Below are 229,323 nucleotides of genomic sequence, written 5' to 3'. Positions count from 1 at the left end.
GACTATTGCCGGGACCGACCCTGCCGGGCGCTTGCGCCAGGCTATTATTAAAACCCTGCTGATGGGCGACGACCCTAACTCCATCGATCTCTATTCCGACGTCGATGACATCCAGATTTCGAAAGAGCCGTTCCTGTACGGCCAGGTCGTCGATAATACCGGTGAATCTATTCGCTGGGAGTGGCGCGCCGCGCGCTTCGCCGACTACCTGCTGCAAACGCGCATGAAAAGCCGCAGCAACGGCCCGCGGATGATCTACAGCATCACCATTAACCTTGTGCCGAACCACCTCGACAAGCGTGCGCATAAATACATTGGCATGGTTCGCCAGGCCTCACGCAAGTATGGCGTTGATGAGTCGCTGATTCTGGCAATTATGCAAACCGAGTCCTCCTTCAACCCCTACGCGGTCAGCCACGCCGACGCACTGGGGCTGATGCAGGTGGTGCAGCACAGCGCCGGGAAAGACGTATTCCGTTCGCAGGGGAAATCTGGCTTGCCAAGCCGTAGCTATCTGTTCGAACCGGCGAATAATATCGATACCGGCACCGCCTACCTGGCGATGCTGAACAACGTCTATCTGTCGGGCATCCAGAACCCAACATCACGTCGCTATGCGGTGATTACCGCCTATAACGGCGGTGCAGGCAGCGTACTGCGGGTGTTCTCCAGCGATAAAATTCAGGCTGCAAATATCATCAACAACATGACGCCGGGCGATGTCTATCAGACCATCACCAGTCGTCATCCATCCGCCGAGTCGCGCCGTTATCTGTACAAAGTTAACACCGCGCAAAAAGGCTACCGCCGCAAGTAATCCTCACCAACGCCCTTGTTTCTTCAAGGGCGTTTCTCTTCTGCTATACCCAATATTGCTGCGCAACTCTTTTGCGATTTTCTGCGGCAGTTAACAAAAGCATCCATCGCATAAATGATAGAATCCAACCAAAATAACGCCATAAATGTTATTTAAAACACATAACAATTCTATATCCGTGAGGATCAACACATGAATCTTAAGCTGCAGCTCAAAATACTGTCGTTCCTGCAGTTCTGTCTCTGGGGAAGCTGGCTGACCACGCTCGGCTCATATATGTTCGTCACCCTCAAGTTCGACGGTGCGGCCATTGGCGCGGTTTATAGTTCGCTCGGTATCGCGGCGGTGTTTATGCCGACGCTGCTCGGTATCGTTGCCGATAAATGGATCAGCGCCAAATGGGTTTATGCCATTTGCCATCTGGTCGGCGCGCTGACGCTGTGGCTTGCCGCTCAGGTCACCACGCCGGGCGAAATGTTCCTGGTCATCTTGCTCAACTCGCTGGCCTATATGCCGACGTTGGGCCTGATTAACACCATTTCGTACTACCGCCTGCAGTCTGCGGACATGGATATCGTGACCGATTTCCCGCCGATTCGTATCTGGGGCACCATCGGTTTTATCTTTGCGATGTGGGGCGTAAGCTTCTCTGGCTTCGAACTGAGCCATATGCAGCTGTATATCGGCGCGGCGCTCTCCGTCGTGCTGGTGCTGTTCACCTTCACCCTGCCGCATATTCCGGTGGCTAATCAGCAGAAGAATCAGAGCTGGACCTCAATGCTGGGCCTCGATGCCTTCGCGCTGTTTAAAAACAAGCGTATGGCAATCTTCTTCATTTTCTCAATGATGCTGGGTGCCGAGCTGCAAATTACCAATATGTTCGGCAATACCTTCCTGCACAGCTTTGATAAAGATCCGCTGTTCGCCAGCAGCTTTATCGTGCAGCACGCCTCGGTGATGATGTCGATTTCGCAGATCTCGGAAACCCTGTTTATCCTGACTATTCCGTTCTTCCTCAGCCGCTATGGCATCAAGAACGTGATGCTCATTAGTATCGTGGCGTGGATGCTGCGCTTCGGCCTGTTCGCCTACGGCGACCCAACCCCGTTCGGCACCGTGCTGCTGGTGCTGTCGATGATCGTTTATGGTTGCGCCTTCGACTTCTTCAACATCTCTGGTTCGGTATTTGTGGAAAAAGAGGTTCGCCCGGAAATCCGCGCCAGCGCTCAGGGGATGTTCCTGATGATGACCAACGGTTTTGGCTGCATACTTGGCGGGATGGTGAGCGGCAAAGTCGTAGAGCACTTCACCGTCGAAGGGATTACCGACTGGCAGAGCGTATGGCTAATTTTCGCTGGCTACTCGCTGGTGCTGGCCTTCGCATTCGTTGCGCTGTTTAAGTACAAACACGTCAGGCAGCCTGCTGCCGCACAGCAGAACGCCTGATAGTCATTGCCCGTGGCGGCTGGCGCCTTACCGGACCTACAGAATTTGTAGGCCGGATAAGGCGCTAGCCGCCATCCGGCAAAAATACGCGCACAATGCCTGGTCCCGGTTTATGCTTTCAGCACATATCCGTACAACCGCTTAATACCATCAGGGTCCGTTTCGCTATAAACCCCCTGCAGCTCCGGTGAGAAGCCAGGCAGCATATTGACGCCCTCTTCCAGCGCCAGGAAATAACGCAACACCGCGCCGCCCCAGATTTCGCCAGGCACCACGCACAGCACGCCCGGCGGATACGGCAGCGCACCTTCCGCGGCCACCCGCCCTTCGGCTTCGCTTAAGCGCACCAGTTCAACGTTACCGCGGATAAACTCGCGGTTGGCATCCTGCGGGTTCATCACCACGCGCGGGAAGCTCCGCTTGCGGAACATCTCTTTTTGCAGATCCTTCACGTCAAAGCTAACGTACAGGTCATGCATCTCCTGACACAGCTCACGGAGGGTATAATCCCGATAGCGCACCGGGTACTTGTTAAAGATGGTCGGCAGCACGTCGGCCAACGGCGTATCGGATTCGATATGCTGTTCAAATTGCACCAGCATCGCCACCAGCTGCGCCAGCTTCTCCGCGCTTTCGGCGGGCGTCAGCAGGAACAGAATTGAGTTCAGGTCGCACTTCTCGGGCACAATACCGTTCTCACGCAGATAATGCGCCAGGATAGTTGCCGGAATGCCGAAATCGGTATATTCGCCGCTTTCAGCATCAATGCCTGGCGTGGTCAGCAGCAGCTTGCAGGGGTCAACGAAATACTGATCGCTGGCGTAGCCTTCAAAGCCGTGCCAGCGCGCTCCCGGCTCAAAGCTGAAGAAACGGCGCTCGCTGGCGATGGCTTCAGTTGGATAATCCTGCCACGGACGCCCTGCCACCACCGGCGGAATAAACGGCTGGATCATTTTGCAGTTGGCGATAATCGCCTTGCGCGCGTCGATGCCCAGCGCCACGCATTCGGCCCACAGGCGGCGTCCGCTCTCCCCTTCGTGGATTTTGGCGTTGATATCCAGCGCCGCGAAAAGCGGGTAAAACGGGCTGGTTGAAGCATGCAGCATAAAGGCGTTGTTCAATCGTTTATGCGGGCAAAAACGGGCCTGGCCGCGAATATGGTTGTCTTTTTTGTGGATCTGCGAGGTTTGCGAGAACCCGGCCTGCTGTTTATGCACCGACTGGGTGACAAAAATGCCCGGATCGTTTTCGTTAAGATCCAGCAGCAGCGGCGAGGTGTCGGCCATCATGTCGATAAACTGTTCGTAGCCGACCCATGCGGAGTCAAACAGGATGTAGTCGCACAGATGGCCGATTTTATCCACCACCTGACGAGCGTTGTAGATGGTGCCGTCGTAGGTGCCCAACTGGATAATCGCCAGGCGGAACGGACGCGCGGCATCCGCCTTCTGCGGAGCCACTTCGCGGATAAGCTCGCGCAGGTAACCATCATCAAAGCAGTGCTCATCAATCCCGCCAATAAAACCAAACGGATTGCGCGACGCCTCAAGATAAACCGGCGTCGCTCCCGCCTGAATCAGCGCGCCGTGATGGTTTGATTTATGGTTATTACGGTCGAACAACACCAGATCGCCACGGGTCAGTAGCGCATTGGTCACCACCTTATTCGCCGCCGAGGTGCCGTTAAGGACAAAATAGGTTTTATCAGCGTTAAAGACCTTCGCGGCGAACTTCTGCGCGTGTTTGGCCGAACCTTCATGAATCAGCAGATCGCCGAGCTTAACGTCGGCGTTGCACATGTCGGCGCGAAAGACGTTCTCACCAAAGAAATCGAAAAACTGCCGTCCTGCCGGATGCTTCTTAAAGAACGCGCCGTGCTGATGACCGGGACAGGCAAAGGTGCTGTTATCCATCTCCACGTACTGGGTCAGGGTATCGAAGAACGGCGGCAGCAGGTTTTCTTCATAGCCGCAGGCGGCGGCTTCCAGCTCCAGCCACTCCTGTTCTTTACCGCTAACAATCGCCATCACGCCTTGCGGTTTTTCATGGTCAACTTCACTGAAAAGAAAGACCGGCAGGTTAAAGCCCGTGCGTTTCAACAACGAAAGGATGCCGCTGCGGCTTTCCGCTGCGGTAATGACGACTGCCGCCACATCGGTAAAATCAGTACTGTCGAGGGTCACCACGCGACGGTGGGTTGACAGGCGGGATACCAGCTCGTGGCTGGCGGCAATGTGCATTGATTTCATGAGCGCGAATACCCGTTTCCGGAGAGTAAAAGGCTTCAGCCAGGGCAAGTACGCTCTGGCCAACGAACTGTCAGGGTCTGACTGGATCCCAGCTCCGACCGCCAGACATCAGTAAAAGCAGACCGCGTCCGCTCTTACTGTTGTCCTGCAGTGAGCATACGTTACGCTCACCGCATGGTGGGCAGAGGGTTCAGAGTAAGGGTAGCAAGACGAGGCTGTCTGCGCATCTGTACGCAACGGTGATGTCGTGGCAATGTTGTCATCCCGGCAGCCTCATGTCTGGAGAGGAGAAAATTCGCGCAATCATGTCACCTTTATATAGGGTGCGCAAGATGAAATACGTATGCAGTCACCTCACGGATACACAAGCCTTTTAGCCAGTTTCACGTCATAATAATGCAGTCATTAGGGATAATTAACAGGAGTTTTGCTTTGGTTACAGGGCCATTTATTAACGCCAGCGCGGTCCTTTTGGGCGGCGTGCTCGGCTCACTCTTAAGTCAGCGATTACCGGAACGGATCCGTACATCGATGACCTCTATTTTTGGTCTCGCATCTTTGGGCATCGGCATTTTGCTGGTAATCAAATGCGCCAACCTGCCGGTGATGGTGCTTTCAACGCTGGTGGGCGCGCTGCTCGGCGAAGTGTGCAATATGGAAAAGGGTATCAATATGCTGGTCAGTAAGCTCCAGCAGCTACTCTCCCCAAAAAAAGGACAGAAAAAGGCCTCAGCGCACGAGTCCTATATTCAAAGCTACGTCGCGATTATCGTGCTGTTCTGCGCCAGCGGAACCGGGATTTTCGGCGCAATGCGCGAAGGGATGACCGGCGACAACAGCATTCTTATCGCCAAAGCGTTTCTCGACTTCTTTACTGCCACCATTTTTGCCTGCACCCTGGGGCTGGCCGTTTCGGCCATTTGCGTGCCGATGCTGGCAATTCAGCTCGCCCTGGTAGCCGGCGCATCGCTGATTATGCCTCTGACCACGCCGATGATGATGGCGGATTTCAGCGCCGTAGGAGGAATGCTGCTGGTCGCAACCGGACTGCGCATCTGTGGAATTAAAATGTTCGCCGTAGTGAACATGCTACCTGCCCTGGTGCTGGCAATGCCGATTTCCGTAGCCTGGGTGACGTTTTTCGCATGAAGATGCGTGCTTTTGATTCAATGTGGTGATAGATTGTTCAGTCTGCTGCGAAACAGATAAATTTCGTTGACGAGGTGCGGCGAATCAGGTTTAATGCGCCCCGTTGCCCGGATAGCTCAGTCGGTAGAGCAGGGGATTGAAAATCCCCGTGTCCTTGGTTCGATTCCGAGTCCGGGCACCACTATTTAAAGAACCCGCCCAAAAGGCGGGTTTTTGCTTTTGGAAAAACAGACTCTTCATCTAACTACATTCGATTATTTGCCACACAGCGGCTTACCCCTTCGGGGCCAGCACGGCAAACGCGCTGTTCAACGCCTCCGGCAGTAGTCCGAGTCTGGGTACCACTATTTTAAAGACCCCCATTTTTGCTTTCGGGGAATGCCGCCCAGATGTGGCTCACGAACGACTTATGGCTGAAATAGATGCCATTATATTAGAGACCGAAGCCAGGATTCGCAGACCAGAACAATATGCTGCCAGCAATCTGTAATCAGTTCGTAAAGAGCGATAAAACGGGTACAATCCGTTTTATCGCTAACAAAAATCCCCTTACTGCCCCGTATCAAGAATAAGTCATTATAAATCGCTCAACTTTCATATTTTAATTTATATGATACTAATCAATACAAACCATTAAGTTCAATATAGATGAAAATAAAGCATGCACTTGCAAGATACGGGCGACATATACCCTAAATAGTTCTGATTGCATCGCGACGGCAACTAAGTGCATCCCTGGGAATGTAGACCGGGATAAGCGCAGGTAGCCAACAAAGGTGCAGCTTGAAGTATTACAGGTATAAACAGAGATTATCTAACTGCACACTTATAAAGCTGAAAAGCCGGATATTATAAAAAAATCACACCTAAAAAAATAAATAACATAAAAAAACCATTTAGGAACATTCTTAATCACATGGACGTTGAATATCTTTCACACTCATGACATCATTTTAAGTTATATATTTACAAATCAGATATTGTTTTTACCCTATCGATGAAGGATTTATCGTGAAGTATATAATAAAACCATTAGCCTGTTTTTTCTTACTCAACGCTATGTTTTCAGGCATAGCCACTGCATCTAATACTCTACATGGCTGCGCAGAAAAAGAGTACCGAATCCAAAAACAGCTAGAATATGCCAGAACGTACGGAAATATACATAGAGTCGAGGGACTGGAGAGAGCGCTAAAAAAAACTCGACTCTACTGTACAGATAATAAAATCACTTCCGGATGGCAGGAAAAAGTAGCGGAGAAAGAAGAAAAAGTCAGTGAGAGAATGGCAGAACTTCGTCGTGCTCAAGCATCCGGCAAACCGGATAAGATCAGAAAAAAAGAAAGGAAGCTACAAGAGGCAAAAGATGAGTTGAGGGAAGCCCGGTCTGGGCTTATTCAATCAATAAACACGCATTAAAGAAAAGAGAACGGCTTAACCAGTATGGTTAAGCCAGCCATCGTTCAGTCACCGGAGCTGATGAGACAAGACTGTAACTAAAATTGTGTCATTGCCTGTCAATAAGAAGTCATCAGCCCCATTTTTGCTTTTTGGAAATAATATTAAATACCTATCAAAGCAAATTGAGTTCCCCCACCGTCATCACCTTTATACCCGTCATACTTCAAGCTGCATGTGCGTTGGCTGCTTTCGTTCACCCCAGTCACTTACCTGAGTAAGCTCCTGGGGATTTGCTCACTTGCCGCCTTCCTGCAACTCGAATTATTTAGGGTATATATCCTCTTCACTTGTTTAATCTGCGTACGTAGTTCATATACTTCATCGTTATCCGGGATCGGCACAATACAGTCACCAGCAATGCTGACAGTTACGCCGCGCCCGGCATCAAACCCGGCTTCTTTGAGCCATTTGCCGCTGAGGCTCAGTGATGGCGTGCTGGTATCGCCCCGGTTAGGAAACGATGTATCGCCGCTGGGTCTTCGTGGTTTTTCGGGTCAAAGAGAAATCGAATTTCTAAAGGTTTTTTCGTTTCGTACTCTATAACATCAAAAAAAGCCACCCGTAACATAATCAGACCTTCCATCCTGAATATAATTAAAAAATAAAATTTTAATATTCATGATTTTTATGAGCACAGAGTAATAACTGACTGGATTAAAAACACAGCGGTCAACAATAACCGCTGTGCTGGCTTTAAATTACACCCAAAATAACATGCTAAATCCAGTCAGAACGATAATACAAGCGATATTCAAAAACAGACCGGCACGCATCATCTCCTGCTGTTTGATATGGCCAGTGGCGAAAACAATAGCGTTTGGTGGTGTCGCTACGGGCAACATAAAAGCGCATGAGGCCGCAATGGCAATCAATACCGACAGAATGACAGGAGACATACCGAAAGCTTCGGCAACTGAGGCAAACACAGGAATGAGCAAAGCGGCGCTGGCCGTATTACTGGCAAACTCCGTTAAAAACACCACGAATGTTGCAATCACCAGGATAATGATAAATATCCCCATATGAGCAACCATCCCGCTAATCTGGTTTGCCAGGAACAAGCTGGTGCCCGTCTCTTTCAACACATTACTTAAGCAGATACCGCCGCCGAATAATAACAGCACGCCCCAGTCAGCCGTTTTCTCTATATCCTTCCAGTGAACCACCCGGGCGAAATTGACTAATATAATGGCGCCTAAAGCCACAATGGTATCGAAGGATTTAAAACCGCCCAGCAGGTCGTTAATGGGTCCGCTGAAAATCCAGAAGAATACGGTAAGCGCAAAAATAGCCAGGGTGACAACTTTGCCTTTATCCCAATCGACCTGTTCAGTGTTCGTTTCGAAGGTTCCCTTAAGTTCGGGCCTGAACACGAGGTAAAGAATCGCAATAGCGACAGGAAGTAATATGATCATTGCCGGGAAACCGAACTTCATCCAATCAAAGAAGGAGAGTCCAACCTCCGCTGCAGCTATCGCGTTTGGCGGACTACCGACGATTGTCGCCATCCCCCCAATACTTGCGCTGTATGCAATACCGAGGAGCACAAACACATAGGTCGAATGGCTGCTTTTGCCATTTACTTTGCTCAATATACCCAATACTAACGGCATCATCATTGCCGCCGTCGCGGTATTACTGATCCACATTGACAGTAAGGCCGTCACGCCAAACAGCATAAAGACAGCGAGGCTCATTTTACCCCGCGCCATAGCTAATACCTTATCGGCAATGACTTTATCCAGCCCCTGCACATGCATCGCTGCAGCCAGAGCAAAGCCACCGAGGAAAAGGAATATCGTTGAGTTTGCAAAACTATTTAGCGCTGCCTGAGTATTGAATACCCCAAGCAACACTGCCATGACGGGAACTATCACCGCCGTAACGGTAACGTGTAGCGCTTCTGTCAGCCATAACACGGCGATAAAAGCGAGCATACTCAGCCCCATGACCACTTTCGGCTCATAGGGTAGCGTGTTGTAGAGAACGATAAACAGAATAATATCGAGCAAGATGATGATGCTGTTACGGTTAAAAAACCACTCATGGGTATTGGTGGGTAAAGGACTCATGTCGTTTTTATTCATATTAGCTTCCTTGTAACTGGTTACTATTGAATCATTACATGTATATATCCTTCGGGTATGAATTATGTTCTTATTTTGTTAACTGGATCGTTCCAGGCTACTTTCTCCTACGTCGCTTTTCCGGGATAATATTTCTGGAATATAGTTTCCTGATACAGGCTGTTTATTGAAGCAAGTGAGCATACTTTACTGTGCAATTTTTTCTTACCTGAATTGCTGTCGACAGATATCAATCCAATATATCCGGGTTTGATATTTACACCAACGTCTAAGGATTCGGCTCAGACTACCATCGATTATTTTTGGCAATCCTTTCCTGAAACAAACATAAAGCAGCGGAAAAAAACCATAATTTGGTGAAAAATACACCAAAAAGGCCCTATTCTGGAAATCGACACGCCCAGGCGGCTAACAACCTTTCCCTCCGGACGTCTAAATAGCATCTTATATTCCTTTTTGCGCTTAGACGCAGACAAAAGTTCTTTAAAATGTCAATTTTTCAGCCCTACCATTCAAATCATCTTGGTACGAATGGGTAAAATGTCATGTCAGTTTTTCATTCCGTTAGCGACCTTATTGGCCACACTCCCCTGCTCCAGCTGCATAAATTGGATAGCGGCCCCTGTAGCCTGTTTTTAAAACTGGAAAATCAAAACCCCGGCGGTTCGATAAAAGACCGCGTGGCGCTGTCGATGATTAATGAAGCCGAACGACAGGGGAAATTAAAACCCGGCGGCACGATTATTGAAGCCACCGCCGGGAATACCGGCCTGGGTCTGGCGCTGATTGCAGCGCAGAAAAATTACCGCCTGATTCTGGTCGTGCCGGACAAAATGAGCCGCGAGAAAATATTCCATCTGCGTGCGCTGGGGGCGCAAGTATTGCTTACCCGCTCGGACGTCAATAAAGGCCATCCAGCCTACTATCAGGACTACGCCCGCCGCCTTGCCGACGAAACGCCAGGCGCTTTTTATATCGACCAATTTAATAACGAGGCCAATCCGCTGGCCCATACCACTACCACCGCCCCGGAAATCTTTCAGCAACTGGAGGGTAATATTGACGCTATCGTCGTTGGCGTCGGCTCCGGCGGGACTCTCGGTGGGCTACAGGCCTGGTTTGCTGAGCATTCGCCTAAAACGGAATTTATCCTGGCGGATCCGGCGGGTTCCATTCTGGCGGACCAGGTCGAAACCGGGCGCTACGGCGAAACGGGATCCTGGCTGGTTGAGGGGATCGGCGAAGACTTTATTCCGCCGCTGGCCCACCTTGAAGAAGTCAAAAATGCTTACCGCGTCACCGATAGCGAGGCGTTCGCCACTGCCCGCGAACTGTTGCAGGTTGAAGGCATTCTGGCGGGCTCTTCAACCGGCACTCTGCTTAATGCCGCCCTGCGCTTCTGCCGGGCACAGACCTCCGCCAAACGTGTGGTGACCTTCGCCTGCGACAGCGGCAACAAATATCTATCAAAAATGTTTAACGATGACTGGATGCGCCAGCAGGGCTTTTTGAGTCGCCCTTCGCGCGGCGATCTCAGTGACTTTATCGCCCTGCGCCACGATGAAGGGGCCACCGTCACCGCCGCGCCGGACGACACGCTGGCCGCGATCCTCGCCCGTATGCGCCTTTACGACATCTCGCAGTTGCCGGTGCTAGAAAAGGGCCGCGTGGTCGGCATCGTAGACGAATGGGATCTGATTAGCCATGTCCAGGGCGACAGCCGGCGCTTTTCTCTACCCGTGAGAGAAGCGATGACCCGCAACGTAGAAACCCTGGATAAACATGCACCAGAAAGCTCGCTGAAAGCCATTTTCGATCGCGGCCTGGTGGCCATCATCGCCGACAACGATCGTTTTCTTGGCCTTATTACCCGCAGCGATGTGCTGACCACCTGGCGTAACCGACTCGAACATTAAGGATTTAACAATGACCAATTTGCATACCCTGAGCGTACATAGCGGCACCTTTACCGACGAACACGGCGCGGTGATGCCGCCCATCTACGCGACCTCCACCTTTGCCCAGCCCGCGCCGGGCCAGCATACTGGTTACGAATATTCGCGCAGCGGTAACCCGACCCGCCACGCGCTGGAGACGGCCATTGCTGACCTGGAAAGCGGTACGCGCGGCTTCGCCTTTGCGTCCGGTCTGGCGGCAATCTCTACCGTACTTGAACTGCTCGATAAAGACAGCCACCTGGTCGCCGTCGACGATGTCTACGGCGGCACGTATCGGCTGATAGAAAACGTTCGCCGCCGCAGCGCCGGTCTGCGGGTGAGCTGGGTGAAGCCGGACGATCTGGCGGCCATTGAAGCGGCCATTCAGCCCGAAACGCGGATGATTTGGGTCGAAACGCCGACTAACCCGCTGCTTAAGCTGGCTGACCTCCGCGCCATTGCCGCCATTGCGCGGCGACACAATATTATCAGCGTCACCGACAACACCTTTGCTTCGCCGGTTATCCATCGTCCGCTGGAACTGGGCTTCGATATCGTGGTGCACTCGGCGACCAAATATCTTAACGGCCACTCTGATGTGGTTGCCGGGCTGGCGGTCGTCGGAGATAACCCAACGCTAGCGGAAAAGCTAGGCTATCTACAAAACGCGGTGGGCGGAGTGCTTGATCCGTTCAGCAGTTTCCTGACGCTGCGGGGCATTCGTACCCTGGCCCTGCGTATGGAGCGCCACAGTAGTAATGCATTATTGCTCGCCGAGTGGCTGGAGCAGCAGCCGCAGGTCGAAAAGGTGTGGTTCCCGTGGCTGGCCTCGCATCCGCATCATCAGCTGGCGCGCAAGCAGATGGCGCTCCCCGGCGGGATGATCTCCGTGGTGGTCAAAGGCGACGACGGCTATGCCGAACGGATCATCCGCAAGCTGAAGCTGTTTACCCTCGCGGAGAGCCTCGGCGGCGTGGAAAGCCTGGTGAGCCAGCCGTTTAGCATGACCCACGCATCTATTCCGCTGGAGCAGCGTTTAGCTAACGGCATTACTCCGCAGTTGATTCGTCTGTCGGTAGGGATTGAAGATCCACAGGATCTGATCGCCGACTGGCGTCATGCGCTACGCGATTAAACAGATTGCCCGCCGCAAAGGCGGGCCGCTGTTCTACTGCTGCCCCTGCAGAAGATGCTCAACAAAACGCGTTAGCTTCGGCAGCGGGCGCAAATCTTGCCGCCAGAGTAAATGAACCGGTCTTGGCTGCGGCGTATAATCCTCTAGCACACGAACCAGCTTGCCGCACTCCAGCGCGTCGGCCAGCAGCACTTCCGGCTGGAGCAGCAACCCGGCTCCAGCAATCGCCACCATTCGCAGGGCATAACCATCATTGCAGCGCAGAATTGCGTCACGCTTCCAGCGGATCCCCTCCTCAGCTCCCGGTAATTTCCACTCGTTGCGCGCGGTCCACACCGTATGCGATAAACAGAGATGATCGGCCAGATCGGCAGGCGTATTCGGCGTACCGTGGCGGGCTAAATAGTCGGGCGCGGCGCAGATCGTCATCCGGTAAGGCGCGAGATATTTTGCCACCAGATCGTCGGTATGGATCTCACCGATGCGGATCGCCAGATCAATGCCTTCATCCACCAGATCGACCATTCGATTAGTCAGATCCAGCTCGACCCGCACATCGGGCCAGGCTTGCAGAAAAGTCGCGATCAGTGGGGCAATGACGCAGGCACCAAACGACGTCGGCGCGCTCACCCGCAGCGTGCCCGCTGGCGCTACCCGTAGTCGCTCCACCGAGCTTTCGGCAATCGAAACCTGCTCAAGGACGCGTTTCGCCTCTTCAAAATAGACTCGCCCGGCATCGGTCAGGCTCTGACGACGAGTGTTGCGCTCCAGCAGACGGGTATTTAGCTGGCGCTCAGTCAGCGCGATGTATTTACCCACCATGACCGCCGACATCTCAAGGCGCGATGCGGCTTCAGTAAAGCTTCCGCACTCCACCACCGTAATAAAGACCTCCATCGCCCGCAGCTTATCCATATTACAAACTCCTGGTTAGTAATCATCGAACTTTTCGCCAGTTTATCCGATATCTGTTTTATTAAAGAATAGAGGCTCACCACATTAAAGAGCCTATCCCAGTAGGCGTAATTGTTGCCGATGGTTTGGACACGGACAGAGCGGAAAAACCGGAGCGTACACGTAGTACGTGAGGATTTTGAGCACTGCCCAGGGCCAAACCAGCAAATAAAATAGCCTAATGAGATAGGTTCTAAGGAGTCTGCTATGAAAATCATCATTATTGGTGCCAGCGGTACCGTTGGCCGCGCCGTTGCGCAAGAATTAAGTCAGCGCCATGAAGTTATTCGCGTCGGCCGCACTCAGGGCGACTATCAGGTTGATATCACCTCGCAAGAGAGCGTGCAGGGTTTGTTTGAAAACATTGGCCGGATAGACGCAATTGTTTCCGCCACCGGCAACCTGTTCTTTGGTCCTCTGGAAACCATGACCGATAACGATTTCAACCAGGGCTTGCAGGATAAGCTATTGGGGCAGGTTCGTCTGGCGCTGACCGGGCAGCATTATCTTAACGACGGCGGTTCTATTACGCTGATTAGCGGGATAGTTGCCCATGAGCCCATCGCGCAGGGAGTCAATGCCACCACCGTGAACGCCGGGCTGGAAGGGTTCGTTCGCGCCGCCGCCTGCGAACTGCCGCGCGGTATGCGTATTAACCTGATTAGCCCCACCGTATTGACCGAATCGGCGGCAGCCTACGATGGTTTCTTCCCCGGTTTTGAGAGCGTCCCCGCCGCCAGCGTGGCCCAGGCCTACCGCCGCAGCGTGGAAGGCATTCAGAACGGACGAATCTATAAGGTCGGCTACTGAACTGAGCAAAATGACTGCCGGATCAAAAAATAAAATAACATCCTGCTGCCGCGAGCGGGATGTTAAAGATTAATATGGCGAATGATTAATATGACTTAACGTGAGAGAAAAAATATATTCCATAAATAAACCTAATCTAATTTCACCTTGTTTATTTCACAAAAAATCCATCTGGAAATAATTCTGTCACAATCCCACCCTATATTCTCAAGCCTTAATAAACAACACATTACAATCCATAAATATCGAGGCTTATTTTGATTCGCTATATTCCTGTTACAGTCTCTCTGGTCACCATTGCCGTCTCTGGTGCGCTATACGCTGCGCCAATAAATACGCCCACGCTCGCTAGCATGGATAATTTTCGTGATATTGCTGGCACTACCTCGATTTATACCACCAGCCATGATGGCACCATGCGCACCGGGGTATTTTATCGCTCTAATGCCCTGGCGTTATCCACCGCAGACCAGGCAACGCTCAGCACGCTTGGCATCAGCGATGTTTATGATTTACGTACCACCAGCGAAATCGCCAGCAGCCCGGACGTGATGCCCGACGGGGCAACCTATACCAACATTGATATCATCGGCAACGCCGCTTCAGGCAGTAACATTACCTCGATAACTTTTAGCAGCGCCGCTGAAGCCAAAGCGATGATGCAGCAGACCAACGTCTCCTTCGTCAGCGATGCCGGGATGCGCGCGCAGTTCAGCACTCTGTTTAACGATCTGGCCAGCGCCGACGGTGCCGCCCTGTTCCACTGCACCGCAGGCAAAGACCGAACCGGCTGGACCGCCGCCATGCTGCTGAGTATCGCCGGAGTCGACAACACGACCATTATGGAAAACTACCTCGCCACCAACGATTACACTCGTCAGCGTATTGAGGCGACCCTGGCGATGATGCCGCCAGCTATGGCGGCGATTTACGAGCCGCTGCTTGGCGTCGATGCCAGCTATCTGCAGGCAGGACTGGATGAGATCACCCGCGAGTACGGCTCCGTCGATAACTATCTGAAGCAAGGGCTGGGGCTATCGCAGGAGACTCTCTACGTGCTGCGCGGAAAAATGGTCCATTATGGCCAGCTTCCGGGGCAGAGCGGGCTACGGGGGAATGCAGCACAGGGCGCGGCGCTGCTTAACGCGTTACAAAACAGTGAGCTTTCCGGCCGTTACACCGCTTATAACAACTATCTGCAATCGGCTATTGATGCCGGAACGCTTGGCGGAGTGGAGTCTCAGGTTGGCGGACAAATTCATGCGGATGCCGCGAGTTATCTGCTGCGTAGCGGCTCACGTCTGGATCGTGCGCTGGCACCGAATATCGACAGCCGCCAGCTGCGCGATGGCGAAGGAAAACTGTGGCTAACCGGGCTTAACGGTTATCTGGGTACCGACGGTTCCGCCCGCGCCGCCAGCAGCAATGAGCACACCACCGGTACGCTGCTGGGTTATACCCAGAGGGTGAACTCGCAGTTTAGCGGCTACGGCACGCTGGGATATAGCTGGGGTTCACTGGGTAGCGCCAACGCCGACGCGGATGCTAATACTACGCTGTTAGGTTTCGGTGGCCGCTATGCATTCGAGGATCTTAATCACGGTCTCTTTGCCGCAGCCGATCTTAACGCCGGTTGGATTGACTACAGCAGCACCCGCAAGATGGGCGGCGGACTGGGTACCGCCACTGGCGATACCCACGGACAACTGTTCGGCGGTACGCTACGCCTCGGCTACGTGAGCCCGCTCGATTTCGCCAGCGTCGAGTATTCTGTCGGCACCCGATTAACCCATCTGCGCATGGATGCCTTCCATGAGAACGGCAGCGAACTGGCGCTCAATGTCGATCGCGTTAGCGAAAATAATGCCAGCGGCGTTGCCAATATTAATTTCGCCTTTAATCCGCAAAACAGCGGTAACTGGACGATTTCCCCGGCGGTGAATGTCGGCTATGAACATAGCTTCAGCGGCCCCTCGGTGCGCACTCGTGGACAAGTTTATCAATATGAGGTCGTACAAGACTCAGCCTTCAATAGCCGCGATATGTTCAATGCAGGTGCCAACATTAGCGTGACGCGCGGTGCGCTGAGCTTGAACCTGGGCGGCCAGGCGGAAATCGCCAGCGGCGGCGACAGCCACGGCTATAGCGGCAATTTAAGCGTGGCCTACACCTTTTAAAAAACCACAGCAGGCCGTCATCGCTGGCGGCTTGCTATTCCCCACAAAATTGTAAAGGGGTCAATTTTTGACGCCGAAGATTGGCTCATGCTGGAACGCCGTCCGCAAAATGAAACGCTGGCAGGAAAGGTAAAACAGAAATTATGTTTCAATTGGCTATCGGCAGCCGCAATCATCAATCCAACTTATGATTGCCATTACCATAAAAAGTAGTTGATCTGGTATCAACAAGCTCTTATTTTGCTTCTCAGTTTTTAAACGAGATGAAACTGATGCCGACAATTACAGCCTGTAGTATGAAAGAAGCAAAAGAGTTAATTAACTGTGGGAAATATAAGGAAATCGTTCTAAATTTCGACATTGACGCTGATGATTTTTTCACCCTCGCCACCTCCCAACAAGATACTAAAGTCACCATCACGGACAGAAATAATCACTCATCGGTAAAAGTACAAAAATAATAAAACCCCTGAGGCTCTTCTTATGCTGTTAGTTATTAGTACCATTGCAGTCGCTTTTCTCTCCTCATTGATGCTTATTTGGCTTGACGATCGCATTGCTGAGCAGGATTAACAACCAGGGCTGGCGATAAGCCGCCAGAGCACCCTCCTCTGAGTTTCTCTTGCCCGCAGCCATCTGTTGCGGGCGATTCAATACAGTTTCGTTAATCCCACTTTTCTATCCACTCACTGACCGCTTTCGCCAGTTGTGCAGGCTGTTCCAGCGGCAGCATATGACCACAATCATCGATTATCTGAAGCTCCGCGCCTGTAATACTCGCCTGTAATTCCTGTAATTCATCCAACGAACGAGAGGGATCCTGAGCGGCAGCAATGACCAGCGTTGGACAGGTAATGGGCTGCGTGGTGAGATGGTCGCGAACCAGGCTGGCCTGATGGCGAAAAGCTTCCGCACCAAGTCTCGCACCCATCGCCCTGATTTTTGCTACCAGCGTTTTATCTCCTGCCCGCTGCGGATACAGGGTTCCAGCTATCGCCGAAGGACTGATTCCATTAAACGACGATGATGCCGACACAGCTGCAATGGCTGCCTGTTTTATTTTTTGCTGTTCAGCGCTGTCTTCACGCAACGAGGTAGCTATCAGCACCAGACCGGCTACCGCCTGCGGATACTGTTCGACGATCGCGCGGGCGACATAGCCACCCAGCGAAAATCCAATGAGGATAAAACGCGGGGGTAGATCATCAACGATGTATCGCGCTATCGCACTGATGTTGTCGCCGTGATTAAGTCCGGCGCGAATAAAAGTTCGCTCCTGTGGAAAAGCAGCCACAAAATCATCCCACAGGGTTTCATCCAGCATAAACCCAGGAACCAACACTATGGGTAATGTTTCGCGATTCATTGAGTTACTCTCGGTTCTTTAAAAGAGGAATATCAGGCAGGAAACTCCGCGCCGCCAGGCGGCGCGAAGCTGGGTGATTACAGTGACTTAGCCAGACGCTCAACGGCGGTCATCAGGCCGTCTGCCGATACCGTAGAGTAGGACAGACGCAGCGTGCGGGTATCCGGGTTGTCGTTATAGAACGCTTCACCAGGCACGTAGACCACGCCGTTTTCCAGCGTTTTCTTCATCCATTCCATGGTATCGAACGGATAGCGGAAGCGGGCCCACAGGAACATACCGCCTTTTGGTCGGCTGAACTCAAGATGCTCACCAAGGCGGGATTCCAGCGCATCGGCCAGCGCCACGCACTTCTTGCGGTAATCTTCGCGGATCAGGGCTATCTGATTTTCCAGACGATTCATACCCAGGTATTCCGTGGTGATCACCTGCGACAGCATATTGGTGTGCAGATCCGCCGCTTGCTTGACGATCACCGTCTGCTGCGCCAGCCAGTCCGGCATCACGATCCAGCCAATGCGCATTCCCGGTGCGAGGATCTTGGAGAACGTGGAGGTGTACACCACCTGATCTTCGCAGCCTAGCTCAACCGCGTACTGATACAGAGGACGATACACTTCATCTGTGAAGCTGATTTCACCATACGGATCGTCTTCGATAATCACGAAATCATGCTGCTTTGCCAGTTCCACCACACGGCGGCGGCGCGCTTCGCTCAGGGTTTTCCCGCCGGGGTTTCCGAAGGTCGGCACCAGGTAAACGGCTTTGACGCGGGTGGTTTCCAGCAGGTCAGCCAGTTGTTCAACCAGCATGCCATCATCGTCGGTATCGACGCTGAGAATATTGGCCTGCGCCAGTTGGAATACCTGCAGCGCCGCCAGATAGGTTGGACGCTCAACGACAATGGCATCGCCCGGATCGAGCAGCGTACGAGCCACCATATCCAGCGACTGCTGTGAGCCGGAGGTGATATAGACATGGCTTGCCGGACAGGCTACGCCGCGCGCATGGCACAGTTCGCTCACCGCTTGACGCAATGGCGGATAACCTTCGGTCAAACCGTACTGAAACGCATCGTTAAAGCGCCCGCTCATCACCTGCTGCACCGCCAGGTTCAGGCCTTCGGTATCGAAAAGCTCTGGGGCCGGAATGCCGCCGCCCAGAGAGATAACACCGGGCAGTTTACTGTGCTTGAGAAGTTCGCGGACGGCGGAGGGCTTAAGCTCACCCGCGCGGGCGGCGAGTCGCCGATCGTGCATACTATTTTCCTTTTCTGTCTTGTTGTGATGTTTTATCTATTTTTTTACCGATAATTCCCTGGCCGCGCTATGTTTACCGAGGGCTTAGTGTTCATACCCTGGTAGCCCGGACAGATGCGCAACATCGCCTCCGGGAAATTCTGCCGCCCCTGCGGACTTACCCGGGGGCGGCGCGATGCGCCTTGCCCGGGCTACAAATGCCGCAGGTGGCGAGAATCGCCGCAACCCGGGGTAAACTTAACGGCTATCTTTGTCTTTTAGCACGATTAACGGCTCAATATCGCTCTCTTTTTTCACCACCAGCGAATCATCGCCGCGCAGGCAGGTGCCGCCATAGTTACCGCCAACGGTAAAGGTGCAAACCTGGATGTATTTTCCATCCACCTTCGGCAGGCACCACAGCTGTTGGTAAATATTCTTGCGGTCGAAAAACTGACCGCTGGTTTTATCCAGCACTTCGTCCTGCGGGCCAATCAGGTCAATGTTGTTACCGCAGCGGCCTGAGATTGGCTTAACCGCATAGCCAGTTTCCGCTAGCTGCTCGTTGACCACAAAATCGGTATCCAGCAGGTAACGATGGTTCGGGAACAGCGACCACAGCACCGGCAGAATCGCCTTGTTACCAGGGATGACCGTCCACAGCGGTTCAAACACTAAGACTTCAGGACGCAGCAGAACGTCAATCAGACGCACTTCATTATTGGGGTGCCCGGTGCGAATCGGCACGGCGGCATACTCGTCGGCGCTGACTTCACGCACCTGCTCAATGGCGGTTTCCCATGCCCAGGTTTTCCAGACGCAGTTGACCAGCCGACCTTCGGCGTCAATAAGCTGCCCGGCAGCATCCCAGCGCAGCTCATCAAGGCCGTACAGGATTTTGCTGTCGAAACCGGCCTGAGTCAGCGAACGCTGGATAAACTGCGCGTGATAGTTCTCCTCCAGATCCTTGTCCTGCATGATATGCACGAAAGGGCGCGCCCGGCTGTGCTTCCACGCCCCGGCCAGCTCATCCAGCAGGTTTTCCGCCGGGTTGTGTCCGGTACCGTAGTAACCCTGTTTCAGCCACTGTTCGAGGATCAAACCACCTTCGGTATGGCAAGACGCGGAGTCGGCGTTGTACTCATAAACCTTCAGCCCGCGCTCATCCATACAGAAATCCATACGACCGGTAATCATATGATGCCGACGGCGTTGCCACGAGAGGCGCAGGCGCGGCCAGAGGATTTTCGGAATATCGAACAGCGCCAGCAGGCTGTCATCCTTCATCACCTTATCGGTGGCGTGCAGGTACATCAAATGCAGCTCGTTGGTCGCCTTGATAAGCTCCTGCTCGGCGCTTTCGCTAATGGTGAAATACTGGTAAGGGTCTTTATTGATAACGTGGCCGTTGGCTTCAACGTAGGCTTTTTGCAGCGAATCTTTCTCGTTGAGCCAGTTGCCGCGGAACTGGCCTTTATTCGGCAACCGCGCGCCTTTGATAGCCATCGCGTCACCCGGCAGAACCGGCTGCGGCAGGCTGTGCTCGGTATCAGCGGTTTGGATCATCCAGCCAAGGATTTCGGTATCGGCAAAGGTGTCTTTAATCGTGTAGATGCCGTTTTTCACTTCCAGCGTCAGCTCGCGGGTCCACTGCTGGCCCTGCGGCAGCGGCGCGTGAATCACGTTCTGCTCGGCGATCCGCACTTTATTCCCGACCAACTGAGTGATCACCGCCACGTGTCCGGTGTGTTTAAACTCGCCGCCCTTCTGCCAAATCAGTAGAGAACCAGCAATCGGCGGACGGCGGGAACCGTTAGCGAAAGCCTGCAGCGGTAGAATATTGTCGTTGACCACTTCGCGCAGAAAACGCAGAGAGAAGATTTCGTAGGCCATGCCGACGTCGGTAAACACAAAGCCGTAGGTGAGGAACAGAAAGCGGCGCGCAAACTCTACGCACTGCCATTTGTGCCCCATATACTCATTACCGATATAACTGCGGAACGTGGCGTCATCCGGATAATCTTGTGGATTTAAGCTACTGTAATTCGAAGAATAAATCGCTACGCCGCCCGGCGCGTAGCCTAAAAGTGTACCAAACGGGGCGTCACTGTTTGTCGAACCTTTGCTCATTTAGCCTGACCTCAAATTAATGCAGCCCGGGCAGTTGGCGAAACAAAACTCCCTCTTCTTATCCTGCCGCAGGCACTTACCAGACAGAGGTGAAATGATGATACCACTCATTCGATTCGCTAATCGTGCCCTTAAGGAAAATAAGCCTGCGCCGCCAGGCAAAAGTGATATCGTTATTTGAGATAAAAAAACAATCAGGAGTCGACAATGAGCACACCTTCGCATCTGACTGCCCAACCGCTGGTCTGGGGGCATGGCCCACGCACCTTTGAGGTGTTCCTCGAACCGACCTGCCCTTACTCGGTGCGCGCCTTCAATAAGCTTGATGACCTGCTGGATGAAGTTGGCGCGGATAACGTCACCATCAAAATTCGTCTTCAGTCTCAGCCGTGGCATCTGTTCTCCGGCGTCATCGTGCGCTGCATTCTCGCCGCATCCACTCTGCCGCACGGTCGCGAGCAGGCGCACAAGGTGCTGAAAGCCGTCGCTGACCACCGCGAGGAGTTCGAGTTTACCGACCACTGTAGCGGGCCAAACATGAACGTCACGCCGCAGCAGATTATTGAGCGAATCGAACGCTATAGCCACGTCTCGCTGGCTGCGGCCTTTGCCCGTCCTGAGCTGCAAAGCGAGATCAAATGGCATAGCAAATATGCCCGCCAGAACGGCATTCACGTGTCGCCGACCTTTATGGTTAACGGCCTGGTCCAGGCGGATCTCGGCAGCGGCGATGATATCAGCGTGTGGGCCGCGCGAATTCTGGCTTAGTACGGCTCCGGCGCTATAGCGCCAACTACACTATTTCAACACCTCATGAAAAAGGCAGGCCAGCATGTCAGAGAATAACTACCAACCACCAAAAGTGTGGGAATGGAAGCAAAACAACGGCGGCGCATTCGCCAATATCAACCGTCCCGTCTCCGGCGCAACCCATGACCAGGAGCTGCCGGTGGGTGAACACCCGCTTCAGCTCTATTCGCTGGGGACGCCCAACGGTCAGAAGGTGACCATTATGCTGGAAGAGCTGCTGGCGCTGGGCGTTAGCGGCGCGGAGTATGACGCCTGGCTGATTCGCATCGGCGAAGGCGATCAGTTCTCTAGCGGCTTTGTCGAGGTTAACCCGAACTCGAAAATCCCCGCGCTCAGCGACCACTCCACCACGCCGCCGACGCGCATTTTTGAATCCGGCAGCATCCTGCTCTATCTAGCGGAGAAGTTCGGTTTCTTCCTGCCAAAAGATCCGGCAGGCCGCACCGAAACCCTTAACTGGCTGTTCTGGCTGCAGGGTGCGGCTCCGTTCCTCGGCGGCGGCTTTGGCCACTTCTTCAACTATGCCCCGGTGAAAATCGAATACGCGATCGATCGCTTTACGATGGAAGCCAAGCGCCAGCTTGACGTGCTGGATAAGCAGCTTGCCCGCGGTCGTTTTGTGGCAGGAGAAGAGTACACCATTGCCGATATGGCTATCTGGCCGTGGTACGGCAACGTGGTGTTGGGGAATGTTTACAACGCCGCCGAATTCCTTGATGCAGGCAGCTATAAAAACGTGCTGCGCTGGGCGCAGGAGGTCGGAGACCGTCCGGCCGTGCAGCGTGGACGCATGGTTAACCGTACCTTCGGCCCGCTCAATGAGCAGCTCCACGAGCGCCATGCCGCCAGCGATTTCGAGACGCAAACCGAAGATAAGCGCCAGGCCTAATGCACTTACCCACCGGAGGCTTCAGCCTCCGGTTTTTAGCTTTCCAGCCGATATCCCGCCATAAAATAGCGCATTGACGTGCACGAACTTCCCTCTTTGAAGAAGTCCATCACCATATCCCTGTCCAGTCCATAGCGACGGGTGAGAATCCCCGCTTCCCAGGCGCTAAGCTGGCGGTCGCCGGTTTTTTCAAACATGCGGTGTGAATAGCCGAGCACGAACCCACGTTTATAGTCGGAGCAAAAATTTGCCGCATGCGTGGCGGTGTCAGCATGGGACGCCTGTAGCCCCGCCATTAGGCCTTTACCAAAATGGTTTTCCATCGAACTCCCCCCAATCGTTATATAAAAAATTATATAGCGATTTTTTGAGCGAGTGGTAGTGCTATTTCAGCCAATTTCGCTAGCGCAGATACTTCTCGAACCATGCCAGCGTGCGCTGCCAGGCCAGCTCGGCGGCAGCCCGATCGTAGCGCGGCGTGGAGTCATTATGAAAACCGTGGTTAACGCCCTGATAAATATAAGCCTCATAGACCTTATTGTGTTCCTTTAGCGCTTTTTCATAGGCGGGCCAGCCTTCATTGATGCCACTATCCAGTCCGGCATAGTGCAGCAGCAGCGGGGCCTTAATTTTGTCGACTTCGTTCAGCGGCGGCTGACGACCGTAAAACGGCACCGCACAGGCCAGCTCGGGGATCGCCACCGCTGCCGCATTGCTGACGCCGCCGCCGTAGCAAAAACCGGTAATCCCAACCTTTCCCGTTGCCTGAGGATGCTTCTCCATAAACGCAACCGCTGCAAGAAAATCGTTCATCAGCTTCACCGGATCGACCTTCTGCTGTAACTCCCGTCCTTCATCATCATTGCCGGGATAGCCGCCGACGGAGCTCAGACCATCCGGCGCCAGCGCAATATAGCCCGCTTTCGCCACCCGTCGGGTAACGTCTTCAATGTAGGGATTCAGACCTCGGTTCTCATGCACCACCACCACGGCAGGCGCTTTGTCAGTGATTTTCGTCGGCGTCACCATGTACGCCCGTACTTCGCCATGGCCATCGGGCGAGGGATAGTGAATATATTCCGGACGGATATCCGGGTCGGTAAACGCCACCTGCTCCGCCAGAGCATAGTTAGGCTTCAGCAGATTAAACAACGCTAACGCGGTCATCCCGCCGACGGCATATTTTCCCGCCATCTGCAGAAACTCGCGTTTGCTGATTTTGCCGTGAGCATAGTAGTCATAGTACTCCAGCAACTGCTGTGGGAAATCTTTGGCCGTCAGTCGCGTCATCATCCTTCCTCCGTTATTAAGCGCCCTTTAAGCAAAGCAGAAGCTCGGGTATGCGCCAGCGGAGAAGAGTAGAAACAGGAGAAAAGAGCCCAGTGAGCGGGCCTACAGGGACACTAGATTTGTAGGCCGGGTAAGGCGCAAGCCGCCACCCGGCAGAAATACAAGCACAATGCCTAAAACAGGTATGCCATCAGCTTCAGTGTTTAACTTTCGTCAGACGATCGAGATAGCCCATTACAAAGGCCGACAGCACGAACGTCAGGTGGATAATGACGTACCACATTAGCTTATTATCGGGGACGTTTTTTGCATCCATAAACACCCGCAGCAGGTGAATGGAAGAGATAGCCACAATGGAGGCAGCAACCTTATTTTTCAGTGAGGTAGCATCCATTTTACCCAGCCAACTGAGCTTTTCTTTGCCCTCGTTGATATCCAGTTGCGAGACAAAATTTTCATAACCGGAGAACATGACCATCACCAGCAGACCGCCCACCAGGGTCATATCCACCAGCGACAGCAGGGTCAGAATCATATCCGACTCACTGACGCTGAAAATATGCGGCAGTATGTGGAAGATCTCCTGAAAAAATTTGATCGTCAGCGCAATCAGCCCAAGCGAAAGGCCAAAATAAACCGGTGCCAGCAGCCAGCGCGAGGCATACATAGCGTTTTCCAGAAAGCGTTCCATAAGATCCCGTAAGTTAGCAAAAACGAACGGTATTATATCGCAACAGAGCAACGTTATAGCAACAGCTTACCAACAGAACAACTATCAGATGGGCGTAAAAAAGGCTGGCACAAGGCCAGCCTGGGGGAGATGCACTGGAGAGGGGGTTATTTTGCTTTTACGGTTTCTTCGCCCACCAGACCAATCTTCAGATAGCCCGCCTGATGCAAAGTATCCATAACTTTCATCATCGTCTCGTAATCCACGGTTTTATCCGCGCGGAAGAAGACCGTCGTGTCTTTCTTGCCTTCAGTCAGAACATCCAGCGACGTAATCATGCTCTCTTCAGTGATCGGGTCATTACCGAGGAACATGGTTTTATCCGCTTTCACCGACAGATAAATAGGCTTTTCAGGGCGCGGCTGCGGCTGGCTGGAAGACGCCGGGAGATTCACCTTCACGTCTACGGTAGCGAGCGGAGCCGCCACCATAAAGATGATCAGCAGCACCAGCATGACGTCGATAAACGGCGTCACGTTGATGTCATGCATTTCGCCGTTATCATCGAGGTTTTCGTTAAAATGCATTGCCATAAAGCATCAACCTACGCGTAATTTCTGTGCGGTACGGACCGACTTAACGCCGCTGGCGCTCAGGTCGAGGTCACGGCTTTGCAGCAACAATACCTGGGCCGCAACATCGCCAAGGGAAGCTTTGTAGCTGGCAATCATACGGGCGAAGATGTTGTAGATGACAACAGCCGGGATCGCGGCAAAGAGGCCTATCGCCGTCGCCAGGAGCGCTTCCGCGATGCCTGGAGCAACAACCGCCAGGTTAGTGGTTTGCGTCTGGGCAATACCGATAAAGCTGTTCATGATGCCCCAGACGGTACCAAACAGGCCGACAAACGGGGAGATTGCACCGATAGTCGCCAGATAGCCATTACCACGACCCATATAGCGACCGACCTGCGCCACGCGACGCTCAAGGCGGAAACCGGTACGTTCTTTAATGCCTTCGTTATCTTCCACGCCTGCGGAAAGCTCCAGCTCGTTCTGCGCTTCATTGAGCAGCTGTGAAGTCAGGCTTTTCGCATGGAAAGCGCTAGCGATGTCGTTGGCCTGGTCGAGAGAGCGTGCTTCAGCAACCTGCTGCTGTTCGCGCTTGAGGCGGCGTTTGCTGGCCAGGATCTCTGCGCCTTTGCCGAAAAAGATAGCCCATGTGACGACCGACGCCAGAATCAGGCCAATCATCACTACCTTAACGACAATATCGGCATGATGATACATACCCCAAACGGAGAGATCCGCCTGCATCAAATTATTACCCACACTGTATCTCCAGGACGTAAATCACAAAATCTGCGCACAATAATATCAAAACGACATCGAATTGATAGTGGTTCTCATTAGTATTTACACTGTGCAGCAAATCACGTTTATTTTCCTTGCGCTTACGCAGTAAAAAAGTTGCTGGCTCCGGCTTTAGGAAAATTTTTACCTGTATCCGTCGATGCCCGGTACACAAATAAGTATTCATGTTAGTTTAGACGTCCAGACGTATAAAAACAGGTTATCTGAACATGACTGATAAACATCTTGATACTGCGCTGGTCCACGCTGGCCGCCGTCAAAAGTATACTCAGGGCTCGGTAAACAGCGTGATTCAGCGCGCGTCATCGCTGGTTTTCGACACCGTCGAAGCCAAAAAACAGGCCACCCGTAACAGGGCCAAAGGCGAGCTGTTTTACGGTCGTCGCGGCACCCTGACCCACTTTTCCCTGCAAGAAGCGATGTGCGAGCTGGAGGGCGGTGCAGGCTGCGCCCTTTTCCCCTGCGGCGCAGCGGCGGTCGCCAATAGCATCCTGGCCTTTGTCGAGCAGGGCGACCATGTTCTGATGACCAATACTGCCTACGAACCGACCCAAGATTTTTGCACTAAAATCCTCGCCAAACTTGGCGTAAGCACCAGTTGGTTTGACCCATTAATCGGTAGCGATATCGCTCGCCTGGTGCAGCCCAACACCCGAGTGGTATTTCTGGAATCCCCCGGCTCCATCACCATGGAAGTTCATGATGTTCCGGCAATCGTTGCGGCGGTTCGCAGCGTCTCCCCCGAAGCCATCATCATGATCGACAACACCTGGGCGGCGGGCATACTGTTTAAAGCGCTGGATTTCGGCATCGATATTTCCATTCAGGCCGGAACCAAATACCTGATTGGCCATTCCGACGGGATGGTCGGCACTGCGGTATCCAATGAGCGCTGTTGGGCGCAACTGCGCGAAAATGCCTACCTGATGGGGCAAATGCTGGACGCCGATACCGCCTATATGACCAGCCGCGGCCTGCGCACTTTAGGCGTACGCCTGCGTCAGCACCATGAAAGCAGCCTGCACATCGCCGAATGGCTGGCGCAACACCCGCAGGTGGCGCACGTCAATCACCCGGCGTTGCCCGGCAGCAAAGGGCATGAGTTCTGGAAACGCGACTTCACCGGCAGCAGCGGCCTGTTCTCTTTTGTGCTCAATAAACGCCTGACCGACGCCGAGCTTTCCGCCTATCTGGATCACTTCAGCTTGTTCAGCATGGCCTACTCCTGGGGCGGGTTTGAATCACTGATTTTAGCCAACCAGCCGGAGCAAATCGCCGCGATCCGCCCGGATGCTGAAGTCGATTTCAGCGGCACCCTGATTCGCGTTCACATCGGGTTAGAAAATGTTACCGATCTGCTGGATGATTTAGCGGCGGGCTTTGCGCGTATCGTGTAGAGTGACAGTGAGTGGCAACATTAGCGGACGTTTTTAAGAGAAGCAGCCGCTTGAGTTGCGCCCGGGATCAAGGTGCTCGGGCCTCTTCAGGAGTACACTAGTCAAAAAATACGGTACCACTTAGGAAAGTCCATGGTTGTCATTCAAGAAATTGTCGCCGCGCTGTGGCAACATGATTTTGCCGCATTGGCAAACCCCCACGTTGTGGGCGTTGTATATCTGGTCATGTTCGCAACCCTATTTTTAGAAAACGGCCTGCTACCCGCCTCTTTTTTACCGGGCGATAGCCTGCTGCTGCTCGCCGGGGCGCTGATTGCCAAAGGCGTGATGGGCTTTGTGCCGACTCTTGCCATTTTGACAACGGCAGCCAGCCTTGGCTGCTGGCTGAGCTATATTCAGGGTCGCTGGCTGGGTAATACCGTAACGGTTAAACGCTGGCTCGGGCATCTGCCGGATAAATATCATCAGCGGGCAACCTGCATGTTTGATAAACACGGTCTGCTGGCGCTGCTGGCTGGTCGTTTCCTAGCATTCGTACGGACTCTGCTGCCCACCATGGCGGGGATTTCCGGGCTACCAAGCCGCCGCTTCCAGTTCTTTAACTGGCTGAGCGCGCTGCTGTGGGTTGGCGTGGTTACCGGTCTGGGCTACGCGCTGAGCATGATTCCTTTCGTTAAGCGTCATGAAGATCAGGTGATGACCTGCCTGATGATCCTGCCTATTGTGCTGCTGATTGCCGGTCTGCTCGGAACGGTTATCGTGGTTATCAAAAAGAAATACTGCAGCGCCTGATGCCCAATTCAGGGCGGCCTTTTTGCCGCCCTGTAGCCCCTCATTACATCCCCTGAATCGTCCTGATTCGCGCCGCATCTTCCCCCGGCGTAATACCGAAGTAACGCTTAAACTCACGGCTAAACTGCGACGCGCTTTCATATCCTACCCGCATCGCCGCCGCGCTGGCCTTCATGCCGTCGTGGATCATTAGCATGCGCGCTTTGTGCAGACGATAGGTTTTCAGGTATTGCAGCGGGGAGGTGCTGGTGACCGATTTAAAGTTATGGTGGAATGCTGAGACGCTCATATTGGCTTCCGCCGCCAGCTGATCAACGCTCAGGTTCTCGGTGTACTGACTTTCAATATGCTTCAACACGCGGCTAATCAGGCTGAAATGGGTCTGCCGACTCACCAGCGCCAGCAGCGCCCCGCCGCACGGCCCGATCAAGACGTGATAGAGGATTTCGCGGACAATCTGCTTGCCAAGAATACGCGCGTCCAGTGGACGCTCCATCACATCCAGCAGGCGTTCCGCCGCGCACAAAATCTCTTCGGACAGCACCGCCGAGTTGATCCCACTTGATGCCATTGATGGCTGAAACTGCTCATCTTCACCAATATCCATCAGCAGTTCTTGCAACTGAAGAATATCGACATTTAGCCTAATCCCCGCCAGCGGCACTTCCGGAGTGGCGAAGGTTTCGCACTCGAACGGCAGCGGCACCGTCAGCAGCAGATATTCATTGGTGTCATAGCGAAAGGTCCGCTCGTTGATGTAGCCAATTTTATGCCCGGAAAAGAGAAAAACGATCCCCGGCTGGTACATGACCGGCGTACGGGTACCCGGCTGCGTGCCATACAACAGGCGAATATCCGGCAGCAGACTAGTGAGTATTTCTTCTTTATCTTTCAGCTGATTAACTTTATTTGTTAATAGCTGGCATATCTCGGCGCGCTTCATTTATCGTGCTTCTCCGAACGTTTTTTTACCTCAGCATTGTGAGTGTTTTTTGGGGATTTCTCCAGCCCTTAAGAGAAATGGGCAAGACAACGGCAGGAATGTGCATTGAGGGAAACGGGCGACAGGACCACAATGTTCGTCATCTGGCAGAGGTATTGTCTCTGTTGGCGGATTTATCTATTTGAGGGCACCAGCCATGAATAATTTCGACCTACATACCCCAACCCGCATTCTGTTCGGCAAAGGCGCGATTGAAAACCTGCGCGATCAAATCCCGGCGGATGCACGCGTGCTTGTCACCTACGGCGGCGGTAGCGTGAAGAAAACCGGCGTGCTTGATCAGGTTCTGAGCGCGCTAAGCGGCATTGACGTCCTGGAATTTGGCGGCATCGAGCCAAACCCATCCTACGAAACGCTGATGAACGCGGTGAAAATCGCACGTGATGAAAAGATCACTTTCCTGCTGGCGGTCGGCGGCGGTTCCGTTCTCGACGGTACCAAATTCATCGCCGCGGCGGCGCACTATGATACCAGTATCGATCCGTGGGAAATCCTCGAAACCTACGGTAGCAAAGTTGCCAGCGCCATCCCGATGGGCTCTGTGCTGACGCTGCCAGCGACCGGTTCCGAATCCAATAAAGGCGCGGTGATTTCACGTAAAACCACTGGTGACAAACGCGCGTTTATGTCTTCTCACGTTCAGCCGGTATTCGCCATCCTTGACCCGGTTTACACCTACACTCTGCCGCCGCGCCAGGTTGCTAACGGCGTGGTTGACGCATTTGTCCATACCGTTGAGCAGTACGTGACTTACCCGGTTGATGGCAAAATTCAGGACCGTTTCGCCGAAGGCATTCTGCTGACGCTGGTGGAAGATGGCCCGAAAGCACTGAAAGAGCCGGAAAACTACGACGTTCGCGCCAATATTATGTGGGCCGCAACCCAGGCGCTGAACGGCCTGATTGGCGCAGGTGTGCCGCAGGACTGGGCAACCCATATGCTGGGCCATGAACTGACCGCAATGCACGGGCTTGATCATGCACAGACGCTGGCTATCGTCCTGCCCGCCCTGTGGAATGAAAAACGCGACGCTAAACGCGCCAAACTGCTGCAGTACGCCTCGCGCGTCTGGAACATCACCGAAGGTTCAGAAGACCAGCGTATCGATGCCGCTATTGCTGCGACGCGTGATTTCTTCGAACAAATGGGCGTTCCGACTCGCCTTTCTGCCTACGGTCTGGATGGCAGTTCTATCCCGGCGCTGCTGGCGAAACTCGAAGAGCACGGTATGACTCAACTGGGTGAAAACCAGGATATTACTCTGGACGTCAGCCGCCGTATTTACGAGGCCGCACGCTAATAAACATCCTCTCTGACGCGTAAACTCACGCAAAGGAGAGGAGTTTAACTACCGTTTTTAGCTATTTCGTCCAGACTTAATGCTACCCCTCGGCGGAATTTATTCCGCCGAGTTCATTAACAGGAGGAAGGCATGACACATCCAACCGTTATAAAACTACACGACGGCAACCTGATGCCCCAGCTGGGGCTCGGCGTGTGGAAAGCAGGCAACGAGGAAGTCGTCTCCGCCATTCACAAGGCGCTGGAAGTCGGTTATCGCTCGTTTGACACCGCCGCCGTGTACCAGAATGAAACCGGCGTCGGTAATGCGCTGAGCAGCGCAGGCGTCGCCCGTGATGAGCTGTTTGTCACCACAAAGTTATGGAATGACGATCAAAAACAGCCCCATGAAGCGCTCCAGGAAAGTCTTAAAAAACTCCAGCTCGACTACGTCGATTTATATTTAATTCACTGGCCGGTTCCGGCAACCAACCATTACGTGGACGCCTGGAAAAGCTTAATTGAGCTTCAGCAGCAGGGGCTGGCGAAAAGCATCGGCGTCTGTAATTTCCAGATTCATCATCTACAAAAGCTAATTGATGAAACTGGCGTCGCCCCGGTAATTAACCAGATTGAACTTCACCCTTTGTTGCAACAGCGCCAGCTTCACGCCTGGAACGCCACGCATAAAATCCAGACCGAGTCCTGGAGCCCACTGGCCCAGGGGGGCGAAGGCGTATTCAATCAGAAAATCATCCATCAACTGGCGGATAAATACGGCAAGACACCGGCACAAATCGTTATTCGCTGGCACCTGGATAGTGGCCTGGTAGTGATCCCGAAATCCGTGACACCATCGCGCATCGCCGAGAACTTTAACGTCTGGGACTTCCGTCTCGACAAAGATGAATTAAGTGAAATCACCAAACTGGATCAGAATAAACGTCTGGGTCCAGACCCGGATCAGTTCGGCGGTTAATCCTTCCCTCAAGCCCGGTTTCTTCCGGGCTTTTCAGAAATTATTCATTCCCCATCTCCAGCGCCATTGTTAACCTCTCTGATAGCCTTTTACCTCAGGAACATTAACGTGAAATTCCACCCCAAATGGCTATTGTTCAGCGTACTGTGGTGTTTATGCAGTCCTGAGGCATTCGCTGAAGAGACACCGGAAGAGACCGTCAGGCAAATTTATCAACGCTACAGCAACGGCTCTAATCCCATCATTTTCGACGATTTAAGCGACAAATCGATTATCTCTGCGCGGATGAAACAGGCTCTCGCACTGGATAATCGTTTTACTCTTCCCGGCGACAGCGGCTGGTTGAATGCCGATCCTGTCTGCGACTGTCAGGATTACGAAAACCTGGTGCTGGAAGATGTCACCATTGGCCAGTCAGATGCGACCCACGCCGATGCTGTCGTGCGCTTTCGCCCATTTCAGGAAAGCGAAGAGATAGTCACGCTGAAGCTAAAACTGATAGCAGAAAACAAGCGCTGGCTGATTGATGATGTGATTAACGAATCCGGTAGCCTCTATCAGGGGCTGGAGGGTAATAATCTAAAAACCCTTGCCGTACTAAAATCGCTACAAAAAAAACAGCCCCAGGAATTTATCCATGAACTGCTTTCCCGCATGGGAGAATCAACATGGTCGTGGACCGGCGTAGTTTCGGCAGAATTCAGGCAAACCGTAACGGAATATCAACTGACCCGTTTCTCTTTTGCCGATGATGACTATCTCGCTTTGCTTGAAGCCGAGCCAATATGTGATTGTGAAATCACTCAATTCAAAAAAATCGACAGCATCACGGCGATAGAAAACAAAGGCGACACCGCCCGAATACGCGCCCATTTGTCGTTCACCAAAGGTCCAGGAAAAGTGCAGGACTTTCTTCTCCACCTTTACCACGACCAATGGGTTATTGATGATTTTATTTCGTCAGAACACGGCAGTTTACTTCAGCGGATGCGAGAGGCTATTCGCCGGAATAAACAATGATGGCTGACAGCACCTCAATAAAAACCAAATAAACCAGGAGTCCAACCATGAGCTGTATTTTCTGCCAAATTGTCGAAGGTAAGGCCCCGTGCCATAAGGTGTGGGAAGATGAACACCACCTCGCCTTTCTCTCTATTTTCCCTAATACCGACGGTTTTACGGTCGTGATCCCGAAGAAGCATTACCCCAGCTACGCTTTTGATATGCCGCCGCAGGCACTGGCCGATTTAGTACTGGCAACCCAGAAAGTGGCAAAGCTTCTGGATAAGACCTTCGATGACGTGAGCCGTAGCGGAATGTTTTTTGAAGGCTTCGGCGTGGATCATGTCCACAGTAAGCTCAGCCCGATGCACGGCACCGGCGATATGGCCCACTGGCAGCCGATCGAATCCCGCCTGGCGAAGTTTTTTGACCAGTATGAAGGCTATCTCTCTTCACATGATCATGAACGAGCGGACGATGAGAAGCTGGCGGCGCTGGCGGCCAGAATCAGAAAAGCGTAAACACAGAATTGGCTTTGCTGTTTAGCAAAGCCGTCCGTACTCCAGGACCATCAGGCCCGGTAAGCAAATCATACCGGGCATAATACAGAATTAACGACTGACGACCTTACCGCGTTTGGCTGGTTTCTTCGCCGTCGCCCCGCCATTCGAACGCTGATGCACAATTGGCGTATGCTTGGTCAGCGCCGGACGGGTGTTGCGGTTCTGGCGGCGCGCTTCACGCATTTCATCCAGCGTCGGTGCCGGAACCAGACAATCACGACGACTGCCAATCAGGTGCTTTTTACCCATGGTTTCCAGCGCCTGGCGGATCAGCGGCCAGTTAGCAGGATCGTGGTAGCGCAGCAGGGCCTTATGCAGACGACGCTGTTTGTCACCCTTCGGTACCACCACGTCTTCACTCTTATAGCCAATCTTGCCCAGCGGGTTCTTGCCGGTGTAATACATGGTGGTGGAGTTTGCCAACGGCGACGGATAGAAGTTCTGCACCTGATCCAGACGAAAACGATGCTGCTTCAGCCACAGCGCCAAGTTCACCATATCTTCATCACGCGTACCAGGGTGTGCAGAGATAAAGTACGGAATCAGATACTGCTCTTTGCCGGCCTGCTTCGAATAGGTATCAAACAGCTCTTTAAAGCGGTCGTAGCTACCCATACCCGGCTTCATCATCTTCGACAGCGGCCCTTCTTCAGTGTGTTCCGGAGCAATCTTCAGATAGCCGCCAACGTGGTGGGTCGCCAGCTCTTTGATATAACGCGGGTCTTCAACGGCGATGTCATAACGCACGCCGGAAGCGATAAGGATCTTTTTGATGCCCTTAAGGTCACGAGCGCGGCGATAAAGATTGATTGTCGGCTCATGGTTGGTGTCCATATGCGGACAGATATCCGGATACACACAGGACAGGCGGCGACAGGTCTGCTCCGCGCGCGGTGACTTACAGCGCAGCATATACATGTTGGCCGTCGGGCCGCCAAGATCGGAGATAATACCGGTAAAACCGGGAACCGTGTCGCGAATAGCTTCGATTTCATTAATGATCGAATCTTCAGAACGGCTCTGAATAATGCGCCCTTCGTGCTCGGTAATGGAGCAGAATGAACAGCCGCCAAAGCAGCCGCGCATAATGTTAATCGAGAAGCGGATCATCTCGTAGGCCGGGATGCGCGCATCGCCGTAGGCCGGGTGCGGAATACGTTTGTACGGCAGCGCAAACACGCTATCCATCTCTTCGGTAGACAGCGGAATAGCCGGTGGGTTAACCCAAATGTAGCGCTCACCGTGTTTTTGCATCAGCGCGCGGGCGCAGCCAGGGTTGGTTTCATGGTGCAGAATACGCGAGGCGTGGGCATAGAGAATTTTGTCGCCTTTGACTTTCTCAAAGGACGGGAGCAGCACGTAGGTTTTTTCCCACGGCTTAGGACGCGGCGGCTGTACGGTGACGCGTTTGGCTTCTTGCTTCGGCGGCGCAACGGTTTTGTTATCCGCGCACGGCAGGTCTTCACCATACGGATGCGGGATCGGGTCGATTTTGCCCGGCGTATCCAGACGGGTGGAATCCACCCCGCTCCAGCCCGGCAGCGCTTCTTTCACCATGATGGCGGTATTACGCACGTCGCGGATATGTCCGATAGGCTCACCAGCAGCCAGACGGTGCGCCACTTCCACCAGCGGACGTTCGCCGTTGCCGAACATCAGCATGTCGGCTTTAGAATCGACCAGCACCGAGCGGCGCACGGTATCAGACCAGTAATCGTAATGCGCGGTACGGCGCAGGCTGGCTTCGATGCCGCCAAGGATCACCGGCACATCTTTCCAAGCCTCTTTGCAGCGCTGGGTGTAGACCAGCGTGGCGCGGTCCGGGCGTTTGCCCGCCACGTTACCCGCCGTGTAGGCATCGTCATGACGCAGCTTGCGGTCTGCGGTATAACGGTTAATCATCGAGTCCATGTTGCCAGCGGTTACGCCAAAGAACAGGTTCGGTTTGCCCAGACGCATAAAGTCATCTTTATTGTTCCACTCCGGCTGGGAAATAATCCCCACGCGGAAACCCTGTGCTTCCAGCATACGGCCACAAATCGCCATCCCGAAGCTCGGGTGATCGACATAAGCATCGCCGGTCACGAGGATGATGTCGCAGCTATCCCAGCCAAGTTGGTCCATCTCTTCTCGCGACATCGGCAGAAACGGCGCAGGGCCAAAGCAGGCGGCCCAGTACTGCGGCCAGGAGAAAAGGTCACGATCCGGTTGGATCAGGGATATTGCGCTCATATTGCTTCCGGGGAAAATGATAAAAAAATAATCAAAAGGGCGGCGATTATAAGCCGGAACGATGGGAGAAATGAAGGAGGTTTTTCTGGTCCCAGCAGGGATCCTGCCGGGACAATGTAAATTACGGTGCTGGATTCACCAGCATCTGGCCAATTGAGCCACGGTCAGCAAGCTCCAGCGTCTGGCTTAAGTACTGGAACGGGAAATGCGGCCAGGAAGGCTGGGCGTAGTACACCAGCAGCTCCACTTGTCCATCGACCCAGACGGTATCTTTCCAGCCACGGTCTTCCGGGAAAGGCGCGGAGCCGTTGACGTTACGCACCTGGAACATCACCCCTTCAATATGGAAGGATTGCGGTCGGTCGGCACGCACCGTCCAGCGCTCCCAGGTTCCCTGCTGAGCAGTAATGTCGATACGCTGCGGATCCCACAGCTGGCCGTTAATGCCCGGATCGTCGCCCAGGCTAATGTCCCGGCTGCGAATCGGCGCACCGGTCAGGATTTCCGTCGGTAGCAAACGCACCGGCAAACTATCGGTCACCAGCGGCAGCAGACCTGTCGGGCGCAGGGTCAGGATAAGTGTAGAAATCAGGATACTCGACGGCTCGAAGAAGCCGCGAATACGATCGACGATGCTTGCCGCTTCACCACAGGTAATCGACACTTCATCGCCGTTGGTCATATCGACCAGAATTTCTCGCCGCTCGCCGGGAGCCAGCGACAGCTGCTTGAGCGAAACCGGTGCGGGGAGCAGCCCCTGATCGCCAGAGATAACGTGCAGCAAACGGCCGTCGCTCATCTGTAGCTGATAACGGCGAGAGTTGGAAGCATTCAGCAAGCGCAGTCGTACCCAGCCGCGCGATACCTCAACGAATGGACCTTGCACGCCGTTTACCAACAGCGTATCGCCGACAAAGCCGCCGCTGCCGGGTTCGCTGTATTCCGGCGTACCAAAGTTATCCAGACGCTTGTCCTGGATAATCACCGGGAAATCATCAACGCCATAGTGATTAGGGATCGGCAGGTTTTTACTGACGTCATCTTCCACCAGCCACATCCCGGCGAGGCCGTTGTAGACCTGTTTCGCCATATGATTTGGTGTGTTGGCTTGATACCACAACGTCGCCGCGCTTTGACGAATTGGCAGCACCGGAGCCCAGTCAGCGTTGGCTGACATCATGCGCGCCGCGCCACCGATTAGCGGCCCAGGAACCTGCAGGCCACGGATCGTCATCGCGACGTTTTCCGTTAACCGGTTGCTGTAAATCAGCTTCACGTCGTCGCCATTCCAGACGCGAATGGTCGGCCCCATATAGCGACCGTTGATGCCCCATACCGACGCACGGGTGCCGGGTGTGAACGACCAGTGCGCACGTTGGAGAGTCAAAAACAGCGGCTGACCGCGCCGGGACTCCAGCAGCGGAGGGATCGGCAACGCAGGCTGCTGGCCAGCGGCCTGTGCCTTCAGTGGCGCAGCGCCTGCGCACAGCGCAACGCCTGAAGCCTTAATAAACTGACGCCGACTGAGTGACATATTAACTCCGTGAGATACTGACTAATCAATAAGGGAATTCGTTTCCCGCCAGCAATACGCCTGCTATTTGCGGCGTTTCCTGTGTTATTTCTTTCCTGCTGCTTCGCGCTCAGCAACTTCTTTGTCCAGCTCGGCAATTTTGGCGGCCATCAGCTCGCGACAATGCGTCGCCAGCGCGCGAACGCCATCTTTCCCATACTGGCTGGTATCAACCGGCGGCAGCATTTCTACAATCACCAGACCATTGTTCAGGCGATTGAGGTTAATCTTATTCGATGTATTGGACACGCACACTGGAATAATCGGCACGCCAGCGGCAATCGCCGCATGAAAGGCACCGGTTTTAAAAGGCAGCAGGCCACGACCACGGCTGCGCGTCCCTTCCGGGAACATCCAGAAAGAGACGTTACGTTCTTTAAACGCGTTCACGACTTCCGCAATGGTGCCGTGCGCTTTTGCCCGGTTGTTACGGTCAATCAGCAGATTCCCCGTCAACCAGTAGAGCTGACCGAAAAACGGGATCCACGCCAGGCTCTTTTTACCCACGGTTACCGTCGGCGGCTGCACGATTTTCGATGCCGTCACCATATCATAATTGTTCTGGTGGTTAGCGATATAGATGGCCTTGCCGTAGCTTTCCGCATCCGCAGGCTTGCGCAGCTCTACCTTCAGGCCGAACACCGGCGATAGCTTGCCAAACAGATGGCCGAAGGTCGCAACATGTTTAGGATTACGCGGACTGAACAGACAGTAAATACAGCCGAATATGGAGACCAGAAGACAATAGATGACAACGATAATTAGTCGAAAAATAAATAGCATAGCTACCTCTAAAACCCAAACCGCTTAGAATTATACACATCATCCTTCAAACTGCCTCTTTGTTGGCGACGCTCGGAAACCCCAGTCACATAGCTGTCTATGCTCCAGGGATTTCCTCACTTGCCGCCTCGATGCATCCTGAATGATTTTGTGTATGACTCGCTGTTTCGCAGATTGCAGGCACCGGAAATCATGGCAAAGCGCATTGAGCATCTTGAATGATTTTGTGGATATTGTTAATCGCAATGCCTGAATAAACAACGATTTTGCGGCAAATATTCGCCTTCCTCACTTAACCGCGAGGAAGGCTCACTTTACTCTACTCTTCACTGTCGCCTGTTGAAGGGCGACGCGGTGAATCGATGTCCACCCGGTCAATTTTCTGCAGTCCGCGCATCAGAGAACCGCGACGACCGCGCTCGCCGGTAACTTTCTGCAGTTCTTCCGGACGCAGTTTAATTTTCCGCTTACCGACATGAATAGTCAGCGTACTTTGCGGCGGCAGAACAAACAGATGCGCCAGGCTATCCTGACCGGAAGCCGCTTCTGCCGACGGAATATTGATAATCTTGTTACCTTTACCTTTCGACAACTGCGGCAAATCGCTGACCGGGAACATCAGCATACGCCCGGCAGCAGTGATGGCCAGCAGCATATCGGATTCATCCTCAATAACCAGCGGCGGCATCACGTGCGCGTTATCCGGAAGGCTAATCAACGTCTTACCGGCGCGGTTGCGAGCAACCAGGTCGTTAAAGGTACAAATGAAGCCGTAGCCTGCATCGGAAGCCATCAGCAGCTTCTGCTCGTCGGACTCCATCAGCATATGTTCAACCGTCGCGCCCGGCGGCAGCGTCAGCTTGCCGGTGAGCGGCTCGCCCTGACCACGGGCGGACGGCAAGGTGATCGGGTCAACCGCATAGCTACGCCCGGTAGTATCAATAAACACCACTGGTTGATTACTTTTGCCTTTCACGGCCGATTTGAAGCTATCACCGGCTTTATAGTTCAGCCCCGGCGCGTCGATATCATGACCTTTGGCGCTACGCACCCAACCGCTCTGCGACAGCACGATAGTCACAGGCTCTGACGGCAGCATGTCGTGCTCGCTCATCGCCTTCGCTTCTTCACGCTCGCGCAGCGGCGAGCGACGCTCGTCACCAAAGGCGTCGGCATCAGCCTGCAGCTCTTTCTTCAGCAGGTTATTCATCTTACGTTCAGAGGCCAGAATAGACTGCAAGTGGTCGCGTTCTTTTTCCAGCTCGTTCTGCTCACCGCGAATCTTCATCTCTTCCAGCTTGGCGAGATGGCGCAGTTTTAACTCCAGAATCGCTTCCGCCTGGGTTTCGCTAATGCCGAAACGCGACATCAGGGCCGGCTTCGGTTCATCTTCGTGGCGGATAATTTCGATAACTTCATCGATATTGAGGAACGCTACCAGCAAACCTTCAAGGATATGCAGGCGCTTGAGGACTTTCTCCAGACGGTAGCTCAGACGACGACGTACGGTATCGCGACGGAAGGTCAGCCATTCAGAGAGGATTTCCAGCAGGTTTTTCACCGCCGGGCGGTTATCCAGACCTATCATATTCAGGTTGATACGATAGCTCTTTTCCAGATCGGTCGTCGCGAACAGGTGGTTCATCACCTGCTCCATATCAACGCGGTTGGAACGCGGGACGATCACCAGACGGGTCGGGTTTTCGTGATCCGATTCGTCGCGCAGGTCATCGACCATCGGCAGCTTCTTATTACGCATCTGGGCGGCGATTTGCTCCAGCACTTTTGCGCCAGAGACCTGGTGCGGCAGGGCGTTAATCACCACCGCGCCGTCCTCTTTGGTCCACACCGCACGCATGCGCACGGAGCCACGGCCGTTCTGGTAGATTTTGCGGATCTCGGCACGCGGAGTAATGATTTCCGCTTCCGTCGGGTAATCCGGCCCCTGCACGATATCCAGCAGCTCATCCAGCGAAGTCTGTGGTTTTTCAATCAGGGTGATCGCCGCCCTGGCCACTTCGCGCAGGTTATGCGGCGGAATATCCGTCGCCATCCCGACGGCAATGCCGGTAGTGCCGTTCAGTAGAATGTTTGGCAGACGCGCAGGCAGCATTTTCGGCTCCTGCATGGTGCCGTCGAAGTTTGGAACCCAGTCGACGGTGCCCTGCCCCAGTTCGCTCAGCAGCAGCTCAGCATACTTCGACAAACGGGACTCGGTATAACGCATCGCGGCGAAGGATTTCGGATCGTCCGGCGCGCCCCAGTTCCCTTGACCGTCTACCAGCGGGTAGCGGTAAGAGAACGGCTGAGCCATCAGCACCATCGCTTCATAGCATGCGCTATCGCCGTGCGGGTGATATTTACCCAACACGTCGCCGACGGTACGGGCGGACTTTTTGAACTTCGCGCTAGCGTTCAGCCCCAGTTCAGACATCGCATAGACGATGCGACGCTGGACCGGCTTCAGGCCATCGCCAATAAACGGCAGCGCCCTGTCCATGATGACGTACATGGAATAGTTCAGGTAGGCGTTTTCCGTAAATTCATGTAGCGCAAGGCGCTCTGCCATATCGCTCATTAATCGTAATTCCTCAACTAAAAGCCAACCATCTAAGGGGCAATATTGCCGCAGATAGTACCTTATCTGGCGCGTCGAGTCACAAGAGTTCGATAGTTTACCGCCGCCGAAAAACACCTGACGGCGGTAAAATCAGTACGCTTTGATGTACAGCTCTTTGCTGTAAACGTAATCCTGCGGATTATGTAATGGGAAACCACCAACATATGGTTTTAGCAGTTTAATCATCGGCTGATAGTAGATAGGGATCAACGGTGCCTGCTGGTTGATGATCATTTCCGCTTGCTGATAAAGCGCATTGCGTTTTTGTGCATCAGCAGTCTTCGCCGCCTGCTCCAGTAGCGCGTCGTACTGCGCATTCTGCCAGTGTCCGACGTTGTCCTCGCTGGTGCTGGTTAAGGTATTGAGAAACGTCGACGCTTCATTCCAGGTCGCATCCCACGACTGGCGCGACAGCATAAAGTCTCCTGCGCGGCGGGCATCGAGGTAGGTTTTCCACTCCATCGAACGCAGCTTCACATCCGCGCCCAGCCACTTTTTCCATTCTGAAGAGAGCGCAATGGCGGTTTTTTCGTGTAAATCGTATTTGTTATAAAACAGCTCAAAACGCAGCGGGTGCGCAGCGTCATAACCCGCTTGCTTGAGCAGCGCCTGGGCCGTTACGGCTCGTTCGTTCATCGGCTGCTGCAGCTCTGCCAGAACCGGCGCATTAAACCCATCGACCTGTGGTGGCGTTAAGGTGGTTGCTGGCGTGCGTAATCCCAGGACTTTTTGCGCAATTAGCGCACGATCGACCGTCAGATAGAGCGCCCGACGCACGCGTACATCGTCAAACGGCGCTTTGCGAGTATTGAAGTTGTAGTACTCGCTATTGAGCCGTGGAATGATTTGCAGCTCGCCGGGCCGCTCCTTCTGAATGGCCGGGATCTGCTGGGCGGGAACCCAGGTTAAATCGACTTCTCCAGCGCGATAACGGTTGTAGCCGGTGACGGCGTTATCCAGGGCCAGATAATCTACCTGCTGCAATACGGTATGCTGCGCATCCCAATAATGCGGATTTTTACGGGCCACAATTTTTTCATTTACTACCCATTTATCCAGCACAAACGCGCCGTTATAAACCATGTGCTCTGGCTTACTCCAGGCATCACCATATTTTTTAATCACGTGTTGTGGAACGGGAAATAGCGTCGGCCAGGCCAGCATCGTCGTAAACCAGGGCACCGGCTGCGTGAGGGTCACCTCCAGCGTGGTGTCGTCAATCGCCCGAACGCCTAACGCACTGACATCAGCTTTACCTGCCATGATTTGCGTCGCATTTTCAATATGCGCTTGTGCTAAATATCCGGCAAAAGGGCTGGCGGTTTGCGGTGCCACGGCGCGCTGCCACCCGGCGACAAAATCGCCAGCGGTCAACGGCTGCCCATCGGACCATTTGAGATCTTTGCGTAGGTGAAACACATAGCGTTTACCGTCATCAGACACTTGCCAGCTTTGCGCCTGCCCGGGCTGGACGCGGCCATCGCTATCCATCCACACCAGCCCCTCGAACAGATCGATCACAATCTGCGCTGCTGTATTCTCTTCAACTTTTTGCGGGTCAAGCGTGCCGGGATCGCTATGATTGTTGTAACGAAAAACCTGCTTTGCGGCGAGAGATGTATTGGCGGGAACGTCTGCGGCGTACAGAGGAGAAACGCCTACCAGGCTGACCAGCCATAATAATGCATGAGATTTCATGGTATTCCTTACCAGACCAATAATTAGCGCAAACACAATACGCTTACCCCTGCGATGCTCATACACATCGAATGCGATAATGCTCACTGTGGCACAAATTATTCTGCCCTTCTCTCATGCCTGATTATAGCCCTGAGCCATCTGATACGATTGGCTCAGGGAACGGGCTTTACGGCGTGACTTTACGAATCTGCTTCACGTCGATTTCTACCGAGTTCCAGTCTTTATCGACTTCGCCCTGAATCTCTACCGTATCCTGCGGAGTCACGGTCACGCCATTCCAGCGTTTATGGTCGATATCCACATTGACGGTGCCGGAGCTGTCCTGAAATTTATACAGGTCGTCGGAAATACGCTCGACGATTTTACCGCGCAGGGTCACCCAGGTGTCATCACGCAGAGATTTGGCATTAGCCACCGTCGTTACGCTACCGTTCGGGCCGATAAACCCACCGTTTTGCGTGGTCGTCTGGCTGGTTTGCGTGGAGCCTGGGCCGGAAAAGCCCCCCTGTTCAGCAGCCAGAACTGGCATAGAAACTAAGGCGATAATAGCGGTCATTGCGGCGAACTTTTTCATCATGTTTTCTCCCTTTGTGTTTATACCGTCACTATTACACAAGGCAAAACTTAACAACTTCTTAAGCGGAAAAAAGAAATTTTATTGCTGTACAGCGCGCGTGACAACGCGCTTTACTGCTTTCATCTCAGTGGGCCACAGGAGCAGGCTAATGCGCATTTTAGTGGTGGAAGACGACAAACTGATTGGCGACGGCATTAAAGTCGGGCTGACAAAAATGGGCTTCAGCATTGACTGGTTTACCCGCGGTGAAGAGGGGAAAGCCGCGCTGTACAACGCCCCTTATGACGCCATTATTCTGGACCTGACGCTTCCCGGCATCGACGGCCTGGATATCCTGCGCGAATGGCGCGACAAAGGCCGCCATGAACCGGTACTGATCCTCACCGCCCGCGACGCGCTCAGCCAGCGGGTCGAAGGCTTACGGCTCGGTGCCGATGACTATCTTTGCAAACCTTTTGCGTTAATTGAAGTCGCTGCGCGTCTCGAAGCGCTGATACGCCGCGCCCACGGCCAAAGCAGCAGCGAACTGCGACATGGCAACGTCGTCCTCGACCCAACCCGACTCACCACCACGCTGAATGGCGAAAATCTACCGCTCAAGCCGAAAGAGTTCGCTTTACTGGAACTGTTAATGCGTAACACCGGGCGCGTCCTACCACGCAAACTTATCGAGGAAAAACTCTATAACTGGGATGACGACGTCTCAAGCAATGCGGTAGAAGTGCACGTTCATCATCTACGCCGCAAGCTCGGCAGCGAATTTATCCGCACCGTCCACGGTATCGGCTATACCCTGGGTGATGTATGAAACGACTGGGCCGATTGAGTTTGCGCGTCCGTCTGACGCTCCTTTTTCTACTGCTGACCAGCGCCGCATGGGGAATTGCCAGTTTTATCGCCTGGCAACAAACCACCGATAAGCTGGATAAGCTGTTCGATACCCAGCAGCTCCTGTTCGCCCGCCGTCTTAGCGCGATGAATTTCGACGAGCTCCATACTCTCACTCCTCAGGTGCGGGCAAAAAAGAAAGTTAAGCATGGGCATCTCGACGACGATGCGCTGGCTTTCGCTATCTTTACTACCGACGGCAAGATGGTGCTCAACGATGGTGAAAACGGCCAGGATATCCCCTGGGGCATGAATCGTGAGGGATTCAGCGACGGCTATTTACGTAACGATGACGATGAGTGGCGCTTCCTGTGGCTCACCACCCGCGACGGTCGCCATCGCATCGTCGTCGGCCAGGAGTGGGATTATCGCCGTGAGATGGCGCTGGATATCGTTACCTCTCAGCTTACGCCCTGGCTGGTTGCGCTACCGCTGATGTTCCTGCTGCTGATTGCGCTGCTGAGCCGCGAGCTGGCCCCGCTAAAAAAATTGGCCAACACGCTACGTGCCCGCGCGCCGGACTCCGCCGAAACGCTCAATACCGATCATGTTCCCAGTGAAGTTCGCCCACTGGTCGACGCGCTGAATCAGCTCTTTATCCGCACGCATGACACCCTGACTCGTGAGCGGCGCTTCACCTCCGATGCCGCCCACGAACTGCGCAGCCCGCTGGCGGCGCTGAAGGTCCAGACCGAAGTCGCTCAGCTCTCTATGGACGATGCTCAGGGTATGGATAAAGCGCTGACGCAGCTTCATCAGGGTATTGACCGCGCAACCCGGCTGGTCGATCAGCTCCTGACCTTATCACGCCTGGATTCGCTGGCGCAGCTTGATGATGTCCAGACGCTCGCTATTGATGAACTGCTTCAATCGGCGGTTATGGAGATGTACCACAGCGCGCAGCAGGCCGGTATTGAGTTGCGTCTGCATCTGAACGCCACCAACATCATGCGAACCGGCCAGCCGCTGTTACTGAGCCTGCTGGTGCGTAATCTTCTGGACAACGCCGTGCGCTATAGCCCCGCTGGCAGCCAGGTCGATATCACGCTGAATGCACGTGAATTTTGCGTACGCGACAACGGCCCCGGCATCAGCGCCGAAGCGCTGGCGCGTATTGGCGAGCGCTTTTATCGCCCTCCCGGTCAGGACCAACCCGGTAGCGGTCTGGGGTTGTCTATTGTCCAACGCATCGCCGCGCTGCACAGCATGACGGCCAGTTTTGCTAACGCCCGAGGCGGCGGCTTCGAGGCACGCGTTAGCTGGTAGCGGTATTATTGCTAAAAAAGCAAAAGACTTTGCACATTTTGCTCATTTTACCGCTCCGCCCTGCGGGGTAAAATCAGCGACAAAATTGCAATCTTGAGGATAAAAAATGAGCAACATTCTGATTATCAACGGCGCGAAAAAATTCGCCCACTCTAACGGCCAACTGAATGACACCCTGACCGAGGTCGCGGATGGTTTTCTGCGCGACGCCGGGCATGATGTTAAGGTCGTCCGCGCCGAGAGCGAATACGATATTAAAGAAGAAGTGCAGAATTTTCTCTGGGCCGATGTGGTTATCTGGCAGATGCCTGGCTGGTGGATGGGCGCGCCGTGGACGGTGAAAAAGTACATCGACGACGTGTTTACCGAAGGCCATGGCGCCCTGTACGCCAGCGATGGTCGTACCCGCTCCGATGCCAGCAAGAAATACGGTTCCGGCGGCCTGATTCAGGGCAAAAAGTACATGTTATCCCTGACCTGGAACGCGCCAATGGACGCCTTCACCGATGAAGATCAGTTCTTCCACGGCGTCGGCGTCGACGGCGTTTATCTGCCGTTCCACAAAGCTAACCAGTTCCTTGGGATGAGCGCCCTGCCGACCTTCATCGCCAACGATGTGATCAAAATGCCTGATGTTCCGCGTTATACCGCAGAATATCGCAAGCATCTGGCAGAAATTTTTGGTTAACTAGACGCTTACGTTCTAAGTCATTCGGCTTGCTGAGCAGTCAAAAATCGGCGACCCGAAGTATGATGAGAATACACACAGAAGGAGTTGAGTTAACCATGTTGACAGTAATCGCTGAAATTCGCACTCGTCCGGGCCAACACCATCGTCAGGCGGTACTGGATCAGTTTGCGAAGATTACCCCGGTTGTTCTGCAGGAAGAAGGCTGCCACGGCTATGCGCCGCTGGTGGATCATGCCGCAGGCGTCAGTTTTCAAACCACATCACCGGATTCCATCGTGATGGTTGAGCAGTGGGAAAGCGTCGCACATCTTGAAGCGCACCTGCAAACCCCGCACATGAAAGCTTACGGTGAAGCCGTTAAAGGCGACGTTCTGGAAATGAATATTCGTATTCTGGAATCAGGCATTTAAGCCATCAAAAAATCGGCCGGTTATACCGGCCATTTTACTATTTATTACCCATCCAACTCGGCCAGATCGCCTTTTTCTTGTAGCCAGTTACGCCGATCCTCTGAACGCTTCTTGGCCAACAGCATATCCATCATAGCGGTAGTCTGCTGCTCGTCCTCATCGCTGACAATCAACTGCACCAGGCGACGGGTGTTGGGATCCAGCGTGGTCTCGCGCAACTGTAACGGGTTCATCTCGCCCAGCCCTTTAAAGCGCTGTACGTTCGGTTTACCTTTCTTGCGCTTAAGTTGCTCCAGCACGCCCGCTTTCTCTTCTTCTGTCAGCGCGTAGTAAACCTCTTTACCCAGGTCGATACGGTATAGAGGCGGCAGCGCCACGTAGACGTGACCGTGTTTCACCAGCGTGCGGAAGTGCCTGACAAACAGCGCGCAAAGCAGCGTCGCGATGTGTAAACCATCGGAGTCCGCATCCGCCAGAATACAAATCTTGCCGTAGCGCAGTTGGCTTAAGTCATCGCTGTCCGGATCGATACCGATGGCGACCGAAATATCATGCACTTCCTGAGACGCCAGAACTTCATCAGAAGAGACTTCCCAGGTATTCAGGATTTTACCTTTCAGCGGCATGATCGCCTGATACTCGCGATCGCGTGCTTGCTTGGCGGAACCGCCTGCGGAGTCACCTTCCACAAGGAACAGCTCAGTTCGATTCAGATCCTGCGCGGTGCAGTCCGCCAGCTTGCCGGGTAGCGCCGGGCCGCTGGTCAGCTTTTTACGTACCACTTTTTTCGCCGCACGCAGACGACGCTGGGCACTGGAGATAGCCATCTCCGCCAGCAGCTCCGCCGACTGTACGTTCTGGTTTAGCCACAGGCTGAAAGCATCTTTAACCACCCCAGAAACAAACGCCGCACACTGACGTGAAGAAAGACGCTCTTTGGTCTGCCCGGCAAACTGCGGGTCCTGCATCTTCACAGAGAGGACGTAAGCGCAGCGCTCCCAGATATCTTCCGCCGACAGCTTTACGCCACGTGGCAGAATATTGCGGTATTCGCAAAACTCGCGCATCGCGTCCAGCAGCCCCTGACGCAGGCCGTTAACGTGGGTTCCGCCCTGCATGGTCGGGATCAGGTTGACGTAGCTTTCGGTTAGCAGCTCACCGCCTTCCGGCAGCCACAACAGCGCCCAGTCTACCGCTTCAGTATCGCCAGAGAAATTGCCGACGAACGGTTTTTCCGGCAGCAACGGCAGGCCGTTCACGGCTTCACAAAGATAGTCAGTCAGGCCGTCGGCATAGCACCAACGCTGCTCGCTATCATTGACCTTGTCACGAAAGACAATCTCGACCCCGGGACACAAAACCGCTTTGGCCTTTAACAAATGTGATAGACGCGAGACGGAAAAACGCGGGCTATCAAAAAAGCTTTCGTCCGGCCAGAAGTGCACGCTGGTCCCGGTGTTGCGTTTGCCGACGGTGCCGGAAACGTGTAAGTCTTCCACTTTATCGCCGTTTTCAAAGGCGATGCTGTAGATTTGGCCGTCACGGCGCACGTTAACCTCAACGCGTTTCGACAAGGCGTTGACGACCGAAATACCGACCCCGTGTAAACCACCGGAGAACTGGTAATTCTTATTAGAAAATTTACCGCCCGCGTGCAGACGGCAAAGAATCAGCTCAACAGCCGGAACCCCTTCTTCAGGGTGGATATCCACCGGCATTCCGCGTCCGTCATCGATAACCTCCAGCGATTGATCGGCATGAAGAATGACCTCCACGCGTTTCGCGTGACCAGCCAGTGCTTCATCCACACTGTTATCAATAACTTCCTGACCCATATGGTTAGGGCGTGTCGTGTCGGTGTACATCCCAGGGCGGCGGCGAACCGGCTCTAGCCCGGTGAGTACCTCAATGGCATCAGCGTTATAAGAAGATTGCGTCATGGTGTGTATTCGTAGGTCGCTCTGAACCGCTTAACGCAGGCCCAGAAAATCGATAATCTGAGTGAAATGATCTTCAAAGCCAACAAATGCGTGATTACCGCCCTCCTCCACCGTTTGACGGCAGGAGGCGAAATAATCAACGGCCTGGCGGTAATCAAGCACTTCATCACCCGTTTGCTGTAGTAACCAGATTAAATCCGGTGCTTCCAGCGGGTCGATTTGCATGACTTTAAGATCGTAAATATGGCGAGACTCTAGCACATATTGCTGCCCTGTGTACGGATTCTCATTGGGGCCGAGGAAATTGTTCAGTAGCTCAAACGGTCGTATCGCAGGGTTCACCACCACCGCTGGCAGCATAAAACACTGCGATAGCCAGGTTGCGTAATATCCACCCAAAGATGATCCGACAACGCCCAGCGGCTCTCCCCCATGTTCCAGCACCAGAGCTTCCAGATGCTCCGCAGCCTGTGCGGGGTAAACGGGCAATTCCGGTATCACCATGGAGATATCAGGATAAGTCTGCATCAGCCAATTCTTCAACGCCGTCGCTTTTGCCGACCGCGGTGAACTATTAAAACCGTGCAAATAGAGAAGCGTAGACATCAGTATCCTTCTGAAGCGATATCCGGGTGAAATTTAACGCCCTCAAGGCGACAAACTTCAGTGGTCAACGTGCCGTCAGGATGTAATTCCAGCCAGCGCCAGCCTGGAGAGACGATATCCAGCATGAAGTTAGCGCTATGCGGCTTAAACTGCACACAGGTCGATGGCGTTGCCATCATTCGCCGCCCGTTCCAGTCAAGATCCAGTTCCTGATGAATATGACCGCACAGTAGATGCTTAACACGAGGAAAAGCGGCCAACGCGCAGTCAAGCGCCCCGGCATTACGTAGACTATGTTGATCCAGCCAGCCACAACCCGACGGCACAGGATGGTGGTGTAACAGTAGTAAAGTGTACCGCTCAGGCACCTCGGCTAACTTGTGCTCAAGCCACTCCAGTTGAAAATCACTCAGCTCACCATGCGGGACACCGAAAACCTGGCTGTCCATCAGCAATATTTGCCAATGGTCGCCCAGTAATACGCGTTTAGCCGGGGAGATTCCGGATTCCTGTAGCGTGCTATACATCGCTGGCTGAAAGTCATGATTACCCGGCAGCCAGACGCAGGGTGCAGCAAAACTCGCGATGCCTTCAGCAAAATGCTGATAAGCCGCGGAAGAGTGATCTTGCGCCAGATCGCCCGTTGCAACAATCAGGTCGCATTCACGCTGTGAGGCGTGGATGGCATCCAGCACAGCCTGGTAGCTTTCCCAGGTATTGATGCCTAACAGCGTTTCGTGTTTTTCAGCAAACAGGTGAGTATCAGTAATTTGTAAGATCCTGACTCTGGCCTCACCAGCCAAAGGTAGGTTTAACAGGCTTTCCAAATGGTGTCCTTAGGTTTCACGACGCTAACAAACCGGAATCGCCATCGCTCCATGTGCTAAACAGTAACGCAGCCAGTCGGCCAGAAACTGATTAATTTGATGCTTTTCGTCGCGTTGATGCAACTTTTTATTAGGATAATCATACCGCGCTTTGAAGCGAAAGATCTGCTGACTTGAACACACTTCAGCGACCATCGCGTCGTGATAGAGTCGTACCGTCATTGACGGCAGGCTCCAGTAGCTCACCGACGGCGCCGTCTGCTCAATCGCCACTAATGTAGTGTAGCGGGTCGACTCGACGATCGTTAATCGGTATTGCGCATTGCCCACCTGATAACTCGCCATCTCACCCACCGCATCCGTTCGAGGCAGCAAGCGGCGCAACTGGGCAAAATTGGTTTCACACAGGCGCATCATTTCAGGGAAGTCAGGTGTATAACGCTTCATTTTGTCCACTCATTTCGTAAATTGTGATAATGCAATTGCAGCCATTGCAGCGCGATGACAGAGGCCGCGTTGTCGATCTTCCCCTCTTCCACCCACTGGTAAGCCTGCTCCCGGCTCACCACATGCACCCGAATATCCTCATTTTCGTCGGCCAGTCCATGAATTCCTTTTGCCGTCGTCGCATCCACTTCACCGACCAGGATGGATAGCCTTTCGCTGGTGCCGCCGGGGCTCGCCAGATAGCTCAGGACCGGTTTTACTCGCCCAACATCAAGTCCCGCCTCTTCAACCGCTTCACGGCGGGCGACATCTTCAGCAGACTCTCCTTCTTCTATCATACCGGCGACCATCTCGAGCAACCACGGGCTCTCGCTAGTATCATACGCGGCAATGCGGATCTGCTCGACGAGCACGACTTCATCACGCACCGGGTCAAAGGGTAGCAAGACTGCGGCGTGCCCGCGCTCAAAAATTTCGCGGGTCACTTCACCGCTCATGCCACCATTAAACAAGCGATGGCGAAAACGGTATAAATCGAGCGAAAAAAAACCGCGATAAAGCGTTTCGCGTGCAATAATTTCTACATCGTTTTTAGAGAAGGTAATCCCCTGCTGATTGACGTCACGCATTTCGATATCCTGTAGAATATGAAGTTATGAATTTATAGGGCATGTGGCTACCGTTTTATGGCCCGTATGTTAGATTGGTGCAAATTACCGCCCCATGGCACATAACGCCAACTTTTTACGGTAACAGACTCTATACAATCAGCGATTATTTTTAGAATTTGCTTAGCGCTAAATGCTTCACAACAAGGAATGCAAATGAAGAAACTCTTTCCCATCCTTATCGGCCTGGGCCTGACTGGCTTCAGTGCCATGAGCCAGGCAGAAAACCTGATGCAGGTTTATCAGCAGGCGCGTATCAGTAACCCTGATCTGCGTAAATCAGCAGCCGATCGTGATGCCGCATTCGAAAAGATCAACGAAGCGCGTAGCCCATTACTACCACAGCTCGGTCTGGGTGCGGATTATACCTATAGCAGTGGCTTTCGTGATTCTAAAGACCAGAATTCCAACGTCACCAGCGGCTCGTTGCAGTTAACGCAGGTCCTGTTCGATATGTCGAAATGGCATGCGCTGACGCTGCAGGAAAAATCAGCCGGTATTCAGGACGTTACTTTTCAGACCGATCAGCAAACGCTAATCCTGAACACCGCAACGGCCTATTTTAAAGTTCTGGCCGCTATTGATACGCTCTCCTATACCGAAGCGCAGAAACAGGCCATTTACCGCCAGTTGGATCAGACTACTCAGCGTTTTAACGTGGGCCTGGTTGCCATCACTGATGTACAGAACGCCCGTTCACAGTATGACTCTGTGCTGGCGAATGAAGTCACCGCGCGCAACGACCTCGATAACGCAGTGGAAGAGCTGCGCCAGGTCACCGGTAACTACTATCCGGAACTGGCCTCGCTGAACGTCGACGGTTTTAAAACCAACAAGCCGTCTGCGGTCAACGCGCTGCTGAAGGAAGCGGAAAACCGCAACCTGTCGCTGCTGCAGGCTCGCCTGAATCAGGATCTGGCACGTGAACAGATTCGCCAGGCGCAGGATGGTCATATGCCAACCCTGAATTTGAACGCTTCCAGCGGGGTATCTAATAACCGGTACAGCGGTTCTAAGAATATATCGCCAGATAAAGATGCCGGGCAGAACACAATCGGCCTGAGCTTCAATCTGCCGCTGTATCAGGGCGGGATGGTGAACTCCCAGGTTAAACAAGCACAATACAACTTCGTTGGTGCCAGCGAACAGTTGGAAAGCGCCCACCGTAGCGTCGTGCAGACCGTTCGTTCCTCGTTTAACAACGTGAATGCATCGATCAGTAGCATCAACGCTTACAAACAGGCCGTGGTTTCCGCTCAGAGCTCATTGGATGCGATGGAAGCCGGTTATTCGGTTGGTACCCGTACCATCGTTGATGTGTTGGATGCGACCACTACGCTGTACAACGCCAAACAACAGCTCTCCAGCGCGCGTTATAACTATCTGATTAACGAACTGAACATCAAATCTGCACTCGGTACGCTGAACGAGCAGGACCTGGTTGCGCTCAACAATACGCTCGGCAAAGCTATTCCTACTTCACCGGATAGCGTCGCGCCGGAAAACCCGCAGCAGGATGCCAGCGCTGACGGCTATAGCAATACCGCCGCAGCAAAACCTGCATCAGCACGCACCACCAGTACCAGCGGCAGCAATCCGTTCCGCCAGTAATCGGTCTTGCGTAGTACGCGCTTCGCTTATCCAGCCGGGTAAGCGAAGCGTTAAACGTAAGGCAACGTAAAGATCTCCTGCTTTCCGCCCCTCTTCGCTTCATTTTCCACCACTCATCCTCTATCCTGAGCGTTAACAAAACGCATACCACTGGGTCCAGGAAGACAAACATGAAACGGACAAAAAATATTAATCACGCCTCCTTCCGCAAAAGCTGGAGCGCACGCCATTTAACGCCGGTCGCCCTTGCCGTTACGGCCGTATTTATGCTCGCCGGTTGTGAACAAAGCGATGAGACGGTTTCTCTGTATCAGAACGCCGACGACTGCTCTGCCGCCAACCCGAGCAAAGCAGCCGAGTGCACCACCGCTTACACGAATGCGGTCAAGGAAGCTGAACGTACCGCACCAAAATACGCAACTCGTGAAGATTGCGTAGCCGAATTCGGCGAAGGCCAGTGCCAGCAGACGCCAGCTCAGGCGGGAATGGCTCCGGAAAACCAGGCGCAGGCGCAAAGCAGCGGCAGCTTCTGGATGCCGCTGATGGCAGGTTACATGATGGGCCGAATGATGGGCGGCGGAATGGGCGCACAGCAGCCTCTATTTAGCTCGAAAAACCCGGCCAGCCCAGCCTACGGTAAATATACCGATGCAGGCGGTAAGAGCTACGGCGCAGCACAGCCGGGCCGTACCATGAACGTACCCAAAACTGCGATGGCACCGAAACCGGCAACCACCAACACCGTGACGCGCGGCGGCTTCGGCGACTCAGTCGCTAAGCAATCAACAATGCAGCGCAGCTCAGCAAGCTCTTCTTCTTCGCGCTCAATGGGCGGCTAAGCAACATGGAAAGAATCAGCATTACCGAGCGCCCGGACTGGCGTGAAAAGGCGACAGAATATGGCTTTAACTTTCACACCATGTACGGTGAGCCGTACTGGAGCGAAGAGGCCTATTACAAACTGACGCTGGCGCAGGTTGACAAGCTCGAAGACGTTACCGCTGAGCTACATCAGATGTGCTTGCAGGCGGTGGAGAAGGTCATCGCCAGCGATGACCTCATGACCAAATTTCGCATCCCCAAACATACTTGGGGATTCGTGCGCCAGTCGTGGAAAACCAATCAGCCTTCTCTGTACTCGCGTCTCGATCTGGCCTGGGATGGCGTAGGTGAACCGAAGCTGCTGGAGAATAACGCCGATACGCCAACGTCTCTATACGAAGCCGCTTTCTTCCAGTGGATCTGGATGGAAGACCAGCAGAATGCAGGCTTGCTGCCACCAGGCAGCGACCAGTTCAACAGTCTGCAGGAGAAGCTCATCGAGCGATTCAGCGAGCTGCGCGAACAGTTCGGTTTCCAGTATCTGCATATGGCCTGTTGTCGCGATACCATTGAAGATCGCGGCACCGTGCAGTATCTACAGGACTGTGCCGCAGAAGCGGGTGTAGCGACCGAATTCCTCTATATCGAAGAAATTGGTTTGGGTGAAAAAGGTCAGTTTACCGACCAACAGGACCAGGTAATAGGCAACCTGTTCAAACTCTACCCGTGGGAGTATATGCTGCGCGAAGTGTTCTCTACCAAACTGGAAGATGCTGGCGTTCGCTGGCTGGAACCTGCATGGAAGAGCATCATTTCCAACAAAGCATTGCTGCCGTTGCTGTGGGAGATGTTCCCGAATCATCCCAATCTGCTGGCGGCTTACTTCAGCGAAGATGCTCACCCGGAGATGGAGAAGTACGTCATTAAGCCGATCTTCTCCCGCGAAGGAGCTAACGTCTCTATCGTAGAAAACGGCAAAGTCGTAGAAGCAGTAGAAGGTCCGTACGGTGAAGAAGGCACCATCGTGCAGGAGTTCTACACGCTGCCAAAGTTCGGCGATAGCTACACGCTCATCGGTAGCTGGCTGATTAACGATCAACCCGCGGGGATCGGTATTCGCGAAGACCGGGCATTGATTACCCAAGATCTGTCGCGTTTCTATCCGCACGTTTTCACTGAGTAGCACCTAACCCCGACAGCATGACTCTGTCGGGGTTATCACTTCTTTAAGCACCAATCACCACTGAAAGCATGCTGAGCGACCCCATCTCGATCCCTTCGACAGGAATAGTAATGGGTTCTTCACCATCCCATGCCCCCAGGACATAAAGCAGCGGCAGGAAGTGGTCTGCGGTCGGGTTGGATAGCGATCCGCCTTCATGCGCCAGATAGTTCACCAACGGATGTTCCGCAATCGGTCCTCTCCAGTTCAGGTTCGCTTTCACGTAATCATTAAACGACTCAGCCCAGGGATATGGCGTGCTTTCACCATGCCAACGCGCGGTACGCAGGTTATGCACCACGTTACCACTTGCTATCAGCATAATGCCCTCATCACGAAGTTGTGCCAGCTTGCGCCCCATTTCAAGATGCCAGGCCGCAGGTTTAGTGCTATCAATGCTCAACTGCACCATCGGAATATCAGCATCGGGATACATCTTAATCAGCACGCCCCACGAACCGTGGTCGAACCCCCAGGCCTCTTTATCCAGCGTCACCGGTACTGGCGCCAGTAACTCAACCAGGCGCTGTGCCAGGTGAGGAGAACCCGGTGCCGGGTAATGCGTATCGTATAGCGCCTGCGGGAAGCCGCCAAAATCATGAATGGTTTTCGGCGCTTCCATCGCAGTCACTCCCGTACCGCGCGTAAACCAGTGGGCAGAGATCACCACAATTGCTTTTGGCCGCGGTAGCGTTTCGCCCAGATGGCGCCAGGCGCGAGTGTAGATGTTATCTTCCAGCACGTTCATCGGGCTACCATGGCCTAAAAACAGCGCGGGCATACGGGTACGGGACATGATGATATCCTTAATTCAGATGAATTTGATGTATTCACATTACGCGCTTTTGCTGCAGGATAAACTCTGATAAGCATGATGATGATCGTCAGAAAATTTGAATGTAAGAGGCGGTAAAGAGTTAATTCTTCCTCTCGCGATCGTCAGTTAATACAGATATCATTAATGATAATCATTATCATAAGGAGATGAATAATGTCATCACCAGTTATATTGACCCTGTTAGCAGGTAGTGCCACCTTTATCGGCGCCATTTTCGGCGTTATTGGGCAGAAGCCGTCCAATCGCGTATTGGGATTTTCCTTAGGGTTCGCTGCCGGGATTATGCTGCTGATCTCACTGATGGAGATGTTGCCCGCCGCGCTGAGAACCGAAGGCATGTCACCATTGCTCGGCTACGGTATGTTTATTACCGGCCTGCTGGGCTACTTTGCTCTTGACCGCCTGCTACCGCACGCTCACCCGCAGGACCTGATGATCCCTGGTATTTCCCGCCCGCGTAATTTGCGGCGTACGGCAATGCTCCTGACGTTAGGCATCAGCCTGCATAACTTTCCGGAGGGAATCGCCACCTTCGTGACGGCCAGCAATAACCTTGAGTTAGGTATGGGGGTCGCATTAGCAGTCGCGCTACACAATATTCCTGAAGGACTGGCGGTCGCCGGTCCGGTATACGCCGCCACCGGTTCCAGAAGTAAAGCCGTGTTCTGGGCTGGAATTTCCGGTATGGCGGAAATCCTCGGTGGCCTGCTGGCCTGGCTTATCCTCGGCAGTCTGGTCTCACCGGTAATTATGGGGGCAATTATGGCCGCTGTCGCCGGAATAATGATCGCGCTCTCGGTTGATGAACTCATGCCGCTGGCAAAAGAGATAGATCCTCAGAGTAATCCCAGCTATGGGGTATTGTGCGGAATGTCAGTGATGGGATTAAGTCTGGTTATACTGCAAACAATGGGGATTGGCTAAATTAATGCTCCAAATATCTGGGGCATTATATTTCGCTTGTCAATTCACCATATGAATTCATTGTGAATGATAAATAAAAAAACAGTATCCTATTTTACCTTAAGTGAATTGAACTTAATTATATATATTATTTAATAATATTTCTGCTTACCTTTTTGAATATTAATCCAGGATAGTTCCTACTGTCAAAAAAACCTCTTTGAATTCATAAAATGGATTGATTTTTGATAATTCACACAAAAATTCACTATAAAATCGAGAAAAATCTTAAAATACATACGTTTTAGAGCATTTTTTAAGCACATCTTAAATTAAAATTAACTATAAAGAACAAGTGTAACAGATGGTTACATGGTAATTTCTGCATCGTGAGTTAATATTGGTTCATGAAACTCTAATATTTAACTCCAGAAAAATTATTTATATCTGTTCTAAATGAGTTCTTTATAAAGGATTATATTCCATGTTTAAAAAAACGCTGCTTGCTGTTGTTACTACCGCTCTTTTTTCTGCTACTGCTTTTAATGCAAGCGCTGACGATCAGGGCCACGGTATTGTCACTTTCTCCGGTACTGTAATTACTGCTCCTTGCTCTGTTGCACCGGAAAGCTCTCAGATTGACGTAGATCTGGGTCAGGTTGCTGACACTGTACTGAACGGTGGTCAGTACTCTCAACCCGCAGACTTCTCTATTAAATTACAGGACTGTGTTCTGAGCGTAACAGAGGGTGAAACAACTACAGTTACTGATAAAGTTAACGTTACTTTTACCTCTGCTAACGTAGATGCTAGTGACGCAAGCCTGATGGCTAACACCAAAGAAAACAACTACGGCGGCGCGTTTGGCGTTGGCGTACGTATCCTGGATGCTGGCTATAACACCTTCGACCTGGGCAACCCACTGGAGGTAACATTTACCGACGTCAACAACCCGACTCAGAACCTGGATTTCCACGCTCGCATGGAATCTCTGGGCAAAAATGCTACCGAGGGTGATGTTTACGCTCAGGCAAACTACGTCCTGACTTACAAATAATCACATCATCGATTAATTTTATCGATTCAAGCCGGTGGGGATTCACCGGCTTTCCTGGTCTATTTTATTAAAAGAAACGGATTTTATGCGTACTATCATTCACTCCGCTTTAACGCCAAAAAAACTATCCCTTTTAATAAAGCACACCCTCTATTCAGCATGTGTTACCGCATCGCTATCCGCGCCGCTTTATGCTATTGAATTCAATACCGATATGATCGATGCCGAGGACCGGCAGAATATCGACCTCTCACAATTTGAAAAAAAGGGGTACATTCCAGTTGGCAGCTATTTGGTACGCGTAAAAATCAACAAAAATACGCTACCCAAAGCCTATAGCCTGGAGTGGATTAAAGCTGATAACGAAAGTGGTTCTCAGCTTTGCTTGACTAAAGACCGTCTGACAGAGTTTGGCTTTGCCAGTTCATTTATTGAACCTTTGCAAGCTTTAGATCAACAAGGCTGCCTCGATCTCAGCCATAAACCAGAGCTGATTATTCGTCTGGACAAAGCAAGCATGGTACTGACGTTAACCGTGCCCCAGGCATGGATGAAATATCAGGCTAAAAACTGGACGCCGCCGGAGTACTGGGACGATGGTATTGCTGGTCTTATGCTGGACTATAACCTTTACGCCAGCCAGTACACGCCCAGCCATGGCGACAGTAACCAGAGCTTCAACTCATATGGTACCCTGGGGTTCAACCTTGGTGCATGGCGCTTGCGCAGCGATTACCAATACGATCAGTCATTTGTTGAACGTAAATCCATTGGCACCAACAGCAGCTTACCGCGCACTTATCTGTTTCGGCCGATCCCGTCTCTGGCGTCCAAGTTCACCATGGGGCAGTACGATCTGAGTTCAAATCTCTATGATACGTTCCACTTTACTGGTGCTTCGCTGGAAAGTGATGAACAAATGCTGCCACCAGATTTACGCGGCTATGCTCCGCAGATCAGCGGCATCGCCCAGACTAACGCCAAAGTGACCGTATCACAGAACAACCGTACCCTGTATCAAACGACCGTCTCTCCGGGCCCGTTTACGATCACTGATTTGGGTACTACCCTGCAGGGACAGCTGGATGTCACTATCGAAGAGGAAGATGGGCGTAAGAGTACGTTTCAGGTGGGCTCCGCCTCTATCCCTTATCTGACGCGTAAAGGACAGGTACGTTATAAAAGTTCGATGGGCAAACCCACATCAACGACTCACAACGATGTGAACAACCCGCTTTTCTGGACCGGTGAAGCCTCATGGGGCTGGTTGAATGATGTGTCCTTGTACGGCGGCGCTATTGTCACCGCCGATGATTATCAGGCGGCAACCGGAGGGGTCGGCTTTAACCTCAACAGCTTTGGTTCGCTCTCCTTCGACGTCACCCGGGCAGAAGCCAATTTACGTGATGATAATGAGGGCAAGCAGCGCGGGTTCAGCTATCGTGCCAACTACGCCAAACGTTTTGAGGAAACCGGTAGCCAGATAACCTTCGCTGGATATCGTTTCTCGGACAAAGAGTACGTGACGATGAATGAATATATTAACTCACGTAACGGTGACGACTCCGACTCCAATGAAAAAGAGAGCTATGTCCTCTCCTTTAACCAGTACGTCGCACCACTGGAGCTCAATACGTATATGAGCATCACGCGTAATACCTACTGGAACAATGAAACAAACACCAACTATTCATTCTCCATCAGCCGTAACTTTGATATTGGTGACTTTAAAAATATTTCCGCCTCTCTGGCGATGAGCCGCGTGAGCTGGGATGACGAAGAAGAGAATCAGTATTATTTCTCAATCACCCTGCCGCTGGAAAATAACCGCAATATTATGTACAGCATGCAGCGCTATGGCGATGACTCGGCGACGCAAACGGCGACCTGGTACGATGGTTCTGACCGCAACAACCCGTGGAATATGTCCGTTTCCGGTACTGACAAACAGTTTGGTGATGGCGAAGCGGCCATGCGTGGCTACTACCAGCACTATTCACCGTATGGCCGCCTGAACGTGAACGGCACCGTGCAGCCCAGCAATTACCGCTCGTTCAGCGCTGGCTGGAACGGCTCATTTACTGCGACTCGCCACGGCGCGGCGCTTCATGACTATAACGCGGGCAACAGCTCTCGCGTGATGGTTGATGCGGATGGCATATCCGGCGTTGAAGTGAACAATAACCGTAGCATGACCAATATGTTCGGCATTTCCGTGGTTCCTTCAGTGGGTAACTACACAACTGCCACGGTGATGGTGAACAACAATAACCTGCCTGATGGCGTGGATGTGACCAACTCGGTTATCCGCACCACGCTGACCGAAGGGGCCATTGGTTATATGCCGCTCAGCGCCACCAAAGGCTATCAGATTATCGGCGTCATCCGCCTGGAAAATGGACACTTCCCACCGCTGGGCGTGACCGTCACGGATAAAGCAACCGGTCGCGATATGGGTTTAGTCGCCGATGACGGCTTTGTGTACCTGAGCGGCGTCCAGGAAAATAGCATGCTGACGCTAAAATGGAACGACAAAGTGTGTGATATTACACCGCCTAACCATAGTAACACCGATGGTCAGGCCGTTATTTTACCGTGTAAACCCGCACATTAATTCAGGATGAAGATAATGAAAATTAACACGCTTGCGAAAGGATTATTATGCCTGCTGGGCACCAGCTTTGTGGTCAATGCCGCAGTGTCGCCCGACAGAACCCGCATCATTTTTAACCAGTCGGATAAAAGCGTTTCCGTGCGCTTGACCAACCAAAGCACAACGGCCCCCTTCCTTGCCCAATCATGGATTGAGGACAAAGATAATAAAAAATCCCGCAACTATATAACCGCCGTCCCACCGATGGTACGTCTGGAAGCCGGTGAGCAGGTCCAGGTCCGTCTGATGCCTCAGCCAACGCTGGCACAGCTTCCGGCAGATAGAGAATCGCTGTTTTACTACAATATTCGTGAAATCCCGCCGCGTTCAGAACAGAAAAACGTCATGCAAATCGCTATGCAGAGCCGTATTAAAGTTTTCTGGCGACCTAAGGCCGTAGAAGTTAAAGATGGGCAGTCGAACCTGATCGGAAAATTCGATATTAGCCGCACTGGCAGCGGATTAGTGTTAAAAAACAAATCCCCCTATTTTGTTACCGTTGGCTATATTGGCACCAATGGCAAAACGCTGTTGCCAAAAACGGCAAGCATGATGGCCGACCCCTTTGGCCAAGCATCGCAAGAAATTAAAAACTTGCCCGCAAATTTCCAGATTGGCTTTATTGGCGACTACGGTGGCCTGAATATGTTTAAAATTAGCTGCAACTCAGTGCAGACGGTATGTCAATCTGAACCGGTGAAAAAGGGCTAATAATGAAAAGACTATTAGGGTTTATGGCATTATTAACCTGCCTGTTTTCGTTGCCCTCCTGGGCGGTTGACTGCTATCAGAATAGCAAAGGGGGCCCGACTCAACCACCCGCGATCGAGCTCCCCTCATTTACCATCCCAAGCGATATCACACTTAACCAGAAGGTATGGGAAAGCTCGGATATTACTATAACCGTCTACTGTGATAACGCAAGCGGTTGGAGTAAATCAAACCCAACAGAAGATCTGTACGCCTGGATTAAGCTCTCAGCATTTAACAGTTCCGATGTGTTGAACAATCCCTATTTTACTTTTGGTGTAACCTATAATGGTGTTGATTATGAAGGAACCAATGAGGGCATTAATCTAGGATATTGTTTAGATAAGGGTGACGTTTACTATATTCCAATGAAGTATTACGATCCGGTTTGTAACGGCAGTACTCTTCAGAAAAATGCGACATTTACTTCTCGTTTCCGCGTGTATATGAAAGTAAAAGCGATCCCGCCTAGCACAGGGGATACTTATAATTTCGGAAAAATTAACGTGCTGCAGTTTGATGGCGAAGGTGGGGCAAACGTTATGCCAACGGCCAAAAATTTACGCATATCTGTTGACGGATTAAACAATGTCCACTACTTAACCTGTGTGTCATCAATTAAGGTTCAACCTGAAACTCAGGTTGTGGACTTTAAAACCATCACCAATATCGACCTGGCTAACCGCACAGGTACCCAGCAAACGTTTAGCATTTCTACCGTCAGGGATCAAACGGCGGGGTGTACGGAGCAGTTTGATGTGACTACCAGTTTCTACACCAGCGATGCGCCTTATGACGATACGCATCTGGATTTAGGAAACGGTTTGTTATTAAGCGTCTTCGACAAAGACCTCAATACGGATGTCTTGTTTAACCAGTATATGAATTTTATAACCTACATTCCCGACGATCCGTCGACGGCCACCCATGACTATATTGCAGAGTTGACTGCCAATCCTAATAAAAAATTGGTTGATGGTCCATTTAGCAAAGATGTTGTCATTAAGCTAAACTATCACTAGTCAATATATAACCTTAAAATACGCCTGTACAATTTACAGGCGTATTTATATCACAAAGCGATGCTCAACAATACATTATAATTCTATCGATATGAATTTATTCTTATTTTCACTATAATTAATATTATAAATATAATACCTTATCATTAGATAACACCAACTCATTCTAATAAAAAATCTCAAGTGTTTGTTTTTCATAAAAATCGCCAAGGCAACTAAAATTATTTTTTGTTACATTGTAGATATTCTAATTACTGCCATTGTTACCACGAACATATAATTTTGATTCCGGAAAAAACTCCGCGAAGATAAAACCTCCTCTCCCAAATAAGAAAGGAAACTTATATGTTTATGGGAAAAAAAGCATTTTTAGCTATTGTCGTGGCAGCATTAACTTCAACATCTGCTTTCGCTGACGTTGATGGTGGTTCGGGTAAAATTACCTTCACTGGTGATGTCATCAGCGCACCTTGTGCTATCAAAGCTGAAGATGTTGATAAACAAGTTGATCTGGGTGAAGTACCGGCCAGCTACATCAACTCACGCGGTCACTCTGATGCTGTCGATTCCAGCATCCACCTGGTTGATTGCGACCTGCCGAATTCTGACAATGGCAGCGGAGATAGTATCACCAAGGTTGATGTCACCTTCACCAGTTCAGCCGTCACCACTGAAGGCGCTGACCTGCTGTCAAACACCATGGCCGATGGCGCAACGGGCGTAGGCGTGCGCCTGCTTGATGGAGACGGACAAAACATTACGCTGGGTACCGCGAAAGAAGTCACGCTGGTCGAAGCCTCTTCGGAACAAACCCTCCCATTCCAGGCCTATATGGAACTGGTTGACGGCAGTGGTGCAAATCCAGCCACACCGGGCGCAGTCAACGCAAACGCAACCTACGTGCTGTCCTATAAGTAATCTCTACGGGTGACCAATCTGGTCACCCTTGTTTTTCAGATAACCGGGTAGGGATGCCGTGAATATCTGTAAACTCGCAGCATCTGGCTGTGGCTTGTTATTAGCCTACTCTGCCAGCGCAACAGAATTTAACCTTAACGTACTGGATAAATCCATGCGTAATAGCGTTGACGTGTCTCTGCTTAAAAATAAGCCATCTGTATTACCCGGTGATTATTTTGTCTCAATAGCCATCAATAAAACCCAAATATCGTCTGGCCGCTTGATTACCTGGGCAAAGCAAGGAGAACTTGTTGAACCCTGTATTCCCGTCGACCTCGCTGAAATCCTGGGCCTTAAAGATGAGTTTTATCATTCGCTGCCAGTAGAGAACGGCTGCGTGAACTTTCACGCTCACCCTGAGATTACTTTTACGCTCGATTTAGCGAAACAGCAGCTCAATATTGCGATTCCTCAAGCATGGGTCGCGTGGAAAGCCAACGGCTGGATGCCACCATCAACATGGAACGACGGCGTGGCGGGTTTCCTGTTGGACTACAACCTTTTTGCCAGCACCTGGCGGCCTGATGACGGTGGCCATACAGAAAATATCAACGCCTACGGCACCAGCGGATTCAACCTGGGCGCATGGCGTTTGCGCAGCGATTACCAGCTCAGCCAGACGAGCAGTGAAACGTCGACCGAAAACTCACGTAACATTTCGCGAACCTACTTATTTCGCCCCCTAAGCTCGATCGGCGCCAAGCTAACGCTTGGGGAGACCGACCTCAGCTCTAACATTTTTGATGGATTTTCCTACACCGGAGTCTCGCTTATCAGCGACGATCGTATGCTTCCCTGGGAACTACGCGGTTACGCTCCGCAAATCAGCGGCGTGGCGCAAACTAACGCCACCGTCACGGTAAAACACTCGGGCAGGATCATTTATCAAGCCAAAGTCGCCCCGGGACCGTTCATTATTACCGACCTTAACCAGTCCGTTCAGGGAACGCTGGATGTTGAAGTCACCGAAGAAGATGGTCGAGTGAACACATTCCAGGTTTCGGCCGCGTCAACCCCCTTTCTGACCCGTAAAGGCCAGGTTCGTTATAAGATCACCTCAGGACGTATGCGCCCGGATCTCTCACACGGGGTGGTTAACGATACGTTTATCAGCAGCGAGGCGTCATGGGGCGCACTATCGAATACCTCGCTTTATGGCGGCGTGCTGGCGGCAGGGAACGACTATCGCTCGGCTGCAGTGGGCATTGGGCAAAATATGCTATGGCTTGGGGCGCTCTCATTTGATATCACCCACGCAGCCAGCCGCTTTGACAACGGGCAAGAGGATCAAGGCTCCAGCTATCGCCTGAACTACAGTAAACGTTTTGATACCACTGATAGCCAGGTATCGCTGGCAGCTTACCGCTTTTCTGAGAAGACATTTCATAGCTACGCCAATTTTATCGACCATCAGTATCACGATAGTGACACTCAGGACGAAAAACAGACCATTAGCCTCTCAGTCAGCCAGCCGATCGAACCGCTCAATATGAATTTATATGTCAGCGCCCTGCGCCAGATGTGGTGGGATGGCGATTCATCTACCTCAGGCAGCGTCACCGCGGGCTTCAATATGGATATCGGCGACTGGAAAAATATTTCGCTGACCACCACGTTTAGCACCACGCATTACGAAGAGAGCGATAACGACAACCAGGTCTATGTCTCAGTCTCCATACCTTTTGGCTATAGCCAGCGCTTAAACTACGATATGCGCAACAGCGATAATACTTCGCATACCGTATCCTGGTACGACTCATCCGACCCGCGTAATACCTGGGGAGTATCCGCTGGAGCCGCCAGCGAGAGGCCGGATAACGGCGCACAGTTCCGCACCAACTATCAGCACCAGTCCTCCGTTGGCGATCTCCAGCTTTCTGGTAGCTACGTCGCCAGCGACTATACCTCTGCCAGCGCCAGCTGGAACGGCTCTTTCACTGCGACTCGTCACGGTGCCGCATTCCATCGCCACAGCGTCAGTAACGAGCCGCGCCTGATGGTCAGTACCGATGGTATTGCCGACATTCCGGTACAAGGGGATGCAAACAAAACGAACATATTTGGTTATGCCGTCGTACCGATGATCTCCAGCTATCAGCCGACCACCATCGCCGTGAACCTCGATTCGTTACCTGATGGCGTTACCGTCGCTGAAAATACGCTGCGAGAAACCTGGACTGAGGGCGCTATCGGCTACAAAACGTTAGCATCTCGTGCCGGGCAAGATGTCAACGTACTGATCCGCACCGCAGATGGTAAATATCCACCACTGGGTGCCGTTATTCAGGACGGTGATGGGAAAACCGAAATAGGCATGGTCAGCGAAGAAGGACACGCCTGGCTAAGCGGCGTTAACGGTGGGCAGGAGTTCAACGTTCAATGGGGAGCCAGCTTCTGTCGCATTAGCTTGCCTGACTCCCTCACAAACTTACCGCAGCGACTGATGCTGCCTTGTCATTAATTAAGGATGAAGAAAATGACGCGAATGAAAGGATTATTATGGCTGCTGCTAAGCGTATCTCTCACCACTCAGGCAGCAATTGCCCCCGACCGTACGCGGGTCATTTTTAATGACAGCAGCAAAGCGGCCAGCCTGAAACTGGAGAACGCCAGCAAAGACCTTCCCTACCTCGCCTACTCATGGATTGAGGATGAAAAAGGGAACAAGAGCGATACGTTTTTTGCCGCGCTCCCCCCAATGCAGCGCCTCGAACCGGGAGCCGTTACTCAGGTTCGCATCGTCAAACAGGGCAGCGGCAGTACGCTACCGAAAGATCGTGAATCTCTGTTTTACTACAACGTGCGCGAAATTCCTCCGACTCCTGATGCAGCGGATAATCACGCAATCGTGCAGGTCGCCATGCAATCCCGAATCAAAATGTTCTGGCGTCCGGCCGCGCTGAAGAAAAAACCAGGTGATAAAAGCGAACACAATATGAAATTCAGCCTGACAGGTAAGAACCTGGAGGTTAAAAATCCAACGCCTTACTACATTACGCTGGCTTATTTAGGTAAAGATCTTAAAGGCATTTTCCCGGGATTCAAAACCACCATGCTTGCGCCGTTTGGCTCAGCCAATTTGAACGTTAGTGGTCAAATTTTTTACCTGGGATATATGGATGAGTGCGACATGAAGTCGTTCGAAGAATTGCTTTACCCGCAAGTATCGCGGTGATAAAGCCCGCTGTTCCGTCAGCGGTAGCCTACTGATCCAGGCTCGATGGGTAACTGTTGGGTCTGAAGCGATCGGGACAATGTAGCAGGGGCTGCAAGTACCAATGCGGCTCAGGCGCTAGGCTTGATGGTACGGTTAACACAAGTGAACTGCTGATAAACGTCGTCAACATTAAGCAGCTAAAGGTACTGAAAGGCTGTAGCCAAAAGGCACAGTAGCTGGATATTCCTTTTTATACTGGGGATACGCGGACAACAGAGCTACCGGCGGAGAAGCAGAACCTAACCCATCGTGTTCTTCGAACGGAACATGGTAAATCCGTATTGCCGCCCGGTTGGGCAGGGGCCTCGTAAGGGAAACCGTTGGCGGTGCGGATAGAGGAGGACTGAGAAAGCGAAGGCCATTCTGTAATGGAATGGATAGAGGTTGCGTCGATAGGCAACATTACCTCACGCGAAAGCGGGCAAACTTCAGTCTGGTCTTTCATCACGAGAGAGTCTGGCGAACCTTTAAAGGAGGGAAAGCAAATGACGGCGCAGCTAAATAGCTCTGGTGCACTCTCCGATCAGGCGACGCACTGGCACAGTATTGACTGGGCAAGATGCCACCGCGAGGTCAGAAGGCTTCAGGCACGTATCGTGAAGGCAACGCAGGAAGGCAGACATGGCAGAGTGAAAGCCCTGCAATGGCTGCTCACCCACTCGTTCAGCGGCAAAGCTCTCGCCGTTAAGCGAGTGACAGAGAATCGCGGCAAACGAACTTCTGGCGTGGATGGGATTACGTGGTCTACGCCGAAGATCAAGCTCAAAGCAGTATTATCACTCAGGCGAAGGGGCTATCGTCCTCAGCCACTGAGGCGGATTTACATCCCAAAAGCCAACGGGAAGCAGCGGGCACTGGGCATTCCCTGCATGATCGACCGGGCGCAGCAGGCATTGCATTTGCTCGCTTTGGAACCGATAGCCGAAACAACCGCAGACCCGAACTCATATGGGTTCAGGTCTGCCCGATCAACGGCTGATGCAATTGAACAGTGCTTCAAGGCTCTTTCACACACCGATTGTGCGGAATGGATCCTTGAAGCTGACATCCGTAGCTGCTTTGACGAAATATCGCACGACTGGCTGGTCACCAATATCCCGATGGACAAGGCGATCTTGCGAATGTGGCTGAAAGCTGGCTACTTTCACCATAGTGTCCTTTATCCAACAGCGGCGGGCACACCCCAAGGGGGATCATATCGCCAACGTTGATGAATATGACTCTTGATGGATTAGAACACTTGCTGCGACTTAAATATCGCAGGAGTACCCGCAATCCGTCAAAGGTCAATATTGTTCGATATGCAGACGACTTCATCATAACCGGTGTGACACGTGAAATGCTGGCAGAAGAAGTTATCCCTATGGTCGAGCAGTTTTTGGCGGAGCGAGGTCTCTCGATGTCACCAGAAAAGACCAGGATCACACATATCAGCGATGGATTCGACTTCCTCGGCATGAACGTACGCAAATATGGGGGCAAACTGTTAATCAAGCCAGCTCCTGTAAGTGTCCAACGTTTCCTGCGCAAAGTAAGGGGAGTGATTAAGGGTAATGCAATGGTGCGACACGATACACTGATAAAGAAACTCAACCCGATGTTACGTGGATGGGCAAATTACTATCGGCATGTTGTGGCGAAACAAACATTAAGTAAGGTCAGTTGCGCGATATGGCATAGCCTGTGGCGCTGGGTAAAACGTCGGCATCCCCACAAGGGAACTGGGTGGATTAGGAGGAAGTACTTCCGAATCATTGGATCCCGGCACTGGGTCTTTGCCACGGAAACCGGCAGGATACTCCAAACTGGAGTCCCCGAGCTTCTGGAGCTTTACAACATTGACAGTACGCCGATCAGGCGGCACAGGAAAATCCGTTCTGATGCCAATCCATTTGATCCTAAATGGGAAATCTACTTCGAAGAGCGATTGGCCCTTGCAATGCAGAGGTCAATCAAGGGACGAACCCGGCTGATTCGAATATGGTTGGCTCAGGAACGACATTGCCCTGTCTGCCAACAGATGATCGGAGAATCTACTGGGTGGCGTCTCTTCCACGTGAAACGAACGATCGACGGTGGGCGAGATACCAACAGTAATCTGATAATGTTACATCCAGACTGCTACCAGATAGCCCGCGCACGCCGATTCAAAGTGGTGAAACCGGCTCCTCCAGTGGGGCTTTGAAAGGCTTGAGCCGTGTGCGGGGAAACTCGCAAGCACGGTTCTTAGGGGAGGATGCGGTGGTAACACCGTGTCCTTACCCGACCTATGGTGCCTTACGGATGCTGCTGCTGAACTGTCACGGCGCCTGTACCGCCACGGTGCCAGAGGCGAAAAAATGATCCGCGTGCTGCGTTCGTTATTATTACTGCTGTTCCTGGCCTGCCCGTTTCAGGCGGCCTGGGCAGTCCACTGTTATCTTGGCACTTCGGGCGGTCCTACCGAAAAATTTGAAGCTTTAGATGAGTTTGCGATCCCTGATAACGCTAAACCTGGCGATAAAATCTGGGAAAGCAGTGATATTAAAGTTCCGGTTTATTGCGATAACGGTGATAAAAGCGATGCTAATGGTAAAACCAGCGAGAATGTCTACGCATGGGTTAACCCTTATTCATCTGCTGATGATCCTTATTACCAGCTAGGCGTGACCTACTCAGGAGTGGATTATGATGCAACCCAGGGCGCTGTTGGCATTGATACCAATACTTGTATTGATAACATCTACTATCAGAAATTTACGCCAGCACAGATTATTGCCTCCAACTGGGAGGATCGCCTCTGTTCTAAAAATGCTGAAGATACGCACTACTCACGGACGTTCATTGCCCGTATGCGGCTGTATGTAAAAATCAAATCCATGCCGCCGCATGATTATCAAAGCACGTTGGGTGATTTCACGCTTGTTCAATTTGATGGTGCAGATGGTTGGAACCAGAGTCCTGACGCCCAAAACCTCAAATACCACGTCACGGGCCTGGAGAACATCCGCGTTCTTGACTGTAACGTGAACTTCAATATTGAACCGGCAAATCAGATTATCGACTTCGGCTCATTCAACCCTTATGAAATCGCTCGCGGCCCAATGACGCAGTCATTTTCAATCACCACCACCAAAAGCCAGGACGGCACCTGTACCGATGGCTTTAAGGTTGCCTCATCGTTCTATACTACGGAAACGTTGGCCAATGATGATACCGCGCTGCTAATAGGTAATGGACTACAGCTGAAAATTCGCAACCCGACAGAAAACAGCCTCTACACCTTTAACCAGTATGCTGAATACGCTGACTTCACCGGCTCGTTGCTCACCGTTAAACAGGATTATCAGGCCGAGCTATCTAAAGTCTCCGGTGAAAATGTTAAAACCGGGCATTTCGAATCCGTCGTGTTGTTTAAAATTAACTACAACTAGAAACGACAAAGCCGGGATAACCCGGCTTTGTTTTTTGGCGTAACGTCAGCGATCAGCTGGCTTTACGCTCGTGCTCACGGCGGTAAGCCGCCAGATCTTCGATAGTCACTACGGCCATATTATGCTGCTGAGCAAACTCGATGCACTGCGGCGCACGGGCCATGGAGCCATCGTCGTTAGTCAGTTCGCACAGTACGCCAGCTGGTTTGAAACCCGCCAGAGTCACCAGGTCGATAGTCGCTTCGGTATGACCGCCGCGAGTCAGTACGCCACCCGGCTGCGCGCGCAGCGGGAAAACGTGACCAGGACGGTTCAGGTCTGACGGTTTTGCGCCATCGGCAATCGCCGCACGCACGGTAGTCACACGGTCAGCGGCAGAAACGCCGGTGGTGACGCCTTCAGCAGCTTCAATGGTCACGGTAAAACCGGTGCCGTAGGCGCTGGTGTTGTTTTCAACCATCATTGGCAGGTCGAGCTGTTTACGACGATCTTCTGTCAGGCACAGGCAGACAATGCCACTACCGTGACGAATGGTCAGCGCCATCTGCTCAACGGTCATGGTTTCGGCGGCGAAAATCATATCGCCTTCGTTTTCACGGTCTTCATCGTCAAGCACCATCACACCGCGGCCTTCGCGCAGTGCATTTAAAGCGTGTTCCACGCGTTCAAAAGCGGTACCAAAAGAAGAAAGGAGCGTCTGATTCATGGTAAAAAAACCTCATTAAAATTATGGTTACCAGAATCAGGGCAGTCTTAGGAGCGCCGGTTTAGCGGCAAAAGTCAACGCAAGCGGATCGAAACCCGACTGAGCCGTTACTCTCTCCCATCCGGACTCTAACCGTCGGCCCCGGAATCACACCGGATCTGCTGACCTTTCTGCTTTCGCAGAAAGCGCTCGCGGGCTTTCAACGCTATGGTTGATTTACCGCCGGTGGGGAATTTCGCCCCGCCCTGAGAATAAGCACAGCAACTATAACGCTATTGACTATCGTCGGCAATGCATAAGCTTCAAACATTTATGGTTTATCGGTACCGACGATCGCACTACAATGAGCGGCAAACCGACCAGATCAGGAAACCACCATGATTGACCCGAAAAAAATTGAACAGATCGCCCGTCAGGTCCATGAGTCAATGCCGAAAGGCCTTCGTGACCTTGGAGAAGATGTGGAGAAAAAAATTCGTCAGGTGCTCCAGTCGCAGTTAACTCGTCTGGATCTGGTAAGCCGCGAAGAGTTTGATGTGCAGACGCAGGTGCTACTGCGTACACGTGAAAAACTGGCTTTGCTGGAACAACGCCTGAGCGAACTGGAAAGCCGTTCGGTAAGCGTCTCGGTGACTCCGGACGCAGAAGAGAAGCCGTAAAAACAAGCAACGGGCCTTTTCGGCCCGTTGTAGTCTCAGTGCTCCAGCTCCGCTTCTGGGCTCATGGCCTTACTCACCTGCTGGCGGTAAAACTCATATCGTTGGCAAAACCATTCGCGATGCGCTTCATCCATGTTACCGACAATGGCCTGAAGATCGACGGGCTGACCTTGTGCGTACATTCTGGCGAAACTCTGAGCCAGAAAATCAAAATTCTTCATCAAATACATGTCTTTATTATTCATCCGCATACTCCTTCAGCCGTTGGTATTCTGATTGGTCATATGCTTTTTACTCGCTTCAGTATTTACCCTTACCTTAACCTTTTTTGGGCGAAAAATGCGCTCAAAGTGGCTATTTATTGCGCTGAATCATAATTCTCATCATTAGGTTTTAAAGTGTGATCTCACATCGCTGAACCTCTCTCCCCTTTGTCTCCAGGCCCCCCTGGATACTGCACGGTTTAAGTTCCATCTGAGCGCATTAAAAAACAAAAGGAATAGCGATATTACCTATTCTATTGCGCGTATTATTGTTAAACTAACCACCAGTATCCGGGTAAAATCTTTATAAGATCTTTCACGAATAAGGAGATTCATGCATCTATTTTCCGAATACAACAACCCTTATCTTTTTGCCCTATCATTCGTACTCCTTATTGGTCTTCTGGAAGTTATTGCGCTTATTTTCGGACATCTGCTTTCCGGCATTATTGACGCGCATTTAAATCATTTTGACTCTTTAACTTCCGGTAACATCGGCCAGGTTCTTCATTATCTGAATATCGGGCGAATCCCTGCACTTATCGTACTCTGTCTGCTGGGAGGCTATTTTGGTTTCCTCGGTATCATCATTCAGCATGCCTGGGTAAGCCTTATGTCATCGCCGTTAAACAACTTCCTGTTAGCGCCGGTCTGCCTGGTGGTCTCTGGCATCGCGGTACACTACACGGGAAAAGCCATTGCGCCATGGTTGCCGCTGGATGAAACCACGGCAATTACCGAAGACGATTTTATTGGCAGCATGGCCCTTATTACCGGTCATTTTGCCGAGTCAGGCCGTCCGTGCGAAGGAAAGTTCACGGATAAATTCGGTCAAACACATTATTTATTACTTGAGCCGGAAGAGGGTAAAGAGTTTAAAAGAGGGGATCGGGTTCTAATTATCCTCAGACTTACCTCAACACGTTATTTAGCTGAGCTAAATCCCTGGCCACACGTTTTATAGTTTTGTTTCTCATAAATAAGGAGGTTACATAATGGATGGCATTACTGGCTTATTCCCCTCATGGATGTTTACGGCGGGTGTCGTCGTCATTGTTCTATTGGTTATCGGTATTATTTTCGCCAGGCTCTATCGCCGGGCTTCCGCAGAACAGGCTTTTGTCCGTACAGGTCTTGGCGGACAAAAAGTGGTTATGAGCGGCGGTGCTATCTCCATGCCCATTTTCCACGAAATCATTCCGATCAACATGAATACCCTGAAGCTTGAAGTTAGCCGCTCTACCGCCGACAGCCTGATCACCAAAGATCGTATGCGCGTCGACGTCGTTGTGGCCTTCTTCGTCAGGGTCAAACCGTCTATTGAAGGTATTGCCACCGCAGCGCAAACCCTCGGTCAACGCACATTGTCGCCGGAAGATTTACGCATGCTGGTCGAGGATAAGTTCGTGGATGCTCTGCGCGCCACCGCGGCGCAGATGACCATGCATGAGCTGCAGGATACGCGTGAAAACTTCGTGCAGGGCGTACAAAATACCGTTGCTGAAGACTTATCCAAAAACGGCCTGGAGCTGGAAAGCGTCTCGTTGACCAACTTCAACCAGACTTCGAAAGAGCACTTCAACCCCAACAACGCCTTTGACGCCGAAGGTCTGACTAAGCTCACCCAGGAGACGGAGCGTCGTCGTCGCGAGCGTAATGAAGTCGAGCAGGACGTTGAAGTTGCCGTGCGGGAAAAAAACCGCGATGCCCTGTCGCGCAAGCTCGAAATCGCACAGCAAGAAGCCTTTATGACGCTTGAGCAGGAGCAGCAGGTGAAAACCCGCACCGCCGAGCAAAACGCGAAAATCGCCGCTTTTGAAGCGGAACGCCATCGCGAAGCGGAACAAACACGCATCCAGGCTGAACGACAGATTCAGGAAAGCGAAATCGAACGCGAGCAGATTGTGCGGACTAAAAAGGTCGAAGCGGAACGGGAAATTCGCATTAAAGAGATCGAGCAACAGCAGGCGACGGAAATTGCGAATCAGACAAAATCTATCGCCATCGCCGCAAAATCCGAACAGCAGTCTCAGGCAGAAGCTCGTGCAAACGACGCGCTGGCCGAATCCGTCCGCGCACAGCAAAACGTTGAAACCACGCGCCAAACGGCGGAAGCCGATCGTGCTAAACAGGTTGCGTTAATCGCCGCCTCTCAGGATGCAGAAACCCAAGCGGTCGAGCTGACGGTTCGGGCAAAAGCAGAAAAAGAAGCCGCTGAGCTTCAGGCAGCGGCAATCGTTGAACTGGCAGAAGCCACGAAGAAAAAGGGCCTCGCGGAAGCGGAAGCCCAGCGCGCACTCAACGATGCTATCAACGTACTTTCCGATCAGCAGACCAGTCTGAAATTCAAACTGGCGCTACTGCAATCGCTACCGGCGGTTATCGAGAAATCCGTTGAGCCGATGAAGTCCATTGAAGGCATCAAGATTATTCAGGTTGACGGCCTTAACCGGGGCGGCGGCTCTGGCGGCGCGGAAAACGCCACCGTCAGCGCAGGCGGCAGCAATCTGGCGGAGCAGGCGTTGTCCGCGGCCCTTTCCTATCGTACCCAGGCACCGCTGATTGATTCGCTGTTAAATGAAATTGGCCTCTCCGGTGGTTCGCTTAATGCTCTGACCTCGCCACTAAATTCACCAACAGCGATCGAGCCAGGTGAGGAATCAGTAGGAAAAGAAGCATAATCGCTTCCCAGCAAAAGCGCTAAACACCTCATCCCTGGCCCCAAAAGCCGGGGATTTTTTTATCCCAAACATGACCTTTCAGCGCCAGGAATGCTGTTTTTGCGTGGACGCTCCAGTAATAAAAAATCGGAGAGGGGAAGCACTTGTGCCTGTGAGGGCGCTCACTAACAATCGCTGTGTCAGCAAGGGGCTGAAACGGGAAAGCCCCTCCCGAGGAAGGGGCCTTAATAAGGAAAGGGTTATGATGAAACTGGTCATCATACTGGTTGTGCTGTTACTGATAAGTTTCCCGACTTTCTAACAGTCAATCAGAGGGGGGAGAAATCCCCTCTCACCCTTATTCCTTTACTTTAGGTCGAAAAAACAGCAGCGTCAACAGCGAGGAGCGCACCAAAGCGAAATGCTCAATGCGCCTCCAACATTCATGATTTATCGCTATCTTTCTGGATCTTCTTAATGATATTGGTTGTCGAACAGCCATCTTCAAAGTTGAGCACCAGCACCTCGCCGCCGTTTGCCCACACCTCTTCACTACCGGCAATCTGCTCCGGCTTGTAGTCGCCGCCTTTCACCAACAGATCCGGCAGAATGCCTGCAATCAGCCGCTGTGGCGTATCTTCTTCAAAAGAGACCACCCAGTCGACAGCTTCCAGCGCGCCCAGCACGATCATTCGTTGATCCAGCGGGTTCACCGGGCGAGACTCACCTTTCAGACGTTTGGTCGATGCGTCGCTGTTAACAGCAACAATCAGGCGGTCGCCCAGCTTGCGCGCATTCGCCAGATAGGAGACGTGGCCCGCGTGCAGAATGTCGAACACGCCGTTGGTCATCACGACTTTCTCGCCGCGTTTACGCGCCGCAGCCACTGCCAGCTTCAGCTCTTCTTCGTTCATCACGCCAAAGCCCGTTTCTGAACGCCCGCGAACCGCATTTTCCAGCTCGATAGGCGAAACGGTAGAGGTACCGAGTTTGCCCACCACCACGCCTGCCGCCGCGTTGGCGAAGTAGCAGGCCTCTTCCAGCGAATTACCGGAAGCCAGCGTCGCGGCCAGCACGCCAATCACCGTATCGCCCGCGCCGGTAACGTCATAAACCTCCTGCGCCTGAGTCGGCATATGCAGAGCTGGTCGGCCCGGTTGCAGCAGCGTCATACCCTGCTCGGAGCGAGTGACCAGCAGCGCAGACAGCTCGAAATCAGTGATGATTTTCATCCCACGCTCAACGATTTCCGCTTCGTTCTGACATTTCCCCGCTACCGCTTCAAACTCGGAGAGGTTCGGCGTCAGCAGCGTAGCACCACGATAGCGTTCAAAATCAGTGCCTTTCGGGTCGATCAACACCGGAACGTCCGCGTCACGAGCGAGCTTAATCATGGTCTGCACGCTGGTCAGCGCGCCTTTGGCGTAGTCAGACAGCACCAGCGCACCAATAGAGCTCAGCGCCTGCTGAATACGCTCGTGCATCGGCTGCGGATCGACGCCAGAGAAACCTTCTTCGAAATCAAGACGAATCAGCTGCTGGTTGCGCGAAAGCACGCGTAGCTTGGTGATTGTTGGATGTGTCGGCAGGGAAACAAAGTCGCACTTCACATTGACGTCGGCCAGCGCCTTGCTTAACGCACGGGCAGCATCGTCAATCCCGGTCAGGCCAACCAGGCGAGAAGTCGCACCGAGCGACGCAATGTTCATCGCTACGTTTGCCGCACCGCCAGGACGTTCTTCGATATTTTCTACTTTCACCACCGGCACCGGCGCTTCCGGCGAAATTCGGCTAGTAGGGCCATACCAGTAGCGGTCCAGCATCACATCGCCAACCACCAACACTTCTGCACGTTCAAACTCTGGCAGCGTTACTTTCATTACTTTCTCCTGCGAGACGCAAACTTTGCGCGCGATAATAGCACACCCGTTTTTTTAGTTAAGCCATCAACCACTTCTGCCAGCTGGCGCTGACCTGTTCACGTTCCTGACTAAACGCGTCAGGCGCCACGTTCCCCGGCAGCTCCTGCAGGGCCAGGTGATGCAACGCATCGCGTAACGTGGTGTAGGCATGGGTCAATGCCCTCGCCTCTGCATCCTCCATAATATCGTTCTGCGCCAGCAGTTCCAGAATGCGCACGTTATCAGACCAACGCGTGAGCTTCGGCTTATCACTGGCATAGCGTAGGACCAGATACTGGGTAATAAATTCAATATCCGTGATCCCGCCAGCATCAGCTTTAATATCAAAGCGATCATGGTGCTTATTGCCGAGGTGAGCGCGCATTTTTTCACGCATTTCCCGCACTTCAGTTTGCAGTTTTTCGCCTTCGCGCGCAGTGGTAAGAATATCCCGACGAATCACGTCAAAACGCGCCTGTAGCTCAGGGTCGCCATAGACAACGCGAGCTCGAACCAGCGCCTGATGTTCCCAGGTCCAGGCTTCGTTTTGCTGATAATCAGCAAAGGAATCGGTGGTGGTGACCAGCATACCCGCCGCGCCTGAAGGACGTAAGCGAGCGTCTACTTCGTACAGAATGCCCGAAGGCGTTCGGGTGCTGAAAAGATGCATAATGCGCTGCGCCAGGCGCAGATAAAATTGGCGACCATCAATTTCGCGCTCGCCGTCGGTCATCACTTCCATCGGACAGTCATGCAGAAACACCAGATCGAGGTCAGAACTGTAGCCCAGCTCCCATCCCCCCAGCTTGCCGTAGCCAACCACCGCAAAGCCGCGCCCCTGACGATCGTGCAGATGCGTTGGCTGACCATAGCGGGCGACCATTTGCAGCCATGCCTGCTGAACCACCGCATCGATCATCGCCTCAGCCAGCCAGGTTAAGTGATCGCTCACTTTCATCACCGGCAGCGTCCCGGCGATGTCGGCAGCGGCAATGTGTAACAACTGAGCTTGCTTAAACTGGCGTAACGCTTCCAGTTGCTGCTCTTCATCCTCTTCCGGCACGCGCAGCAGATACTGGCGCAGCTCATCACGATAAGCGTCAGTGGCCGTTGGTTGATAGAGGGTATTCGGGTCCAGCAGCTCATCCAGCAGCAGCGGATGCCGAGCCAGCTGGCTGGCAACCATCGGCGAAGCGGCGCACAGGCTAATCAGATGCTTCAACGCGCCAGGGAATTCGCTCAGCAGCTCAAGATAAGTGGTACGAGTGACGATCCCGGTCAGTAGCGGCGTAATGCGCGCCAAAGGTACCGGAGCATCCGCACGTGAACAAATTTCGCTCAGCAGATGCGGCATGAGCTGATCAAGCACCTGACGACCGCGCGGGCCAATCGTGCGTCGGTCCAGCTCTTTACGGAAATCGGCGATCAGCGTCAGCACGCTGCGGCGATCGTTATCGGCAAGATGCGCCAGCGCCGGGCTGGTATCGTCCTCTTCCAGCGCGTCCTGCCACAGTTCGCGCCAGTACTCTGCGAGCTGTTCATCTGGCGATTGTGCTTCATCATCACCGATCAATTCATTAAAGACGCGCCGCACGTTGGCCATCTGCTCGGCCAGCCGCGCGCTAAGGGCCTCCCAGTCGGCAGCGCCCATCCCCCACGCCAGCCGGGCGCGATTAAGCTCATCCTGCGGCAGGGTTTGCGTCTGCTCGTCGTTGATGCTTTGCAGCAAGTTTTCCAGGCGACGTAAAAACAGATAGGCCTCTCGCAGCCCAGGCGCATCGCCTTCAGGTAACAAATGAAGCTCTTCGATAGCGGCCAGCGTCGGCAACAAAGCACGCTGTTGCAGCATCGGCTCGCGCCCGCCGCGAATCAGCTGGAAGACCTGGACGATAAATTCAATCTCACGGATGCCGCCCGCGCCGAGCTTGATATTGTCCTTCAGCCCCCGGCGGCGCACTTCACGGGCAATCATCCCTTTCATGTTGCGCAGGGACTGAATGACGCTGAAATCGATGTAGCGACGGAAGACGAACGGTCGCAGCATGGCGCGCAGTTCGCTGGCATAAATGCCATCGTTATCACCCATAATCCGCGCTTTCACCATCGCGTATCGCTCCCAGTCGCGCCCCTGCTCCTGGTAATAATCCTCCAGCGCGGCGAAGCTCAATACCAGCGGGCCGCTATCGCCAAACGGGCGCAGGCGCATGTCGACGCGATAAACGAAACCATCCTGAGTGGGCTGATCCAGGACCTTGATTAAACGTTGTCCAAGACGGGTAAAAAACTGCGCGTTATCCAACTCCCGACGCCCACCTTGCGTGGAGCCGTGCTCCGGCCAGGCAAAAATCAGGTCGATGTCGGAGGAGAAGTTAAGCTCGCCGCCGCCAAGTTTGCCCATCCCCAAAATCAACAGCGGCTGCGGCGAACCTTCAGCATTGCACGGAGTCCCCCATTCGCGGCAACAGGCAACGTAAAGCCAGTCGCGAGCGGCGACAATCAGCGTCTCCGCCAGCACGCTTAGCTGCTGCAAACTGCTCTCTTCGCTGACCAGCGATAACGACTGGGCCCAAGCAATACGCACCATTATCCAGCGGCGAAACTGGCGCAGTTCGCGCATCAACGTGGCTTCATCATTCACCTCTGCAAGACGCGTCTGTAGCCAGTCGGCGTAATGACGCCACTCCTGCGCCTCAGGCGGCGAGCTTTCAAGCTCCGCCAGCCATTGCGGTTGGGCGACCAGACTGTGCTCGACGAAATCGCTGAATGCCATCACCGACTGCGCCTGCTCACTTAATGTGGATACTGGAAAATCCGCCGGTAGCCGGTCTATGACCGTCTGCCAGTGCTGCTGTAATTGCGAAGAAAGCGGCATCTTAGGGGCTCCCTGGCCTGAAATTATCGTTTTCCACTATGCAGCCAGAACGGCTCTGCTGCCAGCGCCTGGCGACGGAAATATTCGAGGACGCTGCTGTCGTTATGCTCAATCGCCCGGTGGATTTCTTGCCAGCTTTCCAACCACGGTGCGGCAACATCTGCATACGCACCAGCCAGAAGCTGAACGCTGTCGATTTCGCGCGCCAGGCGCGGAAGCTGACCGACATACTCATCGGCTGACGGCTGCGCAATCGAATTTTTCAGCTCAGCCGCCGCGCGGGAGAGCTGAATATCAGCAAAACGTTTGAAAGAACCACTGATTTTCTGTTCACCGGCTGCGTTCATAAAGGGACGCCAGCCGCGATTCACCAGCCACTCGGTAAGCGCCAGCTTAGCGCCTACGCAGGCAACATTAAACAGCGCCGCCTGGGCGTTCTTTTCCTCCAACAACGCAGCTTCAGCTTCGTTCAAGCGCTCACGAAGTTGGGTCGTTGCCTTACGAGGGACAATACCGCCAAACAACACCAGCGTATGCCGAACGCGGGCAACCGCCTGCAAAATCTCGGCTTTCGCTTTTGAATTGCCACGATTGAGGACTTCATCATGATAGAGCCAGTGCGCCAGCGCGTTTTCCAGCGCCGCCTCCAGCGCCTGCTCCACGCTGGCCTTCGGCGTCACACGCAAAACAGATAATGCGGTTAGCGGACGCTCTTCATTGCCCTGCGCCAGATGATAGCCGCGAGCCGCTTTGCTCAGACTTCCCTGACGCAGCACGCCGATATCCAGCAGGCGATGGGCAAGGGTCAGAATATCCTGCGGATCGCCAGACAGCAGCTCCAGTTCCAGCTCGCAGATAGGCTCCTGATGCTCACCAGCTTTGACTTCCCCCCGATCGAGGGCAATTTCAATCTCGCTACCGCCTTCTTTCACTACCCATCTTTCACGTTCGAAATCGGTACTAAAAAGCGGCTGTACGTTCTGCGCAAGCTCGACCGGCAGCTCGCCCTGTGGCCAGACTTCGGCAGGAAGCCTCTCCAGCGCCAGTTCTGGTTTTTCCAGCGCAATATTGTACTCCGGGCGCTGATGTAGCCCGCCCACCACGCGACCGGCGATTTTCAGCGTCATTTCATAACGCCCCTGGTCACCGCGAATGCGCAACCCCATATCGTGGCGACGCAGCCAATTGTCCGCCGTTTCGTAGTAAATATTCAGCAGTTGAGCTGCGGGCGTGTGTTTAGCTTCTAACGCGCTAAGGTGCTGACGCAGTACGTCTACACCATTGTGGGCGACGATAAACTTTAATTCGATTTCTTGAGCCATGACTGAATTCTTCCGCTTATGTGCTGTGCCGGGAAAATGCGGCGAACTAACGACGATATTTCTTGTCAGTAAATAGTATTTTGCGGCGAATCGCCATGCAATGCGCATTTTGCCGGGCCACCTGTTGGATGATTCCGATTGTGGCGGAAAACTTTGCGTCACTACGGTGATGCCACTACTATCGTTCAACTTTTTATGACCAAACGATGACCTGATGCCAAAATTACGCCTTATTACATTTACTTTGCTGGCGCTTAGCGCCGCCACGGCGGTTCACGCGGAAGAAAAGCGTTACGTTTCTGATGAACTGAATACCTGGGTTCGCAGCGGTCCGGGCGATAACTATCGTCTCGTAGGCACCATCAACGCCGGGGAAGAAGTCGCGGTGCTGCAAACTAATGACAGCACCAGTTATGCACAAGTGCGCGACAGCAGCGGTCGTACCGCCTGGATCCCACTGAAAGAGCTGAGCAATGAGCCCAGTATCCGCATCCGCGTGCCGGACCTGGAAAACCAGGTCAAAACCCTGACCGATAAGCTGAACAACATCGATACCACCTGGAACCAGCGTACGGCGGACATGCAAAAGAAAGTCGCCGGTAGCGATGCCGTTATCAACGGCCTGAAAGAAGAGAACCAAAAGCTGAAAAACGAGCTGGTTGTCGCGCAGAAGAAGGTGAGCGCCGCCAATCTGCAATTAGATGACAAACAGCGCACCATTATCATGCAGTGGTTTATGTATGGCGGCGGCGTGCTCGGCGTCGGCCTGCTCCTCGGTCTGGTATTGCCACACCTGGTGCCGAGCCGCAAACGCAAAGACCGCTGGATGAACTAATTCGTCTTCTCTGCCAGACTTACGTATCATCGTGAGAAAACGAATACGGGAGAGTAAGGCGTGAAGGTTTATCTGGTCGGTGGTGCGGTTCGGGATGCGTTATTAAGGCTACCGGTCAAAGACAGAGATTGGGTCGTAGTTGGCGCTACGCCTCAGCAATTACTCGACGCGGGCTACCAGCAGGTAGGCCGCGATTTTCCCGTGTTCCTTCATCCGCAAAGCCGTGAAGAGTATGCCCTGGCGCGTACCGAGCGGAAATCCGGTTCCGGTTACACCGGCTTTACCTGCTATGCCGCCGCTGACGTCACCCTCGAGCAAGACCTGCAGCGCCGCGATCTAACAATTAATGCACTGGCCCAGGATGCTGACGGTCTGATTATCGATCCCTACGGCGGCCAGGATGATTTGCGTCTGCGCCTGCTGCGTCACGTCTCGCCCGCCTTTAGCGAAGATCCGCTGCGAGTTCTGCGGGTGGCGCGTTTTGCCGCGCGCTATGCGCATCTGGGCTTTCGCATCGCTGATGAAACTATGGCGCTGATGCGCACGATGGCCGATGCCGGTGAACTTGCGCACCTCACGCCCGAGCGGGTGTGGAAAGAGACGGAGAGCGCCCTCACCACCCGTAATCCCCAGGTTTTCTTTCAGACCTTACGCGACTGTCGTGCGCTCAAGGTGTTGTTCCCGGAAGTCGACGCCCTCTACGGCGTACCAGCACCTGCTAAATGGCATCCGGAAATCGACACGGGTCTGCATACCCTGATGACCATCACGATGGCGGCAATGCTCTCTCCTGAAGTGGACGTGCGTTTCGCCACCCTGTGTCACGATCTCGGGAAAGGGCTGACGCCGAAAGAGCTCTGGCCACGCCATCATGGTCACGGCCCGGCTGGCGTTAAGCTGGTCGAACAGCTTTGCGTTCGCCTGCGGGTACCCAATGAAATCCGCGATCTGGCAAAACTGGTCGCCGAATTTCACGATCTGATTCATACCCTGCCAATGCTACAGCCTAAAACGCTGGTCAAACTGTTCGATAACATTGACGCCTGGCGCAAACCGCATCGAGTCAGGCAAATTGCCTTAACCAGCGAAGCCGACGTGCGCGGGCGCGCCGGTTTTGAGGCTTGCGATTACCCTCAGGGTCGCCTGCTGCTTGAAGCCTGGGAAGTGGCCAAATCGGTGTCGACGAAACAGGTAGTGGCTGAAGGTTTTCAGGGGATTGAGATTCGCGAAGAGCTGACGCGTCGGCGGATTAAAGCCGTAGCACAATGGAAAGAAAAACGTTGCCCTCAGCCGCAAGACTGAGGGCCAGGTCTTATCAGAAGAAGACCACGTAGACCGCTGCCGCGACGACAAAACGGTAGATAGCGAACGGAATAAACGAGATACGTTTAATCAGCTGCAGGAAGGTTTTAATCGCAATCAGCGCGACGATAAACGCGGTGATGAAGCCAACGGCAAACATCGGAATATCGCTAACGCTCAGAAAACCGATGCTCTTGTACATATCCAGCACGGTTGCGCCCATCATCATCGGCACCGCCAGCAGGAACGAGAACTCAGAAGCCGCATAGCGGCTTACGCCCATCAGCATCCCGCCAGAAATGGTCGCCCCGGAACGCGAGAAACCCGGCCACAGAGCCAGACACTGGAAGCAACCGATCACGAACGCCTGACGATAGGTCATATCGTCAATGCCTACTGCGCGCGGCTGTTTTGGTTTCAGCACTTCCGCCGCGATCAGCAGCACGCCGCCAACAATCAGCGCATACATCACGTTAACCGGATTGAAAAGAGACTTAATGGAATCATGGAAAATCAGCCCCAGCACCACCGCCGGGATCATCCCAAGAAGAATATGAATAAGCGATAAACGACCACTGCCCTGGCCTTCATGCTCTGGAGGTCTGCCAAAATGAATACCGATAAGACCAAACAGACGACGCCAGAACATCACAACAACCGCAAGAATAGAACCTAGCTGAATCACCACCTCAAAAGTATTTGCGGTATCGCCTTCAAAACCAAGAAGATGACCGACAATAATCATATGACCCGTACTGGAAACAGGTAAAAATTCTGTCAAACCCTCAACCACACCCAATATTGCCGCCACCAGCAGCGAGTGTATATCGCTCATCCAATTAAACCCTTTAAAAAGTAAAATGAAAAAAACCAGGAACTATGACCGGTATAAACGCAATTTGTTTAACAAGTATGACCTGAAAAGTTTTGTTTCAGATTAAGGCCACGCTCAATAATGACACCAACGTTCGTTGCCCGGGCCACTGCGCCAGGCTTGCTGACTTTAATACGTACCCATGGAGATTGGAACTTTTCCAGCAGCAGGTCGGCAATTTCTTCCGCCACGCGTTCGACAAGCGCAAAACTCGCGCCCTCAACGTGATTAATCACCAGCTCGCTGATGTCAGCATAGCTGAGACAATCGCTGACATCATCACTGGCCGCCGCTTTGCGGTTATCCCACGCCATTTCGATATCGAACACCAGCTTCTGTTCGATGGTTTGTTCCCAGTCATAAACACCAATAGTGGTGATTACCGAAAGTTGCTCTATAAATACAATATCCATCACGACCTGCCTGCTTTTTGGCTAAACCGGATACCACTTCCGGCGAATTATGCGTATTATCCACAGATGCAAAGACATCCCCTAAATAATTTGCGTTGCGGGAAAGCAGCGACGCAGCGAGCCTTCGGGAACATAGCGCCACTATGCGTCCAGGCAAACCGACGCGCCGACTGCGCGAAAGGTGACGGGGATAAATCGACACTTTCAAAATGGAACAGCTGATGAGTGCAATCGCGCCTGGACTGGTTATCCTCGCCTACCTCTGCGGCTCAATCTCCAGCGCCATTCTGGTGTGCCGCCTCGCTGGCCTGCCCGATCCTCGCGATAACGGCTCCGGCAATCCCGGGGCGACCAACGTCCTGCGAATAGGCGGCAAGAGAGCAGCCGTAGCGGTGCTTATTTTTGACGTGCTGAAAGGCATGCTGCCGGTCTGGGGCGCGTGGGCATTGGGCCTGACCCCGTTCTGGCTTGGCCTGGTAGCGATTGCCGCCTGCGTGGGTCACATCTGGCCGGTATTCTTTAATTTTCGCGGCGGCAAAGGCGTGGCTACTGCTTTTGGCGCTATTGCCCCTATCGGCTGGGATCTCACCGGCGTGATGGCGGGGACCTGGCTGCTCACCATTCTGCTCAGCGGCTACTCTTCTCTCGGCGCCATCGTCAGCGCGCTTATCGCGCCGTTCTACGTATGGTGGTTTAAACCGCAATACACCTTCCCGGTGTCGATGCTTTCGTGCCTGATCCTGCTACGCCATCATGACAACATTCAGCGCCTGTGGCGTCGCCAGGAGACCCGAATCTGGACGCGGTTAAAAAAGAAGAAAAAAAAGCCAGAGCAGAAGTAACCTTTGCATCACGTATCCAACGGCCGCAGCTCGAAGTATGGCGGTTATGAGACTGATGACAAACTTGATTTAGATATGGTGCTGTATTCTTGTCGGGTGGCTGCGGCTCGAAGTATGACGGGCATAAGCTTTTCATATGACCGTGATGCTTAGCCCCCGATCAATACTCAACCCTGCTGTTTTATCTTGATTTTGCAGGGGCGCGACATTGCACGGCACCGTGTTACCACAGACCAAAAAAGGCTGGCAGGCCACGCTGGACCTGCAGTTTCAATTTCTTGGCGGGAAAACAACGCTCGCCTCCCGTCGTCATGTCGGTCCCCTCACCGTTCAACGCCCTTTTTATCCTGAAGAAGAGACCTGCCACCTCTATTTACTCCATCCCCCCGGCGGCATCGTCGGCGGCGATGAACTGACCATTAGCGTCACCATTGAGCCCGGTTGCCATACGTTGATCACCATGCCCGGCGCCAGTAAGTTTTATCGCAGCAGCGGCGCTCAGGCACGGCTTGAGCAAACCCTGGCGCTGGCCGAAAACGCAACGCTCGAATGGCTGCCGCAGGACGCGATCTTCTTTCCCGGCGCTAACGCCTCTTTGCATACCGCGTTTCACCTCACCACCTCCAGCACGCTGCTGGCCTGGGACCTACTGTGTCTTGGCCGCCCGGTGATTGGTGAAGCCTTTAGCCACGGCGCGATAACCAATCGGCTGGAAGTGTGGATCGACGGCTCCCCGCAATTGATTGAGCGCCTGAGTCTGGCCGACGGACAGCTGGCAAGCGTCGCTGAGCAGCCGTGGGTCGGAACTCTGCTGTTCTACCCGGCGAACGAAACGCTGCTGGACGGCGTGCGTGAAAAGCTTATTCCACTGGCTAATTACGCCGGAGCCACGCTTATCGATGGCCTGATGACAGTCCGCTTTTTAAGTGACGATAATCTGCTTTGCCAGCGGGCAATGCGCGATATCTGGCAATTTATGCGCCCGCATCTGACCGGTAAATCTCCGCTACTTCCCCGAATCTGGCTGACCTAAGAGAATGCTATGGAACTAACCCCCAGAGAAAAAGACAAGCTGTTGCTGTTTACCGCCGCGCTGGTGGCAGAGCGCCGTCTGGCCCGCGGTCTGAAGCTCAACTACCCCGAATCCGTGGCCCTGATCAGCGCCTTTATTATGGAAGGCGCGCGCGATGGTCAAAGCGTCGCGGCGCTAATGGAAGACGGACGTCACGTCCTGAGCCGCGATCAGGTCATGGAAGGCGTGCCGGAAATGATCCCCGACATCCAGGTTGAGGCCACCTTTCCGGACGGCTCGAAGCTGGTCACCGTCCATAACCCGATAATCTGAGGCAGCCACGATGATCCCAGGAGAGTATCAGGTAAAGCCCGGTCAGATAGCCATTAACGTTGGCCGCGCGACCTGCCGCATTACCGTTGAGAATCATGGCGACCGACCGATTCAGGTGGGATCGCATTACCACTTCGCCGAAGTTAACCCAGCGCTGAAGTTCGATCGTCAACAGGCCACCGGTTATCGTCTGAATATCGCCGCCGGAACCGCGGTGCGCTTCGAACCGGGGCAAAAACGCGAGGTGGAGCTGGTGGCGCTTGCCGGAACCCGCGCGGTGTATGGTTTTCGCGGCGAGGTCATGGGCAATCTGGAGGCTAGCGATGAGTGAGATTTCGCGTCAGGCCTGGGCCGATATGTTCGGCCCCACCATCGGCGACAAAGTGCGCCTGGCGGACACCGAGCTGTGGATCGAGGTTGAAGACGATCTCACTACCTACGGCGAAGAGGTCAAATTTGGCGGTGGCAAAGTGATCCGCGACGGTATGGGCCAGGGGCAGATGCTTGCCGCCGAATGCGTGGATCTGGTGCTGACCAACGCGCTGATTATCGATCACTGGGGGATCATCAAAGCCGATATCGGCGTCAAAGACGGACGGATCTTCGCTGTCGGTAAAGCGGGAAATCCGGACATTCAACCCAACGTCACGATCCCTATCGGCGCGGCGACGGAAATTATTGCTGCGGAAGGTAAGATCGTCACCGCAGGCGGCGTCGACACCCATATTCACTGGATCTGCCCGCAGCAGGCGGAAGAGGCGCTGGTCTCCGGCGTCACCACGATGATCGGCGGCGGTACCGGTCCGGCGGCGGGAACTAACGCCACAACCTGTACGCCGGGGCCGTGGTACATCTCGCGAATGCTACAGGCGGCAGACAGTCTGCCGGTCAATATCGGCCTGCTGGGCAAAGGCAACGGCTCGAATCCGGATGCGCTGCGTGAGCAGGTTACTGCGGGGGTTATTGGCCTGAAAATTCACGAAGACTGGGGCGCGACGCCGGCGGCAATCAACTGCGCGCTGACCGTAGCCGACGAGATGGATGTTCAGGTCGCGTTGCACAGCGACACTCTCAATGAATCCGGCTTCGTGGAAGATACCCTGGCGGCTATTGGCGGGCGCACTATCCATACTTTCCATACCGAAGGCGCGGGCGGCGGCCATGCGCCGGATATTATTACCGCCTGCGCACACCCCAATATTCTGCCGTCATCGACCAATCCAACGCTGCCCTATACCGTCAACACCATTGACGAGCATCTGGACATGCTGATGGTTTGCCATCACCTCGACCCGGATATCGCCGAGGACGTGGCGTTTGCCGAATCGCGTATTCGTCGGGAAACCATCGCCGCAGAAGACGTCCTGCACGACCTAGGCGCGTTCTCCCTCACCTCGTCCGATTCGCAGGCCATGGGCCGCGTCGGTGAAGTGATTTTGCGTACCTGGCAGGTGGCGCACCGCATGAAAGTCCAGCGCGGCCCGTTAGCGGAAGAGAACGGGGATAACGATAACTACCGCGTGAAGCGCTATATCGCCAAGTACACCATTAACCCGGCGCTGACCCACGGCATCGCCCATGAAGTTGGTTCGATTGAAGCGGGTAAACTGGCAGATCTGGTGCTGTGGTCCCCGGCGTTCTTCGGCGTGAAACCGGCGACAGTGGTCAAAGGCGGCATGATCGCCATCGCGCCGATGGGCGATATCAACGCTTCCATCCCGACGCCACAGCCCGTGCACTATCGCCCAATGTTCGGCGCGCTGGGTAGCGCTCGTCACCACTGCCGCTTGACCTTCCTGTCGCAGGCGGCGGCGGAAAACGGCGTCGCTGAAAAGCTGAACCTGCACAGCATGACGGCAGTAGCGAAAGGCTGCCGCACAGTACAAAAAACCGATATGCGCCACAACGGACTGCTGCCCAATATTACCGTTGATTCGCAAACCTACGAGGTGCGTATCGACGGCGAACTGATCACCAGCGAACCGGCGGACGTACTACCAATGGCGCAACGTTATTTCCTGTTTTAAGGAGTGAAAATGCTTTATTTGACCCAACGCGTGGACGCTCCGGCACAGGCCACTGCCAGCGTCACGCTGCCGATTGATGTGCGGGTGAAAAGCCGCATTAAAGTCACGCTTAATGATGGCCGCCAGGCGGGCCTGCTGTTGCCGCGCGGCCTGCTGCTGCGCGGCGGCGATATTCTTAGCAACGAAAACGGCAGCGAATTTATCAAGGTGATCGCCGCCGATGAAGCCGTTTCAGTGGTGCGTTGTGATGACCCCTTTGTGCTGGCAAAAGCCTGCTATCACCTAGGAAACCGCCATGTGCCGCTGCAAATCATGCCCGGCGAGCTACGCTACCATCATGATCACGTGCTGGACGATATGCTGCGCCAGTTTGGTCTGGCCGTTGATTTCGCTCACCTGCCGTTTGAACCGGAAGCCGGAGCTTACGCCAGCGAGTCGCACGGCCATCACCACCACCACGATCATGGGCACAGCCACTAACATGCCGACGCCGGAAAAACGTCTGCGGCTAATGCAGCTTGCCAGCAGCAGTCTGCCGGTCGGCGGCTATAGCTGGTCTCAAGGGCTGGAGTGGGCGGTGGAAGCAGGCTGGGTGCCGGATAGTGCCGCCTTTGAGCGCTGGCAGCTGCGGCAGATGGAACAGAGCTTTTTTACCGTCGACCTGCCGCTGTTCGCCCGGCTTTATCATGCCTGCGAAGCGAGCGATCTGACCGTAGCGCAGCGCTTGACGGCTTATCTGCTCGCCTGCCGGGAAACTCGTGAGCTGCGTGATGAAGAGCGCAATCGCGGTGCAGCCTTCACCCGCCTGCTCGCCGACTGGCAACCGGACTGCCCGCCCGAATGGCGCAAACTGTGTCAACAAAGCCAACTTACCGGCATGGCATGGCTCGGCGTGCGCTGGCAAATCGCCATCCCCGACCTGGCTCTTAGCCTCGGCTACAGCTGGATTGAGAGCGCGGTGATGGCAGGCGTCAAGTTAGTGCCTTTTGGCCAACAAGCCGCCCAGCAGCTGATTCTGCGCCTATGCGACCGCTACGCGGCGGATATGGACAGTGCCCTGGCCGCGCCAGACAGCGCTATCGGCTCGGCCACGCCGCTTGCCGCCATCGCCTCCGCCCGGCATGAAACCCAATATTCCCGACTATTCCGTTCTTAGGAGAAGGTATGAACACGATTAAGCAACCGCTGCGCGTCGGCGTCGGCGGCCCGGTCGGCTCCGGTAAAACCGCGCTGCTGGAAGCGCTTTGCAAAGCGATGCGCGACACTTATCAGTTAGCGGTGGTGACCAACGACATCTATACCAAAGAGGATCAACGGATCCTCACCGAAGCCGGAGCCCTGGAGCCCGAGCGGATTGTCGGCGTTGAAACCGGCGGCTGCCCGCACACTGCTATTCGTGAAGATGCATCGATGAACCTCGCCGCAGTGGAAGCCCTGAGCGAAAAATTCGGCAACCTCGATCTTATCTTCGTGGAAAGTGGCGGCGATAACCTGAGCGCCACCTTCAGCCCGGAGCTAGCGGACCTTACCCTCTACGTGATCGACGTGGCGGAAGGAGAGAAGATCCCGCGCAAAGGCGGGCCGGGGATCACCAAATCTGACTTTCTGGTGATCAATAAAACCGATCTCGCACCTTATGTGGGCGCGTCTCTGGAAGTGATGGAGCGCGATACCATGCGCATGCGCGGCGAGCGTCCGTGGACGTTTACCAATTTAAAAGCTGGTGACGGCCTGGCGAAGATCATTGCTTTTCTGGAAGAGAAAGGGATGTTGCGGGTGTAGTTTATTGCCCGCTGGCACTTCGTTTGCCGGGCCTACAAAACCGTAGGCCCGGCAAAATTACGCTGCCGGTAACTCCGCCAGCGGCCAGCGAGGGCGAACGGTCACGCCGAGCTCGGCTTTCGCGCCGGAGTGCAGGCGAACCATGCCCGCGTAGGCAATCATCGCACCGTTATCGGTGCAGAACTCAGGGCGAGCATAGAACACTTCCCCCCCGCGTTTTTTCATCATCTCCGCCAGCTTCGCGCGCAGCGTACGGTTAGCGCTGACGCCCCCCGCCATCACCAGACGCTTAAAACCGGTTTGATCCAACGCACGACGGCATTTGATCATCAATGTATCCACCACTGCATCTTCAAAAGCACGGGCAATGTCAGCGCGGGTTTGATCATCATTGTCGTTGCTGCGAATGGTGTTCGCGGCAAAGGTTTTCAGGCCAGAGAAGCTAAAATCCAGCCCCGGACGGTCGGTCATGGGGCGAGGAAAGACAAAACGTCCTTCGGTACCCTGCGAGGCCATCTTCGACAGCATCGGGCCGCCAGGATAATCAAGCCCCAGCAGTTTAGCGGTCTTATCGAAAGCTTCACCCGCCGCATCGTCAATCGACTCGCCCAGCAGTTCATATTGACCGATGCCGGTAACGCTAATCAGCTGTGTGTGGCCGCCGGAGACCAGCAGCGCAACAAACGGATATTGCGGCGGATTGTCTTCCAGCATCGGCGCCAGCAGATGCCCTTCCATATGATGCACCGGGATCGCTGGGACGTTCCATGCAAACGCCAGCGAACGTCCGACGGTTGCGCCTACCAGCAGTGCGCCAACCAGACCCGGGCCTGCGGTATACGCGACGGCATCAATATCTTTTGCCGTCAGACTCGCTTCTTTTAGCGCCGCCTGGATCAGCGGCACGGTTTTACGCACGTGATCGCGGGAAGCCAGTTCGGGCACAACGCCACCGTAATCAGCGTGTAATTTCACCTGACTATACAGTTGATTGGCTAGCAGACCTTTTTCGTCGTCGTAAATGGCGATGCCGGTTTCATCGCAGGATGTTTCAATACCCAGTACACGCATGACTTGTTTTACCTCATTTCAATACCGCGCAGTGTAGGACCAATGCTGGTTGATGTAAAACTTTCCTCACCCCTGGCGTTCACTTCGTGTATACTCCCTGTCCTTATAAAAGTCCCTTTCAAAATCGCATCGGTGCTTTACAAAGCAGCAGCAATTGCAGTAAAATTCCGCACCATTTTGAAATAAGCTGGCGTTGATGCCAGCGGCAAACCGAATTTATTAAAGGTGAGAGTTACATGCCGGTAATTAAAGTACGTGAAAACGAGCCGTTCGACGTAGCACTGCGTCGCTTCAAACGTTCATGCGAAAAAGCAGGTGTTCTGGCGGAAGTTCGTCGTCGTGAGTTCTATGAAAAACCGACTACCGAACGTAAACGCGCTAAAGCTTCTGCTGTGAAACGTCACGCGAAGAAACTGGCTCGCGAAAACGCACGCCGCACTCGTCTGTACTAATCTATTGAGGGCTCAGCTCTCAATTCAGACCGAGTTGTAGTTGTAAGGCCGTGCTTCCGAAAGGAATGCGCGGCTTATTTTCGTTTATAGTCATCAAAAAAACAGGGGCTTATGGCTGGACGAATTCCTCGCGTTTTTATTAATGACCTGCTGGCGCGTACCGATATCGTCGATCTGATCGATGCACGGGTAAAGCTGAAAAAGCAGGGCAAGAATTATCACGCGTGCTGTCCGTTCCATAACGAAAAAACCCCCTCTTTCACCGTCAACGGTGAAAAACAGTTTTATCACTGCTTTGGCTGCGGTGCGCACGGCAACGCTGTCGACTTCCTGATGAACTACGACAAGCTCGAGTTCGTGGAAACGGTCGAAGAGCTTGCCGCCATGCACAATCTCGAAGTGCCGTATGAAGCAGGTAATGGACCCAGCCAAATTGAGCGCCATCAGCGGCAGAATCTTTATCAGTTGATGGATGGTCTGAACACGTTTTATCAACAGTCTCTGATGCAACCCGCCGCTGACCCCGCGCGCCAGTATCTGGCACAACGTGGTTTAAGCAGCGAGGTGATTACGCGCTTTGCGATTGGTTATGCCCCTCCCGGTTGGGACAACGTTTTAAAACGTTTTGGCGGCAATCAAGAAAATCGCCAGTCGCTCATTGATGCAGGCATGCTGGTCACCAACGATAAGGGACGCAGCTACGACCGCTTCCGCGAACGGGTGATGTTCCCCATCCGCGATAAGCGAGGCCGGGTGATTGGTTTTGGTGGTCGCGTGCTAGGCGATGCCTTGCCGAAGTACCTGAACTCCCCGGAAACCGATATTTTCCATAAAGGCCGCCAGCTGTACGGCCTTTATGAAGCGCAGCAGGATAACGCTGAACCGCCGCGTCTGCTGGTGGTCGAAGGTTATATGGACGTGGTTGCGCTGGCGCAGTTCGATATTAACTACGCTGTCGCGTCGTTAGGTACGTCGACGACCGCTGACCATATTCAGCTGTTGTTCAGGGTTACCAATCAGGTCGTTTGCTGTTACGACGGCGACCGGGCAGGCCGCGATGCCGCCTGGCGAGCGCTGGAAACGGCGCTGCCGTATATGACCGACGGACGCCAGCTGCGTTTCATGTTTCTGCCGGATGGCGAAGACCCGGATACGCTAGTGCGTAAAGAGGGAAAAGCCGCATTTGAAGCGCGGATGGAGCAGGCTCAGCCGCTCTCCACGTTTTTGTTCAACAGCCTGCTGCCGCAGGTAGACTTGAGCACTCCGGACGGGCGCGCACAGCTAAGCACTTTAGCGCTGCCGCTGATAACCCAGGTGCCGGGTGAAACGCTGCGCATTTATCTGCGCCAGGAGTTAGGTAACAAGCTGGGGATTTTAGATGATGCGCAGCTTGAACGTTTAATGCCAAAACAGTCCGAAAATGGCCCGCAACGCCCTGCTCCGCAGCTAAAACGCACGACCATGCGTATACTTATAGGATTGCTGGTGCAAAACCCGGATCTGGCCCCGCGAGTACCGCCTTTAGAAGGGCTGGACCCAAGTAAAATGCCCGGACTTGGTTTATTTAACGAACTGGTCAAAACGTGTTTATCTCAGCCAGGACTGACCACCGGGCAACTTTTAGAGCAGTATCGCGGCAAAAATGAAGCCGTGACCCTTGAAAAACTGTCGATGTGGGACGATATAGCAGATAAAGATATCGCTGAAAAAACCTTCACCGACTCGCTCAACCATATGTTTGATTCACTGCTTGAGCTGCGACAGGAAGAGCTGATAGCTCGCGATCGCACGCACGGTTTAAGCAGTGAGGAACGCCGGGAACTCTGGACTATCAGTCAGGAACTGGCAAAAAAATGAATTTAACGGCTTAACTGCCGAATACCGTTCGGGAAGACCCCGACAGCCGCTCGAGGCGCAGCGGCAATAATATAAGTACGCCCTCGCTTTAAATGTTGGCAGCTCGTCTGCTTACACCAATCAAACGAATTAAGTGTGGATACCGTCTTATGGAGCAAAACCCGCAGTCACAGCTGAAGCTTCTTGTCCAACGTGGTAAGGAGCAAGGCTATCTGACCTATGCCGAGGTCAATGACCATCTGCCGGAAGATATCGTCGACTCCGACCAGATCGAAGACATCATCCAAATGATCAACGATATGGGCATTCAGGTGATGGAAGAAGCACCGGATGCCGATGATCTGCTGCTTGCTGAAAATAGCAACAATACCGACGAAGATGCGGAAGAGGCTGCTGCACAGGTTCTCTCCAGCGTTGAATCTGAAATCGGCCGTACAACTGACCCGGTGCGCATGTACATGCGCGAGATGGGTACCGTCGAACTGCTGACGCGTGAAGGCGAAATCGACATCGCCAAACGTATCGAAGATGGGATTAACCAGGTTCAGTGCTCCGTTGCTGAATACCCGGAAGCAATTACCTATCTGCTGGAACAGTACGATCGCGTTGAAGCAGAAGAAGCGCGTCTGTCCGATCTCATCACCGGATTCGTCGATCCGAACGCCGAAGAAGAGATGGCGCCAACGGCGACGCACGTCGGTTCTGAACTCTCTCAAGAAGAAAGGGATGACGACGAAGACGAAGATGAAGAAGAAGACGACGACAGCAGCGATGACGACAACAGCATCGACCCTGAGTTGGCACGCGCGAAATTCGGTGAGCTGCGTACACAGTACGAACTGACCCGCGATACCATCAAAGCGAAAGGTCGTAGCCACGCCGCAGCGCAGGAAGAAATTCTCAAACTGTCAGAAGTCTTCAAGCAGTTCCGTCTGGTACCGAAGCAATTTGATTATCTGGTCGGCAGCATGCGTAGCATGATGGACCGCGTTCGTACACAAGAGCGCATCATCATGAAACTGTGCGTTGAACAGTGCAAAATGCCGAAGAAAAACTTCATCACTCTGTTCACTGGCAACGAAACCAGCGAAACCTGGTTCAATGCGGCCATCGCCATGAATAAACCGTGGTCAGAGAAGCTGCTTGACGTTAAAGATGACGTTCAGCGCAGCCTGATGAAACTGCAGCAGATCGAACAAGAAACTGGCCTGACCATTGAGCAGGTCAAAGACATCAACCGTCGTATGTCTATCGGTGAAGCGAAAGCCCGCCGTGCGAAGAAAGAGATGGTTGAAGCGAACTTGCGTCTGGTTATCTCTATCGCCAAGAAATACACCAACCGTGGTCTGCAGTTCCTCGATCTGATTCAGGAAGGCAACATCGGCCTGATGAAAGCGGTAGATAAGTTTGAATACCGTCGCGGTTACAAGTTCTCCACCTACGCAACCTGGTGGATCCGTCAGGCAATCACCCGCTCTATCGCGGACCAGGCGCGCACCATCCGTATTCCGGTGCATATGATTGAGACTATCAACAAACTCAACCGTATTTCACGCCAGATGCTGCAAGAGATGGGTCGCGAGCCGACGCCAGAAGAGCTGGCCGAGCGCATGCTGATGCCGGAAGATAAAATTCGTAAAGTGCTCAAAATTGCCAAAGAGCCTATCTCCATGGAAACGCCGATTGGCGACGATGAAGATTCGCATCTGGGCGATTTCATCGAGGATAACACCCTCGAGCTGCCGCTGGACTCTGCCACCACTGAGAGCCTGCGAGCCGCCACTCACGACGTTCTGGCAGGCCTCACCGCCCGCGAAGCGAAAGTCCTGCGTATGCGTTTTGGTATTGATATGAATACCGACCACACGCTGGAAGAAGTGGGTAAACAGTTCGACGTTACCCGCGAACGTATCCGTCAGATCGAAGCGAAGGCGCTGCGTAAACTGCGTCATCCAAGCCGCTCTGAAGTACTGCGTAGCTTCCTCGACGATTAATTATCGCCACGCTCGTCAAAAAGCCAGTCAAATGACTGGCTTTTTTATTACTTAATCAAAACCATTCCCCCGAAAAATATAAAAATACAATAAATAAATATTTCAATATATATATGAGTCATATTCCTATTAATAGTCAAATAAAAGCAAACAACTGGACTCAAAGTTTTTCTTTTGTACTATCAGTTCATATATAGCATTTAATGCTCAGTACAGAAAAATATTACAAGGAAAAGTAATGAGAAATCATCGTAAGATTCAGCTGGCTGATTTTAATCGCATGGCTATCTTAACGGCGGCGAACACGCTCTTTCTGAGCCGTGGAGTAGAAAGCACAAGGATGGACGAAATTGCAGAGGGTGCAGGATTTAGTAAGACAACGCTTTATACCTATTTCGAGAGTAAGCAAGACATTCTGGATCATCTTATTCTCGATGGTATGGTGTGTTTTCACCAACAAATAAAACTCATAGCTAGCCGACAAAATCCATTCCGCGAATTTTATCGTGAGTTTTGTCAGGCGCTAATTGATATCCATGATGACGGTGTTGTCTATTTCCAGGGCATGACAGGAAAAATTGGCTGTTCCGTAAAAGAAACCGACGATAGAAAAGTGCTGATGGATATTTATCTGATCGGGGAAGAGATGAATCAGATTATCGCCGCACAAATCTCCAGAGCAGTTGAACAAAAAGAACTTACGTTAAACGCCCCCATCACGGATGTGATCATGCTGTTCTGGCTTTGTCTTACCGGGCTGGTGGAGAAATCATCCAGTAAAGAAGAGTATCTTGTTCGTCACCTTGAGAAAGACCGGGTGGCTTTTCTGAACTTTGCTTTTGAATCTTTACTACTGATGATAGAAAAAAGGAGCGAGTAAATGATAAAGAAAATTTTGCCCGGCCTACTGATATGCATCGTAGTTATCTCTGCATATTCTGATAATTGACTCTTTCCTCACATCACCCCCGATAAACGCGAATCCGAAACTCATCTGGAATCACTACCGGAAGTACATTAAAGCCCTCGCGTCGCCAGCGCATCATCAAGCTCCCGGTAGGCTTCGACCAGTTTATCCAGCGTAGCGCGGTTGAGGCCGCTGGGATTTGGCAACACCCATACCTCCGTCGCGCCGATAGTCACCTGCTGCTTGCCCCAGCGTGCGCCGCGGACCTGAAACGCTTTCTCAAAGGCCTGTTTGCCGAGAATCGCCAGCGCGCGCGGCTGATACTCTTCCATCTTTCTGACCAGCTCTCGCCCACCGCTGCGCAGCTCCAGCAGTTCAACCTCACTGGCCTGCACCGTCGGGCGCTCAACTAACATGGTGATCCCGCAGCGGGTATCCAGCAGCTGTAGCTCCTCCTCAGGCTTCAGAAGGCGGTCAGTAAACCCGGCCTGGTGAATCACCTTCCAGAAGCGATTGCCTGGATGAGCAAAGTGGAAACCGGTATGGGCAGAAGACTTCCCGGGATTGATACCGCAAAAGACCACCCGTAGGTCCGGCGCCAAAATATCGTTAATCATGTTTTCCCCAGCTCAATAACTAAAAGCTAATTATAAAGGATTGAAAATGCATTGTTTATAAAAACAGCAGCCGTGCGTTTTAGGCTGGATTGCAGGCATCAGTTACTTTATAATCCCTCGCCACGGCCCCTTAGCTCAGTGGTTAGAGCAGGCGACTCATAATCGCTTGGTCGCTGGTTCAAGTCCAGCAGGGGCCACCAAATATCAAGGACTTGCGAGAAATCGTGAGTCCTTTTTTTATGGGTAACATCCAGGATGTCGTCACCCGGTATGCGCCAGTATTCAGGAGAGATTGGATCGTGAATGGAAAAAATGGCAACGCTGATTAACGCCTTCACCTCAAGGGTGAAAGCGTCGGGTTAGAATTTTTTGACCGGCTAGCTCACACAAGTTCCTGGAGCTGCTCGCGCATATAAGAAGAGAAGTACTCAGGATTTTTGATAACGATACGGTTACCAGATGCGATTTTTTCCGCCCATCCGGCCACTTTATTCGTAAACTCGGGATTCCACCCCTCCTTCTCGCCGCGCGCCATCACGTCAGCTGCGCTCGCCGGAGTCCCCAACTCATTCAAATACTTTAAAATTCCCTTCGCCGTACTTTCATCCATTGAATGCGGCACTGATGCCGATGTGTTCATACCACCAATGAAATCTAATGCTTTATCAATGACTGTTGGCATGCTCTTATCCTTAAAATTAACCGCGTAAAAGACACCTTTCTAATATGACCCCAAGTCAGCCGGGATATCAAAGGGAACGTTGCCTTTATTTGATTCAGACCTCAGTCAAACGCTTGCGTGGTGCTTTTATGCACTAATAACGATGTGGAATTCATCCTCAGGTTACAAGTTACATTCACACGGCAAGTGACGACCAATCAGCTTACGGTATAAAAAAGCCCCGATGTTGGCTCCTACCACCGGCGTCAACAGCGGCACCAGAAAATAAGGTATCGTTCGCCCACCAGTAAACGCAATCTCACCCCAACCTGCCAAGCAGGCAAAAATCTTCGGGCCAAAATCACGAGCTGGATTAAGGGCGAAGCCGGTCAGTGGCCCCATCGACGCGCCAATTACCGCAATCAACAAGCCAATCAGCAGCGGTGCCAGTGGGCCTCGCGGGATGCCGTTACCGTCATCCGTTAATGCCATAATCATCGCCATCAGGATCGCAGCAATAGTGGTTTCAATGGCAAAAGCCTGCGCGAAGGTAATATGTGGATTCGGGTAGGTTGAAAATACGCCTGCCAGATTAAGGCTCTCCACACTACCGCGTACAACATGCTGCGCCAGCTCAGTATCAAGAAAGAGGTTTTGATACAATCCGTAGACCAACGCTGCCGCACAGAACGCCCCAGCCATCTGCGCCATAATAAACGGTACAACCTTACGCCGTTCAAAACAGGCGAACAGCCACAGCGCAATGGTAACCGCCGGATTCAGATGCGCCCCGGAAACGCCTGCGGTCAGATAGATAGCCATCGCCACGCCAAGTCCCCAGATAATACTGATCTCCCACTGACCGAAACTGGCCCCCGCCACTCTCAGCCCGGCAACGCAGCCTGCGCCAAAGAAGACAAGTAAACCGGTACCGAGAAACTCCGCAATGCACTGCCCGCGTAAGGTTGATGTCTGGCTCATAGTCGGATCCTGAATAAAAAAGATAAAATAATGAGTATGTTATCTGCTATTTTGAATAACTAACCCGCTTCCCCGGATAACACCAGCCCGGTCGCTACGGCATTTCGCGGCCCTTCCGTCCCACGAATATTGCCCTGCCCGGCAACAACGCCGTAATGCGCCAACGCTTCAGTGATCATCTGTGGAATTTCAAAATCCAGCGATGAACCACCGACCAGCACCACAAAGGTAATATCGCGAATGGAACCACCAGGCGAGACCTGACGCAACGCACGCAGGCAGTTCGTCACAAAGACCTTCTCCTTTGCCTGCCGACGCACCAGGCGAATTTTCTCCAGCGAAGTCTGGTTATCGATAGGGATCGGTTCGCCATCTTTGAGATACACAACTTTGGCAAATACCGACGGGCTCAGCGGTTCGCGAAAGAACTCCACCGCACCGTTTTCATGACGAATACTGAACAGGCTCTCCACTTTTGCCAGCGGATATTTTTTAATCTCTTCTGCCAGAAACGGATCGCTCAGACCTAGCTCCGTTTTAATCAGCAGGCTGACCATATTCCCCGCCCCGGCCAGATGAATAGCTTTCACCGTTCCTTCACTATTGATAATGGCGGCATCGGTAGAACCTGCGCCTAAATCAAGGATCGCCAGCGGTGCAGCGCAACCTGGCGTCGTCAGCGCCCCAGCCACTGCCATGTTGGCTTCCACCCCCCCCACTTCAACAGCTGTATTCAGCCGCATGCTCAGTTCACTGGCGATCGTTTGCATCTGTAGTCGATCGGATTTCACCATCGCCGCAATACCGACGGCGTTTTCCATCGAATATTCCCCGGCGATACCGCCCAGCACTTTGCGAGGAATAAAGGTATCGACAGCTAGCAGATCCTGGATATGTATCGTGCTCATGTTGTGTCCACTCAGTGAGGCCATCACCTTACGTACGCGCTCCAGCATACCGCCCGCGTGGGTACCGGCTTCACCGCGAATATCGCGAACAGGCGCACAGGTGTTCATCGCCTGCATAATGGCCTGCGCCCCTTTCGCCACATCGGCTTCACCACTGCGCTTTTCTCCGCTGATAAAGATCCTTCCCGCTGGGATCGTTCTCGATTGCACATCGCCCTGCGGGGTTTTCAGTACCACGGCAGAGCGGTTGCCGATCAGCGCTCTTGCGATCGGGACGATCGTCTGGGTTTCCTCCGGCGTCAGGGCAAAGAAGGTGGCGATGCCATAGGGATTCGACAGCACCCGAACAACCTGCCCCGGGGCCGCAACTTCCACCGCCGCCTGTACGCCCTCCGGAACCTTCTCCAGCAACGTCACTTCATCGATCACCGGCAACGTTCTGCGCAGACGATTATTGACCAGCACGCCATCGTCATTTTTCAGGATCGCCGCTACCACGTTGACGCCGCGATCCAGCGCCTCATTCAACAACCAGACCGCTTCAAGAAAATCCATCTCTTCGCCAATCAGCGGGATCCAGCCCTGCGTAAACCGATCGCTGCTCAACGACGCCAGTTTATCTATGCCGATCGTGGTTCCCACTCCGACGCCAATACCACCTGGCGTTTGCGGGTTATGACCAATCATTGTCGATTCAGTAATGATGGTTTCGGTGATTGTTTCCATGGCAACATCGCCAATCACTGGCGCAGCTTCATTGATGCAGATTTTCACCACGTCCTTAAGCGACCAGGTCGTTTTATCCAGCGCCTGCTGCAGGGAGGCTATCACCCCGGCAATATTGTCCCGCGTGCCTTTCATGCCTGTGGTGGCGACAATCCCGCTGGCGATAAACCGGCCATGCTGCGCCAACGCCACTTCCGTGGTGGCGTTGCCGATATCAATCCCTGCAATTAACGGCATACCCCCTCCGTCACTGGCTGCCTTTACGCAGCTTATTTCTCTGCTGATACACCTCTGCCGACTCGCGAACAAACCCGGCATTCACCATGGCGTGCCAGGTGTGCTCCAGCTCATCAGCAATGGCCAGTAGTTCGGCAACAGAAGAACGGAACGGACGCAACGCGTTGTAGATCTCCAGAATGCGGGCATCCGGAATAGCAATCAGCTCCGCCGCGCGCCGGAAATTACGTGCCACAGCATGGCGCTGCATCTGCTCAGCTATCTGCGCCTGATACTCCAGCGTTTGCTGAGAAATACGTACATCCTGCGGTCCTACGCGTCCCGCTAGCACATTTTCAAGGGTAATATCGGTTAACGGCTTCCCGGTTGGGGTCTGGATATTCTCCGGGCAGCGGGTCGCTAACGGATAATCCTGAGCGGTCATAATGTTGTCGTTCATCCTTATTCCCTTACTAATGCAATGTGCAGCGTGACGGGCGCGGCATCCTGCACCACGTGTTTGGTTTCTTTAATATGAAACAGCGCAGCCTTAGCCATAAATTTCGGCCGCACCATCTGGTCATTCACCACCGGTACCGGCGAGGGCGACTCTTTACGTGCGTAGCGCGCAGCGTTCTTACCAATCTGCCGATAGATTTCCAGCGTCAGCAGCGGGGCCTGAGAGAACAACTCAAGGTTGCTCAGCGGCAGTAAATCACGCTGATGAATAACCGTAGTTCCTTTCGACTGAATACCAATGCCAATACCGGAACCGCTAAGGTTCGCCGCATCCCAGGCCATAAAGGAGACATCCGAGGTGCGCAGAATTCTCACTACTCGCGCATGCAGCCCCTCCTCTTCAATCCCGGCGACCAGTTCTTTCAGGATCGCTTCATGCGGCATATCAATCAGCGTTTTATGCTGATACTTATCAAAAGCCGGACCGACGCCGATCACCACTTCATCCGCGCGATCGTCGGCTTTTGCCGCCTCTCCTTCGCTAACCTGCAAAGTGAAAACAGGTTTACGTTCAGTTGTACATTCCACTGTGTACCGCCTTATTCAATCGAGCCTGGTTGTACCACGCTCGCGATATTTTTAATTTCCTCCCAACGTTCGGCAGAGATGCGATAGCCGGTGCCAGGTCCCTGATAATCATTGATATCATTGACGGCGCTGACCACTTCAAACTGGCGATCCAGAATGGCGGAGGTTTGCAGGTAATCGCCGGTCACACGCTGCCTTAGCATGTTAAGAATGTTGCTGGCGATATCTTCGAAGCCGTTACTACTTAATGCGCTGACGATATCCAGCCCGGTGATATTGCGCTTCATCATCTCTTCCACGGCGGCCAGATCCTCCACTACGTTGCGCGCGGGCATATCTTTGCTGCCGTGGGCATAGGTGGCGGCGTCTACTTCCTCATCGCTAATCAGCGGCAGGCCCAGTTCGCGGAACACCGCCTGAATGGCGCGCGCAGCCTTATTGCGGATAGCGATGGTTTCCTCTTCAGTTACCGGACGCAGACCACCGTCGACCATCAGATCGCGTTGCAAAATGTTGTAATCATCGAAGTCTTCGGCATCGAAGTTCGACCCGGCAAACATGTTGTCGTAGTTCGGCACGGCGCTATAGCCGGAGAAGATAAAGTCGGTGCCGGGCAGCATCTGCATCAGCGTGCGGGCGGTGCGGCGAATATCGGAATGTGAGAAGGTTTGATCATTGGCTGAGGCCACTTCGAGGTCGAGCATCGAGGCTATCAGGTTTTCCGCCAGTACCGCACGGATCCCCGACGGCACCGCGCCGGTCATCCCGATACAGCTGACCGCACCGTTTTGCAGCCCCTGCACCCCCGCGCCTTTGGTGATAAAGATGCAGCGTGACTCCAGGTACAGCATCGATTTACTTTCTGAATAGCCCATCAGCGCCTCCGAGCCAGTACCAGAGGTGTAGCGCATTTTCAGCCCGCGGGAAGCATAGGCCGAGGCGAGAAAGGCTTTCGACCACGGCGTGTCATCGCCATCGGTAAACACCGACTCCGTACCGTATACCGACACCGTTTCGGCATAGCTGGTTAATCCACGCATTCCCAGTTCCAGCTCGGTGGCTTCTTCGACGGAACATTGCGTGAGCACACCTGGGCGACCGCACTGGGAGCCGACCAGCAGCGCCAGAGCGTTAAACGGCGCATAGCGGGCGATACCGACAGTGGTTTCCTGCTCAGAAAATCCGCGGATCCCGGCTTCGGCGGCATCCGCAGCAATCTGCACCGGGTTATCTTTCAGATTAGTGACGTGACACTGGTTGGAAGGAGTGCGTCTGGCGCGCATTTTTTGCAGCGCCATCATCATTTCCACCACGTTCATTTTCGCCATCACCTCCACCGCTTTCGCCGGGGTGATGGCGGTGGTAATGGCAATAATCTCTTCACGGCTAACGTGGATATCCACCAGCATTCGGGCGATTTCCAGCGCGTCGAGCTGCATGGCGCGTTCGGTTTCCGCAACGTTAATCGCGTAGTCGGCAATAAAGCGGTCAATCATGTCAAACTGTTCGCGGCTCTTGCCGTCCAGCTCAACAATCCGACCGTTTTTTACCTTCACCGACGACGCCGGATCGTATGGACTTTCCATGGCGATCAGCCCCTCTTCCGGCCATTCACCAATAAGCCCATCCTGATTGACTGCTCGCTGGGCAAGGACTTCGAATCGTTTTGATCTTCTCATAGCTCGTTGACTCAAAAGATAAATAATAGGAACGCCGGGCAATACCGCAGGAGGTATTAAACTCTCCTGAGATAGTGTGAATCAGCAATAGCGGAACTTTAAATGAGCAGAATAATAAAAAAATAAAATTAATTACGTTCCAATCTGATACAAAATAAAACTTGAGAGTTTCATTATGAAACGAAAATTTAGAGCAGTCACAACGAAATGTGACCAGGTTAAATGATCATTATCAATAAACATCTGACACCAAGAATAAACTGGCTCCTGACACTTTTTTCGCACTATTGACTTAATAACCTACAGCGCGAGAATAAAGAAAAACCAACGATAAAATAATGTCTGAAGCGTGATATTTTTCGCGACCTCAGCCCTATACCTTGACAGGAGATATTGTGAATAAGAGTCAACAAATCGCCACTATCACGCTAGCGGCAGCAAAGAAAATGGCGCTAACCGTCGAGGCTAAAGCGCTTGAAATCAACGTCCCGGTGGTCTTTTCCGTGGTGGATCACGGCGGAAACACGCTGCTGATGCAACGCATGGACGACGCGTTTGTCACCAGCTGTGATATTTCACTTAATAAAGCTTATACCGCCTGCTGCCTGCGACAGGGCACTCATGAAATTACTGATGCGGTACAGCCAGGTGCTTCACTCTATGGTTTACAGCTAACTAACCAACAGCGAATCGTTATTTTTGGCGGCGGCTTGCCTGTCATATTTAACGGTAAATTAATCGGTGCCATTGGCGTAAGCGGTGGTACCGTTGAACAGGACATGTTATTAGCTGAAACTGCACTGAATTGTTTCTCTGAATTATAATTCAAATCTAAGAAGGTATATTATGAGCTATCGTATGTTTGATTACCTGGTGCCAAACGTGAATTTTTTTGGCCCCAATGCCGTTTCCGTGGTTGGCGAGCGCTGCAAACTGCTGGGCGGGAAAAAAGCGTTGCTGGTGACCGATAAAGGCCTGCGGTCAATTAAAGACGGTGCGGTAGATAAAACGCTCGAACATCTGCGTGAAGCGGGTATTGAGGTGGTTATTTTTGATGGCGTCGAGCCAAATCCAAAAGATACCAACGTGCGCGACGGTCTGGAGGTTTTTCGTAGAGAGCAGTGCGATATTATCGTCACCGTCGGCGGCGGCAGTCCGCATGACTGTGGTAAAGGGATTGGCATCGCGGCTACTCACGAAGGCGAGCTTTACAACTACGCAGGTATTGAAACCCTGACCAACCCGCTGCCGCCGATCGTGGCGGTGAATACCACCGCTGGTACCGCCAGCGAAGTCACCCGCCACTGCGTGTTGACCAATACCAAAACAAAAGTGAAATTCGTCATTGTCAGCTGGCGTAACCTGCCGTCGGTCTCCATTAATGACCCGCTGCTAATGCTCGGCAAACCAGCACCGCTGACTGCCGCTACCGGAATGGATGCCCTGACCCATGCTGTGGAGGCCTATATTTCCAAAGATGCCAACCCGGTGACCGATGCCGCAGCAATCCAGGCGATTCGCCTAATCGCCCGTAACTTACGCCAGGCGGTGGCGCTGGGCAGCAATCTGAAAGCCCGCGAGAACATGGCCTACGCCTCTCTACTGGCGGGTATGGCCTTCAACAACGCCAACCTCGGCTATGTTCACGCCATGGCACACCAGCTCGGCGGCCTGTACGACATGCCACATGGGGTAGCGAACGCCGTTCTGCTACCCCACGTTGCGCGCTATAACCTGATTGCCAACCCGGAAAAATTTGCGGATATCGCCGGATTTATGGGGGAAAACACTGACGGACTGTCAACGATGGACGCTGCCGAGCAGGCCATTCGCGCCATCGCCCGCCTCTCTGCCGATATCGGTATTCCGCAGCATCTGAAAGAACTGGGTGTGAAAGAGGCCGATTTCCCTTACATGGCGGAAATGGCGCTGAAAGACGGCAATGCGTTCTCGAACCCGCGCAAGGGTAATGAGAAAGAGATCGCCGAAATCTTCCGCCAGGCTTTCTGATAAATAAAAGGGGGACGCAATGTCACTTTCATCACCGAGCGTACATCTGTTTTATCACTCATGCTGGCAGGATACCCGTGAGCTTGATGAACTATGCTGGGGGCTGGAGGAACAAGGCGTCCCGTGCCTGGCTATCTGTTACGACGGGAATGATTGCGCGCTGGCGTTAAGTAAACTGGCGGCCAAAAGTTCGACGCTGCGCGTTGGTCTCGGCCTCAACTCTACGGGTGATATTGCCTTAACGCATGCCCAGTTGCCCGAGGTACGGGCGCTGGTCCGCGGACATATTGCCGGCGGAATCGGGCAAATCCGCACGCTCGGCGTCAATGCCGGTCAACTGGTCAAAGTGCTTCCCTTCAGCGAGATAAAATAAATGTACCGCATCTATACCCGAACCGGCGATAAAGGTACTACCGCGCTGTTTGGTGGCAGCCGTATCGACAAAGACGACATTCGCGTTAACGCCTACGGCACGGTGGATGAACTGATTTCACAGCTTGGCGTCTGCTATGCCAGCACTCGCCAGGTAGAATTACGCCAGGATCTGCACGCCATGCAGAAGATGCTGTTTGTGCTGGGCGCGGAACTCGCCAGCGATGAGAAAGGTCTCGTTCGCTTAACGCAGACGATTAATACCGAGGATATTCAGTCTCTTGAGAAGATAATTGACCGCAATATGGCGCAAAGCGGCCCGCTCAAAGAGTTTGTCATCCCGGGGAAAAACCTGGCGTCCGCGCAGCTGCACGTCGCGCGAACGCTGGCGCGTCGGCTGGAGCGTATTCTAACGGCGGCGGGCAGAACGCTTGCCGTGCGCGATGATCTCAAGCGCTACATCAACCGCTTATCCGATGCGCTCTTCTCGATGGCCAGAATCGAAGAAACTATTCCAGATGCCTGCGCTTAAACTGGCTGGCATCAATATCGTACTGTTTCATCTTGCGCCATAGCGTGGTGCGGCCAATATTCAGTAGCTGCGACATCTCCTGCACCCGTCCGCTGGTTACGCGAGCGGCATGGATAATCGCCTCTTTCTCGATAGCGCTAAAGGTCAGGCTAGCGGGTAGTAGCGACGAACTGACATCGGTGCCGTGGCGCTCGGCAAACAGATACTCCGGCAGATTGCTCAGGCGGATATGGCCGTTTTCGCTGCTGATAGCAATGTTCTCGATAATGCTGTTCAGTTCAAAATCATTGCCCGGCCAGGAGTAGGCTACCAACTGCGCCAGGGCATCGTCGTCCACCTTCAGACGCGATGAAAACCGTTTTTCCAGGCTCTTCAGGCGATTATGCACTAACGATGGAATACTGTTGCGCCGTGCCCGCAGCGGCGGAATGACGATCTCAAACGAATGCAGCGCGTAGTAAAGCTGGCGGCTAAAGCGGTTTTGCTCTACCAGATTGGCAAGGTCAACGGTGGTGGTGGCAATGACTTTAACGTCCACCGGGATCAGCCGACGGGCATCCAGGCGGGTTAACACACCCTGCTTGATAACCTGCAACAGCGCGGATTGCAGCTCCGGTGCCAGATACTCGATTTTTTCCAGAAACAGCGTCCCGCCGTTGGCCAGCTCAAGACGGCTAAGACGCCCGTTTTCATCGTCCGTCGGCGCGCTCCCCATAAAATCCTGACCCAATACGCTGTCGGCATACAGCTGGCAGTTGACCGCGATATACGGTCCACCGCCCCGCTCGCTCTCATTATGAATCGCCTGGCTGAGCAGTTCTTTACCCACACCTTCTTCACCACACAGCAGTACCGGAAAAGCGCCGCGCGCCGCCTGGCGGCCAAAGTGAATCAGCCGTCGTGTTTCCGGATCGTCCGCCGACATCTGTTCAAAGGTATGGCTCACTTTGCCAAGCTGGCTGGTCATCAGCTGGCGCATCTGCTCAACAGGATGCAGCAGCAAAATAAAGCTGTTGCCCTGCTCTTCAACAATCGGTTTGAGGGTGATTACCGCATCAATAAACTGATGCTGACTCTCAAAGGTGACTTCAACGTGATTCAGCCCGCGCGCGTGCTTAATTGCCCGACGCAGCAGAGCCGGAAGCGTCACCAGGTCATTGATATTTTTCCCCTGGCTGGCCTGCGCATCGAGGTGCAACAGCGTTGCGGCCTGCACGTTAAGAAACTGCAAAACGCCCTGCTCGTTCCAGGCCATCACCCCATCATCCATGCTCTCCAGCAGACCATACATCTGGTTAAGATGGCGGTTCGACTCGGCCAGCAGGCTATCGGTGAGCAGAGAGTTACCGACTTCCCGCGCGATGGCGAGGGTCAGGGACAAATCCGACGTGGCCTGCTCTTCAATCTGGCAACACAGCGAAATGGAGCCAAACAGGCGTCCGTGGTTATCAAACACCGGCGTGGAGCTGAACGACCAACCATGCAGAACCTGCTTAAAATGCTGATCGCCAGAGGTTTTTACCGGCTGTCCGAGCATTGAGGCCAGCGAGAGCGCGCAGCTGCCGATAATGCTTTCTGCACAGTAGCTGCCGTCGAGAAACCCCAGTTCCGCCAGTTGGGCGATAGTCTGCGGATCGCCGCAGCGGCTGAGAATACAGGCGGACTCATCGAGAATAAATAACGCGCAGGGACGGCTATCCATAAACTCCCAGGCATCTTCCAGCGCCGCCTGACCAATCGTCAGCAGCGCGGTCTTGCGCCGGCAAATCGATTCAAAGGTCAGTCCCTGCGCCTGATGCGGCGCCTGCCAGGTTTCCCGCTGCATAAACTTGCTGCAACGATGCCATGACTGAGTTATCACCGAAGGAAAGCGTTGAGTCTGCGCCGTCATATCCATTTCCGCTGTGTTAAAAACGACAAACCCTTCGACGGAAACCGCCGAAGGGATATTTTAGCCAGGCCGGGCAGGCCGACGCTAAATTAACGCGCCAGCCACTGCTGCCCAAGCAGGTCAGCGGTCAGAATCGCCGCATGCACGCTCTGGGCGCTGACCGGGAACGGCATATTGTGGATGGTTTCGCCTTCAGCGCAGGTCGCTTTCGCTACCGCCTGAATTTTCTCATCGATACCCTCTTTCACGCCCATCTGCGCCAAAGTCACCGGCAGGCCAACTTTCTGGCAGAAGTTCAGCACGGTTTCGATCTCTTCCATTGGGCTGTTTTGCAGCACCAGCTGCGCCAGGGTGCCAAAAGCAACTTTTTCGCCGTGGTACAAATGATGGCACTCTTCGAGGATGGTGAAACCGTTGTGAATGGCGTGCGCCGCGGCCAGACCGCTGCTTTCAAAGCCGATACCGCTGAGGTAGGTATTCGCTTCAACAATGCGCTCCAGCGCATCGGTGACGACCCCGGCCTGAGCGGCGAGACGGGCTTTTTCCCCTTCCGCCAGCAGCGTATCATAGCACAGGCGCGCCAGGCTCAAGGCCGCCGCCGTAGACTGACCGCCCGCCATACTGGTGGCTCTGGAGTCATAGCAGGCCTTCGCTTCAAACCAGGTTGAAAGCGCATCACCCATCCCGGCCACCAGCAGACGTACCGGCGCTTTAGCGATAATTTCCGTATCCATCACCACCATATCCGGGTTTTTCGGGTAAATCAGGTACTCTTCAAACTCACCGGCTTCGGTGTAGATAACCGACAGCGCGCTGGTTGGCGCATCGGTGGAGGCAATCGTTGGGATCACCACCACCGGTAGCTTCTGGTAATAACCAATCGCTTTCGCCGTATCGAGCGTTTTCCCGCCGCCAATACCCACTACGCCGCGACAGCCGTGCTGTTTCAGAATGGCAATCAGGCGATTGATTTCAACATGGCTGCACTCACCGTTAAAGCGCTCAGCATGGCAGCTGATATTGTGGCTGTTCAGGCCATTCAACACTTTATCTCCCGCCAGCTTCATCACGAAGTCATCGGCAATCACGAAAAAGCTGTCCGCCAGGTTTTTAGCGTACTGACCAAACAGAGTGGAGGCATCTGGACCCTGGAGATATTTGGCTGGAGATTGAATAACTTTTAGCATTCCGTTCACCCTCAAATAAGTGCATGTTTTACATGATGAGCCCCGGCATCTCTTCTTCCAGCCTCGTATTAAGAGCGGGAATGAAAGCGCTACCTGAGCGATGTCATCACTGTAGGGCGAGCGGCGGGCAAAAAAATGTTTCGCATTTTTGTCCCGATATGAAACAGATAACAAAAATTATCGTTTCATATTGGAACGTAAATTCACATCAAACGCTGGGATTGCGATCCCGATCCGCTCGTTTGGCATAAAAACAGGTCTGAAACCGAATGACTGGTCGTGTTTTCCACCAGTACAGGCAGCATTAGCAGCAAAAACTATTTCTTTGCCAGCGCCTTCCGGGTATGTAAAGCGAGGTAGAAAAATAGCTTTGCGTCGCATTTTTCCATTTCCCTGATTAAAAATGTTTCATTAAGGAACATAAAATAACAATCGCGTTCCGTAATGAAACCCGTTTTATGACGATTTTTTTTTCCGCTAACTCAGCCAGAATCAATACATCGCCGGATATCGCATATCGTCAGGCGGTACCCCTACACGATGACCGCCTCCGTCAGCAGAGAGGCCGCATCGGCAACCTCCGACGGAGAATAAGCAATGAAAAAACTGATTAACCGTGTCGAAGATGTACTGAGTGAACAATTAGCTGGCCTGGCGAAAGCGCACCCTGAACTCACGCTTCACCAGGACCCGGTCTACGTGACCCGTGCCGATGCCCCGGTCGCGGGAAAAGTGGCGCTACTCTCCGGCGGCGGCAGCGGTCATGAGCCGATGCATTGCGGCTATATCGGCAAGGGGATGCTCTCCGGTGCCTGCCCGGGTGAGATTTTCACCTCCCCTACGCCGGATAAAATGTTCGAATGCGCCATGAACATCGACGGCGGCGAAGGCGTACTGCTGATTATCAAAAACTATACTGGCGACATTCTTAACTTCGAAACCGCCACCGAACTACTGCATGAAAGCGGTGTGAAGGTTACCACCGTCGTGATCGATGACGACGTGGCGGTAAAAGACAGCCTGTACACCGCCGGGCGTCGCGGGGTTGCCAATACCGTGCTGATTGAGAAGCTGGTTGGCGCGGCGGCTGAACGCGGCGACTCTTTGCAAGACTGCGCCGAACTGGGGCGTAGTCTCAACAACCTCGGTCACTCTATAGGTATCGCGCTCGGCGCCTGTACCGTCCCGGCCGCCGGGCAGCCCTCATTCGAATTACAGGATGACGAAATGGAGTTCGGCGTGGGTATTCACGGCGAACCGGGCATCGATCGCCGCCGCTTCACTTCCCTCGATCGCACCGTCGATGAAATGTTCGAAACCCTACTGGAGAACGGCACCTACAGCCGCACGCTGCGCCAGTGGGATAACGTCAAAGGCGCATGGCAGGACGTACCGCAGGCGAAAAAAGCATTGCAAAAAGGTGATCGCGTCATCGCCCTGGTCAACAACCTCGGCGCGACGCCGCTATCAGAACTGTACGGCGTCTACAGCCGCCTGGCGCAGCGCTGCGAGGAAACCGGCATCGTTATCGAACGCAATCTTATCGGCAGCTACTGTACCTCTCTGGACATGGTGGGTTTTTCCATCACCCTGCTCAAAGCCGATGACGAGACGCTGGCATTATGGGACGCCCCGGTTCACACCCCGGCGCTAAACTGGGGAAAATAAGGAGCACGACATGTCATTAAGCAGAACACAAATCGTAGACTGGCTCTATCGCTGCGGTGAAATATTCACCAAAGAGAGTGATTTTTTAACCGGTCTGGACAGAGAAATTGGCGACGCCGACCACGGCCTGAATATGCATCGCGGTTTTAGCAAGGTGGTAGAAAAGCTGCCGTCCATTGCCGATAAAGACATTGGCTTCATTCTGAAGAACACCGGCATGACGCTGCTCTCCAACGTCGGTGGAGCCAGCGGCCCGCTATTCGGTACCTTCTTTATTCGCGCCGCCCAGGTGACCCAGGCCCATCAAAGCCTGACCCTGGATGAGCTTTATCAAACGATCCGCGAAGGTGCGGACGGCGTGGTCAATCGCGGCAAAGCGGAGCCGGGGGATAAAACCATGTGCGACGTCTGGCTGCCAGTGGCGGAATCATTGCGTCAGTCGAGCGAGCAGCACCTGTCGATACAAAGCGCGCTGGATGCCGCCTGCGAACAGGCACAAGCCGCCGTCCACGCCACGATCACCATGCAGGCCCGCAAAGGCCGCGCCAGCTACCTCGGCGAGCGCAGCATTGGACATCAGGATCCGGGAGCAACCTCGGTGATGTTTATGGTTCAGATGCTGGCAGCGGCAGCAAAAGAGTAAGGAAAACGCGATGGTAAACCTGGTTATTGTTTCTCATAGCGCCCAGTTGGGCGAAGGTGTCGGAGAACTGGCCCGGCAGATGTTAATGAACGACGGCTGTAAGCTGGCGATCGCCGCCGGGATTGACGATCCTACAAGCCCGATCGGCACCGATCCAATTAAGGTCATGGAAGCGATTGAATCCGTTGCCGACACCGATCATGTGCTGGTGATGATGGATATCGGCAGCGCCCTGCTCAGCGCCGAAACCGCACTGGATCTGCTCGATCCGGCGATTGCCGCGAAGGTTCGGCTGTGTGCCGCACCGCTGGTCGAAGGCACCCTGGCAGCGACGGTCAGCGCCGCTGCCGGAGCCAATATCGATAAGGTGATCGAAGACGCCATGAATGCGCTGGAGGCAAAGCGCGTACAGCTGGGATTACCATCGCAACCGCAATCCTCTTCTACCGTCGCCGCGCTGACCGATGCGCGCTCCGTTTCGGTGGTCATTAAAAACCACAACGGCCTGCACGTTCGCCCGGCATCAAAGCTGGTCGCCGCGCTAACCGGGTTCAATGCCGAGCTGGTGCTGGAAAAAGAGGGGAAATGCGCGACCCCGGATAGCCTCAACCAAATCGCCCTGCTCCAGGTTCGCTGCAACGATACCTTACGGCTACTGGCCCGAGGCCCGGACGCCGACGCCGCGCTGGCGGCATTTCAGGCTCTGGCGGCAGACAACTTCGGCGAGCAAACGGGCGCATCGCCTGCGGTTCAACCCACTACCGCCGCTAGCGTACAGGGCCGCGTAGCGCGGTATCCGCAGCCGCATGCTGCGGTAGAGCGGGAAAATTGCGGCGATACTGGCCAGCAGCAACTACGCCTGAAACGAGCCATCGACCAGACGCTGGAAGACCTTAGCGCGTTGACCACGCAGGCGGAAGAGAAGTATTGCGCCGATATCGCGGCAATCTTCTCCGGGCATCATACCCTGCTCGACGACCCTGATTTATTCGAAGCCGCCTGCGATATCGTGCGCGATGAACAGTGTTGCGCTGAGTGGGCGTGGTATCAGGTGCTGGTCGATTTAAGCCAGCAGTATCGCTATCTCGACGATGCCTACCTGCAAGCGCGCTATATTGATATTGAAGATATTTTGCATCGAACGCTGCGCCACCTTCAAGACCGCAGTGAGCCGTTGCCACAATTTAGCGGGCCAACAATTCTCGTTGCCGACGATATCTTCCCCTCTACCGTGCTGCAACTCGACGCCCGGCAGGTCAAGGGCATCTGCCTCCAGGCGGGCAGCGAACTTTCTCATGGCGCGATTATCGCCCGTCAGGCCGGCATCGCCATGCTTTGCCAGCAGGGTGAAGCGCTGAACACGTTGCAAAACGGCGATACCGTCACGCTCGATATTCCCGGCAAACGCATTATTCGCGGGTAGCTTGCCACCCACCTTTTCGCTGCCGGGGGCCAGTCCTCCGGCTTTTTGCTCAATATCCAGGATCCGTTATGTCTCAATTCTTTTTTAATCAGCGCGCCAACCTCGTCAACGAAGTGATTGAAGGGACCATTATCGCCAGCCCGTGGAACAATCTGGCCCGGCTGGAGAGCGATCCCGCCATTCGCGTGGTGGTGCGCCGCGATCTCGACAAAAATAACGTGGCGGTGATCTCCGGCGGCGGTTCCGGTCACGAACCGGCGCACGCGGGGTTTGTCGGTAAAGGGATGCTGACCGCCGCCGTCTGCGGCGATCTATTTGCTTCGCCGAGCGTCGATGCGGTACTGACCGCCATTCAGGCGGTGACCGGCGAAGCGGGCTGCCTGCTGATCGTGAAGAACTATACCGGCGATCGCCTGAACTTCGGCCTTGCGGCGGAGAAAGCGCGTCGCCTGGGCTATAACGTTGAAATGCTGATCGTCGGTGATGATATTTCGCTGCCGGATAACAAACATCCGCGCGGCATCGCCGGGACGATCCTGGTGCATAAAGTGGCGGGCTACTTTGCCGAACGCGGTCATAATCTGGCAACCGTGCTGCGTGAGGCGCAGTATGCCGCCAACCATACCGTCAGCCTTGGCCTGGCGCTCTCCAGCTGCCATCTGCCGCAGGATGCGGAATCGACACCGCGCCATCATCCCGACCAGGCCGAACTGGGGATGGGGATCCACGGCGAACCGGGCGCTTCGGTTATCGCTACCCAGAACAGCGCGGAAATCGTAGGCCTGATGGTTGAGAAACTCACCGCCGCCCTGCCGGAAACCGGCCGCCTGGCGGTGATGATCAACAACCTCGGCGGCGTGTCGATTGCCGAAATGGCGATTCTGACCCGTGAGCTGGCGAATACTCCGCTGCGCCAGCGTATCGACTGGCTGATTGGCCCGGCCTCGCTGGTGACCGCGCTGGATATGAAAGGCTTCTCCCTCACCGCCATCGTGCTAGAGGAAAGCATCGAGAAAGCGCTGCTTTCTGCGGTAGAAACCGCAGGCTGGCAGACGCCGGTGCAGCCGCGTGAAATCAACGTGATGCCGTCATCGCTGCGCAGCACTCGCGTAGAGTTTGAGCCTTCACAGAATAGCGTGGTGGCGGGCTATGTTGAGCAGGTGACCAGCACGCTGTCCGATCTGGAAGCAGACCTCAACGCGCTAGATGCCAAAGTCGGCGACGGCGATACCGGCTCCACTTTCGCTGCCGGGGCGCGCGACATCGCCGATTTATTACAGCGCCAGCAGCTGCCACTGGATAACCTCGCCACGCTATTTGCCTTAATTGGCGAGCGCCTGACCGTCGTGATGGGTGGCTCCAGCGGCGTGCTGATGTCGATTTTCTTCACCGCCGCCGGGCAGAAGCTGGAGCAGGGAGCGAACGTCGCCGAAGCGCTGAACGCAGGTCTGGCGCAGATGAAATTTTACGGCGGCGCAGATGAAGGCGACCGTACCATGATCGACGCCCTGCAACCGGCATTGGCAGCGCTGCTGGTGGAACCGGCAAACCTGCAAGCTGCTTTCACGGCGGCGCAGGCGGGCGCAGATCGTACCCTTCACGCCAGCAAAGCCAACGCCGGGCGCGCGTCGTATCTGAACAGCGATAGCCTGCGCGGCAATATGGACCCCGGCGCCCACGCGGTGGCAATGGTATTTAAAGCGCTGGCGCAGAAATAACGCAGCTAACAGAACGCCCTGCGGGACGGTGGCCCGGACAGATGCGCAGCATCGCCTCCGGGAAAACCACCGCGCAATTCTCTTTCGTAGCCCGGGTAAGGCGTCAGCCGCAACCCGGGTTTTCTCCGCGCTTACTTACTGTGCCAATAGGCCTGAGAACGCACCAGCTGCGGGTCAATCTCTTCACCTTCAAAGCGCGCCAGCAGCGATTTCACCACCGCCCCTTCCCCGGTCACCCAGATAAAATAGTCTTCCGCCGGAACCACCACCTGCGCCAGGCGCTCAGCCACGGCAGATGAGTTATGCCCCACCACCCACTCAATATTAAAGCCGTTGAGATCCGCCAGATAATCTTTGTAAGACTCATCGCCAATGGTCACAATCGCCGTCACCTGCGGGCGCGTCGGGAGCAGCTGTAACCCTAACAGACGGCGGCGCAGCGCGGGCATTCCGGACTCATCGGTGACGTACAATTGCCAGGCGTAATCCTCCGGCACCACCAGCGAACCACGCGGACCGCCGATCACCAGCTTATCACCGACTTTCGCCGCCAGCGCCCAGCTGCTGGCGATACCGCCATCGTGAATAAAGAAGTCGTACGCCAGCTCATGACGTTCAGCATCGTACAACGGCGTATAGTCGCGGGTCGCCGGACGCACGCCCTCGCCCCAGTTAATGCCTTCATCCGTCACCTCTGGCGGGGTAAACGCAGATCCTGCTTCGGGGAAAAAGAGCTTGGTATGGTCGTCAAACCCCTGGGAAACAAAGCCATTCAGCGCCTCTCCACCCAGCACGATGCGCTGGAAAGCGCGACCGATACGCTCGATGCGCAGCACGGTTAACTCACGAAAACGCAGCTCGTTACGCACGCGTTGCGGATATTTAGGTTGATTTGTCGTTGTCATTTTCAGTCGCCTTCGTGAACAGTAAATAGATATATCTAAAAATCTTGCAAATGATAATGATTGCCATTAAAAAAGAATGCAAGCATTTTTTGATATAAGCATAACAAAACGCCACAAAAGTCAAAAAACCAAAATAAACCTTTAAATATCAACATTATAAAAAATAAATTGATTACAGAGTTGCCATGAAATATTTTTTAGATATAAATTAGATATATCAAAACAACACAGGAACAAAACATGAGACATCATCACGAAGAAGGACGTGGGCCACGTGGACGCCACGGTGAACATAGCGAACATAGCGAACATGGCCGCAGAGGCGGAGGTGGCGGACGCCGTCAGCGCTTCTTTGGTCACGGCGAGCTGCGTCTGGTTATTCTGGATATCCTCACCCGCAACGCCAGCCACGGTTACGAGCTAATCAAAGAGATTGAAACCCTGACCCAGGGTAACTACAGCCCGAGTCCCGGCGTTATCTACCCGACGCTCGACCTCCTTCAGGACCAGGGTTTGATCAGCGTTGCCGACGAGAACGGGCGCAAAAAAATCGCTATTACCGCCGAGGGCAGCCAGCTGCATGCTGAAAACCAGGAACATCTGGAGCATATCCAGGCCAGGCTACAGGCCCGCATGGTGGGCTGTGAACTGCGTAAAAACCCGCAGATGAAGCGCGCGCTGGAAAACTTCAAAGCGGTACTGGATTTAAGAGTCAATCAGCAGGAAATTACCGAAGCGCAATTGAAGCAAATTATCGGCGTGATTGACCGCGCGGCAATGGAGATTTCCCAGCTCGACTAACCTTCTGCCCCACCGCAGGGCAGCCTGCACCGCCGCAAAGCATGCGGCGGAAGCCCTTTCCTGCATCGTTTTGCGCCTTCAGGAGTAAAACATGCCAATAATATCGCCGTGAGATTAAATTTTGCACAATCACGATTTCACGTTGCGTTTATCCCGATTTTCCTGGCCCGAGCCGAAGTGGCGTAATCCCTGCAATACTTAATTCAGTATCATGTGATACGCCCCGTCCAGGAGCTCATTTTGAACAGGTTACCTTCCAGCGCATCGGCTCTGGCCTGCAGCGCACACGCACTGAATCTCATTGAAAAGCGAACGCTCGATCATGAGGAGATGAAATCACTTAATCAGGAGGTCAGGGAATACTTTAAAGAGCATGTGAATCCAGGGTTTTTAGCGTATCGAAAATCAGTCACTGCTGGCGGGGATTACGGGGCCGTAGAGTGGCAAGCGGGAGGGTTGAATACGCTTGTCGACACTCAAGGACAGGAGTTTATTGACTGCCTGGGTGGATTTGGGATTTTTAATGTAGGGCACCGTAATCCAGTTGTCGTTTCCGCCGTCGAGAATCAGCTCGCTAAACAACCTCTTCATAGTCAGGAACTGCTGGACCCGCTGCGGGCCATGCTGGCAAAAACGCTGGCGGCCTTAACGCCCGGCAAACTGAAATACAGCTTTTTTAGCAATAGCGGTACCGAATCAGTCGAAGCGGCGCTAAAGCTAGCGAAAGCTTACCAGTCTCCGCGGGGCAAGTTTACCTTCGTCGCCACCAGCGGCGCGTTTCACGGTAAATCACTGGGCGCGCTCTCGGCCACCGCCAAATCCACCTTCCGTAAGCCGTTTATGCCGCTGTTGCCAGGGTTTCGCCATGTGCCGTTTGGCGATATTAACGCCATGCGTACGCTGCTTAGCGAGTGTAAGAAAACCGGCGATGACGTTGCGGCGGTGATCCTTGAGCCGATTCAGGGCGAAGGTGGGGTCATTCTGCCGCCTCCGGGCTATCTGCCTGCGGTTCGCAAGCTGTGCGACGAGTTTGGCGCACTGCTGATCCTCGATGAAGTGCAGACCGGGATGGGCCGCACCGGCAAGATGTTTGCCTGCGAACATGAAAACGTCCAGCCGGATATTCTGTGCCTTGCCAAAGCGCTGGGCGGCGGCGTGATGCCAATTGGCGCAACAATCGCCACCGAGGAGGTGTTCTCGGTGCTGTTCGACAATCCGTTCCTGCACACCACCACCTTTGGCGGTAATCCGCTGGCCTGCGCGGCGGCTCTGGCGACCATCAACGTGCTGCTGACGCAAAACCTGCCCGCGCAGGCGGAGCAGAAAGGCGACATCCTGCTGGACGGCTTCCGTCAACTGGCCCGCGAGTATCCGGATCTGGTGAATGAAGTACGTGGTAAAGGCATGCTGATGGCAATTGAGTTTGTTGATAACGAAATCGGTTATGACTTTGCCAGCGAGATGTTCCGCCAGCGGGTGCTGGTGGCCGGAACGCTAAATAACGCGAGGACGATTCGCATCGAGCCGCCGCTGACGCTGACGCTGGAACAGTGTGAGCAGGTGCTGAAAGCGGCCCGTCTGGCGCTGGCAGCATTGCGGGTTTCCGTGGAAGAGGCTTAGCGACTTCCCCTCTCCCGTTCAGGGAGAGGGGAAGGCTGATAACAAATCTGATTTCGCTATTGTGCTGGCGTTTTTGCCGGGTGGCGGCTAACGCCTTACCCGGCCTACAATGCTCGAGGCCGTCGTCGGCCCGTGCAAGCGAAACGCCGCCGGGCAATCCCAGAAAGATTGCTATACCACCCGCACGCCAGCAGGCATCAGCCTCTCAGGTGTGAGCAACACGCTTTCGCTGCCATCATCAGTTTCCGCGCACAGCAGCATGCACTCCGATGTTTCCCCACGCATTTTCGCTTTCGCCAGATTACACAGCACCACCACAGTTTTCCCCAGCAGCTCTTCTTCGCTGTAGTACGGCACCAGGCTGGTCACCGTCTGCAACGTGCGCTCACCGACATCAATCTGGGCAATGTACAGCTTGTCGGCATTCGCATGGCGTTGGACTGCCACTATCTTGCCGGTACGCATTTCCAGTTTGGCAAAATCATCATAAACCACCGTTTCCATCTTTTACCTCCCAAGTAAAATTTTAGTAAAAGATAACAAATATCGTCAACGCTTCCGCATAATATTGACAGGAGTGTTAGATCTATCACGATTTACATCAGAGAAAACGCTGTGCTGATGATGAATAATACGGCGGAAATTTACTGAAAAGAGATGCAGGAGCCCGCGCTTGCTTTACAATGGTTTGCGTCGATGGGGCAACGTCAGATAAGGGAAAAAATGGCTACACTAAAAGATATCGCGACCGAAGCGGGCGTCTCGCTGGCGACGGTTTCACGGGTATTAAACGACGACCCCACCCTGAACGTAAAAGAAGAGACCAAGCACCGCATCCTGGAGATTGCGGAGAAGCTGGAATATAAAAGTACCAGTTCGCGTAAGACTCAGACTCATACCGTGGGGCACCACCATATCCTGGCGATCTACAGCTATCAGCAGGATCTGGAAATTAACGATCCTTACTATCTGGCAATTCGCCATGGTATTGAAACACAATGCGAAAAGCTTGGTATTGAGCTGACTAACTGCTACTTCAATAACGCTCTGCCCGAGCTAAAAAAAGTGACCGGTGTATTGATTGTCGGCCAGCCTTCACGCGCTATTCGTGACGCCGCCACCGCGTTAACTGACAATATCTGCTTTATCGATTTCCATGAGCCAGGCAGCAGCTATGATGCCGTGGATATCGATCTGGTGCGTATTGCCAAAGAGGTGATCGACTTTTTTATCGCTCAGGGCGCATCGCGCATTGGGTTTATTGGCGGTCAGGATGAGCCCGGCAAGGCTGATATCCGCGAAGTGGCATTCGTCGAGTACGGTCGCCTGAAGGGCGTAGTGTCGGAAGATGATATCTGGCGCGGCGGCTTTTCCAGCTCCTCCGGCTATGAACTGGCGAAAATGATGCTGGCGAAAGCGGATTTCCCCGCCGCGCTGTTCGTCGCCTCGGACTCCATCGCCATCGGCGTACTGCGCGCTATTCATGAGCGTGGACTGTCTATTCCGCAAGATATTTCGCTTATCAGCGTTAACGATATCCCCACCGCGCGCTTTACCTTCCCGCCGCTCTCCACGGTGCGCATTCACTCTGAAATGATGGGTAGCCAGGGTGTTAACCTATTGGTTGAAAAAGCCCGCGATGGTCGTGCGCTACCGCTAAACGTATTCGTTCCCAGCGTGCTTAAGCTACGCGGCACCACCCGTTAATCCCGTTTCTGACGCTAAATCCTCTGCGCTCGGCTCCCGTATATCACCCCGGCTCGCGCTGCGCTTAGCCGGGCTTCAGGTTCACCACCGTCTGCAAAACGGTAGCCCGGACAGATGCGCAGCATCGCCTCCGGGAATGTCCCCTTCCCGATGCCCACCCCAGGCGCCCGGTAACGCTCATTTTGTGATCGAGTTAAAGTAAATCGCCTCCGGTGGTTTTATTTAGTAAAAGTTTTACTAAAATAAACCATATCCATTTAGTCCGTTCAGGGAGGCGATATGAATCGCTGGGAAAATCTTCAACTCACTCATGAAAACAGGCTGCCGCCGCGGGCCTATTTCTTCTCTTACGATTCGCAGGCCCAGGCGCGCACCTTCGCCCGTGAAGCCAGCAGCCGCTTTTTGTCCCTCAGCGGACAATGGAACTTCCGCTTCTTCACCAACCCGCTGCTGGTACCGGAAGCGTTCACCTCGCAATATATTAGCGACTGGGGGCCGATTACCGTGCCGGGAATGTGGCAGATGGAAGGCCACGGCCAGCTGCAATATACCGATGAAGGTTTTCCCTTCCCGATTGACGTACCGTACGTTCCGACCGATAACCCGACCGGCGCCTATCAGCGTATCTTTACCCTCAGCGACGGCTGGCAGGATCAGCAGACCATTATTAAATTTGATGGCGTCGAAACCTATTTCGAAGTCTACGTTAACGGTCAGTACATTGGTTTTAGTAAAGGCAGCCGCCTGACGGCAGAGTTCGATATCAGTCACGCGGTGACAACCGGCGACAACCTGCTGTGCGTGCGGGTGATGCAGTGGGCCGACTCCACTTATATCGAAGACCAGGATATGTGGTGGTCGGCGGGTATTTTCCGCGACGTCTATCTTGTAGGGAAAAATCCGCTGCATGTGCAGGATTTCACCCTGCGTACCGACTTTAACGACGACTATATTGACGCTACCCTCTCCTGCCAGCTGGTACTGGAAAACCTCGCCGCCCAGGCGGGTGAAGTCACGCTGGAATATGCGCTGTTCGACGGTGAAAAAGCGCTGTATGAAGGCGCAACCCAGCGCCTGACCGTCAACCAACAGCTGAACGTCGATTTTGCTATCGATGTGAAAGCGCCGCAGCAGTGGTCAGCAGAAAACCCGTACCTCTATCACCTGGTGATGACGTTGAAAAACGCCGCCGGGGAGATTATCGAAGTTATCCCGCAGCGCGTTGGTTTTCGCGATATCAAAGTGCGCGATGGCCTGTTCTATATCAACAACCGCTACGTGATGCTGCACGGTGTTAACCGCCACGATAACGACCATCTTAAAGGCCGCGCCGTGGGAATGGACCGCGTGGAGAAAGATCTGCTGCTGATGAAGCAGCACAATATTAACTCGGTGCGTACCGCCCACTACCCGAACGACCCGCGTTTCTATGAGATGTGCGACATTTACGGCCTGTTCGTGATGGCGGAAACCGATGTCGAATCCCACGGTTTCGCCAACGTCGGCAACCTGAGCGCCATCACCGACGACCCGGCATGGGAGCACGTTTACGTCGAGCGGATCGTGCGCCACGTTCACGCGCAGAAAAACCATCCGTCCATCATCATCTGGTCGCTGGGCAACGAGTCCGGCTATGGCTGCAACATCCGCGCGATGTACCACGCCACCAAAGCGCTGGATGATACGCGTCTGGTGCATTACGAAGAGGATCGCGACGCCGAAGTGGTGGATATCATCTCCACCATGTATACCCGCGTGCCGCTGATGAACGAATTTGGCGAGCATCCGCATGAAAAACCACGCATTATCTGCGAATACGCCCATGCGATGGGCAACGGCCCCGGCGGACTGAGCGAATATCAGAACGTGTTCTATCAGCACGACAGCATTCAGGGCCACTACGTGTGGGAGTGGTGCGATCACGGTATCCAGGCCACTGATGACAACGGCGCGGTGTGGTACAAATTTGGCGGCGACTACGGCGACTATCCTAATAACTACAACTTCTGTCTCGACGGGCTGATTTTCTCCGATCAGACCCCAGGGCCGGGGCTCAGAGAGTACAAACAGGTTATCGCACCGGTAAAAGTCCAGGCGACCGACATCACCCGGGGCGAGCTGCGCGTCGATAATAAGCTCTGGTTCTCCACGCTGGATGACTACACTCTTCGCGTTGAAGTGCGTGCCGAAGGGTCAACGCTGGCGACCCAGCAGCTTAAGGTTCCGGGGCTTGCGGCAAACAGCAGTCGCGATATCAAAATCGACCTGCCGGCGCTCGACGATCGCGAAACCTTCGTCAACATCATGGTGACCAAAGATTCCCGTACGCCGTACAGCGAAGCCAACCACCCAATCGCCGTCTACCAGTTCCAGCTTAAAGAGCAGACCGCAGCAAAAACACCGCTGATTAACGCCAGCGCCACCCCGCTGCACATTGCCGATGAACGCCTGAGCTACAGCATCACCGGGCACAACTTCCGCGTGGTGTTCTCGAAAGTCAGCGGCAAGCTCAGCGAATGGCAGGTGAACGGCATCGACCAGGTGACCCGCGAGCCGAAGATTAACTTCTTCAAGCCGATGATTGATAACCATAAGCAGGAATACGAAGGGCTGTGGCAGCCAAATCATCTGCAAATTATGCAGGAGCATCTGCGTGAATTCAGCGCCGAGCAGCGCGGTGAAACGGTGATTATCACCACCCGCAGCATCATCGCCCCGCCGGTTTTCGATTTCGGCATGCGCTGTACCTATCGCTGGCAGGTCACTCCGCAGGGCCATATCAACGTTGAGCTTGAAGGCGAACGCTACGGTGATTACCCGCATATCGTACCGTGCATCGGCTTTATGCTCGGCATTAACGGTCAGTTTGAGCAGGTCAATTATTATGGTCGCGGGCCGGGCGAAAACTACGCCGACAGCCAGCAAAGCAACATCATTGACGTCTGGCGCACCACCGTCGACGACATGTTCGTGAACTACCCGTTCCCGCAGAACAATGGCAACCGCCAGCATGTGCGCTGGGCCTCTTTTACCGACCGCCACGGCAGCGGCCTGATAGTGGTGCCGCGTAACCCGCTCAACGTCAGCGCCTGGCACTATACGGCTGAGAATTTGCATGCTGCGCAGCACTGCAACGAACTACGCCGCAGCGATGACATCACCCTGAATATCGACGCCCAACTGCTCGGACTGGGCTCTAACTCCTGGGGCAGCGAGGTGCTGGATAGCTGGCGCGTCTGGCTCAAACCGTTCAACTACGGCTTCACGCTGCTGCCGCTGGAAGGCGGATGCGCTTCCTCGCAGAGGCTGGCGAATCATAGCTTTGACGCCGGTTTCTTTTCCTCCGATTCACACAGCGAGGCTGAAAAATGAGAATTCTCGATAATTTAGAACAGTTTAAGCAGGTCTATCACAGCGGACGTAAATGGCAGCGCTGCGTGGAAGCCATCAATAACATCGACAATATTCGGCCCGGCGTCGCTCACTCCATCGGCGATTCGCTCTCCTATCGTGTGGAAAGCAATAGCACCACCGATGCGCTTTTTGTCGGTAATCGCCGCTATTTTGAAGTGCACTATTATCTGCAAGGTCAGCAAAAAATAGAGTTTGCCGCCAAAGAGCAGCTCCAGACCGTCGCCTGCTACCGTGATGAAACCGACCGCGAATATCTGAAAGGCCTTGGTGAAACCGTCCAGGTCCATGAAGGACAAATGGTGATTTGCGACACCGACGAAGCTTACCGTTTTATCTGCGATTCACCGGTCAAAAAAGTGGTGCTCAAAGTAACGATTGAAGATGGCTACTTCCTGAATAAGTAAGCCTGCGTTAAGCAACAAGAGGCCAGCGGGTACGCCCGCTGGCCGTCCCGGTTCCAGCCCCAAATCCGGGCCAGCTAAATTTTCGGAGGACTTATGTCCGAATCAATACGTGCCAAAATAGGTAAATTCGCCTTGCTGTCGATGGCGTTTACCGCCGTGTTTAACGTGCGTAATATCGTTAATAACAACATAGAGTTAGGATTAAGTTCCGCTCCTATCTTCTTGTTCGCTACGGTGGTTTACTTTATCCCGTTTGTGTTTATCATCGCCGAGTTCGTCTCAGCGAATAAAAATTCCGAGTCAGGCATGTACGCCTGGCTGAAACAGCCTTTAGGCACCCGCGCGGCCTATCTGGGTTCGTTCCTGTACTGGTTTGTGAACCTGTTCTTTTTCCTGTCGCTGCTGCCGAACGTGGTGGCCTACGCGTCGTACGCGATTATGGGTTACGCCATTCCCTTCTCGCCGATGGTCACTTCACTGATCTCCATCGTCCTGTTCGCCATGGCGACCCATATCTCCACCAAAGGCGCGACGTGGCTGGGGAAAATTTCCGAATGCGTGGCATATGGCGTCTTCGCGCTGTTTGCGATTTACGTCGTCGGCGCCTTCACCGCACTGGGTTCGGGTCACGTGCCAGCGCAGCCGATTACGCTGCACGCCATGGCCCCTACCATTAACTGGGCAACGCTGGGCATCATGTGCTGGATTTTCCAGGCCGCGGGCGGTGCTGAAACCGTTGCCGCCTACCTGAACGACACCAAAGGCGGGCAGAAATCGTTTATTAAAGTGATCATCACCGCCGGAGTGCTGATTGGCGGTATGTATGCGCTGGGTTCACTGCTGGTAAACGTCTTTGTGGCGCGCGAAGATCTGACCTACGCGGCGGGGATGGTGGAAATCTTCACCGGCCTTGGCGCTTACTTCCATATTTCTGAAGCGCTGATGGGCCGTTTCGTCGGCATCATTCTGTTTATCGCCATCTTCGGCAGCATGATGATGTGGACCGCCGCACCGGTAAAAATTCACTTCTCTGAAATTCCTGCGGGCATCTATGGCAAAAAAACCACCGAGCTGAACGCTCACGGCGTGCCGGTACGCGCCGCCTGGTGGCAGTTTGTCTTCGTCCTGCTGATGCTTATCGTCAACGGCTTCGGCTCCGCCAGCGTCCAGCAGATGATGAATACCGCCATCAACCTGACCGCGGGCACCGCCATGCTGCCGCCGCTGTTCATTATGGCTGCCTACTTTGTTTTCCGCTTGAAACACGACGACACGCCGCGCGACTTCCGCATGGGGTCAAGAAAGGTCGGGATGGGCGTGGTGTCGATGCTGATGGTGATTTTCCTGGTCAGCATGACTGCCTCCGCCTTCCCGCCGGGCGTCGACCTGGTAAACGCCTTCTTCATTAACGTCTTTATGACCGCAGTCTTCTCCGGTCTCGCGTGGTGGTGGATAACCCGCTTTGAGAAAAAACAGCAGAAAAGCCAACAGACGGCGCTGAAAGGCGCAGTAAATCCGGCGAAATAGGCACCCGACTTCCCGCCTGCACCCTATCAGCAGGCGGGATTTTTTTTACCTGTTGAGATGACGTCCCGCCAACCATTTTCGTGATCGAGTTAAAGCAATTCAGTTTTACCGCTTTTATTTACTAAAATTTTTACTAAAATTAACCATAATACTTAACTGCCTCTACCCTACAAACAACACAATCCCCTTCGGCCACTCTCTGAGGGATAATGTGTGGAGATGTGTTATGTCTGATACCAAACGTAATACCATCGGCAAGTTCGGTCTGCTGTCGCTGACCTTCGCCGCCGTCTTCAGTTTTAACAACGTTATCAATAACAATATTGAGCTGGGGCTGGCGTCGGCACCGATGTTTTTCCTCGCCACCCTGTTCTACTTCATCCCTTTCTGCCTGATTATTGCCGAATTCGTTTCGCTGAATAAAAACTCCGAGGCGGGCGTTTACGCATGGGTCAAAAGCTCTCTGGGCGGGCGCTGGGCGTTTATTACCGCCTACACCTACTGGTTTGTGAACCTGTTCTTTTTCACCTCGCTGCTGCCGCGCGTAATTGCTTACGCCTCTTACGCCTTTCTCGGCTACGAGTACATTCTGACTCCTGTCGCCACCACGGTGCTGAGCATGGCGCTGTTCGCTTTATCCACCTGGGTTTCCACCAACGGCGCAAAAATGCTGGGGCCGATTACCTCGGTCACGTCATCATTGATGCTGCTCCTGACCCTCTCCTACATCCTGCTCTCAGGCAGCGCGCTGGTGGGCGGTATTCAACCTGCGGATCCTATTACCGTGGATGCGATGATCCCCAACTTCAACTGGGCGTTTCTTGGCATCACCACCTGGATTTTTATGGCGGCTGGCGGCGCGGAATCCGTCGCGGTGTATGTTAACGACGTCAAAGGCGGATCAAAGTCATTCGTTAAAGTCATCATTATGGCGGGAATAGTGATTGGCGTGCTGTACTCGATTTCCTCGGTGCTGATTAACGTGTTTATCAGCAGCAAAGAGCTGAAATTCACCGGCGGCTCGGTACAGGTATTCCATGGCATGGCGGTATATTTTGGCCTACCGGAACTGCTGGTTAACCGTTTTGTCGGCCTGGTCTCCTTCACCGCGATGTTCGGTTCATTATTAATGTGGACCGCGACGCCGGTAAAAATCTTTTTCTCCGAAATCCCGGCCGGGATATTTGGCAAAAAGACCGTCGAGCTCAATCAGAATGGCGTACCGGCGCGCGCAGCGTGGATTCAGTTTCTGATTGTTATTCCGCTGATGATTATCCCGATGATGGGCTCCAATACGGTGCAGGATTTAATGAACACCATCATCAACATGACCGCTGCCGCCTCAATGCTGCCGCCGCTGTTTATTATGCTGGCCTACCTTAACCTGCGCCGCAAGCTCGACCATTTGCCGCGTGATTTTAAAATGGGTTCGCGCACCACCGGCATCGTGGTGGTTTCCATGTTGATTGTTATTTTCGCCATCGGCTTCGTTGCTTCAACGTTCCCAACCGGCGGCAATATTCTGACGATTATTTTCTATAACGTCGGCGGGATCGTTATCTTCCTCGGATTTGCATGGTGGAAATACAGCAAATACGTGAAGGGATTAACTCAGGAAGAAAAAAGAATTGAAGCGGCACCGGCCTCTGATGCTTCTTAAAATAATATACCCGTCATACTTCAAGTTGTAGGTGCGTTAGCTGCGCTCGCTCACCCCAGTCACGTACTTATGTACGCTCTTGGGGATTCGCTCTCTTGCTGCCTTCCTACAACTCGAATTATTTAGGGTATTAACTACACTACTTCTTAATAACTCTATGAAAAATAATAACCACTTTTACGGGGCGCTTGCCGCCCTGGTTTTTTGCGCCCCGACAATGGCTGCTGACGTTGCTCATCCGGCAGAACATGATGATATGAAGACGCCAGACATCAGCACCACGTCATATCGGTTTTACGGCGAGCTGGGCGTCGGCGGATATATGGATTTAGAAGGCGAGGATAAACACAAATATAGCGATGGCACCTATATTGAAGGCGGGCTGGAAATAAAGCACGGCAACTGGTTCGGCTTAATTTATGGCGAAGGCTGGACGGTGCAGGCCGATAACCAGGGGAACGCCTGGGTACCGGACCACAGCTGGGGCGGATTTGAAGGCGGTATTAACCGCTTCTATGGTGGATATAAAACCGATAACAGTACCGAAATCATGCTCAGCCTGCGCCAGGACTCATCGCTCGATGACCTGCAATGGTGGGGCGATTTCACCCCTGACCTCGGCTACGTGATCCCCAACACGCGCGACATTATGTACGCGCTCAAGGTGCAAAACCTGGCGGGCGACTTTCGCTATAGCGTGACCGCCACGCCCGCCGGGCACCACGATGAAGGCAAAGCCTGGCTACATTTCGGCAAATACGACCGCTACGACGATAAATACACCTATCCGGCGATGGTCAACGGCTACATTCAGTACGATATCGCCAAAGATGTCACCTGGATGAATGGTCTGGAAGTGACCGACGGCACCGGACAACTGTTTTTAACCGGTATTCTCTCCCCCAATCTCGCCGCCCGCGCCTGGCACCACACCGGACGCGCTAGCGGGAAAAACGTTTCGGGTACCGAAACCGGCTTTATGGCCAGCGCCATGTACGAAGCGCTCAAAGGCGTTTATCTCTCCACCGCCTACAGCTACGCCAAACATCGCCCGGATAACGCCGCCGAGGAAACCACCTCATTTATGCAGTTCGGTATCTGGTACGAATACGGCGGCGGGCGTTTTGCTACCGCCGCAGACAGCCGGTTCTACATGAAAAACGCCTCTGGCGATCCGAGCGACCAGGTTTTCCTGATGCAATATTTCTATTGGTAACAAGGGACAGACATACCATGAAAAAAATCACCACTCTCACGCCGCTGGCCTGCGCGCTGCTGCTCAGTTTTTCCGCCCATGCGCTGACCGCTGATGAGTTTAAAAACGTCATCAACCGTAGCGGCGCACCGCAGTCTATGCAGGATTTTGATTACGATGACCACCAGCGCTTCAACCCGTTTTTCGATCTTGGCGCATGGCATGGACACCTGCTGCCGGACGGCCCTGCCACTATGGGCGGCTTTCCTGGACCTGCGCTACTGACCGAGGAGTACATCAACTTTATGGCGACTAATTTCGATCGCCTGGCGGTGTACCAGAACGATAAAAAGGTCGCCTTCACGATGCAGGCCTGGAGCCTGCCCGGCGCGCTGGTACAAAAGCTCTCAGCCCCCGGTGTGCAGGTTGAAATGACGCTGCGCTTCGCCAGCGCGCACACCTCTTTGCTGGAAACTAAAATAACCAGCAACACGCCGCTTAAGCTAGTCTGGGACGGCGAACTGCTGGAAAAACTCTCCGCCAAGGAGGGTAAACCGCTAGCGGGTAAAACCATTGATGAAGCCTTCCCGGATTATCAGCGCCGCCTGAGCGCAACTCACGATGGTCTGACGGTGAGCTTTGGCAAAGTCCGTTCCGCCTCCGATTTAATGACCTCCGGCGAATCGCAGTATCAGGTACATCGCTCCCTGCCGACGGTAACCAAAATCGACGGGCATCGTTTCACCAGCAGCGCACAGATAAATGGCTCCACGACAATCTACACCACCTACTCGCACCTGCTGACCGCCGAACAGGTGCGTCTGGAGAAGGCGCAAATCCGCGATATTCTGGCGCGCCCGGCCCACTACCTGAGCGCCTCCGAACAGCGCTGGAACGGCTATCTGCAAAAGGGGCTGACCAACCCTGACGCCACCGCAGAACAAACCCGGGTGGCGGTGAAAGCCATCGAAACCCTGAACGGCAACTGGCGCGCCCCCGGCGGTGCGGTGCAGCACAATACCGTCACGCCGTCGGTAACCGGACGCTGGTTCTCCGGTAACCAGACCTGGCCGTGGGATACCTGGAAACAGGCCTACGCCATGGCCCACTTCAACCCGGAGATCGCCAAAGAGAATATTCGCGCCGTCTTCTCCTGGCAGATCGCCGCCAATGACAAAGTGCGCCCGCAGGATGCCGGGTTCGTTCCGGATCTGATCGCCTGGAACCTGAGCCCGGAGCGCGGCGGCGACGGCAGCAACTGGAACGAACGCAATACCAAGCCGAGCCTGGCCGCCTGGTCGGTGATGGAGGTCTATAACGTCACCAAAGATAAAGCCTGGCTGGAGGAGATGTATCCAAAGCTGGTGGCCTATCATGACTGGTGGCTGCGCAACCGCGACCACAACGGCAACGGCGTGCCGGAGTACGGTGCGACCCGCGATAAAGCGCACAATACCGCCAGCGGCGAGATGCTGTTTACCGTGAAAAAGGGCGATAAAGAAGAGGTGCTCTCTGGCCTCAAAACCTACGAGCAAGTGACGGCGAAGGGCGATTACGACAGCCTGGAGATCCCGGCGCAGGTGGCCGCCTCCTGGGAGTCCGGGCGCGATGACGCGGCGGTGTTCGGCTTTATCGATAAAGAGCAGTTGGATAAATACATCGCCAACGGCGGGAAACGCAGCGACTGGACGGTGAAATTCGCTGAAAACCGGGATCAGAGCGGTAACCTGCTCGGCTATTCGCTGTTGCAGGAGTCGGTCGATCAGGCCAGCTATATGTACAGCGATAACCACTACCTGGCTGAGATGGCGGCCCTCCTCGGCAAGCCGGAAGAGGCGAAACGCTACCAGGCGCTGGCGAAAAAGCTCGCCGATTACATCAACACCTGCATGTTCGACCCGCAGACAAAATTCTATTACGACATTCGTATTGAGGAGCAGCCGCTGGCGAACGGCTGCGCCGGTAAGCCGATCGTCGAGCGCGGCAAAGGCCCGGAGGGCTGGTCGCCGCTGTTTAACGGCGCGGCGACTCAGGCGCATGCCGACGAGGTGATTTCGGTGATGCTGGATAATAAAGAGTTCAACACCTTTGTACCGCTGGGCACCGCCGCATTAACCAATCCGGCGTTTGGCGCAGATATTTACTGGCGCGGTCGCGTGTGGGTGGATCAGTTCTGGTTCGGCCTGAAAGGGATGGAACGCTACGGCCATCGAGAAGAGGCGCTGAACCTGGCGGACGCCTTCTTCAGGCACGCCAAAGGGTTAACCTCCGACGGCCCGATTCAGGAGAACTACAATCCGCTGACCGGCGCGCAGCAGGGCGCACCGAACTTCTCCTGGAGCGCTGCACATTTGTATATGTTGTATAACGAGTTTTTCCGCCAGCCGTAGTATTTTCCCCTCACCCTAACCCTCTCCCCTCAGGGGAGAGGGAACCGTTCGGCGCCGCTTTTTATCCACTGCTCTGCTTTACCCTCTCTCCCCGCACCCTATTTAACCGACGGCTCCGTTTTTCCCCCTCTCCGCACCCTATTCAACCGACGGCTCCGTTTTTCCCCCTCTCCGCACCCTATTCAACCGACGGCTCCGTTTTTCCCCCTCTCCGCACCCTATTCAACCGACGGCTCCGTTTTTCTCCCTCTCCCCTGTGGGGAGAGGGTCGGGGTGAGGGGACATTTCCCAGCCCTCACACCGCCGGCAGCAGGCCGATAAAGCTGCGTTTCTGCCGCGGCTGCGACATCAGCTCTTCCAGCTTCGCCACGCAGGCCAGATAGTGCGGAGTTTTCTTGTGCGCCAGCACCGCCTCATCGTCTTTATAGGCTTCATAGATAAAAAAGCGCGTCTTCACCTCCGGGTCCTGCAATACGTCAAAGCGCAGATTACCCGGCTCCAGCAACGCTCCCTCGTGGTTAGCGCGGAACACCTCAAGAAACTCGTCGACCCGTTCCGGTTTGATATTAATTTCCACCAGCGTCACGTTCATTTCAGCTCTCCCTGTTTTTCCTCCTGCCAGAACTGATACGCCTCTCGGGCGCTCAGATTCTCGTGCACCACTTTTTTCACTGCTTTGAGCATCGCGCGCGGCGCGCTGGACTGGAAGATATTGCGCCCCATATCCACGCCGGAAGCGCCCTGATCTATCGCCCGCCAGCACATCTCCAGCGCTTCCAGCTCCGGCAGCTTTTTGCCCCCGGCGATCACAATGGGCACCGGGCAGCTGGCGGTTACTTTTTCAAAGCCTTCCTCAACAAAATAGGTTTTCACAAACTGCGCGCCCATCTCGGCGGCAATACGGCTGGCCAGCGAGAAGTATCGGGCGTCGCGGGTCATCTCTTTACCCACGCCGGTCACCGCCAGCACCGGCATCCCGTAGCGGTTCCCGGCATCCACCAGCTTGATGATATTGCTGATCGACTGATGCTCGTGCTCGCTGCCGATATAGACCTGCGCCGCCACCGCACAGACGTTGAGGCGCAGCGCGTCCTCCATCGCCACCGCCACGCATTCGTTAGAGAGTTCGCTCAAAATCGAGTTACCGCCTGAGGCGCGCAGCACCACCGGCTTATTCGTCGCCGCAGGCACCTGACTGCGCAGTACGCCGCGGGTACACATCAGCACATCGGTTTCTTCAAACAGCGGCGCGATAGAGAGGTCGATACGCTCCAGCCCGGTGGTCGGCCCCTGAAAATAGCCGTGATCGAACGCCAGCATCACCGTGCGGTTGCTCTGCGGGTTAAAAATGCGCGCCAGACGCGACTGCATCCCCCACTCCAGCGAACCACAGCCCTTCAGCGTATAGAGCGTGTTCTGTTGCGGACGGTCTAAGCCGAAGTTTTTTCCCTCTTTAATATCGTCTAAATCAGCCATCTCATCCTCCATCAGAAATCGTAGTTATTGATATTCTCTTTGGTGAACACCACCCGCTCCGGCAGCAGCACGATGCCGTTGCCTTTCGCTTCATACTGGTAGCCCTGCACGCTGTTTGGCTCGACTTTCAGGGTGCCGAGATCTTTCACATCAACGCTGTCGCCAACGTTAAGATCGCTCTTTTTCAGCAGACGATCGGCGACGTTAACCGCGATCTTGCCCTGCTGCACCACGTCCCACAGGCCAAAAGCTTTGACCGTGCCGCGTTCCACATAGGGGCGCATCACATTCGGAGTACTAAAACCGACGATCGCCACGCCCTGGCGCTTAAGGTTCTCCGCCGCCTGCGCCGCCGCCGGGAGCGCGTTGGCATCCGGGGCGATAATGGCGTCGAGATCCGGATACGCTTTTAAGATCCCCTCGGCGGTTTGCAGTGATTTCGTGGCATCGTTATAGCCAAACTGGGTAGTCACCACTTCCCACTGCGGATGCTCTTTTTCGATTTTGGCTTTCGCCTCTTTTACCCACTGGTTCTGGTCGGTGACCGTTGGGCTGGAGTAGAAAAACGCCACTTTGGCGGTGGGTTTCGTCACCTGTTTTTCAGCCATCTCCACCAGCAAGCCGCCGAGCTGCTGCGGCGTGCCCTGGTTGATGTAGATGCTGCGGCACTCCGGTTTAGTATCGGAGTCCCAAGTCAGGACCTTGACCCCACGCTGCATCGCCCGCTTCAGCGCCGGGCACAGGCCGTCCGGCGATACCGCAGAGACGATGATCGCGTTATAGCCCTGGTTGACGAAGTTGTTGATCAGTTGCACCTGGCCGGAAACGCTCGGTTCGGTCGGGCCGTCGTAGGTAACGTCCACGCCAAGCGCTTTACCCGCCTCTTTCGCACCGTTACCGCCGCTGGTAAAGAAGCCGACGCCGACCAGCTTAGGAATAAAGGCGATGCGGTCTGCCGCCTGAGCGGTTGCCACGCTTAACGCCACTGCCAGCACCATCAGTTTTAATTTCATTTTATGCTCCGATTGTTTTACGCGAGAAAAGACGCCGCCAGGTCATCCGCACCCATTCACGATGCAGACTCATCGAGCGCCCCATCACCACCACAACCAACAGCGCCCCTGACAGCGCGCTCGACACCTGGTTGGGGATGCCGACCATTTGCAAACCTTGTTGTAAATAGCCCACCAGCAGCGCCGCCAGCGCGGTGCCGATGATAGAGCCGGAACCGCCGTAGATATTGGCTCCACCGAGCACCGCGGCGGTTAGCGCGGGCATCAGCAGGTCGCGGCCTAAATCCGAGCGCGCCGAGCCGAAGTAGGAAACCATTACCAGTGCGGCAATCGCCGAGGCCACGCCGACCAGACCATACAGCACGTACGGCATGCCGTTTACGGACAGCGCCGCATAGCGCGCGGCGCGCGGGTTTTGTCCGAGCAGAAAGAGATGGCGGCCAAAGCGCCCGCGATGGGCCAGCAGCCAGAAGAAAAAAGTAATCACGGCGAACAGCACTAGCGGTATCGGCAGGCCGAACAGCGTCAGGTTGGCGAAGGCGGTAAAGCTATCCGGGAATCCGCCGATACCTTCGTAGCCGGTCGCTCCCGCCATGCCGGAGAGCAGCAGCGCGCCGCCGCCGTAGAGGTACAGAGTGCCAAGCGTAATCACCAGCGGGCTAATGCCGGTGTAGTGGATTAGCGCCGCGTTCAGCAACCCGCACAACAGACCGAGCAGAAGCGTCAGCGGAATTGCCAGACTCATCGGCCAGCCCGCCTGCATCATCACCCCCAGCGCGATGGCGCACAGGCCGATGGTCGAACCGAGAGAAATATCAATCCCGCCGCTGATAATCACCAACGTCAGCGGCAGAGCCACAATACCAATGCAGATAAAATCGCTGGTGCTGAACAGCAGCATATTGAGATCCAGCATGCGCGGATTCAGCGTACCGAACAGCAGGATCTCCAGCACCAGTAACGCCAGCAGCGCGCTTTCCCAATTGAGCTTCATTTACGCCACCTCTTTGTTTTTACGTTCGGGAAAGGGAGCTACGCGCTTGCCCCCTTTATTGCCGGGCTGAAAGCGGCTGTACTTCAGCGCCCGCTGATGACGAGCCAGCGCCTGGCGCAGTCGTCCGTCAAGCACCAGCACGCCGAGCAGCACCAGACCGGCGATAAAGTCGTTCCACCACGCCGGGAGGCGAAACAGCACCAGCACGGTGTCAATTTGGGTGAGGAAAAACGCGCCGAGGAAAGCGCCGAGCAGCGTGCCGGTGCCGCCAAGCAGAGAAATTCCGCCGAGAACGCAGGCCGCGATGGCTTTCATCTCCAGCCCACTGCCGGTCTGATTCGGCACGAAGCCAATCTGCGCGGCGAAAACAATCCCGGCGCAGGCCGCCAGCATGCCGTTAAGGGTAAAAGCCAGCATCCGCGTGCGGTTTACCGCTACCCCTAGCTGGCGAGCAGCGGCAAGGTTATCGCCGACGGCGTAAAAATCGCGGCCAAAGGCGGTACGTGAAAGTACCCAGCCGCCCACCAGCAGCAGCGCCAGCACCAGCCACCCCAGCGGCGAGATGCCGATAAACGCCGGTTCCGATAGCGCCTTCAGGCTGTTCGGCAGGCCTTCAATCCACTTGCCGCCGGTCCACAGCAGCATCACCCCACGATAAAGCCCGAGGGTGCCGAGCGTCGCGACTATCGCCGGGATGCGCAGCCCCACCACCAGCAGGCCGTTAAACGCCCCGGCCAGCGCGCCGATCGCCAGCGCAAAGGCGATGGCCGTCATCAGCCCATATCCGCTATTCAGCGCCACGCCCACCGCGATAGCGCTCAGGCCGACGGTGGAGCCAACGGAAACATCGATATTGCGGGTCAGCATCACCAGCGTAGCCCCCAGCGCCAACAGGCAGAGGATTTGCGAGCTGGCGAAGATCATTGCCAGGGTTTGCAAGCTGAAATAGGCCGGGTTGAGCGCCACCAGCCCGGCAAACAGCACCACGATGGCGAGAAAAGCGCTCAGTTCGCGATTCTTGAGTAACGTTTTCATGGCTGTCCTCCGAAGGCCAGGGTCATCATCCGGTCGACGGTGACCGCCTGCTGCGAAAGCTCGCCGCTCTGCCTGCCCTGATGCATCACCAGCACCCGATCCGCCAGACCAACAAACTCATCAAGATCGCTGGAGATCATCAGCACCGCCACGTTCTGGGCGGCCACGCTTTTCAGCAGTTGATAGATGTCGGCGCGGGCGGAAACGTCCACCCCGCGCGTTGGCTCATCGACGATCAGCAGCAATGGGTTGGCCTCCAGGCAGCGCGCCAGCAGCACCTTCTGCTGGTTGCCGCCGGAGAGCGTGCGCACCGGACGATCGCCATCGGTCATTTTGATCCCCAGCGCCCGGTGATAGCGCTCAACCACCGCTGCTTCGCGCTTGTTCTGCTGCCACAGCGACGGTTGGTTAAACATCACCGTGTTCCAGCGCACCGGCGCATCAAGAAACAGCCCGGAGACCTGACGGTCTTCCGGCAGATAAACCAGCCCGCTGGCCAGCCGGTTGCGGGTGCTGTCACGGCTGATATCACGGTTTTCCAGCCACACCCGACCGGCGCGTACCGGACGCAGGCCATACAGCGTTTCGGCAAATTCGGTGCGTCCGGATCCGACCAGTCCGGCAAGGCCGACGATCTCCCCGGCATGGATCTCAAGGTTGAGATCGATAAAACCTTCCCCGGTCAGATCCTCGACCCGCAGCACCGGAAAATCCTGCGCCTGAGTGCGGCGATTGCCCGGCAGCGCCAGCCACAGCTTTTGCGTGTCGCTCAGAGTATGATCGCGCCCAACGGGCGTCATCGCGCCGATCAGCTGGTTGTCGCCGTATTGCGCGGTTTCCCCACTCAGCACCACCGCACCATCGCGCATAACCGATACGTGGCTGGCGACCTGGCGGATCTCGGGGAGTTTGTGCGAGATAAACACGATCCCAACGCCGAGATCCTGCAAAGCGCGGATCTGGCGAAACAGCCGCTCGGTTTCCCCCGGCGTTAATGAGGCAGTCGGTTCATCGAGGATCAGGATCTGCGCATCGCGCATTAACCCACGCAGGATCTCCACCATCTGTTGATCGGCAACTTCCAGAGTGCTGGCCGCCGCATCAAGCTGAAGCTGGCAGTTGAGCTGCTGGAGCTTCTCCTGCAAGCGAGCCTCGTTATCAGCCCGCTTCGGCAGACGAAAGAGAATGTTTTCCCGCACCGTCAGGTTGGGAAAGAGCATCGGTTCCTGCGGCACCAGATACACGCCCTGCTGATGGGCCTGCGCAGGGTTGAGGCGCGCAAAAGTGCGTCCGCCGAGGATTAACTCACCGCTGTCGGGCGTTTCCACCCCGGCGATAATCTTCATCAGCGTCGATTTCCCCGCTCCGTTACCGCCCATCAGCGCGTGAACCTGGCCGGAAAACACCGTGAAATCAATGCGCTTGAGTACAGTAATGCCGGAGAACTGTTTGCAGATTTGGCGAGCTTCGAGCAGTGGCTTCATTATCACGCCCCGATTTGAACAAAAGATTTTTTAATTTAATAATGTTCAAAAGCGTAGACGGTGAACTATATTTACAACCGTGCAAAGATCACAGTTTTATGCTTTAGATCGTTTGGATAAAACCAGAGAACAACGAAAGATCGGTTTTGCCAGTCGGCTCACATTTTCCGACCACGCAATAACGAACATATGATCTAAATTTTTATAAGAGTTCACTTTATGAGCGAAAAACGCATTACGGAAGAGAGCCGCTACGCCGGGCTGGCGTTAGCCGAGGAAGAACTGGTGGCGCGGGTAGCCTGGTGTTACTACCACGATGGCTTAACGCAGAACGACATCGGTGAGCGTTTAGGACTGCCGCGGTTAAAGATCTCCCGCCTGCTGGAGAAAGGCCGTCAGTCCGGGGTGATCCGGGTACAAATTAACTCGCGCTATGAAGGCTGTCTAGCGCTGGAGACCGAACTCCAGCAGCGCTTCGGCCTGAAAATCGCCCGCGTACTGCCCGCGCTGAATACCCCGCCGATGAACACCCGGCTGGGGATTGGCGCGGCGCAATCGTTAATGGGCGTGCTCGAGCCTGGACAGCTGCTGGCAGTGGGCTTTGGCGAAGCGACCATGAGCTGCCTACAGCATCTGAGCGGGTTTATCGGCTCGCAGCAGGTACGGCTGGTGACGCTTTCCGGCGGCGTCGGCCCCTATATGACCGGCATCGGCCAGCTGGATGCGGCCTGTAGCATCAGCATGATCCCCGCGCCGCTCAGGGTGTCATCAGCCGATGTGGCGGAGATCCTGCGCCGGGAATCCAGCGTCCGCGACGTGATCCTCGCGGCCACGGCGGCAGATGTGGCAGTGGTCGGCATTGGCGCGATCGATCAGCGCCGCGACGCGACCATTCTGCGTTCCGGTTATATCAGCGAAGGCGAACAGCTGATGTACGCCCGTAAAGGAGCGGTGGGCGACATTTTAGGTTATTTCCTGCAGGCCGATGGCAAACCGGTCGAAGGGCTGGAGATCCATCGGGAACTGCTTGGCGTCACCCTCGATGAACTGGCGCAGCTGCCGACTATCGTCGGCGTTGCCGGGGGCACAGAAAAAGCGCAGGCGATTTACGCGGCCCTTATTGGCAAGCGGATTAATGGCCTGGTAACGGAAGAGACAACAGCACGCGCGGTGCTCACGCTGGCCTCATAACGGTCCTGCGCCGCGCAACAATAGCGAGGCGCATGTCATGAGTTACCTGTTAGCGTTAGATGCCGGAACCGGCAGCGTTCGGGCGGTGATTTTCGATCTCAACGGTCGCCAGATTGCGGTCGGCCAGGCCGAATGGAAACACCTGAGCATCGACAACGTTCCCGGCTCGATGGAGTTCGATCTTACCCTCAACTGGCAGCTGGCCTGCCAGTGCATCCGCCATGCGCTGGCCGCCGCTCATCTCTCCCCGGCGGATATTCAGTCCGTGGCCTGCTGTTCAATGCGCGAAGGCATCGTGCTTTATGACCGTAACGGCGAGGCCATCTGGGCCTGCGCCAACGTTGACGCTCGCGCCAGCCGCGAGGTGGCGGAGCTCAAAGAGATCCACGACTATCGTTTCGAATCCGAGGTATACGGCGTTTCCGGGCAGACTCTGGCGCTGAGCGCCATGCCGCGCCTGCTGTGGCTGGCCCATCATCGCCCGGATATCTACCGCAAAGCGGCAACCATCACCATGATCAGCGACTGGCTGGCGGCGAAGCTCTCCGGTGAGCTGGCGGTCGATCCTTCAAATGCCGGGACCACCGGTATGCTCGATCTGTTCAGCCGTGACTGGCGTCCGGCACTGCTGGATATGGCCGGGTTGCGGGCCGATATTCTCTCGCCGGTGAAAGAGACCGGTACCGTGCTCGGCGCGGTGACCGATGCGGCGGCCCAACAAAGCGGACTGCGCGCAGGTACGCCGGTGGTGATGGGCGGCGGCGACGTCCAGCTCGGCTGTCTCGGGCTGGGGGTGGTGCGCGCCGGGCAAACTGCGGTGCTCGGCGGAACCTTCTGGCAGCAGGTGGTCAATCTGCCGGAAGTACGCACCGACCCGGAGATGAATATCCGTGTTAACCCGCACGTCATACCCGGTATGGCGCAGGCGGAATCCATCAGCTTCTTTACCGGACTGACCATGCGCTGGTTCCGCGATGCCTTCTGTGCGGAAGAGAAGCTGGTTGCCGAACGGCTCGGGGTGGATGCTTATTCGTTGCTGGAAGAGATGGCCAGCCGCGTTCCAGCGGGCTCCCACGGGGTGATGCCCATTTTCTCCGATGCGATGCATTTTAAGCAGTGGTACCACGCCGCGCCGTCGTTTATTAACCTCTCCATCGACCCGGAAAAATGTAATAAAGCGACGCTATTCCGGGCGCTGGAAGAGAACGCGGCGATTGTTTCCGCCTGCAATCTGGCGCAGATTTCGCAGTTTTCCGGCGTGAAGTTTGACAGCCTGGTGTTCGCTGGCGGCGGTTCAAAAGGGGCGCTGTGGAGCCAGATACTTAGCGACGTGACCGGGCTGCCGGTGCGGGTGCCCGAGGTTCGTGAAGCGACCGCACTGGGCTGCGCGATTGCCGCCGGGGCCGGTGCCGGGTTGTACAGCGATATGGCTGCGGCGGGAGAAAAGCTGGTGAGCTGGCATCGGGTATTCACGCCAAACCCGGCGCATCGCGAGCTGTATCAGGAGATGATGGTGAAATGGCAGTCGGTGTACGCCGAGCAGCTCGGTCTGGTGGATAGCGGATTGACGACGTCAATGTGGCAGGCGCCGGGGCTGGGAGAGCGTTCAGAATTCTGTGTCACGTTAAAAATTCTACAGCGTCATCACTTCATTCAGTCGCCCATCAAAATAAATGGCTAACTGCGACAATGTCAAATTCCAGCTTTGGATGGGCATTGTCCATTTTTCCTGGGCATTCATCAGACCCAGATAAAGCAGCTTCAACAGGCTGTTTTCATTCGGGAAAGCGCCTTTGGTTTTGGTCAGCTTTCTGAACTGGCGATGTACCGATTCAATCGCATTCGTGGTGTAAATGACCTTGCGGATATTTGCCGGATAGCGGAAGTACGCTGACAAGTTTTCCCACTTGCGCCGCCACGACTGGAGCACCACCGGATATTGCTGGCCCCATTTTGCTTCCAGCTCATCCAGCGCCGTTTCTGCCGCTTCTTTCGATACCGCGCGATAGACTGGCTTCAGGTCAGCCATGAACGCTCTATGATGTTTTGACGCCACATATTTAATCGAGTTACGTATCTGATGAATAATACATAGCTGAACTTCCGTCTGCGGATAAATACTGTTTATCGCTTCCGGAAAACCGGTCAATCCATCCACGCAGGCAATCAGAATATCTTCAACCCCACGATTTTGCAGGTCGCTTAAAACCGACAGCCAGAAGTTCGCGCCCTCACTTTCTGACAGATACAGACCCAGAACTTCTTTTTTGCCTTCCAGATTAAGCGCCAGCACGGTATAAACCGCTTTGCTCTGATAACGACCATCCTCCCGGATTTTATAGTGAATGGCGTCCAGCCAGACGAAGGGATAAACCTTCTCCAGCGGGCGCTGCTGCCATTGTTTTAGCTCAGGAATGATTTTATCGGTGACGGCGCTGATAGTTGCGCTGGAAACACTGAAAGCATAAAGATCTTCAATCTCCCGGCTGATGTCCTGGTAGCTCATCCCCAGCGCGAACAGGCGAATGATCTTACGCTCTATCTCATCAGACAGCGTGGTCTGATGCTTTTTCACTAGCTGAGGCTCAAAAGTGCCATTACGATCACGCGGAGTCGTCAGCTCGAAGGGGCCGGTCGGGGCTTTAATGGTCTTTTTGCCTGTGCCGTTTTTACGGTTGGCTTCAACATCCTGAGCCAGATGGGAGTCAAGCTCTGCAGAAAGAGCAGCTTCGGTTAACTGTTTGATTAAAGGCGTTAAGATCCCATCTTTGCCGGTTAATGCCTGACCGGACTGGAGTGCTTTAAGCGCTTTGTCGAAATCGAAGGGCTGGGACATGTGTCATTCCTTTTTGATTGTATATTACTGGAATGACACAGAATTTCTAACACTCCCGGGGCTGGCGCGCCGTGCGCCTGCTGCCCCCTCACCCTAACCCTCTCCCCGCAGGGGAGAGGGGACCGTTCGGCACCGCTTTTTTAGTTCGCCGCACAATTCCGCCTTTCTCCTTCTCACCTCAGAAGAGGCACAATCCCGTCCTTCTCCCTCTCCCATCGGGAGAGGGTCGGGGTGAAGGGAGTCTTCCTGCGCCGTTCTTTGAATCCCATCACAATCGTCGCACTCCCCTTTTCCCTTTTTGCCCGTGACGGCTAAATTAGTAACTCATCCGACCACATAACAATAATTTTACATTGGAAGCCATTATGAGCCGCTACCCGTCGCTTTTCGCCCCGCTTGAGCTGGGGTTCACAACGCTCAAAAACCGCGTGTTGATGGGCTCGATGCATACCGGCCTGGAAGAGCTCCCGGACGGCGCACAGCGGCTGGCGGCCTTTTACGCCGAGCGCGCTCGCCACGGGGTAGCGCTGATTGTCACTGGCGGCATTGCCCCCGCGCCTTCCGGCGTTACCATGGCGGGCGGCGCGGTGCTTAACGACGCCAGCCATCTGGCCCACCATCGCCATATTACCGACGCGGTACATCAGGAGGGCGGTAAAATCGCCCTGCAAATTCTGCATACCGGGCGCTATAGCTACCAACCTAAACTGGTTGCCCCTTCCGCGCTTCAGGCGCCGATCAACCCCTTCACGCCGCATGAACTGAGCCACGATGAGATCTTACAGCTGATCGATGATTTTGCCCACTGCGCCCAGCTGGCGCGGGAAGCCGGGTACGATGGCGTCGAGGTGATGGGCTCGGAGGGTTATCTGATTAACGAGTTTCTCGCCGCGCGCACCAACCTGCGCGATGACCAGTGGGGCGGCGATTATGCCCAACGTATGCGTTTTGCTGTAGAGGTCGTCAAAGCCGTTCGCGAACGCGCGGGCAGCGATTTTATTATCATCTACCGCCTGTCGATGCTCGACCTGGTGAGCGGCGGCAGTACCCTGGCAGAAGTCACCGAGCTGGCAAAAGCCATTGAGGCGGCCGGGGCAACCATTATCAATACCGGTATCGGCTGGCACGAAGCGCGTATTCCGACCATTGCCACCCCGGTGCCGCGCGGCGCGTTTAGCTGGGTCACCCGCAAGCTGAAGGGCGCGGTGTCGATCCCGCTGATTACCACTAACCGGATTAACGATCCCGAAGTGGCGGAGGCGATCCTTGCCCGTGAAGATGCCGACATGGTGTCGATGGCTCGCCCTTTCCTCGCCGACAGCGAATTTCTCTCCAAAGCGCAGAGCGGGCGCGCGGATGAGATCAATACCTGCATCGGCTGTAATCAGGCCTGCCTGGATCAGATTTTCGCTGGAAAAGTCACCTCGTGTCTGGTCAACCCGCGCGCCTGCCATGAAACCCAGATGCCAATTGTCCCGGCGGTCACATCGAAGCGACTGGCGGTGGTTGGCGCAGGCCCTGCCGGCCTGGCCTTTGCCGTTAACGCCGCCTCGCGCGGGCATCAGGTGACGTTATTTGACGGGCACAAAGAGATTGGCGGTCAGTTTAATATCGCCAAGCAGATCCCCGGCAAAGAGGAGTTCTACGAAACCCTGCGCTATTACCAGCGAATGCTGGATCTGACCGGCGTCGTTCTGCGTCTGGAGACCCAGGTCACAGCAGACGATCTGCTGGCGTTTGATGAAATTATCCTCGCCACCGGGATCGCCCCGCGGATGCCGGATATCGCGGGCATCGATCATCCCAAGGTGCTGAGTTATCTTGACGTCCTGCGTGACAAAGCGCCGGTTGGCGAGAAAGTAGCAATTATCGGCTGCGGCGGGATCGGTTTTGATAGCGCCATGTATCTCAGCCAGTCCGGTGCTGCTACCAGCCAGAATATCGGCGAGTTTTGCCTCGAATGGGGGATTGATACCAGCCTGCAGACCGCCGGAGGGCTGCGCGCGGAGGGGATTCAATTGGCGAAAAGCCCACGCCAGATAGTGATGCTCCAGCGTAAAACCAGCAAACCCGGCGACGGCTTAGGGAAAACCACCGGCTGGATCCACCGCACTACCCTGCTGGCCCGCGGCGTTAAAATGATCCCCGGCGTCAGCTATCAACGAATTGATGATCAAGGCTTACATGCGACGATCGGCGGCGAATTGCAGGTCCTCAACGTCGATCAGGTCATCATCTGCGCCGGTCAGGATCCTCGCCGTGAGTTAGTTGACCCACTGCAGGCTGCGGGAAAAACGCTGCATCTGATTGGCGGCTGCGATGTGGCGATGGAGCTGGATGCCCGGCGGGCAATCGCCCAGGGCACCCGGCTGGCGCTGTCGATTTAAAAATTCATACTCTGACAATCGCGAGCGCCGTATTCAAACTCGCGTTTGTCATCCCCCTGCGTGAGGCGGTACAGCACCCGTAATCCCAGAGACTGGGGAGCGGCGTGGCGACAAAAGCGGGTAAAGTCCTCACGCGTTTTTTTGTCCCACCCCTGCGAGCCGATATTTTTTAAATCTTGTGCATCGTAGGTAAAGACCAGCGTTTTATCCTCAAAACCCACCTGGGTTAACAAGACGTTTTTCTCCACCTGTTGAGGAAGTTTAAGCGTTTTAATTTCCTCAGTGGTTATCTGCACATATTGTGCCCATTGTTTCTGGGCCTTGTGATTGTGGATTTTATTCGCCAGCGGCAAACCCGCGCCAAAGAAAATAACCAGCATCAGAACTGATGTTATCAATGCGGGCCTGCGTAATTTTTTACTGACGACGGTCCCTTCTTTTACCATTTGATGGTATTGCCAACATGCCACTAGTGCGAAAGTGAAGCCAGAGATAACAACAACCCATAATACGTTAAAACGCGTATAGCCCTGGCCAGAAACTATAAACAGCTGATCGAACATATAGCAAACTATCGCCATAGCGGCGCAAATCCGGCTCTTTTTATAAATGCCAATACCCAGCCCTAGCCAGAGCAGGAAAAAAGTGATGGCGCGAATCGCACCACTTAAACCGGATGGAAAAATAACTATAACCACAATTATGGTCGCACAGCTCAGTAGGCATAGTCCCAGACCGATACGAACGGCGATATTGATATTTTTGGCAACGATGGCTTCACTCATCGATTCTTATCCCTTTTTAAATTGACAGTCTTTCGGCGTAAACGTCAGGTCACGCGTCTCGTATCCTTGCGCAAAGCGGACTATCATCGTTAAATCAAGCGAGGTTGCAACATCATTGGCACAGTAGCGGGAGTAGAGTTTTCTGGCATGCGCGTAGAAATTGGCTATCGATAAATCAGCTAACTTTTCATGGCTCACCTGATGCTCAACAATCAGGGTGCGCTGTTCAAAATAGATATCGGTAATAGTGATGTTATTATTAATTTTTATCGGCAGCGGGATCTTACTCTTATCTTCCATCACCGATTGATAGAACGCCTGCCAGAGAATATTTCTGGTGTGCTTCTGCACCTCTTTCATACCAAAGTAAGCAGAATGGAACAGTGCTAACACAATCACGACAAGTATTATTGTTTGCTTATAAACACGCTCACTATCATCTCTATTTTTCTTCTTATATTTATGCTGTTTCCAGCAGGCGATAATTCCGCTGGAAAGGCACAGCAACCACAAAAAAGTGGCAATAAGCCAGATAAAACTAAAACTCTGCCCTGGTGGAATAAGTTCAACAGAAAGTTTTTCGATAACGTATAACAGCAATGCGGTAACCGCGCAGGCGCGGCTGTATTTATAAATCCCGAATGCCAACGCCCCCCATAAAATAATAAAAAAAAGATTAACCCACAAGGTGTTATCTTCACCAGAACCGAACCAACCAGCCCCCGTAATGAATATATATACAGCGCATTGTATCAGGCAGATAAAAATGGCAGGATTTCTGGCAAGGCGAATTTTTCGCGGAATAATGTTGGGCTTAGTACATTCATCATCCTGATGATTCACGTTAATAATCTCCACTCAGTTAATACAAATGGGCAGGCCATTCCCGGCCTGCCCGTCAACTCAGTGGATTATTATCCTTTAACGCTGCTTACGCAATTTCACTGCTTTTAAAATCACAAATTTATTATTCGTGGCGATAGTGGTGCAGTTGCCGAACGCGCGCTTCAGCTTGCGGAAATAATCGAGGTGGCGGTTGCCGACCACGTACAGCTCGCCGCCGTACTTCAGGCTGCGGCGGGCGTCGTTGAACATCTGCCACGCAATATGGTCGGTGATCGCATGCAACTGATGGAACGGCGGGTTACAGAGAATGGCATCAAAGCGGTCCGGTTCAATATCAGTCAGGGCGTTATTGACCACAAACTCGCAGCGCTCAATATCGTCCGGCATGTTGGTTTCGACGTTCAGCTGACTGGAGGCTACCGCCATGTACGATTCATCGGTAAACATCACCCGGGCATTAGGGTTTAAGGCCAGCGCCTGGAGACCAATCACACCGTTGCCGCAACCGAGGTCGGCAATTTCACCTTCGATGCCTTCCGGCAGATAGTCGAGGAAGAAACGCGCGCCGACATCGAGACCGCTGCGGGCAAACACGTTGGCATGGTTGTGAATCGTCCACGGAGTACCGTCCAGCTGCCAGCTATAGGTCTGCGGCGCGTCGGTGACTTCGGGGGCGGTAAAGGTACAAAAAATCAACCGCGCCTTTTTCCATGCCAGCGAAGTGGTGGTGGTTCCTAGGATCTTTTCGAACAGCGCCAGGGTGGAGTTATGCACATCGCGCGCTTTCGCGGCGGCGATGATGCGGGTTTCCGGCGTCACCACATCACGCAGCGCACGCAGCTGCTGCTCTAACAGCGCCAGCTGTTTCGGCACCTTAATTAATACCAGCGCCGGTGCTGCGGGCAGCTCGCTCAGGGAATCCTGAAAGCGCACGCTCTCTTCATCGATGCCGTTCATCCGCAGGTTATAGCGGGTCGCCAGCTCAGCAACGTAGGAGTCGTTAATGCTCACCGGGTTGCGTTCCGCCAGCGCACAGCCCAGCGCACCGAAGCTATCATTGAAAATGAGCGTCAGGCCGTCGACGTCATTCACCTGTTGCAGCAGATATTCATCCGCTGCTTCCCATGCCTGAAGCGCTTCCTCTTCAGCATTTGGTGGGAACCGCTCTAATGTGAATAACTCACCGTTTAACTCTACCTGGCTCATCGCCTCTGTGCCTCCGGAATACTAAAACCCGCGAGTTTATACGCAAACTTCGCCCAGTTGAATAGAGATACGCCGATTATCTCCTCCTCGCGGGCGATTGCGTATTACGCCGGGAGGTCATCCTGCGACAGGCGAGACAAGCGCTTATCATTCAGACTGTATTTGCCCATGATAACAATCAGCAGCGCCACCAGAACGCCGGGGAAGACGGTGAACAGCAGCTTGATCATCTCCAGCGCGGACTCGGTTTGCTGCGCTGCGCCGCCGACGTAGTCACCCCATGCCAGCATATAGCCCACCAGCGCGCCGCCGATGGCGATACCCAGCTTAATAGCAAAAAGATTAGTTGAAAAAACGATGCCGCTGAGCTTTTTACCGCTGCGTTTTTCTTCCGCATCAATAATATCGGACAGCATGCTCCACTGTAGCGGCGTGGCGGCAAGTTGAATAATGTTGATGATAATCACCAGCGCAAAGATAGCGGCTACGTTGCCCGCCGGGACAAAGTACATCCCAATCAGCAGCACCGCCTCCAGGGCCATCGAGATTTTAAACCCTTTGACCTTATCAATATTTTTAAAGATAAACGGTGAGAGCATCGCCCCCAGTACGCCGGACGCCAGGGTGGTGGTCAATAGCAGGCTGCCCAAATCCGCTCGCCCCATGATATTGTTAACGTAGTACAGCGTCGTTCCGCCTTTGAATAGCACCGCAATCAGGTTGACGACGTTGAGGGCGAACAGAATGCGCCAGTCTTTATTGGCAAGTAGCGTTTTCAGGTCATCAAGAATGCTGCTTTGGTTGTTCACCGCAATATCCGTGGAAAAGCGCTCTTTGGTCAGGCCAAAACAGATAAAGAACAGAATAATGCTCAGGCATCCCATCACAATCATGGTGTAAAAATAGCCGTTCTGCACGTTCCCCTGGCCAAGAAAAGCCACCAGCGGCAGCGCTGTGAGCGAGACAATCAGGCCGCCGAGGGTACTGAGCGCAAAGCGCCAGGACTGGAGAGAGACGCGCTCTCTGGAATCGTTAGAGATATTATTGATCATCGCGCAATACGGTACGTTAATGGCCGTATAGACTAAAGATAATAAGGTATAAGAAACATAAGCATAAATAAGCTTACCGGTATAGCCAAAATCTGGCGTATAAAACGTTAAGCAGCAAAGTACGCCAAAGGGAATAGCGAACCACAAAATATAGGGCCGGAACTGCCCATATTTAGTACGGGTACGGTCCGCGACAGCGCCCATTAATACATCAGTCACTGCATCTAATACCCTTACCGCGAGAAACATAGTCCCCATATGTGCTGGGCTTAAACCGAATACGTCGGTATAAAACCAGGCCATAAACAGCATTACCGTCTGCCAGACTAAATTACAGCCGGTATCGCCTAACCCATAACTAAATTTTTCTTTGATACTTATACGGGCAGTATTCATCGCGTCTCCGCCTAAAAGAACGTTAAGATTTGTCCTCTGTACGTTATTGCGAAGGGCCTGCTGATTATGTATAAATCATCCTGTGAAATATAAGAAGAGTGTACTCGATGAGTGATGAATCTCCCGTTTTCGAAAAGATCCCCGTGGGCACCGGCGAGCTGTTTACGCTGCGTGTAGATAACATAAATGATTTCAATGGGATAAACGTAGTCCCTCATTATCATATGATGGATGAGCTGATGTGGTTCCGGGAATCAGGGGGAAGTTATTCGATCGGTGACGAAAAATTCACCATTAAAAACAATACCCTGGTATTCGTTCCCGCCTTACTGATCCATGAAATGACGCTCCCACCCGCCGCCAGCCACAAGCGCTATCTTATGCAATTTGAGAAAGAGTGGCTGGAGGGATACGACCTGTCATTGCCCGCCGCCCACTGCGGCGCGGTGGTGTATCTTTCTGGTGAAGAGGCCGAACGCCTGGAGCTGCTGCTAAGCTGGTGCGGGGAGTTCAGCGACTTCTCCGATTCGCTATTCCGATCGCTTATGCAAAGCGTACTGCTCCACGCGTTTAATAGCCTGAAAGACTCGGTCCAGATTACCGAACGCACCAGCCATCGCTACCTCAGCGAACTTATCGAACTGCTACAGTCCATCGATGCCAGCGAGAATTTTGAGATGACCACCGAAGAGGCCGCTCGCCGCTGCCAGTGGTCAAAATCCTGGTTTTCAAAGACCTTTAAATCGGCCTTTGGAATCAGCTTCAAAAAATTCATGCTGCTGCGCAAACTCAATATTGCCATCAATCTCCTGACCAATACCGACCTGAAGATCAGCGACATCTCGCAAAGCGCCGGTTTCACCGACAGCGCCTACTTTTGCCTAAAGTTCAAAGAGATGATGAACGATACTCCGCTGGCCTTTCGCCACAAGGTCAGAAGCACCGATGCGGTAGGGAGCCGCGCAGATAAATAAATCGCTTTTTGTGAGCGATATCACGGGGTGAGTGGACGTTTATTATATAAATAAAAACAGTCTATATATCCCCCGACCGATCGACTATTTACAATCATCGTTATATTTTTTGCATCAAGGGTAAATACGATGATTCAGAATCCTGTTTTTAAAGGTTTTAATCCTGACCCCAGTATATGTCGGCGCGGCGATGATTATTATGTGGCGGTATCATCATTTGAATGGTTTCCCGGCTTACCGGTTTATCACTCCAGGGATCTTAAACATTGGCAATTACTCACTCACGTTCTTACCGACGATAACAACCCAGATTTAAAAAAACTGCCCTCAGCCAAAGGAATTTGGGCACCAAGTCTGACCTGGTGCGAAGAAGAGCAACTGTTTTACGTTATTTATGGCGTGATGAACTCCATGAGCTCACGCTATTTCGACGTGGATAATTATCTTATCACCGCCAGTGAAATAACCGGCCCGTGGAGCGAGCCAATATATCTCCACTCCGCCGGGTTCGATGCCTCAATCCTTCACGACAACGACGGTAAAAAATGGATCGTCTCTCTGGAGTGGGAAACCCGTGAAGGCTACGAAAAACCGGGGGCCATTTGCCTGGTGGAGTACTCGCCACAAACACAAAGTATCATCGGCTACCCGCAGCGAATCTGGCATGGCGGTACCAACCGCGGCTGTATTGAAGCACCACATCTGACCCGGCGCGGCGACTATTACTACCTGATGGTTGCCGAAGGCGGTACCGGATACGGGCATGCGGTCACCATGGCCCGCGCAACGGAAGTCACCGGCCCCTATGAAGGCGATCCGATGAACCCAATCGTCACCTCCTGGCCGCAGAATTTTAACGAGCGTAAAGACGCAGGGCATCTGAAGCCGCACTACTTCAATCCGGAAACCTATCTGCAAAAGGCCGGGCACGGCAGCTATGTCGAAACCCCCACGGGCGAAGTCTGGTTAACCCATCTGTGCAGTCGCCCGTTCCGCCAGGAATTACGCTGCCCGCTAGGTCGGGAAACGGCGATTCAAAAGATGGAATGGACCGACGAAGGCTGGCTGCGAATGGCATCCGGGGGGAATCTCGCCCAGCACCAGGTGGAAGAATCCAATCTGCCTGCACACCCATTTCCGGCCAAAGCTGATATTGATAATTTTGATGGGCAAACGCTGGATAACGCGTTTTATGCCCCGAGGATTCGCTTCCAGCGTTTTACCAGCCTGAGCCGTAAAGCGGGCTACCTTGCCGTGCGCGGGCAGGAGTCGCTGAGCTCGCTGAATAAGGTCAGCCTGCTGGCGAAAAAACTCACCTCGGTATATGCAAACATCACCACGAAAATGGATTTCAGCCCCGAGATTTATCAGCACAGCGCGGGTCTGGTGCTCTATTACGACAACATGAACTATCTGTTCCTGCATAAAACCTGGGATCAAGCCTCTGGCTCAGCGCAACTGGCCATTATTTATATGGATAACGGCGAACGTCATGACGACCCACAGAAAATTCGCCTCGCGGAAGGAGAAATCTATCTGGCGATGGCCATTAACGGCCGGGAGATCCAGTGCTCATGGTCTGTCGATGGCGAAAAATATCAAAAAATCGGCGCGATCTACGACACATCGCGTTTTTCCGATGAATATAGCCGCTACGGCGAGTTTACCGGCTCATTTGTCGGCCTGGCCTGTGTGGATAGCATGCTGCATCGCAAAGAGGCGCTATTTGATTTCTTCGGCTATCGGGCGGTTGAAGACGCGATAATTGAGTAAACCGGACCTTCTGGCATCCTGCCCACGCGGGGTGCTAGAATTCGCGCCAGTTGTCGCTTAATTACGCAAACAGGCCCCATGAGCACATTAACCTATCTCCAGGGTTACCCTGAATCCCTGCTGGCGCAGGTCACCACCTTAATCGAACAGAATCGCCTCGGCGAGGTGCTGAAAAAGCGCTATCCGCAGGGCCATGATATCAACAACGATAAAGCGCTGTACCAATACACCCAGGATCTGAAGTCTCGCTATCTGCGCGGCGCGGCCCCTATTAATAAGGTGATGTACGACAACAAAATCCACGTACTGAACAACGCGCTCGGCCTGCATACCGCTATCTCACGCGTACAGGGCGGCAAGCTGAAGGCGAAGGCCGAAATTCGCGTCGCCACCGTTTTTCGCGATGCGCCGGAGGATTTTCTAAGGATGATCGTGGTACACGAACTGGCGCACCTGAAGGAAAAAGACCACAACAAAGCGTTCTATCAGCTGTGCTGTCATATGGAGCCGCAGTACCATCAGCTGGAGTTTGATACCCGCCTGTGGCTGACGCAGCTTTCGTTAGAGCGTTCTGCGCCATAGCGCACTGGTTTTGTCATGATGGCGTGTTAGAGTGACGAAAGGTCCCTTTTTACGGAGTTCGTCAACGTTTATGATACGTTTCGCAGTTGTTGGCACAAACTGGATAACCAAGCAGTTTGTCGATGCCGCCCATGAAACCGGCAAATATAAGCTTACCGCCATCTACTCTCGTAGCCTTGAACAAGCCCAGGCCTTCGCCAGCGATTATCCCGTCGAACACCTCTTCACTTCACTGGAAGAACTGGCGCAATGCGCTGATGTGGACGCGGTTTATATCGCCAGCCCTAACTCGCTGCATTTTCCGCAAACCCGCCTGTTTCTGAGCCATAAAAAGCATGTGATTTGCGAAAAACCACTGGCCTCGAATCTGCAAGAAGTGGAAGCCGCGATTAAGGTCGCGCGGGAAAATAACGTGGTGCTGTTCGAAGCGTTCAAAACCGCCAGCCTGCCAAACTTCCTGCTGCTGAAGCAGTCGTTCGACAAGATCGGCAAGCTGCGCAAAGCCTTTATTAACTACTGCCAGTACTCTTCTCGCTATCAGCGTTATCTCGACGGCGAGAACCCCAATACCTTTAACCCGGCCTTCTCTAACGGCTCGATTATGGATATCGGCTTTTACTGTCTGGCCTCAGCGGTCGCGCTGTGGGGCGAGCCGCGCGCGGTGCACGCCAGCGCCAGCCTGCTGGACAGCGGCGTTGATGGCCAGGGCACGGTAGTTTTAAGCTACGGTGATTTTGATGTCACTCTGCATCACTCCAAAGTGAGCGATTCCGCAATCCCGAGCGAAATTCAGGGTGAAGCAGGCGCGCTGGTTATCGAGAAAATTTCGGAATGCCAGAAAGTCTGTTTTATACCGCGCGGCGGCAAACCCCAGGATCTGACGCAGCCACAGCACATCAATACTATGCTGTATGAAGCGGAAGAGTTCGCTCGCCTGGTGGAAGCCAACGAGGTTGCTCATCCGGGTCTGGAAGTGAGCCGCATCACGGCGAAGCTGCTAAGCGAGATTCGTCGCCAGACCGGCGTGGTCTTCCCTGCGGATTCCCAACCCGTGGCGTAAAGGAGTGTAAATGGTCCGTCGGACTCCATTGACGCCATTTATAACTTGTAATACTTTGTTACGCGCAAAGGGGAGTAACTTCCTTGCCGGCCGATCGTCATTACGATGCGTGAAAAACCGCATCCGGTCGCCGGGCAACAAGATTCGATTCTTGTTGTAAGTGAGACCTTGCCGGAAGGCGAGGTCTATGCATAAAAGCGCAGCGGCTGCCGTCTTCCGACGTCAGCCGTTTTGTTTTTATGTAAGGAATATCGTAATGAATACTGTCGGCACACCGTTGTTATGGGGCGGATTCGCAGTGGTCGTGGTCATCATGTTGGCTATCGACCTATTGCTGCAAGGACGGCGTGGTGCACATAGCATGACCATGAAGCAAGCCGCTGGCTGGTCAATCCTCTGGGTTACCCTCTCACTTCTGTTTAACGCCGCTTTCTGGTGGTATCTGGTGCAGACCGAAGGTCGCGCCGTGGCCGACCCGCAAGCGCTGGCGTTCCTCACCGGTTATCTGATCGAAAAAGCGCTGGCCGTGGATAACGTTTTCGTCTGGCTGATGCTGTTTAGCTACTTCGCCGTTCCGCCTGCGCTTCAGCGTCGGGTGCTGGTCTATGGCGTACTTGGCGCGATCGTGCTGCGTACGATCATGATCTTTGCCGGTAGCTGGCTGATCTCCCAGTTCGAGTGGCTGTTGTACGTCTTCGGCGCATTCCTGCTGTTTACTGGTGTGAAAATGGCGCTGGCGAAAGAGGATGATTCAGGTATCGGCGATAAGCCGCTGGTGCGCTGGATACGCAGTCATCTGCGCATGACCGATAAGATTGACGGCGAACATTTCTTTCTCCGCAAAAACGGCGTGCTATACGCTACGCCGCTGCTGCTGGTGCTGATTCTGGTCGAACTCAGCGACGTTATCTTTGCCGTTGACAGTATTCCGGCCATCTTCGCCGTCACCACCGATCCGTTTATCGTGCTGACCTCAAACCTGTTCGCGATTCTCGGCCTGCGTGCGATGTACTTCCTGCTGGCGGGCGTCGCAGAGCGCTTCTCCATGCTGAAATATGGCCTGTCGGTGATCCTGGTGTTTATCGGTATCAAGATGCTGATTGTCGATTTCTTCCACATTCCAATCGGTATCTCGCTTGGCGTGGTGGGTGGCATTCTGGTATTGACGCTGATCATCAATGCCTGGGTCAATAAGCAGCACGATAAGAAAAAACAGCTGCAATAAACCATCAAAAACCGGGTGAAGACCTCTTTCACCCGGTCTGCAACTTTCGCCGCGTATTATTCTTACTCATGTCACAAAATCGTTAATATGTAGTTAAAAAATGAATTCTCAGAGCCAGAGACAGAATTTTACCCTTCCCCAATAGCGTTCTTTCCGTATACTCAACTAGGCAAACATCTATTTACATCCGGATATAAACGTTACAAATAATGCGTAGCCGGGACGGACAGCAACATCACAGGAAGGAATGAATCATGGCAACTCAATCACCCCGATCGACCCTGCTACGGCGACTGGCTCAGGGCAGTCTGGTCAAACAAATTTTAATCGGACTGGTGCTCGGCGTACTGCTGGCAACGGTTTCAAAGCCTGCAGCAGAGGCAGTAGGGCTCCTTGGCACACTGTTCGTCGGCGCGCTAAAAGCCGTCGCGCCGGTGCTGGTACTGATGCTGGTGATGGCCTCCATCGCCAACCATCAACAGGGGCAAAAAACCAGTATCCGCCCGATTCTGTTCCTCTACCTGCTGGGAACCTTTGCCGCCGCGTTAACCGCGGTGCTGTTTAGCTTTGTCTTTCCTTCAACGCTGCATCTGAACGCAGCAGCAGACAGTATCACTCCGCCGTCAGGTATCGTTGAAGTTCTGCGCGGGCTGCTGATGAGCATGGTTTCTAACCCGATTGACGCTCTGCTGAACGCTAACTATATCGGGATTCTGGTATGGGCTGTCGGTCTGGGATTTGCGCTGCGCCACGGTAACGAGACCACCAAAAATCTGATTAACGACATGTCCCACGCGGTAACTTTTATCGTGAAGGTAGTGATTCGTTTCGCACCGCTGGGTATCTTCGGTCTGGTGGCCTCAACGCTGGCAACCACCGGTTTTGAAACCCTGTGGGGTTACGCCCAGCTGCTGCTGGTGCTGGTCGGCTGTATGTTGCTGGTGGCGCTGGTGGTTAACCCGATTCTGGTATTCTGGAAAATTCGCCGCAACCCGTATCCGTTGGTTCTGCTCTGCCTGCGCGAGAGCGGCGTTTATGCCTTCTTCACCCGTAGCTCCGCTGCGAATATTCCAGTGAATATGGCGCTGAGTGAAAAGCTGAATCTGGACCGCGATACCTACTCGGTTTCTATTCCACTGGGCGCGACCATCAATATGGCCGGGGCGGCGATTACCATCACCGTATTGACCCTCGCCGCTGTGCATACGCTGGGCGTGCCGGTCGATCTGCCGACTGCGCTGCTGCTTAGCGTCGTCGCCTCACTGTGTGCTTGCGGCGCATCCGGCGTGGCGGGTGGTTCGCTGCTGTTAATTCCGCTGGCCTGTAATATGTTCGGTATCCCGAACGATGTCGCCATGCAGGTCGTGGCCGTCGGCTTTATCATCGGCGTGTTGCAGGACTCTTGCGAAACTGCGCTGAACTCCTCAACCGACGTTCTGTTTACCGCCGCTGCCTGTATCGCCGAAGACGAACAGATAGCGAAAAACGCTCTGCGTAGTTAATCCCCTTCCCCTCCGCTAACGCGCGGAGGGGCTCTCTTCCTGCACTACCTTTTCCACTCTAAACGGGTCAATACCGCGTTTTTGCATCCGCCGGAAGCGAACGATGTTCAGACCGTTCATGACCAGAAAACTGCCTTCAATCATCGTGCCGCCAATCGAGCCCAGCCAGAAGTTATGGATAACCCAGCAAGCGGTCGCACACCACATCACGCAGCGAACGGTTAAGCCGGTACAGCGAAAGAGCGCCCAGGTGCTAGCGAGCGTGCCAACAATCGGCAGCAGCTCCATCGCGTGTTGCAGCTTTGCGAGCCCCAATACCAGGGTGAGCACAATAAACACGGTCATCACCCACAGCTTACGGGTGCGCATAGAGATAAGGGTTCGGACGGTATTGAGCTCGGCGCTCATGCCCGCCGGATACGCGCCCATCAAAAAGAAATGTACGCCAATGGTGGCGCTATAGACGGCAAGCTGCAGCTTAAAGCGGCGCTCATCCCGGTTGAAAAAGGTCGTAATACCGATCAGAAAGGCGATGACACCAACGCCCTGGGCAAGCCAATACGCGGTCATGGGAAATCCTTATATACCCGTCATACTTCAAGTTGCATGTGCGTTAGCCGCGTTCGTTCACCCCGGTCACTTACTTCAGTAAGCTCCCGGGGATTCGCTCACTTGCCGCCTTCCTGCAACTCGAATTATTTAGGGTATAAGACAAAGCGGCGCATCATACGCTGAAACGCCGCTTTTGAAACGCCTCCCTTTATTACTCAATAAGGTTTCACGCCGCAATCACGGCGTGAAAGATGACGAGTCATTAAAGGGTGACGCCGCTTTTGAATATCGCCAGTTCGCGGAAATCATTACGTTCGTTGCAGGTCTGCTTACCGTTAGCAAAGTCCACAATGATATCAACGAACTCATCCAGCAGCTGCGGCATCGCTTTACCGTGAATCAACTGACCGGCATCGAAGTCGATCCAGTGTTTTTTCTTCGCCGCCAGTTCACTGTTAGTGGCAATTTTGACCGTCGGAACGAAACCGCCGTATGGCGTCCCACGACCGGTACTGAACAGCACCATGTGGCAGCCCGCACCGGCCAGCGCGCTGGTCGCTACCGCATCGTTGCCCGGCGCGCTCAGCAGATTAAGGCCGTGAACTTTCAGGCGTTCACCGTAGCGCAGCACGTCAACCACCTGGCTGGAGCCCGCTTTTTGCGTACAGCCCAAAGATTTATCTTCCAGCGTAGTGATGCCGCCCGCTTTGTTGCCCGGCGATGGGTTCTCGTAAATCGGCTGATCATGGGCGATAAAGTACTGTTTAAAGTCGTTAACCATCGTCACCAGCTTGCCGAAGGTCTCTTCGTCGCGACAGTGGCTCATCAGCAGTTGTTCGGCACCGAACATTTCCGGTACTTCGGTCAGCACGGTGGTGCCGCCGTTGGCAATCAGGTAATCCGAGAAACGGCCCAGCATTGGGTTCGCGGTGATGCCGGACAGACCATCGGAACCGCCGCATTCGAGACCAAACTTCAGCTCGCTCAGTTTACCCGGCTCACGCTTGTCGTTACGCATCACGTCGTAAAGCTGATGGAGATGCTCGATCCCCGCTTCCACTTCGTCATCCTGGTGTTGGCAAATCATAAAGTGAACGCGTTCAGGATCGAACTCACCTAAGGTTTCGCGGAACGCATCAACCTGGTTGTTTTCGCAACCCAGACCAACTACCAGCACCGCGCCCGCATTTGGGTGACGCACCATATTTTGCAGCATGGTACGGGTGTTAATGTGATCGTCGCCGAGCTGCGAACAGCCGTAGGTGTGGCTGAAGAGATGAACGCCGTCGATACCTTCGGCATCGTTTGTCTCTTTGAGAAAACGATTCTGCATCTGACGGGCCATGGCGTTGACGCAGCCAACGGTCGGCAGGATCCACAGCTCGTTACGCACGCCAACATCGCCGTTGGCGCGACGATAAATCTGGATATCGCGATCCGCAGGCTGCGCGACGGGCTCGATAAGTTCCGGTTGATAGCTATACGCGTCGAGATCGCTTAAGTTAGTGCGCGTATTGTGGGAGTGGATATGTTCCCCCGGCGCAATATCCGCCAGCGCATGTCCTATCGGCAGACCGTACTTAACGACGTTGTCTCCCTTCGCAATGCTACGCAGCGTGAACTTATGCCCGCGCGCAACATCCTGAGCCAACGTGACCGTATCGCCGTCAATGGTGACCACCGTGCCTGCCGCCATATCCGCCAACGCTACCGCGACGTTATCTTGCGAATGGATTTTAATGTATTGCATATCAACCGGCCTCTGGTCTTAGTTCAGCTCAATGGCGAAGTAGTCACGCGCATTGTTAAAGCAAATATTTTTCACCATCTCACCCAGCAGTTGAATATCTGCCGGAGCTTCGCCCGCTTCCACCCAGCGGCCAATCATCTGGCACAGGATGCGGCGGAAATATTCATGACGGGTGTAGGAGAGGAAACTGCGGCTATCGGTCAGCATGCCGACAAAGCGACTCAGCAAGCCAAGCTGCGCCAGTTGGGTCATCTGACGTTCCATGCCGTCTTTCTGATCGTTGAACCACCAGCCGGAACCGAACTGCATCTTGCCCGGCATGCCTTCCCCCTGGAAGTTGCCTGTCATGGTGCCCAGCACTTCGTTGTCACGCGGGTTCAGGCAGTAGAGGATGGTTTTTGGCAGCAGGTTTTCTTCGTTCTGTTTGCTGAGCAGTTTGGACAACTCTTCCGCCATCGGACGGTCATTGATGGAGTCGAAACCAACGTCCGGCCCTAACAGTTTGAACTGACGCTGGTTGTTGTTACGCAGCGCGCCAATGTGATACTGCTGCACCCAGCCGCGACGGGCGTATTCCGCGCCGAGGAACACCAACACGGCAGTTTTGAACTGCGCCACTTCATGCTCGCTGAGGGCTTCACCTGCCAGACGACGCGCCAGGATGCTATCCAGTTCGCTTTCGTTAGCTTCGGCGAACAGCACCACATCCAGCGCGTGGTCAGAAACCTTACAACCGTGGGCGGCGAAGTGATCCAGGCGTTTCGTCAGCGCGGACTGCAGGTCGGCAAAGCGACGAATGTCGGTATCGGATACTTCGCCCAGCTTCGCCATGTAATCGTTGAAGGTCGCCTGTTCGATGTTGAACGCTTTATCCGGGCGCCAGCTCGGCAGCACTTTCACGGAGAAGGTGCTGTCTTTAGCGACAGAGGCATGATGTTCCAGCGAATCGATTGGGTCGTCGGTGGTGCCAACCATTTTCACGTTCATCTGCTGCATGATGCCGCGAGCAGAGAAGCTATCCTGAGCCAGCAGGTCGTTGCACTGATCCCAGATTTCACCCGCAGTAGCTGGGGAAAGAACCTTACCTGTAATACCAAAAGGACGACGTAGTTCAAGATGGGTCCAGTGGTATAACGGGTTGCCAATGGTATGCGGTACGGTGGCCGCCCAGGCGTCAAATTTCTCGCGATCGGAAGCATCTCCAGTACACAGGCGCTCTGCAACGCCGTTGGTACGCATCGCACGCCATTTGTAGTGATCGCCTTTCAGCCAGATGTCATACAGATTTTTGAAGCGATAATTTTCGGCGATCTGCTGCGGCGGTAAATGGCAGTGATAGTCGAAAATCGGCTGATCTTTAGCGTAATCATGGTACAGGCGGCGGGAAAACTCGGTATCAAGCAGAAAATCTTCGGTCATAAACGGTGTCATTTTCGTGTCCTCTTCAGCCCCAGGGGAGCCCATCAGATGATTGACTATAATGCTGACAAAGTTATCACACCAATTTCTACAGGCCGAAGTATTTTTCGTGAGTTAGATCAATAAACGTCAATAAATAAATTACCATCAAAGGAGTAAACAGCCCGCCAGGGCGCGCCAGATCTGGCCTCTCTCACAGAAATAAATGCCCACACAAACTTTCCCACTTTTGTGATGTCACTCACCTTTTGAAGTTGTATGACAAGTTATCTTGCTGCCGTCGAAACATATAAACCGACGGAATGCATTACCGACGAATTATCACGTCGGATTTACCGGTATGGACACCGAATTAGACATAACAGTTAATGGCAAGGTTCGGGCCATACGAGGTTTCCTCTCCTGAACCCTCCGTTTCACCTTCTTCGCCGCAGTTACAGGGCTGGAAGATAGCCGCACCCGCTGCGGATATATAACAAACGATGAGGTTTACATGCGTAAAATTAAAGGGTTACGTTGGTACATGATCGCGCTGGTGACGTTAGGCACCGTGCTCGGGTACCTGACGCGTAACACTGTGGCGGCAGCTGCGCCAACTCTGATGGAAGAGTTACACATCTCCACCCAACAGTATTCCTATATCATCGCGGCCTATTCCGCTGCTTATACCGTCATGCAGCCGGTTGCCGGCTACGTGCTGGACGTTTTGGGTACCAAAATCGGCTATGCCTTCTTTGCTGTTGCCTGGGCAGTCTTCTGCGGCTCCACGGCGCTGGCGGGAAGCTGGGGCGGCCTGGCGCTGGCGCGTGGCGCAGTAGGTGCCGCTGAAGCCGCGATGATCCCCGCAGGTCTGAAGGCCAGCTCTGAATGGTTCCCGGCAAAAGAGCGTTCAATCGCCGTCGGCTACTTCAACGTTGGCTCTTCTATCGGTGCAATGATCGCGCCGCCGCTGGTGGTATGGGCTATCGTAATGCACAGTTGGCAGATGGCGTTTATTATCTCCGGCGTCCTGAGCTTTGCCTGGGCAATGGCCTGGCTGGTTTTCTACAAACACCCGCGCGATCAGAAAAAATTAACCGAAGAAGAACGCGAATATATTATTGGTGGCCAGGAGTCTCAGCATCAGACCAATAACGGCAAGAAAATGTCCCCGTGGCAGATTCTGCGCAACCGTCAGTTCTGGGGTATCGCCCTGCCGCGCTTCCTTGCAGAACCTGCATGGGGGACCTTCAACGCGTGGATCCCGCTGTTCATGTTTAAAGTTTACGGCTTTAACCTGAAAGAGATCGCCATGTTTGCGTGGATGCCGATGCTGTTTGCCGACCTCGGGTGCATCATTGGGGGTTACCTGCCGCCGCTGTTCCAGCGCTGGTTTGGCGTTAACCTGATCGTTTCGCGTAAAATGGTGGTCACCATGGGTGCGCTGCTGATGATTGGCCCAGGGATGATCGGTCTGTTCACCAGCCCATTCGTGGCTATCGCCCTACTGTGCGTTGGCGGTTTTGCTCACCAGGCGCTGTCCGGTGCGCTGATCACGCTCTCTTCCGACGTATTTGGTCGTAACGAAGTGGCAACAGCAAACGGCCTGACCGGTATGGCCGCATGGCTGGCCAGTACTATGTTTGCCCTGGTCGTCGGTGCACTGGCCGATACTATCGGCTTCAGCCCCCTGTTCGCCGTGCTGGCGATATTCGATCTGCTGGGTGCCGTGGTTATCTGGACGGTCTTGAAAAATAAATCAGCCGATGACGATCCCACACCGTTAAACACCAGTAAACCGGCAACGCAAAGCTAGAGTCAGCCAGGTTAATTAGGACATGAAAGCCGCCGGTATAAAGGCGGCTTTTTCGTCTCTTCTGGTGGTGAGAAGCGCGTAAAAGTGGTATAACAAATCCAATATTGTCGCCATCTCCCGGGAGCGAATATGGAAATCACTGAACCGCGTCGTTTGTATCAGCAGCTTGCCGCCGAGTTGAAGACGCGTATTGAACAAGGTGTCTACCTTGTGGGCGATAAACTGCCCGCAGAGCGGTTTATTGCTGATGAAAAAAGCGTTAGCCGCACCGTGGTTCGCGAAGCCATTATTATGCTGGAAGTGGAAGGCTACGTTGAAGTCCGTAAGGGGTCAGGCATTCACGTTATTGCTAACCAACCGAAGCATCAGCAAATTCCTGATGAGTCGCTGGAGTTCGCCAGCTACGGCCCGTTTGAGCTGCTGCAAGCCCGTCAGCTCATTGAAAGTAATATCGCCGAGTTCGCTGCCACTCAGGTGACCAAGCAAGACATCATGAAACTGATGGAAATCCAGGAGAAAGCGCGTAAAGAAAAATGCTTCCGCGACTCCGAGTGGGATCTTCAGTTTCACGTTCAGGTGGCTCTGGCGACGCAAAACACCGCCTTAGCCGCTATCGTTGAAAAGATGTGGACCCAGCGTGTGCATAACCCGTACTGGAAAAAGCTGCACGACCACATCGACCTGCGCACCGTCGATAACTGGTGCGACGATCATGACCAAATCCTCAAAGCGCTTATCCGCAAGGATCCACACGCGGCAAAACTGGCCATGTGGCAGCATCTGGAAAACACCAAGCTCATGCTGTTTAACGAAACCAGCGATGACTTCGAATTCAATGCGGACCGCTATCTGTTTGCTGATAATCCGGTCGTTCATCTCGATACCGCCACCAACGGCGTAAAATAGGCCATTATCTTCTTCCCGGGCAGCCATTGCGCCGCTGCCCGCAAACCCCACAGGGTAAGCAAAACATATATAGTGTCAGCCTGTGTAAATACTCTCGCCTCCCTCCTTCGCAATCAGCAAAATCAATATGCAACAAACAGCAATTTCTATGACGTAAAGTCAGCTGGTTTGTTACAATTAGATGCATTTTGTCGTTCTGAGAGTTAGCTTTTGCTTACTTCACTTTTAAACAGGGATCCGTTCAGAGCGCAGCAGCGACCATAATCCAATAAGAAGCCATGTCGCCATGCATACACCGCGTTCAGACGTGCCGTTAACCGATGTACCAGGAATCGTGAATGGAACTATTAACCCAATTGTTGAATGCATTGTGGGCTCAGGATTACGAAACACTCGCTAATCCGTCCATGATTGGCATGCTGTATTTCGTCTTATTTATGATTTTGTTCCTTGAGAACGGTTTGCTACCTGCCGCCTTTTTACCGGGAGACAGCCTGCTCGTGCTGGTCGGCGTGTTGATTGCTAAGGGCGCGATGGGCTTTCCTGAAACGCTGTTGCTCCTCACCGCTGCGGCAAGTCTCGGCTGCTGGCTAAGCTACATTCAGGGTCGCTGGTTGGGCAATACGCGAATCGTACAAAACTGGCTTTCGCACCTGCCCTCACACTACCACCAGCGCGCGCATCACCTGTTCCATAAACACGGGCTTTCTGCGTTGCTGATAGGCCGTTTTATCGCCTTCGTTCGCACGCTGCTGCCAACCATTGCCGGGCTATCGGGCCTGAGCAGCGCACGCTTCCAGTTCTTTAACTGGATGAGCGGTCTGCTGTGGGTTTTGATTCTCACCTCGCTGGGATATCTGCTGGGGAAAACGCCGGTATTCCTGAAGTATGAAGATCAGCTGATGTCCTGCCTGATGCTGCTGCCCGTCGCGCTGCTGGTGTTTGGTTTGATTGGCTCGCTGGTTGTCCTGTGGAAGAAAAAACACAGAAGCCGGAGCTGATGATGGTGATTAAACGTCCTTCACTGCGTCACATAAGCTGGGTGCTGGGCGGCTCGTTACTCCTGTGCGGTCTGTTCTGGCTCTGGCTGACCGTGCAACAGCAGGAATCCACGCTGGCAATCCGCCCGGTCAGTCAGGGAATCAGTATGCCGGATGGTTTTTCCGTCTGGCATCATCTCGACGCCAACGGCATCCGTTTTAAAAGCATTACGCCGCAAAATGATGGCCTGTTAATCAAGTTTGACTCCAACGCCCAGGGCATAGCGGCCAAAGAAGTGCTGGGCCGCGCTCTGCCGCATGGCTATATTATTGCCTTGCTGGACGATGATAATTCGCCGACGGCCTGGATTTCACGCCTGCGCGATACCCCGCATAGATTCGGATAAGCAACGAAAATTCCGAATATTTTCACCCGGTTTGGTGATTCTCCGTTTTACTTACTATGCTTAAGTTCGCGGGGGTGACCAGACCCACGTTAATCAACTGGATCGGGTATAGTCGTTAGATATGCCCTCACACAATGGAAGGTAGCATCCATGAAACACCGCATCGCTTTGATCCTGGTACTGACTTCACTTAGCACCAGCGCCTTTGCCATCTCCCCTTGTCAGGAAAAAGAGCAGGACATCCAGCGGGAGATTAGCTACGCAGAAAAACATCATAATCAGAACCGTATTGATGGTTTGAATCGGGCGCTTAGTGAAGTCAGAGCAAACTGCAGCGACAGTAAGCTCAAAGCTGAACACCAGCAAAAAATCGCCAAACAGCAAGCAGAGATAGCCGAACGGCAGAACGATCTGCGCGAAGCCGAACAGAAAGGCGATGCTGACAAAATCAGCAAACGCCAGCATAAACTTGATGAAGCGCAGCAAGAGCTGAAAACGCTGCAATCTCGCGAGTATTAATCGGTTTAAGTAAGACCAATATGGACCACTTTAACAGGAGATAAACATGGCTAAAGATAACGTTGCAGAAGACCTGCGTGCGGAACTGAAAACGCTGGCTGATACCCTGGAAGAAGTGCTGAACTCCTCCACGGATAAATCGAAAGAAGAGATTGGTAAGCTGCGTAGCAAAGCCGAAAGCGCGCTGAAAGAGAGCCGCGTTCGTCTGGGAGAAACCAGCGACGCCATTGTGAAGCAAACGCGCGAAACCGCTGCTCGCGCCGATGAATACGTCCGCGAAAATCCGTGGACCGGCGTCGGAATTGGCGCAGCAGTCGGATTGGTGCTGGGTGTTCTGCTGACGCGCCGCTGATTATGGCAAACTCTCAACACACGCAGGGGCCGGGGCAAAGCGTTTTCGGCATTGGTCAGCGGATAGTTACCCTGCTGGTCGAAATGGTGGAAACGCGCCTGCGCCTGGTGGTCGTGGAGCTGGAAGAGGAGAAAGCGAATCTCTTTCAGCTGTTTCTGATGCTAGGGCTGACGTTGCTATTTGCTGCATTCGGGTTGATGAGCCTGTTGGTCCTCATTATCTGGGCCGTCGATGCGCAATATCGCCTGAACGTGATGATAGCCACCACCGTGACCCTGCTGCTGGCGGCGCTTATTGGCGGTATCTGGACGCTTAGTAAGGCCCGACGTTCGACGTTTCTGCGCCTTACGCGTCAGGAACTGGCTAACGACAGGTCCTTACTGGAGGACGATAAGCCATGAGCCGCGACCAACAGGAACGTGAACGACAAAAAGCACGTCTGCTGCGTCTAATCCAACAGCAACGGCTGGATCTCAACGCCAGCCGTCGCGACTGGCTGGAAGCAACCGCGCCAATAGATCGCGGCTGGCATACCCTACTTAACTTGCGTTCATGGGCGATGGTCGGCAGTGGACTCGTCGCGGTGTGGTCTGTCCGCCACCCGCGCTTTTTACTCCGTTGGACGAAACGCAGTTTTGGCCTCTGGAGCACCTGGCGCATGGCGCGTAGCCTGCTGCGTCAGCAATCAACACGCTGAGGCACATCTGTGCCTCTTCTTATTTAACGTCCCCCACCGAACACCATTATCCAGACCGCTCAGTTGGCCCTTCTATTCATTTGCTTTATCAATGGTTACTCAGAATCTTTGAAGTAGATCTACAGTTTTCCTTGCTAACAATTACGTCACAGCCTCGCTAATATTCACTCCATCGACAGCAACCCCGCGTCATACGCAGGATTGCACCAAAAAACAAAATCGCCGCCCTTTGGGTTTTATGGAGTAAGAAATGAAAAAATTAGAAGATGTTGGTGTACTGGTAGCACGCATTCTGATGCCAATTCTGTTTATCACCGCAGGTTGGGGAAAAATCACTGGTTATGCGGGTACCCAACAATATATGGAAGCGATGGGCGTCCCTGGGTTTATGCTGCCGCTGGTTATTCTGCTTGAATTTGGCGGCGGTCTGGCAATCCTGTTCGGTTTCCTGACTCGCACTACCGCGCTGTTCACCGCAGGCTTCACCGTACTGACCGCGTTCCTGTTCCACAGCAACTTTGCTGAAGGCGTGAACTCGCTGATGTTCATGAAAAACCTGACCATCGCTGGCGGTTTCCTGCTGCTGGGTATCACCGGTCCGGGCGCATTCAGTATCGACCGCGTGCTGAATAAAAAGTGGTAAGCGCACTATACTGATTAAAAAAAGCGAGGGGACATCTCCTCGCTTTTGCTATCTGAGGGAGGAAATGATGGGACAATTAATTGACGGCGTCTGGCACGATACCTGGTATGACACCCAATCCACCGGAGGGCGGTTCAAGCGTTCTGTTTCTGCCTTTCGCAACTGGCTAACCGCCGACGGCGCACCAGGTCCGGGTGGTGAACCGGGATTTCCGGCGGAAAAAGACCGCTATCATCTGTACGTTTCTCTTGCCTGTCCATGGGCACATCGCACCTTAATTCTGCGCAAGCTGAAAGGGTTAGAGCCGTTTATTTCCGTCTCAGTGGTCAACCCTTTAATGTTCGAGAACGGCTGGACGTTCGACAATAGCTTTCCGGCGGCCACTGGCGATACCCTCTATCAGCACGAATTTCTTTATCAGCTTTACCTGCATGCCGATCCGCAATACAGCGGGCGCGTTACGGTGCCGGTGTTGTGGGATAAAAAACAGCACACCATCGTCAGTAACGAGTCGGCTGAAATCATCCGCATGTTCAACTCCGCTTTCGATGGGCTCGGTGCTCGTGCCGGAGATTACTATCCACCTGAGCTGCGTGAACAAATTGATGAGCTGAACGGCTGGATCTACGACAACGTTAACAACGGCGTTTATAAAGCCGGATTCGCCACCAGCCAGCAGGCCTACGACGAAGCGGTCGATGCGGTATTTACCTCGCTGGAGCGCCTTGAGCAAATCCTGGGACAGCACCGCTTCCTGACGGGTAACCAGTTAACCGAGGCAGATATTCGCCTGTGGACTACACTAGTTCGCTTCGACCCGGTGTATGTGACCCATTTTAAATGCGATAAACACCGCATCAGCGATTATCTCAATCTTTATGGCTTCCTGCGCGATATCTACCAGATGCCAGGCATTGCCGAAACGGTAGATTTTGCCCATATTCGCAACCACTACTACCGTAGCCATAAAACGATCAACCCAACCGGGATTATCTCCATTGGGCCACAGCAAGATCTCAGCGAGCCGCACGGCCGCGATCTTCGCTTCCGCTAAGATATTGGGCGCTATTTACAGCGCCCAATAATTCACTCGGCAAATATTTGCCAACATTTCATTCGCGTCTATTCTTATTTCGATCGCTTTAAAAACAAGTGATTGACGGTTAATTGAGGCGTAGAAATGGACTGGTATCTTAAAGTATTACAAAACTATCTTGGATTTGGCGGCCGTGCCCGGCGCAAAGAGTACTGGATGTTTATTCTGGTCAACATCATCCTGACTGGCGTACTCAGCATCATTGATAAGATGCTCGGTTGGCAGCGCGCGGGAGGAGAAGGCATCCTGACAACTATCTATGCCATACTGGTATTTTTACCGTGGTGGGCGGTGCAGTTTCGTCGTTTGCACGACACCGACCGTTCAGCATGGTGGCTGTTATTACTGCTGATTCCTGTTATCGGCTGGCTGGTGATCATTATCTTTAATTGCCAGAACGGTACTCCTGGCAATAACCGCTTCGGGCCGGACCCAAAACTAACCTCATACTAAACAATGCGCCCCTTGCCAAAAAGGGGCGCACGTTGCTCTATCTATTCATAAACAGCTTCGGGATCTCGCGCAGACACCATGACTTCGCTTCCCCCATGCTATCGCGGCGCCAGGCCATAATGATATCAACCTCATTACTGTATTCCGGGCTGACCACCCGTAAACGACCTTCGGCAATATCCTGCTCAACGAGCGGATAAGGCATTGTCGCCACGCCCAGTCCTGCCAATAGCGCCTGACGTTTATCTTCAATCGTACTGACGGTTAATCGCGGCTGTTTGTCGAGCAGCTGCACCGTCAATACCGGGCGTTCGCGAGCGGTATCGGCCACCGCTACGCCGCGATACTTCACGCGCGTAACTTCAGAAAGCGGCTCTGGCTCTTGATGAATCGGATGATCCGGCGCGGCAACATAGACGCTTGTCACCGAGTAAAGCTTGCGGGAATTAATTTCTGACGATGAGCGAAAATGCATATCCGGCGCAACGACAATATCCGCCCGACCCTGCTCGAGGCGCTCCCACGCACCGGCCAGCACTTCAGTAATGATCGACAGCTGAGTATTAGATTTGGTCGCCAGCTTTTCAATCAGTGGGAATAGATTGGTGGTTGGCACCAGCGCTTCGGTAACAAGAGTCAGATGCGTTTCCCAACCGCGCGACAGGGCTTCAGCGTCGGTCGTCAACTTATCCGCCGCTTCCAGCAGAACCCGTCCACGCTCCAGCAGCATTCGCCCAACGTTGGTGAATTTTGTTCGATGTCCTGAGCGGTCAAACAGCACGACATCAAGCTCCTCCTCCAGCTTTTGCATGGTATAGCTCAGCGCCGAAGGAACACGACCGAGCTCATCAGCCGCAGCGGCAAAGCTTCCGCGTCGGTCAATCGCATCCATAACGCGCAACGCTTCCAGCGTTAGTGCTCTCTCTTTGGCCATCATTCTCTCATTCAGGAAATTTGAACATACCGGGCAGAATATCTGGCTAACAATACAGCGTCCATACCTTTACCATTGATTTAGTGTAAAGAGAGGTCAAGAAAATGATTACTACCCGAACAGCCAAACAATGCGGTCAAGCTGACTTCGGCTGGCTGCAGGCCCGCTACACCTTTTCCTTTGGCCACTACTTCGACCCGAAACTGCTAGGCTACGCGTCTCTGCGCGTGCTCAACCAGGAAGTGCTGGCGCCCGGAGCCTCGTTCCAGCCGCGTACCTACCCGAAGGTCGATATTCTGAACCTGATACTGGAAGGGGAAGCGGAGTACCGCGACAGTGACGGCAACCATATCCAGGCGAAAGCGGGAGAGGCACTGCTGATTTCGACTCAACCCGGCGTCAGCTATAGCGAGCACAACCTGAGTAAAGAGGGTTCGTTGACGCGAATGCAGCTGTGGCTGGATGCTTGTCCGCAGCATGAAAATCCACTAGTCCAGAAAATAGCGATCGCCGCCGGGCCGCAACAACTGCTGGCCTCGCCGGACGGAAGCCAAAATAGTCTCCAGTTGCGCCAGCAGGTATGGATTCACCATATCGAACTGGCAAAAGGCGAGCAGCTCAGCGTCCAGCTTCACGGCCCACGCGCCTATCTGCAGTCGATTCACGGGACGGTGCATGCTCTTGTGCAAGAAGAAGAAAAACAGGCCCTGACCTGCGGTGACGGCGCGTTTATTCGTGACGAAGCTAACATTACCCTCGTCGCCGATACGCCGTTACGCGCTTTGCTGATAGATTTACCTGTGTAACAACGGCAGTAAGGGAGTTTGCCTGTGAGCAAGAAGAAAGCAAAAAAAGCAGCGATATTAGTGCAACAGCCGCAACCGGAAGTTATGGTCGCAGTCAGTTTTGGCTATGAAGAGATGTTAAGTGAACTGGAAGCTATCGTCGCGGAAGCGGAGATACGGATTCAAGACGAAGAGAGCCTCGCCTGACGTAAAAACATCGGCCCCAGAACGGGGCCGATTGATTTACTCGCTCAGTTCCTGGGCTAAATCTTTTTGCACCTGCTTGCGCTGCTCTGGCGTTAATACCTGGTTCACACCAAAATAGTATTTCACACGATAGTAGCGAACCTGCTGTTCTACTTTGCTAAATGCCGCCAACTGATCTTTAACCGCTTTTTCATTCCATTTGCCGGAATCGATCACATCAAACAGTACGCCGTCTTTAATATCTTTCTGGGAAATCTGCTGAACATTTTTTTCCAATTGCTGATGCAGACTCTTAATTTTCGTTACCTGATCGTTGGTCAGCTTTAAATGTTGAACAATCGGATCCTGTGCTGGGGCTGGGGCAGCCTTAACATCAGCAGCCTGAGCCGCTATAGAGAATCCGCTAGCCAGAACAGCGGTGAACACGATACGGGTCATTAATTTCATTGCTTTATCCTGAAGGGTAATTGCCAGAAAGGGCGGCTTATTATTTTTCAGAAGCAGATGTGGAAATGTAAGAAATAGTACGTAGAGATGTAGTTAAAGATCAGGAAATATAATTAATAGAAATGCATTAAATTAAATAATTAATTTAATGCATATAAAATACCTGACCTTATGAGAGAAGGTTGGTGTTAATGACAAACCTGCCTTGCGCATTGTGCCCGCATTCTTGTCAGGTGGCGGCTGGCGCCTTACCTGACCTACAAAACCATCGGGCGATTCCAGCAGAACCAGAAAGCAAAAACCCCGCCATTTCTGACGAGGGTTTTCTGAAAAGTTGAAGCTGAGCGTTAAGCCGCTTTCTTTATCGGTATAGCGTCGTGGACAGTCATTCATCTGCCCTTTTGATCCACCTGCGCCAGAAAGCAAAAACCCCGCCATTTCTGACGGGGTTTTGTTGAATGAGGAAGCTGACCGTTAAGCCGGGTTCTGTCGTGGACAGTCATTCATCTAGGCCAGCAATCGCTCACTGGCTCAAGCAGCCTACCCGGGTTCAGTACGGGCCGTACCTTGTGAACCCCTATTTGGCCTTGCTCCGGGTGGAGTTTACCGTGCCACGAACTGTTACCAGCCGCGCGGTGCGCTCTTACCGCACCCTTTCACCCTTACCTGATCCCACTTGCGTGGGCCATCGGCGGTTTGCTCTCTGTTGCACTGGTCGTAGGCTTGCGCCTCCCAGGCGTTACCTGGCACCCTGCCCTATGGAGCCCGGACTTTCCTCCCCTCCGCCCGTCTCCCCCGAAGAGGACGACGACGAAGCGGCGACTGTCTGGTCAGCTTCGGCGCGAAGTATAGAGGGTTTACCGCCGGTTGTCATCCTTCCGTCGCCATCCCGACCTGCAATGTCGCCGCAATATTCCGCGACGCATGATAAATATTGTCTGCTGCGCCGCGAAACGCCTCTTCCAGAGTGGTCACGCTGGTCAGTACGCTAAACACCGCATCAATACCATACTGATGAACCACACCCACGTCGCGGGTCAAGCTACCGGCAATACCGATCACCGGCTTATGATACTTTTTCGCCACGCTAGCCACGCCCACTGGCACTTTACCGTTAATGCTTTGACTATCCAGCCGACCTTCACCGGTTACCACCAGCGAGCAATCGAGGATATGCTCTTCCAGATTCAGCGCCTGGGTTACAATTTCGATTCCGCTGCGCAATTCAGCATTGAGAAACGCCATCAACGCTGCGCCCATGCCGCCTGCCGCTCCCGCACCAGCAACCTGCTTAACATCAACATGCAGGTCGGCCAGAATAATATCGGCGTAATGCTCAAGATTGCTATCCAGCGTGCGGATCATGGCTTCGGTGGCCCCCTTTTGCGGGCCAAAAATCCGTGAAGCGCCAGTATCGCCGATCAGCGGGTTGGTCACGTCGCAAGCAACGCGGATAACACAATCGCGCAATCGCGCATCAAGACCAGAGATATCAATCGAATTCAGGCTACACAGGCTACCGCCACCGTTGCCGATCTCCACGCCATTTGCGTCGCAAAGACGTGCGCCCAGCGCCTGTACCATCCCCGCGCCACCATCATTGGTGGCGCTGCCGCCGATACCAATAATGATATTTTTCGCCCCGCTTTCCAGCGCCTGCAAAATCAGCTCACCGGTACCACGCGACGTAGTTAATAACGGATTGCGCTGGGCGGGAGGTACCAGCCCTAGCCCACTGGCCGCCGCCATTTCGATAAATGCGGTTTTGCCATCGCCGGAAAGTCCCCAGCAGGCATCAACCGGAACACCCAGCGGCCCCGTCACACAGGCACTCATCTCGGTTCCCTGCGTCGCGGCAATCATCGCCTCAACGGTACCTTCTCCACCATCGGCGAGAGGAACCTTCACGTAGAGCGCATCGGGGAAAATTTCCCGAAAACCTTTTTCTATAGCCTGTGCCACCTCAGTGGCCGAGAGGCTTTCTTTATAAGAGTCTGGGGCGATTACGATTTTCATAGTTATGTAGCCTGACAGTGCCGCGCAAGGCAAGAATTACAGGGCGCGCATCCGCGCCCTTCTTGTTAGCGAGTGACTTCCACTTTCGCCAGTTTTTCGTAGTAGCATGCGATAGCGCTATGGTCGGCGGTACCCAGACCGTCGGCACGCAGCGCCTGCATCATCTCCATCACCGCAGCGGTCAGCGGCAGCTGTGCGCCGACGCCGTGAGAGGTATCCAGCGCGTTCGCCAGATCTTTGATATGCAGATCGATACGGAAGCCCGGCTTGAAGTTACGGTCCATCACCATTGGCGCTTTCGCATCCAGCACGGTGCTACCGGCCAGTCCACCGCGGATGGCCTGATACACCAGATCCGGGTTCACGCCCGCTTTGGTCGCCAGAGTCAGCGCTTCAGACATAGCGGCAATGTTCAGCGCCACAATGACCTGGTTAGCCAGTTTGGTTACGTTACCTGCGCCGATATCACCGGTATGTACTACGGAGCCGGCCATCGCTTTCAGCAGATCGTAATATTTGTCGAAAATCGCTTTATCGCCGCCAACCATCACCGACAGGGTGCCGTCGATGGCCTTCGGTTCACCGCCGCTGACCGGCGCATCCAGCATATCCACGCCTTTCGCTTTCAGCGCTTCGCTGATTTCGCGGCTTGCCAGAGGCGCGATGGAGCTCATATCGATCAGAACGGTACCCGGCTTCGCGCCTTCAATGATGCCGCCTTCGCCCAACGCCACCTCTTTCACATGCGGAGAGTTCGGCAGCATGGTGATGATCACATCACACTGTTCAGCAATGGCTTTCGCCGACGTGGCGGTTTCCGCGCCTGCGGCAATCACTTCTGCAATCGCATCCGGGTTACGGTCAGCAACCACCAACGAGTAACCTGCCTTGAGGAGGTTTTTACTCATTGGTTTACCCATGATACCAAGGCCAATAAAACCAACTTTCATTGTCATGTCTTTATCTCTCTAGTTTCGGTGGTGGTTATTTCTTAAAGGAATCAGCTAATTTCTGCGTGCCCGAACGGAATACGCCCAGGTCGCTGCCGACGGCGACAAAGGTTGCTCCCCATTCCAGATAACGACGCGCATCCGCTTCAACCGGCGCCAGAATGCCGCTTGGCTTACCGTGCTTTTTCGCGACCGCAAAGATGTGCTGGATAGCTTTTTGTACTTCCGGGTGGGAAGCATTGCCCAGATGGCCTAACGCGGCGGCCAAATCGCTTGGGCCGACAAAAATACCGTCGACGCCTGGGGTTGCAGCGATCGCATCGACGTTATCCACGCCTTGCTGACTTTCGATCTGCACCAGGATGGTGATGTTTTTGTTCGACTGCGCGAAGTAATCCGGCACGGTGCCAAACATATTGGCGCGGTGTGATACGGAGACGCCGCGAATGCCTTCTGGCGGATAACGCGTAGAAGCTACGGCATTGACTGCTTCTTCTTCCGTCTCTACAAACGGAATCAGGAAGTTATAGAAACCAATGTCCAACAGGCGCTTAATAACCACCGGCTCATTGGTCGGTACGCGCACAACTGGCGCACTAGTGCTGCCTTTCAGCGCCATCAGCTGTGGGATAAAGGTTGAGATATCGTTCGGCGCATGTTCGCCGTCCAGCACCAGCCAGTCAAAGCCAGCCAAACCTAAAACTTCAGTGCTGATAGGGCTTGCGAGCGCGGACCAGCAGCCGATCTGAACTTGATGCGCCGCCAGGGCCGCCTTAAATTTGTTCGGGAAGATATCGTTATTCATCGCTTATACCTTGTCACTTAACCGTTAATTATTTCTGCAGTTCCAGACGTTTGATGTCACCGACCACGAACAGGTAGCAAATCATCATCATCAGCGCGGAACAGCCTACAAAAATCAGTGCGCCATTAAAGGAGTGCAGCTCACTTACGATATAGCCGATCACCAGCGGGGTGACGATAGAGGCTACGTTACCGAAGACGTTAAACAACCCGCCGCACAGCCCAACAATTTCTTTCGGTGCCACGTCGGAGATAACCGGCCAACCCAGAGCACCAAAACCTTTACCGAAGAATGCCAGCGCCATCAGCGCCACCACCAGCACCGTGCTATCGGTGTAGTTACACAGAATAATCGTCGATGCCAGCAGCATACCCAGAACAATAGGTAGCTTACGTGCAAAGGTCAGCGTGCAACCGCGGCGAATCAAGTAGTCAGAGAACAGCCCACCCAGCACGCCACCGGCAAAACCGCACAGTGCCGGAATGGAAGCCACCATCCCCACTTTCAGAATCGACATCCCCTTATCTTGCACCAGGTAAATAGGGAACCAGGTGAGGAAGAACCAGGTAATAGTGTTTAAGAAGTACTGACCAAAAAAGATACCTAGCATCATTCGGCTGCTGAGCAACTGCTTGATGTAATCCAGTTTTGGACCTTTTGCAGCAGAGTCACCCGGCTTTTTATGGTCCATATCGACCACGGCACCGTTATCCGCAATAAATTTCAGTTCTTCTTTCGTCATCCGCGGATGGTCGGTTGGGTTGTGAACGAACTTAACCCACAGACCGGTCAGGACAAAACCAATCACACCCATGACGGTAAACACATGTTCCCAGCCCCAGGCAAAAGTCAGCCAGCCCAGCAACGGAGAGAACAGCGCCAGAGAAAAATATTGCGCGGAGTTAAAGATAGCGGATGCGGTACCGCGCTCTTTGGTCGGGAACCAGGCCGCAACGATACGGGCGTTTGCCGGGAAAGAAGGTGCTTCCGAGAAGCCCAGCATAAAACGCATGATAAACATTGAGACACCAGCCCAGGCTAGCGGGAATACATCCACAAAGCCTTGCAGGAAGGTAAACAGCGACCAGAAGAACAGGCTGTAGGTGTAGACCTTCTTCGAGCCAAATTTGTCCAGCAGCCAGCCGCCAGGAATTTGCATCAGCAAATAGGCCCAACCGAAAGCGGAGAAAATATAACCCATTGAGATTGCACTCAGGTGCAACTCTTTCGCCACTTCGGTACCGGCAATAGATAGCGTCGCACGGTCTGCATAGTTAATGGCAGTAACAATAAATATTATCAACAGAATTAAATATCGGGTTGGCATACCCTTTTTCTGCTCTATTGCAGCATCCACACTCATTTTATATTCCTCAGGTACGACACACCTTCCATCATTTATTACTGGTGTGATTTTAGTTATTTATAAATCGATCTTAGACACTGTCGATTTACTTATCCGACGCATTGCAAGCATGACTCAGTATAATCAGCTCACGGTATTTGATCACTGTGCATAAACCCCACAAAGAGATAACAAAAACCATTATAATTGTGCAAATGCAACAATCAGTGGGCGCTAATGCACAGTTCCAGTGATTTCCTTCTATACCTGACTCCCTCACGCAAAAATGAGTGATTTAGATCACATTTTTAAATCTAAACACCTGACATTCTTAATTCCACAAATCTGAGCATCAGAAATTGAATAACCGTTTTATTTTATTATTCGCACCTTGCTGGAGAATACTGGACAATGGCTGACATTGAAATTAGACAAGAATCGCCGACGGCGTTTTATATAAAAGTACACGAAACGGATAATGTGGCGATTATTGTTAACGATCGAGGTTTAACGGCCGGAACGCGTTTCCCTGATGGACTCACGCTCGTTGAACATATCCCGCAAGGCCATAAGGTCGCGTTGGTCGATATTCCCGCACACGGTGAAATCATCCGCTATGGCGAAGTGATTGGCTACGCGGTACGTGATATCGCGCAGGGTAGCTGGATTGATGAATCGCTGGTCGAGCTGCCGGAAGCGCCACCGCTCAACACCCTGCCGCTGGCGACCAAAGTTCCCGAGCCGCTGCCGCCGCTGGAAGGCTACACCTTCGAAGGGTATCGCAACGCAGACGGTAGCGTGGGGAGCAAAAACCTGCTCGGCATTAGCACCAGCGTGCACTGCGTGGCGGGCGTTGTAGATTACGTGGTTAAAATTATCGAACGCGATCTGCTGCCGAAATATCCCAACGTTGATGGCGTAGTCGGCCTGAATCACCTTTACGGCTGCGGCGTGGCGATTAACGCCCCGGCGGCGGTCGTGCCTATCCGTACCATTCACAACCTTGCGCTTAACCCGAATTTCGGCGGCGAAGTGATGGTAATTGGCCTCGGCTGTGAAAAACTTCAGCCAGAGCGTCTGCTGGAAGGTACCGATGATGTGAAAAGCATCCCGGTGGATAGCGCCAGTATCGTTAGCCTGCAAGACGAAAAGCACGTCGGTTTTAAATCGATGGTCGACGATATTCTGCAAGTTGCCGAGCGTCATCTGGAGAAACTGAACCAGCGCCAACGTGAAACCTGCCCGGCCTCCGAGCTGGTGGTCGGTATGCAGTGCGGCGGCAGCGATGCGTTTTCTGGCGTGACCGCCAACCCGGCAGTGGGCTATGCGTCCGACCTGCTGGTGCGCTGCGGCGCAACCGTGATGTTCTCCGAAGTGACCGAAGTGCGCGATGCAATCCATCTGCTGACGCCACGCGCCATCAACGAAGAAGTGGGTAAACGTCTGCTGGAAGAGATGGCCTGGTACGATAACTATCTCGATATGGGCAAAACCGACCGCAGCGCCAACCCTTCCCCAGGCAACAAGAAAGGCGGCCTGGCAAACGTGGTGGAAAAGGCGCTCGGTTCTATCGCTAAATCCGGTAAGAGCGCGATTGCCGAAGTACTTTCCCCGGGACAGCGTCCAACCAAACGCGGCCTGATTTACGCCGCAACGCCAGCCAGTGATTTTGTCTGCGGTACCCAGCAGGTGGCCTCTGGGATCACCGTGCAGGTGTTTACCACCGGTCGCGGGACGCCGTATGGCCTGGTAGCGGTGCCGGTCATTAAGATGGCAACGCGTACCGAACTGGCGAATCGTTGGTTTGACTTAATGGATATCAACGCCGGAACGATTGCGACCGGTGAAGAGACCATCGAAGAGGTGGGGCTGAAGCTGTTCGAGTTTATTCTTGATGTCGCCAGCGGCCGCAAGAAAACCTTCTCGGATCAGTGGGGATTACATAATCAGCTGGCGGTGTTTAACCCAGCGCCGGTGACGTGATCCGTTAACATCATTTATCCCGCTCGTTATTGCCTCGAGCGGGATAACTCATTCTCATCTCTGTTCGTTAAGAAACGCCTCTATCTGCGCCTTCGTCGAAGTCCCTTCCATCGGCCCACGCTGGGTAATCGCCAGAGAACCGCTGGCATTAGCCCATCTCAACGCTTCCTGCGGCGATGCGCCTGACAGAAACAGACTGACAAAGGTTGCACCGAAACAGTCACCCGCTCCCGTAGGATCCACAACTGGCACATTAAAACCGGTAACATGATGCGTTTCCTGAGCACTGAAATAGCTGGCTCCCCGAGGCCCACGTTTAATGACAACATGCTTAACACCGCGTTTGAGCAACTTATCAACCAGTACTTGCTCATCACGCCCCGGATTAAGGCCAAAGTAATTCAACTCACCATCGCTTGGCAGGAAAATATCCGTGTAATCGAGAATATATTCAAAGGCCTGCGACATTTCAGGAATATTGAGCATCTCTTTACGAATATTCGGATCGAACGAAACCGTGCCGTTGCGCGCTTTGATATTTTCAATCGCCTTACGCATCGCATCGATCATGCGAAACGAAAACAGCGAGGAGCCCATAATGTGAAAATGATTGCACTGATTAAGCAGGCTTTCGTCAATATGATCGGCAGTCAACAGACCGCAGGCACTGTTCGGCATATTAAAAATAAAATCGCGCTGTGCCTGACTCCGATAGCTTACAAAAGCACTGCCAGTAGTCGCTTTTTGCAGTATGGCGATACCGTTGACATTAACGCCATCGGCATCCAGTCGCGCGATATTCATTTCCCCAAACGCATCATTGCCGACGCAGCTAAAAAGCACCGAACCAAAACCCAACTTTGCCACCTGATCGGCAAAAATTGCCGGTGCACCGCTGGGATATGGCCCCCAAAACTCTCCCGGGCGAGAAAAGCCCTGGTTCTCTTCTTTTGCCAGAAACTCCACCAGTAGTTCGCCGATGGTGCAAATGGTCACGTTCATCATCGCTCCTTTACTTTGCTTTTTGCAAAGCAGGGTTGAGCCATGTCAGGCACTCATTATTGGTATAGCTGTTAGTCAGCCCTGCGGCGAGTAGACGAGCATGATATTCCGCAGCAACAACCTGCGGCGTCACCACGCAACTCATCTGCTGCAAATGACCAATCTCATACCGCTTGTCGCCGTATACTGGGCGATTAGCGATTACTGCAATCACTCGATCACTTTGGGTAATCGCCTCATTCAACAGTCGGGCGCTGGCCTCTTGCCTGACGCTCAAGATGCCATCCTCGGCAATCTGATCAACAGCGATAAGCGCTCGCGAAGGGCGATAATGTCCCAGAGCGTTAAGCGCCAAATCACCCTCAACAATTTTTCCGTTATTCCCCAGTACACCGCCGAGTAATACGGTTTCACCATTAAGGAATTCTTGAGCTAGCGGGACATGCGACAAATCGTTAAGTAGCAGACAAAGCTCATCGTAACCAGCAAGGAAAGGGATCACTTTACGCAAAATCGAGCCCTGTCCCAAAAATAACGTTTCACTATTCTCTATTTGCGCTGCAACCTGGCGAGCCATTTCGGTTTCCAGCGCTTTGTCTATCGCAACCGAAGACTCCCGAACCAATGCCACCGGGGCCCCCGACTGGGCGGTGTAAATTGCACCACCAAAAGAGCGCTTAAGATAGCCCTGCTGCTCCAGGTAATTCAGGTCATTGCGAATCGTCACTCCGGAAACGGCCAGCATTTCAGCCAAATCATCGACTTTAATCTCCCCGTTTTTGCGTACGATCTCCGCGATGTCCAAGCGCCTTTTTAGCAGGCTGGTTGACGGTTTTGCCACGGTATTGCGCCTTCTTATTATCTCCCAGAATAACTTTCATTTTTAAATTTCCCCGCCACATTGTCAAACTTCATGCCACTGACAAAAAACATAAAATTCACTAAAAACAATAGATTCATACGATTAACGTTAAGTTTAGTTCATAAAATACCTTTAAAAAAGAAACCACACAACAATGATTAACTTTCATTTTTAAAACAAAATAGCGTTTGTGTGCGATGGATCACAACATGAGTGGAAGACGATCGTTACATTACTTTCAAAATGAAGGATAAAGATCACCACAAACTTACGATTTAAAAAATGAGGAGTACGAATGTACATTATCTCTAGTAAAAATATGCTGTTGAAAGCCCAGCGTCTCGGTTACGCCGTTCCTGCCTTTAATATCCACAATCTGGAAACGATGCAGGTCGTAGTAGAAACTGCAGCCGAACTGCGCTCTCCGCTGATCCTTGCAGGTACCCCGGGAACTTACAGCTATGCAGGAACCGGTAACGTGGTGGCGATCGCTCGCGATCTGGCTAAGATTTGGGATCTCCCGCTAGCGGTACACCTCGATCACCATGAAGACCTGACCGATATCACGCGTAAGGTACAGGCCGGTATCCGTTCGGTCATGATTGACGGTTCGCACTCTCCTTTTGAAGAAAACGTCGCATTAGTCAAGAGCGTGGTTGAACTGAGCCATCGTTATGATGCCAGCGTTGAAGCCGAACTGGGTCGTCTTGGTGGTGTGGAAGACGATCTGGTCGTCGATGCAAAAGATGCACTGTATACCAACCCGGAGCAGGCTCGCGAATTTGTCACTCGCACCGGCATCGACTCGCTGGCTGTAGCCATTGGTACGGCGCACGGCATGTATGCCGCGGAACCGAAGCTTGATTTTGACCGTCTCGCCGCCATTCGCGATCGCGTTGACGTGCCGCTGGTACTGCATGGCGCATCAGGTCTTCCGGATAGTGACATCCGCCGGGCAATTTCTCTGGGCGTATGCAAAGTCAACGTCGCCACCGAGCTGAAAATCGCCTTCTCCGACGCTCTGAAACAGTACTTCGATGAAAATCCAGACGCTAACGATCCGCGCCATTACATGAAACCTGCAAAAGCAGCGATGAAAGATGTGGTACGCAAAGTCATTCACGTTTGCGGCTGTGAAGGGCAACTGTAATTTCCGGATCGAAGGAGCAATGTCGTGATCCATACCCTGACACTCAACACTGCGATCGATATGAATATCTTTTGCGATCCGCTGAAGCCTTCGGCAGTGAACCGAACCCGGCATACTGAATATTGCCCAAACGGTAAAGGAGTTAACGTCTCGCTGATATTAAATCACTATCAGCAACCCACTCACGTTATGGGCATATTCGGTGGTTTCACTGGCCGTTATATTGTGGAAGAGTTACGTCAGCAGAAAATTAAAGTCACGCCAGCATGGGTCTCTGAGCCAACCAGAATTAATATTTTCATTAATGATGGCACCGATGAGTATAAGCTGGTGAATCCTGGGGCAAAAATTGATGATGATTGTAAGCAGCAGGTTATTCATCACCTGGAATGCGTTTCCGCTGGGGATTATTTAGTCATTAGCGGCAGCCTGCCTCCAGGAATTGAAAGCCGGTTTTATGGCGAGATTATTGAATTATGCCAGCAGAAAGGCTGCGAAATTATTCTCGATATCAGCCATCCGGTCCTGCGCCAGTTGCTGGAATTACGGCCGTTGCTGATCAAGCCTAACGATGACGAGCTGCGGGAAATATTCAGTCTCGATGTCAGTAACCACCAGCAGGTGCTTGAGGCAATGCATACGCTGCACCAGCTCGGCGCTCGCAACGTGCTGTTAACGATGGGCGCCGAGGGTCTCTACTTTTCTGATGGTGAAAGCGTGTGGTTCTGCTCCGCACCCAAAATAGACCTGGTCAGCTCCGCCTGTGCCGGTGATGCCGCACTAGGCGCTTTTCTCAGTAAATGGCTTAACGAAGAAGACGTCACTCACGCCCTGGCATTAGCCAGCGCCACCGGCGCTGACGTTGCTGGTTCCGCCGGATTAGGAAAATTACAACGCACAGAAGAATTATTACAGCAGATTCAAGTCGTCCAATTATAAAGGTCCGATTATGAAAAAAATTATTGCAGTTACCGGCTGCCCTACCGGTATTGCGCATACTTTTATGGCTGAAGAAGCCTTAAAAACTGCAGCAAAGAAATTAAATGTCGAAATTAAAGTAGAAACAAACGGCGCTTCCGGCGTTGAAAATGTCATTACGCCAGAAGATCTAAAAGATATTTATGGTGTTATTATTGCTGCTGATAAAGATGTTAATGCCGAGAGATTTAATGGGCTACCAGTAATTGAAGTTCCGGTTAAAGAAGCCATTCATCATCCGGCCGATTTAATTAACAAAGTTATCAGCGGCCAGGCGACGCGTCGTCAGGGTATTTCCTCCACACAAGAATCAACGGAGAAATACGAGCAGGAATCATTCGGTCGCCAGGTATATAAGCACCTGATGAGCGGCGTTTCTAACATGCTGCCGTTTGTTGTCGCCGGGGGGATCCTGATTGCTATCTCCTTCCTGTGGGGCATCTACTCCGCAGACCCGAATTCACCGCAATACAACGTTATCGCCGCCACGCTGATGAAAGTAGGCCAGCAGGCCTTCTCGATCATGGTGCCAATTTTCACCGCGTATATCGCCTGGTCTATTTCCGGACGTCCCGGGATGGTGGCTGGCTTCGTCGGCGGACTGCTGGCCAACGCGACCGGCGCAGGCTTTCTCGGCGGGATCATCGCTGGTTTCGCCGCCGGTTACTTTATGCTGCTCATCCGCAATATGCTCAACGGCCTGCCGCGCCAGTATGAGGGGCTGAAGTCGATCTTTATTATGCCGCTGGTCGGCGTGCTAGTGATTGGCGTGATGATGGTGCTGCTGGGGCAACCTGTCGCCGCTATCAATAACGCGATGATGAACTGGCTAAGCTCATTACAGGAAGCAAACCCGATTCTGCTGGGTATTGTGGTCGGCGCGATGTGCTCCTTCGACTTTGGCGGTCCGGTAAATAAAGCGGCCTACGTCACCGGGACGCTGCTGCTTGGACAGGGCAACTACTTCTTTATGGCCGGGGTTTCCGCCGCCTGTATCACGCCGCCGCTAGTTATCGCTCTGGCGACAACCTTCTTCCCGAAAGGCTTCAGCGAAGAAGAGCGCGCCGCCGGGATGGTCAACTATATCCTCGGCTGCACCCACATTACCGAAGGCGCTATTCCCTTCGCCGCCAAAGACCCTTTGCGTGTCATCCCGATGATGATGATCGCCTCATCTATCTCTGCAGTTCTCAGCTATAGCTTGCATATTCAGGTCCCTGCTCCGCACGGCGGCTTCCTGATCCTGCCGCTGGTGAGTAAACCCCTGATGTGGGTACTGTGTATTCTCGCCGGTTCCGCCTGCGGCGCGGTCATGCTGGGATGCTGGAGGCTTTGGCAGAAACGCACCCAGGAAGCGACGGCGCTTGCCGGTGCCATTAAATAAGGAGCTTTTTATGCAACTGACTTGCGCAGATATCCATTTCGACCGCGAGGTCAAAACGAAAGATGAAGCGCTGCAACGCGTCGTTGGGAGCTTAACCGAGGCCGGTCATACCACGCCCGCTTATCTGAACGGCATGCGCGAGCGCGAAGGGCAAATCAGCACCTACCTCGGCAACGGTATCGCCATTCCCCACGGCACACCGCAGAGTCGTGACGCCGTGCTACAAACCGGAGTGAAAGTGCTGGCCTGCCCGCAGGGGGTGGACTGGGGTGAAGAACAAACGGCTTATCTGATTGTGGGTATCGCAGCTCAGGATAACGAGCACCTCGATATTTTGCGCCAACTCACCCATGCTCTGAGCGACGATCGCGTGCCTGAAGCGCTATCGCGCGCCGAAAACCCGCAGGCGGTGCTGGAAATTCTGGCGGGTAATATTTTGCCCGCTGAAGGGGAAGAAATTGAAGCCCCTCCGGTGTTCGACGAAGAGGCGACGTTTACCTTACGCAACCCCCATGGCTTGCATGCGCGGCCAAGCGCGGTGCTGGTGAAGGCGGTGAAACAGTGGCAATCGCAAATTCGGGTGGAAAATCTCGATACGCGATCCGCTATTGTCGATGCCAAAAACCTGATGCGTGTAGTTTCTCTCGGCGCAAAACAGGGGCATCGTCTGCACTTTATGGCCAGCGGGGAAGATGCCCATCAGGCGCTGGATGCTATCGGCGCGGCCTTTAATGCCGGATTAGGCGAAATTGCCGCCCAGCCGCAGCAGGTCGTTCAGCCTGCAGAAAAGCCCAAACGGAGCTGGCTATCCCGTATATTTAGTTAAATTTCAATGAATTAAAAACGCTCTGCCGTCATCGCCAGAGCGTTTTTTTATCTGTAACTTTCGAAATATTACGTTTTATCTTTCTTTTTTTCGAGGTGGATCACAAATCAAAACAAAGTGATTTGCGAGCAAAACAAAACATAACGAATATATTCGAAAGAAAACGGAGGATTGAAATGAAAGATATTATTTCCCGCCACAAAGCTGGCGAACACATCGGCATCTGTTCAGTTTGTTCCGCACATCCGTTGGTTATCGAAGCGGCATTGCGTTTCGATCTGCATACCAACAATAAGGTCCTTATCGAAGCGACATCCAACCAGGTGAACCAGTTTGGCGGCTACACCGGGATGCAGCCTGCGGACTTCCGCAATTTCGTGAATAAAATCGCCCAGGACGTTGGTTTTCCGTCAGAACGCATCATCCTCGGCGGCGACCACCTTGGCCCAAACTGCTGGCAGGGCGAACCCGCTGCCGAAGCGATGGAAAAATCTGTCGACCTGATTAAGGCCTACGTCGCCGCGGGCTTCAGCAAAATCCATCTCGATGCCTCGATGTCCTGCGCTGACGACCCGGTGCCTCTGGACCCGGCCGTCGTCGCTGAACGCGCCGCCCGCCTGTGCCAGGCCGCAGAAGAGACAGCAAGCGATGAGCTTAAGCGCCATCTGACCTACGTGATTGGCACCGAAGTTCCGGTACCGGGCGGCGAAGCCAGCACCATCGGCAGCGTCCATGTGACCCGCGCGCAGGATGCGGCGGCAACGCTGGAAACTCACGAAGCCGCCTTTCGCAAGCTGGGGCTGGATGCTGCGCTGGAGCGCGTCATTGCTATCGTGGTGCAGCCTGGCGTTGAGTTCGACCATACGCAAATTATCCATTATCAGCCGGAAGCCGCTAAAGCGCTGTCCGCATGGATTGAAGGCACGCCGATGGTTTACGAAGCGCACTCAACCGACTACCAGTCCCGCCAGGCTTATCGTGCGCTGGTCCGTGACCACTACGCCATCCTGAAAGTTGGCCCGGCGCTGACCTTCGCGCTGCGCGAAGCTATTTTCGCCCTCGCGCAAATGGAAAATGAGCTGGTTGCTCCGGAATCCCGCAGCCGCGTGATGGAAGTCATTGATGAAGTGATGCTTAACGAACCGGGATACTGGAAGAAGTACTATCGTCCGACCTGGAGCCAGGCAATGGTGGATATCCACTTCAGCCTGTCCGACCGCATTCGCTACTACTGGCCGCACCCACGTATTCGCCAGAGCGTCGAAAAGTTAATTGCAAACCTGACTGAAACCAAACTGCCGCTGGGCCTTATCAGCCAATATATGCCTGTGCAGTTTGAACGACTGTCGTTAAACGAACTCGCCGCCGTACCGCACGACCTCATCCTCGACAAAATTCAGGATGTGCTGCGTGCTTACCGTTACGGCTGTTCATCTGAAATCGCCTGAAGTAAAGAGGATTTATGAGTCAACTATTTGTTCGTACCGGCATTCATTTTAGCACCAGCCAGCAGGCGCTGGAGCACATTGGCGAAGAGATGCTGGCACGCGGCGTCGTGCATGACAGCTATCCGCTGGCGCTGCTCGAACGAGAAGCGACTTTCCCAACCGGCATTGCGCTGGAGCAGCATGCGGTCGCGATCCCTCACTGTGAGGCGGTGCATGCGAAGTCTCCAGCTATCTATCTGATTCGCCCGGATAATCCGGTCCCTTTTCAGCGCGCTGATGACGACGGCGAAATTAACGTTTCGTTAATCATCGCGCTGATTGTTGAAAATCCGACTGCACAGCTAAAACTGCTGCGTCGGTTATTTAGTGAGCTACAGAACCCGACCACGCTTGAAGCATTACTGGCTGCCTCAGAAGAGCAGCTGCCCGAGCTGTTTCGGCACTCTATCCTTGAGTCAGAGCCCAGCGCTCAGGCTATATAACAGACTGATAATAAAAGGGGTACCCTATGAAACGTAAAGTAATCGTAGCTTGTGGCGGCGCTGTCGCCACCTCTACCATGGCCGCAGAAGAGATCAAAGACCTGTGCGCAGACCACAACATTGAGCTGGACCTGGTGCAGTGTCGCGTCAATGAAATCGAAACCTATATGGACGGTGCGCATCTGATTTGCACTACCGCCCGGGTCGACAGAACTTTCGGCGACATTCCGGTTGTTCACGGCATGCCTTTCATCTCCGGCGTCGGCATTGAAGAACTGCAGCAAAAAATCCTGAACATCCTTGCGGAGTAACGTCCATGTTTAGCGAAATTATGCGTTATATCCTCGATCTTGGTCCGACGGTGATGCTGCCAATTGTGATCATTATCTTCTCCAAACTACTGGGGATGAAGCTCGGGGATTGCTTTAAATCAGGCCTGCATATCGGGATTGGGTTCGTCGGCATTGGCCTGGTCATCGGTCTGATGCTCGATTCTATCGGCCCGGCAGCAAAAGCAATGGCCGAACAGTTCCAGATTAACCTGCACGTGATTGACGTTGGATGGCCAGGTTCAGCACCGATGACCTGGGCGTCACAAATCGCACTGGTCGCTATTCCCATCGCTATTGCGGTCAATATCATCATGCTGGTCACCCGAATGACCCGCGTCGTGAACGTCGATATCTGGAATATCTGGCACATGACCTTTACCGGCGCGATGCTGCATATCGCCACCGGTTCCTACTGGATTGGTATTTTCGGCGTTGTAGTACACGCGGCTTTCGTCTACAAACTCGGAGATTGGTTTGCCAAGGATACTCGCGACTTTTTCGGTCTCGACGGTATCGCCATTCCGCACGGTAGCTCAGCATATTTAGGGCCGATAGCGGTGCTGGTCGATACGATTATTGAAAAAATTCCCGGCTTGAATCGTATTCACTTCAGCGCTGACGATATCCAGAAACGCTTCGGCCCGTTCGGCGAGCCGGTCACCGTCGGCTTTGTGATGGGGCTGGTCATTGGCGCACTGGCAGGCTACGACCTGAAAGGTATTCTGCAGCTGGCGGTGAAAACCGGTGCTGTGATGCTGCTGATGCCGCGCGTTATCAAACCGATCATGGACGGCCTGAACCCGATTGCCAAACAGGCGCGTAAACGTCTGCAGGCAAAATTCGGTGGCCAGGACTTCCTGATTGGTCTCGACCCGGCGCTGCTGCTTGGCCATACCTCGGTCGTCTCTGCCAGCCTGATCTTTATCCCGCTGAGTATTCTTATCGCGGTCGTGGTGCCGGGCAACCAGGTCCTGCCGTTCGGTGACCTCGCAACCATCGGTTTCTTCGTGGCAATGGCGGTTGCGGTGCATCAGGGGAACCTGTTCCGTACGCTAATTTCCGGAATCATCCTGATGGGGATCACGCTATGGATAGCGACGCAGACCATCGGCCTGCATACCCAGCTGGCGGCTAACGCCGGGGCTCTGAAAGCGGGTGGTCTGGTGGCCTCCATGGACCAGGGCGGTTCGCCGATTACCTGGCTGCTCATCCAGCTCTTCACCTGGCAAAACGTGGTCGGTTTTGCGGTTATCGGCGTCATCTATGTTGCCGGCGTGCTGCTGACGTGGCGTCGAGCGCGCAATTTTGCAGCCGCAGAGAAAGCTGCCACAGCCCAACAAAGCCCAACCGTTTCTTAATCTCAGGGGGGAGCATTCGCTCCCCCGGACATTTCTGGAGAATTTTTTATGCAATCAGTGGTAATCCATGCTGAGGGGACAGTGTGCGTTGAAGAACGCCCAATACCGACTCTGCAAACGGAAAACGATGTCCTGGTAAAAGTCGTCAGCTCCGGGTTGTGCGGTTCTGATATTCCGCGCATTTTCGCCAAAGGCGCACACTACTACCCCATCACGCTGGGCCACGAGTTCAGCGGCTATGTTGAATCTTACGGCGCCGCAGTGACCGATCTGCAGCCGGGCGATGCGGTGGCCTGCGTGCCCCTGCTCCCCTGCTTTAACTGCCCGCAGTGTCAGCGCGAATATTTCTCGCTGTGCAAACAGTACCAGTTCGTTGGTTCGCGTAGCGAAGGCGGGAATGCGCAATACGTAGTAGTCAAACGCGCCAACCTGTTCCGCCTGCCGGATCAGATGCCGATTGACGACGGCGCGTTTATCGAGCCAATCACCGTTGGCCTGCACGCCTTCCATCTGGCACAGGGCTGCGAAGGGAAAAACGTCATTATTATTGGCGCAGGCACCATCGGTCTGCTAGCGCTGCAGTGCGCCCGCGAACTGGGCGCCAAAAGCATTACGGCAATTGATATCAACCCGCAGAAGCTGGAGCTGGCAAAAACGCTCGGCGCAACCCGCGTCTTCAACAGCAGAGAGATGAGCGGTAAAGAGATTCAGGCGGCGCTGGAAGAGATTCAGTTCGATCAGTTGGTGCTTGAAACCGCCGGTACGCCACAAACCGTGGCGCTGGGCATTGACGTCGCCGGGCCGCGCGCGCAGCTGGCGCTGGTCGGCACGCTGCACCATGATTTGACCTTGCCTTCCGCCACCTTTGGTCAGATTTTACGTAAAGAGCTAACTATCGTCGGCAGTTGGATGAACTACTCCGGCCCGTGGCCAGGGGAAGAGTGGCAAACGGCAGTGCGCCTGCTGACGGAAAAACGTATTCAGCTTGCCCCGCTTATCGCCCACATCGGCGATGCAGAGAGCTTTGCCCGCGAAGTCCAGGCGCTCAACGGCGCGCCAATGCAGGGAAAAATCCTGCTTAAACTCTCCTGACCGCCTGAGCCAGCAATCAGAGCTGGCTCACACAACCTTTCGAAAATTATCGTTCAACTTTCGTTACCCTTCGATTACACTAAGATCAGTTAATTATCAGGCAAATTAATATGAACTCATTTGAGCGAAGGAATAAAATCGTCGAAATGGTCAATGCGCAGGGTAGCGTATTGGTACTGGACCTTTCGAATCTCTTTGGCATCTCCGAAGTCACCATCCGGGCCGATCTACGCTTGCTGGAAGAGAAGGGTTTACTCACCCGCTTTCACGGCGGCGCAGCCAGGCCAGGCAGCAATTTGACCGAAGGGGATAGCCAGGAAGTTGTACTTGAGGACCGCTATCAGCTGGCCAGCGACCCTAAAAAACGGATTGCCCAGGCCGCAGCGACGATGATTAGCGAAGGGATGACGGTGATCCTTGATAGCGGCAGCACCACCCTGCTGATTGCCGAGGAACTGGTACGTATGACCAATATCACGGTGATTACTAACAGTCTGCCTGCGGCCTTTACGTTATCGGAAAATAAAGATATTACCCTGGTGGTTTGCGGCGGCACCGTTCGCCATAAAACCCACTCCATGCATGGGACTATCGCCGAACGCTCGCTACAGGGTATCAGCGCCGACCTGATGTTTGTCGGTGCCGACGGTATCGACACCACCAACGGCATCACCACCTTTAATGAAGGTTACTCCATCAGCGGCGTTATGGCTGCGGCTGCCCATAAGGTGGTTGCCGTGCTGGATGCCAGCAAATTTAACCGTCGCGGGTTTAATCAGGTCCTGCCGATGGATAAAATCAACTGTGTCATTACCGATGATGGTATTAGCAGTGAATATCTCTCTGAGTTAAAAAACATTCCAATTGAATTACAAATCGTATAAGAAAAGAGGCAGATATTAAAACATCTGCCTTTTTGTCACTTGATTATATTATATAATTATAATTCGATTTATAAAAATATTTTTCATAGAAAAATTAGGCACTAATCAATTCATCACGAAATTTAAAATATAATTTATTTAAATGTAAATTAAGAATAATTAACTTTACACAAAACAACTATAAACACAATCCTAAAAAAGCTTTTTTTCCTCATAAAAAAAACAAAACCCACATATAATCTTATTCATGGTGATTTATGTGAAATTAAATCACCATAAAAACGATCAGCAAAAATAATACATGGATGAGGTTAAAAATGAACATAATTGCAAAATCTGTTGCAGTTGGTTTACTGGCAATATCGGCAGGAAGCGCCTGGGCAAGCGATGGTACCATTGAATTCACTGGTGAAATAACAACGAATACCTGTGAATTCGCTAACGGCGATACGGTGAACGTTGAGTTGGGCCATTATTCTAATACTCAGTTTAAAAACGTAGGAGACAAGTCACCGACAACACAGTTCACCATTCCTTTGACCAACTGTCCGACAGAAGCCTGGAAACACGTTGACGGTACCACCAGCGCATCCTTCCAGCTATGGCTGGAAACACGTAGCAGCGGTACTACCGGAACTGATAACGATCTGGTTGCAGTGACGGGCTCAGGCACGCCAGCAACCGGTGTCGGTATTCGCATCGACCGCGCTTCGGACGGTACCCAGTTAGCGCTGAATAAACTGAATGACACTCCTGTTTATTTTGACATTACAGGCGAAACAACAGATGTGAACCTTCAGGCTTACTACGTCTCTACCGCAGAAGCATCGGCGATTACCGCCGGGGAAGCTAACGCTTCCGTCGACGTTACCATCGATTATCGTTAATTCTCTCGTTGTACTTTTACCCACCTGTCGGTGGGTAAAACCTTTTTATCGGAGCAGCAGAATGAAAGTAAAAACCCTGGCAGCATTGGCATTGTTACTTGGAGGATGGGCCAGCCAAAGCCTGGCCGGAGGGATCGTTCTGCAAACCACGCGCGTGATTTACAACGCCAGTAAAAAAGAGGCGGCCCTACCCGTTGCCAACCACAGCAGTAAAATGCCCTACTTATTGCAATCGTGGATTGATAATCCGCAAGGGACTGTTCGCGGGCCATTTATTATGACCCCGCCGCTGTTTCGCCTGAATGCCGGAGATGACTCCTCACTGCGCATTATTAAAACCGACGGTAATTTACCGGAAGATAAAGAATCGCTGTTTTACGTTAACGTGCGGGCAATTCCAGCACAATCTAAAAGTGAGGCAGGTAAAACCAATGCTTTAACGTTGGTATTTAAAACCAGAATTAAACTTTTTTATCGCCCGGCACATCTGAAAGGTAACGCACAGGATGCATGGAAATCTATAGAGTATAAGCGTACGAATAATGCATTAGATGTCTATAATCCATCAGCCTATTACGTTGTTTTTGCTGGTATTGCGTTGGGTAAAACAGATTTGACCGATAAAGTTGACTATATCGCCCCAGGCGAGCACAAAAAAATTCCGCTACCTGCCGCATCAGGTAACTCTATTCAGTGGGCCGCAATCAATGATTACGGCGGTACCACGGAAAAGGAAACTCGGGTATTGCAATAATACTTACGCTGGCATGACGTAAATAACAATAAATAACGGATACGGGCAATCAGGGAATGCAGAGCAACACGACAGGGAAAAAAGATTTTCTGGCGCTTAAGCGCCTTTCTTACAGGGTCAAGTGCGCTTTGCCGATGATGCTTGCTGGCAGCAGCCTGGTATGTTATTCCGCACAGGCGGATGACTTTTATTTTGACCCTTCGCTGCTGGAAACCAGCAAAAGCGGCCAGCAGGCGGTAGATCTATCGACCTTCTCTCAGGACAACGCCCAGCTTCCCGGAGAGTATATTGTTGATATAGTTATTAATAATAAGAAACTAGCACAGCGCAAAATCCCTTTTGTCGCCGGAGAAAACCATCAGCTTGTCCCCCAGTTTACCGTCGGACAACTGCGTGAGCTGGGCTTTAAAGTCGATGAAATTCCAACGCTGGCTAACCAGGACGATACCGCAATCGTCAAGGACCTCGCGCAAACGGTGCCAAACAGCAGCAGCGAGCTGGATATCAACCACGGCAAGCTGAATATGAGCGTGCCGCAAATTATGCTTTACCGCGATGCCAGGGGCTATGTTGACCCTTCCCGCTGGGATAATGGGGTGCCGGTGCTGTTCACTAACTATAACTTTACCGGTTCAGACAGCCGCTATGACGGTGGCGATCGTAACAAACGCCAGTATCTCAATATGCAAAACGGCGCTAACCTTGGTCCATGGCGACTGCGTAACTACTCCACCTGGACGCACAATAGCGATACTTCGCAGTGGGATAGCATCAACACCTGGATGCAGCGGGATATCAAAAGCCTGAAGTCACAGCTGGTGATGGGCGAAAGCGCGACCGACGGCAGCGTGTTTTCCAGCTACCAATTTACCGGCGCGCGACTCTATTCCGATGACAACATGCTGCCCAATAGCCAGCGCGGCTTTGCGCCAACGATCCGCGGGATCGCCAACTCCAGCGCTATCGTCACGGTGCGCCAGAACGGCTACACCATTTACCAGAGCACCGTACCCGCAGGCGCATTTGAGATTAACGATCTCTATCCTTCATCATTTAGCGGCGATTTAGACGTTACGATTGAAGAGGCCGACGGCACCACGCGCCACTTTGTGCAGCCATTTTCCTCACTGCCGATGATGCAGCGCCCGGGGCATCTCAAATATAGCGTCACCGCCGGGCGCTTTCGGGCGGCAAGCTCTGAGGACAGCAAAGAGCCGGAGTTTATTGAAACGACGGCGATTTACGGCCTGAGCAACACTTTTACACTATACGGCGGCGTAACGGGGTCTGAGGATTACCAGGCGCTGACGGTGGGAATCGGCGGAACGCTGGGAGAATTGGGCGCTCTGTCGATGGATATCGGGCGGGCGGATACCCGCTTTGATGATGGCGACAGCGATTCCGGCTATAGCTGGCGCACCCAGTACATTAAAGATATCCCCGAGACCGGCACCAATTTAACGCTGGGCTATTACCGCTATACCAGCAGCGGCTACTTCACCTTTTCAGATGCTAACCAGCAGGATATTGACGCCGGCGATCGCCAGAGTAGCGAAATCCAGTTCAGCATTAACCAGAACCTGTTTACCGGCGTCAGCTTTTACGCTTCCGGTTCACAGCAGGAGTACTGGGATAAAGGGCAAAAAGACAAAAACCTGTCCATTGGCCTCAACGGCAATCTGTGGGGAGTCAGTTATAACGTCAGCGGCCAGTTTACTGATTACGCAGATCGCGATAGCGACCGTTCGCTGTCCATCAGCCTCAGCGTGCCGCTGGACCGCTGGCTGCCGCACGCAACCGCCAACTGGCGCATCACCAGCCAGAAGGATCAATCGACCCAGCATGAGGTGGGGATCAACGGTTCTTTACTTGAGGATCGTCGTCTGAGCTACACCCTGAAACAGCGTCAGAGCGAGAATAACGACAACAACGGCAGCAGCCTTTACGGCAGCTATCGTTCCGCCTACGGCACGTTCAACGCCGGTTACGATTACAGCTCCGATAACCGCCAGATGAGCTATGGCCTGTCCGGCGGCATTGTGGCTCACAGTCATGGCGTCACCCTGTCGCAGCCGTTGGGTAATGCCTTTGCGCTTATTGATGCGGATGGAGCTTCAGGCATTCGCGTCAAAAACTATCCAGGGATCGCTACCGACTACTTCGGTTATGCCGTGATCCCGTACCTGACTTCTTACCAGGAGAACCGTATCTATCTGGATACCACCATGATGCCGGACGATGTTGACGTTACCCAGACCATGAAGCTGGTGGTCCCGAATCAGGGAGCCGCCGTTACCGCACAATTTAGCGCCAGGGTAGGTCAACGAGTCCTGCTGGCGTTAACCGACAGGAACGGCAAACCGCTACCGTTTGGCGCGATGGCCAGTAGCGAAAGCCAACAGCAGCAAAGCATTGTTGATGAAGGCGGCGTGCTCTATCTCACCGGCGTGAACGAACAACCGCAGACATGGAGCGTTCGCTGGGGCAATGAAGAAAACCAGCAGTGCCGGTTTACGTTTAGCCTGCCCGCTAACAGCCAGCGCGCGGCCTCCGTTATTCGCGCCACGACACCATGCCGCTAAGGAATAAAACCATGAAAAATTCGATTTATATTATCACCGGCGGCATCGCCCTCGCTCTTTTTGCCACCATGCCAGCACGTGCGGCGACGGGCGGCTGCGAAGCCGAAGGTAGCCCCGGCAGTTTTACCACTAGCTTCTCCAATGACTGGACGAAAGAGCAAAATGTGGAGGGAGCGTTTATCGATCTGACCTCCGGCACCACATCAGGCGACAGCTATAAGATAGCTTGTAACTGCCCTGCTGCTACCAAGGTTAACCTCTTTTATTCCACAACCACCCCGCTAGCTGTGAGCAGCTATAGCGGATACCAACAATTAAATGATAACCTGGATATTAAAACGGTTATCACCGATGTCCCCGGCGTACCGGAGCTCCCGGTACCAACAGACCTGATATCAGTCGTTAAGGGAACTGGTCTTTTTGGTGCTTCCACTAACAATAGCGTGTGCAGCGCGGACCCTGATGATGTTCGCGCAGATGCATTCTCCGTTGGTAGTAACGTTAGCATTACGTTTCGCGTCTCTAAGGCTTTTTTAGGTCGGATGGAGATTCCGAGTACTCATATCGCAACGCTTAAGGCAGCCTGGAGCAGTACTACCTCCTACCCCAGAGGTTTAACCGAAGATGTCGCCAGTCTGTATCTCCAGGGCAGCATTACCGTTCCGCAAAGCTGTAAAATCAACGAAGGCGATGTGATTCGGGTCGACCTTGGGCAAATCAGCGCCTCAAAGTTCACTACCAAAGGCCAAATGCCGGATGGATATACCCCAGTGGAGTTTGATATTACCTACGATTGCGGAGATACGTCATTGTTTGGAAAAGATGACATGCTCAGTCTGATTACTCAGGGTGATGATGTCGTCAGTCAGTACGTGGTCGCTGCCCGCCGCCGGGAATCAGATAATGTCGCAGACGTTGGTATCCAGATGGATGAGTTGGGACACAGTATGCAACCTGTTGATGGCGGTACTCTCATGTTAGGCAAATCGGCCTCAGGCGCTGTTCAAATGAGGGCATGGCCAATTAACCTGGTCGGCGGGGTCCTACAACCGGGACCATTTAGTGCCTCTGTGACGCTCACCGCGACGGTAAGGTAGCTAAACCCGCCTTTCCCGGCCCCCGCCAGGAAAAGGCGGCTGGTCGCTGATATTACCCCTGCTGCTCCAGGGCATACTTATACAGCGCGTTTTTCTTCACACCGTGAATTTCTGCGGCCAGAGCGGCGGCTTTTTTCAGCGGCAGCTCGGCCTGCAGCAGGGCCAGCGTACGCAGCGCGACCGCTGGCAGCGCCTCTTCCTGCGCTTTAAAGCCTTCAACGATCAGCACCATCTCGCCTTTACGGCGGTTCTCGTCCTCTTTCACCCACGCCAGCAGCTCGCCGATTGGCGCGCCGTGGATCGATTCCCAGGTTTTGGTCAGCTCGCGCGCCAGCACCACGTAGCGGGATTCGCCCAACACGGTGCAGATATCTTCCAGACTTTCCAGCAAGCGGTGAGTGGACTCATAAAAGATAATCGTGCGCGGCTCTTCTTCCAGCGCCTTGAGCGTATCGCGACGCCCTTTTGACTTAGCGGGCAGAAAACCTTCATAGCAGAAACGATCCGAAGGCAGCCCGGCAGCACTCAGCGCCGCGATCGCCGCGCAGGGGCCGGGCAGCGGCACCACGCGGATATTGGCTTCACGGCAAACGCGCACCAGATGGTAGCCAGGATCGTTGATCAATGGCGTTCCGGCGTCCGAAACCAGCGCGATGTTTTGCCCTTGTTTTAATTTCGCCAGAAGTGTTTCAGCCTTTTGCTGCTCATTATGGTCGTGAAGCGCAAATAAACGGGCGTTAATCGCGAAATGCTGCAACAGCAAACCGGTATGGCGAGTGTCCTCCGCTGCAACTAAATCAACGGCTTGCAACACTTCCAGTGCGCGTTGCGTGATATCAGACAGATTTCCTATCGGAGTGGGTACAATATAGAGCTGTCCCTGAGAATTATCCGCTGATTCGTGTTGTTTCATTGTCTCGTCCGTATTGCCGATTTAATATTGAGCATTGAGCCAAAAAAATATCACTGGATACATATGGTACCGTCAACATTTCTTCGTTCTAAACCCGTGCGTTGTCTGCCCGTACTGCTGGCCGCTCTGATCTTTGCTGGCTGCGGCACCCATACTCCGGACCAAAGCACGGCGTATTTGCAGGGTACGGCACAAGCAGACTCCAGTTACTACCTGCAACAAATGCAGCAAAGCGCGAATGATAGCAAGACCAACTGGCAATTACTCGCCATTCGTGCACTGCTGAAGGAAGGTAAGAAACCGCAGGCCATCGACCTGTTCAATCAGCTACCGTCTAACCTCAACAGTACGCAAAGCCGCGAACAATCGCTGCTGGCGGTTGAAGTAAAGCTGGCGCAGAACGATTTCCAGGGCGCGCAGGCGCTGCTGAGCAAACTCAACCCAGCAGGCCTTGAGCAAAATCAACTGCCGCGCTACTGGCAGGCGCAAATCGACGCCAGCCAGGGGCAGCCCTCTCTGAACCTGCTGCGGGCCCTGATTGCCCAACAGCCGCTGCTGAGCCTGGCTGCGCAAAAGCAGAAGAATATCGACGCGACCTGGGCAGCGCTCACCGCGATGACCCAGGATCAAGCCAACGCGCTGGTCATTAACGCCGATGAGAACGTTTTACAGGGCTGGCTGGATCTGCAGCGCATGTGGTTTGATAACCGCAGCGACCCGACAATGCTGAAAGCGGGCGTTAAAGACTGGCAGACCCGCTATCCGCAAAATCCTGGCGCAAAAATGCTGCCCACGCAGTTAGGTAATATGCAAAATTACCAGGCCGCATCGACCAATAAAATCGCCCTGCTGCTGCCGCTAAACGGTCAGGCGGCGATATTTGGCCGCACAATCCAGCAGGGTTTTGAAGCGGCGAAAAACGGCGCACCAGCCGTTACCGGAAGCGCGGTGCCTGCTCAGGTCGCTCAGGCGGCAAACGTTGCTGATAGCGCAGTAGTCAGTCCGTCACAGGCGGAAGTGACCGATCTCACCACCTCCAATAATGCACAAACCCCGGTACAGGCCCCGGCAGCCGACCAGGTACAAACTGCGGCTCCGGTCACCGCACCGGCGGCGGTCCAGTCCTCGACGCCTCAGACTACCGACGCGACCGCAGAAACCACCAGCCAACCGGCAACGACAGCTCCGCAAACTCAGACAGTGGCAGCCACTCCGGCGAACCCTTCCGCCGAGCTGAAAATTTACGACACCACCACCCAGCCGATGAGTCAACTGCTGGCCCAGGTGCAGCAGGACGGCGCAACCATCGTTGTTGGTCCGCTGCTGAAAGAGAACGTCGAAGATGTTATTAAGAGCAATACTTCACTGAACGTGCTGGCGCTGAACCAGCCGGAGAAAGTCGAAAGCCGGGCTAATATCTGCTATTTCGCGCTCTCCCCGGAAGATGAAGCCCGCGATGCGGCGCACCACATTCACGATCAGGGCAAGCAGACTCCGCTGCTTCTGGTGCCGCGCGGCGCATTAGGCGATCGGGTGGTTAGCGCCTTTGCCAACGAGTGGCTGAAGCTGGGCGGCGGTACGGTACTGCAACAGCGTTTAGGTTCAACCGCCGAACTGCGCGGCAGCGTCAACAGCGGTATCTCGTTGAGCGGCTCTCCGGTATCAACCCTGCCATCAGCGCAAGATAGCACCCTGGGTAGCCCGAGCGACGTGCCTGTCAGCAGTGGCGGCAGCGTCGACGCCGCGTATATCCTGGCAACGCCGGAACAGATTGGCTATATCAAACCCATGATTGCCCTGCGTAACGGTAGCCAAAGCGGCGTAACGCTGTATGCCAGCTCCCGCAGCTCTCAGGGCACTTCAGGTCCTGATTTCCGTCTGGAGATGGAAGGCTTACAATATAGCGAGATCCCGATGCTGGCAGGCAGCAACCCGGCGCTGCAACAACAAGCGTTAGCCGCCGTTCGCAACGACTACTCGCTGGCGCGCCTGTATGCCATGGGTGCCGACGCCTGGTCGCTGGCCAACCATTTCTCGCAAATGCGCCAGGTTTCCGGCTTTGAATTGAATGGCAACACCGGCGATCTCACGGCCACGCAGGATTGCGTGATCAACAGGAAACTGTCATGGCTCAAGTACCAGGGTGGACAAATCGTCGCAGCCAACTAAGTAAGCAGACCGGCGATGCCTGGGAAATCCAGGCTCGCCGCTGGCTGGAGAGCCAGGGTCTGCGTTTTATCGCCGCTAACGTTCATGAACGCGGCGGCGAGATTGACCTCATCATGCGTGACGGCAGCGTCACCGTGTTTGTGGAAGTGCGCTATCGTCGCAGCGCAAACTACGGCGATGCCGCCGCCAGCGTCACGCCGCAAAAGCAACAAAAACTGCTCAAAGCCGCGCGTCTGTGGCTCTCCCGACATAATGGGAGTTTTGAGACTGTGGATTGCCGTTTCGATGTGGTAGCCTTCACCGGAAACGACATCCAATGGCTAAAAAACGCCTTTGGCGAATAGCGTATATGAATTAAGGGATCCCGTGCTCGATAGAATTAAAGCCTGCTTCACCGAAAGCATTCAAACCCAAATTGCAGCAGCGGAAGCACTCCCGGACGCCATCTCCCGTGCGGCTATGACGCTCGTCCAGTCGCTGTTGAACGGCAACAAAATCCTCTGTTGTGGTAATGGTACTTCCGCCGCCAACGCACAGCATTTTGCTGCCAGCATGATTAATCGTTTTGAAACCGAGCGCCCTGGTTTACCTGCCATTGCACTAAATGCCGATAATGTGGTCTTAACCGCGATTGCCAACGATCGCCTGCACGACGAAATCTACGCCAAGCAGGTGCGCGCGTTGGGACACGCTGGCGACGTACTGCTGGCGATTTCTACGCGCGGCAACAGCCGGGATATCGTGAAAGCCGTGGAAGCGGCGGTCACCCGCGATATGACTATCGTGGCGTTTACCGGTTATGACGGCGGTGAACTGGCCGGCCTGCTGGGTCAGCAGGATGTCGAAATCCGTATTCCCTCGCATCGCAGCGCGCGAATTCAGGAAATGCACATGCTCACCGTCAATTGTTTGTGTGATTTGATTGATAACACGCTTTTTCCACACCAGGACGATTAAGGAGAACACATGAAGGCTCTCTCGCCCCTCGCCATTCTGCTTTCTGCGCTACTGCTTCAGGGATGCGTTGCTGCAGCGGTAGTCGGAACGGCAGCCGTTGGCACAAAAGCCGCGACGGACCCGCGTTCAGTGGGGACTCAGGTTGATGACAGTACGCTTGAGCTGCGCGTCAACAGCGCCTTGTCGAAAGATGAACAAATCAAAAAACAAGCTCGTATTAACGTTACCGCGTACCAGGGGAAAGTTCTGTTAACCGGGCAAACTCCGGTCGCCGACCTCTCTGCCCGTGCCAAGCAAATTGCTATGGGTGTTGAAGGGACAACGGAAGTGTTTAACGAAGTGCGTTCGGGCCAGCCGATCGGCTTAGGTACCGCCTCTTCGGATACCTGGATTACCACCAAGGTCCGCTCCCAGCTGCTGACGACCGACCAGGTGAAATCATCCAACGTGAAAGTGACGACCGAAAACGGTGAAGTGTTCCTGATGGGTCTGGTGACCGATCGTGAAGGACGCGCGGCGGCGGATATCGCCAGCCGGGTGAGCGGCGTATCTCGCGTGACAACCGCCTTTACCTATATCAAATAAGCCCTAATGCATCCCGGCTGGCGCTACGCACCGCCTCCGGGAAACCACATCCAATGTGGCTTCTGATTATCTCCCCGGTGTCGGCTAACGCCTTACCGGGGCTACAAGTTCATCATCGTCTGCTGTCACGTAGCCCGGCTGGCGCTACGCGCAGCCTCCGGGAAACCATCAGATTAATGCCAGCCCGCCGACCACCGCGCCGCATAGCGCCACCAATCCACCGGTCAACCACAGCGCCTTCGCCGGAAACGCTTTACGCAGCATAACCAACGACGGCACGCTAACCGCAGGCAACGTGATGAGCAGCGCCAGCGCGGGCGCGACGTCCATTCCCGCCAGCATCATGGTCTGAACGATAGGGATCTCCGCCGCCGTCGGGATAACAAACAGGCAGCCCGCAATCGCCATCGCTATCACCCAGAACAGCGTATTATCAACGACGCCATCGGCATGCGGGAATAGCCACACCCGTGCGGCTCCCAGCACCAGCACCGCCAGGATATAGAGCGGGATCGTATTCCAGAACAGCGTCCACAGTGCACGCAGCCAGCGGCTGAAGAAACCATCCTGCGTCGTTTCCATCGGCAACTCAGGTACCTTAGAGGGCTGCGTCGCCGCCTCTTTTACCCATTTCTGCACCAGCGTTGCCACCACCAGCACGGTCGCCAACCCGGCGACTAACCGAATCAATGCAAACTGCCAGCCCAGCACAAAAGCCATAAACACCAGGGTCGCGGGATTGAGCAACGGGTTACCCATCCAGAATGCCAGCGCGCCGCCCATCGAGACCTGCTGCTTACGCATTCCCGCCGCCACCGGCGCGGCGCAGCAGGTGCACATCATACCAGGCAGCGAAAAGACCGCCCCAAGCAGCGTACCGAGAAAACGTGATTGTCCTAGCGTGCGCAGCAGCCAGTTGCGGGGAATCAGCACCTGAATTAACGACCCCAGCAGTACACCTAATACCGCCGCTTTCCATACTGCAAGGAAATAAACTAGCGCGTAGTCCCAGGCCGCATGTAAGGGATTGGCATCGCTATTGGCAAGAATGGATTTGCCGATGCTGTGCGTCTCGGCCGCGGTAAATGCTTTACCGTAATAGGGCTGCCATTTGACGAACCACAGGCCGATGATAACGACGAGAAAAAAGAGCGCGGGTTTCCACCATTGAAACGATGATGCCGCCTGAGATGAAGACTGACCAGCCATAGCATTCCCCAGCAAAGAGTGAGCTTATAAATTGAAGCGCTGAATACTACGCCTCGCGGGCAGCGATTTCACGCAGTTTTGCTGATGGCAGAATGGTGACGCCTTCTGCTGAGGGATTAAGGGCTTCAGCGAGCATTGCTCGCGCGACGTCACGAGCATCGATTGACTTCCAGTTGCCCGGCAGCAGACGAAAAAGCGGTGCCAACACCACTTCATTGCCCCGCTTCTTCTGACGATCCCCAAGCAGCATGGAGGGACGGGCAAAGGTTAGCTGCGGCCATGCCTGGGCACGCAGGGCCTGTTCCATCTCGCCCTTGACGCGATTGTAGAAAAACATTGAATGCGGATCGGCCCCCATCGCGCTAACCACCAACATATGCTTCGCGCCCAGTCGAAGCCCTGTCAGCGCAGTATCGACCACCAGCGTATAATCAGCATGAATAAATGCCTCTTTACTGCCCGCCTCCCGCAGCGTCGTTCCCAGGCAGCAAAAAACGATATCCACCGGATCGACAACCTGCGCCAGCGCGTCGCTTAATTGCGGATCGTGCGGATTGAGAATTCCTTGTGCATCAGCTAGCGGACGACGAGTTGGCGCAGTTATCGCGGCGATTCGCGGCTCCTGAACCAACATTCGAAGTAAGTGCCCACCAACCAGTCCGGTAGCCCCGGTTATCAGTACCTGAGTCATCATTGCTCCTTCAGCTAACCCGTCATTCAACAGCGGACGGCTTAGCAAAAGTATGTCGTAAACGGAGGGATCTGCACGCCAAAACGGAGGTTACTGAGCTGGAGAATCACGCAGCCAATGGAGCTTCTTACCAAAGCCGAGCGTGTTATCGGTAAACTTAAGCTCATCGGGACGAATCTCCCACACCGGGGCCGATAGCATGCGGGCTACCGGGAAGCGGCTGACGTAGCGCTTGCGCATCGCCACGGCTTCTTCACCTGCCAGCAGGCGGATTTCACCTTTAAACTGCACGCCGCGGATCAGCGCGACGGTTTTCGGCTGACCATTGACCGTCCCGGCCACTTTGGCACGCACTCCGGTCATTTGACCATGGCGCGTATTTTCATCGCTGAGCAGATAAAAAGCGACCGTTTCCGGGTCATAAACGTAAAAGGCATTGGCGCACCACAGCTCGTCATCGCGGGTGACGCACCAGGTCACGACATGCTGCTTGCCCAGCCAGCGGCTGATAGCGGCGAGCGTATCCATCTTTACTCTCCAGTATGTTATGGTGCTCACACCTTAACATAGCGACCTTGGTACCGTGTGCTGGTTTCTCTATCTGATTCGTACTGCCGATAATCGGCTCTATACCGGAATTACCACCGATGTTTCGCGCCGCTTTTGCCAGCACCAGGATGGCAAGGGAGCGAAAGCGTTGCGGGGAAAAGGAGAGCTTCAGCTGGCTTTTAGCCAGGAGGTTGGTGAACACTCACTAGCGCTGCGGCTGGAGTATCGAATCAAGCAGCTAACGAAGCGCCAGAAAGAACGCCTCGTTGCTGGAGATGGTTCGTTTGAGACTCTGCTGGAGGGTCTCAGAAGCGGTTAAAGTGATCGCTATACTCAACCAGTCCGTGCACGCCTTCCAGCGCGTCATCGGCCAGGCGATGGACCTGGAAAGCCTCGGCGGTATCCGGCCAGCGGCAGCGCAGGTCAAAATTAGCGGCGGCTTCAAAGCCCAGGCGACCATACAGCGCCGGGTCGCCAAGCGTTACCACGGCGGCATAGCCAAACTCATTGAGTGAATCCAGCCCTTCGTAAACCAGCTGACGCCCAATGCCCTGACCACGGTAGCTTTCATCCACCGCCAACGGTGCAAGACCAACCCACTGTAGCTCTTCGCCTTCAACGGCGACCGGGCTAAAGGCCACATAGCCCACGACCTGACCTTCGTCATCCGTCGCCACCACGCCCAGCGTGATCAAGCCATCTTCACGCAGACTGTGCACCAGATCGGCTTCCGCATCGCTGCCGAAGGTGCGGCGCAATAACGCGTCGATTCCCGGTGCATCAATCCCAATCTCTACTCGAATCAGCATGCCTCACCTACCGATGTCTGTTCAGGTTTCCGCGGGCCTTTCAGGCCAGCTTCAACAAAATCCGCCAACTGTAGCAGCATCACGCGCAGCGCTTTTGGCATCTGCTCCAGCTCAATGGCATCCATCAGGTTTTTTACATACAGTCCCAGCTCGGTATCGCCTTCGATAACCAGCCGACGCTGGAAGAACAGTGTATCCGGATCCTGCTTACGCGCAGCAATCATCAGCAGATCGCTGGCATCGGCGCTAAAGCTGACGTCAGCTTCAGCCGTAGGACTCACCACCAGACGACCGTCAACAACCGAGGTATACCACAGCAGGCCGATATCACGCACATTAATACTTAACCAGCGCCCCTCGAGAAAATCCAGTTCCCCATCCGCCAGCGCCTGACGAAACTGCCAGCTTAATACTTGTTCCAGCACCTGGCGCTTGAGGGCAAAAGGCGCCAGCTTAACCGGCACGCTCATCATTGACGGGCCAAAGTGAACCAGTTTGGAACGCAGTTTATCCAACACAAGCTTTACTCCATGAATGCAATAGTTCCTCTATTGTGCCATATCAAATAAACGACATAGCGGCGTAAATCAACAAAATCACAATGTCGGGTACCTGGTATTGATTCCGCCAATACGCTTTTAACTGCCTCAAATCAAAAATTGTCACCAGAAGGTTAACTAAAATCCCTGCTCATTAACCATCCAGCGTCCCTGACGGGCCGCGTTTTTCAGGAAAAATTATGGAGCTGCTCTGCCCAGCCGGTAACCTTCCGGCGCTTAAGGCGGCCATCGAAAACGGCGCCGATGCCGTCTATATCGGGCTGAAAGATGACACCAACGCTCGCCACTTTGCCGGCCTTAATTTCACCGAAAAGAAACTGCAGGAAGCCGTCAGCTTTGTGCATCAGCATCGCCGTAAGCTGCATATTGCCATCAACACCTTTGCTCATCCTGATGGCTATGCCCGCTGGCAGCGTGCAGTCGACATGGCAGCCCAACTCGGGGCCGACGCGCTAATCCTCGCCGATATCGCAATGCTGGAGTACGCCGCCGAGCGCTATCCGCATATTGAGCGACACGTCTCCGTTCAGGCCTCGGCCACCAACGAAGAGGCAGTGAAGTTTTATCATCGCAATTTTGACGTTGCCCGCGTGGTGCTGCCGCGCGTCCTGTCGATTCATCAGGTCAAACAACTGGCGCGCGCCACGCCGGTACCGCTGGAGGTTTTCGCTTTCGGTAGCCTGTGCATCATGGCGGAAGGCCGCTGCTATCTCTCCTCATACCTGACCGGTGAATCACCAAATACCGTCGGCGCCTGCTCACCCGCGCGTTTCGTTCGCTGGCAGCAAACACCGCAAGGGCTGGAATCACGTCTTAACGAAGTGCTGATAGACCGCTATCAGGATGGTGAAAATGCCGGTTATCCGACGCTGTGTAAAGGCCGTTATCTGGTCGACGGCGAGCGCTATCACGCACTGGAAGAGCCCACCAGCCTGAATACCCTCGAGCTGCTGCCGGAACTAATGGCAGCAAATATCGCCTCAGTGAAAATCGAAGGCCGCCAGCGCAGCCCGGCGTACGTCACCCAGGTGGCAAAAGTCTGGCGTCAAGCGATCGACCGCTGCAAAGCCGATCCGCAGAACTTCGTGCCGCAATCAGCGTGGATGGAAACCCTCGGTTCCATGTCCGAAGGGACGCAAACCACCCTTGGCGCTTATCACCGTAAATGGCAGTGAGAACAGCAATGAAATATTCATTAGGGCCAGTGCTCTACTACTGGTCAAAAGAGACGCTGGAAGATTTTTACCAGCAGGCGGCAGGCTCCAGCGCGGATACGATTTATCTCGGCGAAGCGGTATGCAGCAAACGCCGTGCCACCAAGGTCGGCGACTGGATCGAGATGGCGAAAACGCTGGCGGGCAGCGGCAAACAGGTGGTGCTTTCTACCCTCGCGCTGGTGCAGGCCTCCTCTGAACTGGGCGAACTGAAGCGCTATGTTGATAACGGCGAATTTCTGATTGAAGCCAGCGACCTTGGCGTCGTCAACTTGTGCGCAGAGCGTAAGCTACCGTTCGTCGCCGGCCATGCGCTCAACTGCTATAACGCCGTCACCCTGCGTCTGCTGCTCAAACAGGGCATGGTTCGCTGGTGCATGCCGGTTGAGCTTTCACGCGACTGGCTGGCGAATCTGCTGACCCAGTGTGACGAGCTGGGCATTCGCAACCAGTTCGAGGTTGAGGTCCTGAGCTACGGCCATCTGCCGCTGGCCTACTCCGCCCGCTGCTTTACCGCCCGCTCGGAAGACCGGCCAAAAGACGAATGCGAAACCTGCTGTATCAAATACCCCAACGGGCGCGACGTGCTCTCGCAGGAGAACCAGCAGGTGTTCGTGCTCAACGGCATTCAGACCATGAGCGGCTACGTCTACAACCTCGGGAATGAGCTGAGCACCATGAACGGGCTGGTGGATATGGTTCGCCTGTCGCCGCTGGGCAACGAAACCTTCGCGATGCTGGACGCCTTCCGCGCCAATGAAAATGGCGCAGCGCCGCTGCCGCTGACGGCGAACAGCGACTGCAACGGTTACTGGCGACGCCTCGCCGGGCTGGAATTACAGAGCTGATATACCGCTCACTTTGTTAATGGCTATCGCTGCTTTTTAATGCACTATTAAAGTCGCAGCTTTTCTGGCCGGTGCATCCCGGATGCGCCAGGCTGGAAGAAGACCTTCAATCTGATGACGATGCTGTTGCAAAGTGAGCCTTTATGACTGACAAATCTATTCCGTTCTCGGTGCTCGATCTGGCGCCGATCCCGCAAGGTTCTTCCGCCAAGGAAGCCTTTTCCCATTCATTAGACCTGGCGCAGCTGGCTGAAAAACGCGGCTATCACCGCTACTGGCTGGCAGAGCACCATAATATGGTTGGTATCGCCAGCGCCGCGACCTCGGTACTGATTGGCTATCTTGCCGCTAATACCACCACCCTACATTTAGGCTCCGGTGGGGTAATGCTGCCCAACCATTCGCCACTGGTGATTGCTGAGCAGTTCGGCACGCTCAACACGCTCTATCCCGGACGTATCGATCTTGGTCTTGGCCGCGCGCCGGGCAGCGATCAGCCCACCATGCGCGCGCTGCGTCGCCATATGAGCGGTGATGTTGATAACTTCCCGCGCGATGTCGCGGAGCTGGTGGATTGGTTTGACGCTCGCGATCCGAATCCGCACATGCGCCCGGTTCCCGGTTATGGCGAGAAGATCCCGGTCTGGCTGCTTGGTTCCAGCCTGTACAGCGCTCAGTTAGCAGCCCAGCTTGGCCTGCCGTTCGCCTTCGCCTCGCACTTCGCGCCGGATATGCTCTTCCAGGCCCTGCATCTCTATCGCTCTCATTTCAAACCGTCGGAACGGTTAGAGAAGCCGTACGCCATGGTGTGCATTAACATTATTGCTGCCGACAGCGACAGAGATGCGGAATTCCTGTTCACCTCGATGCAACAGGCGTTTGTTAAACTACGCCGCGGCGAAGCCGGACAGCTGCCACCTCCGGTGCAAAATATGCATCAGCTGTGGTCTGCCTCTGAACAATATGGCGTCCAGCAGGCGCTGAGCATGTCGCTGGTGGGTGATAAGGCGAAAATCCGCCACGGGCTGGAGTCCATCCTGCGAGAAACTCAGGCCGATGAAATCATGGTCAACGGCCAAATCTTCGATAATCAGGCACGCCTGCATTCATTTGATTTGGCGATGCAGGTGAAAGAAGAGCTTCTCGGGTAAGGCTATTCGGAAGGCGGCGGCATACTCTAGCCCCGCCTGAACGTTACAGTGCAGAGATGGTATAACGCCGATTCACCACCCGGATTTCAGGTATCCGCCGATATTTCTCAAAATAATCGTACGCCGGTTTTAACGAACGCCAAAACGTCGCTTCCGGCCAGTCCGCAGCACGCTGCATATTCTGCTCTGTCATGGCGAACGGAAAAATATAAACCGGAATAGTTTTCTGCCCGCTGTTCAACGCTTGTGCCGCCAGGCTATAGATCTCTTCAATTCCGGCATCGGTCATCGCGTAGCAGCCCGCCGAAACGCAGTTTCCGTGAACCATAATAAAACTGCCGGTAAAACCGTTAGCCCGGTCATAAGCGTTGGGGTAACCGATGTTAAAGGACAAGTGATAACGACTGTTAGGATTCAGTAGCGCTTTGTTCGTGGCGTAAAACCCTTCCGGACTTTTGCCATCTCCTTCAGCCTTTTTCGGCCCCAGCCCGCCGGACCAGGCGCAGATGATCCAGGTCTTATAAAGTTCATAGGGTTGCCCATCCCTACTGAACCACATTTCCAGTTTATCTTCCGCCTTCAGAATACGCACAAACAGGCGATCGCCGGGATGAATCGTTTTTTTGACTGTTGACGCTGAACTTGTCGTCTCCCGCGGCAGGAAGATTGCCGTTTCACTCCTCTCGGGCGACTTGCGCCAGGCTAGCAACGTAATGACAATCGCAACAGCAATAATAAAAATAATCTTCTTCATTATTCACTACACATCCCTGTATGTCGTATCCGGACCGCGTTGTATAACATCCAGAAATCTACACATCAATCCGCGCCCCGTGAAATTCAGACACCACCAGGGAAGAAAAGCGGAAGTTCCGTTGCGCGCTGTTTCCCGGAGGCGATGCTGCGCATCTGTCCGGGCTACAGGCCCCGCAAATCCGAACACACAACGCCGCTGTATCCGGTCCGGCACACTCCCTACAGGATGGTTTCAGATACAAACATCGCCCGATATTAAATAACCCACGATAACGTTTCACTCTTATTTAATTATCATAAACATTAAACATAAGTAACAAATTCACTCACACATAATAAAATGTAACGCCACCGAAAGCGTGAAGCGGGCTGCATTTTCTCTTGTCGCAAATGACAAATTGTGACCGCCCTCATTCTTATCACTCCATTTCCCTCTTCTGGTTACGTTGAGCGTAATTACGTTACCCCGAGCGTAATTGTTCTCTAAAAATAGCAATGTTACTTTCTCTCTTGCTTTATTTCCCATAAATGAACGCGCAGAAAGAGAAACGCCATGAACCAACCAACCGTCAATGCAATAAGGATCGGTGAGTGCTTATTAAAAGCACTGTTAATGGAGGTCTGCGCCTGGCCGAAACCGGGCCTGGTGACACCGCATTCTCAAGGTGCGCATAACGATATGGATATCTGGCTGTTTATTACCAGCACCTCGGCCATCGCCCCCTGTTTTCAAGCTTGCGCGCAGGCCGGAGAATATCATCAGGGCTCGCTGGCTGATCTATTTCCCAAGGTACGCCTTATCGGAATTCAATACGAAGCCACGCTGCTGCAATCTACCCGACAGGTAAATACCCAGCGCGGCATTCTCTTTGCCGGGGCTGTTCTGGCCGCCGCCGCTGGTTGGCTAAAAGGCCAGAACCAACCGCTTACTCGCGAGTCATTAAGCCAGTGCGTCGCCGGTCTGTGCCTCGATCTCTGCCGCAATGATTTCGCCGCGCTCGCCCATCGTTCAGCACAAACCCACGGCGAGAAACTATACCTGGAGTTTGGTGTGACCGGCGTGCGCGGCGAGGCGGAACAGGGCTTTCCGCTGGTCTGCCATATCGGGCTTCCTGCACTGCATCAGGCACTCTCTCTGGGGTTTAGCTGGCGTGAAGCGCTGATCCATACGCTACTCGCGCTGATGGCGTGCTGCGATGATACGACGGTGATTTCGCGCGCGGGCCATCACGTGTTGGATGAGATGAAACAACGTGCGCAGCGTCTGGTGAACCAGGGAGGAATGAGCCATCCCGGTATCGAACATGAGCTTAACGAATTTAATGCATGGTGCCTGGACAAATGGGTCAGCCCAGGCGGGTCAGCAGACTTATTAGCACTGAGCCTGGCCATGTATTTTCTTTGCCATCAATCGCATGAGGATCCTACAAAGGAAGAAATATGAGTATCTATTTATATACGTTATTAACTTATGGCATGACGATTGTTATTTCGTTTGCCGTTGTCGGAATAATTGTAGGTGTTAATAGAGTAATGAATAAGCTGAATATCACCGACGACTAACACGCCCCTATTTTGCGTTATCAGGAATATATTTTATGGATATCTTTGTTAAGCTCTTTTCGGGCATCGGCACCTTTTTTATTGAAGACCCCAAAATAGCGATCGCGCGAATATTACTTATCATTCTGGGATTTGCCCTGGCATGGATGGGTTTTCGTCGTAAGCTTGAACCGCTGATTATGGTGCCAATGGGCTTAGGCATGATTGCCGTCAACGCCGGGGTACTGTTTCTCGCTGACGGGCAAACCGGGACCTTAATTCTCGACCCGATGATCAGCGACCCAACCGATTTAGTGAACCTGATGCAGATTAACTTCCTGCAGCCGGTGTACAACTTAACCTTCAGCAACGGCCTGATTGCCTGCATCGTTTTCTTTGGCATCGGCGCAATGAGCGACATCAGTTTTATTCTGCTCCGCCCCTGGGCCAGTATCGTTGTGGCGCTGTTCGCCGAAGCGGGTACCTTTGCCGCACTACTGCTGGGCATTGAAGTCTTTGGCCTCCCCGCCAATGAAGCGGCCTCTATTGCGACCATCGGCGGTGCCGACGGCCCGATGGTGCTCTTCGCCTCGCTGATTCTGGCACCGAATCTGTTTGTTCCTATCGCCATCATCGCCTACTTATATCTGAGCCTGACCTATGCCGGTTACCCGTATCTGGTGCGCCTGCTGGTGCCGAAAAAGTACCTCGGGATGGAAGTGGATATTGAGTATCCGACGGTGTCGAAAAAGGCGAAGTTCATCTTCACCGTTTGCGCCTGCCTGCTACTGTGCCTGCTGTTGCCGGTCGCCGCCCCGCTGATCCTTTCGTTCTTCCTTGGGATCGCTATTAAAGAAGCCGAGATCGAACCGTTCCAGAAGCTGCTTGAATCCACCCTGACCTACACCGCAACGCTGTTCCTTGGCCTGCTGCTCGGCACGCTGTGCGAAGCGCAAACCATTCTTGACCCGAAAGTCGGCATCATCCTGATCCTCGGTATCGGCGCGCTGGCTATCTCAGCAATTAGCGCCCTGCTTGGCGGCTGGTTTATCTGGCTTATCTCGAAAGGACGCTACAACCCGGCTATCGGTATCGCGGGGGTTTCGTGCCTGCCGACCACCGCCAAAATCGCACAGAAAGAAGTCAGCCATGAAAACCCTTACGCCGTCATTCTGCCGCTGGCAATGGGCGCGGGCGTCAGTGGCCTGATTGTGTCGGCCATCGCCACCGGGGTCTTTATCTCCACGCTATTCCTTCTGAAATAAGGGAGTTAAAAACATGCTTAAAGAGCACAACTGGCATCAACTTAAGGATGATACGGTGCAGCGCCTGAACCTTCTGGCTCCGTATTTCCGTGATGGGAAGATTATCGATTCCGGTGATACCGTCGCCGCGCTGGAAGCGGTTATCCGAAGTTTTGATCGCGTGAATATTGAGGGCAACAACCAGAAGCAGGCGGATTTTCTCGCCGAGTGTCTGTGTAAAGTAGATGTGGAAAAGATCTCCGGGCTACATATGGTGCAGTCGTCGGTGCCGCTCAGTTCACACCTCGATCTGTTCGAGAAAGGCATCGCTGAAAAGCTCGATTTCGCCTATGCCGGACCGCAGGATGGGCGTCTGGCGCAGCTTATCCAGCAGGGCAAAATCAAGCTCGGGGCGATCCATACCTATCTGGAACTGTTCAGCCGCTATTTTGTCGATCTCACGCCGCGAGTTTCGCTGATCACGGCGTTTGAAGCGGACAAAGACGGCAACCTCTACACCGGCTTCAACACCGAAGATACGCCAGTGATCGCCGAAGCGACTCACTTCCGCCAGGGGATCGTTATCGCCCAGGTGAATAAGATCGTCGATAAAGTGCCGCGCGTCGATATTCCCGGCGACTGGGTGAATGCGGTTATCGAAGCGCCGCGTCCATTCTACGTCGAGCCGCTATTCACCCGCGATCCAGCGCTGATCACCGATACCCACGTACTGATGGCGATGATGGCGCTTAAGGGTATCTATGCCGAATACGGCGTTGAGCGTATTAACCACGGCATCGGCTTCTTCACCTCCGCTATTGAACTGCTGCTGCCGACCTACGGCGAAGAGTTGGGGCTAAAAGGCAAAGTCTGTACTCACATGGTACTGAACCCGCATCCGACGCTGATCCCGGCGATCGAAAGCGGATGGATCCAGTCGGTACACTGCTTCGGCGGCGAGCTGGGAATGGAAAAATACGTCGCTGAGCGCCCGGACGTGTTTTACATCGGTCAGGACGGCACCCTGCGCTCTAACCGCGCCTTCGCCCAGGCCGCCGGACACTACGCGCTGGATATGTTTATCGGCGGCACCCTGCAAATCGACAAGTACGGCAACAGCAGCACCGCCACCGCCAGCCGCGTTTCCGGTTTTGGCGGCGCGCCGAATATGGGCTGCGATGCCAAAGGCCGCCGCCACGTCACCCAATCCTGGCTTAAGTGCGGCGAAGAGTTCAAGGCCACCCAGCAGCAGTTGATTGGCGATATGCCGCGCGGCAAGCGCCTTGTAGTGCAGATGCAGGAGACCTTCCGCGAGAAGCGCCAGCCTGCTTTCGTCGACAAACTGGACGCCTGGGAACTGGCGGAAAAAGCCGGTCTCGCCCTACCGCCGGTGATGGTTTACGCCGATGACGTCACCCACGTGCTCACCGAAGAGGGGCTAGCCCACCTGCATCGCTGCGAAGGGTTGGAACAGCGGATGGCGGCAATTCGCGCCGTAGCGGGATACACCGATATCGGCCTTGCCGCCGATCCGGTGCAAACGCAAGCGCTACGCGACGCCGGTATTGTGCAAACGCCGGAAGATTTAGGCATCGACAGACGCCGCGCCAACCGCCAGATGCTGGCGGCGAAGAGTATTCGTGATTTGGTCGAGTGGTCCGGCGGTCTGTACAACCCTCCTGCTCGATTCCGTAACTGGTAAGGGAATAGCAAATGGCTCTACATCAAATATCACAGCATTTCAGCGGCAAAAGCGACCGTCCGTCCCTGCCGCAAACCGTGCACTGCGGCATCGTGGGCTCCGGCGATCTGGAAGTTTTGCTGGAACCCAAAGCCCTGGCAGGCGGAATCGACATCAGCATTTGTACGCCGGTCACCGGGTTCGACGCTATCTGGGAAATCGTCCTCACCCGTTTTCTCGATAACGGTCCGTTGGGCGATATGCAGGTCAGCATCAACGATAACAACGCGACGCCTGCGGTCGTGGCGTTACGAATTCAACAAGCATTACAACAGGCCATGCCGGGAGAAAACCATTATGAGTGACCTGCGTTTTCTGGAAGCCAGCGCTCGCGTTCGCGCCGAAGGGCTGGTGGATAAAGGCACATTTACCGAGCTTATCGGCCCGGCGGCAAAGCAGGTCAGCCCGCATCTGCCGGTGCTGGGCGAAGCCGTGGAGTTCGATGACGGCGTAGTTACCGGTATTGGCCTGCTCGGCCAGCATCCGGCCATCGTTATCTCGCAAGAAGGGCGTTTCATCGGCGGCTCCGTCGGCGAAGTCGGCGGCGCGAAGATGGTCGGCGCACTGATGCTGGCCGACGAACTGGCGGCGCAGACCCGCGACCCGGCACGTCGCCCCGTCGTGCTTATCTCCTTTGAAACCGGCGGCGTGCGCCTGCATGAAGCCAACGCCGGTTTGCTCGCCCATGCCGAATGTATGGATATGCTGCAAACCCTGCGCGGTCGCGTACCGGTAGTGGCGCTGATCGGCAGCAAGATCGGCTGCTTCGGCGGTATGGGCTTTGTCGCCGCCGCGACGGACCTGATCGTCATGAGCGAATCAGGCCGCCTCGGGCTGACCGGGCCGGAAGTTATCGAGCAGGAGATGGGCCGCAGCGAGTTCGACGCCTCTGACCGCGCGCTGGTGTTCCGCACTACCGGCGGCAAGCATAAATACATCGTCGGCGACTGCAATTACCTGATTGCCGACTCGCTGGATGCCTTCCACCAGCAGGCTGCGCAAATTGCCGATTTATCCTGGCCCGATATTGAAGCAATGCGCCGAATTGGCAGTGAGGCAAAAGTCCGCGCACAGATGGCGCTGACGCAGAAAATCAACGAGCTTGCGCCGACCGATGCGCGCGATGTGTGGGCGGTAGCAGGAAATCCTGCCCCGCAATCGCTGGTTGATATGAGCCTGGAGACCTTCCTGAGCAATGTCCAACGCCTGTCCGTGGAGGAAGCATGATGGAAAATTTACTCGGTCAGGGGCGTGCGGCCATCGACCTGATTGTCGATGAAGGCAGCTTTGCCGAAAACGCGCTGGCGGAACTCAACCTGCCCTGCGACGACTACGGCCCCGGTGCCGTTGTCGGCAGCGCACGCATCAACGGTGAAATCTGCACGGTGATCGCCAACGACGCCATGACCTTCAATCCGCGCTTCCCGGTCGTTTATGCGGGGATCATCGGTCTGGAAGAGGGCTACAAAATGGCGCTGGCGGTCTACCGCACGCTGGCGATGGATAAAGACAAGCCCGCTGGCGAAAAACGCCCGCTGGTGCTGATTGTCGATACTCCGGGGAACGGGCCAGGCAAACTGGAAGAGATTATCGGCATGAATAAAGCGACCGGCGCGTATCAGCTGGCGCTGGCCGAAGCGCGCCATGCCGGGCACCCGATTATCGCTATGGTAATTGGTCGCGCCATTAGCGGCGCGTTTCTGTGCCACGGCCTGCAGGCCGACCATATCCTCAGCCTGACCTCAGAATTCGGCACCATGATTCACGTTATGCCACTAAGCAGCATCGCCCGTATTACGCGTCAGGATGTGGAACGCCTGAGCGAACTCTCCCGCAGCAACCCGGTCTTTGCGGCAGGTCCTGAGTTCTTCTGGCAACTGGGCGGCGTGGAGGAGTTAATCAAAACCATCCCAGCGATGAGAGAAGCAATTGTTCGGCATATTGGCGATGTGCGCCGGCAAAAACAGGACGTGGGTATTCAGGCCACCGGTCCGCAGGGCCGCGGGCTCTCCGGCGAAGAGCGCGGCGGCAGAAAAATGCGTGGCGTCATTCTGGCGCAGATGCACGATGAATATCAGCAAGTGGCGGCGCGTTATCTGCCCGACTGATATAGGGGGAAAAGTAATATGAACGATCCCATCGCCACGCTCGAATGGCTGGTCCAGGCGCAGCCCGGTATTCCTTCATTTGAAGAGATGCCGCGCCGGACGCTGAACGACAAAGGCATTGCCGGCCCGACAGCGGCGCACGTTATTGAAGAGATCCATACGCCGCTCAACCTGGCGCTGGTCACCTTCACTACCGGCAGCAGCGCGTTTCAGAATATCGTCGGCGTCACGCACAGCGAGCTAACGCTGCGCGCCGCCGCCGGAAAACGGGCGCTGGCGATATGCGGCATAGCCCCAGGGCAAAATATACTGGTGACCTATGCGCCGCTGGTCAACGTGTTTACTCGCCAGGCGCTGGACGAGAGCGGCCTTCACTGGTCGTTTTTATCCCGCTCCTGCCGGGATGCGCTGCTTATCGCCCTGTGCCAGCAGTCGCCTGACGTGGTGGTGGGAGAGTCCTCATTTTTACGCGCTACCCTGGAGCAGGCGCTGAAGATGGATCTGGCGGACAGGTTGCCGAAAAAGCTGACGCTGATAACGGCGGGAACGCCGTTGGATGAAGAGCTGGTTCCGCTGGCGGCTTCGCTGGGCTATGCGCTGCACGATATTTATGGCTGTCAGGAGTTCGGCTGGCTGGTGCTTGATGGCGTCCCGCTACGCGAGGATATTTCGCTGGTCCACGCTCCGCAGGGTGGCGACTGGCGGGAGGTCGTGGTGGGCGGTTTGCCAACTGGCGACAGTTTTCCCCTCGCTGTAAGCGGGCATCTTTGCAATCCGCAGGGGAAAATCCAGACCTGGAAACGCCAGCGCACCACGCCGGAGTACGACATGGTGGTGATGGCAACCACTGCGCAAAGTCGGGAGATAGTTGAACGCACAGCGCGGACGATCTTGCGCATCAAGGGGCGAATTTGTCACGTCTCGACGCAGTTGAAAACCGAAGCTGGCGCAACGCATATCCGGCTCTGGCCAAAAATGATCCCCGGCGAATGTACTGCAGGAGTCGCGCCTGTCGATATTATCGGCCCTCAGGCAACGGCCCAGTTCGACGCTCTGCTACAGGCACAACGGGATTTGCAGCAGCAGGCGAAAAACGATCCGGCGTGGTGTAAAGCACGATGATGCCCCTGCAACGGCATACCCTGTGCTGGCTGGAACCTTCGGCGCTGGATGCTATTGCGGCACGGCTCGAGAGTACATTCAGCAAGCTTCCAGCCGAGCTTCGGCGACAAGTTCGGGAATGTCTGTTGAGCGGGTCGCTGCCGGGGATTGTGCGTCGTGGCGAACGGCATGAAGAGCTGACTCCACTGGGCTTTTGTTTCCCTCTGCGCTGGCAAGAGCGGCGTTTACGTCTGGCTACGGAGGTGGCGTCATCGGCAATAACGCGTACCTCAACGCCAGAGCAAACGGCCTCGCTTTCGGTCGCCGGACGCACTGATGCGATACGTGCATTTAATGCGTTAGCTCAGGGGTGGCGCTGGCCGGAAATTCAGCTTGGGGTATGGGGGTCGGTGGCACTGGAAATCGTTACCCCATGGCAATGGACTGATGCTCATTCCGATCTGGATATCCGTCTTGTTCCCAGCTCATTGATGGGCCTTAACGAATGCTGGGCCAGCGTATGCAATATAGAACGGCAATTTCAGTTACGTATCGATGGTGAGATGTGTTTATCCGATGGATACGCCATCAATATCAAAGAATGGTTCAGTGGAAACTCAACTCTGCTGGCTAAAGGTGAGAATGATGTTCAATTAATATCGCGACAACAGATCGCGGCAGCAATGAGAACATCTTTCCGTTAAATATATCAAAGGAAATTAATATGTCAGAAGTTAAATCAAAAGTCCCGGGCGTGGTTGATGAAGTGAAAGCGGCAGCAGGGGATAAAATCGAAAAAGGCCAGGTGGTTATTGTGCTGGAAGCGATGAAAATGAAGATGCCTGTTGCCTCACCTGAGAGCGGAATATTAAAAACGCTCGCGGTTAATACGGGAGACCGCATCAACCCAGGCATGGTATTATTTGAAATCGTTGCAGAGTAAAGTGAGTTAGTACGCATTTAATTAAAAAACAATGCGACATTCTATTGTGAGATTATTTCTATGTTAATGTCATATCAGTAAGCGCTTCGCTTGCTGATATGATAGATCATAGTGACTGAGAAAAATTGTGTTCTTATGAATGTCTGCAAATAAAAATCGCTATGCTAAAAGCCGCTGGTTTATTTTCTTATCATTTCCCCAATGCGGGTATCATCAAACCGCTTTGTGTTATTCGCTTTTAGTATGGATAGACAAAGAGAAACATCATGATTATTTACGGATTGATGTTAATGGGATTGTGCATGTTCGCCGGATTAATCATCGGCGATCTTCTGGGCCTGCTGCTGGGTATTTCGGCCAATATCGGCGGTATTGGCTTTGCCATGTTATTTCTGGTAGTCGCTTCGCAAAAGCTGGCGGAAAAAGGATTACTATCGAAACCGGCTGAACAAGGAGTCGGTTTCTGGAATGCAATGTATATTCCGATAGTCGTCGCTATGTCCGCAAACCAAAATGTTATTGCCGCGCTCAAAGGCGGCCCGGTTGCGCTCATTGCAGGCCTGGGAGCCGTTTTCATCGGCTTCCTGCTGATTAAACCGTTAAGCAAAATCGGCGGTCGTGGCGTTCAGGGAAGTTCCGTCGTTAGCGAGGAATGCAAATAATGGAGCAGCTTACAAAGATTCTTACCGGTAACTTCACCAGCAACGGCTTGATTACCGCCTTTGTCGTGGTGGGGATCGTGTGCTGGGCAGCAAGCTGGATCTCAACGCATCTGCTTCGCGGCAAGATTCATAGTTCGGCTATCGCGATCGTCGCCGGGCTACTGCTGGCGTGGCTTGGCGGGGAGCTGACCGGAGGTAAAAAGGGCATTGCCGACATCAGCCTCTTCAGCGGTATCGCACTGATGGGCGGCGGCATGTTCCGCGATTTCGCCATCATCTCTACCGCCTTCGGCGTAAAGCTTGAAGAGCTGAAAAAAGCCGGTATTGCAGGCGCGCTGGCATTGGTTATCTCAACCGTGCTCTCTTTTTACCTTGGCGCAATTGTCGCATGGGCTTTTGGCTATACGGATGCGATCAGTATGGCGACCATCGGTGCCGGGGCCGTGACCTTTATCGTTGGCCCGGTGACTGGCGCAGCGCTCGGCGCGAGTTCTGATGTTATCGCACTCAGCATCGCCGCTGGCGTCATTAAATCCATTGCTGTCATGATCTTAACGCCGCTGGTAGCGAAAGCCGCAGGTTTAAATTCACCAGCAGCCGCTATTGTTTACGGCGGGTTAATGGGTTCCACCAGCGGCGTTGCCGCAGGTCTGGCCGCGACCGACCCAAAACTGGTTCCCTATGGTGCGATGACGGCGACGTTTTATACCGGGCTCGGATGTCTGCTGGCGCCCTCAGCGCTCTATCTCTCTTTAACCCCCTTCTTTTAATAACACACGCCTGCTGCCATCGCGGCAGGCACAAGGGATATCTATGTATTCATTCCAGCGTATGAAGCCTGGGCAAATTGCGCTTCTGGCCTCACTTTGCACGCAAGAAGATGAAGAGAATTTTCGTCAGAAACTAACGACCGATAAGCCTGAACATAAGGTCGGTTTTGCTTTTATGGCGGGAGCATCAGATGAGATAAAAGCTAAGCTACAGCGCTGCGTCATTGGCTGCGCCTTTAAGCACCAGATTATTACCCGGCAAGAGACCGCCATCTTTACACTATGCCAGGTCAGCCATCAGGCGCTTAGCCACGCCTTAGCCAACAATATTAATGGCGATCGTATCAGAATCAAAATCGCCCTGGTGAGTAATCCGCGATGGCTTGCCGTCTCTATTTACGGCGAAACGGTGGTATATCAACGGCTAAGCCAGGAGCTCATGGGGTTTTCTCTGTGTTGTTTTTCTCCATCATAAGCTGCCTTGCATACATTCGGCACTCGGCTAACAAAGACAGCAAGCCAGGGTGATTTTCCTGACTACGAGGGAAGACCAGCGAGATTTCCTGCTCCATCCGATAGGGCTCCTGCAGCGGCAGCAGGCGAATTCCGCTTCTGAACAATCCGCTCATTCGCCCGGGGATCAAGGTATAACCCACTCCGGCATTAACCATACTCATCAATGAAAATACATCATGAACCCGAACGGTAATATCAGGGGTAAATCCGGCAATCTGAAACGCCTCCTGAAAACCTCGCCAAGTGGCAAAACCTTCGCTTAAGGCAATAAATTTTTTATTTTGCAGATGCCGTAAATCAACAGGCGTAGATAAACTATCAGCATCCGTAACCGGTACCGCAAGGAAAATTGAATCAGAGAATATTGTCCATGTTTCGAATAGCTGAACGTTGTAATCATCGGGTGTCGAAATCAGGACTGCATCAATCTTCCCTTCGTTAAGGGCTTCTAGTAATTTCTTATTAGAGTTCATGATGAATTCAATCGTAAGATCCGGACAGCGTTTTTTTAGCCCCTGGACAATTTGTGGTGCAGTCTTTAATACAAGTGAATATAGTAATCCCAATCGTAGAACCTGAGTGTGATATCCAGAGGCTTCGCGAGTAAGATAAATACATCGCTCCATCGAGTTAATCACTTCCCGAGCTTGTTTCTGCATAACCCATGCACCAGGCAAAGGATGAAGATTTCGACCATTATGGGTAAACAAAGGGCAGCGTAAATTATCCTCCAGTGAATGAAGAGCACGATGGACGCTAACGGATGAAATGTTCATCAGCTCTGCTGTTTTCGATATATTCATCGATTCCATATAGCTAAGGAAGATCTCGAGTTTCCGCAGAGTAATATCATTATTCAGCATATAAATATTCCCTTATTCAAGACAATATTTATAGTAAGAGAAATTAAGAGAATATTTTTTGAGCCAGATCGTTAAATCTGGCTCGGCTATAAATTCAATTATTGATAAGTCGGTAATACATTAAAACTCGACAGGAAATGCACGATGACGTTACCCAGACCGAACAGTAAAACCAGCGCAATCATCGGCTTTCCACCCCAAACGCGAAACAACGGGCTACCAAAGCGTTTACGCGATGCGCGAGCTAACAGCGCCGGTACAATTGCCGCCCAGATTGTGGCTGCCAGACCCGCATATCCGATGGCATACAGGAAACCATTCGGCCACAGCAGGCCACCAATCATCGGCGGAACAAAGGTCAGAATCGCAGTTTTAAAACGACCCAACGCGGAATCGTCGAAACCGAACAGATCTGCCAGATAGTCGAACAGGCCGAGGGTCACGCCGAGAAATGAGCTGGCAACGGCAAAGTTTGAGAACACGACCAGCAGCAAATCCAGACTACGACTGTTCAGTACGCCACTCAGTGCCTGAACCAGCACATCAATATTACCGCCCTTCTGTGCAATGCCAACAAACTCTGGACGCGGGATATTACCCATCGTCACCAACAGCCAAACCACATACAGACCCAGCGCCAGCAGCGTACCGTAAACCAGGCACTTAACGATAGTGCGTGGATCCTTGCCGTAATACTTCATCAGGCTCGGCACGTTGCCGTGATAGCCAAAAGATGCCAGGCAGAAAGGCAGCGTCATCAGCAAGTACGGCATATACGAAGCATTTTGTTCGGCGACGTTAAACAATGTTGTCGGCTGAACGTGTCCCAGCAGGCTGCCGAAGGTCAGAAAGAAGGTGATGACCTTCGCGCCCAGCACAATGGCCGTCATTCGACTCACCGCTTTAGTACTCAACCAGACGATAAACGCAACCAGCAGCGCAAAACCAAAGCCTGCGGCTCGAGCCGGAACGTTCAACGACATTTCCGCAAAAGTATGATGCAGGATCGAGCCGCTGGCAGAGATATAGGCGTAGGTCAGAATATAAAGAACAAAGGCTATCGACACGCCATTAATCAGGTTCCAACCCTTACCAAGCAGATCTTTCGTGATGGTATCGAAGCTGGAACCAATCCGATAATTCAGGTTCGCTTCAAGGATCATCAACCCGGAATGCAGCATGCAAAACCAGGTAAAAACCAGTGCTGCCAGCGACCAGAAAAACCACGCACCGGACATGACCACCGGCAGCGAGAACATACCCGCGCCAATAATTGTCCCGCCGATAATCACCACGCCGCCAAACAAGGACGGTCGGGTTGCCGTAGTGGTAAGTGTCGCCATTTGCCGAAATCTCCAGTCGAAAATACTTTATCTCATTATTAATGTGACGCACTGTACCAGTACACGAGTACAAAAGAAATAAAAAAAGCCCCAATCATAAAGATCGGGGCTGTATCATTTACTTTACGTTAGCGGATAACGCTAATTACGCATCGCCACCGAAACGACGACGGCCTGCGGAGTCATCACGACGCGGAGCAGCACCAGCATCATCGCGGCGCGGCGCACGGTTACCACCGTCACGACGCTCGCCGCTGAAACGACGACCATCACCACGACCACCTTCACGACGCTCGCCGCTGAAACCACGGCCTTCACGACGTTCACCGCCGCCACCGAAGCTACGGCCACCTTCACGACGCTCACCACCACCACGGCGTTCACCGCCACGGTCTGGACGCGGCTGAGCATCACCCAGCAGCTGCATGTTCATCGGCTTGTTCAGGATGCGAGTACGAGTAAAGTGCTGTAATACTTCGCCCGGCATACCTTTCGGCAGCTCGATAGTCGAGTGGGTACCGAACAGCTTGATGTTACCGATATAACGGCTGCTGATGTCGCCTTCATTGGCAATAGCACCAACGATATGACGAACTTCAACACCATCATCGCGGCCAACTTCAATGCGGTACAGCTCCATATCGCCAACTTCACGACGCTCACGCTTCGGACGATCTTCGCCACTACGCTCAGGACGATCGCCACGCGGACCACGGTCATTGCGGTCGCCGCGACGTTCGAAACGATCGTCACGATCGCGGAACTCGCGCTTAGGACGCATCGGCGCATCCGGCGGCAGGATCAGCGGACGCTCACCCTGAGCCATTTTCAGCAATGCTGCGGCCAGAGTTTCAACATCCAGCTCTTCGCCTTCAGCTGACGGCTGAATATTTGCCAGCAGCGCGCGGTACTGATCCAAATCGCTGCTTTCCAGCTGCTGCTGAACTTTCGCGGCGAATTTTTCCAGACGACGTTTGCCCAGCAGTTCTGCGTTCGGCAGCTCTACTTCTGGAATAGTCAGCTTCATAGTGCGTTCAATGTTACGCAGCAGACGACGCTCGCGGTTCTCAACGAACAGCAGAGCACGACCCGCGCGACCCGCACGGCCGGTACGACCAATACGGTGAACGTAAGATTCAGAATCCATAGGGATATCGTAGTTAACAACCAGGCTGATACGCTCAACGTCCAGACCACGTGCTGCCACGTCGGTTGCAATCAGAATATCCAGACGGCCATCTTTCAGACGTTCCAGAGTCTGCTCGCGCAGGGACTGGTTCATGTCACCGTTCAGCGCTGCGCTGTTATAACCGCTACGCTCCAGCGCTTCAGCCACTTCCAGGGTCGCGTTTTTGGTACGCACGAAAATAATCGCCGCATCAAAATCTTCCGCTTCCAGGAAACGCACCAGCGCTTCGTTTTTACGCATACCGTAAGCAGTCCAGTAGCTCTGGCTGATGTCCGGGCGAGTAGTGACGCTGGACTGGATGCGAACTTCCTGCGGCTCTTTCATAAAGCGGCGGGTAATACGACGAATCGCTTCCGGCATGGTGGCGGAGAACAGAGCGGTCTGATGACCTTCCGGGATCTGCGCCATAATAGTTTCTACGTCTTCGATAAAGCCCATGCGCAGCATTTCGTCAGCTTCATCCAGTACCAGACCGCTCAGTTTAGAGAGATCCAGCGTACCGCGTTTCAGGTGATCCAGCAGACGACCCGGGGTACCGACAACGATTTGTGGCCCCTGACGCAGTGCGCGTAGCTGCACGTCATAACGCTGGCCGCCGTAAAGGGCAACCACGTTTACGCCGCGCATATGTTTAGAAAAATCCGTCATTGCTTCGGCTACCTGTACCGCCAGTTCGCGGGTCGGTGCCAGCACCAGAATCTGTGGCGCTTTCAGCTCAGGATCAAGGTTGTTCAGCAGCGGTAAAGAAAACGCTGCGGTTTTACCGCTACCCGTCTGGGCCATACCCAGAACGTCACGGCCGCCCAGAAGATGCGGAATGCACTCAGCCTGGATCGGAGATGGTTTTTCGTAACCCAGATCGTTAAGCGCTTCAAGGATGGGAGCCTTCAGGCCCAGATCTGCAAAAGTGGTTTCGAATTCAGCCATGTAGTACGTGTGCCTCAAAATTAATGGCGGCCAGTCTACATAACTCATCGTGAAAATTTACGGTAATTTTCATTGAAAAGTGTGAACCGGCTCAAAGTAGGTGTATTAACGAACAACAACGCCCTCACCCGTTAAGGTGATGGCAATAAAAAAATTGGGCTGATGTGTTCGTCAGCTATTGCTGGTCCGATTCTGCCAGGTCATCTTGCTCCTGGCCCAAGAGCGATAATTCCAACAATGCGTATCGGTGCTCAACGTAGTTATGAACGTTGTTTGCGACCGCCAGTTTGAACAGTGCCGTAGCGCTGTCCTTGTCCCCCAGACTTAGGTAGTACTTACCTAAATAGAAGTTGGTTTCACTGAGATGCTCAGCGAGCGAGGTGTTATCCGTTGCGTCTGCCTTCAGGCGGTCCATTAGCTCTTTTTCGCTAATGTCGCCAAGGTAGAACCCGACAATGTTCCATCCCCATTGTTCTTTGTCCGACTTGTCTAAGCGCTGCCTCAGTGCTTCAAGCGCCTGCTTCTCATCGAGCTTACGCTCAGCGAGATAAAGCCACAGGCTTCGGAAAGGATCATTGGGATCGTCTTGATAAAACGCCAGCAGATCATCTTGCGCTAACTTAGCACGACCACCGTAATACAGAGCGATGCCGCGATTTAAGTGCGCGTAGTTGTAAGTTGGATCAAGCTCAAGTACAGAATCAAACGCTTCATAGGCAGCGTCAAAATTGCCTGCCTGCGTTAAATAAATGCCTAAGTAATTGAATACTTCAGGCATATCTGGTCGGATTGCCAGCGCTTGTGAAAAATCATTTCGCGCTAATGCCCTCAGACCGAGACTATCATACAACACTCCGCGCTCATATAAAAGCTGTGCGCGTTCGTCATCGGTTAAAGCCCGACTGGCAAGAATTTGTTCCATGCGCGCCAGAATCACTTCTTGCTGCAAAGTCGGTTGCAATGGCACCGCGAGGACTGCGTCCTTACGCCAGGCAGAATTGCTGCATCCTGCCAGCGTGAGAGCTGTCGCCACGAAACACCAGCGCAAAAAAGGCTTCATTTCCCACTCCCGAAGACAACGATTGGATGAACGTCCAGTTCCCCGGCTGCAAACAAGGCGTCCTGCCCGTAATACGCCCTCCGCAATGCGGAGGGCAAACGGCAACCTTACTCGCCCTGTTCAGCGGCCGGAGCTTCCGGCGCGTTCGCAGGCTGAGTTTGTTCAGTTGCTTCTTTAATGCTCAGACGGACACGGCCCTGGCGGTCAACTTCCAGAACTTTAACCGGTACTTCTTGACCCATCTGCAGGTAATCAGTCACTTTCTCAACGCGCTTATCGGCGATTTGAGAAATATGAACCAGACCTTCTTTACCACCGCCAATGGCAACAAACGCGCCAAAGTCAACGATACGGGTCACTTTACCATTGTAGATACGGCCAACTTCGATCTCAGCAGTGATCTCTTCGATACGACGGATAGCATACTTCGCTTTCTCACCGTCGGTCGCTGCGATCTTCACAGTACCGTCATCTTCGATTTCGATAGTAGTGCCGGTTTCTTCGGTCAGAGCACGAATAACAGAACCGCCTTTACCGATAACGTCTTTGATCTTGTCCGGGCTGATCTTGATGGTATGGATACGCGGAGCGAACTGAGAGATGTCGCCGCGCGGCGCGTTGATCGCCTGTTCCATCACACCCAGGATGTGCAGACGCGCACCTTTAGCCTGGTTCAGAGCAACCTGCATGATCTCTTTGGTGATACCTTCAATTTTGATATCCATCTGCAGCGCAGAGATACCATCGCGGGTACCCGCCACTTTGAAGTCCATATCGCCCAGGTGATCTTCATCGCCAAGGATGTCAGACAGAACAACAAAGTTCTCGCCTTCTTTCACCAGACCCATCGCGATACCCGCAACGGCGGCTTTAATCGGCACACCTGCGTCCATCAGCGCCAGAGAAGCACCACACACGGAAGCCATGGAAGAAGAACCATTGGATTCGGTGATTTCAGACACAACACGTACGGTGTACGGGAATTTGTCCAGATCCGGCATCACTGCCAGCACGCCGCGTTTCGCCAGACGACCATGACCGATTTCACGACGCTTCGGAGAACCAACCATGCCAGTCTCGCCTACGCAGTACGGAGGGAAGTTGTAGTGGAACAGGAAGTTGTCAGTGCGCTCGCCCATCAGCTCGTCGAGGTTCTGTGCATCACGGGTGGTGCCCAGGGTCGCGGTAACCAGCGCCTGAGTTTCGCCACGGGTGAACAGTGCAGAACCGTGAGTACGTGGCAGTACGCCAGTACGAACGTCCAGACCACGGATCATGTCTTTTTCGCGACCATCGATACGCGGCTCACCTGCCAGTACGCGGCTACGAACAACGTTTTTCTCGATAGCGTGCAGGATTTCACCCAGTTCGTTAGCGTCCAGGGTTTCATCTTCCGCAACCAGAGTAGCGATGGTTTCAGATTTGATCACGTCAACCTGAGCATAACGCTCTTGTTTGTCAGTGATGCGGTAAGCATCGCTCAGGCGTGCTTCAGCCAGCGCAGCAACGCGCGCATTCAGCGCTTCGTTTACGGCTTCAGGCTGCCAATCCCAACGTGGTTTACCGGCTTCTTTTACCAGGTCGTTGATCGCCTGGATAACAACCTGCTGCTGATCGTGACCAAACACAACAGCACCCAGCATCTGGTCTTCACTCAGCAGTTCTGCTTCGGATTCAACCATCAGCACAGCGCCTTCTGTACCGGCAACAACCAGGTTCAGCTTGCTTTCCTTCAGCTCGTCCTGAGTCGGGTTCAGTACGTACTGGTCATTGAGATAACCAACACGTGCAGCGCCGATAGGGCCGTTGAACGGAATGCCGGACAGAGACAGGGCAGCGGATGCACCAATCATTGCCACGATATCCGGATTAACCTGCGGGTTAACGGAAACGACAGTTGCAATAACCTGGACTTCGTTAACGAAGCCTTCCGGGAACAGCGGACGAACCGGGCGGTCAATCAGACGCGCGATCAGCGTTTCGCCTTCACTCGGACGGCCTTCACGACGGAAGAAGCTACCCGGGATACGGCCAGCAGCGTAGGTACGCTCCTGATAGTTAACGGTCAGCGGAAAGAAGTCCTGGCCTGGTTTCGCTTTTTTCTGACCAACAACGGTAACAAATACCGCAGTGTCATCCATGCTTACCATTACGGCGGCAGTTGCCTGACGCGCCATCATGCCAGTTTCCAGCGTTACGGTATGTTGGCCGTACTGGAATTTACGAACGATCGGATTAAGCAAAGTTCTATCCTTTTTATATATCGATGACATCGTATCCACGATACGATATCTAATGACCCGATCCCCTGCATCCTCGCGACTAATGACAACCTTTACCCGCCCCTGCGGATGAAGCCTCTCATTAGCCGCGCGAACCTCTGCACGAAGATCATTAATAGCAACAATACATGAGTTTCCAGTGAATTGCTGCCGCCCGGTCGAAAAAAGGGGCCGTGAGGCCCCTTTTCTGAAACTCGCAGAATTAGCGACGCAGACCCAGACGCTCAATCAGCGAAGAGTAACGTGCAACATCTTTACGTTTCAGGTAGTCGAGCAGTTTACGACGCTGAGAAACCATACGCAGCAGACCACGACGGCTGTGGTGATCTTTTTTGTGCTCTGCAAAGTGACCCTGCAGGTGGTTGATCTGTGCAGTCAGCAGGGCAACCTGAACTTCAGTAGAACCGCTGTCGTTTTCGCCACGACCAAACTCAGAAACGATTTTTGCTTTAGCTTCAACGCTTAGAGACATTTTCAAACTCCAAAATTAAAAGAAAGAAAGGGTGCCGATCTCTAATTCAGCAACCCCTGATATAACACCCGAAAATGTTAAAACACTTTGGCGGGCATTAAGCGGCGATATTCTACTCGCAGCAGCCTTTTATCGCAAGAAAAGCACTCAGGCAGGGTATTCAACCACCAGCCGACGGGGAGCCACACGGCCTTCGTCGTCAATCTCACCCATGCCAAGAAACTTTTCTTCTTCACCTTCGGTTACGCGAACTAATCCGTGCAGCCCCGCGCCCGAGGTACGAACGGGGTTACCGTTTTTAAAGTATACTGCCGAAGTTTCCGGAATATTAACCAGCGGATAATCCGAAGCGGGACTGTCCATTGGCATCAGTAACGGGTCCAAAAGCTGCGCTGCTGGAATATCTTGCGTATTAGCCTGCTCAACCAGAGCCTGCAGCTGCTCCAGTGTCACCATCCGCTCAACCGGGTATTTACTGACCGCTAGACGACGCAGGAAAATCACATGCGCACCGCAACCGAGTTTCTCACCTAGATCATCGATAATTGTGCGAATGTAGGTACCTTTAGAACAGTGAATTTCCAGTTCAAGTTCATCACCTTCATGACGGATGAACAGTAGCTCATAGACTGTAATTGGTCGTGATTCACGCGGTACTTCAATCCCCTGACGGGCATATTCGTACAGTTTTTTCCCCTGGTATTTCAGCGCCGAATACATCGACGGCACCTGCTGGGTTTCCCCACGGAAACTGTCGAGTGTCGCAGCAAGCTGTTCCGCGCTAAAGGTCATCGCACGTTCTTCCACGACCTGCCCATCAGCATCAGAAGTATCAGTACGCTGACCAAGCTTAGCAATCACACGGTAGCGCTTATCAGAATCCAGCAGATACTGGGAAAACTTGGTCGCTTCCCCAAGGCAAATCGGCAGCATACCGGTCGCAAGCGGATCCAGTGCGCCAGTGTGCCCGGCCCGGTTGGCGTTATAAATACGTTTTACTTTCTGTAGCACGTCGTTACTGGACGCACCTTGCGGTTTATCCAGCAACAATACGCCGTGCACATCACGACCGCGACGACGAGGACGACTCATTAGTCCTCCTTGCTGTCGTCCGGGTTCACACGACGTTCATCATCATGCTTCACCACGCTGGTTACCAGATTCGACATGCGCATTCCTTCGACTAATGAGTTGTCGTAGAAGAACGTCAGCTCAGGAACGATACGCAGGCGCATTGCTTTCCCCAGCAGCGAGCGGATAAAACCGGATGCTTCCTGCAACGCTTTGATACCCGCTTTTACAGCGGCTTCATCCTGGTCGTTCAGAAAGGTAACAAACACTTTGGCATAGGCCAGATCGCGAGACATTTCCACGCCGGAAACGGTCGTCATCATGCCCAGGCGCGGGTCTTTAATTTCGCGCTGCAGGATGATAGCAATCTCTTTTTGCATCTCCTGAGCTACGCGCTGCGGGCGACCAAATTCTTTCGCCATAATAAATTCTCCAGACAAATAAGGGGGCCACGCGGCCCCCTTTAATTTTGTATAACCGGGTGGCGCTGCGCTTCCCCGGCCTACTAAACGATTAATCGATGGTACGTTGAATCTCGATAATTTCGAACACTTCGATCATATCGCCAACGCGAACGTCGTTGTAGTTCTTAACACCGATACCACATTCCATGCCGTTACGGACTTCGTTAACGTCATCTTTGAAGCGACGCAGGGATTCCAGCTCGCCTTCATAGATAACCACGTTGTCACGCAGTACGCGGATTGGGTTATGACGTTTAATCGTCCCTTCGGTAACCATACAGCCCGCGATGGCACCGAATTTCGGTGATTTGAACACATCACGCACTTCAGCAAGACCAATAATCTGCTGTTTCAGTTCCGGAGACAGCATGCCGCTCATTGCCGCTTTCACTTCGTCGATCAGATGATAGATGACGGAGTAGTAGCGCAGATCCAGACTTTCCGCATCGATAACTTTACGAGCAGATGCATCGGCACGTACGTTAAAGCCAACCAGAATAGCGTTGGATGCAGCCGCCAGGGTTGCGTCGGTTTCGGTGATACCACCTACGCCGGAACCGATAATCTTCACTTTCACTTCGTCGGTAGACAGTTTCAGTAAAGAATCGGAGATCGCTTCCACAGAACCCTGAACGTCCGCTTTCAGTACGACGTTCACTTCGTGAACTTCGCCTTCGGTCATGTTAGCAAACATGTTCTCGAGTTTAGACTTCTGCTGACGCGCCAGCTTAACTTCGCGGAATTTACCCTGACGATACAACGCAACTTCACGCGCTTTTTTCTCGTCACGAACAACGGTCACTTCATCGCCGGCAGCCGGAACGCCGGACAGACCGAGGATTTCAACCGGAATGGACGGACCCGCTTCCAGTACTTCCTGACCCAGTTCGTTACGCATTGCACGAACGCGACCATACTCGAAGCCACACAGAACGATATCGCCTTTATGCAGCGTGCCTTCACGAACCAGAACGGTAGCAACCGGGCCACGACCTTTATCAAGGAAGGATTCGATAACCGCGCCGCTCGCCATACCATTGCGAACCGCTTTCAGTTCCAGAACTTCAGCCTGCAGCAGGATAGCATTCAGCAAATCGTCAATGCCGGTACCCGCTTTTGCAGATACAGGGATGAACTGCGCTTCGCCGCCCCACTCTTCCGGCATAACACCGTACTGGGACAGTTCGTTCTTAACGCGATCCATATCGGCTTCTGGTTTGTCGATTTTGTTTACCGCAACGACTAAAGGAACCTGCGCCGCTTTCGCGTGCTGGATAGCTTCAATAGTCTGCGGCATAACGCCATCATCGGCAGCAACAACCAGAACAACAATATCTGTCGCCTGCGCACCACGAGCACGCATGGAAGTAAATGCGGCGTGACCCGGGGTATCCAGGAAGGTGATCATACCGTTATCAGTTTCAACGTGATAAGCACCGATATGCTGGGTAATACCACCCGCTTCGCCGGATGCGACTTTAGTTGAACGAATATAGTCAAGCAGAGAAGTTTTACCGTGGTCGACGTGACCCATGATGGTCACAACCGGTGCCCGCGGTTCAGCCGCAGCGCCAGTATCACGGTCGCTCATTACCGCTTCTTCCAGCTCATTCTCACGACGCAGGGTCACTTTGTGGCCCATCTCTTCGGCAACCAGCTGTGCGGTTTCCTGGTCGATGACCTGGTTGATGGTAGCCATTGCGCCCAATTTCATCATTGCTTTGATGACCTGAGAGCCTTTGACTGCCATTTTGTTCGCCAGATCGCCAACGGTGATGGTTTCGCCAATCACAACATCACGGTTAACTGCCTGAGCTGGCTTCTGGAAACCTTGTTGCAGAGCAGAACCTTTACGATGCTTGCCGCCTTTGCCACCGCGAACAGCAGCACGGGCTTCTTCACGATCGGCTTTAGACTCAGCGTGTTTATTACCTTTCTTCGCCGGACGCGCAGCCTTAGTACTACGGGTACGACCACGACCACCTTCTACTTCACGATCGTTATCATCTTCAGCCTGACGCGCATGCTGAGAAGTCGTTACGTGATAGTCGGTAGTTTCTTCAGGGGTTTCTGGAGTTTCAGTCCAGTTCTTTTCATTTTCTTGAGCCATACGGCGTGCTTCTTCCGCTACACGGCGCGCTTCTTCTTCAAGTTTGCGGCGTGCTTCTTCTTCCGATTTGCGCTTCAGCTCCGCAGCTTCGTTCTCGCGGCGGGACTTCTCAGCCTGGGCGGTTTTGGTCATATCGTCGGTTTGTTGATTGCTCACTTTGTCTTTTTCCGCGGCTTCACGTTTCGCTTTCTCAGCGAGTTCACGTTTAGCTTGTTCTGCGGCCTCACGTTCAGCTTTTAATTGCGCCTCGCGTTTGGCCGATTCTTCTGCCTCACGACGGGCTTGCTCTTCCGCTTCACGCTGCGCCTGCTCTTCCGCGGCAAGGCGTTCAGCCTCTTGCGGATCGCGTTTCACAAAGGTGCGTTTCTTGCGGACTTCGATTTGTACCGATTTACTCTTTCCACCGGTACCTGGAATATTTAACGTGCTGCGCGTTTTGCGCTGCAGCGTCAGCTTGTCGGGCGCCGAGCCGTGTTCACGGTTCAGGTGCGTCAACAAGGTTTGCTTCTCTTGCGCGGTCACAGAATCATCAACCGATTTGCGAATCCCTGCATCAGCAAATTGCTGTATCAGGCGATCCACAGAGGTCTGAATTTCTGAGGCCAGCGCTTTAATGGTCACATCTGTCATGCTGTTCCTTCCTGCTACAGTTTATTACGCTTCGTCGCCGAACCAACAAATATTACGTGCGGCCATGATGAGCTCTCCGGCTTTTTCGTCAGTTAAGCCTTCGATATCAGCCAGATCATCAATGCCCTGCTCGGCGAGATCTTCCAGCGTACAAACACCACGGGCAGCCAGGGTAAATGCCAGAGAACGATCCAAACCTTCCAGATTCAATAAATCATCTGCAGGTTTGCTGTCTCCCAGGCTTTCTTCCTTAGCCAGAGCCAGCGTGGTCAGCGCATTTTTCGCACGCTCACGAAGTGCTTCAACGGTGGATTCATCCAGACCGTCAATTTCTAGCAGTTCTTTCATTGGCACGTAGGCCAGTTCTTCCAGAGTGGCGAAACCTTCTTCAACCAGCAGTGTGGCGAAATCTTCATCAATATCAAGATATTTAGTGAAGGTATCAATTGCTGCATGGGCTTCAGCCTGATGCTTAGCCTGTAGGTCGTCAACGGTCATAACGTTGAGTTCCCAACCACTCAGTTGCGAAGCAAGACGCACGTTTTGACCATTACGACCAATCGCTTGCGCCAGATTGCCTGCTTCTACTGCGATATCCATGGTGTGTTTGTCTTCATCCACCACGATAGACGCAACGTCAGCCGGTGCCATCGCGTTAATCACGAACTGCGCCGGATTATCGTCCCAAAGAACGATATCGATACGTTCACCACCCAGCTCAGTTGAAACTGCCTGAACGCGCGCACCGCGCATACCTACACAAGCACCGACCGGGTCAATACGCTTATCGTTGGTTTTCACTGCGATTTTAGCACGAGAGCCAGGGTCGCGAGCGGCGGCTTTAATTTCGAGAACTTCTTCACCAATTTCTGGAACCTCGATGCGGAACAATTCGATCAGCATTTCTGGTTTAGAACGGGTGACAAACAGCTGAGCGCCGCGTGCTTCTGGGCGTACTGCATACAGTACACCACGGATACGATCGCCCGGACGGAAGTTTTCACGCGGCAGCATATCTTCACGCAGGATCACAGCTTCAGCATTACTGCCCAGATCCAGCGTAATATTGTCGCGATTCACCTTTTTCACTACGCCGGTGATAATTTCACCTTCGTGCTCACGGAACTGATCGACGACCATTGCACGCTCGGCTTCACGCACTTTTTGTACGATAACCTGCTTCGCTGTCTGTGTAGTGATACGGTCAAAAGTGACGGATTCGATCTGATCTTCGACGTAGTCGCCAGGATTCATGCTTTCGTCTTCGTAGCGTGCAGCTTCCAGCGTGATCTCACGAGTCGGCATTGTCACTTCTTCGACGACCAACCAGCGACGGTAGGTATCGAAATCACCGCTTTTACGGTCGATTTCTACGCGAACATCGATCTCTTGCTCGTATTTTTTCTTGGTAGCCGTTGCTAGCGCACTTTCCAACGCTTCGAAAATCTTCTCACGTGGCAGCGCCTTTTCGTTGGAAACGGCTTCAACAACAGCCAAAATTTCTTTGTTCATCGGGGCCTTTCACCTCAATCCAGACTGTTAAAAGTGGGGAACCAGGTTCGCCTTCTGGATGTTACTCAGCGCGAACACTTCATCTTTGCCTTCGACGGTTACCGTGATCATCTCACCGTCTACCGCTTTGATAATGCCCTGCCATTTGCGTCGGTTTTGTACCGCCATGCGCAGAACCAGCGAAACCTCTTCACCGGAGAAACGCTCATAGTGTTCGGCGGTAAACATTGGACGCTCAAGACCTGGGGAAGAAACCTCCAGGTTATAAGCGACGGTGATCGGGTCTTCGACATCCATGACAGCACTGACCTGGTGGCTCACATCAGCACAATCATCAACATTGATGCCATTTTCACTATCAATATAGATGCGCAGTGTGGATGTGCGACTGCGAATAAATTCGATGCCAACCAGCTCAAAGCCAAGCGCTTCAACTGGCGCAGTGAGCATCTCTGTTAATTTTTGCTCTAATGTGGACAAACCCACCCCCAAGACATAAAAAAAGGGCGTATAGCCCAGTTATTCTGAAGTCAGATAACAAAAAACCCCGATAAATCGGGGCTTTAGATAACTGAACCCTGAGATCGCAGCTGCGATCTGGAACACTTTCCAGAAGAATTCTTTCAAATTCGGCTACGAAGGACCCGGTCCTCACAGTATATTTGAAAAAGTACTTAATGGGAAAGTGGTTGCGGGGGCCGGATTTGAACCGACGACCTTCGGGTTATGAGCCCGACGAGCTACCAGGCTGCTCCACCCCGCGCCTGAAACGTGGCATATTTTACTCGCTTTGAGTAAAAGACGCAAATACTGCTGGGATTTGGTACCGAGGACGGGACATAAAATCGTGGTGAATTATATTGATACATCATATATTTTGTCAACATGAATTTCACATTATCCGGTTTTCGTTTGTACTGGTATTTCAGGGGTTTTTTAGTAAAAAAACAATCAGCCCCTTCCTGTCTCCAGCAAAAGATGATTAAATGAAAACTCACAATTAATGCATAAACATGCAATTAAGATTGTTGAGTCGAACTCACCACAGTCTATCTAGCAGGGTTTTATTTTATGACGACGATTCTCAAGCATCTCCCGGTTGGTCAACGTATTGGTATCGCTTTCTCTGGTGGACTGGATACCAGTGCCGCACTGCTTTGGATGCGCAAAAAAGGCGCAGTCCCTTATGCATATACCGCCAACCTCGGCCAGCCAGACGAAGACGATTATGATGCCATTCCTCGTCGTGCTAAAGAATATGGTGCAGAAGGCGCTCGTCTGATCGACTGCCGTAAGCAACTGGTCGCTGAAGGCATCGCCGCCATTCAGTGTGGTGCATTTCATAACACCACCGGTGGATTGACCTACTTTAACACGACGCCTTTGGGTCGCGCTGTCACTGGCACCATGCTGGTTGCCGCGATGAAAGAAGATGGAGTAAACATCTGGGGCGACGGTAGCACCTATAAAGGCAACGATATCGAACGCTTCTATCGTTATGGCCTGCTAACCAACGCCGAGCTGCAAATTTACAAACCATGGCTGGATAGCGACTTTATCGATGAGTTAGGCGGCCGCCTGGAAATGTCCGAGTTTATGATTTCCTGTGGCTTCGATTACAAAATGTCCGTTGAAAAAGCCTACTCCACTGACTCCAATATGCTGGGTGCAACGCACGAAGCCAAGGACCTTGAGTTT

General features: G+C 53.6%; 214 protein-coding genes, 3 tRNA genes, 1 other RNA gene, 2 pseudogenes and 1 riboswitch (2 of these 221 only partly in view). Of the genes and pseudogenes, 129 read left to right on the top strand and 91 right to left on the bottom strand.

Annotated features, from left to right (window positions below; all coding sequences use genetic code 11):
* Both mltC and ACMYSL_RS04365 read left to right on the top strand, forming a co-directional pair.
* Positions 1-817, top strand: partial view of a membrane-bound lytic murein transglycosylase MltC gene (gene mltC, locus ACMYSL_RS04370; protein WP_167492723.1) — the 3' portion only. Its footprint begins 269 nt before the window's first position; 817 of the gene's 1,086 nt are visible here — the last part of the coding sequence; its start codon lies off the left edge, out of view; the stop codon is at positions 815-817.
* Between the two features lie 192 nt (positions 818-1,009).
* Complete coding sequence (locus ACMYSL_RS04365) at positions 1,010-2,263, top strand: nucleoside permease (RefSeq protein WP_182234924.1); 1,254 nt, start codon at positions 1,010-1,012, stop codon at positions 2,261-2,263.
* A 110-nt stretch (positions 2,264-2,373) separates the two neighbouring features.
* Here the strand turns inward: ACMYSL_RS04365 and ACMYSL_RS04360 are convergent, their stop codons facing one another.
* Positions 2,374-4,512 carry an ornithine decarboxylase gene (locus ACMYSL_RS04360; RefSeq protein ID WP_434661512.1) on the bottom strand — a complete coding sequence of 713 codons (2,139 nt, stop codon included), beginning with the start codon at positions 4,510-4,512 and terminating at the stop codon, positions 2,374-2,376.
* 432 nt (positions 4,513-4,944) lie between these two features.
* On the opposite strand from ACMYSL_RS04360, the gene ACMYSL_RS04355 reads away from it, so the two are divergent.
* From ACMYSL_RS04355 to ACMYSL_RS04345, 3 genes are all read left to right on the top strand, one after another.
* Positions 4,945-5,661 (top strand): DUF554 domain-containing protein, encoded by a 717-nt coding sequence (locus tag ACMYSL_RS04355; RefSeq protein ID WP_181484874.1) that lies wholly within the window; start codon positions 4,945-4,947, stop codon positions 5,659-5,661.
* Between the two features lie 105 nt (positions 5,662-5,766).
* A tRNA-Phe gene (locus ACMYSL_RS04350) sits at positions 5,767-5,842 on the top strand.
* Between the two features lie 830 nt (positions 5,843-6,672).
* The gene (locus ACMYSL_RS04345) at positions 6,673-7,080 is read left to right on the top strand and encodes a DUF1090 domain-containing protein (protein ID WP_434661509.1); all 408 of its coding nucleotides are present in this window, start codon (positions 6,673-6,675) and stop codon (positions 7,078-7,080) included.
* Between the two features lie 248 nt (positions 7,081-7,328).
* Here ACMYSL_RS04345 and ACMYSL_RS04340 read toward each other — a convergent pair whose 3' ends face one another.
* Positions 7,329-7,547, bottom strand: coding sequence for a SymE family type I addiction module toxin (locus tag ACMYSL_RS04340; RefSeq protein ID WP_434663943.1), 219 nt, complete (start codon positions 7,545-7,547; stop codon positions 7,329-7,331).
* A gap of 273 nt (positions 7,548-7,820) precedes the next feature.
* On the bottom strand, positions 7,821-9,209 hold the full coding sequence (locus tag ACMYSL_RS04335) for an SLC13 family permease (RefSeq protein WP_434661507.1): 1,389 nt from the start codon (positions 9,207-9,209) through the stop codon (positions 7,821-7,823).
* A gap of 545 nt (positions 9,210-9,754) precedes the next feature.
* Here ACMYSL_RS04335 and ACMYSL_RS04330 point away from each other — a divergent pair.
* Positions 9,755-11,125 (top strand): pyridoxal-phosphate dependent enzyme, encoded by a 1,371-nt coding sequence (locus ACMYSL_RS04330; protein WP_434661505.1) that lies wholly within the window; start codon positions 9,755-9,757, stop codon positions 11,123-11,125.
* Positions 11,126-11,135: 10 nt separating this feature from the next.
* The gene (locus ACMYSL_RS04325; RefSeq protein WP_434661503.1) at positions 11,136-12,281 is read left to right on the top strand and encodes a trans-sulfuration enzyme family protein; all 1,146 of its coding nucleotides are present in this window, start codon (positions 11,136-11,138) and stop codon (positions 12,279-12,281) included.
* A 33-nt stretch (positions 12,282-12,314) separates the two neighbouring features.
* Here ACMYSL_RS04325 and ACMYSL_RS04320 read toward each other — a convergent pair whose 3' ends face one another.
* A complete protein-coding gene (locus tag ACMYSL_RS04320; RefSeq protein WP_434661501.1) occupies positions 12,315-13,196 on the bottom strand; it encodes a LysR substrate-binding domain-containing protein in 882 nt (293 codons plus the stop codon).
* 246 nt (positions 13,197-13,442) lie between these two features.
* Here ACMYSL_RS04320 and ACMYSL_RS04315 point away from each other — a divergent pair, with 246 nt between their 5' ends.
* The 3 genes from ACMYSL_RS04315 (at position 13,443) to ACMYSL_RS04305 (ending at position 16,683) form a co-directional block, all read left to right on the top strand.
* Positions 13,443-14,045 carry a short chain dehydrogenase gene (locus ACMYSL_RS04315; protein ID WP_304253610.1) on the top strand — a complete coding sequence of 201 codons (603 nt, stop codon included), beginning with the start codon at positions 13,443-13,445 and terminating at the stop codon, positions 14,043-14,045.
* A gap of 353 nt (positions 14,046-14,398) precedes the next feature.
* A complete protein-coding gene (locus tag ACMYSL_RS04310) occupies positions 14,399-16,222 on the top strand; it encodes a tyrosine-protein phosphatase (RefSeq protein ID WP_434661498.1) in 1,824 nt (607 codons plus the stop codon).
* 272 nt (positions 16,223-16,494) lie between these two features.
* Complete coding sequence (locus ACMYSL_RS04305; protein WP_434661496.1) at positions 16,495-16,683, top strand: hypothetical protein; 189 nt, start codon at positions 16,495-16,497, stop codon at positions 16,681-16,683.
* A 203-nt stretch (positions 16,684-16,886) separates the two neighbouring features.
* Here ACMYSL_RS04305 and ACMYSL_RS04300 read toward each other — a convergent pair whose 3' ends face one another.
* The 4 genes from ACMYSL_RS04300 to ACMYSL_RS04285 form a co-directional block, all read right to left on the bottom strand.
* A complete protein-coding gene (locus tag ACMYSL_RS04300) occupies positions 16,887-17,588 on the bottom strand; it encodes an alpha/beta fold hydrolase (RefSeq protein WP_434661494.1) in 702 nt (233 codons plus the stop codon).
* Positions 17,589-17,665: 77 nt separating this feature from the next.
* Complete coding sequence (locus ACMYSL_RS04295) at positions 17,666-18,847, bottom strand: PLP-dependent aminotransferase family protein (protein ID WP_434661492.1); 1,182 nt, start codon at positions 18,845-18,847, stop codon at positions 17,666-17,668.
* 237 nt (positions 18,848-19,084) lie between these two features.
* Positions 19,085-20,956 (bottom strand): bifunctional glutathionylspermidine amidase/synthase, encoded by a 1,872-nt coding sequence (gss, locus tag ACMYSL_RS04290; RefSeq protein WP_434661490.1) that lies wholly within the window; start codon positions 20,954-20,956, stop codon positions 19,085-19,087.
* A gap of 76 nt (positions 20,957-21,032) precedes the next feature.
* Positions 21,033-21,164 carry a hypothetical protein gene (locus ACMYSL_RS04285; RefSeq protein WP_309146792.1) on the bottom strand — a complete coding sequence of 44 codons (132 nt, stop codon included), beginning with the start codon at positions 21,162-21,164 and terminating at the stop codon, positions 21,033-21,035.
* Here ACMYSL_RS04285 and ACMYSL_RS04280 point away from each other — a divergent pair.
* Complete coding sequence (locus tag ACMYSL_RS04280; RefSeq protein ID WP_434661487.1) at positions 21,164-21,724, top strand: DsbA family protein; 561 nt, start codon at positions 21,164-21,166, stop codon at positions 21,722-21,724. The genes ACMYSL_RS04285 and ACMYSL_RS04280 overlap by 1 nt on opposite strands.
* Before the next feature lie 64 nt (positions 21,725-21,788).
* A complete protein-coding gene (gene yghU / locus ACMYSL_RS04275) occupies positions 21,789-22,655 on the top strand; it encodes a glutathione-dependent disulfide-bond oxidoreductase (protein ID WP_434661485.1) in 867 nt (288 codons plus the stop codon).
* A gap of 35 nt (positions 22,656-22,690) precedes the next feature.
* Here the strand turns inward: yghU and ACMYSL_RS04270 are convergent, their stop codons facing one another.
* From ACMYSL_RS04270 to exbB, 5 genes are all read right to left on the bottom strand, one after another.
* Entirely contained in the window at positions 22,691-22,978 is a 288-nt protein-coding gene (locus ACMYSL_RS04270; protein WP_110273054.1) for a DUF2623 domain-containing protein, read from the bottom strand.
* A 79-nt stretch (positions 22,979-23,057) separates the two neighbouring features.
* Positions 23,058-23,945 carry a YghX family hydrolase gene (yghX, locus tag ACMYSL_RS04265; protein ID WP_434663941.1) on the bottom strand — a complete coding sequence of 296 codons (888 nt, stop codon included), beginning with the start codon at positions 23,943-23,945 and terminating at the stop codon, positions 23,058-23,060.
* A gap of 196 nt (positions 23,946-24,141) precedes the next feature.
* Positions 24,142-24,636 (bottom strand): TIGR00645 family protein, encoded by a 495-nt coding sequence (locus tag ACMYSL_RS04260; RefSeq protein WP_004105804.1) that lies wholly within the window; start codon positions 24,634-24,636, stop codon positions 24,142-24,144.
* Positions 24,637-24,782: 146 nt separating this feature from the next.
* Positions 24,783-25,208, bottom strand: coding sequence for a TonB system transport protein ExbD (exbD, locus tag ACMYSL_RS04255; protein ID WP_112213736.1), 426 nt, complete (start codon positions 25,206-25,208; stop codon positions 24,783-24,785).
* Between the two features lie 6 nt (positions 25,209-25,214).
* Positions 25,215-25,946: a tol-pal system-associated acyl-CoA thioesterase gene (gene exbB / locus ACMYSL_RS04250; protein ID WP_304253626.1), complete on the bottom strand. Its 732-nt coding sequence runs from the start codon at positions 25,944-25,946 to the stop codon at positions 25,215-25,217.
* A 251-nt stretch (positions 25,947-26,197) separates the two neighbouring features.
* Here exbB and metC point away from each other — a divergent pair, with 251 nt between their 5' ends.
* Both metC and yghB read left to right on the top strand, forming a co-directional pair.
* Entirely contained in the window at positions 26,198-27,385 is a 1,188-nt protein-coding gene (gene metC, locus ACMYSL_RS04245; protein WP_434661478.1) for a cystathionine beta-lyase, read from the top strand.
* A gap of 132 nt (positions 27,386-27,517) precedes the next feature.
* Positions 27,518-28,177 carry a DedA family general envelope maintenance protein YghB gene (yghB, locus tag ACMYSL_RS04240; RefSeq protein WP_110273049.1) on the top strand — a complete coding sequence of 220 codons (660 nt, stop codon included), beginning with the start codon at positions 27,518-27,520 and terminating at the stop codon, positions 28,175-28,177.
* A 43-nt stretch (positions 28,178-28,220) separates the two neighbouring features.
* Here yghB and ACMYSL_RS04235 read toward each other — a convergent pair whose 3' ends face one another.
* A complete protein-coding gene (locus ACMYSL_RS04235; protein ID WP_182234956.1) occupies positions 28,221-29,120 on the bottom strand; it encodes an AraC family transcriptional regulator in 900 nt (299 codons plus the stop codon).
* Between the two features lie 196 nt (positions 29,121-29,316).
* On the opposite strand from ACMYSL_RS04235, the gene yqhD reads away from it, so the two are divergent.
* From yqhD to ACMYSL_RS04215, 4 genes are all read left to right on the top strand, one after another.
* Positions 29,317-30,480 carry an alcohol dehydrogenase gene (yqhD, locus tag ACMYSL_RS04230; protein WP_182234957.1) on the top strand — a complete coding sequence of 388 codons (1,164 nt, stop codon included), beginning with the start codon at positions 29,317-29,319 and terminating at the stop codon, positions 30,478-30,480.
* Positions 30,481-30,612: 132 nt separating this feature from the next.
* A complete protein-coding gene (gene dkgA, locus ACMYSL_RS04225) occupies positions 30,613-31,440 on the top strand; it encodes a 2,5-didehydrogluconate reductase DkgA (protein WP_304253633.1) in 828 nt (275 codons plus the stop codon).
* Positions 31,441-31,548: 108 nt separating this feature from the next.
* Positions 31,549-32,460, top strand: coding sequence for a DUF3828 domain-containing protein (locus tag ACMYSL_RS04220; RefSeq protein ID WP_434661474.1), 912 nt, complete (start codon positions 31,549-31,551; stop codon positions 32,458-32,460).
* 47 nt (positions 32,461-32,507) lie between these two features.
* The gene (locus tag ACMYSL_RS04215; RefSeq protein WP_182234960.1) at positions 32,508-32,963 is read left to right on the top strand and encodes an HIT family protein; all 456 of its coding nucleotides are present in this window, start codon (positions 32,508-32,510) and stop codon (positions 32,961-32,963) included.
* A gap of 90 nt (positions 32,964-33,053) precedes the next feature.
* On the opposite strand, the gene ACMYSL_RS04210 is transcribed toward ACMYSL_RS04215, so the two are convergent.
* The 6 genes from ACMYSL_RS04210 to ACMYSL_RS04185 all read right to left on the bottom strand — a co-directional run bounded on the left by ACMYSL_RS04210 (position 33,054) and on the right by ACMYSL_RS04185 (position 42,488).
* Positions 33,054-35,237, bottom strand: coding sequence for a YgiQ family radical SAM protein (locus ACMYSL_RS04210; RefSeq protein WP_304253638.1), 2,184 nt, complete (start codon positions 35,235-35,237; stop codon positions 33,054-33,056).
* Between the two features lie 121 nt (positions 35,238-35,358).
* Entirely contained in the window at positions 35,359-36,771 is a 1,413-nt protein-coding gene (gene ftsP, locus ACMYSL_RS04205) for a cell division protein FtsP (RefSeq protein WP_182234962.1), read from the bottom strand.
* A gap of 84 nt (positions 36,772-36,855) precedes the next feature.
* Complete coding sequence (gene plsC, locus ACMYSL_RS04200) at positions 36,856-37,593, bottom strand: 1-acylglycerol-3-phosphate O-acyltransferase (protein ID WP_112213717.1); 738 nt, start codon at positions 37,591-37,593, stop codon at positions 36,856-36,858.
* A gap of 319 nt (positions 37,594-37,912) precedes the next feature.
* Positions 37,913-40,171 (bottom strand): DNA topoisomerase IV subunit A, encoded by a 2,259-nt coding sequence (parC, locus tag ACMYSL_RS04195; protein ID WP_304253640.1) that lies wholly within the window; start codon positions 40,169-40,171, stop codon positions 37,913-37,915.
* Positions 40,172-40,303: 132 nt separating this feature from the next.
* Positions 40,304-41,911 carry an ABC transporter substrate-binding protein gene (locus ACMYSL_RS04190; protein ID WP_434661470.1) on the bottom strand — a complete coding sequence of 536 codons (1,608 nt, stop codon included), beginning with the start codon at positions 41,909-41,911 and terminating at the stop codon, positions 40,304-40,306.
* 169 nt (positions 41,912-42,080) lie between these two features.
* Positions 42,081-42,488: a YgiW/YdeI family stress tolerance OB fold protein gene (locus ACMYSL_RS04185; RefSeq protein WP_110273108.1), complete on the bottom strand. Its 408-nt coding sequence runs from the start codon at positions 42,486-42,488 to the stop codon at positions 42,081-42,083.
* A gap of 151 nt (positions 42,489-42,639) precedes the next feature.
* Between ACMYSL_RS04185 and qseB the strand changes: the two genes are divergently transcribed.
* The 4 genes from qseB (at position 42,640) to ACMYSL_RS04165 (ending at position 45,746) form a co-directional block, all read left to right on the top strand.
* Positions 42,640-43,299: a quorum sensing response regulator transcription factor QseB gene (gene qseB, locus ACMYSL_RS04180; RefSeq protein ID WP_434661468.1), complete on the top strand. Its 660-nt coding sequence runs from the start codon at positions 42,640-42,642 to the stop codon at positions 43,297-43,299.
* A complete protein-coding gene (qseC, locus tag ACMYSL_RS04175) occupies positions 43,296-44,645 on the top strand; it encodes a quorum sensing histidine kinase QseC (RefSeq protein WP_434661466.1) in 1,350 nt (449 codons plus the stop codon). The genes qseB and qseC overlap by 4 nt, the downstream gene beginning before the upstream one ends.
* Before the next feature lie 106 nt (positions 44,646-44,751).
* Positions 44,752-45,333, top strand: coding sequence for an NAD(P)H-dependent oxidoreductase (locus tag ACMYSL_RS04170; RefSeq protein WP_110273037.1), 582 nt, complete (start codon positions 44,752-44,754; stop codon positions 45,331-45,333).
* Between the two features lie 98 nt (positions 45,334-45,431).
* Positions 45,432-45,746 (top strand): putative quinol monooxygenase, encoded by a 315-nt coding sequence (locus ACMYSL_RS04165; protein ID WP_110273036.1) that lies wholly within the window; start codon positions 45,432-45,434, stop codon positions 45,744-45,746.
* A 44-nt stretch (positions 45,747-45,790) separates the two neighbouring features.
* On the opposite strand, the gene parE is transcribed toward ACMYSL_RS04165, so the two are convergent.
* Genes parE through nudF form a run of 5 tightly spaced genes read right to left on the bottom strand, consistent with a single transcriptional unit; the run spans position 45,791 to position 50,195 of the window.
* Positions 45,791-47,686, bottom strand: coding sequence for a DNA topoisomerase IV subunit B (gene parE / locus ACMYSL_RS04160; RefSeq protein WP_110273035.1), 1,896 nt, complete (start codon positions 47,684-47,686; stop codon positions 45,791-45,793).
* 30 nt (positions 47,687-47,716) lie between these two features.
* On the bottom strand, positions 47,717-48,292 hold the full coding sequence (gene yqiA / locus ACMYSL_RS04155) for an esterase YqiA (protein ID WP_110273034.1): 576 nt from the start codon (positions 48,290-48,292) through the stop codon (positions 47,717-47,719).
* Positions 48,292-49,119: a 3',5'-cyclic-AMP phosphodiesterase gene (gene cpdA, locus ACMYSL_RS04150; protein WP_181484838.1), complete on the bottom strand. Its 828-nt coding sequence runs from the start codon at positions 49,117-49,119 to the stop codon at positions 48,292-48,294. The genes yqiA and cpdA overlap by 1 nt, the downstream gene beginning before the upstream one ends.
* Before the next feature lie 24 nt (positions 49,120-49,143).
* Positions 49,144-49,566, bottom strand: a complete 423-nt coding sequence (locus ACMYSL_RS04145) for a DUF1249 family protein (protein WP_110273032.1) — start codon at positions 49,564-49,566, stop codon at positions 49,144-49,146.
* Positions 49,563-50,195 carry an ADP-ribose diphosphatase gene (nudF, locus tag ACMYSL_RS04140; protein WP_112213709.1) on the bottom strand — a complete coding sequence of 211 codons (633 nt, stop codon included), beginning with the start codon at positions 50,193-50,195 and terminating at the stop codon, positions 49,563-49,565. The genes ACMYSL_RS04145 and nudF overlap by 4 nt, the downstream gene beginning before the upstream one ends.
* 195 nt (positions 50,196-50,390) lie before the next feature.
* Between nudF and tolC the strand changes: the two genes are divergently transcribed.
* From tolC to ACMYSL_RS04125, 3 genes are all read left to right on the top strand, one after another.
* Entirely contained in the window at positions 50,391-51,845 is a 1,455-nt protein-coding gene (gene tolC, locus ACMYSL_RS04135) for an outer membrane channel protein TolC (protein ID WP_434661461.1), read from the top strand.
* Between the two features lie 170 nt (positions 51,846-52,015).
* Positions 52,016-52,684, top strand: coding sequence for a DUF1190 family protein (locus ACMYSL_RS04130; protein ID WP_110273029.1), 669 nt, complete (start codon positions 52,016-52,018; stop codon positions 52,682-52,684).
* Positions 52,685-52,689: 5 nt separating this feature from the next.
* The gene (locus ACMYSL_RS04125; RefSeq protein WP_304253652.1) at positions 52,690-53,850 is read left to right on the top strand and encodes a glutathionylspermidine synthase family protein; all 1,161 of its coding nucleotides are present in this window, start codon (positions 52,690-52,692) and stop codon (positions 53,848-53,850) included.
* Between the two features lie 43 nt (positions 53,851-53,893).
* Here ACMYSL_RS04125 and ygiD read toward each other — a convergent pair whose 3' ends face one another.
* On the bottom strand, positions 53,894-54,685 hold the full coding sequence (gene ygiD, locus ACMYSL_RS04120) for a 4,5-DOPA dioxygenase extradiol (protein ID WP_434661459.1): 792 nt from the start codon (positions 54,683-54,685) through the stop codon (positions 53,894-53,896).
* A 195-nt stretch (positions 54,686-54,880) separates the two neighbouring features.
* On the opposite strand from ygiD, the gene zupT reads away from it, so the two are divergent.
* From zupT to ACMYSL_RS04070, 10 genes and pseudogenes are all read left to right on the top strand, one after another.
* The gene (gene zupT / locus ACMYSL_RS04115; protein WP_434661457.1) at positions 54,881-55,651 is read left to right on the top strand and encodes a zinc transporter ZupT; all 771 of its coding nucleotides are present in this window, start codon (positions 54,881-54,883) and stop codon (positions 55,649-55,651) included.
* A gap of 463 nt (positions 55,652-56,114) precedes the next feature.
* Positions 56,115-56,687, top strand: coding sequence for a fimbrial-like protein (locus ACMYSL_RS04110; RefSeq protein WP_434661455.1), 573 nt, complete (start codon positions 56,115-56,117; stop codon positions 56,685-56,687).
* Positions 56,688-56,772: 85 nt separating this feature from the next.
* Positions 56,773-59,301, top strand: coding sequence for a fimbria/pilus outer membrane usher protein (locus ACMYSL_RS04105; protein ID WP_434661453.1), 2,529 nt, complete (start codon positions 56,773-56,775; stop codon positions 59,299-59,301).
* A gap of 6 nt (positions 59,302-59,307) precedes the next feature.
* On the top strand, positions 59,308-60,051 hold the full coding sequence (locus ACMYSL_RS04100; RefSeq protein ID WP_434661451.1) for a fimbrial biogenesis chaperone: 744 nt from the start codon (positions 59,308-59,310) through the stop codon (positions 60,049-60,051).
* Between the two features lie 2 nt (positions 60,052-60,053).
* Positions 60,054-61,112, top strand: coding sequence for a pilus assembly protein (locus tag ACMYSL_RS04095; protein WP_434661449.1), 1,059 nt, complete (start codon positions 60,054-60,056; stop codon positions 61,110-61,112).
* 345 nt (positions 61,113-61,457) lie between these two features.
* Positions 61,458-62,030, top strand: coding sequence for a fimbrial protein (locus tag ACMYSL_RS04090; protein WP_434661447.1), 573 nt, complete (start codon positions 61,458-61,460; stop codon positions 62,028-62,030).
* A gap of 58 nt (positions 62,031-62,088) precedes the next feature.
* Positions 62,089-64,533 (top strand): fimbria/pilus outer membrane usher protein, encoded by a 2,445-nt coding sequence (locus ACMYSL_RS04085; RefSeq protein WP_434661445.1) that lies wholly within the window; start codon positions 62,089-62,091, stop codon positions 64,531-64,533.
* Between the two features lie 15 nt (positions 64,534-64,548).
* Positions 64,549-65,247: a fimbrial biogenesis chaperone gene (locus ACMYSL_RS04080; RefSeq protein WP_434661443.1), complete on the top strand. Its 699-nt coding sequence runs from the start codon at positions 64,549-64,551 to the stop codon at positions 65,245-65,247.
* A gap of 527 nt (positions 65,248-65,774) precedes the next feature.
* Positions 65,775-67,474 (top strand): annotated as a pseudogene (ltrA, locus tag ACMYSL_RS04075) (group II intron reverse transcriptase/maturase).
* 154 nt (positions 67,475-67,628) lie between these two features.
* A complete protein-coding gene (locus ACMYSL_RS04070) occupies positions 67,629-68,702 on the top strand; it encodes a type 1 fimbrial protein (RefSeq protein ID WP_434661441.1) in 1,074 nt (357 codons plus the stop codon).
* Positions 68,703-68,754: 52 nt separating this feature from the next.
* Here the strand turns inward: ACMYSL_RS04070 and ribB are convergent, their stop codons facing one another.
* On the bottom strand, positions 68,755-69,408 hold the full coding sequence (gene ribB, locus ACMYSL_RS04065) for a 3,4-dihydroxy-2-butanone-4-phosphate synthase (protein ID WP_110273021.1): 654 nt from the start codon (positions 69,406-69,408) through the stop codon (positions 68,755-68,757).
* 105 nt (positions 69,409-69,513) lie between these two features.
* A riboswitch (FMN riboswitch) is annotated at positions 69,514-69,665 on the bottom strand.
* Positions 69,666-69,785: 120 nt separating this feature from the next.
* Between ribB and ubiK the strand changes: the two genes are divergently transcribed.
* Entirely contained in the window at positions 69,786-70,067 is a 282-nt protein-coding gene (ubiK, locus tag ACMYSL_RS04060) for a ubiquinone biosynthesis accessory factor UbiK (protein ID WP_304253661.1), read from the top strand.
* A gap of 35 nt (positions 70,068-70,102) precedes the next feature.
* Here ubiK and glgS read toward each other — a convergent pair whose 3' ends face one another.
* Positions 70,103-70,312 (bottom strand): cell surface composition regulator GlgS, encoded by a 210-nt coding sequence (glgS, locus tag ACMYSL_RS04055; protein ID WP_181484831.1) that lies wholly within the window; start codon positions 70,310-70,312, stop codon positions 70,103-70,105.
* 352 nt (positions 70,313-70,664) lie between these two features.
* Between glgS and ACMYSL_RS04050 the strand changes: the two genes are divergently transcribed.
* From ACMYSL_RS04050 to ACMYSL_RS04040, 3 genes are all read left to right on the top strand, one after another.
* Positions 70,665-71,294, top strand: a complete 630-nt coding sequence (locus ACMYSL_RS04050) for an OB-fold-containig protein (protein WP_182234973.1) — start codon at positions 70,665-70,667, stop codon at positions 71,292-71,294.
* A gap of 31 nt (positions 71,295-71,325) precedes the next feature.
* A complete protein-coding gene (locus ACMYSL_RS04045; RefSeq protein WP_434661438.1) occupies positions 71,326-73,011 on the top strand; it encodes a flotillin family protein in 1,686 nt (561 codons plus the stop codon).
* A 241-nt stretch (positions 73,012-73,252) separates the two neighbouring features.
* The gene (locus ACMYSL_RS04040; RefSeq protein ID WP_142462141.1) at positions 73,253-73,312 is read left to right on the top strand and encodes a type I toxin-antitoxin system Ibs family toxin; all 60 of its coding nucleotides are present in this window, start codon (positions 73,253-73,255) and stop codon (positions 73,310-73,312) included.
* 121 nt (positions 73,313-73,433) lie between these two features.
* Here ACMYSL_RS04040 and hldE read toward each other — a convergent pair whose 3' ends face one another.
* From hldE to ACMYSL_RS04025, 3 genes are read right to left on the bottom strand one after another with little or no spacing between them, the layout of a single operon-like run.
* Entirely contained in the window at positions 73,434-74,870 is a 1,437-nt protein-coding gene (hldE, locus tag ACMYSL_RS04035; protein ID WP_434661436.1) for a bifunctional D-glycero-beta-D-manno-heptose-7-phosphate kinase/D-glycero-beta-D-manno-heptose 1-phosphate adenylyltransferase HldE, read from the bottom strand.
* Positions 74,871-74,928: 58 nt separating this feature from the next.
* The gene (gene glnE, locus ACMYSL_RS04030) at positions 74,929-77,763 is read right to left on the bottom strand and encodes a bifunctional [glutamate--ammonia ligase]-adenylyl-L-tyrosine phosphorylase/[glutamate--ammonia-ligase] adenylyltransferase (RefSeq protein ID WP_434661434.1); all 2,835 of its coding nucleotides are present in this window, start codon (positions 77,761-77,763) and stop codon (positions 74,929-74,931) included.
* 23 nt (positions 77,764-77,786) lie between these two features.
* Positions 77,787-79,085: an inorganic triphosphatase gene (locus tag ACMYSL_RS04025; protein WP_434661432.1), complete on the bottom strand. Its 1,299-nt coding sequence runs from the start codon at positions 79,083-79,085 to the stop codon at positions 77,787-77,789.
* Positions 79,086-79,299: 214 nt separating this feature from the next.
* Between ACMYSL_RS04025 and ACMYSL_RS04020 the strand changes: the two genes are divergently transcribed.
* Both ACMYSL_RS04020 and ACMYSL_RS04015 read left to right on the top strand, forming a co-directional pair.
* Positions 79,300-79,920: a TIGR04211 family SH3 domain-containing protein gene (locus ACMYSL_RS04020; RefSeq protein ID WP_112213692.1), complete on the top strand. Its 621-nt coding sequence runs from the start codon at positions 79,300-79,302 to the stop codon at positions 79,918-79,920.
* A 60-nt stretch (positions 79,921-79,980) separates the two neighbouring features.
* Entirely contained in the window at positions 79,981-81,222 is a 1,242-nt protein-coding gene (locus ACMYSL_RS04015; protein WP_434661430.1) for a multifunctional CCA addition/repair protein, read from the top strand.
* 13 nt (positions 81,223-81,235) lie between these two features.
* Here the strand turns inward: ACMYSL_RS04015 and bacA are convergent, their stop codons facing one another.
* Entirely contained in the window at positions 81,236-82,057 is an 822-nt protein-coding gene (gene bacA, locus ACMYSL_RS04010; RefSeq protein WP_182234980.1) for an undecaprenyl-diphosphate phosphatase, read from the bottom strand.
* A gap of 68 nt (positions 82,058-82,125) precedes the next feature.
* Positions 82,126-82,509 (bottom strand): bifunctional dihydroneopterin aldolase/7,8-dihydroneopterin epimerase, encoded by a 384-nt coding sequence (gene folB / locus ACMYSL_RS04005; RefSeq protein WP_434661428.1) that lies wholly within the window; start codon positions 82,507-82,509, stop codon positions 82,126-82,128.
* A 221-nt stretch (positions 82,510-82,730) separates the two neighbouring features.
* On the opposite strand from folB, the gene plsY reads away from it, so the two are divergent.
* Entirely contained in the window at positions 82,731-83,351 is a 621-nt protein-coding gene (gene plsY, locus ACMYSL_RS04000) for a glycerol-3-phosphate 1-O-acyltransferase PlsY (protein WP_434661427.1), read from the top strand.
* Between the two features lie 135 nt (positions 83,352-83,486).
* Here the strand turns inward: plsY and ACMYSL_RS03995 are convergent.
* Positions 83,487-83,570, bottom strand: a pseudogene (locus ACMYSL_RS03995) (short-chain dehydrogenase); the annotation flags it as partial.
* Here ACMYSL_RS03995 and ACMYSL_RS03990 point away from each other — a divergent pair.
* From ACMYSL_RS03990 to ureG, 7 genes are read left to right on the top strand one after another with little or no spacing between them, the layout of a single operon-like run.
* Positions 83,560-84,384 (top strand): urease accessory protein UreD, encoded by an 825-nt coding sequence (locus ACMYSL_RS03990; protein ID WP_434661426.1) that lies wholly within the window; start codon positions 83,560-83,562, stop codon positions 84,382-84,384. The pseudogene ACMYSL_RS03995 and the gene ACMYSL_RS03990 overlap by 11 nt on opposite strands.
* A 9-nt stretch (positions 84,385-84,393) precedes the next feature.
* Positions 84,394-84,696, top strand: coding sequence for an urease subunit gamma (locus tag ACMYSL_RS03985; RefSeq protein WP_110273008.1), 303 nt, complete (start codon positions 84,394-84,396; stop codon positions 84,694-84,696).
* Positions 84,697-84,706: 10 nt separating this feature from the next.
* Positions 84,707-85,027, top strand: a complete 321-nt coding sequence (locus ACMYSL_RS03980; protein WP_181484820.1) for an urease subunit beta — start codon at positions 84,707-84,709, stop codon at positions 85,025-85,027.
* The gene (gene ureC, locus ACMYSL_RS03975) at positions 85,020-86,723 is read left to right on the top strand and encodes an urease subunit alpha (protein WP_434661425.1); all 1,704 of its coding nucleotides are present in this window, start codon (positions 85,020-85,022) and stop codon (positions 86,721-86,723) included. Before ACMYSL_RS03980 ends, ureC begins: the two co-directional genes overlap by 8 nt.
* A 9-nt stretch (positions 86,724-86,732) precedes the next feature.
* On the top strand, positions 86,733-87,203 hold the full coding sequence (gene ureE, locus ACMYSL_RS03970) for an urease accessory protein UreE (protein ID WP_181484818.1): 471 nt from the start codon (positions 86,733-86,735) through the stop codon (positions 87,201-87,203).
* A gap of 1 nt (position 87,204) precedes the next feature.
* Positions 87,205-87,879 (top strand): urease accessory protein UreF, encoded by a 675-nt coding sequence (locus ACMYSL_RS03965; RefSeq protein WP_434663936.1) that lies wholly within the window; start codon positions 87,205-87,207, stop codon positions 87,877-87,879.
* Positions 87,880-87,887: 8 nt separating this feature from the next.
* Complete coding sequence (gene ureG, locus ACMYSL_RS03960; protein WP_182234984.1) at positions 87,888-88,505, top strand: urease accessory protein UreG; 618 nt, start codon at positions 87,888-87,890, stop codon at positions 88,503-88,505.
* Between the two features lie 57 nt (positions 88,506-88,562).
* Here ureG and tsaD read toward each other — a convergent pair whose 3' ends face one another.
* Positions 88,563-89,576 (bottom strand): tRNA (adenosine(37)-N6)-threonylcarbamoyltransferase complex transferase subunit TsaD, encoded by a 1,014-nt coding sequence (gene tsaD, locus ACMYSL_RS03955; protein ID WP_434661424.1) that lies wholly within the window; start codon positions 89,574-89,576, stop codon positions 88,563-88,565.
* Between the two features lie 236 nt (positions 89,577-89,812).
* Here tsaD and rpsU point away from each other — a divergent pair, with 236 nt between their 5' ends.
* The 4 genes from rpsU (at position 89,813) to ACMYSL_RS03935 (ending at position 94,759) form a co-directional block, all read left to right on the top strand.
* Complete coding sequence (rpsU, locus tag ACMYSL_RS03950; protein ID WP_001144069.1) at positions 89,813-90,028, top strand: 30S ribosomal protein S21; 216 nt, start codon at positions 89,813-89,815, stop codon at positions 90,026-90,028.
* 111 nt (positions 90,029-90,139) lie between these two features.
* Positions 90,140-91,885, top strand: a complete 1,746-nt coding sequence (dnaG, locus tag ACMYSL_RS03945) for a DNA primase (protein ID WP_112213682.1) — start codon at positions 90,140-90,142, stop codon at positions 91,883-91,885.
* A gap of 149 nt (positions 91,886-92,034) precedes the next feature.
* On the top strand, positions 92,035-93,879 hold the full coding sequence (gene rpoD / locus ACMYSL_RS03940) for an RNA polymerase sigma factor RpoD (RefSeq protein ID WP_110273000.1): 1,845 nt from the start codon (positions 92,035-92,037) through the stop codon (positions 93,877-93,879).
* 238 nt (positions 93,880-94,117) lie between these two features.
* Positions 94,118-94,759, top strand: coding sequence for a TetR/AcrR family transcriptional regulator (locus tag ACMYSL_RS03935; RefSeq protein ID WP_434661422.1), 642 nt, complete (start codon positions 94,118-94,120; stop codon positions 94,757-94,759).
* A gap of 137 nt (positions 94,760-94,896) precedes the next feature.
* Here ACMYSL_RS03935 and mug read toward each other — a convergent pair whose 3' ends face one another.
* On the bottom strand, positions 94,897-95,403 hold the full coding sequence (gene mug / locus ACMYSL_RS03930; protein WP_434661420.1) for a G/U mismatch-specific DNA glycosylase: 507 nt from the start codon (positions 95,401-95,403) through the stop codon (positions 94,897-94,899).
* 124 nt (positions 95,404-95,527) lie between these two features.
* Here mug and ACMYSL_RS03925 point away from each other — a divergent pair.
* Positions 95,528-95,603: transfer RNA gene (locus ACMYSL_RS03925), tRNA-Ile, on the top strand.
* 182 nt (positions 95,604-95,785) lie between these two features.
* On the opposite strand, the gene ACMYSL_RS03920 is transcribed toward ACMYSL_RS03925, so the two are convergent.
* From ACMYSL_RS03920 to ACMYSL_RS03895, 6 genes are all read right to left on the bottom strand, one after another.
* Positions 95,786-96,085 carry a DUF1889 family protein gene (locus ACMYSL_RS03920; RefSeq protein WP_304253686.1) on the bottom strand — a complete coding sequence of 100 codons (300 nt, stop codon included), beginning with the start codon at positions 96,083-96,085 and terminating at the stop codon, positions 95,786-95,788.
* Between the two features lie 162 nt (positions 96,086-96,247).
* Positions 96,248-97,045 (bottom strand): MIP/aquaporin family protein, encoded by a 798-nt coding sequence (locus ACMYSL_RS03915; RefSeq protein ID WP_434661419.1) that lies wholly within the window; start codon positions 97,043-97,045, stop codon positions 96,248-96,250.
* Between the two features lie 59 nt (positions 97,046-97,104).
* Positions 97,105-98,916: a diol dehydratase reactivase subunit alpha gene (locus tag ACMYSL_RS03910; protein ID WP_434661418.1), complete on the bottom strand. Its 1,812-nt coding sequence runs from the start codon at positions 98,914-98,916 to the stop codon at positions 97,105-97,107.
* Positions 98,917-98,926: 10 nt separating this feature from the next.
* Positions 98,927-99,355: a diol dehydratase small subunit gene (locus ACMYSL_RS03905; protein ID WP_434661416.1), complete on the bottom strand. Its 429-nt coding sequence runs from the start codon at positions 99,353-99,355 to the stop codon at positions 98,927-98,929.
* 2 nt (positions 99,356-99,357) lie between these two features.
* Entirely contained in the window at positions 99,358-99,942 is a 585-nt protein-coding gene (locus tag ACMYSL_RS03900) for a propanediol/glycerol family dehydratase medium subunit (protein WP_181484809.1), read from the bottom strand.
* Between the two features lie 11 nt (positions 99,943-99,953).
* Positions 99,954-101,621: a propanediol/glycerol family dehydratase large subunit gene (locus ACMYSL_RS03895; RefSeq protein WP_434661415.1), complete on the bottom strand. Its 1,668-nt coding sequence runs from the start codon at positions 101,619-101,621 to the stop codon at positions 99,954-99,956.
* A 395-nt stretch (positions 101,622-102,016) separates the two neighbouring features.
* Between ACMYSL_RS03895 and ACMYSL_RS03890 the strand changes: the two genes are divergently transcribed.
* Genes ACMYSL_RS03890 through ACMYSL_RS03875 form a run of 4 tightly spaced genes read left to right on the top strand, consistent with a single transcriptional unit; the run spans position 102,017 to position 104,535 of the window.
* On the top strand, positions 102,017-102,445 hold the full coding sequence (locus ACMYSL_RS03890; RefSeq protein WP_434661414.1) for a GlcG/HbpS family heme-binding protein: 429 nt from the start codon (positions 102,017-102,019) through the stop codon (positions 102,443-102,445).
* A gap of 22 nt (positions 102,446-102,467) precedes the next feature.
* The gene (gene dhaT / locus ACMYSL_RS03885; RefSeq protein ID WP_434661413.1) at positions 102,468-103,631 is read left to right on the top strand and encodes a 1,3-propanediol dehydrogenase; all 1,164 of its coding nucleotides are present in this window, start codon (positions 102,468-102,470) and stop codon (positions 103,629-103,631) included.
* A gap of 19 nt (positions 103,632-103,650) precedes the next feature.
* Positions 103,651-104,004: a glycerol dehydratase reactivase beta/small subunit family protein gene (locus tag ACMYSL_RS03880; protein WP_434661412.1), complete on the top strand. Its 354-nt coding sequence runs from the start codon at positions 103,651-103,653 to the stop codon at positions 104,002-104,004.
* Entirely contained in the window at positions 104,005-104,535 is a 531-nt protein-coding gene (locus ACMYSL_RS03875) for a cob(I)yrinic acid a,c-diamide adenosyltransferase (RefSeq protein WP_434661410.1), read from the top strand.
* Here the strand turns inward: ACMYSL_RS03875 and dhaR are convergent.
* From dhaR to ACMYSL_RS03860, 3 genes are all read right to left on the bottom strand, one after another.
* On the bottom strand, positions 104,513-106,426 hold the full coding sequence (gene dhaR / locus ACMYSL_RS03870; RefSeq protein ID WP_434661409.1) for a dihydroxyacetone kinase operon transcriptional regulator DhaR: 1,914 nt from the start codon (positions 106,424-106,426) through the stop codon (positions 104,513-104,515). The two genes, ACMYSL_RS03875 and dhaR, sit on opposite strands and share 23 nt — an antisense overlap.
* A gap of 89 nt (positions 106,427-106,515) precedes the next feature.
* Positions 106,516-107,613, bottom strand: a complete 1,098-nt coding sequence (locus ACMYSL_RS03865) for a glycerol dehydrogenase (RefSeq protein ID WP_434661408.1) — start codon at positions 107,611-107,613, stop codon at positions 106,516-106,518.
* Between the two features lie 177 nt (positions 107,614-107,790).
* The gene (locus tag ACMYSL_RS03860) at positions 107,791-107,994 is read right to left on the bottom strand and encodes a hypothetical protein (RefSeq protein WP_434661407.1); all 204 of its coding nucleotides are present in this window, start codon (positions 107,992-107,994) and stop codon (positions 107,791-107,793) included.
* A 216-nt stretch (positions 107,995-108,210) separates the two neighbouring features.
* Between ACMYSL_RS03860 and dhaK the strand changes: the two genes are divergently transcribed.
* The 4 genes from dhaK to ACMYSL_RS03840 all read left to right on the top strand — a co-directional run bounded on the left by dhaK (position 108,211) and on the right by ACMYSL_RS03840 (position 113,065).
* Positions 108,211-109,281: a dihydroxyacetone kinase subunit DhaK gene (gene dhaK, locus ACMYSL_RS03855; RefSeq protein ID WP_304253693.1), complete on the top strand. Its 1,071-nt coding sequence runs from the start codon at positions 108,211-108,213 to the stop codon at positions 109,279-109,281.
* Positions 109,282-109,291: 10 nt separating this feature from the next.
* Positions 109,292-109,924, top strand: coding sequence for a dihydroxyacetone kinase subunit DhaL (gene dhaL, locus ACMYSL_RS03850; RefSeq protein WP_110272982.1), 633 nt, complete (start codon positions 109,292-109,294; stop codon positions 109,922-109,924).
* A 10-nt stretch (positions 109,925-109,934) separates the two neighbouring features.
* Positions 109,935-111,347, top strand: coding sequence for a dihydroxyacetone kinase phosphoryl donor subunit DhaM (gene dhaM / locus ACMYSL_RS03845; protein ID WP_434661405.1), 1,413 nt, complete (start codon positions 109,935-109,937; stop codon positions 111,345-111,347).
* 68 nt (positions 111,348-111,415) lie between these two features.
* Positions 111,416-113,065, top strand: coding sequence for a glycerone kinase (locus ACMYSL_RS03840; protein WP_434661404.1), 1,650 nt, complete (start codon positions 111,416-111,418; stop codon positions 113,063-113,065).
* A gap of 131 nt (positions 113,066-113,196) precedes the next feature.
* Here ACMYSL_RS03840 and ACMYSL_RS03835 read toward each other — a convergent pair whose 3' ends face one another.
* Positions 113,197-113,970, bottom strand: coding sequence for a siderophore-interacting protein (locus ACMYSL_RS03835; protein ID WP_110272979.1), 774 nt, complete (start codon positions 113,968-113,970; stop codon positions 113,197-113,199).
* A 240-nt stretch (positions 113,971-114,210) separates the two neighbouring features.
* Here ACMYSL_RS03835 and ACMYSL_RS03830 point away from each other — a divergent pair, with 240 nt between their 5' ends.
* Both ACMYSL_RS03830 and ygjG read left to right on the top strand, forming a co-directional pair.
* Entirely contained in the window at positions 114,211-114,771 is a 561-nt protein-coding gene (locus ACMYSL_RS03830; RefSeq protein ID WP_434661403.1) for a PadR family transcriptional regulator, read from the top strand.
* Between the two features lie 240 nt (positions 114,772-115,011).
* Positions 115,012-116,391, top strand: a complete 1,380-nt coding sequence (gene ygjG, locus ACMYSL_RS03825) for a putrescine aminotransferase (protein WP_182235003.1) — start codon at positions 115,012-115,014, stop codon at positions 116,389-116,391.
* 171 nt (positions 116,392-116,562) lie between these two features.
* On the opposite strand, the gene ACMYSL_RS03820 is transcribed toward ygjG, so the two are convergent.
* Positions 116,563-116,895, bottom strand: coding sequence for a tRNA-binding protein (locus ACMYSL_RS03820; protein WP_110272970.1), 333 nt, complete (start codon positions 116,893-116,895; stop codon positions 116,563-116,565).
* Positions 116,896-117,114: 219 nt separating this feature from the next.
* Between ACMYSL_RS03820 and ebgR the strand changes: the two genes are divergently transcribed.
* The 7 genes from ebgR (at position 117,115) to ygjK (ending at position 128,688) form a co-directional block, all read left to right on the top strand.
* Positions 117,115-118,098, top strand: coding sequence for a transcriptional regulator EbgR (gene ebgR / locus ACMYSL_RS03815; protein WP_112213655.1), 984 nt, complete (start codon positions 117,115-117,117; stop codon positions 118,096-118,098).
* 279 nt (positions 118,099-118,377) lie between these two features.
* Complete coding sequence (gene ebgA / locus ACMYSL_RS03810; RefSeq protein WP_434661401.1) at positions 118,378-121,470, top strand: beta-galactosidase subunit alpha; 3,093 nt, start codon at positions 118,378-118,380, stop codon at positions 121,468-121,470.
* Positions 121,467-121,916: a beta-galactosidase subunit beta gene (locus ACMYSL_RS03805; RefSeq protein ID WP_182235005.1), complete on the top strand. Its 450-nt coding sequence runs from the start codon at positions 121,467-121,469 to the stop codon at positions 121,914-121,916. Before ebgA ends, ACMYSL_RS03805 begins: the two co-directional genes overlap by 4 nt.
* A gap of 93 nt (positions 121,917-122,009) precedes the next feature.
* On the top strand, positions 122,010-123,443 hold the full coding sequence (locus tag ACMYSL_RS03800) for an amino acid permease (RefSeq protein ID WP_434661400.1): 1,434 nt from the start codon (positions 122,010-122,012) through the stop codon (positions 123,441-123,443).
* Between the two features lie 226 nt (positions 123,444-123,669).
* Positions 123,670-125,103 (top strand): amino acid permease, encoded by a 1,434-nt coding sequence (locus tag ACMYSL_RS03795; RefSeq protein WP_112213651.1) that lies wholly within the window; start codon positions 123,670-123,672, stop codon positions 125,101-125,103.
* A 157-nt stretch (positions 125,104-125,260) separates the two neighbouring features.
* The gene (gene ygjJ, locus ACMYSL_RS03790) at positions 125,261-126,319 is read left to right on the top strand and encodes a protein YgjJ (RefSeq protein WP_434661399.1); all 1,059 of its coding nucleotides are present in this window, start codon (positions 125,261-125,263) and stop codon (positions 126,317-126,319) included.
* A gap of 17 nt (positions 126,320-126,336) precedes the next feature.
* Positions 126,337-128,688 carry an alpha-glucosidase gene (gene ygjK, locus ACMYSL_RS03785; RefSeq protein WP_434661398.1) on the top strand — a complete coding sequence of 784 codons (2,352 nt, stop codon included), beginning with the start codon at positions 126,337-126,339 and terminating at the stop codon, positions 128,686-128,688.
* Between the two features lie 295 nt (positions 128,689-128,983).
* On the opposite strand, the gene lsrG is transcribed toward ygjK, so the two are convergent.
* From lsrG to lsrA, 6 genes are read right to left on the bottom strand one after another with little or no spacing between them, the layout of a single operon-like run.
* Entirely contained in the window at positions 128,984-129,280 is a 297-nt protein-coding gene (gene lsrG / locus ACMYSL_RS03780) for a (4S)-4-hydroxy-5-phosphonooxypentane-2,3-dione isomerase (protein ID WP_304253708.1), read from the bottom strand.
* On the bottom strand, positions 129,277-130,164 hold the full coding sequence (gene lsrF / locus ACMYSL_RS03775) for a 3-hydroxy-5-phosphonooxypentane-2,4-dione thiolase (protein WP_434661397.1): 888 nt from the start codon (positions 130,162-130,164) through the stop codon (positions 129,277-129,279). Before lsrF ends, lsrG begins: the two co-directional genes overlap by 4 nt.
* A gap of 11 nt (positions 130,165-130,175) precedes the next feature.
* Positions 130,176-131,177 carry an autoinducer 2 ABC transporter substrate-binding protein LsrB gene (gene lsrB / locus ACMYSL_RS03770; protein WP_434661396.1) on the bottom strand — a complete coding sequence of 334 codons (1,002 nt, stop codon included), beginning with the start codon at positions 131,175-131,177 and terminating at the stop codon, positions 130,176-130,178.
* A 1-nt stretch (position 131,178) separates the two neighbouring features.
* Positions 131,179-132,171, bottom strand: a complete 993-nt coding sequence (gene lsrD, locus ACMYSL_RS03765; protein ID WP_434661395.1) for an autoinducer 2 ABC transporter permease LsrD — start codon at positions 132,169-132,171, stop codon at positions 131,179-131,181.
* Positions 132,172-133,206 carry an autoinducer 2 ABC transporter permease LsrC gene (gene lsrC / locus ACMYSL_RS03760; RefSeq protein WP_112213644.1) on the bottom strand — a complete coding sequence of 345 codons (1,035 nt, stop codon included), beginning with the start codon at positions 133,204-133,206 and terminating at the stop codon, positions 132,172-132,174.
* The gene (lsrA, locus tag ACMYSL_RS03755; RefSeq protein ID WP_434661394.1) at positions 133,203-134,690 is read right to left on the bottom strand and encodes an autoinducer 2 ABC transporter ATP-binding protein LsrA; all 1,488 of its coding nucleotides are present in this window, start codon (positions 134,688-134,690) and stop codon (positions 133,203-133,205) included. Before lsrA ends, lsrC begins: the two co-directional genes overlap by 4 nt.
* Before the next feature lie 219 nt (positions 134,691-134,909).
* On the opposite strand from lsrA, the gene lsrR reads away from it, so the two are divergent.
* Both lsrR and lsrK read left to right on the top strand, forming a co-directional pair.
* The gene (gene lsrR, locus ACMYSL_RS03750) at positions 134,910-135,881 is read left to right on the top strand and encodes a transcriptional regulator LsrR (protein WP_139540589.1); all 972 of its coding nucleotides are present in this window, start codon (positions 134,910-134,912) and stop codon (positions 135,879-135,881) included.
* Positions 135,882-135,918: 37 nt separating this feature from the next.
* Positions 135,919-137,562, top strand: a complete 1,644-nt coding sequence (lsrK, locus tag ACMYSL_RS03745; protein ID WP_434661393.1) for an autoinducer-2 kinase — start codon at positions 135,919-135,921, stop codon at positions 137,560-137,562.
* Here lsrK and ACMYSL_RS03740 read toward each other — a convergent pair.
* A complete protein-coding gene (locus ACMYSL_RS03740) occupies positions 137,515-138,717 on the bottom strand; it encodes an IS256 family transposase (protein ID WP_434659316.1) in 1,203 nt (400 codons plus the stop codon). The two genes, lsrK and ACMYSL_RS03740, sit on opposite strands and share 48 nt — an antisense overlap.
* Positions 138,718-139,082: 365 nt before the next feature.
* On the opposite strand from ACMYSL_RS03740, the gene ACMYSL_RS03735 reads away from it, so the two are divergent.
* Positions 139,083-141,104 carry an FAD-dependent oxidoreductase gene (locus ACMYSL_RS03735; RefSeq protein WP_434661392.1) on the top strand — a complete coding sequence of 674 codons (2,022 nt, stop codon included), beginning with the start codon at positions 139,083-139,085 and terminating at the stop codon, positions 141,102-141,104.
* Here the strand turns inward: ACMYSL_RS03735 and ACMYSL_RS03730 are convergent.
* The 4 genes from ACMYSL_RS03730 to ACMYSL_RS03715 form a co-directional block, all read right to left on the bottom strand.
* Positions 141,101-141,889 carry a hypothetical protein gene (locus tag ACMYSL_RS03730; protein WP_434661391.1) on the bottom strand — a complete coding sequence of 263 codons (789 nt, stop codon included), beginning with the start codon at positions 141,887-141,889 and terminating at the stop codon, positions 141,101-141,103. The genes ACMYSL_RS03735 and ACMYSL_RS03730 overlap by 4 nt on opposite strands.
* 6 nt (positions 141,890-141,895) lie before the next feature.
* Entirely contained in the window at positions 141,896-142,732 is an 837-nt protein-coding gene (locus ACMYSL_RS03725; protein ID WP_434661390.1) for a hypothetical protein, read from the bottom strand.
* A 78-nt stretch (positions 142,733-142,810) separates the two neighbouring features.
* On the bottom strand, positions 142,811-143,941 hold the full coding sequence (gene rlmG / locus ACMYSL_RS03720; protein ID WP_181484780.1) for a 23S rRNA (guanine(1835)-N(2))-methyltransferase RlmG: 1,131 nt from the start codon (positions 143,939-143,941) through the stop codon (positions 142,811-142,813).
* A gap of 104 nt (positions 143,942-144,045) precedes the next feature.
* On the bottom strand, positions 144,046-145,389 hold the full coding sequence (locus ACMYSL_RS03715; RefSeq protein WP_181484779.1) for a glycoside-pentoside-hexuronide (GPH):cation symporter: 1,344 nt from the start codon (positions 145,387-145,389) through the stop codon (positions 144,046-144,048).
* A gap of 107 nt (positions 145,390-145,496) precedes the next feature.
* Here ACMYSL_RS03715 and ACMYSL_RS03710 point away from each other — a divergent pair, with 107 nt between their 5' ends.
* The 6 genes from ACMYSL_RS03710 to sstT all read left to right on the top strand — a co-directional run bounded on the left by ACMYSL_RS03710 (position 145,497) and on the right by sstT (position 152,505).
* Positions 145,497-146,363 carry a helix-turn-helix domain-containing protein gene (locus ACMYSL_RS03710; protein ID WP_434661389.1) on the top strand — a complete coding sequence of 289 codons (867 nt, stop codon included), beginning with the start codon at positions 145,497-145,499 and terminating at the stop codon, positions 146,361-146,363.
* Between the two features lie 129 nt (positions 146,364-146,492).
* Positions 146,493-148,136, top strand: coding sequence for a glycoside hydrolase family 43 protein (locus ACMYSL_RS03705; protein WP_434661388.1), 1,644 nt, complete (start codon positions 146,493-146,495; stop codon positions 148,134-148,136).
* Between the two features lie 78 nt (positions 148,137-148,214).
* A complete protein-coding gene (locus tag ACMYSL_RS03700; RefSeq protein WP_181484776.1) occupies positions 148,215-148,718 on the top strand; it encodes a M48 metallopeptidase family protein in 504 nt (167 codons plus the stop codon).
* A 70-nt stretch (positions 148,719-148,788) separates the two neighbouring features.
* Positions 148,789-149,778 carry a Gfo/Idh/MocA family protein gene (locus ACMYSL_RS03695; RefSeq protein WP_181484775.1) on the top strand — a complete coding sequence of 330 codons (990 nt, stop codon included), beginning with the start codon at positions 148,789-148,791 and terminating at the stop codon, positions 149,776-149,778.
* Positions 149,779-150,034: 256 nt separating this feature from the next.
* The gene (locus ACMYSL_RS03690; protein WP_434661387.1) at positions 150,035-151,003 is read left to right on the top strand and encodes a TerC family protein; all 969 of its coding nucleotides are present in this window, start codon (positions 150,035-150,037) and stop codon (positions 151,001-151,003) included.
* 254 nt (positions 151,004-151,257) lie between these two features.
* Positions 151,258-152,505 carry a serine/threonine transporter SstT gene (gene sstT, locus ACMYSL_RS03685; RefSeq protein WP_434661386.1) on the top strand — a complete coding sequence of 416 codons (1,248 nt, stop codon included), beginning with the start codon at positions 151,258-151,260 and terminating at the stop codon, positions 152,503-152,505.
* Positions 152,506-152,520: 15 nt separating this feature from the next.
* Here sstT and ACMYSL_RS03680 read toward each other — a convergent pair whose 3' ends face one another.
* The 3 genes from ACMYSL_RS03680 to uxaC all read right to left on the bottom strand — a co-directional run bounded on the left by ACMYSL_RS03680 (position 152,521) and on the right by uxaC (position 156,238).
* Positions 152,521-153,075 carry a YgjV family protein gene (locus tag ACMYSL_RS03680; protein ID WP_182235020.1) on the bottom strand — a complete coding sequence of 185 codons (555 nt, stop codon included), beginning with the start codon at positions 153,073-153,075 and terminating at the stop codon, positions 152,521-152,523.
* A 244-nt stretch (positions 153,076-153,319) separates the two neighbouring features.
* Positions 153,320-154,807 (bottom strand): UxaA family hydrolase, encoded by a 1,488-nt coding sequence (locus ACMYSL_RS03675; protein ID WP_434661385.1) that lies wholly within the window; start codon positions 154,805-154,807, stop codon positions 153,320-153,322.
* A gap of 18 nt (positions 154,808-154,825) precedes the next feature.
* A complete protein-coding gene (uxaC, locus tag ACMYSL_RS03670; RefSeq protein ID WP_182235022.1) occupies positions 154,826-156,238 on the bottom strand; it encodes a glucuronate isomerase in 1,413 nt (470 codons plus the stop codon).
* A gap of 481 nt (positions 156,239-156,719) precedes the next feature.
* On the opposite strand from uxaC, the gene ACMYSL_RS03665 reads away from it, so the two are divergent.
* From ACMYSL_RS03665 to ACMYSL_RS03615, 11 genes are all read left to right on the top strand, one after another.
* Entirely contained in the window at positions 156,720-158,021 is a 1,302-nt protein-coding gene (locus ACMYSL_RS03665; protein WP_110272942.1) for an MFS transporter, read from the top strand.
* 129 nt (positions 158,022-158,150) lie between these two features.
* Positions 158,151-158,927 carry a transcriptional regulator ExuR gene (gene exuR / locus ACMYSL_RS03660; protein WP_110272941.1) on the top strand — a complete coding sequence of 259 codons (777 nt, stop codon included), beginning with the start codon at positions 158,151-158,153 and terminating at the stop codon, positions 158,925-158,927.
* 338 nt (positions 158,928-159,265) lie between these two features.
* The gene (gene yqjA / locus ACMYSL_RS03655; RefSeq protein ID WP_110272940.1) at positions 159,266-159,928 is read left to right on the top strand and encodes a DedA family general envelope maintenance protein YqjA; all 663 of its coding nucleotides are present in this window, start codon (positions 159,266-159,268) and stop codon (positions 159,926-159,928) included.
* A gap of 8 nt (positions 159,929-159,936) precedes the next feature.
* Complete coding sequence (gene mzrA, locus ACMYSL_RS03650; RefSeq protein WP_181421753.1) at positions 159,937-160,314, top strand: EnvZ/OmpR regulon moderator MzrA; 378 nt, start codon at positions 159,937-159,939, stop codon at positions 160,312-160,314.
* A 150-nt stretch (positions 160,315-160,464) separates the two neighbouring features.
* On the top strand, positions 160,465-160,833 hold the full coding sequence (locus tag ACMYSL_RS03645) for a DUF1090 domain-containing protein (protein ID WP_181484767.1): 369 nt from the start codon (positions 160,465-160,467) through the stop codon (positions 160,831-160,833).
* Between the two features lie 46 nt (positions 160,834-160,879).
* On the top strand, positions 160,880-161,185 hold the full coding sequence (locus tag ACMYSL_RS03640) for a DUF883 family protein (protein WP_004125506.1): 306 nt from the start codon (positions 160,880-160,882) through the stop codon (positions 161,183-161,185).
* Positions 161,186-161,187: 2 nt separating this feature from the next.
* Positions 161,188-161,586 carry a phage holin family protein gene (locus ACMYSL_RS03635; RefSeq protein ID WP_112213622.1) on the top strand — a complete coding sequence of 133 codons (399 nt, stop codon included), beginning with the start codon at positions 161,188-161,190 and terminating at the stop codon, positions 161,584-161,586.
* A complete protein-coding gene (locus ACMYSL_RS03630) occupies positions 161,583-161,882 on the top strand; it encodes a YqjK-like family protein (protein ID WP_304253721.1) in 300 nt (99 codons plus the stop codon). The genes ACMYSL_RS03635 and ACMYSL_RS03630 overlap by 4 nt, the downstream gene beginning before the upstream one ends.
* Before the next feature lie 250 nt (positions 161,883-162,132).
* Positions 162,133-162,525 carry a DoxX family protein gene (locus ACMYSL_RS03625; protein ID WP_110272936.1) on the top strand — a complete coding sequence of 131 codons (393 nt, stop codon included), beginning with the start codon at positions 162,133-162,135 and terminating at the stop codon, positions 162,523-162,525.
* A 67-nt stretch (positions 162,526-162,592) separates the two neighbouring features.
* A complete protein-coding gene (locus ACMYSL_RS03620; RefSeq protein WP_434663935.1) occupies positions 162,593-163,579 on the top strand; it encodes a glutathione S-transferase family protein in 987 nt (328 codons plus the stop codon).
* A 126-nt stretch (positions 163,580-163,705) separates the two neighbouring features.
* On the top strand, positions 163,706-164,074 hold the full coding sequence (locus tag ACMYSL_RS03615) for a DUF805 domain-containing protein (RefSeq protein WP_434661383.1): 369 nt from the start codon (positions 163,706-163,708) through the stop codon (positions 164,072-164,074).
* Between the two features lie 37 nt (positions 164,075-164,111).
* On the opposite strand, the gene ACMYSL_RS03610 is transcribed toward ACMYSL_RS03615, so the two are convergent.
* The gene (locus ACMYSL_RS03610) at positions 164,112-165,008 is read right to left on the bottom strand and encodes a LysR family transcriptional regulator (RefSeq protein WP_110272932.1); all 897 of its coding nucleotides are present in this window, start codon (positions 165,006-165,008) and stop codon (positions 164,112-164,114) included.
* A gap of 104 nt (positions 165,009-165,112) precedes the next feature.
* On the opposite strand from ACMYSL_RS03610, the gene ACMYSL_RS03605 reads away from it, so the two are divergent.
* Both ACMYSL_RS03605 and ACMYSL_RS03600 read left to right on the top strand, forming a co-directional pair.
* The gene (locus tag ACMYSL_RS03605; protein ID WP_182235026.1) at positions 165,113-165,814 is read left to right on the top strand and encodes a pirin family protein; all 702 of its coding nucleotides are present in this window, start codon (positions 165,113-165,115) and stop codon (positions 165,812-165,814) included.
* Positions 165,815-165,838: 24 nt separating this feature from the next.
* Complete coding sequence (locus tag ACMYSL_RS03600) at positions 165,839-166,000, top strand: hypothetical protein (RefSeq protein WP_182235027.1); 162 nt, start codon at positions 165,839-165,841, stop codon at positions 165,998-166,000.
* 36 nt (positions 166,001-166,036) lie between these two features.
* Here the strand turns inward: ACMYSL_RS03600 and ACMYSL_RS03595 are convergent, their stop codons facing one another.
* From ACMYSL_RS03595 to ACMYSL_RS03565, 7 genes are all read right to left on the bottom strand, one after another.
* Positions 166,037-166,447: a Spy/CpxP family protein refolding chaperone gene (locus tag ACMYSL_RS03595; RefSeq protein ID WP_434661382.1), complete on the bottom strand. Its 411-nt coding sequence runs from the start codon at positions 166,445-166,447 to the stop codon at positions 166,037-166,039.
* Between the two features lie 132 nt (positions 166,448-166,579).
* On the bottom strand, positions 166,580-166,873 hold the full coding sequence (locus ACMYSL_RS03590; protein ID WP_434661380.1) for a hypothetical protein: 294 nt from the start codon (positions 166,871-166,873) through the stop codon (positions 166,580-166,582).
* A gap of 33 nt (positions 166,874-166,906) precedes the next feature.
* Positions 166,907-167,285, bottom strand: an RNA gene (rnpB, locus tag ACMYSL_RS03585) — RNase P RNA component class A.
* Between the two features lie 32 nt (positions 167,286-167,317).
* Positions 167,318-168,463, bottom strand: coding sequence for a glycerate 2-kinase (garK, locus tag ACMYSL_RS03580; protein ID WP_304253724.1), 1,146 nt, complete (start codon positions 168,461-168,463; stop codon positions 167,318-167,320).
* 65 nt (positions 168,464-168,528) lie between these two features.
* Positions 168,529-169,419 carry a 2-hydroxy-3-oxopropionate reductase gene (gene garR / locus ACMYSL_RS03575; RefSeq protein ID WP_112213614.1) on the bottom strand — a complete coding sequence of 297 codons (891 nt, stop codon included), beginning with the start codon at positions 169,417-169,419 and terminating at the stop codon, positions 168,529-168,531.
* A 28-nt stretch (positions 169,420-169,447) separates the two neighbouring features.
* Positions 169,448-170,218: a 2-dehydro-3-deoxyglucarate aldolase gene (gene garL / locus ACMYSL_RS03570; RefSeq protein WP_112213613.1), complete on the bottom strand. Its 771-nt coding sequence runs from the start codon at positions 170,216-170,218 to the stop codon at positions 169,448-169,450.
* A gap of 28 nt (positions 170,219-170,246) precedes the next feature.
* A complete protein-coding gene (locus ACMYSL_RS03565; protein WP_434661378.1) occupies positions 170,247-171,581 on the bottom strand; it encodes an MFS transporter in 1,335 nt (444 codons plus the stop codon).
* Between the two features lie 393 nt (positions 171,582-171,974).
* Here ACMYSL_RS03565 and garD point away from each other — a divergent pair, with 393 nt between their 5' ends.
* Positions 171,975-173,546 (top strand): galactarate dehydratase, encoded by a 1,572-nt coding sequence (gene garD / locus ACMYSL_RS03560; protein WP_110272925.1) that lies wholly within the window; start codon positions 171,975-171,977, stop codon positions 173,544-173,546.
* Between the two features lie 54 nt (positions 173,547-173,600).
* Here the strand turns inward: garD and ACMYSL_RS03555 are convergent, their stop codons facing one another.
* Together ACMYSL_RS03555 and ACMYSL_RS03550 are read right to left on the bottom strand one after the other, a co-directional pair.
* Positions 173,601-174,548 carry a sugar kinase gene (locus ACMYSL_RS03555; RefSeq protein WP_304261133.1) on the bottom strand — a complete coding sequence of 316 codons (948 nt, stop codon included), beginning with the start codon at positions 174,546-174,548 and terminating at the stop codon, positions 173,601-173,603.
* 10 nt (positions 174,549-174,558) lie between these two features.
* Positions 174,559-175,353: a DeoR/GlpR family DNA-binding transcription regulator gene (locus ACMYSL_RS03550; RefSeq protein WP_434663933.1), complete on the bottom strand. Its 795-nt coding sequence runs from the start codon at positions 175,351-175,353 to the stop codon at positions 174,559-174,561.
* Positions 175,354-175,705: 352 nt separating this feature from the next.
* On the opposite strand from ACMYSL_RS03550, the gene ACMYSL_RS03545 reads away from it, so the two are divergent.
* The 14 genes from ACMYSL_RS03545 (at position 175,706) to ACMYSL_RS03480 (ending at position 190,664) form a co-directional block, all read left to right on the top strand.
* The gene (locus tag ACMYSL_RS03545) at positions 175,706-176,560 is read left to right on the top strand and encodes a tagatose bisphosphate family class II aldolase (protein ID WP_112213609.1); all 855 of its coding nucleotides are present in this window, start codon (positions 175,706-175,708) and stop codon (positions 176,558-176,560) included.
* 24 nt (positions 176,561-176,584) lie between these two features.
* The gene (gene pfkB / locus ACMYSL_RS03540) at positions 176,585-177,499 is read left to right on the top strand and encodes a 1-phosphofructokinase (protein ID WP_434661376.1); all 915 of its coding nucleotides are present in this window, start codon (positions 176,585-176,587) and stop codon (positions 177,497-177,499) included.
* Between the two features lie 10 nt (positions 177,500-177,509).
* Positions 177,510-178,922: a PTS fructose transporter subunit IIC gene (locus ACMYSL_RS03535; RefSeq protein ID WP_434661375.1), complete on the top strand. Its 1,413-nt coding sequence runs from the start codon at positions 177,510-177,512 to the stop codon at positions 178,920-178,922.
* Between the two features lie 10 nt (positions 178,923-178,932).
* On the top strand, positions 178,933-179,748 hold the full coding sequence (locus ACMYSL_RS03530) for an HPr family phosphocarrier protein (protein ID WP_182235035.1): 816 nt from the start codon (positions 178,933-178,935) through the stop codon (positions 179,746-179,748).
* Between the two features lie 176 nt (positions 179,749-179,924).
* Positions 179,925-181,196: a tagatose-bisphosphate aldolase subunit GatZ gene (gatZ, locus tag ACMYSL_RS03525; RefSeq protein WP_434661374.1), complete on the top strand. Its 1,272-nt coding sequence runs from the start codon at positions 179,925-179,927 to the stop codon at positions 181,194-181,196.
* Between the two features lie 14 nt (positions 181,197-181,210).
* Entirely contained in the window at positions 181,211-181,678 is a 468-nt protein-coding gene (gatA, locus tag ACMYSL_RS03520) for a PTS galactitol transporter subunit IIA (protein WP_182235037.1), read from the top strand.
* Between the two features lie 26 nt (positions 181,679-181,704).
* Positions 181,705-181,989: a PTS galactitol transporter subunit IIB gene (gene gatB, locus ACMYSL_RS03515; protein ID WP_112213604.1), complete on the top strand. Its 285-nt coding sequence runs from the start codon at positions 181,705-181,707 to the stop codon at positions 181,987-181,989.
* Positions 181,990-181,994: 5 nt separating this feature from the next.
* Entirely contained in the window at positions 181,995-183,368 is a 1,374-nt protein-coding gene (locus tag ACMYSL_RS03510; protein ID WP_182235038.1) for a galactitol-specific PTS transporter subunit IIC, read from the top strand.
* Between the two features lie 48 nt (positions 183,369-183,416).
* Positions 183,417-184,460 (top strand): galactitol-1-phosphate 5-dehydrogenase, encoded by a 1,044-nt coding sequence (gene gatD / locus ACMYSL_RS03505; protein ID WP_182235039.1) that lies wholly within the window; start codon positions 183,417-183,419, stop codon positions 184,458-184,460.
* A gap of 110 nt (positions 184,461-184,570) precedes the next feature.
* A complete protein-coding gene (locus ACMYSL_RS03500) occupies positions 184,571-185,344 on the top strand; it encodes a DeoR/GlpR family DNA-binding transcription regulator (protein ID WP_434661373.1) in 774 nt (257 codons plus the stop codon).
* Between the two features lie 317 nt (positions 185,345-185,661).
* The gene (locus ACMYSL_RS03495) at positions 185,662-186,231 is read left to right on the top strand and encodes a fimbrial protein (protein ID WP_434661372.1); all 570 of its coding nucleotides are present in this window, start codon (positions 185,662-185,664) and stop codon (positions 186,229-186,231) included.
* 61 nt (positions 186,232-186,292) lie between these two features.
* On the top strand, positions 186,293-186,985 hold the full coding sequence (locus tag ACMYSL_RS03490; protein ID WP_434661370.1) for a fimbrial biogenesis chaperone: 693 nt from the start codon (positions 186,293-186,295) through the stop codon (positions 186,983-186,985).
* Between the two features lie 56 nt (positions 186,986-187,041).
* Positions 187,042-189,567 (top strand): fimbria/pilus outer membrane usher protein, encoded by a 2,526-nt coding sequence (locus ACMYSL_RS03485; RefSeq protein ID WP_434661369.1) that lies wholly within the window; start codon positions 187,042-187,044, stop codon positions 189,565-189,567.
* Between the two features lie 11 nt (positions 189,568-189,578).
* Positions 189,579-190,664: a fimbrial protein gene (locus ACMYSL_RS03480; protein ID WP_434661368.1), complete on the top strand. Its 1,086-nt coding sequence runs from the start codon at positions 189,579-189,581 to the stop codon at positions 190,662-190,664.
* A 52-nt stretch (positions 190,665-190,716) separates the two neighbouring features.
* Here ACMYSL_RS03480 and rsmI read toward each other — a convergent pair whose 3' ends face one another.
* A complete protein-coding gene (rsmI, locus tag ACMYSL_RS03475; protein WP_142515457.1) occupies positions 190,717-191,577 on the bottom strand; it encodes a 16S rRNA (cytidine(1402)-2'-O)-methyltransferase in 861 nt (286 codons plus the stop codon).
* Positions 191,578-191,640: 63 nt separating this feature from the next.
* Here rsmI and ACMYSL_RS03470 point away from each other — a divergent pair, with 63 nt between their 5' ends.
* From ACMYSL_RS03470 to dolP, 4 genes are read left to right on the top strand one after another with little or no spacing between them, the layout of a single operon-like run.
* Positions 191,641-193,746, top strand: a complete 2,106-nt coding sequence (locus tag ACMYSL_RS03470; RefSeq protein WP_434661367.1) for a penicillin-binding protein activator — start codon at positions 191,641-191,643, stop codon at positions 193,744-193,746.
* Complete coding sequence (locus tag ACMYSL_RS03465; RefSeq protein ID WP_112213594.1) at positions 193,704-194,090, top strand: YraN family protein; 387 nt, start codon at positions 193,704-193,706, stop codon at positions 194,088-194,090. Before ACMYSL_RS03470 ends, ACMYSL_RS03465 begins: the two co-directional genes overlap by 43 nt.
* A 22-nt stretch (positions 194,091-194,112) precedes the next feature.
* Complete coding sequence (diaA, locus tag ACMYSL_RS03460; protein ID WP_110272899.1) at positions 194,113-194,703, top strand: DnaA initiator-associating protein DiaA; 591 nt, start codon at positions 194,113-194,115, stop codon at positions 194,701-194,703.
* Positions 194,704-194,712: 9 nt separating this feature from the next.
* Positions 194,713-195,288 (top strand): division/outer membrane stress-associated lipid-binding lipoprotein, encoded by a 576-nt coding sequence (gene dolP / locus ACMYSL_RS03455; RefSeq protein WP_110272898.1) that lies wholly within the window; start codon positions 194,713-194,715, stop codon positions 195,286-195,288.
* Positions 195,289-195,456: 168 nt separating this feature from the next.
* Here dolP and ACMYSL_RS03450 read toward each other — a convergent pair whose 3' ends face one another.
* From ACMYSL_RS03450 to ACMYSL_RS03440, 3 genes are all read right to left on the bottom strand, one after another.
* Positions 195,457-196,497, bottom strand: a complete 1,041-nt coding sequence (locus tag ACMYSL_RS03450; RefSeq protein ID WP_434661365.1) for a permease — start codon at positions 196,495-196,497, stop codon at positions 195,457-195,459.
* A gap of 46 nt (positions 196,498-196,543) precedes the next feature.
* Positions 196,544-197,188 carry an NAD(P)H-binding protein gene (locus tag ACMYSL_RS03445; RefSeq protein WP_434663932.1) on the bottom strand — a complete coding sequence of 215 codons (645 nt, stop codon included), beginning with the start codon at positions 197,186-197,188 and terminating at the stop codon, positions 196,544-196,546.
* Between the two features lie 90 nt (positions 197,189-197,278).
* Positions 197,279-197,716 (bottom strand): YhbP family protein, encoded by a 438-nt coding sequence (locus tag ACMYSL_RS03440; RefSeq protein ID WP_434661364.1) that lies wholly within the window; start codon positions 197,714-197,716, stop codon positions 197,279-197,281.
* A 55-nt stretch (positions 197,717-197,771) separates the two neighbouring features.
* Between ACMYSL_RS03440 and ACMYSL_RS03435 the strand changes: the two genes are divergently transcribed.
* Complete coding sequence (locus ACMYSL_RS03435) at positions 197,772-198,056, top strand: GIY-YIG nuclease family protein (protein ID WP_110272894.1); 285 nt, start codon at positions 197,772-197,774, stop codon at positions 198,054-198,056.
* Here the strand turns inward: ACMYSL_RS03435 and ACMYSL_RS03430 are convergent.
* Positions 198,043-198,546, bottom strand: coding sequence for a GNAT family N-acetyltransferase (locus ACMYSL_RS03430; protein ID WP_181484746.1), 504 nt, complete (start codon positions 198,544-198,546; stop codon positions 198,043-198,045). The genes ACMYSL_RS03435 and ACMYSL_RS03430 overlap by 14 nt on opposite strands.
* Positions 198,540-199,064: a ubiquinone anaerobic biosynthesis accessory factor UbiT gene (gene ubiT / locus ACMYSL_RS03425; RefSeq protein ID WP_112213587.1), complete on the bottom strand. Its 525-nt coding sequence runs from the start codon at positions 199,062-199,064 to the stop codon at positions 198,540-198,542. The genes ACMYSL_RS03430 and ubiT overlap by 7 nt, the downstream gene beginning before the upstream one ends.
* A gap of 221 nt (positions 199,065-199,285) precedes the next feature.
* Between ubiT and ubiU the strand changes: the two genes are divergently transcribed.
* The 3 genes from ubiU (at position 199,286) to ACMYSL_RS03410 (ending at position 202,319) form a co-directional block, all read left to right on the top strand.
* Entirely contained in the window at positions 199,286-200,281 is a 996-nt protein-coding gene (gene ubiU / locus ACMYSL_RS03420) for a ubiquinone anaerobic biosynthesis protein UbiU (protein ID WP_049014787.1), read from the top strand.
* A gap of 8 nt (positions 200,282-200,289) precedes the next feature.
* Positions 200,290-201,168, top strand: a complete 879-nt coding sequence (locus tag ACMYSL_RS03415; protein ID WP_185928572.1) for a U32 family peptidase — start codon at positions 200,290-200,292, stop codon at positions 201,166-201,168.
* A gap of 143 nt (positions 201,169-201,311) precedes the next feature.
* Positions 201,312-202,319: a luciferase-like monooxygenase gene (locus tag ACMYSL_RS03410; RefSeq protein WP_434661363.1), complete on the top strand. Its 1,008-nt coding sequence runs from the start codon at positions 201,312-201,314 to the stop codon at positions 202,317-202,319.
* A gap of 43 nt (positions 202,320-202,362) precedes the next feature.
* Here ACMYSL_RS03410 and ACMYSL_RS03405 read toward each other — a convergent pair whose 3' ends face one another.
* Positions 202,363-203,073 carry a L,D-transpeptidase family protein gene (locus ACMYSL_RS03405; protein WP_434661362.1) on the bottom strand — a complete coding sequence of 237 codons (711 nt, stop codon included), beginning with the start codon at positions 203,071-203,073 and terminating at the stop codon, positions 202,363-202,365.
* Positions 203,074-203,628: 555 nt separating this feature from the next.
* Between ACMYSL_RS03405 and ACMYSL_RS03400 the strand changes: the two genes are divergently transcribed.
* The 12 genes from ACMYSL_RS03400 to ACMYSL_RS03345 all read left to right on the top strand — a co-directional run bounded on the left by ACMYSL_RS03400 (position 203,629) and on the right by ACMYSL_RS03345 (position 213,661).
* The gene (locus ACMYSL_RS03400) at positions 203,629-204,519 is read left to right on the top strand and encodes a triphosphoribosyl-dephospho-CoA synthase (protein ID WP_434661361.1); all 891 of its coding nucleotides are present in this window, start codon (positions 203,629-203,631) and stop codon (positions 204,517-204,519) included.
* Between the two features lie 154 nt (positions 204,520-204,673).
* The gene (gene madB, locus ACMYSL_RS03395) at positions 204,674-205,882 is read left to right on the top strand and encodes a Na+-transporting malonate decarboxylase, carboxybiotin decarboxylase subunit (protein WP_110272887.1); all 1,209 of its coding nucleotides are present in this window, start codon (positions 204,674-204,676) and stop codon (positions 205,880-205,882) included.
* Between the two features lie 13 nt (positions 205,883-205,895).
* Complete coding sequence (mdcA, locus tag ACMYSL_RS03390) at positions 205,896-207,563, top strand: malonate decarboxylase subunit alpha (RefSeq protein ID WP_434661360.1); 1,668 nt, start codon at positions 205,896-205,898, stop codon at positions 207,561-207,563.
* An 11-nt stretch (positions 207,564-207,574) separates the two neighbouring features.
* The gene (gene mdcC, locus ACMYSL_RS03385; RefSeq protein WP_110272885.1) at positions 207,575-207,907 is read left to right on the top strand and encodes a malonate decarboxylase acyl carrier protein; all 333 of its coding nucleotides are present in this window, start codon (positions 207,575-207,577) and stop codon (positions 207,905-207,907) included.
* A complete protein-coding gene (locus ACMYSL_RS03380) occupies positions 207,900-208,829 on the top strand; it encodes a biotin-independent malonate decarboxylase subunit beta (RefSeq protein ID WP_434661359.1) in 930 nt (309 codons plus the stop codon). Before mdcC ends, ACMYSL_RS03380 begins: the two co-directional genes overlap by 8 nt.
* Entirely contained in the window at positions 208,829-209,710 is an 882-nt protein-coding gene (gene mdcE, locus ACMYSL_RS03375; protein ID WP_434663931.1) for a biotin-independent malonate decarboxylase subunit gamma, read from the top strand. The genes ACMYSL_RS03380 and mdcE overlap by 1 nt, the downstream gene beginning before the upstream one ends.
* Before the next feature lie 18 nt (positions 209,711-209,728).
* The gene (locus ACMYSL_RS03370) at positions 209,729-210,832 is read left to right on the top strand and encodes an acyl carrier protein (protein ID WP_434661358.1); all 1,104 of its coding nucleotides are present in this window, start codon (positions 209,729-209,731) and stop codon (positions 210,830-210,832) included.
* Positions 210,829-211,515, top strand: a complete 687-nt coding sequence (gene mdcG, locus ACMYSL_RS03365) for a malonate decarboxylase holo-[acyl-carrier-protein] synthase (protein ID WP_434661357.1) — start codon at positions 210,829-210,831, stop codon at positions 211,513-211,515. The genes ACMYSL_RS03370 and mdcG overlap by 4 nt, the downstream gene beginning before the upstream one ends.
* A gap of 20 nt (positions 211,516-211,535) precedes the next feature.
* Complete coding sequence (locus tag ACMYSL_RS03360; protein ID WP_434661356.1) at positions 211,536-211,754, top strand: acetyl-CoA carboxylase biotin carboxyl carrier protein subunit; 219 nt, start codon at positions 211,536-211,538, stop codon at positions 211,752-211,754.
* Positions 211,755-212,020: 266 nt separating this feature from the next.
* On the top strand, positions 212,021-212,416 hold the full coding sequence (gene madL / locus ACMYSL_RS03355; protein WP_434661355.1) for a malonate transporter subunit MadL: 396 nt from the start codon (positions 212,021-212,023) through the stop codon (positions 212,414-212,416).
* On the top strand, positions 212,416-213,186 hold the full coding sequence (gene madM, locus ACMYSL_RS03350) for a malonate transporter subunit MadM (protein WP_112213575.1): 771 nt from the start codon (positions 212,416-212,418) through the stop codon (positions 213,184-213,186). The genes madL and madM overlap by 1 nt, the downstream gene beginning before the upstream one ends.
* Positions 213,187-213,229: 43 nt before the next feature.
* Positions 213,230-213,661 (top strand): HutP family protein, encoded by a 432-nt coding sequence (locus tag ACMYSL_RS03345; RefSeq protein WP_434661354.1) that lies wholly within the window; start codon positions 213,230-213,232, stop codon positions 213,659-213,661.
* Here the strand turns inward: ACMYSL_RS03345 and ACMYSL_RS03340 are convergent.
* The 13 genes from ACMYSL_RS03340 to ACMYSL_RS03280 form a co-directional block, all read right to left on the bottom strand.
* Positions 213,624-214,565 carry a LysR family transcriptional regulator gene (locus ACMYSL_RS03340; protein WP_434661352.1) on the bottom strand — a complete coding sequence of 314 codons (942 nt, stop codon included), beginning with the start codon at positions 214,563-214,565 and terminating at the stop codon, positions 213,624-213,626. The genes ACMYSL_RS03345 and ACMYSL_RS03340 overlap by 38 nt on opposite strands.
* Positions 214,566-214,663: 98 nt before the next feature.
* On the bottom strand, positions 214,664-215,908 hold the full coding sequence (gene mtr, locus ACMYSL_RS03335; protein WP_181484733.1) for a tryptophan permease: 1,245 nt from the start codon (positions 215,906-215,908) through the stop codon (positions 214,664-214,666).
* A gap of 145 nt (positions 215,909-216,053) precedes the next feature.
* Complete coding sequence (locus ACMYSL_RS03330; protein WP_304253744.1) at positions 216,054-218,024, bottom strand: DEAD/DEAH family ATP-dependent RNA helicase; 1,971 nt, start codon at positions 218,022-218,024, stop codon at positions 216,054-216,056.
* Positions 218,017-218,097, bottom strand: a complete 81-nt coding sequence (gene yrbN / locus ACMYSL_RS03325; RefSeq protein ID WP_085903200.1) for a protein YrbN — start codon at positions 218,095-218,097, stop codon at positions 218,017-218,019. The genes ACMYSL_RS03330 and yrbN overlap by 8 nt, the downstream gene beginning before the upstream one ends.
* A 102-nt stretch (positions 218,098-218,199) precedes the next feature.
* Positions 218,200-219,084 carry a lipoprotein NlpI gene (gene nlpI, locus ACMYSL_RS03320; protein WP_110272873.1) on the bottom strand — a complete coding sequence of 295 codons (885 nt, stop codon included), beginning with the start codon at positions 219,082-219,084 and terminating at the stop codon, positions 218,200-218,202.
* Positions 219,085-219,191: 107 nt separating this feature from the next.
* Complete coding sequence (gene pnp, locus ACMYSL_RS03315) at positions 219,192-221,327, bottom strand: polyribonucleotide nucleotidyltransferase (protein ID WP_112213570.1); 2,136 nt, start codon at positions 221,325-221,327, stop codon at positions 219,192-219,194.
* 241 nt (positions 221,328-221,568) lie between these two features.
* Entirely contained in the window at positions 221,569-221,838 is a 270-nt protein-coding gene (rpsO, locus tag ACMYSL_RS03310) for a 30S ribosomal protein S15 (protein WP_004106090.1), read from the bottom strand.
* 147 nt (positions 221,839-221,985) lie between these two features.
* Positions 221,986-222,930: a tRNA pseudouridine(55) synthase TruB gene (gene truB, locus ACMYSL_RS03305; protein WP_181484730.1), complete on the bottom strand. Its 945-nt coding sequence runs from the start codon at positions 222,928-222,930 to the stop codon at positions 221,986-221,988.
* Positions 222,930-223,331: a 30S ribosome-binding factor RbfA gene (gene rbfA / locus ACMYSL_RS03300; protein WP_110272870.1), complete on the bottom strand. Its 402-nt coding sequence runs from the start codon at positions 223,329-223,331 to the stop codon at positions 222,930-222,932. The genes truB and rbfA overlap by 1 nt, the downstream gene beginning before the upstream one ends.
* 91 nt (positions 223,332-223,422) lie before the next feature.
* Positions 223,423-226,113 (bottom strand): translation initiation factor IF-2, encoded by a 2,691-nt coding sequence (gene infB, locus ACMYSL_RS03295; RefSeq protein ID WP_112213568.1) that lies wholly within the window; start codon positions 226,111-226,113, stop codon positions 223,423-223,425.
* A gap of 24 nt (positions 226,114-226,137) precedes the next feature.
* Positions 226,138-227,625 (bottom strand): transcription termination factor NusA, encoded by a 1,488-nt coding sequence (gene nusA / locus ACMYSL_RS03290; protein ID WP_110272868.1) that lies wholly within the window; start codon positions 227,623-227,625, stop codon positions 226,138-226,140.
* 27 nt (positions 227,626-227,652) lie between these two features.
* Positions 227,653-228,105 (bottom strand): ribosome maturation factor RimP, encoded by a 453-nt coding sequence (rimP, locus tag ACMYSL_RS03285; protein WP_142512701.1) that lies wholly within the window; start codon positions 228,103-228,105, stop codon positions 227,653-227,655.
* Positions 228,106-228,311: 206 nt separating this feature from the next.
* Positions 228,312-228,388: transfer RNA gene (locus ACMYSL_RS03280), tRNA-Met, on the bottom strand.
* Positions 228,389-228,696: 308 nt separating this feature from the next.
* Here ACMYSL_RS03280 and argG point away from each other — a divergent pair.
* Positions 228,697-229,323, top strand: partial view of an argininosuccinate synthase gene (gene argG / locus ACMYSL_RS03275; RefSeq protein ID WP_434661349.1) — the start only. It continues 717 nt past the right edge of the window; only the first 627 of its 1,344 coding nucleotides appear in the window; its start codon is at positions 228,697-228,699; its stop codon lies beyond the right edge, outside the window.

Origin of the sequence: Klebsiella sp. MISC125 (assembly GCF_051131775.1) — a bacterium.
Classification (GTDB): Bacteria; Pseudomonadota; Gammaproteobacteria; order Enterobacterales; family Enterobacteriaceae; genus Klebsiella.
The sequence above is the reverse complement of the archived record's forward strand: the minus strand, read 5'-3'. Positions and strand labels throughout refer to the sequence as shown.

Excerpts from the sequence above, each read along its gene's own strand:
- ACMYSL_RS04365 (WP_182234924.1), top strand. The coding sequence starts at position 1,010 with ATGAATCTTAAGCTGCAGCTCAAAATACTGTCGTTCCTGCAGTTCTGT.
- ACMYSL_RS04360 (WP_434661512.1), bottom strand. The coding sequence starts at position 4,512 with ATGAAATCAATGCACATTGCCGCCAGCCACGAGCTGGTATCCCGCCTG.
- ACMYSL_RS04335 (WP_434661507.1), bottom strand. The coding sequence starts at position 9,209 with ATGAATAAAAACGACATGAGTCCTTTACCCACCAATACCCATGAGTGG.
- ACMYSL_RS04330 (WP_434661505.1), top strand. The coding sequence starts at position 9,755 with ATGTCAGTTTTTCATTCCGTTAGCGACCTTATTGGCCACACTCCCCTG.
- ACMYSL_RS04325 (WP_434661503.1), top strand. The coding sequence starts at position 11,136 with ATGACCAATTTGCATACCCTGAGCGTACATAGCGGCACCTTTACCGAC.
- ACMYSL_RS04320 (WP_434661501.1), bottom strand. The coding sequence starts at position 13,196 with ATGGATAAGCTGCGGGCGATGGAGGTCTTTATTACGGTGGTGGAGTGC.
- ACMYSL_RS04315 (WP_304253610.1), top strand. The coding sequence starts at position 13,443 with ATGAAAATCATCATTATTGGTGCCAGCGGTACCGTTGGCCGCGCCGTT.
- ACMYSL_RS04310 (WP_434661498.1), top strand. The coding sequence starts at position 14,399 with ATGGATAATTTTCGTGATATTGCTGGCACTACCTCGATTTATACCACC.
- ACMYSL_RS04305 (WP_434661496.1), top strand. The coding sequence starts at position 16,495 with ATGCCGACAATTACAGCCTGTAGTATGAAAGAAGCAAAAGAGTTAATT.
- ACMYSL_RS04300 (WP_434661494.1), bottom strand. The coding sequence starts at position 17,588 with ATGAATCGCGAAACATTACCCATAGTGTTGGTTCCTGGGTTTATGCTG.
- ACMYSL_RS04295 (WP_434661492.1), bottom strand. The coding sequence starts at position 18,847 with ATGCACGATCGGCGACTCGCCGCCCGCGCGGGTGAGCTTAAGCCCTCC.
- gss (WP_434661490.1), bottom strand. The coding sequence starts at position 20,956 with ATGAGCAAAGGTTCGACAAACAGTGACGCCCCGTTTGGTACACTTTTA.
- ACMYSL_RS04280 (WP_434661487.1), top strand. The coding sequence starts at position 21,164 with ATGAGCACACCTTCGCATCTGACTGCCCAACCGCTGGTCTGGGGGCAT.
- yghU (WP_434661485.1), top strand. The coding sequence starts at position 21,789 with ATGTCAGAGAATAACTACCAACCACCAAAAGTGTGGGAATGGAAGCAA.
- ACMYSL_RS04270 (WP_110273054.1), bottom strand. The coding sequence starts at position 22,978 with ATGGAAAACCATTTTGGTAAAGGCCTAATGGCGGGGCTACAGGCGTCC.
- yghX (WP_434663941.1), bottom strand. The coding sequence starts at position 23,945 with ATGACGCGACTGACGGCCAAAGATTTCCCACAGCAGTTGCTGGAGTAC.
- ACMYSL_RS04260 (WP_004105804.1), bottom strand. The coding sequence starts at position 24,636 with ATGGAACGCTTTCTGGAAAACGCTATGTATGCCTCGCGCTGGCTGCTG.
- exbD (WP_112213736.1), bottom strand. The coding sequence starts at position 25,208 with ATGGCAATGCATTTTAACGAAAACCTCGATGATAACGGCGAAATGCAT.
- metC (WP_434661478.1), top strand. The coding sequence starts at position 26,198 with ATGACTGATAAACATCTTGATACTGCGCTGGTCCACGCTGGCCGCCGT.
- yghB (WP_110273049.1), top strand. The coding sequence starts at position 27,518 with ATGGTTGTCATTCAAGAAATTGTCGCCGCGCTGTGGCAACATGATTTT.
- ACMYSL_RS04235 (WP_182234956.1), bottom strand. The coding sequence starts at position 29,120 with ATGAAGCGCGCCGAGATATGCCAGCTATTAACAAATAAAGTTAATCAG.
- yqhD (WP_182234957.1), top strand. The coding sequence starts at position 29,317 with ATGAATAATTTCGACCTACATACCCCAACCCGCATTCTGTTCGGCAAA.
- dkgA (WP_304253633.1), top strand. The coding sequence starts at position 30,613 with ATGACACATCCAACCGTTATAAAACTACACGACGGCAACCTGATGCCC.
- ACMYSL_RS04215 (WP_182234960.1), top strand. The coding sequence starts at position 32,508 with ATGAGCTGTATTTTCTGCCAAATTGTCGAAGGTAAGGCCCCGTGCCAT.
- ACMYSL_RS04210 (WP_304253638.1), bottom strand. The coding sequence starts at position 35,237 with ATGAGCGCAATATCCCTGATCCAACCGGATCGTGACCTTTTCTCCTGG.
- ftsP (WP_182234962.1), bottom strand. The coding sequence starts at position 36,771 with ATGTCACTCAGTCGGCGTCAGTTTATTAAGGCTTCAGGCGTTGCGCTG.
- plsC (WP_112213717.1), bottom strand. The coding sequence starts at position 37,593 with ATGCTATTTATTTTTCGACTAATTATCGTTGTCATCTATTGTCTTCTG.
- parC (WP_304253640.1), bottom strand. The coding sequence starts at position 40,171 with ATGAGCGATATGGCAGAGCGCCTTGCGCTACATGAATTTACGGAAAAC.
- ACMYSL_RS04190 (WP_434661470.1), bottom strand. The coding sequence starts at position 41,911 with ATGAAATCTCATGCATTATTATGGCTGGTCAGCCTGGTAGGCGTTTCT.
- ACMYSL_RS04185 (WP_110273108.1), bottom strand. The coding sequence starts at position 42,488 with ATGAAAAAGTTCGCCGCAATGACCGCTATTATCGCCTTAGTTTCTATG.
- qseB (WP_434661468.1), top strand. The coding sequence starts at position 42,640 with ATGCGCATTTTAGTGGTGGAAGACGACAAACTGATTGGCGACGGCATT.
- qseC (WP_434661466.1), top strand. The coding sequence starts at position 43,296 with ATGAAACGACTGGGCCGATTGAGTTTGCGCGTCCGTCTGACGCTCCTT.
- ACMYSL_RS04170 (WP_110273037.1), top strand. The coding sequence starts at position 44,752 with ATGAGCAACATTCTGATTATCAACGGCGCGAAAAAATTCGCCCACTCT.
- ACMYSL_RS04165 (WP_110273036.1), top strand. The coding sequence starts at position 45,432 with ATGTTGACAGTAATCGCTGAAATTCGCACTCGTCCGGGCCAACACCAT.
- parE (WP_110273035.1), bottom strand. The coding sequence starts at position 47,686 with ATGACGCAATCTTCTTATAACGCTGATGCCATTGAGGTACTCACCGGG.
- yqiA (WP_110273034.1), bottom strand. The coding sequence starts at position 48,292 with ATGTCTACGCTTCTCTATTTGCACGGTTTTAATAGTTCACCGCGGTCG.
- ACMYSL_RS04145 (WP_110273032.1), bottom strand. The coding sequence starts at position 49,566 with ATGAAGCGTTATACACCTGACTTCCCTGAAATGATGCGCCTGTGTGAA.
- nudF (WP_112213709.1), bottom strand. The coding sequence starts at position 50,195 with ATGCGTGACGTCAATCAGCAGGGGATTACCTTCTCTAAAAACGATGTA.
- tolC (WP_434661461.1), top strand. The coding sequence starts at position 50,391 with ATGAAGAAACTCTTTCCCATCCTTATCGGCCTGGGCCTGACTGGCTTC.
- ACMYSL_RS04130 (WP_110273029.1), top strand. The coding sequence starts at position 52,016 with ATGAAACGGACAAAAAATATTAATCACGCCTCCTTCCGCAAAAGCTGG.
- ACMYSL_RS04125 (WP_304253652.1), top strand. The coding sequence starts at position 52,690 with ATGGAAAGAATCAGCATTACCGAGCGCCCGGACTGGCGTGAAAAGGCG.
- ygiD (WP_434661459.1), bottom strand. The coding sequence starts at position 54,685 with ATGTCCCGTACCCGTATGCCCGCGCTGTTTTTAGGCCATGGTAGCCCG.
- zupT (WP_434661457.1), top strand. The coding sequence starts at position 54,881 with ATGTCATCACCAGTTATATTGACCCTGTTAGCAGGTAGTGCCACCTTT.
- ACMYSL_RS04110 (WP_434661455.1), top strand. The coding sequence starts at position 56,115 with ATGTTTAAAAAAACGCTGCTTGCTGTTGTTACTACCGCTCTTTTTTCT.
- ACMYSL_RS04105 (WP_434661453.1), top strand. The coding sequence starts at position 56,773 with ATGCGTACTATCATTCACTCCGCTTTAACGCCAAAAAAACTATCCCTT.
- ACMYSL_RS04100 (WP_434661451.1), top strand. The coding sequence starts at position 59,308 with ATGAAGATAATGAAAATTAACACGCTTGCGAAAGGATTATTATGCCTG.
- ACMYSL_RS04095 (WP_434661449.1), top strand. The coding sequence starts at position 60,054 with ATGAAAAGACTATTAGGGTTTATGGCATTATTAACCTGCCTGTTTTCG.
- ACMYSL_RS04090 (WP_434661447.1), top strand. The coding sequence starts at position 61,458 with ATGTTTATGGGAAAAAAAGCATTTTTAGCTATTGTCGTGGCAGCATTA.
- ACMYSL_RS04080 (WP_434661443.1), top strand. The coding sequence starts at position 64,549 with ATGACGCGAATGAAAGGATTATTATGGCTGCTGCTAAGCGTATCTCTC.
- ACMYSL_RS04070 (WP_434661441.1), top strand. The coding sequence starts at position 67,629 with ATGATCCGCGTGCTGCGTTCGTTATTATTACTGCTGTTCCTGGCCTGC.
- ribB (WP_110273021.1), bottom strand. The coding sequence starts at position 69,408 with ATGAATCAGACGCTCCTTTCTTCTTTTGGTACCGCTTTTGAACGCGTG.
- ubiK (WP_304253661.1), top strand. The coding sequence starts at position 69,786 with ATGATTGACCCGAAAAAAATTGAACAGATCGCCCGTCAGGTCCATGAG.
- glgS (WP_181484831.1), bottom strand. The coding sequence starts at position 70,312 with ATGAATAATAAAGACATGTATTTGATGAAGAATTTTGATTTTCTGGCT.
- ACMYSL_RS04050 (WP_182234973.1), top strand. The coding sequence starts at position 70,665 with ATGCATCTATTTTCCGAATACAACAACCCTTATCTTTTTGCCCTATCA.
- ACMYSL_RS04045 (WP_434661438.1), top strand. The coding sequence starts at position 71,326 with ATGGATGGCATTACTGGCTTATTCCCCTCATGGATGTTTACGGCGGGT.
- hldE (WP_434661436.1), bottom strand. The coding sequence starts at position 74,870 with ATGAAAGTAACGCTGCCAGAGTTTGAACGTGCAGAAGTGTTGGTGGTT.
- glnE (WP_434661434.1), bottom strand. The coding sequence starts at position 77,763 with ATGCCGCTTTCTTCGCAATTACAGCAGCACTGGCAGACGGTCATAGAC.
- ACMYSL_RS04025 (WP_434661432.1), bottom strand. The coding sequence starts at position 79,085 with ATGGCTCAAGAAATCGAATTAAAGTTTATCGTCGCCCACAATGGTGTA.
- ACMYSL_RS04020 (WP_112213692.1), top strand. The coding sequence starts at position 79,300 with ATGCCAAAATTACGCCTTATTACATTTACTTTGCTGGCGCTTAGCGCC.
- bacA (WP_182234980.1), bottom strand. The coding sequence starts at position 82,057 with ATGAGCGATATACACTCGCTGCTGGTGGCGGCAATATTGGGTGTGGTT.
- folB (WP_434661428.1), bottom strand. The coding sequence starts at position 82,509 with ATGGATATTGTATTTATAGAGCAACTTTCGGTAATCACCACTATTGGT.
- plsY (WP_434661427.1), top strand. The coding sequence starts at position 82,731 with ATGAGTGCAATCGCGCCTGGACTGGTTATCCTCGCCTACCTCTGCGGC.
- ACMYSL_RS03985 (WP_110273008.1), top strand. The coding sequence starts at position 84,394 with ATGGAACTAACCCCCAGAGAAAAAGACAAGCTGTTGCTGTTTACCGCC.
- ACMYSL_RS03980 (WP_181484820.1), top strand. The coding sequence starts at position 84,707 with ATGATCCCAGGAGAGTATCAGGTAAAGCCCGGTCAGATAGCCATTAAC.
- ureC (WP_434661425.1), top strand. The coding sequence starts at position 85,020 with ATGAGTGAGATTTCGCGTCAGGCCTGGGCCGATATGTTCGGCCCCACC.
- ureE (WP_181484818.1), top strand. The coding sequence starts at position 86,733 with ATGCTTTATTTGACCCAACGCGTGGACGCTCCGGCACAGGCCACTGCC.
- ACMYSL_RS03965 (WP_434663936.1), top strand. The coding sequence starts at position 87,205 with ATGCCGACGCCGGAAAAACGTCTGCGGCTAATGCAGCTTGCCAGCAGC.
- ureG (WP_182234984.1), top strand. The coding sequence starts at position 87,888 with ATGAACACGATTAAGCAACCGCTGCGCGTCGGCGTCGGCGGCCCGGTC.
- tsaD (WP_434661424.1), bottom strand. The coding sequence starts at position 89,576 with ATGCGTGTACTGGGTATTGAAACATCCTGCGATGAAACCGGCATCGCC.
- rpsU (WP_001144069.1), top strand. The coding sequence starts at position 89,813 with ATGCCGGTAATTAAAGTACGTGAAAACGAGCCGTTCGACGTAGCACTG.
- dnaG (WP_112213682.1), top strand. The coding sequence starts at position 90,140 with ATGGCTGGACGAATTCCTCGCGTTTTTATTAATGACCTGCTGGCGCGT.
- rpoD (WP_110273000.1), top strand. The coding sequence starts at position 92,035 with ATGGAGCAAAACCCGCAGTCACAGCTGAAGCTTCTTGTCCAACGTGGT.
- ACMYSL_RS03935 (WP_434661422.1), top strand. The coding sequence starts at position 94,118 with ATGAGAAATCATCGTAAGATTCAGCTGGCTGATTTTAATCGCATGGCT.
- mug (WP_434661420.1), bottom strand. The coding sequence starts at position 95,403 with ATGATTAACGATATTTTGGCGCCGGACCTACGGGTGGTCTTTTGCGGT.
- ACMYSL_RS03920 (WP_304253686.1), bottom strand. The coding sequence starts at position 96,085 with ATGCCAACAGTCATTGATAAAGCATTAGATTTCATTGGTGGTATGAAC.
- ACMYSL_RS03915 (WP_434661419.1), bottom strand. The coding sequence starts at position 97,045 with ATGAGCCAGACATCAACCTTACGCGGGCAGTGCATTGCGGAGTTTCTC.
- ACMYSL_RS03910 (WP_434661418.1), bottom strand. The coding sequence starts at position 98,916 with ATGCCGTTAATTGCAGGGATTGATATCGGCAACGCCACCACGGAAGTG.
- ACMYSL_RS03905 (WP_434661416.1), bottom strand. The coding sequence starts at position 99,355 with ATGAACGACAACATTATGACCGCTCAGGATTATCCGTTAGCGACCCGC.
- ACMYSL_RS03895 (WP_434661415.1), bottom strand. The coding sequence starts at position 101,621 with ATGAGAAGATCAAAACGATTCGAAGTCCTTGCCCAGCGAGCAGTCAAT.
- dhaT (WP_434661413.1), top strand. The coding sequence starts at position 102,468 with ATGAGCTATCGTATGTTTGATTACCTGGTGCCAAACGTGAATTTTTTT.
- ACMYSL_RS03880 (WP_434661412.1), top strand. The coding sequence starts at position 103,651 with ATGTCACTTTCATCACCGAGCGTACATCTGTTTTATCACTCATGCTGG.
- ACMYSL_RS03875 (WP_434661410.1), top strand. The coding sequence starts at position 104,005 with ATGTACCGCATCTATACCCGAACCGGCGATAAAGGTACTACCGCGCTG.
- dhaR (WP_434661409.1), bottom strand. The coding sequence starts at position 106,426 with ATGACGGCGCAGACTCAACGCTTTCCTTCGGTGATAACTCAGTCATGG.
- ACMYSL_RS03865 (WP_434661408.1), bottom strand. The coding sequence starts at position 107,613 with ATGCTAAAAGTTATTCAATCTCCAGCCAAATATCTCCAGGGTCCAGAT.
- ACMYSL_RS03860 (WP_434661407.1), bottom strand. The coding sequence starts at position 107,994 with ATGCGACGCAAAGCTATTTTTCTACCTCGCTTTACATACCCGGAAGGC.
- dhaK (WP_304253693.1), top strand. The coding sequence starts at position 108,211 with ATGAAAAAACTGATTAACCGTGTCGAAGATGTACTGAGTGAACAATTA.
- dhaL (WP_110272982.1), top strand. The coding sequence starts at position 109,292 with ATGTCATTAAGCAGAACACAAATCGTAGACTGGCTCTATCGCTGCGGT.
- dhaM (WP_434661405.1), top strand. The coding sequence starts at position 109,935 with ATGGTAAACCTGGTTATTGTTTCTCATAGCGCCCAGTTGGGCGAAGGT.
- ACMYSL_RS03840 (WP_434661404.1), top strand. The coding sequence starts at position 111,416 with ATGTCTCAATTCTTTTTTAATCAGCGCGCCAACCTCGTCAACGAAGTG.
- ACMYSL_RS03835 (WP_110272979.1), bottom strand. The coding sequence starts at position 113,970 with ATGACAACGACAAATCAACCTAAATATCCGCAACGCGTGCGTAACGAG.
- ACMYSL_RS03830 (WP_434661403.1), top strand. The coding sequence starts at position 114,211 with ATGAGACATCATCACGAAGAAGGACGTGGGCCACGTGGACGCCACGGT.
- ACMYSL_RS03820 (WP_110272970.1), bottom strand. The coding sequence starts at position 116,895 with ATGGAAACGGTGGTTTATGATGATTTTGCCAAACTGGAAATGCGTACC.
- ebgR (WP_112213655.1), top strand. The coding sequence starts at position 117,115 with ATGGCTACACTAAAAGATATCGCGACCGAAGCGGGCGTCTCGCTGGCG.
- ebgA (WP_434661401.1), top strand. The coding sequence starts at position 118,378 with ATGAATCGCTGGGAAAATCTTCAACTCACTCATGAAAACAGGCTGCCG.
- ACMYSL_RS03805 (WP_182235005.1), top strand. The coding sequence starts at position 121,467 with ATGAGAATTCTCGATAATTTAGAACAGTTTAAGCAGGTCTATCACAGC.
- ACMYSL_RS03800 (WP_434661400.1), top strand. The coding sequence starts at position 122,010 with ATGTCCGAATCAATACGTGCCAAAATAGGTAAATTCGCCTTGCTGTCG.
- ACMYSL_RS03795 (WP_112213651.1), top strand. The coding sequence starts at position 123,670 with ATGTCTGATACCAAACGTAATACCATCGGCAAGTTCGGTCTGCTGTCG.
- ygjJ (WP_434661399.1), top strand. The coding sequence starts at position 125,261 with ATGAAAAATAATAACCACTTTTACGGGGCGCTTGCCGCCCTGGTTTTT.
- ygjK (WP_434661398.1), top strand. The coding sequence starts at position 126,337 with ATGAAAAAAATCACCACTCTCACGCCGCTGGCCTGCGCGCTGCTGCTC.
- lsrG (WP_304253708.1), bottom strand. The coding sequence starts at position 129,280 with ATGAACGTGACGCTGGTGGAAATTAATATCAAACCGGAACGGGTCGAC.
- lsrF (WP_434661397.1), bottom strand. The coding sequence starts at position 130,164 with ATGGCTGATTTAGACGATATTAAAGAGGGAAAAAACTTCGGCTTAGAC.
- lsrB (WP_434661396.1), bottom strand. The coding sequence starts at position 131,177 with ATGAAATTAAAACTGATGGTGCTGGCAGTGGCGTTAAGCGTGGCAACC.
- lsrD (WP_434661395.1), bottom strand. The coding sequence starts at position 132,171 with ATGAAGCTCAATTGGGAAAGCGCGCTGCTGGCGTTACTGGTGCTGGAG.
- lsrC (WP_112213644.1), bottom strand. The coding sequence starts at position 133,206 with ATGAAAACGTTACTCAAGAATCGCGAACTGAGCGCTTTTCTCGCCATC.
- lsrA (WP_434661394.1), bottom strand. The coding sequence starts at position 134,690 with ATGAAGCCACTGCTCGAAGCTCGCCAAATCTGCAAACAGTTCTCCGGC.
- lsrR (WP_139540589.1), top strand. The coding sequence starts at position 134,910 with ATGAGCGAAAAACGCATTACGGAAGAGAGCCGCTACGCCGGGCTGGCG.
- lsrK (WP_434661393.1), top strand. The coding sequence starts at position 135,919 with ATGAGTTACCTGTTAGCGTTAGATGCCGGAACCGGCAGCGTTCGGGCG.
- ACMYSL_RS03740 (WP_434659316.1), bottom strand. The coding sequence starts at position 138,717 with ATGTCCCAGCCCTTCGATTTCGACAAAGCGCTTAAAGCACTCCAGTCC.
- ACMYSL_RS03735 (WP_434661392.1), top strand. The coding sequence starts at position 139,083 with ATGAGCCGCTACCCGTCGCTTTTCGCCCCGCTTGAGCTGGGGTTCACA.
- ACMYSL_RS03730 (WP_434661391.1), bottom strand. The coding sequence starts at position 141,889 with ATGAGTGAAGCCATCGTTGCCAAAAATATCAATATCGCCGTTCGTATC.
- rlmG (WP_181484780.1), bottom strand. The coding sequence starts at position 143,941 with ATGAGCCAGGTAGAGTTAAACGGTGAGTTATTCACATTAGAGCGGTTC.
- ACMYSL_RS03715 (WP_181484779.1), bottom strand. The coding sequence starts at position 145,389 with ATGAATACTGCCCGTATAAGTATCAAAGAAAAATTTAGTTATGGGTTA.
- ACMYSL_RS03710 (WP_434661389.1), top strand. The coding sequence starts at position 145,497 with ATGAGTGATGAATCTCCCGTTTTCGAAAAGATCCCCGTGGGCACCGGC.
- ACMYSL_RS03705 (WP_434661388.1), top strand. The coding sequence starts at position 146,493 with ATGATTCAGAATCCTGTTTTTAAAGGTTTTAATCCTGACCCCAGTATA.
- ACMYSL_RS03700 (WP_181484776.1), top strand. The coding sequence starts at position 148,215 with ATGAGCACATTAACCTATCTCCAGGGTTACCCTGAATCCCTGCTGGCG.
- ACMYSL_RS03695 (WP_181484775.1), top strand. The coding sequence starts at position 148,789 with ATGATACGTTTCGCAGTTGTTGGCACAAACTGGATAACCAAGCAGTTT.
- ACMYSL_RS03690 (WP_434661387.1), top strand. The coding sequence starts at position 150,035 with ATGAATACTGTCGGCACACCGTTGTTATGGGGCGGATTCGCAGTGGTC.
- sstT (WP_434661386.1), top strand. The coding sequence starts at position 151,258 with ATGGCAACTCAATCACCCCGATCGACCCTGCTACGGCGACTGGCTCAG.
- ACMYSL_RS03680 (WP_182235020.1), bottom strand. The coding sequence starts at position 153,075 with ATGACCGCGTATTGGCTTGCCCAGGGCGTTGGTGTCATCGCCTTTCTG.
- ACMYSL_RS03675 (WP_434661385.1), bottom strand. The coding sequence starts at position 154,807 with ATGCAATACATTAAAATCCATTCGCAAGATAACGTCGCGGTAGCGTTG.
- uxaC (WP_182235022.1), bottom strand. The coding sequence starts at position 156,238 with ATGACACCGTTTATGACCGAAGATTTTCTGCTTGATACCGAGTTTTCC.
- ACMYSL_RS03665 (WP_110272942.1), top strand. The coding sequence starts at position 156,720 with ATGCGTAAAATTAAAGGGTTACGTTGGTACATGATCGCGCTGGTGACG.
- exuR (WP_110272941.1), top strand. The coding sequence starts at position 158,151 with ATGGAAATCACTGAACCGCGTCGTTTGTATCAGCAGCTTGCCGCCGAG.
- yqjA (WP_110272940.1), top strand. The coding sequence starts at position 159,266 with ATGGAACTATTAACCCAATTGTTGAATGCATTGTGGGCTCAGGATTAC.
- ACMYSL_RS03645 (WP_181484767.1), top strand. The coding sequence starts at position 160,465 with ATGAAACACCGCATCGCTTTGATCCTGGTACTGACTTCACTTAGCACC.
- ACMYSL_RS03640 (WP_004125506.1), top strand. The coding sequence starts at position 160,880 with ATGGCTAAAGATAACGTTGCAGAAGACCTGCGTGCGGAACTGAAAACG.
- ACMYSL_RS03635 (WP_112213622.1), top strand. The coding sequence starts at position 161,188 with ATGGCAAACTCTCAACACACGCAGGGGCCGGGGCAAAGCGTTTTCGGC.
- ACMYSL_RS03630 (WP_304253721.1), top strand. The coding sequence starts at position 161,583 with ATGAGCCGCGACCAACAGGAACGTGAACGACAAAAAGCACGTCTGCTG.
- ACMYSL_RS03625 (WP_110272936.1), top strand. The coding sequence starts at position 162,133 with ATGAAAAAATTAGAAGATGTTGGTGTACTGGTAGCACGCATTCTGATG.
- ACMYSL_RS03620 (WP_434663935.1), top strand. The coding sequence starts at position 162,593 with ATGGGACAATTAATTGACGGCGTCTGGCACGATACCTGGTATGACACC.
- ACMYSL_RS03615 (WP_434661383.1), top strand. The coding sequence starts at position 163,706 with ATGGACTGGTATCTTAAAGTATTACAAAACTATCTTGGATTTGGCGGC.
- ACMYSL_RS03610 (WP_110272932.1), bottom strand. The coding sequence starts at position 165,008 with ATGGCCAAAGAGAGAGCACTAACGCTGGAAGCGTTGCGCGTTATGGAT.
- ACMYSL_RS03605 (WP_182235026.1), top strand. The coding sequence starts at position 165,113 with ATGATTACTACCCGAACAGCCAAACAATGCGGTCAAGCTGACTTCGGC.
- ACMYSL_RS03595 (WP_434661382.1), bottom strand. The coding sequence starts at position 166,447 with ATGAAATTAATGACCCGTATCGTGTTCACCGCTGTTCTGGCTAGCGGA.
- garK (WP_304253724.1), bottom strand. The coding sequence starts at position 168,463 with ATGAAAATCGTAATCGCCCCAGACTCTTATAAAGAAAGCCTCTCGGCC.
- garR (WP_112213614.1), bottom strand. The coding sequence starts at position 169,419 with ATGACAATGAAAGTTGGTTTTATTGGCCTTGGTATCATGGGTAAACCA.
- garL (WP_112213613.1), bottom strand. The coding sequence starts at position 170,218 with ATGAATAACGATATCTTCCCGAACAAATTTAAGGCGGCCCTGGCGGCG.
- ACMYSL_RS03565 (WP_434661378.1), bottom strand. The coding sequence starts at position 171,581 with ATGAGTGTGGATGCTGCAATAGAGCAGAAAAAGGGTATGCCAACCCGA.
- garD (WP_110272925.1), top strand. The coding sequence starts at position 171,975 with ATGGCTGACATTGAAATTAGACAAGAATCGCCGACGGCGTTTTATATA.
- ACMYSL_RS03555 (WP_304261133.1), bottom strand. The coding sequence starts at position 174,548 with ATGAACGTGACCATTTGCACCATCGGCGAACTACTGGTGGAGTTTCTG.
- ACMYSL_RS03545 (WP_112213609.1), top strand. The coding sequence starts at position 175,706 with ATGTACATTATCTCTAGTAAAAATATGCTGTTGAAAGCCCAGCGTCTC.
- ACMYSL_RS03535 (WP_434661375.1), top strand. The coding sequence starts at position 177,510 with ATGAAAAAAATTATTGCAGTTACCGGCTGCCCTACCGGTATTGCGCAT.
- ACMYSL_RS03530 (WP_182235035.1), top strand. The coding sequence starts at position 178,933 with ATGCAACTGACTTGCGCAGATATCCATTTCGACCGCGAGGTCAAAACG.
- gatZ (WP_434661374.1), top strand. The coding sequence starts at position 179,925 with ATGAAAGATATTATTTCCCGCCACAAAGCTGGCGAACACATCGGCATC.
- gatA (WP_182235037.1), top strand. The coding sequence starts at position 181,211 with ATGAGTCAACTATTTGTTCGTACCGGCATTCATTTTAGCACCAGCCAG.
- gatB (WP_112213604.1), top strand. The coding sequence starts at position 181,705 with ATGAAACGTAAAGTAATCGTAGCTTGTGGCGGCGCTGTCGCCACCTCT.
- ACMYSL_RS03510 (WP_182235038.1), top strand. The coding sequence starts at position 181,995 with ATGTTTAGCGAAATTATGCGTTATATCCTCGATCTTGGTCCGACGGTG.
- gatD (WP_182235039.1), top strand. The coding sequence starts at position 183,417 with ATGCAATCAGTGGTAATCCATGCTGAGGGGACAGTGTGCGTTGAAGAA.
- ACMYSL_RS03500 (WP_434661373.1), top strand. The coding sequence starts at position 184,571 with ATGAACTCATTTGAGCGAAGGAATAAAATCGTCGAAATGGTCAATGCG.
- ACMYSL_RS03495 (WP_434661372.1), top strand. The coding sequence starts at position 185,662 with ATGAACATAATTGCAAAATCTGTTGCAGTTGGTTTACTGGCAATATCG.
- ACMYSL_RS03490 (WP_434661370.1), top strand. The coding sequence starts at position 186,293 with ATGAAAGTAAAAACCCTGGCAGCATTGGCATTGTTACTTGGAGGATGG.
- ACMYSL_RS03485 (WP_434661369.1), top strand. The coding sequence starts at position 187,042 with ATGCAGAGCAACACGACAGGGAAAAAAGATTTTCTGGCGCTTAAGCGC.
- ACMYSL_RS03480 (WP_434661368.1), top strand. The coding sequence starts at position 189,579 with ATGAAAAATTCGATTTATATTATCACCGGCGGCATCGCCCTCGCTCTT.
- rsmI (WP_142515457.1), bottom strand. The coding sequence starts at position 191,577 with ATGAAACAACACGAATCAGCGGATAATTCTCAGGGACAGCTCTATATT.
- ACMYSL_RS03470 (WP_434661367.1), top strand. The coding sequence starts at position 191,641 with ATGGTACCGTCAACATTTCTTCGTTCTAAACCCGTGCGTTGTCTGCCC.
- ACMYSL_RS03465 (WP_112213594.1), top strand. The coding sequence starts at position 193,704 with ATGGCTCAAGTACCAGGGTGGACAAATCGTCGCAGCCAACTAAGTAAG.
- dolP (WP_110272898.1), top strand. The coding sequence starts at position 194,713 with ATGAAGGCTCTCTCGCCCCTCGCCATTCTGCTTTCTGCGCTACTGCTT.
- ACMYSL_RS03450 (WP_434661365.1), bottom strand. The coding sequence starts at position 196,497 with ATGGCTGGTCAGTCTTCATCTCAGGCGGCATCATCGTTTCAATGGTGG.
- ACMYSL_RS03445 (WP_434663932.1), bottom strand. The coding sequence starts at position 197,188 with ATGACTCAGGTACTGATAACCGGGGCTACCGGACTGGTTGGTGGGCAC.
- ACMYSL_RS03440 (WP_434661364.1), bottom strand. The coding sequence starts at position 197,716 with ATGGATACGCTCGCCGCTATCAGCCGCTGGCTGGGCAAGCAGCATGTC.
- ACMYSL_RS03430 (WP_181484746.1), bottom strand. The coding sequence starts at position 198,546 with ATGCTGATTCGAGTAGAGATTGGGATTGATGCACCGGGAATCGACGCG.
- ubiU (WP_049014787.1), top strand. The coding sequence starts at position 199,286 with ATGGAGCTGCTCTGCCCAGCCGGTAACCTTCCGGCGCTTAAGGCGGCC.
- ACMYSL_RS03415 (WP_185928572.1), top strand. The coding sequence starts at position 200,290 with ATGAAATATTCATTAGGGCCAGTGCTCTACTACTGGTCAAAAGAGACG.
- ACMYSL_RS03410 (WP_434661363.1), top strand. The coding sequence starts at position 201,312 with ATGACTGACAAATCTATTCCGTTCTCGGTGCTCGATCTGGCGCCGATC.
- ACMYSL_RS03405 (WP_434661362.1), bottom strand. The coding sequence starts at position 203,073 with ATGAAGAAGATTATTTTTATTATTGCTGTTGCGATTGTCATTACGTTG.
- ACMYSL_RS03400 (WP_434661361.1), top strand. The coding sequence starts at position 203,629 with ATGAACCAACCAACCGTCAATGCAATAAGGATCGGTGAGTGCTTATTA.
- madB (WP_110272887.1), top strand. The coding sequence starts at position 204,674 with ATGGATATCTTTGTTAAGCTCTTTTCGGGCATCGGCACCTTTTTTATT.
- mdcA (WP_434661360.1), top strand. The coding sequence starts at position 205,896 with ATGCTTAAAGAGCACAACTGGCATCAACTTAAGGATGATACGGTGCAG.
- mdcC (WP_110272885.1), top strand. The coding sequence starts at position 207,575 with ATGGCTCTACATCAAATATCACAGCATTTCAGCGGCAAAAGCGACCGT.
- ACMYSL_RS03380 (WP_434661359.1), top strand. The coding sequence starts at position 207,900 with ATGAGTGACCTGCGTTTTCTGGAAGCCAGCGCTCGCGTTCGCGCCGAA.
- mdcE (WP_434663931.1), top strand. The coding sequence starts at position 208,829 with ATGGAAAATTTACTCGGTCAGGGGCGTGCGGCCATCGACCTGATTGTC.
- ACMYSL_RS03370 (WP_434661358.1), top strand. The coding sequence starts at position 209,729 with ATGAACGATCCCATCGCCACGCTCGAATGGCTGGTCCAGGCGCAGCCC.
- mdcG (WP_434661357.1), top strand. The coding sequence starts at position 210,829 with ATGATGCCCCTGCAACGGCATACCCTGTGCTGGCTGGAACCTTCGGCG.
- ACMYSL_RS03360 (WP_434661356.1), top strand. The coding sequence starts at position 211,536 with ATGTCAGAAGTTAAATCAAAAGTCCCGGGCGTGGTTGATGAAGTGAAA.
- madL (WP_434661355.1), top strand. The coding sequence starts at position 212,021 with ATGATTATTTACGGATTGATGTTAATGGGATTGTGCATGTTCGCCGGA.
- madM (WP_112213575.1), top strand. The coding sequence starts at position 212,416 with ATGGAGCAGCTTACAAAGATTCTTACCGGTAACTTCACCAGCAACGGC.
- ACMYSL_RS03345 (WP_434661354.1), top strand. The coding sequence starts at position 213,230 with ATGTATTCATTCCAGCGTATGAAGCCTGGGCAAATTGCGCTTCTGGCC.
- ACMYSL_RS03340 (WP_434661352.1), bottom strand. The coding sequence starts at position 214,565 with ATGCTGAATAATGATATTACTCTGCGGAAACTCGAGATCTTCCTTAGC.
- mtr (WP_181484733.1), bottom strand. The coding sequence starts at position 215,908 with ATGGCGACACTTACCACTACGGCAACCCGACCGTCCTTGTTTGGCGGC.
- ACMYSL_RS03330 (WP_304253744.1), bottom strand. The coding sequence starts at position 218,024 with ATGGCTGAATTCGAAACCACTTTTGCAGATCTGGGCCTGAAGGCTCCC.
- yrbN (WP_085903200.1), bottom strand. The coding sequence starts at position 218,097 with ATGAAAATTACCGTAAATTTTCACGATGAGTTATGTAGACTGGCCGCC.
- nlpI (WP_110272873.1), bottom strand. The coding sequence starts at position 219,084 with ATGAAGCCTTTTTTGCGCTGGTGTTTCGTGGCGACAGCTCTCACGCTG.
- rpsO (WP_004106090.1), bottom strand. The coding sequence starts at position 221,838 with ATGTCTCTAAGCGTTGAAGCTAAAGCAAAAATCGTTTCTGAGTTTGGT.
- truB (WP_181484730.1), bottom strand. The coding sequence starts at position 222,930 with ATGAGTCGTCCTCGTCGTCGCGGTCGTGATGTGCACGGCGTATTGTTG.
- rbfA (WP_110272870.1), bottom strand. The coding sequence starts at position 223,331 with ATGGCGAAAGAATTTGGTCGCCCGCAGCGCGTAGCTCAGGAGATGCAA.
- infB (WP_112213568.1), bottom strand. The coding sequence starts at position 226,113 with ATGACAGATGTGACCATTAAAGCGCTGGCCTCAGAAATTCAGACCTCT.
- nusA (WP_110272868.1), bottom strand. The coding sequence starts at position 227,625 with ATGAACAAAGAAATTTTGGCTGTTGTTGAAGCCGTTTCCAACGAAAAG.